A 175,605-nucleotide genomic window follows, 5' to 3' on the forward strand; every position below is an offset into this window, starting at 1 on the left:
GAGCACACCGCCACCGCCGTGGACACCGCGCCGGAGGTGATGGCCATCAGCAGGATGCCCGGGGTGACGTAGTTGGTGTAGTCACCGCGGTCACCACCACCACCGACCCCGGGGATGTCGATACCGCCGCCGAGCGCCCCGCCGAAGACGTACACGAACAGCAGCAGCATCAGGATCGGCATCGCGACGACCGAGATCGTCATCGACGGATAACGCTGCGCGTGCTTGAGGTTGCGGCGCAGCATCGTCATCGAGTCGCGCACGGCGTACGAGTTGGTGCTCATCGCTGAGCCTCCTTCACAGCGGTCGCGCTGTTCACGTCAGAGGTGGACTTACGGCCCTGACCCGTCAGAGCCAGGAACACGTCATCGAGGTCGGGGGTGTGCACCGTCAACGCCTCGGCATGGATGCCGGCGCCTTCGAGGACGTCGAGCACCGCGCGCAGGGCGGGGATGCTGCCGTCGCTGGGGATCTGCAGCGTGAGGTCCTCGTCGTTGCGCGTGGCCTGCGGGAGGGTGCGGGCGGCGGCGTCGTGGTGGGTGGCGTCGTTGAACTGGAGCTTGATGTAGCCGCCGGGGATGCGGCGCTTCAGCTCGTCCGCGGTGCCCTCGGCCACGATCTTGCCGCCGTCCAGGACCGCGATGCGGTCGGCCAGCTGGTCGGCCTCTTCGAGGTACTGGGTGGTGAGGAAGATCGTGGTGCCGCCCGCGACGAGGTCGCGGATCATGTCCCACATCGTGCGGCGGCTGCGCGGGTCGAGGCCCGTCGTCGGCTCGTCCAGGAAGATGATGCTCGGCTTGCCCACGAGGGTCATGGCCAGGTCGAGCTTGCGGCGCATACCGCCGGAGAACGCGGACGCGGGCTTCTTGGCGACGTCGGTGAGGTCGAAACGCTCAAGGAGTTCGGCCGCGCGACGCTGGCCCTCGGCCTTGTCGAGGTGCAGCAGGTCGGCTATCAGGAACAGGTTCTCCTCGGCGGTCAGCAGACCGTCCACCGCCGCGAACTGCCCGGTGACCCCGATCTCGGAGCGCACCGCGTCCGGGTCCTGCTCCAGCGAGTGCCCGGCGACCGTGCACTGACCCTCGTCCGCGCGGATCAGCGTGGAGAGGATCTGCACGGTGGTGGTCTTGCCCGCGCCGTTGGGACCGAGCAGGGAGAAGATCGTGCCCGGGGTGACCTGCAGGTCGACGCCGTCCAGTACGACCTTCTCGCCGTACGACTTGCGCAGTCCAAGGGCGGTGATCCCCTTGGATGCCCCGGTCGGTTGGGTGGTGGCGGTCATCGTGCCCCTTCTCATTTCCGTTGGTGTTTCAAGGTCGTTCGCTGTATTGCGTACGGCGCGGGTCGTCTCCCGTACTGCGGTGCCGTGCCCCGTGTCACACGGGCTGCGCGCGGCGGATCACGATGTCGCCGACGCCGGTGCGGGCGCGCACCTGCACGGTCTGCGCCCCCTTGCCGGGGCCGTCGGAGGCACCGAGTGAGTTGTGGACGGTGCCGGCCTGGGAGTTGACGTCCAGCCAGGCGGCGGTGCCCAGGTTGATGCCGACCTCCAGGTCGCCGGTCTGGGTCTGCAGGTCGACGCGGCCGCGGGCGACCTGCTCGATGCGGGTGTCGCCGTTGGCGGACTTGGACGCGACGTCCGCGTGCGCCCGGCCGACGAAGATGTTGCCGTTGGCCACCTTCAGCCGCAGTTCACCGGTGACCTGGTCGATCCAGGTGTTGCCGTTGGAGTTCTTGATCTCGGCGGGGCCCTCGATCTCGTGGACGCGCACCTGGCCGGAGCCGGTGGTGATCTCGGCGATGCCGTGGATGTGCTTGGCGGTGACGTCACCGCGCTCCGTGCGCAGCCGCGCCGGGCCGGTGCGGTCCAGGCGGATGTCGCCGTCCATGGTGGTCAGCTGGCACTCGCCGAGCGGGCCGTCGCCGGTGAAGTCACCGGTGGCGGCGGCGCCGTTGACGCGGGAGCCGCTCGGCAGCCGGATCTCGATGGCGACGGACCCGGAGTCGCCGCGCCGGGCGGCGGCCTTGGGCGTACGGATCGTCAGTCGGCCGCGGCTGAAGTCGACCCTGGTGTCCCGGGCGGCCCGCAGGTCGGCTTCGTCGCCCTCGGTGCGGGGGTGCACCTCGACGACGGTGATGGGTCGCTCGCCCGCGGTGATGTGGGCGACGCCCAGCTCGACGTGGAGCGTGGCAGTGATCGGCTCAGGGGTGTCAAAAGTAGGCAAGGGTGTCCCATCCTCGTGACTCTGCTGGGCGTCCCCACTGGCGGGACGGCTGATTTCGGCGTCAGGCGGCGGTAGGCCGGGAGCGGTCCGTGGGGTCTATGTGAGCGCCACCGATCCGCGGTTCCCGTCCGGCTCCAGGGCGTCCGATACCGCCCGCACCAGCCAGGAGTTGAGCGAGACCCCTTCCGTCGCCGTGGCCTGCTCGGCCCGGAGCTTCAGCCGCGCCGGGAGGCGGAGGTTGATCCGCGAGGCGCCGCCGTCCTCCGGCTCCGCCGCGGGGCGCGGCACGGGCACGGCCGTGAGCCGGGCGGAGGCGCTCCGGTCGGGGCGCTCCGCGAACGGCTCGCCGCCGGGCGGCGCCGTCACGACGAAGTCGGGGTCGAGTCCCCGCAGCCGCACGTCGACCGAGCCGGGCGCGAGTTCGTGGGTGATCTCCCGCGTGGCGTCGGACAGTGCGTTCAGCAGGGCGAGCCGGGTCGCGGCCTCCAGCGTCGCGGCCAGGCGCTCGGCGAGCGCGCGGGCGCCCTCGTCGCCCGCTTCGGTGGCGACCGCGAGTTCGTGCCGGAGATTGGCCACGTACGGCGTCAGGTCCATGCTGCCATCATGGCACACTCATGGCGCCACGGCGAGCCATAGTGGCACCACACCCTTTCCTCGATGTGATCCGGGCGCTGCGCCCGGCGCGTTTGTGCTCTTCAGGCCGACGTTAGACCCGGGATCGCCGCCGGAACAGGGTTTCTGGCGCAGACGCAGACCGCCCGGCGGATCGCCCTCTTCCGGGCGGCGCCGACCACGCTCGACGCCATCGAGGGGCGCGCCGCGAGACCGGGTGCGCCCCTGTTTCGTCCCGGCCACCAGGACACGCCGCCGGGAATTTCTCGCGCCCCTCGCACACCACGAAGCGGGTCGCACCGGCTGGATGAGCCGGTGCGACCCGCTTCAACACCCTCTCGGGCAGCGTACGTTGACCCGCCGCACGGATAGGGCGACGGCAGGCCGACAACGGCCTCCTCAGCTGTGCCGGCCCGCCTCGGAGCAGCTTTTCCGCCTCGGGTCTGGCCGTGGGCCACTCCTGGTGCTAAAGGCCTGCCCTGCCCCGGGCTTCAGTCCTGGTGGTTCACGCGTCAGCCGCGGTACTGCGGCTCGGCCTGACGCTGCTGCGGCGGCACCTGCTGCTGGGCGGCCAGGCGCCGGGACAGCTTCTCGCCCTCGACGTCCATGTTCGGCAGCAGCCAGTCGAGCCACTTCGGCAGCCACCAAGCGGACTCGCCGAGCAGGGCGAACAGCGCGGGCACGATGGTCATGCGGACGATGAAGGCGTCGAAGAGGACGGCGACGGCGAGACCGAAGCCGATCATCTTGACCAGGTCGTTCTCCTCCATGATGAAGCCGGAGAAGACGCTGATCATGATGATCGCGGCCGCGGTGACCACACGCCCGCCGTACCGGAAGCCGGTGACGACCGACTCGCGCGGCTCGACGCCGTGGACGTACGCCTCGCGCATCCGCGTCACCAGGAACACCTCGTAGTCCATCGCGAGGCCGAAGACCACACCGATCATGAAGACCGGCATCGTGCTCATGATCGGGCTGGGCTGGTCGACGCCGAAGACGTCCGCGAGCCAGCCCCACTGGAAGACCGCCACCACCGCGCCGAGCGCGGCGGCCACCGAGAGCAGGAAGCCGAGCGCCGCCTTCAGCGGCACCAGGATCGAGCGGAAGACCAGCATCAGCAGGAGGAAGGCCAGACCCACGACCGTGCCCAGGTAGGGCAGCAGCGCGTCGTCGAGGGTCTTGGAGAAGTCGATGAACATGGCCGTCTGGCCGGTGAGCAGGATTTCGGGGCCATTGTCGGCCTCGATGTCCTTTGCCACCCCTCGCAGGGATTTGACCAGGTCCTTGGTCTCGTCCTCGGCCGGGCCGGTCTTGGGCACGACGTTCACGATGGCGGTGTCGTTGGCCTTGTTGGGCGCGGCGGGGCCGACCGACTCGACGCCGGGCTCCTTCTCCATGCGCTTGCGCACGGTCTCGGCCTCGGCCTTGACGTTCTTGCCCTCGATGGTCACCATCAGCGGCCCGTTGAAGCCCTTGCCGAAGGAGTCCGACATCATGTCGTACGCCTTGCGCTGGGTGGTGTCCGGCGCCATGGTGCCCTCACTGGGCAGACCGAGCTTCATGCTGGCGGCGGGTACGGCGACCGCGCCCAGGCCCACGACGGCCAGCAGCAGGACGGCGACCGGGTGACGCAGGATGAAGCGCGCCCAGCGGGCACCGAGGTTCGGCTGCTGCTGCTTGCGGGCCCGCTCCTCGGCCTTGCGCTGCTTCTTCTCCGACAGCGGCTTGCCCTTGTACAGCGCGCGGTCCTTGCGGGCGAGCACCTTGACGGGCGCGAAGCCGAGCAGCGCGGGGACGAGCGTCACGGCGATGAAGACGGCGATCGCGACGGTGCCCGCGGCGGCCATGCCCATCTTCGTGAGCATCGGGATGTTGACGACGGCGAGGCCGACCAGGGCGATGATGACGGTGAGTCCGGCGAAGACGACGGCGGTGCCCGCGGTGCCCACGGCCCGCCCGGCGGCGTCCTGGCGCTCGCGGCCCTCGGCGATCTCCGAGCGGTAGCGGGAGACGATGAACAGGGCGTAGTCGATGCCGACCGCGAGGCCGATCATCATGGCCAGGGTCGTGGTCGTGGACGACAGGCCGACGGTGGAGCCGATCGCGGTGATGCCGGAGATGCCGACGCCGACGCCGACGAGCGCGGTGAGCAGCGGCATACCGGCGGCGATCATCGAGCCGAAGGTCAGGATCAGGACGATCGCGGAGACGGCGATGCCGATGGCCTCGGAGGAACCGCCCACGGACTGCTCGATCTTGACGGCGTCACCGCCGGCCTCGGCCTTGAGCCCGCTCTTGCGGGCGTTCTCCAGCGTCTTGTCCAGGGCGTCGTGCGCCTTGTCGTTCACCTTGGTCTGGACGACCTTGTAGGTGGCGGACACATAGACGGTGGACTTGTCCTTGCTGACGGCGGCGTTGCCCGCGTACGGGTCGCCGACACTCGCCACCTGGGGCGCCTTGCGCAGCTCGGCGACGACCTTGTTGACCTTGGCCTTCTCGCCCGCGGCGGTGATGTCGCCGCCGGGGACCCGCAGGACCACACGGGCCGTGGCGCCGTCGGCGCTCGCGTCCGGGAACTTGTCCTCGAGGAGGTCGTAGGCCTTCTGCGACTCGGTGCCCGGCATCGAGAACGCGTCGGCGGGGGGCGTTGGCGCGGACGAGGCAGCGTAGCCCACCCCGCCGAAGATCAGCACCCAGAGCAGTGCCATCAAACCGCGTCGCCGGAAGGCGAAGCGGCCCAGTTTGTACAGGATGGTAGCCACGGCGAAAGGGACTCCCGTCGGGTAGTCAGGAACAGGGGGACAGTGCGAGAACCGCGCCGGCGGTCTCGATGCGCGTCGCCGCGGGACTCGACGGGCGAGCCACGGCGACGGCATGCGGCGGACAGCTGGACGGCACGGCTACGTCGACCCGGGGAGGCCGAGTCCGGCCGTGTTCGCGAGGGCCGAGAGGGCCGCGAACCCGAGCCGGAACTCGTCGACGTACCGCGTGGCATCCATAGCGCTACGATGGCACCACGATGGCGCCATGGCAAGCCACCATGGCACACATTCGGCACCAGCGCGCCGCCACCCCTCGTCGGCGCCACCCCTCAAGGGCAATCGACAGCACACAAGCGGGCCTTTCGAGTGCCCGTTCGGGCCCGCGAGAGCCTTGGAGTGACACCGCGAGGGCATCCATCCAGGCGCCCGGAAGCAGCGCTTCACCAGGCCGCCCCCATCCGTCCGCACCATCACCACATCCAGACCCTGATGGGTTGCAGTAGCCGATCCTGAAGCGAAATCCAGCCAGCACCCGTTGTGAGCCTTGACCTGCAAGAAACCGCCCCGTTCGCGACAGCGAAGCCCTCTTGGGCGGCACCCCGCCCGCAGCAACGCTTTCGCGACCAGGGACAAGCGGGCATCAAGCAGCCGAGATTCGGTCAGCCGCCACGGATGGAAAAAGTGGCGCTTGTATGGCGCCATATTTGTGCCATCATGGCGTCATGGACCTCACGCCATACGTCGACGATTTCCGGCACGAGCTCGCAGTCGCCGCAGACGCGGGCGGAGACGAAGCCCGAGCCCTGGCCCAACGACTCACCGCACCGCTGGAGACAGCGGCCCGGCTCACCCTGCTCAACGCGTTGTCCGCCGCCATGGGCGAGGTCACCCGCGACCTCGCCCCCGGCTGCTCGGTGGCCGTGCAACTCCGCGGCCTCGACCCCGAGTTCGTGGTGACGCCATCCCCCGGCGGCCACGCCCGCGCGGAGCGGGAGCAGCACCGGGGCGCACCGCGGCACACACCGGCGTCCGTGGCACCGGTGACCCCCCTCATCGACACCGGCCTGCCCGGCGGTTTCATCCGGCTGCAATTCGCCAGCGTGAGCGGTCTGGAATCAGCCACCGCCCTCTTCGAGTTCGCCACCCCCGACCATGAGGCGCTCGCCCTGCACCTGCCGAGCGACGGCACCGTGCCCGCGCTCCGCGCCGTCCTGGACGCCCTGGACGACGCGGCGATCGAGGCCACCCGGCTCACCGTGCACAGCGCGGGCCTCGACGATGTCGTCCACTCCCTCATCGGCCTGCCCCAGCCGGGGATCGGGCTGCCCCAAACGGGCATCGAGTTCGTCGCGTCGAACGACGAGCTCGCCTGCCGCAAGTCGGCACCCCGCACCCCCCGCAAGCCCCGCAAGTCCCCCCGCGGCGACGCGGGCTGAGCTCCGGGCCGCGCGACCGAGGCGGTCGCACGGCCCACACCCTTTCCCGCGCCCCCCTACGGAGACCCCGGCCGGCAGTTCGGCGGTCCTCCCCGTACGCGGGTCAGCACCCTCTCGACGTCACGCCTCCGCCCGCCCCGGCCGTCCCGCGGTGAGCAGCGGCAGCTCCCGGGCACCCGTCAGTTCCGGGTTCGCCATCAGCACGGGCGGGCGGTCCGGGTCGGTCCGCAGGTCCGGATAGCGCTCCAGGAGGATGCCGAGCGCGATCCGCCCTTCGAGCCGTGCGAGCGGCGCCCCGAGACAGAAGTGGATGCCCCGGCCGAAGGCGAGGTGGGGGTTGGGGTCGCGCCCGGGACGGAAGTCGTCCGGGCCGAAGAAGACCCGCTCGTCGCGGTTGGCCGCGCCGACCCACAGCGCGAGCGCCTGCCCGGCGGGCACCCGCTGCCCTCCCAGTTCGACCTCCCGGGTCGTGGCCCGGTAGAAGACCTGGAAGGGCGTGAGCAGGCGCAGCGACTCCTCGATCACGGCGGGCAGCCCCGCCGGGTCCCGCCGCAGCGCCTCCCGGTACTCCGGATGGGCGTCCAGACAGAGCACCGTGTTGCCCAGGAGCATGGTCGTGGTGACGTGCCCGGCGATGAGCAGCAGTTGGGCGAAGTTGCCGAGTGCCGCCGGGGACAGCCGCTCGCCGTCGACCTCGGCCTCGACGAGCAGCGTGAGCAGGTCCTCCCGGGGGTGGCGCCTGCGGTCGTCGGCGTGCTCCGTGAAGTACTCGTTCATGCGGCGCCCGAGATCGAGGGCGGCGGCGACCTCGTCCACACCGAAGTCACCACCGCCCCCGTCTCCCCCGCCCCCGGCCCCGTCGGCCGCCGTCGGCCCCTGCTCGCGCGGGAAGATCTCCTCGCTCCACTGCCGGAACAGCGGCCGGTCGGAGGCGGGCACGCCGAGGAGTTCGGCGATGACGGTCACCGGGAGCGGGTGGGCGAGGTCGTCGACGAGTTCCAGCGCGCCGCGTGCGTCGGCCCGGTCGAGCAGCTCATGGGTCAGGGCGCTGATCCGGGGCGCGAGGCCCGCCACCAGCCTGGGCGTGAAGGCCCGGCCGACCAGCCGCCGCAGCCCCCGGTGCTCGGGCGGGTCCATCTGCGTGAGAAGCCCGCTCTTCTCGTAGTCCGGGGCGTCGGGGGCGAGCTGGCGGACCGTGTCGGACGAGTAGGTGGCGGGGTCGGAGAAGACCTCGACGGCCTCCGGGTAGCCGTGCACGTTCCAGATCCCGGTCCGTTCGTCGAGGGCCACCGGCCGCTCGGGGCGGGTGCCGCGGAGCCAGAAGTGGGCCGGGGGCGCGCCCCATTGGTCGGCGAGGGTGGTGAGGGGCACAGGGCGCAGTGACTGGTAAGTCATGATATTTCACCTGTTTCAGGGCGTGCGAAGCACGCTCCGCGGGTCGAGGACCGCGCGGTACGGGGGGGTGGGGGGAAGTGACGCGTCGAGGCCGGGCCCTGTTGAGGGCGGGCGACGGCGATCAGCTCGGGTGCGGTGCGCGCTCAGCGCGCGGGCGGTACGAGGAGTACGGGCGGTACTCGGCCACGTACCGCCGCCTGATCACGGGCTCTGGCGACGGCCGGGTGCCCGGAAACGCGGCGAGGGCACGGTGTCGGCCACCGCGCCCTCGTGCTGCCGTCAGGCGCCGTGATCAGGCGCGGCGTATGACGATGTCGCCGCGGCTGGTGACGGCGTGTATCTCGACGGCCTCGTCCGGCAGTTCGGGCGCGTCGGAGGCGCCGAGCGAGTTCCGTACGTGACCGACCTTGGTGTGCACGTCGAGCCAGGCGGCGGATCCTTTCCGCACTCCGATCTCCAGCTCACCGGCGGCGGCACGCAGTTCGACGCGGCCGCGGGTCACCTCGCCGACGCGGATGTCGCCGGTGACGGAGCGCGCGGTGACGTCGTCGTACACCCGGCCGATGCTGATGTCGCCGCGGTTGACGGTGGCCCGCAGACGTCCGGTGACCTCTTCGATGTCGGTGTCGCCGCTGGAGTTCTTGAGGGTCAGCACGCCGTCGACGCGGCCGATGCGGATGTCGCCGGAAGCGACGCGGATGTCGGCCTCGCCGGTGGCGCTGCCGACCGTGACGTCACCGAACCCGCTGTTGAGCTGCAGCCGTCCGGCCCGCTCCAGCTGGATCCGGCCGTGCCCGGTCTTGAACTCGCACTCCCCCAGCTCGCCCTCGCTGTAGATGTCGGCCATGGTGGCGTCGCCCGACACGCGTGATCCGGCGGGCAGTTCGACCGTCACGTCGACGGAGCCGCCGGAGCCGAAGAGGCTGCGCCGGCGCGGGGTTCTGATGAGCAGCCTGCCCTGGCCGTACTCGACGCGGGTCTGTTCGGCGGCGCTGCGGTCGGACTGGCTCAGCCCGTTGCTCGGACTCACCTCGACCACGGTCTCGGTGCGCGCGCCCGCAGTCAGGCGCAGGAGGCCCGCGTTGAGCTGCAGGGCGACAGAGATGGGCTCGGGGGTGTCGAAGGTTGGCATGGCTGCCCCGTCCTGTGGGTCTGTCGGGCGTCCCCGCTGGTGGGACGGCTGAGGGAGGGTGACACTGCGGTGCGGGCGGCGCTCAGCCGACCCAGCCGGTGTAGCTCCGGCCGCCGCGGCCGGCCGAACTTCCCGGGCCGGCCTTGGGGGCGACGGCTCGTTCCTCGGGTTCCAGGGCCGCCGATATCGCCCGTACGAGCCAGGCGTTGAGCGAGAGTCCCTCCTGTGCCGCCGCCTTCTCGGCCCGCAGCTTGAGGCCGGAGGGCAGACGGAGGTTGATCCTGACCGTGGTGCGATGGTCCTCGGCTGACAGGGCCGGGGGCGGCACCCGCACCGGAGTCGGTCCGCTCGGGACCGCCTCGGCCGCGGCGCGGTCGGACCAGTCGTCGACGGGAGCCGGTGTCACCACGAACTCGGGCTCGCGGCCGCGCAGCCGGACGTCCACGGAGCCCGGCGCCAGTTCACCGGTGATCTCGCCCGCCGCGTCGGACAGGGCCCGCAGGAGCGTGAGCCGGGTCGCCGACTCGAGCTGCGCGGTGAGGCGCTCGGCCATCGCCCGCGCCTCCTCGCCGTCCGCGTCGGCTGCGACGGACAGCTCCCGGCGGAGATAGTCGACGTAGGGCGTGAGATCCATGACGCCACTATGGCATCACGATGGCGCCATTGCAAGCCGACATGGCTCAGGCTGGCGCACTCTGGCGGCCCGGCGGCGCCAGTAGATCTTGAGGGAGGGGTCCGGACACCTTCGGGGAGGAGCCCGTGGCCCCCTGGCGCGGCAAAACCGGAAGGCCGCCCACCGGTTGGTGGACGGCCTGCTCGGTCGGTGTCGGGGTGGCGGTGTCAGACCCGCAGTGGTGTCAGACCCGCGGTGGTGTCAGACCCCGCCCTCGCGCCGCACCCGGTCAAGGACCTCGGGCAGCGCGCGCAGGAACGCCGTCACCTCGTCCTCGCCGACGATCAGCGGCGGCGCGAGCCGGATGGTGTCCGGCAGAGCGGCGTTCACCAGGAGTCCCGCGTCCTGGGCGGCCTGCTGCACGCGCACGGCGCAGGGCTCGGCGAGGACGATGCCGAGCAGCAGACCGGCGCCGCGGACCCGGTCGACCAGCGGGTGCCCGAGCGCCTCGATGCCCTGCCGCAGCGTCTCGCCCTGCCGCTTGACGTGGTCGAGGAGCCCGTCGCCGTGGATCGTGTCGAGCACCGCGAGCGCGGCGGCACAGGAGACGGGGTTGCCGCCGAAGGTGGTGCCGTGCGCGCCGGGCGCCATCAACTCGGCGGCCGGGCCGAACGCGAGCGTCGCGCCGATGGGCATACCGCCGCCGAGGCCCTTGGCGAGAGTGAGGACGTCCGGCTCGACGCCGTGCGCCTGGTGCTCGAACCAGTGGCCGGTGCGGCCGATGCCGGTCTGCACCTCGTCGAGGACGAGCAGCGCTCCGGCGGCCCGGGTGATCTCGCGGGCCGCGGCCAGATAGCCGGGCGGCGGTACGACCACGCCGTTCTCGCCCTGGATCGGCTCGATGACGACGAGCGCGGTGTCCTCGTCGACGGCGGCACGCAGCGCGTCGGCGTCGCCGAACGGCACATGCGTGACGTCTCCGGGCAGCGGCTCGAACGCGGCGCGCTTCGCGGGCTGGCCGGTGAGGGCGAGGGAGCCCATGGTGCGGCCGTGGAAGCCGCCCTCGGTGGCGACCATGCGGCGGCGTCCGGTCAGACGGCCGATCTTGAAGGCCGCCTCGTTCGCCTCCGCGCCGGAGTTGGAGAAGAAGACCCGGCCGGAGCGCCCGGTCAGCCGGAGCAGGCGCTCGGCGAGCCGCACCGGCGGCTCGGCGATGAACAGGTTCGAGACATGGCCGAGTCTGCCGACCTGCTCGCTGACGGCGCGGACGACGGCGGGGTGCGCGGTGCCGAGGGAGTTGACGGCGATGCCGCCGAGGAAGTCGAGGTACTTCTTGCCGTCGGCGTCCCAGAAGGCGGCGCCCTCGCCGCGCACCAACGGCACCCTCGGCGTGCCGTAGTTGTCCATCAGCGACGCCTGCCAGCGCTCGGTGAGCTTGGTGTTCCCGCGCTCCCCCGCGGCGTCGCCCGTGACGCCGGTGTCCCTCGTTGGCTCGTTCATCCCATCCCCTCCGTGCCGGGCACGCTCATCGCGCCCTCTCCTCGACGGCCCCGCTCATCGCAGATCCTCTTCGATGTCCGGCAGGACCAGCGTGCCGATCTCCTCGCGCGTGAACATCTCGAGCAGCACCGAGTGCTGGACCCGTCCGTCGATGACGCGCGCGCTGCCCACGCCGTTGCGGACCGCGTGCAGGCAGCCTGCCATCTTGGGGACCATGCCGTCGGCCAGCTCCGGAAGGATCTTCTCCAGTTCGCTGGCGCTGAGCCTGCTGATGACCTCGTCGCTGTGCGGCCAGTCCGCGTACAGGCCCTCGACGTCGGTGAGGAAGACCAGCGTGTGCGCGTTCAGGGAGGCGGCGATCGCGGCGGCGGCGGTGTCGGCGTTCACGTTGTAGACGTGGTCGTCGTCGACGCTGCGGGCCACCGGCGAGATGACCGGGATACGGCCGTCCGCGAGCAGCGCCTCGACGGCGCCGGGGTCCACCCCGGCGATCTCGCCGACGCGGCCGATGTCGACCTTCTCGCCGTCCTCGTCCTCGGGCCAGTGCTTGGTCGCGGTGATGGTGTCCGCGTCCTCACCGGTGAGGCCGACGGCGAGCGGGCCGTGCTGGTTGATGAGGCCGACGAGTTCGCGCTGCACCTGTCCCGCGAGCACCATCCGGACCACGTTCATGGCCTCGGGCGAGGTGACCCTGAGGCCCGCCTTGAACTCGCTGTCGATGTGGTGGAGTTTCAGGGCGGCGCTGATCTGCGGGCCGCCGCCGTGGACGACGACCGGCTTGAGCCCGGCGTGCCGCAGGAAGACGACGTCGTGGGCGAAGGCGGCCTTCAGCTCGTCGTCGATCATGGCGTTGCCGCCGAACTTGATGACGCAGATCTTGCCCTGGTGGCGGTTGAGCCACGGCAGCGCGTCCATCACGGACTGCGCCTTGACCAGTGCGGGGTGCTCCTGCGTGCTGATCCTCATGACGAGTACGCGCTGTTCTCGTGGACGTACTCGGACGTCAGGTCGTTGGCCCACAGCGTGGCGCGCTGGGCGCCCGCCGCCAGGTCCGCGGTGATGACGACCTCACGGCCGGACATGTCGACCGCGGTCCGGTCGGCGCCGATCGAGCCGTCCTTGCAGACCCAGACGCCGTTGATGGCGACGTTGAGGCGGTCCGGCTCGAAGGTCGCCGACGTGGTGCCGATGGCGGAGAGCACACGGCCCCAGTTCGGGTCCTCGCCGTGGATGGCGCACTTGAGGAGGTTGTTGCGGGCGATGGAGCGCCCGGCCTCCACGGCGTCGTCCTCGGTGGCCGCGTTCACGACGTCGATGCGGATGTCTTTCGAGGAGCCCTCGGCGTCACCGATGAGCTGGCGGGCCAGGTCGTCGCAGACGGTGCGGACGGCCTCGGCGAACTCCGCGTACTCCGGGGTCGCCCCGGAGGCACCGGAGGCGAGCAGGAGCACGGTGTCGTTCGTGGACATGCAGCCGTCGGAGTCGACGCGGTCGAAGGTCACCCGGGTCGCCGCGCGCAGCGCCTTGTCCAGGACGTCGTTCTCCAGGTCGGCGTCGGTGGTGAGGACGACGAGCATCGTGGCGAGGCCGGGGGCGAGCATGCCCGCGCCCTTGGCCATGCCGCCGACCGTCCAGCCCTTGCCCTCGACGACCGAGGTCTTGTGCACGCTGTCCGTCGTCTTGATGGCGATGGCTGCCTTCTCGCCGCCGTCCGCGGAGAGTTCGGCGACCGCGCTCTCGACGCCCGGCAGGAGCTTGTCCATCGGGAGCCGGACCCCGATGAGGCCGGTGGAAGCCACGGCGACCTCGCCCGCGCGGTGCCCCTCGAGGCTCGCCGCGACCTTCTCGGCGGTCGCCCGGGTGTCCTGGAAACCGGCCGGGCCCGTGCAGGCGTTGGCGCCACCGGAGTTGAGGATGACGGCGCTGACCGCGCCCACCCTCAGGACCTGTTCACTCCAGACCACGGGGGCGGCCTTCACCCGATTCGAGGTGAAGACACCGGCCGCCGACCGGCGCGGGCCGTTGTTCACGACCAGAGCCACATCCGGATTTCCGCTGCTCTTTATTCCGGCCGCGACGCCTGCGGCCGAAAAACCTTGTGCTGCCGTGACGCTCATGGCGCTACTACTCCTATAGTGGAAGTTCCCAGTTTCCCGGGAAGGCCGAGGGGGACCACCGACAATGACATGACCCGAGCCGCCCCATTCCTCGATTCTGGCGACTGGGTGCCGTGATTCCACAACTCCCTGCCTGCCCTTTCCTATTGAACGCCCCACATCGCTGATCTGGCAGTTCATCGATGTGTCACCGTCACTGCCGGGCGTGACGGCCCGACAACCCGCAACAAACTACAGGCAATTCAGGCTTTCGGCACCGGGCTGTCCTGTCCACGGGACAGCGGGCCACCCGAGTCGACCGTGCCGGGAACCTTATGCATGGCCCGTGCGGACCGCCTCAGAACCAACCGAGTAGGTTCTGAGGCGCACTTAGCGGTCGCGACGGGCCCACCGCAGGACCGAAATTTTTCACGGAATTTTGATCCGGTCGCAGTGAATACTTCACGGGACCACCGCAGAACGCCCTGTCTATACCGACAATTCGTCGGCGAGTAGCGGGGTCTGGACGCCGGGCTTGCCCGCGGCCGACAATGACGAGGCTGGTGGACTGTGTCCGCCGGCACCTGGAACGAACGGCTTCCGCAGGGAAGCCATCGTGTACGGCTTGAAATGGAGTGGACATGAGCAGCAACCCGTTCGACGACGCGGATGGCCAGTTCTACGTCTTGGTGAACGACGAGGAGCAGCACTCCCTGTGGCCGTCGTTCACCGAGGTCCCCGCCGGCTGGCGGGTGGCGTTCGGCGAGGCCGGCCGCCAGGAGTGCCTGGACTACGTGGAGCAGAACTGGACCGACCTGCGGCCCAAGAGCCTGCGCGACGCGATGGCCGCCGACCAGGCCGCGTAAGGCCGTGCGGCGGGCGCGCTCCTGAGCGACGCCGAGAAGCCGTGAAGGGGCGGGCCCCGGTGCTTCCCAGCACCGGGGCCCGCCCCTTCACGCGTACACGGCCCCGTGCCCCCGGCCACACGCTCGGCCCGCTCGGCCCATCCGCGCATGCGAACGGCCCGTCGGTGGGGGCCGACGGGCCGTCCGGAACAGGGGTGGCTCAGACCTTCTCGCCGACGCCGCGTCGCTCGACGATCGAGTCGGCGATCTCACCGCTGCGCACGGCGATGTTCGACAGCAGGGACGACGTCAGACCGTGCGTGTGCTCGGTGCCGCCCTGGAGGTAGATGCCACAGGACAGGTCGCCGGTGGTGACGACGCGGTAGTCGCGCTCCACCTGGTGGCGGCCCTCCTCGTCGCGCAGGCAGAAGCCGTCGAGGTCGCCGAGCAGGCGGGTGGCGTCCATCGTGGCGTAGCCGGTCGCGAAGACGAGCGCGTCGACGTCCATCTCCTGCTCGGTCTCGCCGTCCAGGAGCGAGTGCAGGACGACACGCGTGTCGTTGCCGGAGCGCTTCACTTCCTTGACCCGCGTGAGGTTCAGGAAGTGCAGCCGCTGCGCGCCCGCGACCTCCTCCTCGTAGGAGCGGCGGAACAGCTCCCGGATGACGTCGTCGTCGACGACGGAGTAGTTGGTGTTCTTGTGGTACCGCCAGAACGCGTCCCGCGTCTTCTCGGTGCCGAAGTAGTAGTGGTCGACGGCGGTGGGGTCGAAGACCTGGTTGGCGAAGGGCGTGTCGTCCGCGACGGAGTAGCCGTAGCTCGGCAGGATCGCCGAGACCTGGGCCTGCGGCAGCATGTCGTGCAGGTACTTGGTGATCTCGGCGGCGCTCTGGCCGGCGCCGACGACCGCGACGTTCTTCAGCTCCTCGGGATTCATCTGGCCGTACTTCGCCAGAAACTCCGAGCTGTGCCACACCCGCTCGTCGCGCTCCATGCCGTCGGGCATGCGCGGCACGAGGCCGGTGGAGACGGTGATGTTGCGGGCCTTCACCACACGCGTCGCGCCGCCGACGATGTCGCGGACGACGACTTCGAGGACCTGGTCGTCGGCGGTGGACTCCGCCGCCAGGCGGATCTCGGTGACCTCGGAGTTGTACGAGACGCGGTCGCGGAAGCTCGCCTCCGCCCACTCCAGGTACTGGTGGAACTCCTGGCGGGTCGGGAAGAAGTCCTGGTTGTTCACGAACTGGACCAGGCGGCCCGAGTCGTGGAGGTAGGACACGAAGCTGTAGCGCGACAGCGGATTGCGGAAGGTCGCCAGGTCCTTCAGGAACGAGATCTGCATCGTCGCCTGCGGAAGCAGCATGTTGCGGTGCCACCCGAAAGCGGCCTGCCGCTCGAAGAACGCAGCTGTGATCGGCTGCTCCGAGGAATTTGACTCGTGTTCCTCCAGGGCGATGGCGAGGGACAGGTTGGACGGGCCGAACCCGATCCCAACGATGTCGTATATCTCGTTTTCACGCGTACCCATAGATATTCTCCCGCTGATGTAGCTTCGACTGGGACTTCCGCAGCTGCGACGACGGCATTGCGGTTATCCAAGAGGACCTTGGTCGGAAATGCTGCGGTCGGAAATGCTGCCAACTCTCGTCTGACGTGCGGCTGATGGTCTCGAACATCTCGACCGGTGGTCCGGGAGACACGCATTAAGTATTGCGCTGGAGAACACCGCCACGCCAACTTAGAGGGGCCGGACGGACCTTTCAAGAGTCCCCGGCCGCACCGTCTGCCGGGCACCGCTGTCCTGCCGACAGGACAGCCATGTCGGCTCGTCCATAATTTTGGTTGTGCCTCTCAAAGCGCTGGTAGCGTCGGCGACTTGGCACCATACCGTGAGTGAGATTAGCGAAAGGGTGAACTCCGGATGTTCGTTCCCAGTCAGTACCGCCAGCCGGACAGTTCGTGGATGCTGGATCTGATCCGCGGCAATCCGTTGGCGCTCTTTGTGAGCAACGGCAGTCCTGAAGCGGGACCGTTCGCCACGCATCTGCCGGTGATTCAGGATCCGGAGTGGACCGGCGAATGGTCGGACGACCTCTCGGGCGGCCGACTGCTCGGACACATGAACCGGGCGAACCCGCATTGGAAGGCGCTCGAGTCGGGCAGCGTGAATCTCCTGACGTTCACCGGGCCGCACGGCTATGTGTCGCCGACGGTCTATCAGGTGACCCCGGCCGCGCCGACGTGGAACTTCACCTCGGTACACGTCCACGGTGTCGTCGAGAAGATCGAGGGCATCGAGAACACCCTGGAGGTGGTGAAGTCCACCGTGCGCACCTACGAGGGCGCCTTCGGCGACGGCTGGGACATGTCGGAATCACTCGACTATTTCCGGAAGATCGTGCCCGCCGTCGGCGCGTTCCGCATCAAGGTGACGGGCGCCGAGGGCATGTTCAAGCTCAGCCAGGAGCAGCCGGACGAGGTCCAGGACCGCGTACGGGACTCCTTCGGCGGTCGTGAGTGCACCCGCCACCAGGCGACGGCTCAGCTCATGAGCAAGCTGCCGTAGCCCTTCCGCGCTCCAGCCAGTACTTCTTCACCAGCCATAGATTCCGCACAGCCGTTCCGCTGCCGCGGACCGTTCGACGGGCCCCACACACCCTTCTCGCTCACGGGACTTCGGGGCCCGCCGTTCAGTCCGCGGCAGCGGCTCGGCGTATCCGCGCCGACACGTGCCGACGCGCAGGAGCCCGCACTCCCTCTCCGGAGTACGGGTCCTGCGCGTCGTATATGCGTCCGCCGAGGTCAACTGCCCTGATCTCGGCGGACGTTGGCCATGTCACGCGTTGCCATGCATGGCGCCCCGTACCTCAGGCGCTGATTCCGGCCTGCTCCCGCTGGGCCGCCTCGTCCTCGACGAGCGCACGCTCGGCGGCGTTGTCGAGCGTCGCGAGCACCCACTGCTCGAAGTCGATGCCGGACTGCTCCGCGGCCTTGTGCCACCACTGGAGCCTGCTGCCGGGAACGGCGAGCCGCCGCATCGTCTCGGGCGTCTGGGTTCCGTCGCGCGCCTCGTCCTCACGGGCGACGCGGATGGCGCTGCGCAGCTGCTTGGTCGTCCACTGCATCTGCTCGGCCCGGTCGAGCCACAGCTCCTGCTCGTCGATCGGCAGCGAGGCGAGCTCCGCGTGGTGCTGGAAGCTCAGCGCCGCGCGTCGTCGGCTGAAGTCGAAGCGCCGTGACACCCACGCGTAGTTGCGCAGGGTCTGGTACTGCAGCCCGGCGGCGCGAATGCCGCGCTGGTAGCGGTCGGTGTAGTGGTCCTTGCCGTATACCAGCCAGTCCCCGAGCCACCAGGAAGAGGAGTTGACGATTCCGGAGAGCTGGCGGCCGGCCCGCTCCCAGTCCTCGAAGGTCAGCCCGGCCGGCATCTGCAGGCCCACCTTCGTCGTCAGCACCTGGCCACGACGCTCGTCCACTCCTGCTCTTCGCTGCCGCGGCACCGCGCTCGCGTTTCGGCGGAAGAGCACAACCTTCGAATCCTCGAGGTCGCTGACCTGGTTCGTCATCATGCCTCCATGTGAAAGAACATCGAACGAACGCGGGCACGACGGTCCGCGTCCGAACAGGAAAATGCCATGCGGGTATGGCAGCCGTGTCCTGACCCGGAACGGGTCGGAAGCCTTCGCGCGTCGCGAGGCACAGGCTGGCCAATCAATCACAGCCGATCGGCCGGATGAGGGCTCTCGCAAGCCACTCGCCGAGTCGGGTGGTCAGAGTTCCGTCGACTCATTGCTGGATCCGTCGGCGTGGCACGTGCGTGCACGCCGTCGGGCCGCCCTCACCGCTCGAGGGGGCCGCCGGCACAGAGCACAGGCAGGTCCGGCCGTTCGGCGCATCCTTCAGGACTGCGCGGAAGGCATTCAGTCGGCATGTGTGTGGATTCGTACATCAACTACTCGCCCCGTTCAACTACTCGCCCCGTTCGCCTCGACCACGACCCCCGCGCCCTCCGGCCGACCGACGTGTCCCCCATCGGTACCGATGACCCGGTTTCGCAGTGGTCTCTTCCAAAGGCCTACCCGAGTAGAACCCGACACCTGTTGGAGATTCAAGGAAGAGGCAGTCGCTCGTCGCGACTTTTCGAAGTTCGAACAAGATAGCCCAGCATCGCTATGCCTGTCCTGGTGTGACGCAGCTCTCTCAGGACTCAGACAGCGGGGGCTTTAGCGATCAACTTCCGCCACTAGCGGCAGGAATTGAGCCAACTGTAGCGCGAAGCGAAACAGTTGCAGACGAGAAGGGGGCGTACAGAAGGCGGGGGTCCTTCGTTGAGTTAGCGAGCCGGATTCGGGGCAAACGGTGATGGTCCGTCACCATTGGCGCCTATTAGCCGAATCCCAGGGCCGCTAGTGAACCCTAGCATTTTCCATACGGACTCTTAACACGAGTATCAGCCACGCTCCCGCCGATGTGGCCGAAGAGCACTCCCTGTGGCAAGTCGCCTTCCGGCTATGCGGAGTTCGGCCCACCGGGAGAGAGCGGAGGTGCGCGCGGAGAGTCGCGGCGCGAGCGGAAGAGACGACCGGGCGCGACGGGCACCACGGGGACGCCCGGGGAACCGGGGTGGAGCGGCCCTCGGAATGGCACGCTCCAGAGCACTGGGGGCCCGGAAGCCGGAATTCCTGATCCTCTTCGCGGAAACAGTCCGACCGTTGGCGCCGCCTCGACGACCGAACCGGAGAGGAGGAGTCCGCCCCCGCGGCCCGCGCGAACATGGTGTGTGAACCCGGTTTGCTGCCGTGGTTGCCACATCAGTCACGCCCGCAGCAAGATGGTGCGACACGCTCTCGGATCCTAGACTCGACGCTCGGCAGCTGCCGCTCAGGGACGTCCGGGAGGGATCGCAGCATGGTTGTGCCCTGCGCATTGCCCACATCGACTCCGGGCAGCGAGGTGCCCGAAACCCAGCTCGCGTCACCTTTCAGCGACTTCACCGACCAGGTCTTCCAGAATCTGCGCCGTGCCGATCAGCGCAGGTGGGCGGGGGCCTATTTGGCGGGGCTGCTCATCACTCCCGGGAAGAAATCCGTACGCCGTCTCGCCGGAGCCGTCTCGGCGTCCCCCACCGCGGTGCAGTCCCTGCGCCAGTTCGTGAGCCTGAGTCCCTGGGACTGGGACCCCGTCATGGAGGAGCTCACCCGCTGGGCCGAGAAGCACGGCCGCGTCTCCACCTGGGCGATCGGCCGCGCGGTCCTGCCCAAGCGCGGCGACCGGTCCGTGGGCGTGCACCGCTACTTCGACCCGGTCTCCGGCCGCACCCTCAACTGCCAGCTGGGGCTCGGCGCCTTCCTCGGCATCGACGCCCTGCACGTCCCGGTCGACTGGCGGCTGCTGCTCCCGGCGCCCTGGACCGAGGACACCCAACTGCGCCGGCGCGCACGCATACCCGAGGGCGTATGCCACCGCCCGCTGTGGGCCCAGGCCCTGGACCTGGTCGACACCCTGGAGGCCCGTACCGCGCCCACCTCCGCGCCGGTCGTCGCCGATATGAGCGACGACCCCGACGTGGCGCTCTTCCTGCGCGGACTCAGCCAGCGGGCCCGGGACTTCGTGGTCGCCGTGCCCCAGCACCTGAAGGTCCTGCCCGTCGGCGACCGGACGCCCGGCGCACCGGAGCCGGTGAGCGCGCGGGGGCATGTCGCCTCGGGGAACACCGACTCCGTCCTCGTCACCGCGCCCGACGGCCGCCGGCAGCACACCCGCGTCCGGTCCGTGCTCGTGCGGCTGCCCGGGGCGAGGCCGGGTGCGACGCCTGAATATCCCTATCGACTATTCACGGAAGTGCTACCGGAAAGTCGCCCGGGATCCATGTGGCTCACCAGCCTGGCGCATCAGCCACTCGACAACGTTGCCTCGCTCGCCACCCATCGGAGCCGGACCACCACGGCGGTGGCGGGCATGGAACGCCACTTCGGCCTCCTGGACTTCGAGGGCCGTTCCTTTCCGGGCTGGTATCACCACATGACGCTGGTTTCCGCGGCCTACACGTATCAGCGACTCACGCACCGGCCCGTTCCGCGACACCTGCCGTGCTGTCCCGCACCTCTCCCCCGAAACCATCAGCAACGGCTGCACTTGGTCTGACTACAGCACCGGATTGACTCATATTCAGGATGCGTCCGGCATATTCACGAGCGCCTCACGACAGTTGCGTGGCATTTGCGTGTTAGCTACAACGAACTCGATTGCCTTGTCCCGTAAGCGAATTGAAGCAATTGACTGTGAGTCAGCCGCGCATTCCGCTTCCACCGGGCGCGGCTCGCCTAGAATTGCGGCGCTCAGTCTCCGGCGTGCGCGCCGGAAGGGTGCGGCCCTGGAGACCGCCGGGGGAGGTCGGTCTCCAGGGCCGCGGGATCGGTACCGGCGTGCGGCAGCATGCCGGCCCGAAGTCTGTGGCCGCGGTGCGGCTAGTTCACCCAGCCCGTGTAGCGCTGGGAGCTTCCCGGTGCGGCGCGCGGCACGCGCTGCTCCGCGCGGCGGCCGCGCTCGTCGAACTCCAGCATCGCGGAGACCGCGCGAACCAGCCACGCGTTGACGGACAGCCGCTCGCGCCCAGCAGCCTCCTCGATCCGGGTCTTGAGGTGCTCGGGCGGTCGGAAGTTGATGCGGGAAGTCGCACCTTCCTCCCCGTTCACCGTCACTGGCGCCAGTGACACCAGTAATGGCGCCACACCGGGGTGCGGGTGGTCGAAGTCGTGGTCGACCTCGTCGTGGAACGACTGGTCCTGCGGGGGCAGCGTCACGACGAACGTCGGGTCCAGACCCCGCAGGCGTATCTCGACTGAACCAGGGGCCAGGTCGCGGGTGATCTCGTCCGCGGCGGCCGACAGCGCGTCAAGAAGCGTCAGACGGACAGCGGAAGCCAGCGGCGCGACGAGGCGTTCGGCGAGTTCTCGCGTCTCCTCGTCGCCCGCCTCCACTGCGACCGAGAGCTCCTGGCGCAGGTTGTCGACGTACCGCGTGAGTTCCATGGCGCCATCGTCGCACCACTATGGCGCCACGCGCAAGCTTTCGAGGCATCACTCTTGCGACTCTTTGGCACCGCGTGCTGCCGCCGGGCCCGGACGGCTGTTTCCAGTCAGACCCCGCCGCTCCCGACCGGCCGCGCCGCAGCGCCAACCCGTGGCGGGAATGAGGCGTGTGACTTACGCTCGCCGCCCCAGGCGCACCACACTGGACCTCCACACCCAAGGGCCGGTACGCGACGAGGAGTTGGTGAGATGTCCACGCAGTCCCCCGCGGGATCCGACCGGGCGACCAGGGAAGTGATCGACGCCTATCTGGGCCGGCTCGCGGAGCGGGACCTGGACGGCGCGGTGCGGCTGTTCTCCGAGTCGGCGGAGTGGGTCGCGCCGGGCTCGCCGGACGTGCCGTGGTCGGGGAACCGGACCGGGCGGGCGGGGGTCACGGAGTTCTTCACCACCCTGCACGCGTATCTGCAGCCCGAGGAGTTCACCGTCACGCACATCGTCGTCGACGGCGAGCAGGGCGTGATCCTCGGCCACCTGCGCGACACCGTCAAGGCCACCGGCGCCCCGCTCACCACGCCCTTCGCCGCCCATCTCACGGTGGTCGGCGGCGAGGTCACGCGCTACCACCTGTTCGAGGACACCTACGCACTGCACCGCGCCGCGACCGGCGGCTGACCGACCCGCGAGAGAGGCACGCCAGATGACCCCCCATGACCGCATGCCGTCCCATCCGGTGGTGAGCGCCTTCGTGGACGCGGTCAACGCCCAGGACCCGGAGGCCCTTTGGACCGTGCTCGCCGCGGACGCCACCGTGATCGACGTGGGAACCGAACGCGACCTCGGCGCGTGGGTGGAACGTGAGCTGTTCTCGTCCCACGCCCGGATGGAGGTGGTGCGGGAGTCGCCCGACGGTCTGTCGGTCACGGCCCGCTTCCACAACGACATCTGGGGCGACATCGACACCGCGTGGGAGTTCTCGGTGTCCGAGGGCGTCATCCGGCGGTTCGTCGCCGGACCCGCCTGAGCGGTCGGCCCGGCGGGAGACCGGGCGGGCCGTCGAACAGATCACGACCAGGCCGTCCCACCGGTCCATGGCCGGTCCGCCGAGCGGGCCGCGGAGCGGCGGGACGCCGACGACGCGCAGGGAAGCCGAGGGAATCGAGGCAATGGCGTGAGCCGCACCCCCGGGCCCGAGGTGGAGCAGGCACCGAAGGAGTCGGTGCGGATCCGCCTGCTTGGCCCGGTGAGCGTGGAGGTCCGAGGTCGTCACGTCGGCCTCGGACCCCAGCAGCGCGCGCTCCTCGCGGCCCTCGCCCTCGCCCGCGGCCACCCCGTCAGCACGTCCCGGCTCGCCGAACTCCTGTGGGAGGGCGAGGCGCCGGACGGCGCGGTGAGCGCCCTGCGCACGCACGTCCTGCATCTGCGCCGCATCCTGGAGCCGGGGCGGCGGGCCACCTCCGGGTTCGAGGTCCTGGTCAGCGCGGGAGCCCGCAGCAACACCAGCTACACCCTCCAGGTGTCCGACGAGCAGGTCGACGCCCTGCGCTTCGTCCACCTCACCGACCAGGCCCGCAAGGCCGCCGCCGACGGCGACGCCGGCGCCGTGGTCGCGCTGCTCGACGAGGCCCTGTCCCTGTGGACCGGACCGGCCCTCGAAGGCGTCAGCGACCGCAGCTTCGCGCTCGCCGAGGCCGAACGCCTGCAGGAGCTGCGGCTCGTGGCCCGCGAGGACCGCATCGACGCGCTGATCGAGCTGGGCCACTACGAGCAGTCGGTGGCCGAACTGACCACGCTCGTCAGTGAGTTCCCGCTGCGGGAGCGGCTGCGCTGCCAGCTGATGCTGGCGCTGCACCGCTCCGGCCGGCAGGCGGAGGCCCTCGCCTCGTACCGCGACTTCTACCACCTGCTCGACGCGGAGGTGGGCATCGAGCCCGGCCGCCCGCTGAAGGAACTCCATCAGCGCGTCCTCTCTGGCGATCCCGCCCTCGCCCCCGTCGGCGCCCCCCTCGCCCCGGCTCCGCCCCCCGCCCGGCCGGTGCCGCGTCAGCTCCCGCCCGACGTCGCCAGTTTCACCGGCCGCTCGGACTATCTGCGCCAGCTCGACACGCTCCTCGCCCAGCACGACGCGGGCCCGGGGCAGACGCTGGTGATCTCCTCCGTGTCGGGCATGGCGGGCGTCGGCAAGACCACCCTCGCGCTGCACTGGATGCACCGGGTGGCCGACCGCTTCCCCGACGGACAGCTGTACGCGAATCTGCGCGGCCACGCCCAGGAGGGGCCGACGACGGCCGACGAGGCGCTGGGGCAACTGCTTCGGGCGCTCGGGGTCGGCACCGGGCATCTGCCGGAGAGCACCGACGAGAAGGCGGCGTTGTACCGCTCGCTGCTCGCGGGCCGGCGCATGCTGATCCTCCTCGACGACGCGGCCGGGCTCGCGCAGGTGCGCCCGCTGCTGCCCGGCTCGCCGACCTGCTTCGTCGTCGTCACCAGCCGCAACGACCTGCGGGGCCTGACCGCCTTCCACGACGCCCACCGGGTGAGCCTGAGCGTCTTCGGCGAGGAGGAGGCCCTCGCCCTGCTCTCCCGCGTCATCGGCGCGGACCGGGTGCGGCACGAGCCGGAGGCCGCCGCCGAGGCCGTCCGGCTGTGCGGACTGCTTCCGCTGGCCGTGCGGATCGTCGCGGCCCATCTGATCGGCGACCGGCATCCGCCGATCGAGGAGGTCGTGCGGCGGCTGCGCGGCGGCGACCGGCTGCGGGAGCTGACCCTGGACCAGGAGGAGCACACCGGCGTACGCGGTGTGCTCGCCCTGTCGTACCGGTCGCTGCCCGCCGCCGAGCGGGAGCTCCTGCGGCTGCTCGCGCTCGCCCCGGGGCCCGGGATCTCCGCCCCGGCCGCCGCCGCCCTCGCCGGGACCGACCTGCCCGCCACCGCCCGGCTCCTGGACCAGCTGGTCGCCCGCAGCCTGCTGGAGAGCCACCAGCCGGGCCACTTCCAACTGCACGCCCTCGTCGGCCTGTTCGCCCAGGAGCGGGCCCGGGCCGAGGACAGCCCCGTCGCCCGCGAGCGCGCCGTCGGCCGCCTGCTCACCTGGTATCTGGCCACCGCCGAGCAGGCCGCCCACCTGCTGTACGGCACCTTCTACTCCTGGTACGCGGCCGACCCACCGGAGCCCGACGGCTCCCCCACGGCGCCGCTGGCCTTCACCTCCACCGCCGAGGCACTGGCGTGGCTCGACGACGAGCGGACCGTGCTGCTCGCCTGCACCCGGCACGCCGTCCGCCACGGGCCGCGCTCCTTCGCCTGGAAGGCGGCGCTCGCCCTGCACGGGCACCTCATGGAGCACGGACGCCGCACGGACTGGCTGCGGGCCGCGCACGCCGGGCTGCGGGCCGCCGAGGCCGCGCACGACGACCACGCGCGGGCGGTGATGCACTGGAGCATGTGCTACGTGCTGTGGGAACTGGCCCGGCACGACGAGGCGCTGTGGCACAGCGCCCACGCGGAGACCCTGTTCGCGCGGAGCGGGCGGCCCGTGGAGACCGCGGGGGCGGTGCTCGGGCTCGCCGCCTCGCACCGCGAGCGCGGCGCCCTCGACCAGGCCGCCCGCGACGCCGAGCGGGCCCTGACCCTCTATGCCGCGGGCGGGCAGCCCGCCGGGGAGGCCTGGGCGCTGTGCCTGCTCGGCTTCGTCCGCCTCGACCAGGGCCGACTCGCCGCCGCCCACCGGCACTTCAGCACGGGCCGGGCACGCGCCGAGGCGTCGCGGGACCAGCACACGGTGATGCTGTCCTTGTGGGGGCTCGGCGCCGTCGAGCACGCGCTCGGCGCGGCGGACGAGGCGCAGCGCCTGCTCACCCGGGCGCTCGCCGCGGACGGCAGACTGCTGTTCACCTACGCGGCGGAGGGCGCCCTCAACGCCCTCGCGGTGGCGTGCCGGGACGCCGGGGATCCACGGCTCGCCCTCAAGTACGCCGTCGACGCGCTCGGCGTCACGCACCGCACCCATCGGCGGCTCGTGGAGCCGGAGGCCCTCACCACCATCGGCACGGTGCTGCTGCGCCTCGACGACGCGCCGGGTGCTCTCGACCACCACGGCCGCGCCCTGGAGGCGGCGCGCGCGGCGGGCTGCCGCCGGGCCGAGGCCGGGGCGCTCGTGGGCCTCGCGGCCGTGCACCGGCACCTGGGCGAGTACGGCGAGGCGCTCGCGTGCACCCGGCGGGCTCTCGCCACGGCCCGGCAGGCCGGGCTGCGGCTCGTCGAGGCCGAGGCGCGGGCGGAGCTGGCGCTTGTGCATCTGGCGCTCGGTCAGCACGCCCGGGCGGCGCGGGCCGTGGAGCGCTCCCTGCGGCTCTGCCGGGCCGCCGGGCACCGGCCGGGCCTCGCCCGCGCCCTGGAGGTGGCGGCCGCCGTGCGGCGCGCGGACCCCGGCCTCAGCTCAGCGCCCGTACCCCCGCCGTGACCGCGGCGGCCACCAGGATCACCAGCGGTACGGGGGCCTTGAGCCGCCAGGCGACCAGGGCCCCGGCGAAGCCGGCGAGCCGGGCGTCGAAGGTCATGCCGTGCGCGCCCGCCGCGCCCACGAGCTGGGTGACGACGAGGACGGCGAGGAGCGCGGGCGTCAGGTACTCGACGAACCGCGGGAACCACGCGGGCAGTTCGCGATCACCCATCACCAGGGAGCCCGCGCCCTTGATGAGGAAGGTGGTCGCCACCAGGGCGCCGACGACGATCCACGGGTCGCTGCTCATCGGGCCCTCCTGAGCGCGCGGCCGGGGCTCGGCCGCTCGGGGCGGACGGTGGTGCGGGTCCGGGTCATCGGGACCGCCACGTCCACACGACGGCGACGACGCAGGCCACGGCGATGGCGGTGTCGGGTACGGCGACGGCGGTGAGGACCGCGGCACAGGCCGCGGCGGTGGCGGCCGCCGTCCGTTTGGGCGCGGTGCCGAGGTGCGGTGCGAGCAGCAGGAAGAACAGGACGGGCGAGACGGCGTCCAGGCCGTAGGTGAGGATGTCCACGGCCTTGAACGGGCCGATCGCGCCCAGCAGGGTGCCGAGGACCCAGCCGAGCCACAGCACCACCCCGGAGGACAGCAGGCGCACCCGGTCGAAGCGGCCGTCCGCGTCGCTGGCGATGGCCCAGGACTCCTCGATGACGAGCTGGGACTCGACCGCGCGGCGGGCCCGGCCGCCGCGCAGCGCGGGCAGGATGGCGAAGCCCATCACCAGGTAGCGCAGGTTCAGCAGGGTCCCGGCGACGGCCGCCGCGGCCCAGCCGCCGCCGTTGACGATCACCGAGACGGCGGCGAACTGCGAGGAACCGACGAACACCAGGCCGGACATGGAGGTCGCGGCGAGCGCGCCGAAGCCCGCGCCCTTGGCGAGGACGCCGAAGGAGATCCCGAAGGCGAAGATCGCGACGGTGAACGGCACGGCGGCCCTGGCCCCCGTGGTCCAGGCCGCGCGCCGCCCGTCCGCCGGAACCGGACGGACGGGTTCGGCCCCGCGATCCGTCATCCGCGCTCGCTCACCGCGGGGGCGGGGTGGCCGGGCGCCGGGCACCCCTCCTCGCCCCGCACGATCCGTCCGTACGCCGCCGCGAGCGCCGCCCCGACCGGGCCGAGGGGGAACCGCAGGGCGTCGACGGCGGTGACGGGCTGGACCTCGTACGCCGTGCCGGTGAGGAACACCTCGGTGGCGCGGGTCAGTTCGGAGGGGGGCAGGTGGCGTTCGACGACGGAGAGTCCCCGGTCGCGGGCGATGTCGATGACGGTACGGCGGGTGATGCCGTCCAGGACGCACTCCGGGGGCGGGGTGTGCAGTTCCCCCGCGATCACCAGGAACAGGTTGGCGCCGGTGGCCTCGGCGAGGCGGCCGCGGTGGTCGAGGAGCAGCGCGTCGTCGTGGCCCGCCGCCTCGGCCTCCTGTCCGGCGAGGGCGCCGAGGGCGTAGAGGGCGGCAGTCTTGGCGCTGACGGGCGCGGTGTCGGGGGCGGGGCGGCGCCAGCTCGAGGTGCGCAGGCGGATGCCGCGGGGTCCTTCGGTGAAGATCCGCGGCCAGGGCCAGGCGGCGATGGCGACGTGCACGCGGCTGTCCGGCGCGACCAGGCGCAGGGTGTCGCTGCCGCGCCAGGCGACGGGGCGTACGTAGCCGTCGGTGAGGCCCGCGAGGGCGACGGTCTCGGCGGTGGCGGCCGCGAGCTCCGGGACGGACCAGGGCAGTTCGAAGCCCATCGTGCGGGCCGACGCGGCGAGCCGGGCGGTGTGCTCGTGGAGTTTGAAGACGCGGCCGCCGTAGGCCCGTTCGCCCTCGAAGACGCTGCCGCCGTAGTGCAGTCCGTGGCTGAGCACATGCAGGCGGGCCTCGCGCCAGGGCACGAACGCGCCGTCGCACCAGATGGCGCCGTCCCGGTCGTCGAGGGGCGGCGTGGCGGGCGCGGGGGCGGCCCGGGTCATGTGGCGAAGCCCCGCTCGGCGTAGGGGAAGCCTTCGAGTTCGTTGACGGCGACGGTGTCGTCGCGGCGGGAGGCGTAGTAGATGCGGACCTCGTCGATGAGTCCGGCGTCGTCGAAGCGGTAGACCTCCGCGCCGCGCAGCACCTTGCCCAGGCGGGGCTTGAAGGCGGTCCACTCGCAGACGGCGGTGCGGCTGTGCTCGTCGGCGTACACGGCGTCGACGGCCCAGTGGGAGTCGTTGGCCCGCACGTCGGCGCCCCAGCGCTCCACGATGGGGTCGATGCCGGGGACGGGCCCGGACATCCCGTGGGCGAGGTAGTGCACGACCCGCTCGGACACGCACTGGGCGAACAGGTCGCGGTCGACCTTGTTGCACGCCTCGAAGTACTGCCGCACCGCGGCTTCCATCGCGGCCCGGTCCAGCGTGGCCCGCTCACGGCTTCCCATGGCTGCTCCGCCCTCTCGTCAGTGTTCGTTCATCCGGATACGGCCCGCCGCGCACCGCTCACATCTCCCCCGGTGCGAACCGCAGCGGCGGCAGGGACGTGAGGTGCTCCCGTGCCCGCAGCAGCGTCCGCTGGTCGCCGGTGAAGGCGTAGCGGTCGCCGTCCGCGCCTTCGCGCAGCTGGGTGCGTACGAGCTCCTTGGCCGCGGCCCGGTACTCCGCCGGGGTGCCGACGGACGCTTCCATGTCCTCGACCGCGTCGACCAGTTCCCGCAGCCCGGTGAGGGCCCGGTCGGGGTCCAGGCACAGCCGGCCGTCGCGGTCGGCGGTGAGCGCGCGGCGGGCGCGCAGCCAGGAGTAGAGGAACACGCCGGTGCCCGCGTCGAAGTTGCGGACGGCGTGGGCGTCGAGGGGGTAACGGAACACGCGCTCCAGCAGGACCATGGCGATCTGCTCGTCGGCATAGGGGACGGCGGGGTCCGTGTGGCAGGCAAGGACGGTCTTCGCGTCGACCTTCAGCTCTTCGAGGAGGCCGATGAACCAGTTCATCTTGAGTTTCACGTGCCGGTCGAGCGGCCAACGGCCCTGGTGGTGGAAGTAGTCGTGGAGATATCCCCACACGGCGCGGGCCTGGTAACACACTTCGGGGTCGAGTCCGGCCGAGTCCTGGGGCACGGATTCGGCGGTGAGCACGGACTGCGCGGACGGCAGGGCGAACGTCTCGTGAATCCGGCGGAATTTGTTGAAGAAGAAGATCGCGTAATTCTGGTCGGTGACTTTGTCGTGGGCGGCGACATTCTCGGGGAAGAAGACGATGCAGTTGCCCTGGGCGAACCCCGCGCTGCCCGCGAGCAGGACGGTGGCCTGGCAGTTGTTCTTGGGGTGCGGATAGTGGACGGCGAGTTCGGGCAGCCCGTCGGGTTCCTTGCGGCGGACGAGGAAGAACTCCAGGCGCCGGCCGACCGGCGGGGCGCTGTTGGTGGTCTGGACGGGGGCGAGGAACGCCGCCCAGTCGCCGTCGGCGGGGGCGGTGAGGGCGTCGCGGCTGCGGGCGAAGTGCGGCGGCTCGTCCAGTCCGGCGGCCAGCCACTCGTCGATGTCGGCGGCGAGCGCGTCGGCCTGGGCCGCGCGGCCGTGCCCGGCGAACCAACGGACGGCCTCGTCCTTGATGGCGAGCAGTCGGCGGCGGTCGTCGCAGCCGGGGGCGGGGACGGTGCCGTCGTCGCGCTGGCGGGTTCGGAAGTCGTCGATCCGGGGCAGCAGCCCGTGGCCGAGGCGGGTGGCCTCGTCGAGCAGGTCGTCCCGGAGGCGGTACGCGGCGCGTGTGCCGGTCATCGGCCAGACTCCCGGACGGACTCCCGGACGTGGCGGGCGGGCTCCCCGAGGGGGCGGGCGGGCTCCCGCAAGGGGCGGGCCGGTTCCCGCACGTGGTGGACGGTGAAGACCATCGGCACCTCCCCGAAGCTGCGCACGACCCGCAGGCCGTGGGCCCGCGCGGCGACGACGGTGGTGACGCAGGCGTCGGCGAGGCCGTCGGCGCAGTCGATGGCGGCCTGGGCGTTGCTGGTCACCAGCCGCCGTGCGCCGCCGTCCGGTACGAGCCCGGCCGGGGCGGGGTGGGTGGCCACGGTGCGGGGCTCGGCGCGCGCTTCGGGCGGGGCGGCGAGCACCATCTCGTGGGTGGGCCACAGGAAGCAGTCGACCATGCGGCAGGCGTGCAGGTTGCCGAAGACGAGGGTGTGCAGGTCGGGGTAGACGGCGCAGGCGAGCAGCGCGTGTTCGCCGGTCCTCGGCACGCTCTCCATGGCCTGTTCGAGGGAGGTGTGCAGGACGACCTGCCCGTCGTCGGCGCGCCCGCGCCTCTGGAGCCACACGTGGGCGGCGGTCTCCAGGTTGGTGCCGGTGGGGCCGAGGGTGTGCAGGCAGCGGATCTCATCGATCGCCGATGACGGCGCCCATGGCTCCGGGGACTCCGGGGACATCGGTGCCCCCGCCATCGGCCGGGGCACCGACTCGGGCTCCGTCCACGGCAGAGAAGCGACGCTCAATTGTTCCCCCGTCATCATTTCCACTCCCTCTTGAATTTCTCCCGAAATTCTCCGGTCGTGATGGGGCAACGCCCGGAACGTGCGCCACCGGTTCAGCTTCGCGTCGGCGATCCTAGGCGGCCGTACCTCGCCCCGGCCAGGGCGTCCCAGGCCCACGGGACCGATTCCCGTACTCTGGCCAATTCGGCCCGCCCGGCGTTACGAAATCCCGCCGACAAATCCCATCGGGCCGGGCGAAAATTACGCCGCTTTCATCGCCGCGGCCCCGGTTTCGCCGTACGCATCACGTCACGGCGACCGCAATGCGGCGCCCCTTGTCCTGGACGGCCCCCTGGACGGCGCCACCCGGCGGTGCTCAGGCGACGGCGGTGGGCAGCTCAGGCAGCCGCGTCTCGTACAGCCAGGCCTGGAACAGCTCGTCCACCGGGCCGTGCGCGTACCGCTCGACGTGGGCGGTGAACGTCTGCGTGCTGACCACGCCGTGCCGGTGGACCGTGGCCCACTCGCGCAGCATCCGGAAGAACGCGTCGTCGCCGAGTGCGCAGCGCACGGCGTGCACGGCGAGGCCCCCGCGTTCGTAGAGCCGGTCGTCGAACATCAGCTTGCGGCCGGGGTCGGCCAGCTTGAGGTCCTGCGGCTGCCCGGCGAGCAGCCGGTGGGCGGCGGCGGCGAGCTCCTGGGCTGTGCGCCCGCCGGAGCGCTCCGACCAGAGCCATTCCGCGTACTTGGCGAGGCCCTCGTTGAGCCAGATGTGCCGCCAGTCGGCGATGGTGACGCTGTTGCCGAACCACTGGTGGGCGAGTTCGTGCGCCACCAGACGCTCCGCGCCCCGGGCGCCGTCCACGTGGTTGACACCGAACAGCGAGAGGCCCTGCGCCTCGACGGGCACGTCGAGTTCCTCGTCGGCCACGACGACGGCGTACTCGGCGAAGGGGTAGGGCCCGAAGAGCTCCTCGAAGAGCGCCATCATCTGCGGCTGGCGCGCGAAGTCCCGGGAGAACTCGGCGAGGAGGTGCGCAGGGAAGTGCCCGGTCTGCGGCACCCCGCTGAGCCCGGGGTCGCCGAGGAGCACCGTCTGGTACTTGCCGATGGAGAGGCCGACCAGATAGCTGGGGGTGGGCGCGGGCTGTTCGTAGAGCCAGGTGGTGGTGGAGGCCTTGGTGGTGCGGGTGAGCAGCCGGCCGCCGATCACCACCTGGTAGGCGGAGGGGGTGGTGATCGAGATCTGGTACGCGGCCTTGTCGGCGGTCCGGTCGTTGCACGGGTACCAGGACGGCGCCCCGACGGGCTGGCTCGCGACCAGCGCGCCGTCGGTCAGCTCCTCCCAGCCGAGCCCGCCCCAGGGGCTGTTGACCGGCTTGGGGTTGCCCGAGTAGTGCACGTCGACGGTGAACGCGGACCCGGCGGGCAGCGCCTTCGCCGGGCGCACCCGCAGCTTGCCGCCGCGGTGCGAGTAGTGGGCGGCGCGGCCGTCGACGCGGACGCGGCCGATGCGGAAGTCGCCGAGGTTCAGCTGGAACTCGGTCAGCGGTGCCCGGCCCGCTATGGCGCTGAGCCGGGCCGCGCCCGCGAGCCGGTTCGGTGCGGGCCGGTAGTCGAGCTCCAGCTCGTAGCGGTGCACCCGGTAGCGGGAGTCACCGTTGCCCGGGAAGTAGGGGTCCGGTGCTGTCTTCTGCTGCCCGCTCACGCCTGGTCCGCTCCCTGCCCTGTGCTCGTACGACGTGACGCGCGTGCTGTCCCGCGACGCGGCCCGCCGCCTCAGGGGCGCCAGGCCTCGATCGGGTTGCCCAGCCAGCGGGTGTCCGCCGGAACCGACTCGCCCGCCATCACGAGGGACGCGGGTCCCAGGGTCGAACGGGCTCCGATCTCGCTGCCGGGCAGCACGATTCCGCCCGGACCCAGCGTCGCGCCCGCACGGAGGACCACAGTATCCGTCCGCAGGATCCGATCATGGAAGAGGTGCGTCTGCAGAACGCTGCCGCGGTTCACGCTGGTGGCGGACTCAAGAATGACGAGATCGGTCTCCGGCAGCCAGTAGCTCTCGCACCAGACGCCCCGGCCGACGCGCGCGCCGAGGCCGCGCAGCCACAGGTTCATGACCGGGGTGCCGGGGACGGCTCCGGCGAGCCAGGGCACGGCGACCATCTCGACGAAGGTGTCCGCGAGTTCGTTGCGCCACACGAAGCCGCACCACAGCGGGTGCTCGCCGGTGCGGTGGCGGCCGACGAGCAGCCACTTGGCCACGACCGAGGTGAGGCAGCCGAGTGCCCCGGCGGCGAGCAGGACCGCCCCGGACAGCAGCGCGGCGAGCCACAGGCCGTGTTCGGCGGCCGCGGCGAGCAGCGCGACCACGAAGATCACCAGGGCGGCCGAGCAGAACACCGGGACGATCCGGCAGGCCTCGACCAGCGCCCGGGCCAGCTTGAGCCGGGCGGGCGGCGCGTAGGTGCGGCTGTCGTCGGATCCGGCCGCCGCGCGGGGCAGCTTGACCGGCGGCAGGCCCAGGTAGGAGCTGCCCTTCTTGGCCTTCTTGGGGGTGGCCGACAGAACGCCGACCAGGCCGTCGTCGGGCACGGAACGGCCGGGCGCGGTCATGCCGGAGTTGCCGAGGAAGGCACGGCGGCCGATCTCAGCGCGGCCGATGCGCACCCAGCCGCCACCGAGTTCGTAGGGGGCGGTCAGGGTGTCGTCGGCGAGGAACGCGCCCTCGCCGACCGTGGTCAGGCTCGGAAGCGCGAGCACGGTGGACACCTCGGCGCCGCGTCCGATGCGCATGCCGAGCAGCCGCATCCAGACGGGGGTGACGAGCCCGGCGTACAGCGGGAAGAGCGTCTGCCGGGACAGGTCCATGAGCTGGGTGACGGTCCACGCCTGCCAGCCGATGCGGCTGTGGGTGGGGCGGGTGCCCGCGTGCAGACCGAGGCTGAGCAGCCGGACGCCGACGAGGATCAGCAGGGCGTAGGCGAGGCCGAAGGCCAGGGTCGCGGGGGCGAGGGCGAGCAGCGCGCCGCGCACGGCGTCGCCGAGTGCGGCGTCGGCGGGCACGAAGGCGCGGGCGACGAACAGCGCGGGCACGGCGGCGGCGACCGGCAGGAGGCTGAGGGCGATGCCCGTCATGCCGTACATCGCGCGCCAGTGCGCGGCGCGCGGCGGGCGCTGCCCCGGCCAGTCGCGCTTGGCCTTGCCGAGCTTGCCCGCGGGCGATCCGGCCCAGCGCTGGCCGGTCGGGATCTGGCCGCGCACGGCGGAGCCGGGGGCGACCTCGGCGCGCTTGCCGACGCGGGCGCCCGGGAACAGGATGCTGCGGGTGCCGACCACGGCGCCCGCGCCGACCTTGATCGCGCCGATCTCAAGGCGGTCGCCGTCGAGCCAGTGCCCGGACAGGTCCACCTCGGTCTCCACGGCGCAGCCGCGGCCGAGCTTGAGCAGCCCGGTGACCGGCGGCAGCGAGTGCAGGTCGACCTCGGAGCCGACCTTGGCGCCGAGCGCGCGGGCGTACCGCTCCAGCCAGGAGCCGGTCAGGGAGGTCGCGCCGCTGTACTCGGCGAGGCGTTCGGCGGTCCACAGGCGCAGGTGCACGGAGCCGCCGCGCGGATGGCTGCCGGGCTGGACGCCGCGCAGCAGGAGCCGGGCGCCGCCCGCCGCGAGGGCGAGGCGTCCGGGCGGGCTGTACAGGACGAGGACACCGGCGGCGATCAGCCACCAGGAGGCGGACGGGGCCCACGGGTAGGCGCCGAAGTGGTGCAGGACGTTGCCGAGCGCGGCGAGCGCGACCGTCCAGCGCAGCCCGACGAGGGTGAACAGCGGGAGCAGCAGCGCCACTTGGGCGGCCTGGGTCCGCAGGGGCACGGGGGCGATCTCGCGGGCGGCGCCGTCGTCCTGCGCGGACTTCTCCAGGCGGCGGGCGAGCTTGCGCAGGACGGGCCGCTCGTAGATGTCGATGACGGCGGCGCTCGGGTAGCGGGTGCGCAGCCGGGTGGTGAGCTGGGCGGCGGCGAGACTGCCGCCGCCGATCGCGAAGAAGTCGTCGGACGCGCTGGTCACGGGGATGCCGAGGGTCTCGCTCCACTGCTCGGCGAGCCATGCCTCGGTGCCGTACAGCTGCTCGGCCTTGCCGCCGGTGTCGAGGTCGGGCAGGGGCCAGGGCAGGGCGTTGCGGTCGACCTTGCCGGAGGTGCGGGTGGGCAGGTCTTCGACGGGGGCGAGCAACGGCACGAGGGCGGCGGGCAGTTCGGCGCGCAGCTTCTCGACGGCGGCCGCCTGGTCGAAGCCGTCCTGGGGGACGAGGTAGCCGACGAGCAGTTGGTTGCCGCCGCGTGCGGTGCGGACGGCGGCGGCCGCGCCCGCGACGCCGGGCAGGGCCTGGAGGGCGGCGTCGACCTCGCCGAGTTCGATGCGGCGGCCGCCGAGCTTGATCTGCTCGTCGGTGCGGCCGAGGAAGATCAGGCCTTCGGGGTCGGCCTTGACGAGGTCGCCGCTGCGGTAGGCGCGCCGCCAGCCCATCGACTCCAGGGGCGCGTACTTCTCGGCGTCCTTCTCCGGGTCGAGGTAGCGGGCGAGTCCCGCGCCGCCGATGACGAGCTGTCCGCTCTCCCCCATCGGCACGGGCCGGCCCGCCTCGTCGACGACGACCAGCTCCCAGCCGTTCAGCGGCAGCCCGATCCGGATCGGCTCGTCGCCGGTCATGAGGGCGGCGCACGCCACGACCGTCGCCTCCGTCGGGCCGTAGGTGTTCCACACCTCGCGGCCCTCGGTGACCAGGCGCTGGGTGAGCTCCGGCGGGCAGGCTTCACCGCCGAAGATCAGCAGGCGTACGTCGTTGAGGGTCTCGGGCTCCCACAGGGCGGCGAGCGTCGGCACGGTGGAGACCACGGTGATCTCCTGCTCCAGCAGCCAGGGCCCGAGGTCGGCGCCGCTGCGCACCTGCGCGCGCGGGACGGGCACGAGGCAGGCGCCGTGGCGCCAGGCCAGCCACATCTCCTCGCAGGACGCGTCGAACGCGACGGACAGACCGGCCATGACGCGGTCGCCCGGCCCGATCGGCTCCTCCTGGAGGAACAGGGCGGCCTCGGCGTCCACGAACGCGGCGGCACTGCGGTTGCTCACCGCGACGCCCTTGGGCTTGCCCGTCGAGCCGGACGTGAAGATGATCCACGCGTCGTCGTCGGGTCCGGGCCGCCCGGCCGGGACATCGGCGGGCTTGTCGACGGTGAAGGTGTGCCCGGCGCCGATGACGGTCCGCACGTCGGCCTCGCCGAAGACGAGATCGGCGCGCTCGTCGGGGTCCTCGGCGTCGACCGGGACATAGGCGGCGCCCGCGGCGATGACGGCGAGGATCGCGACGTACAGCTCGTTGGTGCCGCTCGGCACGCGGACACCGACGCGGTCGCCCCGGCCGACTCCGGCGGCGTCGAGCCCGCGGCGCAGTTGTTCCACCTCGGCGGCCAGGGCGCGGTACGTCAACTGGCGGGTGCCGTCGTCGAGGGCGGGTTCGTCGGGGTATGCCCGCACTGTCGCGTCGAGGATGTCGACCAGGGTGCGCGGTTCGGCGGCGCTCCCCGTGGTGAAGAAGGCCGGCTCCTCGAACTGTTCGCTCATCTCCGCTTCGAGCAGGCTGAGCTCAGCGTTCGCGCGCGTGGCTTCCATCGGGTCCTATCGTCGAAGGCCGCGGATCCCCGGGAGCTCGCCGTGCCACTCCCGGTTTGCCTGGGGTTGTCCGGTCCTGGAACCAAACAACCGGCATAGCCTAATCGCTCGGCGGGAGGGCGGCACGGCGGAGTGAGCAAGGCCACCGGCGCGGGGCCGGGCGTACGACCGCTCCCCGACCAGCGGCGATCACGCTTGGCGAGTACCGAAAGCCACGGAAGACCGCCTGTGGCGTCCCACGGCCAAGAGCCACCACGCACGGAAAAGGCCGCCCCCGCCTTACGGCGAGAACGGCCTCCGACCTGTGAGACACATGGTCGGGACGACAGGATTTGAACCTGCGACCCCTTGACCCCCAGTCAAGTGCGCTACCAAGCTGCGCCACGTCCCGTTGCCCGCTGACCTGGGGTTTCCCCTGGCCGAACGCGCACCGAAACAATACCGCACTCCGGACTGTGATCGCTCACGCCTTTCCTCCGCTTGACCTCAAGCCAAGTTCAAGTTGCACGCTCGTCGGCATGACGACGACAACGGATCACACGTTCACGTACGCGGACCTGCCCCGTCTGATGGGCCTCATGACGGGCGACGAGAAGCACGGCCCCGCGGCCACGTCCACGCTGGACGCGCTGTGGGTGCTCTACGACCGCGTGCTCAGGGTCACACCCGCCCGTGTGGACGATCCGGGCCGCGACCGGTTCCTGTTGTCCAAGGGACACGGCCCGATGGCCTACTACGCCGTGCTCGCCGCCAAGGGCTTCCTGCCCGTCGACTGGCTGGAGGGCTTCGGGTCGTACGACTCCCCGCTGGGGCACCACCCGGACCGCGTCCTGGTCCCGGGCGCCGAGATCGGCAGCGGTTCGCTCGGGCACGGCCTGCCGCTGGCCGTCGGCACGACCCTCGGCCTGCGGGCCCGCGCCCTCACCGACCCGCGCGTGTGGGTGCTCGTCGGCGACGCCGAGCTGGACGAGGGCAGCAACCACGAGGCCATCGCCTACGCCGGACCGGCGGGCCTCGAACGCCTGCACACCCTGGTGATCGACAACGCCTCGGCGTCCTACGCCCGCCCCGGCGGCATCGCGGCCCGCTTCGAGGCGGCCGGGTGGTCCGCGGTCACCGTCGACGGCCGGGATCACGAGGCGCTGTACGAGGCGTTCACGGTGGCGCACCCGGGGCGGCCGCATGCGGTGATCGCCCGGGTGGAGCCCAAGTCGGCGTGAGGCGTCCGGCCCGGGCCCAGCCTCCTCTCTCCGTCCCTCCCCCTCCCTCCCCTCCTCCACCCACCCCTCACCCCTCTCCCCTCCCTCTCGGAAGGACAACCTCCTCATGGACACCATGCGTGACCGTTTCGCCCCCGTCATGACGCGGCTGCTCGACGAGGATCCGCGCGTCGCCGTCGTGCTCGCAGAGATCGGCGTGGACGGTTTCAAGGACGCGATGCGGGCTCATCCGGACCGGGTGATCAACGTCGGCATCCGGGAGCAGTTGCTCGTCGGCGCCGGCGCCGGGCTCGCCCTCGCGGGGCTGCGGCCCGTCGTGCACACCTTCGCGAGCTTCCTGGTGGAGCGGCCCTTCGAGCAGATCAAGCTGGACTTCGGCCATCAGGGCATGGGCGGCGTCCTGGTCAGCGCGGCCGCGTCGTTCGACTGGCCGGAGGGCGGGTTCACGCACATGTCGCCCGGCGATGTCGCGCTCCTCGACACGCTGGACGGCTGGACCGTGCATGTGCCGGGCCACCCCGACGAGGCCGAGACGCTGCTGCGGCACGCGGTCGCCGCGGGCGACGACAAGGTGTACGTGCGGCTTTCCGTGCAGGCCAACGCCGCGCCGATGGCGGTGGACGGCGTGGGGTTCCGCACCGTGCGGGAGGGGCGGGGCGGGGTCGTGGTCGCTGTGGGGCCGCTGCTCGATCAGGTGCTCGCCGCCACGGAGGGGATGGATGTGACGGTGTTGTACGCGACGACGGTGCGGCCGTTCGACGGGGCGGCCCTGCGGCGGGCGGTGTCGGGCGGGGTGGCCGACGTCGTGCTGGTCGAGCCCTACCTTGCCGGTACGTCTACGGCCGCCGCGAACGACGCGCTCGTGGATGTGCCGCATCGGGTGCTTGGGCTTGGGGTGGGGCGGGGGGAGCTGCGGCGGTACGGGCGGGTTGAGGAGCATGTGCGGGCGCATGGGTTGGATGCGGGGTCGCTGCGCGGACGGATCGGGGGGTTCTTGGGCTGAGGCGGGGTGCCCTGCCGGGGGCTCTCCCCAATCCCGCCCCTTCCCGAAACCGGGGCTCCGCCCCGGACCCTGTTATCGGCGCTCCGCGCCTCGTCCTCAATCGCCGGACGGGCTGGAACTCAGCCGGGGCGGGCCGGAAGCCGGCTGCACCGGCGAGATTTTCAGCCCCTCCGGCGTTTGAGGAGCGGGGGTCTGGGGGCGGAGCCCCCAGTTTCGGGAAGGGGCGGGACTGGGGCGCACCCGCGAGGCCCCACCCCCACCCGCACCAACCCCCGTATCGCAGGCACCCCCAACAACGCCCCACACACCACAAGCACCATCACCCCACCCATCAGCAACACCCGCTCCGCCCCGAACGCGGCCGCCGCAGGCCCCGCCAACGCCTGCCCCACTGGCAACATCGCCAACGACCCCGCGACGTCGTAGGCGTGAATGCGATTGAGCACATCCGGCGGAACCTGCGTCTGCACGCTGGTGGCCCACATCACCGCCCAGAACGACGTCCCCGCCCCCGCGACCACGGCCCCCACCACCATCAGCCCCACCCCGGCCTGCGCCCCGACGGACGCCGGGAACGCGGCGAAGCCGACGAGGGCGAACGCCCCGGCCCGCAGCATCCGCCGGGGCCGGAGCCGCAGGGCGATCACCCCGCCGATGACGGTGCCCGCGCCGAGGGCGGAGTTGACCAGGCCGTACGCCCCCGAGCCGTGCTGTTCGACGACGGTGACAGCGACCAGCGGTGTCGTCGGACCCGTGACGGTGATCATCAGGACGCACCAGATGGCGATGACGCCCCACAGCCAGGTCCTGGCCCGGAACTCCCGCCACCCGACGGCCAGATCCTTCTTGAACCCGAGGCTCGCCGCGTGACTGCCGGGCACGGCGGGCGGCAGCCCAAGGAGCAGCAGGCACAGGGCGCTCAGCGCGTACGTACCGGCGTGGGCGGCGAAGACGGCGGCGGGCGAGGCCACGCCGACGAGGACACCCGCGACGGCGGGGCCCGCGAGCTGCGCGCCGGACTCGGCGACGCGGATCACGCCGTTGGCCTTCTGCACGTCGGCGGCGAGCCGGGGCACGGTACTGGCTACTCCGGGCTGGAAGACCGCGGCGGCGGCGCCGTTGACCGCGCCGATCAGGCAGATCTCCCACAGCACCACGTGGCCGGTGAGGAAGAAGACGGCGGCGAGCGACTGGGTGACGAGGCGCACCGCGTCGGCGCCGATCATCAGGAGCCGGGTGCTGAACCGGTCGGCGAAGACGCCGCCGAAGATGACGAGGCTCGCGAAGCAGGCGGCGGTCGCGGCCATCGCGAGGCCCACGGCCCCTGCGCCGTACCCGTGTTGCAGCATCCCGGCGGCGAGGGCGACGGGCAGCATCGTGTCGCCGAGCTTGGCGATGGCCCGCGCCACGAAGAAGAGCCCGAAATCCCGCGACCACAGCCCGCCCCCGGCCCTCCCCGGGCCCCTGAGGCCGAGCCGAACCCCCGACTCACCCGGCCCGCTCAGCGCCCTCGACTCGCCCAGTGCCCCCGGCTTCGCCAGGCCGGGCGGGTTCGCCGCCGACCCCGACTGCCCCGACTCGGGCAAGCCCGCCGCGCCCCTTGGGTCGGCGGCACCCCCCGAGCCCCGTGGGTCGGCGGCACCCCCCGAACTCCGTGCATCCCCCGAACCCCCCGTTATCCCAGATCCGCCCGGTATCCCCGATCCGTCCGACTCCCCTGAATTCCCCGAACCCCCCGATGCCACCCCTGACATACCCGACCTGCCCCTCCGCTGAGCGCTGCTGACCGCTGACCGCCGACGGCACGACGCCGGATCATGCCACGCGATCCGGCCACACTCAGCCGGATTTACGCGCCGCCCGGACACCGCCCAGGCCACCGACCCGACTGCTGCCCGGACACACCCAGGTCAGAGCCCAGGCCGCCACTCAAGCCGCAGTCCGGGCATCGCGCAGATCACCACCCCGGCCACCTCCCGGGCACCGCCCAGGCCGCCGCTCCGCCCATCTCCGGCAGCCTCCCAGAGCACCGCGCCCCAGCCACTCCCCGGGCACGCCCAGATCCCCGCTCCCCCCCCGGCCGACGCCGAGTCTCCCCGCTACTCCCCAGCCGGAACCCCCAACTCCGGGTAGCTCTCCAGCAATCGAGTCGGCGCCGCCTGTCGCCACGAGTCGGCCAGGATGTCGGACAGTTCCTCCTGGTCGATGGCCTTCAGCCGGACTCGGACCCAGGCGAAGCTCGCCTCGTGGTCCGCGATCCAGAACTTGTCCGGCTCGGCGAGCACCAACTCGTCGCGTTCCAGCTTCGGGCAGCGGACGGCGATGGACGTCTCCTCCTCGGGGAGCGTGACGAACATCTTCCCGGCGACGCGGAACGTCGGCATGCTCCAGGCGAGCTTCTCCGTCGTGTCCGGCAGGGCGAGCGCGGTACGGCGTACATCATCGGCGTTGACCATGGCCAGAACCGTAGCCAAGCCGACTGACAATCGCCCGCCGGGCCGGACCGCGGGCCCCGGCGGCAGGCCAGGTCCGCGGCTCGGGCCCGCCTCGGGCCTACGGGATCCGCGCGTCCAGCCACCCCGTGAGGTCCCGCTGCACCTCGTCCCGGTTCGTCTCGTTGAGGATCTCGTGCCGCGCGCCCTCGTACCCCTTCCAGGTCAAGTCCCGTACGCCCGCGTACCGGAAGTCCTCAAGGAGTTCGTACACGAGCGTCATCCCCTGGTTGCAGGGGTCCTCCGTGCCGATGGCGATGTGGATGGGCAGGTCGGCGGGGACGCGGGCCAGGTTCCGGGGGTCGTTGATCTTGCGGACGGCGTGCACCCAGTCCAGCGTGAGGCCCGCCGAGAAGGCGAATCCGCAGGCGTCGTCGGCCGCGTAGGCGTCGACCTCAGCCTCGTCGCGCGAGAGCCATTCGAAGCCGGTGCGGCGGGGGTAGGGGTCGTTGAAGGAGGCGAAGAGTTCGGCGAGGAAGGACGACCGGGCCGCCCGGCCGCCCTTGGCGATCTCCTCGCCGAGCCGCGCGGCGGCGACCTCGGTCTCCGCTCCGGGCAGCGAGCGGAACGTACCGGAGAGGATCAGGCCCGCGAGCGTGTCCGGATACTCCTGGGCGTAGTCCCGGGCGAGCAGGGAGCCCAGGCTGTGGCCGAGCAGGACGACGGGGACGTCCGGGTGCAGGGCGCGCACCTGGTCGCCGATGGCCTTGAGGTCGTCGACGATCGCCCGCCAGGCGTCGGCGCCGCTGTCGGGGTCGGCCGTGTCGGTCACGCCGTAGCCGCCGGTGGACCGCGCGGTGGCGCCGTGGCCGCGGTGGTCGGAGGCGACCACCCCGTACCCGTGCGCGACCAGATGGCGGGCGAACCGTTCGTAGCGCAGGCCGTGTTCGGCCGCGCCGTGCGCGATCTGCACGACGGCGCGGGGCCTGCTCCCGGCGGGCAGCCAGGTGTACGTGGCGACGGGCACGCCGTCCGGCGCGGTCAGCAGCCCCGCGGTGTACGTGACCGGCGCCCCGTCGGCGTGGTCGTGGTCCGGCATCGGAGCACTCCTCTGCTGTGCGGTGGGACTCGTCTCTCCCGGCACTCCCTCCCCCGCCAGTGGAACGTCAACCCCCGTGCCGCCGGTGCCCCACCGACCCATTGACCCTCCAGGGAAGCAGAACCTACGCTGAACAACCTTGTGGAGTAAGCGCTTTCCACGGCGATCGGCCCACCGTTCCGCGCACTCCGCCGCGCACCAGCGACTCACCGCACACCCGGCTACCGGCAGCCGTCCAAGCCCAGGGAGCGCCATGAGTTCCACGCGAAGTGCCCGCGTGTCCAGACCCTTCACCGTCCCTCTCACCCTGTTCGCCCTGTTCGCCCTCCTCATCGGCCTCGGCCTGTCCTCGCCGCCGCGCGCGCAGGCCGCCGCCGCCTTCCGGGTCCTGGTCTTCTCCAAGGTGACCAACTACCCGCACGAGTCCATCCCCGCGGGCATCGAGGCCGTCAAGAAGCTGGGCGCCGAGAACGGCTTCGAGGTGGAGGCCACCGACGACGCGGCGGCCTTCACCGACGCCAACCTCGCCCGGTTCCAGGCGATCGTGTTCAACAACACCAACTCGACGCCGGAGAAGGGCGACCTGCTCGACGCGGCGCAGCGCGCGGCGCTCCAGAAGTTCGTGCGCGGGGGCGGCGGCTGGGTGGGACTGCACGCGGCGTCGGCGAGCGAGCGGGACTGGGGCTGGTACGAGGGGCTCGTCGGGGCGATCTTCGACAAGCATCCGCCGGTGCAGAAGGGCCGGGTCAAGGTTCTCGACCGGGCGCACCCGTCCACGAAGGGGCTGCCGCAACTGTGGGAGCGCGAGGAGGAGTGGTACGACTGGCGCGCCAACCCGACCGGGAAGGTGCACACGCTCGCCCAGATCAAGGTGCGTGACGGGGTCGAGGGACTCGACGAGGGCGTGGACCACCCGTGGTCGTGGTGCCAGAACTACGACGGCGGCCGATCCTGGTACACGGCCGGCGGGCACGCGTCCGCGGCGTTCTCGGAGCAGGCGTTCCTGCGTCACCTGCTGGGCGGCATCGAGTGGGCGGCCGGGGCGAAGGCGGGTGACTGCACGGCGACGAAGACGGGCGCGTTCCAGCGGACGCCGTTGGTCACCGAGGATCTCGCCGACCCCTTCGAACTGGCGGTCGCCCCGGACCGGCGGGTGTTCTTCGCCCAGCGCACCGGCAAGCTGAAGGTGATCGACCAGGAGACGCTGAAGGTCACGACGGCGCTCGACTTCGCTTACACGCCGGAGATGACGAGCCAGTCCGACGGTCTGCTCGGGCTCGCCCTCGACCCGGACTTCGGCGCCAATCACTGGCTGTATCTGCTGCACTCGGACAAGACCGAGAAACGCCTCAACCTGTCGCGGTTCACGGAGGCGGGCGGCAAGGTCGACCCGGCCTCGGAGAAGCGGCTCCTGACGATTCCGACGCTGCGCGGCGAGGGACGGGCCAACTCGCACATGGCCGGCTCGATCGCCTTCGACAAGAGGGGCGATCTGTACGTCGCGACGGGCGACAACACCGACCCGTTCGCGTCGGACGGCTTCACGCCGGTCGACGAGCGCGAGGGGCGCCGCGCCTGGGACGCGCAGGGCACCTCGGGCAACACGAACGACCTGCGCGGCAAGGTCCTGCGGATCACGCCGAAGGACGACGGGACGTACGCGGTGCCGGACGGCAACCTGCTCGCACCCGGCACGGACAAGACGCGTCCCGAGGTCTACGCGATGGGCCTGCGCAACCCGTTCCGGATCACCACGGACCCGGTGAGCGGCGCGCTCCTTGTCGCCGACTACGGCCCGGACGCGCGGCAGGCCGTGCCCGACCGCGGCCCCGAGGGAACGGTCGAGTTCAACCGGATCGCCAAGGCCGGGAACTACGGCTGGCCGTACTGCGTCGGCGACAACACCCCCTTCAACGACTACGACTTCGCGGCCCAGAAGCCCGGCGCGAAGTTCGACTGCGGCAAGCTCGTCAACGACTCGCCGAACAACACGGGCCTGCGGGACCTGCCGCCCGCGCGGGCCGCCGACGTCTGGTACGCCTACTCCGCCTCCGAGCGCTTCCCCGAGCTGGGCACCGGGGGCGGCGGCCCGATGAGCGGACCGGTCTACGACTACGACGCCGACAACCCGTACCGGACGAAGTTCCCGGAGTACTTCGAGGGCAAGTGGTTCACGTATGAGCTGACCCGGCAGTGGTTCAAGGCGTTCTCGATCCAGGAGAAGGACCAGGAGTTCACCGATCCGCGGTTCCCGCCCGCCAAGTCGGGTGATCTGCACTCGATCAACGGGATCTTCCCGGACATGAAGTGGAACCAGCCCTTCGACGCCGACTTCGGTCCGGACGGCGCGATGTACGTGATCGACTTCGGGCTCGGCAGCGGCACGGGCCGCGGCGGCAGCAACGAGGGCGCGGGCATCTACCGCATCGACTATGTGGCGGACAAGCGGCTGCCCGACGCCCGCGTGAGCGCCACGCCGGACAACGGCAAGGCGCCGCTCGACGTGGAGTTCTCCAGCGCGGGTTCGGGTCTGCCCGACGGCAAGCCGGTCCGTTACGCGTGGGACTTCGACGGCGACGGCAGCACCGACTCCACGGCGGCGAACCCGACCCACACGTACACGAAGAAGGGCCGGTTCACCGCGCGCCTGAAGGTCACAGGGCCGGGCGAGCTGACCGCTCTCGCCGTGCGGGAGGTCACCGTCGGCAACACCCGGCCGACGGTCACGGTCCAACAGCCGCCGGACGGCGGCATGTTCAGCTTCGGCGACACCATTCCGTTCACAGTGAAGGTCACCGACCCCGAGGACCGGAAGATCGACTGCTCCAAGGTCGTCGTCCAGTCCCAGCTCGGCCACGACTCTCATCTGCACCCGCTGGACAACCACACCGGCTGCAAGGGCGAGATCGTCACGGACGCCGGCGACAGCCACGGCCCCGGCCAGAACCTGTACTACGGCATCACCGCCCAGTACACGGACCAGGGCACGCCCGGCGTGCCCGCCCTCACCGGCTCCGACTCGCTGACACTGCGGACCTCGCTGCGAGAGGCCGAGCACCGCACGGCCACCGGGGGCGCGCACGGCGGCGCGGACACGGGCAGCCGTCCCGACGCGTCCGGCGGGAAGCGGCTCATCGAGATCGAGGACGGCGACTGGGTCGCCTTCGACCCGGTGCACCTGAAGGGCGTGGACTCGGTGACGGTCGGCGCGGCCTCCGGCGGGCTCGGCGGCGACGTCGAGTTCCGGGCGGGCTCGCCGACGGGCAGGCTCCTGGGCAAGGTGACGGTGCCGAACACCGGCGGCTACAGCAACTTCGTCTCCCCCACCACGCAGCTCGCCCGCCACGACGGCACGACGAAGCTGTACGCCGTGTTCACCAACCCGCAGTGGGCAAAGGACAAGCCGGACCTGTTCACCGTGGACTGGCTGCACTTCAACGGCCCCGGCGTGGAGAAGAGCCCGCACGCCCGGGTGACGGTCACGGCCGCCCCGGACAGTGGAGCGCCGCCGCTCACCGTTCGCCTCACCGGCAAGCCGCAGCTTCCCGCGGGGCGCGAAGTCGCCTCGTACCACTGGGACTTCGGGGACAACTCCAAGCCCGGCGGCACCGAGGGGCCGACCGCCGAGCACGCCTACCCGCGCGCGGGCGCGTACACGGCACGGCTGACCGTCACGGACAACAAGGGCGACACGACGACCGGCTCGGTCCGGATCACGGTGAGGTGAGGAGGACGCCATGGACGACTCGACGACCAGAAACAGCGGCTGGGGCAGGCGGGCCCTTCTCGGTGCGTCCCTCGGGCTCGCGGCGGGTCTGGCGACGGGTGCCCCGGCGCGGGCCGCGGGCGGGCCGGGGCGACCGTGCCGTCGTATCCCGCGCGGCGGCATCGGCATGCACCTCTACACGATGCGCACCGCCCTCGCGCAGGACTTCCCGGGCACCTTGGAGCGGCTCGCCGCGATGGGCTACGCGACGGTCGGCGTCAGCGGGCGGCACGGCCACTCGGCGGCCGCGATCCGGCGGATGCTGGACGACGTCCGCCTTGACGCGGTCCTCGAACATGTCGCGTACGACGTGCTGCGCGGCCCCGGCCTCGGCCAGGCCCTGGAGGACCTGCACACGCTCGGCGCGGCCTGGCCCGTCGTGCCGAGCCTGCCGGGCGCGCTGCACTCGCCCGCCGGATTCCGGGAGGCGGCACGGGAGTTCAACCGGATCGGGCGCGCGGCACGCGACGCGGGCCTGGGCCGGCTGCTCTTCCACAACCACGGCTCGGACCACGTCGTGGTCGACGGCGTGAACCTGTACGACATCCTCGTCACGGAGACCGACCAGGATCTCGTCGGCTTCGAACTGGACGTGTACTGGGCCGTCAAGGGCGGTGCCGATCCCGGGAGTTACTTCGCCCGGCATCCGGGCCGGTTCCCCGCGCTGCACGTCAAGGACATGGCCGCGAACGGGGACTTCGCCGACGTGGGATCGGGAACGCTGGACTTCGGCGCGATGTTCGACCACGCGCGCAGGGGCGGGGTGCGGCAGTGGCTGGTCGAACACGACAACCCCGCGGACCCGTTCGTGACGGCACGGAACAGCTATCGGTATCTGGCGGCGCTGCGGTACTGAGTCCGGCGGCGCCGGGGTACTGGGCGGCTACGGCTGCCGCACCTGGTCCAGGGCCTCGCCCGGGCCCTGGACCAGGCTCTTGTAGAAGAAGGTGGTGGGGCGCGGCACTCCGGCCGGGTCCGCCGCGTGGTCCGGCACGACGCCGACGCGGGTCCAGCCCGCCGAGGCGTACAGGGTCTCGGCGGGGCTGTCCGTCTCGGTGTCCAGGAGCAGCAGCGTCACGCCCGCCCGCGCGGCCTCCCGCTCGGCGAGCGCGAGCAGGGCCCTGCCGAGGCCCCGGCCGCGCGCGTCGCGGCGCACCAGGAGCTTCACCAGCTCGGCGCGGTGGCGGGCGTTGGGCTTGTCGGGGAAGGCGAGGCTCACGGTGGCGGTGATGCGTCCGGTGTCAGGGGCGCGTGCGTCGTCTCGGACACGTCCGGCGTCAGGGGCGCGTCCGGCGTCGCGGTCGCCTGCGCCACCGCCGTCGCGCACGGCCTCGGGGGCGGCCCCAGGGGCGGCCTCGCGGACGACCCAAGTCGCGACGCGCCCTGCGGCCACGTCCGCCGCCCGGCCGCGCCACCAGCCCGCGGCGCTCTCACCGTCGAGCCCGGCGAGGAACCCGACGGACGCCCCACCATCCACCGCGTCGACCAGTAGATCGCCCAATTCCCATGCCAGAGAAGAAAGTTGATCTGCCGTCAGCCAGTCGGCCTCCAGGAACGCGGTCGCGGTCACGGCGCCACCACCACCAGCGCGTAGCGCACGGACCGCTCGCCCCCGCACCGGAAGCGGGTGGCGCCCCACACCCGGAACCGCAGGCAGTCTCCGGCGGCCAGCGCGTGCGGCACGCCGCCCACCGTCACCTCCAGCTCGCCGGCGAGGACCCAGATGTGCTGTTCGAGTCCGGGCACGGGCGGCCGGTCGTACGCCAGGTCGGCGCCGGGTGCGAGCGTGCCTTCGACCACTTCGCCGCGCAGGCCCGCGTGCGGCGGCGAGACCGACCGCCGCACGAAGCCGGACGCCTCGTCCGCCCACACGGCCTGCTCGGCGACGCGCACGAGCCGCGCGGGCTCGGCCTCGACCTCGCTGAGGAGCTGCGACATGGTGCGGCCGTAGGCGCCGCAGAGGCGGTTCAGGATCGCCGCCGTCGGGCTGATCTCACCGCGCTCGGCCCGCGAGAGCGTCGACCTGCTGACGCCGCTGCGCTCCGCCAACTCGCCCAGGGACCAGCCGCGTTCGGCCCGCAGTCCAGAGAGTCGGGCGGCGAGCCGGGCGTCCACGTCACCGTCGGGGGCCGAGTCGGCCACCTCTCCATCGATTCCCATATTCAGGATGCTATCCCACATACGGGATGACATGGAGGCCAGGGCCCTTCGCGAACCCCCTACTCGTGCGCCCCCGCCGCCCCCAGCAGTTCCCGGATCCGCCCCGTCGCCTCGCGGAACCCGGCCGACGCGAGCGTGGCCGCGTACGCCCGTTCCCTGGGCAGTCCGACGTCGATGACCTCGGTCACCGTGCCCGGGCGTGGGCTCATCACCACGACGCGGTCGGCCAGATAGACGGCTTCGGGGATGGAGTGGGTGACCAGGAGGACCGTCGTGCCGGTCTCGCGCCAGATGCGGTGCAGCTCGACGTTCATCTGCTCGCGGGTGAGGGCGTCGAGGGCGCCGAAGGGCTCGTCCATGAGGAGGACGGGCGGCTCGTGCAGGAGGGCGCGGCACAGGGCGACGCGCTGTTGCATGCCGCCCGACAGCTCGTGCGGATAGGCGTCCTCGAAGCCGTCGAGGCCGGTCATGCGGATCAGCTCGTCGGCCCGGGCTCGGGCCGCGGGCGCGGGGAGTCCGCGCATCTCTGCCTGGAGCAGGATGTTGCGGCGGGCCGAGCGCCAGTCGAGGAGGGCGGCGCGCTGGAAGACGTAACCGATGTCGCGGCGCGGTCCGCGCACCGGCTCGCCGCCGAGCAGCGCCGCGCCCGCCGACGGCGCGAGCAGCCCGGCGACGAGCTTGAGGAGCGTGGACTTGCCGCACCCGGAAGGACCGACGATGGCGACGAACTCGCCGCGCGGCACGTCGAGGGAGACGTCGGTGAGCGCGGTGACGTCCTTCCTCTTCGTACGGAAGCGGACGGAGACGCCGTCCAGGCGGACGGCGGGCGCGGTGGCGGTCCGGCCGGGCGCCGCGTCGGACTTGTTCAGTGCCGTGTCGTTCACCGTCGTCATCCCCTGCCCCCGCTGTCCCCGGATCCCGTCGGCTGCGTCATCCCTCGACCCCGTTGGCCGCGTCCCAGTACTCGGCGACCGGCTTCGGGCTCTTGACCATGCCCGCCTCCGCGAAGATGTCGATCGTCCGCTTCCAGTCGGCCTCGGTGTTGGCGCCGGGCGCCTTGCCCCGGGTGGCGTCGGTGTGGAGCAGCGTCAGCGTGGTCTTGAACTGCTCCGAAAGGACCTCGCGGGGCGGCAGTTGCTCGGACGCGCCCTCCATCGCGGCGACGGCGGGCTTCGGGGACTTCTCGGCGGCGGCCCACGACTCGCTGACCGCTGCGGACATGCGCCGGGCGAGGTCGCCGCCGCGCCGCAGGGTCTTGGTCCCCGCGATCAGGCCGTTGGAGTAGAAGTTCAGGCCGTGCTCGGAGAAGCGCAGGTAGGAGACGTCCTTCTTGGCCTTGTTCCGCATGATCGGGCCCTGGTCGCTGGCGTAGCCGAGGAGCGCGTCCGTCCGGCCCGAGATCACCGCGGCGATCTTGCCCGCCGGGTCGGTGTTCTGGACCTGGACGTCGTCGAGGTCCATGCCGTTCTTCCGCAGGAAGATCGGGAAGGTCTTGGTGAGCGCGTCGCCCGCGGTGCCGGCGACGGTCTTGCCCTTGAGGTCGGCGGGCGCGTCGATGCCCTCGGCGGCGAAGGACTGCGCGGACGCGGGTGTGGTCTGGAGGTAGACGCCGAGGCTCTTGACCTTGACGCCCTGGTCGACGCCCGCGAGGACGGCCGGGGTGTCGGCCCAGCCGAAGTCGGTGCGGCCCGTGCCCGTCGCCTGCACCGTCTTCTGGGAGCCCTGTCCGGCGCGTATCTCCAGGTCGATGCCGTGCTTCTCGAAGATCTTGCGCTGCTTGCCGTAGTAGAACGGCGCGTGCTCGCCGTACGGATACCAGTTGAGGGTGAGCGTCACCTTGTCCAGCTTCTCGCCGGAGTCGCTGACGGTGGTCTTGTCGTCCCCGCCGCAGGCCGTCGCGGTGACGGAGACCAGGAGCAGCGGGAGGAGGCCGGTGCGGAGTCGGTTTCTGCGCGTCGCGTGCATGGGGTCGGCCCTTCTCGCGTCAGAGCGTGATGGTGGCGGCGGTGTCGCGGCGGGACGCGTGCCAGGGCAGGAGCAGCTTCTCGGCGATCTCCACGAGGACGAAGAGGACGACGCCGATGAGCGACATCACGAGCAGCCCGGCGAACAGCATCGGGGTGTCGAGGTTGCCGTTGGCCTGCAGGATGACGTAGCCGAGGCCTTCGTTCGCGCCGACGAACTCGCCGACGACGGCGCCGGTCACGGCCAGCGTGACGGCGACCTTCAGGCCGGCGAACAGATGCGGCAGCGAGGCCGGGAATCGGATCTTCAGGAAGGTCTGCCAGGGCCGGGCGCCCATGGTGGCGGAGAGCTGGAGCATCTCCGGGTCCACGGCCTTCAGTCCCGTCACCATCGAGATCACCACGGGGAAGAACGCGATGAGGACGGCGATCAGGACCTTCGGGCCGATGCCGAAGCCGAGCCAGACGACGAACAGCGGCGCAATGGCGATCTTCGGCACGACCTGGGCGAAGAGCAGGATCGGGTACAGGGTCTTCTCGACGGTCGACGAGTACACCATCACCACGGCGCTGAGGATGCCCACGCCGACGGCGATGAGGAAGCCGAGCAGGGTCTCGTACGTGGTGACCCAGCCGTGCTCCCACAGATAGCCGGGCTTGTCGACGATCACGTCGAGGGTGGCGCCGGGGGTGGGCAGGAGATACGACTCGACCCAGCCGGCGGCGGCGATCACCCACCAGGCGCCGAAGCACACGAGCAGCAGGGCGAGCGGCCGCCAGGTCTTCTCGGCCGCGTCGAGGGCGCGACGGCGCGGGCCGGGCCGGGTGCGCTCGGCGACACCCGCCGCTTCCTTCGGGGCAGTACGGGACAGGACGCGCTGACTCACGGTGGACTCCCCGGAACGTCGGCGAAAGTCGTCAGGGCTACCTCGAGTTGCTGCCGGAACCGCCTCGCGAAAGCACCTCACGCGCCTCGCGCACGGCGCGCACACCCTGCGCCCCGCACGCTTCAGAAAGCGCTTTCTGACACGGTGTCCGCCACGCTAATGACTCGCCGACCACAGGGTCAATACGTCGTTGCGAAGTTCCGAACGCGAAATTCCGGTGGTGCGGCGGGGCACCGGACGGAGAAGGGGCCGCCGGGGGCTACTCCGCGGCGTCCCCCAGGGCGCCGAGCACCGGGGCGATCAGCGGATGCGTCTCCGCGCCGCGCCGCACGGCCGCGAACACCCGCCGCGTGGGCGTGATCCCGTCCACCGGCCGGACCACGGCCCCCGCCATGTCCATCCCGCGCAGCGCGGACCTCGGTACGAGGGCGACCCCGGCGCCCGCCGAGGCCAGCGCGACGACGGCCCGGAAGTCGTCCGACGTGTGCTCCAGGACCGGCTGGAACCCGGCCTGTTCGCAGGCCAGGACCACCACGTCGTGGCAGGGGTTGCCCGGGAACGGGCCGATCCACGGGTCCTTCGCCAGCTCGGCGAGCGGCACCCGCTCGCTGTCCGCGGCCCGGTGGCCCACGGGCAGGACCGCGTCGAACGGCTCCGCGTACAGCGGCACCCGCGTCAGCCGCGAGTCGTCCGCCCCGGGCGCGCCCCGGTACTCCACGGCCACCGCGACGTCCACCTGCCGGTCAAGGACCATCGGCAGGCTGGCGTCGCCCTCGGCGTCCTGGACGCGGACGCGGATGCCGGGGGCGGTCTCCGCGAGGCGGGTGAGGGCGGGGGCGACGACGAGTCCGATGCCGGTGGCGAACGACGCGAGCGTCACCGTGCCCGAACTGCCCGCGTCGTACGCGGCCAGCTCGGCCTCGGCGCGCTCCAGCTGTGCCAGGACGGCGTTCGTGTGCGCCAGCAGGATCTCGCCCGCCGGCGTCAGCCGGACGCCCCGCGCGGAGCGCTCCACCAGGCGGTGGCCCGTCTCCTGCTCCAGGGCGGTGAGCTGCTGCGACACGGCGGACGGGGTGAGGTAGAGGGCGGCGGCCGCTGCGGTGACGGTGCGGTGGTCGGCCACCGCGCGGAGGATGTGCAGCCGACGCGCTTCGATCATGCACCCATTCTCCCACCAGCCCGTCCGGCGATTGAGGACGAGGCGCGAAGCGCCGATCGGCGGCGCCCCGTCCCACCCGCACCGGGGACCGGGGCGCCCCACGAGGAGCTAGGCCAGCTCCGCCCGCACCGCGACAAACGCGTCCACCGCCCGGTTCACGTCCTCCGTGGAGTGTGCCGCGGACAGCTGCACCCGGATGCGGGCCTGCCCCTGCGGCACGACCGGGTAGGAGAAGCCGATGACGTACACGCCGCGCTCCAGGAGCAGCTCGGCCATGCGCCCGGCCACGGCGGCGTCCCCGATCATGACGGGCGCGATGGCGTGGTCGCCGGGCAGGATGTCGAAGCCCGCCTCGGTCATCCGGGACCGGAACAGCGCGGTGTTGGCGGCGAGCCGCTCACGCAGGTCCCCGGCCGACTCGAGGAGGTCGAGCACCTTGAGGGAGGCGGCCGCGATCACCGGGGCGAGGGTGTTGGAGAAGAGGTAGGGACGCGAGCGCTGGCGCAGCAGGGCGACGATCTCGGCGCGCGCGGCGACGTACCCGCCGGACGCGCCGCCGAGAGCCTTGCCGAGCGTGCCGGTGATGATGTCGACGCGGTCCATGACGCCGTGCAGCTCGGGCGTGCCCCGCCCGCCGGGGCCGACGAAGCCGACGGCGTGCGAGTCGTCGACCATGACCATGGCGTCGTAGCGCTCGGCGAGGTCGCAGATCTCGGCCAGCGGCGCGACGTACCCGTCCATGGAGAAGACGCCGTCGGTGACGACGAGCTTGCGCCGGGCGCCGCCCTCGGTGGCCTCCTTGAGCTGCTTCTCCAGGTCGGCCATGTCGCGGTTGGCGTACCGGAAGCGGCGGGCCTTGGAGAGCCGGATGCCGTCGATGATGGAGGCGTGGTTGAGGGCGTCGGAGATCACCGCGTCCTCGGCCCCGAGGAGGGTCTCGAAGACGCCGCCGTTGGCGTCGAAGCAGGAGGAGTAGAGGATCGTGTCCTCCTGGCCGAGGAAGGAGGAGAGCCGGGCCTCCAGCTCCTTGTGCACCTCCTGGGTGCCGCAGATGAAGCGCACGGACGCCATGCCGTAGCCCCAGCGGTCGAGCGCCTCGTGGGCGGCGGCGACGACCTCGGGGTGGTCGGCGAGGCCGAGGTAGTTGTTGGCGCAGAAGTTCAGGACGTCGCCGGGGCGGCCTTCCCCGAGCTCTCGGCTTCGCTCGAGCAGGGGAGATCCCATTGCGGTGACGGAGACCGTCGCGGACTGCGGGGTGCCGATGACGCGCTCGGGCTTGTACAGACCGGCGGCGCGGATCTCGTCGAGGTCGGCGGCGAGGGCGTCGCGTACGGAGTCGAACATCAGGGAGTCCTTCGGGAGTGCGGGACGAGGGGTGCGGGGACGAGCGGGCGGAGCCGGGCGCGGGCGGTGCGGCCCGGGGCTCAGACGGTCCAGTCGAGGATGACCTTGCCGCCGCGGCCGCTCGCCGCGTCGTCGAAGGCTTCCTGGAAGTCCCGGTACCCGTAGCGTCCGGTGATCACGGGCGCGAGGTCGAGGCCGCCTTCGAGCAGCACCGACATGGCATACCAGGTCTCGAACATCTCGCGGCCGTAGATGCCCTTGATGGTGATCATCGAGGTGACGATGCGGGACCAGTCGACGGCGAACTCCTCGGCGGGCAGGCCGAGCATGGCGATCTTGCCGCCGTGGGTCATGTTGGCGACCATGTCGCGCATCGCGCGCGGGTTGCCGGACATCTCCAGGCCGACGTCGAAGCCCTCGCGCAGGCCGAGTTCGCGCTGGCCGTCGGCGATCGTCGACTCGGCGACGTTGAGCGCGAGGCTGACGCCGGTCTTGCGGGCGAGCTGCAGGCGCTCCTCGCTGACGTCGGTGATGACGACGTGGCGGGCGCCCGCGTGCCGGGCGACGGCGGCGGCCATCAGGCCGATCGGCCCCGCGCCGGTGATCAGTACGTCCTCGCCGACCAGCGGGAAGGACAGCGCCGTGTGCACGGCGTTCCCGAACGGGTCGAAGATCGCCGCGACGTCGAGGTCGACCTGCACCCGGTGCACCCACACGTTGGAGGCGGGCAGCGCCACGTACTCCGCGAACGCCCCGTCGCGCCCGACGCCGAGGCCGACCGTCGCACGGCACAGGTGGCGGCGCCCGGCCAGACAGTTTCGGCACTTGCCGCACACCAGGTGGCCCTCGCCGCTGACCAGGTCCCCGGCCTTGATGTCGGCGACGTCCCTGCCGGTGTCGACGACCTCACCGACGAACTCGTGGCCGACGACCAGCGGCGCCTTGATGGTCTGCTGTGCCCAGCCGTCCCAGGCCCGGATGTGCAGATCGGTGCCGCAGATCCCGGTGCGCAACACCTTGATCAGGACGTCGCCGGGGCCCACCTGCGGCTCGGGGACGTCCATCAGCCGGAGACCCGGCTCTGCCTTCTCCTTGACCAGCGCTTTCACGCGTCGGCTCCTGTCGTGCGTCTGGGGGGGGTGCCGGCGGCCCGTACAGCTCCTGTACATCCCGTACCGGTGACCCGCACCGGTCGCACACCGACGCACAGCAATCTTCCGTACCTCGCCGCGCGGGTCCATCGAGGATTTCTTAAGCGCGGCCGCAGCTTTCCTTCAGACCCCAGGCGGGCCGCGCGTTCCCGGGCCCGGACGGACTAGCGCGACTGCCCCCGATCGAAGTACGCGGCCAGCTCCGGGTCGAGCTCCGGCACCGCGCGCGGCGCACCGCCGTCCCGCAGCGACTCGGTGGCCCGTACCCCCGCCGCGACGGCCATCCGCGCGGCCACCGGCGAGGTGTCGGTGACGCCGCCGTCCCGCGCGAACCGTACGAACTCGTCGACGAGCAGCGGATCCGCGCCGCCGTGTCCCGCTGTGTCCTCGGCGTTCTCGGCGTTCTCGGCGTTCTCGGCGTTCTCGGCGTCCGGCACCGGGTACTCGGCGTCGCCCCGCTCCCGGTGCGGCGAGCGCCCGCTGTTCCACACCTTCACCACGCCACCGGGGCCGTCGCCGAAGTTCTCCAGGCGGCCCGCGTCGCCGATGACGGTGTAGTTGCGCCAGTAGTCGGGCGTGAAGTGGCACTGCTGGTAGGCGGCGAGGACCCCGTTGTCCAGGCGCATGTTGACCAGCGACACGTCCTCGACGTCGATCACGGGGTTGAGGGCGCGCTGGGTGTCCGGGGGCCAGTGGCCGTCCTTGGTGTACCAGTCGTCGGCCTTGGGCTCGCCCGGGGCGCGACGGTGCGGGTTGTCGCCGTAGACCATGAGGTCGCCGAGCGCCTGCACCCGCTGGGTGTAGCCGCCCGCGAGCCAGTGCAGTACGTCGATGTCGTGGGCGGCCTTCTGGAGCAACAGGCCGGTGGTGTAACGCCGTTCGGCGTGCCAGTCCTTGAAGTACCAGTCGCCGCCGTAGCCCACGAAGTGGCGCACCCAGACCGTCTTGACCGTGCCGATCTCGCCGCGCGCGACGATGTCCCGCATCAGCCGGACCACCGGCATGTGGCGCATGTTGTGCCCGACGTACAGACGGGTGCCGCTCTCGTACGCGGCGCGCAGGATCGCGTCACACCCCTCGACGTCGATGGCGAGGGGCTTCTCCACGAACACGGGCTTGCCCGCGCGCAGCGCCTCACAGGTCAGCTCGGTGTGGGTGTGGTCGGGGGTGAGGATCACCAGGGCGTCGACATCGGGGTCCTCGGTGACCTCGCGGTGGTCGGCGGCTGTCCGGGCGCCGGGGAAGGCGAGGGCGGCGGCGGTGCGGGCGGCGGGGTCGTGGTCGGCGAGCGCGGTGACGCGGGAGCCCGCGCCGGGCCGGTGCGCGGTGCGGGCGAGGGAGCCGCGCAGGCCGTAGCCGAGGACGCCGAGACGGAGGTCGGTCATGGGGTGCCTTTCGGGGTTCGTGGCTGCGTGGATGCCGTGCGGGAGGAGGCGTGAGGTGGATGCCGTAAGGGAGGCGGCGCGAGGTGGGCGCCGCGCGGAAACGACATACGGAAACCGCTTACTAGCCGAGCAGCGCGCCATTCGCCTTCACCCCCTTGCACTTCCTCCCCCACGGCCTCTGGCGTACAGCCTCGCCGCAGTACACGCTTACTGTCCACGGCGTATCGCACTCCGACCCCGAGGACCCCCGCCATGACTCCGCCCCACCTCGCCCTCCCGCCCGCCGACCGCGTCCGCTCGCCCCTCACCGGCTGGACCCGCGCGCACTGGGAGGCGCTCGCCGACCGGCAGCTCCAGGCGCTGGTGCCGTACGCCACGCCGCGGTTCGCGCAGTACCGCCTGCCGGGGCGCGGGAGTTGGTCGGGGGTGGTGTCGGACGGGCTCGAGGGCTTCGCGCGGTCCTTCCTGCTCGCCGCCTTCCGGATCGCCGGAGCGGGCGGCGACGTGGACCCCGCGCTCGTGGAGCGCTACGCGCTGGGTCTGGCGGCGGGCACGGACCGCGACGGCGGGGCGGGGAGCGGCGAGGCCTGGCCCGAACTCACCGACTGCTCCCAGCAGATGGTGGAGGCCGCGTCCATCGCCATCGGCCTGCACGAGACCCGGCCGTGGCTCTGGGACCGGCTCGACAGCGGGGTGCGGGAGCGCGTCGTCGACTGGCTCTCGGGCTTCGTCGGCGCCCGCACCTGGGACAACAACTGGCGTCTCTTCCAGGTCGTGGCCGAACAGTTCCTCGCCTCCGTGGGCGCCCCGCACCGGCAGGCCGACATCGACGGCGGCCTGGACCGCATCGAGGACTGGTACCGCGGCGACGGCTGGTACAGCGACGGCGAAGGCCGCAACTTCGACTACTACGTCGGCTGGGCCCTGCACCTGTACCCCCTGCTGTGGGCGCGGATGACGGGACCGGAGCACGACGGCGGCCGCGGCGCGGTGTATCGCGAGCGCCTCGCCCGGTTCCTCGCCACGTACCCGCACTTCTTCGGCGCCGACGGCGCGCCCGTGCACCAGGGCCGCTCCCTCACGTACCGCTTCGCCGCGACCGCGCCCGTGTGGATGGGCGCCCTCACGGACTGCTCGCCGCTCGCGCCCGGCCTGACCCGCCGCCTCGCCTCCGGCACGGCCCGGCACTTCGTGGAGCGCGGCGTCCCGGACGAGCGGGGCCTGCTTCCGCTCGGCTGGTACGGCACCCATCTGCCGGCCACGCAGGCCTACTCGGGACCGGCGTCACCGTACTGGGCGAGCAAGGGCTTCCTCGGCCTGCTCCTGCCCGCCGACCACCCGGTGTGGACCGACCGTGAACTCCCGCTGCCCGTCGAGGAGTCCGACCAGTACACGGCGCTGCCACGTCCCGGCTGGCTGCTGCACGGCACCCGCCACGACGGCATCGTCCGGCTGGTCAACCACGGCAGCGACCACAACCCCGTCAAGGACACCGAGGGACCGGCGACGGACGACCCGCACTACGCCAAGTTCGGCTACTCCACGGCGACGGCCCCGGAGACCGCCCCGCGCGCGTGGGAGCGCGCCGTGGACGGCCACCTCGCGCTGCTCAGCCCGGACGGCACCGCCTCGCGCCGCCGTCGCGTCCACCCGCTGGCCTGCGCGGGCCGCGTCGCGTCGTCCCGCCACGACGCCTGCTTCCCGGGCACCGAGGACACGTACCCGATCCTCACCACCAGCGCCCTGTACGGCCCGTGGGAGATCCGCGCCCACCGGGTGCGGGCACCCGAGGGCGCGGCGGTGCGCGAGGGCGGGTACGCGGTGGCGGGCGGGACCCCGCCGCACGTCGAGCGGGGGCCAGGGTGGGCGCTCGCCCGTACGGAGGCTGGGCTGACGAGCGCGGTGGTGGGGCTGCACGGGTGGGGCGCCGGACCGGGCACGGAGGGCTCCGGTGGCGCGGAGGGCTCCGATGGCGCGGCGGGCTCCGGTGGCGCGGAGGGCTCCGATGGCGCGGCGGGTTCCGGTGGCGCGGCGGGCACGGTCCGGGAAGTGGAGGCCAACGCCTACGGGCCCCATTCGGCCACGCCGTACCTGCTGGCCCGCGCTCACCCGGGCGGCGCGAGCGTCCATGTCACGCTGGTCGTCCTCTCCCGGGACGACGTACGGCCGTGGGCCCTGAAGGAGGCGATCGGCTGCGTCGTGCGCGGCGATACGGTGCGGATCACGTTCCCCGACGGCGAGGAGCTCGTGCTCTGAGGAACTCGTGTGGTGAGGGCGCGTGTTCCGAGGCGCGGCCGCGGCGGGCGCCGGACGGTCACAGGGGGGCGTCCACGTCCCCGTCGTTCTCGCGCCGCTGGATGCGTTCCGCCAGATCGGCCGCCATGGCCTTGATCGTGTCGAGCCCGGCACGCCCCCACGGCCGCGGTCGCACGTCCGCGACGCACACGGTGCCGAGGACGAGGCCCGTGCGGTCGGTGAGCGGCGCGCCCAGGTAGGACTGGATGCCGATCTCGTCGACGAGGGGATTGCCCGCGAACCGCGGGTAGTCGCCCACGTCTTCGAGGACGAGCGCCCGGCCGCGCACCACGACGTGCGGGCAGTAGCCGCGCTCGCGGCCCATGTGGCGCCCGACGGCTCCGGCCGGGGGCTCGGTCGCCTCGGGGTGCGGCTCGGCGGCCTCGGGCAGGTGCAGCCCGGCGAAGAACTGCTGTTCCTCGTGGATGAAGTTGACCATCGCGTAGGGCGCGTCCATGACCCGCGCGAGCCGGTCGGCGAACGCGTCGAGGCCGGGCTCGGACCGCTCCCCCAGGCCCAGTTCACGCAGCCGCCGCACCCGCGTCGGCGCCTCCTTGTCGACCGGGGTCAGCAGCAGCCGACCGGTCGCTTCGTATGTCATCGGCGTGCTCCAGGGGTCATGTCGTGCGGGCTCCGAAGGTGGGCGTGGCGGGTGCGTGGGCGAGCAGGTGGCGGACGAGGGTGAGGAGCGTCTGGATGCCGGAGCTGGAGATGCGGGCGTCGCAGCGGACGACCGGCACCTGCGGATCGAGGTCGATGGCGGCGCGCACCTCCTCGGGCTCGTAGCGGTGGGCGCCGTCGAACTCGTTGATGGCGACGATGAAGCCCATGCCGCGCTGCTCGAAGAAGTCGACGGCGGCGAAGCAGTCCTCCAGGCGGCGGGTGTCGGCGAGGACGACCGCGCCGAGAGCCCCCTCGGACAGCTCGTCCCACATGAACCAGAACCGCTCCTGGCCGGGGGTGCCGAACAGATAGAGCACATGCTTCGGGTCGAGGGTGATCCGTCCGAAGTCCATGGCGACGGTCGTCGTGGTCTTGTGCTCCACGCCCGACAGGTCGTCGGTGCCCTCGCTGACCGTCGTGAGCAACTCCTCGGTACTCAAGGGCGCGATCTCGCTGACCGCGCCCACGAAGGTCGTCTTGCCGACCCCGAACCCGCCCGCGACCAAGATCTTCAGCGCGGTCGGGAAGGCGTCAGAGCTGTCGTCGTAGTCCATCGAGCACTGCCTCCAACAGGGACCGGTCGGTTGGGTTGTGGTACAAGTCCGGGGCTCTCGTGGTGATCGCCCCGCAGTCGACGAGGTCGGACAGGATCACCTTGGTGACCACGGCCGGCAGCTTCAGCTGGGCGGCGATCTCCGCGACCGACGTGGGTGCCTCGCACAGGCCGAGCGCGAGGGCGTGCTCGGGGTCCAGATAGCCGGACGGGACGGTGCCGGTGGTCCGCACCTGGGACAGCAGGTCGAGCTGCGCCGTCGGTCTGGTGCGCCCGCCACTGACCGTGTAGGGGCGGATGAGCCGCCCCGCGGCGTCGTCGAGCCATGGCCCGTCGTGCGGGGCCCCCACCCTCAGTGCCTCATCGACGCGGGCTCGACAGCGTGCTGCCGGGGCGCTGTGACCAGATAGGGGCGCACGCTCTTCACGAGCATGGCCATCTCGTACCCGAGCACCGCCGCGTCCGCGTCCCGTCCGGCGAGCACCGCCAGACAGGTGCCCGAGCCCGCCGTGGACACGAAGAGCAGCGTGGAGTCCAGCTCCACGACCACCTGCCGCACGTCCCCGCCGTCCCCGAAGCGGACGCCCGCGCTGCGCCCCAGCGAGTAGAGCCCCGAGGCCAGGGCCGCCATGTGGTCGGCGCTGTCCGGGTCGAGGCCATGGACCGACTTCACCAGTCCGTCGCAGGAGAGCAGGACGGCGCTGTGGGTGTGCGGCACCCGCTGCACGAGGCCGCTCATCAGCCAGTCGAGATCGGATACCTGGCCGGTCGGCGCATCGCTCGCCATGGTGGATCGACTCCTTGAAGTACGGGGGTTCTCGAAGTTCTCGAGGTCTGCCGGGGCAGACGGGGCGGGGGTGGTGCGGTCGGTCACCCTGATCGGCGCGGCGGGCACATCCGGGGCGACCGGCACGGCTCGTGCCTCCCGCGGGCCCGCCGCCCTCGCCGCGCCCGGCGCGGTCAGCCGCCCTGGTCGGCACGGCCTGCTCGGTCGCCTCGGTCGGCGGTCGCGGTGGGTCCTGGTCCGGGGTGCGCCCCGGCCCCGCCGTCCCGGGGCACGTCGCGGGCCTCGGCGGCCTGGGCGAGGCCGATGCCGCGCTGGAAGGCGGCCATCAGGCCGGGGTCGTGGCCGACGTGTTCGTCGTCCGCGCGCGGGGCCCTGGCGTCGCGCAACTGGGGTGCCAGGTGTTCCTGGGCGCGGCGCTTGGGCAACTGCGGTCTGCCGACCCGGCCGCGGACCGCGCCGTTGCGGGGCAGCGGCGGGGTCGCGGTGTGCTCGATGGCGCTCTGCCGGTCCTCGGGGCGGATACCCGGTACGGCTTCGGCGGGGGTGGGCCTGTCGCCGCGGGGTCCCCGGACGGGCAGGGGGGCGGGCTCGGTGGTGGTGCCGGGTCCTGTGGGGCCCAAGGTGCCGGGGTGCCCGTGCCGCGGGGTGTGGGGCGTCGGGGGTGCGGGCGCGCCAGGTTCCTGGAGTGTGCCGGTCCCTTGGAGGCCGAGGGGGTCGTGGGAGTGGTGGGGGGCGAGGGATTCCTGGGGGGTATGGGATTCCGGGAGGATGTGGGGTTCTTGGTACGAGGGTGAGTGCGGCTGCGCGTGTGCGGGCGGGGCGGGGCGCTGGGTGGAGTGGCGGGGCTGGGGGGAATGGCGGGGCTGGGGGGAATGGCGGGGCTGGGGGGAATGGCGGGGCTGGGGGGAATGGCGGGGCTGGGGGGTGGTCGACGCCGGGTCCCCGGCGGTGGTCGGGGCCGGTGTGGAGGGCTTGGTGGTGGCGCGGGCCGGGACCGGGGCGGAGCCCGGGTAGGCGGAGGATTCCTGCCGGGGCCCCGGCAGGAGACCGCTCGCGCCGCCGCCCGCATCCACGGCACCCGTGCCCGCGCCCACGCCACCCAGGGCAGCCGTCGGCCCGTCGTCCTGCTCGGCGCCGAGGAGGCTCTGCGGCACGATCAGGACGGCCTGCACGCCGCCGTAGATGTTGGTCTGGAGGCGTACCGCGATGCCGTGCCTGCGGGCGAGCGCGGCGACCACGAAGAGCCCGATGCGCCCGTCCTGGAGCAGGCTGGCGACGTTGACCTGGTCGGGGTCGGCCAGGAGTTGGTTCATCCGGGCCTGCTCGGCGAGCGGCATGCCGAGGCCGCGGTCCTCGACCTCGACGGCGAGCCCGGCGGTCACGAGGTTGGCGCGCAGCAGGACTTGGGTGTGCGGGGCGGAGAACACGGTGGCGTTCTCGACGAGTTCGGCGAGCAGGTGGATGACGTCGGCGACGGCGTGCCCGCGCAGGGTGCCGTCGATCGGCGGCACCAGCTTCACCCGGGAGTAGTGCTCGACCTCGGCGATGGAGGACCGCAGCACCTCCGTCATGGTCACCGGCCTGCTCCACTGGCGCCGGGACATGGCGCCGCCGAGCACGGCCAGGTTCTCCGCGTGCCGCCGGATGCGGGTGGCCAGGTGGTCGATGTGGAAGAGGCCCTTGAGGAGTTCGGGGTCCTCGACGGTGTTCTCCAGGTCGTCGAGGAGCGAGATCTCGCGGTGCACGAGGGACTGGAGCCGCCGGGCGAGATTGACGAAGACCTCGACCTTCTGCTCGCTGCCCGCCTGGCTGGAGAGCTGCGCCGCCTGCACGACGGCGGTGACGGCGCCGTCGTGCGCGCGGGACAGCTCCTCGGCGAGCGGGCCGAACTCGTCCCCCGCGTCCACCGGCCGCGCGGGCGGCTGCCCGGGGGCGGTCGGTGCGTCGCCCCGGCGCAGTTGCTCGACGAGTTCACGCAGGTCGGCCTGGCCGCGTACGGAGGCGCGGCGGAGCACGCCGACGCGGTCGCGCACGGACCGCGCGGCCCGCTCGGCAGCCACCGCGGCGATCACGACGCTGGCGAGGGCGAGCACCGCGGCGGCGCCGAGCACGGCGAGCAGGGGTGGCCGGGGCCGGGCCTCGGCCTCCCGGATCAGATACAGCACGGCCGCGCAGCCGCACAGGCCGACCGCGACGGCGGGCAGCACGGCGATGCGCAGGAGCTGGGGCCGTATGCGCGCCTCGGGCAGCGGTGGCGCGGCGCGGCTCCCGGACCTGCCGTGCCGCCCGCTCTCCCGGCGGTCTGCGCGTGCTGCCGGTGCGCGAAGGTGAGACATCTGCGTCCTCGGTACGTGCGGGCGAGACGCCGCGGCGGTCCGCTGCGGCACCTCGTCGATGGCATCGCGATGCCGGCCGGCAGGCCGTGATGTGATCCCTGCGTCGCCCGACGGCCACACACGGTAGTCGTCACCGCATCAAGTGCGGTGGGCAGTTGACAAACTCCGGCGGCAGGGGTCCCGCTCTGGTATGACGCGTCGCACGACTGCGCGAAAACGCTCGTACAGGTGCGCGAGGAACGGCACGGACATGCGTTCCGGGGCAGGGTCAGGCCCGGGGTGGCGTCCGTGTCAGCCGACTCTCCGGCCCTTGTGGTCGGCCGACGTCCGGGGCGGCCCGCTCACCGATCCCCGCGGTCAGCCGACTTCCGCGACCTCGTGCCCCGGCGCGCTCGGCGTCGTCGGCTTCTTGCGTCCGCACGCCCTCGGGGCGCCGGCCGCGGCGTCCTGCGGCGCCCGGGCGACCGCACGCCACCAGGGGGCCGCGGGCATGTCGTCGGACGACGGCTCGAAGGGCTCGCCGGGGATCGGCAGGGCGACGGCGGTGTCCTCGGCGCGGGCGGCGGCCAGGGTGCCTTCGCCGGGCTCGGCCCAGGGGTGCGGCGCGAGGTTGAACGTGCCCCAGTGGATGGGCAGCAGGACGCCGTGCGGTGTGCCGCCCTGGAGGTCCAGGTGGGCGCGCACGCCTTCCTCGGGGCGCATGTGGATGTCGGGCCAGAAGTCGGAGTAGGCGCCGATCTGGATCATCGTGGCGTCGAACGGGCCGTGCTGGGCGCCGATCTCCTTGAAGCCCGGGAAGTAGCCGGTGTCGCCGCTGTGGAAGACGCGGTGCTCGGGGCCGCGCACGGCCCAGGACGCCCAGAGCGTGTGCTGCTGGTTGCGCAGGCCGCGCCCGCAGAAGTGGCGCGCGGGGGTCGCCGTCAGGGTCAGGCCGCCGACGTCCGTGGACTCGTGCCAGTCCAGCTCGCGCAGCCGGTCCGCGGGCACGCCCCAGCGCTCCAGGTGGGCGCCGACGCCGAGCGGCACCGCGAACACGGTGTCCGTGCCGGCGAGCGCCTTGATGCTGGGCAGGTCCAGGTGGTCGTAGTGGTCGTGGGAGATCACGACCGCGTCGACGGGGCCGAGCGCCGCCAGCGGCACCGGCACCGGATGCAGCCGCTTCGGCCCGGCGAAGGCGAACGGGGAGCAGCGCTCGCCCCACACGGGGTCGAAGAGCACCCGGCGCCCGTCGATCTCGGCGAGGACGCTGGAGTGCCCCATCCAGGTGAGCCGCAGGCCGCTCGCCGGGGGCCTTGCCAGGTCCGCGAGCGTCGTCGCGTGCACCGGGATCGGGTCGGAGGGGGTGCGGTGGACCCGCTCCTCCTTGCGGAAGTAGATCTTGGCGAACTCCAGGGCGGACCCGGAAGGCCTGGTCCGGGCGCCCAGCGGGTTCTGGAACGAGCCGTTCGCGAAGTGCGGCGATCTCTGGATGCGCGCCAGCCGCTCCCCCGCGGGATCCGCCCCGAAGGCGGCGGGCCGCAGTGAACGGAGCCGGGGGCTCGAGAACCGGGACACGGCACCTCCAGAAACAGGATTGCTCAGGCTCCCCCCATTATGTGCGCCACCTCCGGCAGCGGCCGCCGGGGCCGGGCGCCACCGCGCCCGCCAGACCGCTGCCGACCGCGTCCGGCCCCGATGTCACATCCGGGCACCCTCGCTCCGTCTCCTCCACGAGACGGCGAAACCACGCCGCGTACGACCCGGAGGTGGCCCCCATGGCCCGCATTTCGCTCACCCCGCCCCGCACTCTCTTCTTCCGCGCCATGGAGTGGTACTCGAAGCGCACTTACGGAAAGGTCCTGGACCCGGGGAAGGCGATGGCGCACCACAGCCGCGTCCTCTGGTCCTACCTGCGCTTCGAGCAGTCCGTCGCCAAGTTCGGCAAGCTCGACAAGGACCTGAAGGCGCTGGCCGAGATGGCGTCGGCGGCGACGATCGGCTGCTCCTGGTGCATGGACTTCGGCCACTGGGAGAGCCGGCGGCGCGGCATGGACCCGCGCAAGCTGCGGGACGTGCCGCTGTGGCGCGAGAGCGACGTCTACACGCCGCTGGAGCGGGACGTGATGGCGTACGCGGAGGCGATGACCGCGAATCCGCCGGAGGTCGACGACGAACTCTCCGCCCGGCTGCTCGGCCGCCTCGGTGAGGCCGCGTTCGTGGAGCTGACCATGATGGTGGCGATCGAGAACATGCGCTCGCGGTTCAACTCCGCGATGGGGCTGACCAGTCAGGGCTTCAAGGAGTCCTGCGACCTGCGCGACGCACCCGCGGGGACGTCCCGGCCCACCGGGTGAGCCGACGGCCCAAGGGGCCATGGTGTACTACTGGCTACTGACCGATCAGTCAGTAGTCAGTAGTACGCCAGGCAGTACACCGACCGGTGGTACACCCACAGGTGAGACACCCGTCGGCAGACCCGCAGGAGCCGCCCCGTGCCCGCACCCGCCACCCCGCAGTCCCCCGACTCCCCGCCCTTCCTGTCCCTCACCTGGACCGATCACGTCACCGGCCGGCGCGGCTTCCTGGTGGTCGACCGGCTGGTGCGGGGGGTGTGCAGCGGAGGGCTGCGGATGCGGCCGGGCTGCACCCTGGAGGAGGTCGCCGGGCTCGCGCGCGGGATGACGATGAAGGAGGCCCTGCACTACGACCCCCGGGCCCGCTACATCCCGCTCGGCGGCGCCAAGGGCGGCATCGACTGCGATCCCCGGGACCCGGCGGCGTACGACGTGCTCGTGCGCTATCTGCGGGCGATGCGCCCCCACATCGCGGAGTTCTGGACCATGGGCGAGGACCTGGGCCTGACCCAGGACCTCGTCGACCGGGCTGCCGCCGAGGCCGGTCTGACCTCCTGCGTGCAGGCCGTCTACCCGCTCCTCGACGACGAGGCGGCGGCCCGGCGGCGGCTCGCGGACGCGTTCGCCGTCGAGGTCGACGGTGTCGGGCTCGACGCGCTGGTCGGGGGCTGCGGTGTCGCGGAGTCCGTGCTCACCGCGCTCGACGCGGCGGGCACGGACCCCGCACACGCGCGTGTGTCCGTGCAGGGGCTCGGCACCATGGGCGGCGCCACCGCGCGCTTCCTCGCCCGGGCCGGGCTCACGGTCGTGGCGGTGGCCGACATCAAGGGCACCATCGCCAACCCCGACGGCCTGGACGTGGAGGCGCTCCTGACCGCCCGCGACGCCTATGGCACCGTCGACCGCGCGGCGCTGCGCCCCGCCGACCGCGAGCTCCCCGACGACGCCTGGCTGTCGGCCGACGCGGAGGTCCTCGTACCGGCCGCCGTGTCGTACGCGATCGACACCACCAACCAGGACCGGATCCGTGCCCGCTGGATCGCGGAGGCGGCCAACATGCCGGTCCTTCCGGACGCGGAGCGGGTGCTCACCGCGCGCGGGGTCACGGTCCTGCCGGACGTGGTGGTCAACTCCGCGACCAACGCCTGGTGGTGGTGGACGCTGTTCGGCGACATCGGCGCCACATCCGCGGCGGGCACCTCCGGAAGCGCCCTGGCCGACGAGGCCTTCGCGCACACCCGCCGCGCCATGCGAGCCCTGGTCGGCCAGGTCCTGGCCCGGGCGCGCCAGGACGGTACGACACCGCGTGCCGCCGCACACGCCCTGGCCACGGACCGTCTCCCGGAGATCACGGACCGCTTCGGCTGGTACGCGCCGCGCACGGCGCCCTGAGACCCGCGCGGGGCCCTGCGCCGTGCCTGCCGCGCATACGCCCTGGGTGACGCGCGTAGGTAGGGTGCACGGCGTGACAAGAGTGCGGTTGAGCGTGGCGGAGCGGCGGGTGGAACTGCTGACCGCCACCGTCGAACAGATCGAGGTACGCGGTGTGGCGGCCGTGCGCATCGCGGATGTCGCGGCCGCGCTCGGGGTGAGCAACGCGCTCGTCCTGTACCACTTCTCGACCAAGGACGAGTTGGTCGCCGCCGCGTTCGCGCACGCCGCCGAGGGCGATCTGACGCAGCTGCACAAGGTCCTGGGCCGTCGCACGTCGGCGGTGCGCCGGTTGCGGGCGGCGGTGCGCTGGTACGCGCCGACGGGCCCGGCCAAGGGGTGGCGGCTGTGGATCGAGGGCTGGGCGTCGGCCCTGCGGGAGCCCGCGCTGCGGTCGGTCACCCGGGATCTCGACCGGCGCTGGAAGGCGGCGCTCGCCGAGGTGATCGCCGAGGGCGTGGCAGCGGGTGAGTTCCGCTGCTCCGACCCGCAGGCGGCCGCCCTCCGCCTGACGGCCTTCCTCGACGGCCTCGCCGTCCAGGTGACGGCCTACCCCGGCTCGGTGTCCCGGGCACGGACGCGCGCCTGGGCGGACGAGGCCCTGGCACGTGAACTGGGCCTTTCCCCGGCAGACTTGAAACCCTGAGCCACACCGCCCCTCGCCCTCGCGGAACGCCCCAGTCCCACCCCTTCCCGAAACCGGGGCTCCGCCCCTGGACCCCGAGGGTGGGTGTCCCATGCGGGTGAGCCAGTCCTCCCCCGAATCGGCGCTCCGCGCCTCGTCCTCAAACGCTGGACGGGCTGATACTTACCGGCACACTTGCTAGCCCCTCCGGCGTTTGAGCCGGACGGACTGGAACTCACCGGCGCACTTTGCAGCCCCTCCGGCGTTTGAGGAGCGGGGTCTGGGGCGGAGCCCCGGTTTCGGGAAGGGGCGGGATTGGGGAGAGCCCCCGGCAGGGCCCCCACCACCCCCCTCACTGCAACTCATACACCGCCACCACGGACACACTGTCCTGGATCTCCCCCGGCGCCACCGGCACCCCCTCCTGCTTGGTGAAGGCCGACGGGGCCACCGTCAGGGGGCGAGGGTTGCCGGACTCGGCCTCGGTGAGGGAGACGAGGCGGCCGAGGTCGCGGCCCGTGAGGGCGGCGTAGTGCTCGGCCTTGGAGCGGGCGTCCGCGTGCGCGGCCTCACGGGCCCCGGCCCGCAGGGGACGCGCGTCGGCCAGGTCGAAGGTCACCCCGCTGACCCGTACGGCGTCACCCGCCGCGGCCACCGCCGCCTTGATCACCCGCCCGGTGCGGTGCGGCTCACGCACCTTCACGCTGAAGCTCTGCGCGGCCCGGTACCCGGTGAGCTTGGACGCCCCGCCGCCGTTCTCGTACACGGCCGACAGCTCCAGGTTGTCCGTACGGACGTCCCGTTCGGCGACCCGCTGTCCGCGCAGGGCGCCGAGCAGCGCGTTCGCGGCGGCGTGCTGCGCGGCGAGGGCCTTCTCCGCCGTCGGCGCGGTGACCTCCACGGCCATGCCGACCACGGCCAGGTCGGGGGCGGCACTCGCGGAGCCGGTGCCGGTGACGGTCACGGTGGACGGGGTGGGGGTCGGGTCGGCGGCGGGCGGGGAGGAGGCCTGAGCCGGGGCGGGCGCGGGCGCGGCGAGGGCCAGGGTCGGCGCCGCAGGGGCCTCGTCGGCCACGGCGGGCGTGGCGAGCGCCGACGGCAGGCCGAGTGCGGCGAGCGCGACGACGGCCGCAGTGAGGGCGCGCAGGGAGGCGCGCGGACACCGGGAGCGGGCGGGGGCTCCTGTGGAGAGGTCGCGAAGGGCCCGGCCCGGGCGGCCGCCCGTGGGCCCACCAGGACCGGGGACGCCGACTGCCCCATCCAGGAAGGAGCCAACAGGACCACGCGGGCCGCGGTCCCCGATGGCCCCACCGCCGCCGAGGGAACCGGCGTGCGCACCCACGCCGAGGGAACCGGCGTGCGCACCTGCGCCGCGGTCCCCGACGAGCCCACCAACGCCGACGGAGCCGCCAGGCCCACCCGAACCGGGGACACCGACCGGCCCACCCAACGCGAGGGAGCCCTCACCTCCACCCGGACCGCCCTCACCGGCGCCCCCGTCCGGACGGACACCGCCCTCCACCCCGCCCAGGCCAACGCCTCTTGGAGCCAGGCGCGGGGCGCGGTCGGTCGAGGTCGGACCTGGGTCCCCGTCACGGGCGGGCGGGCGCGGAGCTGCGGACATGGTGGGAGTCCTTCCGGTGGGCCGGTCATCCGCCCCCGAGGGGACGGCTGGCCGTCATCCCAGCACTCGCGCGCCCGCGCGCGGGTCCGCCACTCCCGCCCTGTCACCTCACCGGTCGAGCCCGACCGCCCGGGGCGGGTGCCTACAGCGGCATCAAGTCCGGGCGCTTCGCGGCCACATGATCGCCCGAGGACTCCCCGCGCAGCCGTCGCCCGATCCACGGCACCAGGTGCTCACGCGCCCAGTGGATGTCGTCGCGCCGCTCCTCCAGGGGGCCGCGCGGCGGCAGCGGCGGCCAGGGCTGCTCCGGGTCGGCGGGCACCTCGATGCCGAGGGCCTGGGCGGCCCGCAGCGCCACCCGGGTGTGCCCCTCGGCGGACAGGTGGAGGCGGTCGTCGTCCCAGGCCCGCCGGTCCTGCACGGACTTCAGGGACCACAGGTCGAGCACCGGGCAGCCGTACCGGTCGGCGACCGCGCGGACATGGCCGTTGTACGTGGCGATCTTGCCGCGCAGATGCTTGAGGAGCGGCACGCCCCGGGTGTCGAAGCCGGTGGTGACGACGACGGTGCCGACGGCGGACGCGAGGTCGGCGACGGCGCGCTCGAACCGCTCGGCGACCTCGTCGGGGTCGGTGCCGGGCCGGATGATGTCGTTGCCGCCCGCGGCGAACGTGACCAGGTCGGGTGCCAGCTCCTTGGCGCGCGGCACCTGGTCCGCGACGATCTGGTCGAGGAGCTTGCCGCGCACGGCGAGGTTCGCGTACCGGAACGAGTGCTCGGGCACCCGGTCGTCGAGGAGGACGGCGAGCCGGTCGGCCCAGCCGACGAAGGTGCCGTCGGGTCCCGGGTCCCCCACGCCTTCGGTGAAGCTGTCGCCGACCGCTGCGTAGGAGGTGAAAGTGCCCGTGGGTGTGTTTTTGATGAAGTGTGTCGACTCTGCTGTCACGTCGTCACATCTTTCCTGGCGACAAGTGACCTACGCCATCGTAATAAGGGGTTGACGAGGGGTGAGATAAGCCACCGGTCAAGATTGCGCCAACCCGGAATACGCGTCTGCGACGGCGGCGGTCCGCCGGAGCCGGAACACGGCCGCGTCCAGGTCGCCCCGCAGCCCGGTGCCCAGCCCGTGGTGCAGCAGCACCGCGCCGCGGTGCGCCGCCCCCGTCTCCCGGCACACATAGGCGGCCGCCGGGTCGAGCCCCCGCAGCCGCACCGGCGGCGTCTCCTGCCCGTACGCCTGCGCCGGAAGCCAGGCGAGGACGACGACCTCGTCCCCGAGGACGTACTGCACCGCGCAGAGCCCGCCGTCCGGATCCCGCAGCCGGTACAGCTCCCCGAGCTGCACGATGGGCCTGATCTCCTTGTACAGCTCGACCCAGCCGCGCGCCTCGGCCAGCTCGTCGTCGCTCCACCGCGTCAGGTCGCCGCCGACGCCGAGCACGCCCGCCATCGCGCTGACGAAGCGGAACCGCAGCGAGCTGACGCGCCCGTTGAGCTGGGTGTTGGGGCTGTCGGTGACCCAGGCGGCCATGACGCGCGCCGGGTGGATCTGGCTGAACCCGTGCTGGATGGCGAGCCGGTCCAGCGGGTCGGTGTTGTCGGACGTCCAGACCTGGTCGGTGCGGGCGAGGACGCCGAGGTCGATCCGGCCGCCACCGCCCGAGCAGGACTCGAAGGCCACGCCGGGGTGCGCGGCCCGCAGCCGGTCCACCAGGTCGTAGAAGGCGTGCACGTGGCCGTCCCACAGGCGCTGCGGGTAGGGCTCGCCGGGCCATCCCGGATCGGTGAAGCAGCGGTTGAAGTCCCACTTCACGTAGTCGATGGGCGCGCTGGACAGGAGGGCGTCGAGCTGTTCCCAGAGGTGGTTCTGCACGTCGGGGCGGGCGAGGTTGAGGACGAGCTGGTTGCGGAACTCGGTGCGGGCCCGGCCGGGGCGGTGCTGCACCCAGTCGGGGTGCGCGCGGTACAGGTCGCTGTCGGCGTTGACCATCTCCGGCTCGACCCAGATCCCGAACCGCATGCCCAGGGCGTGCACTTCGTCGGCGAGCGGCTTGAGCCCGCCGGGGAAGCGGTCGGGGTTGGGCGTCCAGTCGCCGAGCCCGGCCCGGTCGGACACGCGCGCGCCGAACCACGCGTCGTCGACGACGAACAGCTCCACGCCGAGCTCCGCGGCCCGCCCGGCGAGCGCCCGCTGCTGCTCCTCGGAGATGTCGAACCCGGTGGCCTCCCAGGAGTTGTAGAGCACCGGCCGCACCTCGTCCGCGTCCGGGATCACCTGTGCGCGCTGGTACGCGTGCCAGGCCCGGCTCGCCCCGCCGAAACCGCCGTCGCTCCACAGCCCCGCGAAGACCGGCGTGGCGATCGCCGTGCCGGGCGGAAGCAGCGTCTGCCCGGAGTCGTCGTGCCCGCTGCCGCCGGTGATCTGCACGGCACCGTCCGGGAGTTGGTGCACCGAGATCCGCCACGACCCGGACCACGCGAGCGCACAGCTGTAGACCTCGCCGCGCTCCTCGGTGGCGCCGTCCGCGTCGAGCGCCACCCAGGGCAGGTGCTGGTGCCCGGTGTGCCCGCGCCGACTGCCGATGACCCTTTCTCCGTACGTGAGTTGCGACCGCACGAGCCGGGACTCAGCCGCCCAGCGCCCGTGCAGCTGCGAGAGCCGCCAGCTCTCGCGCAGGGGCAGGGTCCAGGTCGCGGAGTCGGCGCGCAGGACCTCCAACTCCGGTGACCCGGCGGGTGCTTGGTTGCAGAGGATGGCGTACCGCTCGACGACGTCACCGCGCATCCGGTACGACAGCGTGATCTGGAGGCCGTGCACGGCGTCGGTGAAGTGCAGCTGGAGTTCGTCGTCGGCGCCCTCGGCCCACCGCAGGAACCGCCACTCCGTCCCGCGCACCCCGCCGCCGCGCACCGACAGCGCGGGCCGCACGAACCGTGGCCCGCCCTCCACCGGATACTCCTCGCGGCCGTCGAGCCACGACTCGAAGGGGCGCTCCGGGGGCGTCGGCGCCGCCGCGAGGGCCTCGGCGTCGGCCAGGGCGATCCGCGGACCCCAATGGAGATGCAGCAGCTCGTCGTGGTCCGTGAGACGCAGCGCGTAGCTGCTGGTGGGCCCGGAGAGGAGCCATGTCCGACCGTCAGCGCCGATTTCGATCATCGAACCCCCAGAGCTCCACAGATACGGAAACAGATCTCAACAGGCACGCGCGCGTACGCACATCTTCGAGCCCATACGACCACCGGGGCAACGCCCGCGCACCTCCCGCGTACGCCACCCTGACGCGCCCCCGTACGCGCCTCCGGGCACCCCCGTACCAGGACTGATTGCCTCAGGAACCCGTGTCGTATCGTCGAAGGCGCAACCACCCGCGGGCCTCGCGCCCGCGAGGTCGCGCGAAGCCGCCCCCGAGCATGAGGAGACCCCGTGACGCAGCAGGTCCCGTCGACCGAGCCCGAGCTGGCCGGCGTGCGCAACTTCCGTGACGTGGGCGGACTGCCGACGCTCGACGGCCGCCGGGTGCGCCACGGCGTCCTCTTCCGCAGCGGTCACCTCGCGCACGCCACGGACACCGACGCCGCGTTCCTCGGCTCCCTGGGCCTGCACACGATCTTCGACTTCCGCAACGCCGCCGACCAGCGCCTGGAGGGCCCGGACGTGGCGCTGCCGGGCGTGCGCAATGTGAATCTGCCGCTGACCGACCCGGCCGACGGCGCCGAGTTCTGGAAGATGGTCCGCGACGGCGATCTGGACCAGTTGCGCTCGGTCCTGTCCGACGGCAAGGCCGCGGGCCGGATGTCGGACTCGTACCGGACGATCATCAAGGAGCGCACGGCCGAGCACAGCCGGGTGCTGCACGCGCTGGCCGAGGACAGCGTGCCCGCGCTCATGCACTGCGCGGCGGGCAAGGACCGGGCGGGCCTGTCCATAGCCGTGACGCTGCTCGCGGTCGGCGTGGAGCGCGAGGCGATCGAGGCGGACTACCTGGAGTCGAACGCCGCGCACCGCCGCTACAAGGTGCACCGCAGCAGCACCTCGCCGGACGCGATGTCCCCCGAGGTCATGGAGCTGCTGAGCCCGCTGTTCGACGCCCGCGCCGAGTATCTGGCGGCTGCCTTCGAGACCATCGACCTGACCTGGGGCGACACCGAGACGTATCTGGCGCGGGGTCTCGGGGTCACGTCGCAGACGCGGGAGCGGCTGCGCGAGCGGCTCCTCGACTGACGTGACCGGCCTCTTGGCCGGGAGGCCCCGTCGCCCCTACTGGTTCTTGCCGCCGAGCACGAACAGCAGATAGACGAAGAACGCGAACACGTGGCCCACGGCCACATAGATGATCAGCCGGACCCACAGGGCGCGCGGGAACTTCTCCTGCAGGACCATGCGGCGCTCGGGCTGCGCCGTCCGCTCGGGCCCGGTCTGCCGCGGCTGCTCAGATTCCGTCATGTCGGTCTCCCTGGGTGGGGCCGCCGAGGCACAGCGCGGTGGCCGGGCTCTGCAGCAAGGTGTGGACGAAGAGGAGGTCGGCGCCGCCGTGGTCCGCGGCGGCGATCCGGTGCGGGGTCAGCGAGTCGAAGTGCGCGCTGTCGCCCGGCGCGAGGGTGTACGCGGTGTCGCCGAGCCGGAGCCGCAGCCGCCCGGTGAGGACGTACAGCCACTCCTCGCCCGGGTGGACCCGCACGATGTCGCCCTGCGTGCCGTGCGGGACGTGCACCCGCAGCGCCTGCATGCCCCGGCCGGGCGCGCCCGCCTGCCAGTACGTCCAGCCGCCGGCCGCTGTGGGCTCCATGTCGGGGGCGCGGACGACGGAGTGCCGGTCGGCGGGGGTCTCGCCGAGAAGTTCGGAGACCGTCGTACCGTAGGTACGGGCGAGCGCGAGCAGCATCGGCAGGGACGGCTGGCGCTGTCCGGTCTCCAGGCGGGACAGGTGCGCGGGCGAGAGCCCGGCCGCGCGGGCGGCGGCCTCCAGGGTCAGGGCGGCGCGGCGGCGCAGCTCACGGAGCTGGGGCGCGACGGCGGGCAGCGCGTCGGCCGCCTCACCGTCGTCCGGGGTGGCAGGGCTCATACCGTCGATTGAGCCAGAGCCTTACCCGAGAGGCAATTTTGTTGCCCCAGAGGCAAAACTCACCGATGCGCCACCGCCTGCTTCACCAGCGTCCTGCCGAAGTCCCAGATCAGCCCGCCGCCCCCGTGTGCCTCGTCCATGACGTCGGTGAACGCCGTCACGAAGCGGTCGACCTCCTGTTCCCCGATGATCAGAGGTGGGATGAGCTTGATGACCTCCAGGTGGTCGCCGGAGACCTGGGTGAGGATGCGGTGCTTCTGCAGCAGCGGCACGACCACCATCTGCGCGAACAGGCCCTTGCGGGCGGCCTGGAGCATGGCCCAACGGCTGCGCAGCTTCAGGGACTTCGGCCTGCCGAACTCGATGCCGATCATCAGGCCGCGGCCGCGGACATCGCTGAGCAGCTCGTACTTGTCGACAAGCGCCCCGAGCCGGGACTTGAGCAGTTCCCCCGTCGCGCGCGCGTTCGCGACGGTCCCCTCGTCGTCCATGACCGCGAGGACGGCGAGTCCCGCCGCCATGGCCTGCGCGTTGGCCCCGAAGCTCGCCGAGTGCACCAGGACCCGGTCCATGGACGAGTAGACCTTCTTGAAGATCCAGTCCTTGCCGAGGGTGGCGCCGACCGGCACATAGCCGCCGGACAGCGCCTTGGCCACGCACACCAGGTCCGGCTCGACGCCCTCGTCGTGCTGGTAGGCGTAGAACGCGCCGGTCCTGCCGAGGCCGGTCTGCACCTCGTCGGCGATGAGGAGCGCCTTGTGCTGGTGCAGGAGGTCCTGGGCGGCCCGCAGATAGCCCGGGGGCGCCTCGTGCACGCCCTTGCCCTGGATGGGCTCGACGATCAGCGCGGCGACGTCGCCCTTGCGCAGCTCCCGGCGCAGGGCGTCCAGATCGCCGAGCGGGACCGCCGTGTCCGGCAGGAGCGGCGCGAAGCCGTCCCGGAACCCGTCCTCGCCGTTGACGGAGAGCGACCCGGTGGTCAGCCCGTGGAAGGCGTGCGCGCAGTACAGCACCCTCGGCTTCCCGGTCGCGTACCGGGCGAACTTCAGGGCCGTCTCCACCGCTTCGGTGCCGCTGTTGCCGAAGAACACCCGGTCCAGGTGCGGGCTGTGGGTGAGCAGTCGCTCGGCGAGCAGGCCGGGCAGGGGCTGGCAGTCGAAGCGGGTGAGGTCGGCGAGGGAGGCGTCGAGGACGTCGTGCAGTGCCTTGCGCACGACCGGGTGGTGGCGGCCGAGGCCCATGACGCCGAAGCCGGCGAGCATGTCCAGGTAGTCGTTGCCGTCCGCGTCCCAGAAGTGGGCGCCCTCCGCGCGTTCGTAGACCTTGTCGAAGCCGATGGTGTGCAGCATGCGCGGCAGTTGGTGGTTCAGGTGGCGCGCGTGCAGTTCGTACCGTTCGCCGCCGCGCTCGGCGAGCAGCCGACCGAGGTCGAACTCCTTGCTCATGCTGGTCATGCTGGGTTCTCCTCGCCGGCCGCACCGGCTCTCTCGGTGCCGGTGGGACCGGCCTGCTCCGGCGCGCCGGCGCCGGTGGCGTCCCGGCGCGCGATGGTCGCGCTGATGCTCCCGGCGATCTCGACGGGGGTGAGCCCGAGGTCGGCGAGCACCTCGCCCCGCTTGGCGTGCGCGAGGAACTGGTCGGGGATGCCGAACCGCCGTACGGGCACGTCAACTTCGGCCTCGCCGAGGGCGAGCGCGACGGCCGCGCCGACCCCGGCGGCCTTGCTGTTGTCCTCGACGACCGCGACGAGCCGGTGCTCCGCCGCCAGCGGGGGCAGCGCCGGGTCGACGGGCTTGACCCAGCGCGGGTCGACCACGGTGGCGCTGATCCCCCGCTCCCGCAACAGGTCGGCGGCGCCCAGGCACACCGGGGCCATCACGCCGACGGCGACGAGCAGCACATCGGCGGCCGTGCCCTCCCCCGCTTGGGGGGTGCGGCTCAGCACGTCCATGGCGCCGACGCGGTCGACCGCCGGGATCGAGGGGCCCACCGACTCCTTGGGGAACCGCAGCAGCGTCGGCGCGTCGTCGACGGCGACGGCCTCGCGCAGTTGGGTGCGCAGTTGGTCGGCGTCGCGCGGAGCGGCGATCCTGAGGCCGGGGACGACCTGGAGGACGGACAGGTCCCACATGCCGTTGTGGGAGGCCCCGTCGGGCCCGGTGATCCCGGCGCGGTCCAGGACGAACGTCACGCCGCAGCGGTGCAGCGCGACGTCCATCAGGAGCTGGTCGAAGGCGCGGTTGAGGAAGGTGGCGTAGACGGCGACGACGGGGTGCAGGCCGCCGGTGGCGAGCCCGGCGGCGGCGACCGCGGCGTGCTGCTCGGCGATGCCGACGTCCCACACCCGGTCCGGGTAGGCCTCGGCGAACTTGGTGAGGCCCACCGGGTGCAGCATGGCCGCCGTGATCGCCACGACGTCCTCGCGCTCGGCGCCGATGCGGACGATCTCGTCGCCGAACACCGAGGTCCAGGAGGGGCCGTTGGACGGAGCGAGGGGTTCGCAGGTGAGCGGGTCCATGACGCCGACGGTGTGGAAGCGGTCGGCCTCGTCGGCGAGCGCGGGTTCGTAGCCGCGGCCCTTCTCGGTGAGGCAGTGCACGAGCACGGGCCCGTGGAAGCGTTTCGCGCGGCGCAGCGCCGACTCGACGGCCTTGGTGTCGTGCCCGTCGATCGGCCCGACGTACTTCAGGCCCAGGTCCTCGAACATGCCCTGCGGCGCGAAGGCGTCCTTGAAGCCCTTCTTCGCGCCGTGCAGCGACTCGTAGAGGGTGCGGCCGACGACGGGGGTGCGCTGGAGGACGTCCTTGCCCCAGGCCAGGACCTGTTCGTAGCTGTCGGTGGTGCGCAGGGTGGCCAGGTGGTTGGCGAGGCCGCCGATGGTGGGGGCGTACGAACGCTCGTTGTCGTTGACGACGATGATCAGCGGCTGGTCCTTGGCGGCCGCGATGTTGTTCAGCGCCTCCCACGCCATGCCGCCGGTGAGCGCCCCGTCCCCGATGACGGCGACGACGTGCCCGCGTTCGCCGAGCACGTCACGGGCCTTGGCGAGGCCGTCGGCCCAGCCGAGTGCGGTCGACGCGTGGCTGTTCTCGACGATGTCGTGCGCGGACTCCTCCCGCGAGGGGTAGCCGGACAGGCCGCCCTTGCCGCGCAGCTTGGAGAAGTCCTGACGCCCGGTCAGGAGCTTGTGGACATAGCTCTGGTGGCCGGTGTCCCACACGATGCGGTCCTGCGGCGACTCGAAGACCCGGTGCAGGGCCATGGTGAGCTCCACCACGCCCAGGTTGGGCCCGAGATGACCACCGGTCCTGGCGACCGCGTGCACCAGGAACTCCCGTATCTCCTCCGCCAGTTCGGCAAGATCGGCCTCGGTCAGCGCCTTCAGGTCGCGCGGCCCCCGGATCGTCTCCAGAATGGTCATGTCGGGCCCCCTTACTGGTTCGTTCTCAGCTCACTGTGACGTCGGGCACCCCGGACGGGACGCCTGCGGCCTCCATCTGCTCGGCGATCTTCATCGCCTCTTCGATGAGGGTCTCGACGATCTTCGACTCGGGCACGGTCTTGACGACCTCGCCCTTGACGAAGATCTGGCCCTTGCCGTTGCCGGACGCGACACCCAGATCGGCCTCACGCGCCTCACCCGGCCCGTTCACGACGCAGCCCATGACGGCGACCCGCAACGGCACCTCCATGCCGTCGAGCCCCGCCGTCACCTCGTCCGCCAGCTTGTAGACGTCGACCTGGGCGCGCCCGCAGGACGGGCAGGACACGATCTCCAGGCGGCGCTGGCGCAGGTTCAGCGACTCCAGGATCTGGATGCCGACCTTGACCTCCTCCGCGGGGGGCGCGGAGAGGGAGACGCGGATCGTGTCTCCGATGCCCTCCGAGAGCAGCGCGCCGAAGGCCACGGCCGACTTGATCGTGCCCTGGAACGCCGGCCCGGCCTCCGTGACTCCCAGGTGCAGCGGATAGTCGCAGGCGGCGGCCAACTGCCGGTAGGCGTTGACCATGATCACCGGGTCGTTGTGCTTGACCGAGATCTTGATGTCCCGGAAGCCGTGCTCCTCGAACAGCGACGCCTCCCACAGCGCCGACTCGACCAGGGCCTCCGGGGTCGCCCTGCCGTACTTCTTCAGGAGCCGGGCGTCCAGGGACCCGGCGTTCACACCGATCCGGATCGGGGTGCCCGCGTCGTTCGCCGCCCGCGCGATGTCCCGCACCCGGTCGTCGAACTGCTTGATGTTGCCGGGGTTCACGCGCACCGCCGCACACCCGGCGTCGATCGCCGCGAACACGTACTTCGGCTGGAAGTGGATGTCGGCGATCACCGGGATCTGCGACTTCCGCGCGATCGTCGCGAGCGCGTCGGCGTCGTCCTGCGTGGGACACGCCACCCGTACGATCTGGCACCCGGACGCCGTCAGCTCGGCGATCTGCTGCAGCGTCGCCCCGATGTCCGACGTACGCGTCGTCGTCATCGACTGCACCGACACCGGCGCGCCGCCCCCCACGGCCACCGGTCCGACCTCGATGCGCCGCGAGACGCGGCGCTCGGCGAGGGGCCGGACCGGCAGCTCCGGGAGGCCCAACGCGACGGGCGCTCCAGGGCTCATGACGTCACCCGCGGTTTCCGTTGACGGTCTCGCGCATGGCCCGCAGGGACTCCTTGAGGGAGCCCATGGTGGCGAGCACGGCCGTCGGCTCGTAGCCGCAGTGCGCCATGCAGTTGGCGCACCGCTCGTCCTTGCCGCGGCCGTACTTGGACCAGTCGGTCTTCTCGATCAGCTCCCGGTACGTGGGGACGTACCCGTCGCTCATCAGGTAGCAGGGGCGCTGCCAGCCGAAGAGCGAGTAGTTGGGGATCGCCCACGCCGTGCACTGGAAGTCGACCTTGCCCTCGAGGAAGTCGAGGAACAGCGGCGAGTGGTTCAGCCGCCAGCGTCGCCGGTTGCCGCCCGCGAAGGCCTTCTTGAACAGCTCGCGGGTCTGCTCGACGCCGAGGAAGTGCTCTTGGTCGGGCGCCTTCTCGTAGGCGTAGGCGGGCGACAGCATCATCTCGTCGACCTTCAGCTCGTCATTGAGGAAGTTGAGCACCTCGATGATCGTCTGCGGGGTGTCGGTGTTGAAGAAGGTCGAGTTGGTGGTGACCCGGAAGCCGCGCCGCTTGGCCTCCTTCATGGCCGCGACCGCCTCGTCGAACACCCCCTCCTTCGCCACCGACTCGTCGTGGCGCTCCCGCATCCCGTCGATGTGCACGGCGAACGCGAAGTAGGGCGAGGGCGTGAACTTGTCCATCTTCTTGCGCAGCAGCATGGCATTGGTGCAAAGGAAGACGTACTTCTTCTTGGCCACCAACTGCCGCACGATCTCATCGATCTGAGGGTGCATCAGCGGTTCACCACCGGCGATGGACACCATCGGCGCACCGGACTCGAGCACGGCGCCCACGGCCTGGGCCACCGGCATGCGCTGCTTGAGCACCCCGGCCGGGTGTTGGATCTTGCCGCAGCCCTCGCACTTCAAGTTGCACGCGAACAGCGGTTCCAACTCGACAATCAGCGGGAACTTGTCCCGCTTGCGCAGCTTCTGTTCCATCAGGTACGTAGCGACCTTGATCGACTGACGCAGCGGCATGACCATCTGGCTCACCTCCGGGGGAGCAGCGAAGAACGGTGCCATTCGAAGAAAGCGGGAAGCACGGCACGGAGAACGCGGAAGGCCGATATTCCACCGCGCACCGTGCCGATTCGTACGAGTTCGTGCTGTGGGGCGTCCACGACCACCCGGACGGCGGCAACGGGGCGGGGCCCGGCCGTCACGGCGGTGCGCAGGGTGACGGCGGACTCCATGTCGACCGCGATGGCTCCGGTGGCGAGCAGATCGCCGCGTTCGTGGCCGCGGACGACGTGATCGGAGCCCGTGAGCGGCCCGGTGTGCACGGTACGGCGGGGCAGCGCCCGCACCAGCTCCTCGACCAGGAGTTCGGTGCCCACGCAGCGGGTGGCGCCGCCGTCGTGGCGGGTCTCCTCGGCGACGACCAGGTCGCCGGGGTGCATGCCGGGGGCGAGCCCGGCGCAGAAGCCGGTGGCAAGGACGGCCGCGTCGTACAGGGAGGGGGTGTCGAGCGCCCCCGCCACGGCGCGCTCGGCGGCCCGCGGGCCCATGCCCGTCCTGAGGACGGTCATGGGTCCGCTCGCGCCGCCCCGGTCGCCGGTGCGCAGGGCGAGGTGCTCGATGCCGAGCGCACAGGCGACGAGGAGCGGTGCGGGGCCCGGCCGCGCCGGGGTTGCGGCCATCAGCCCCCCTTGCCGGAGCCGCCGATGGCCGGCTCTCCGTTGACGTACCGGCCGAGCGCGGTCAGCGGGAAGACCTGCCGGTAGAGGTGGTAGTTGATCGAGAAGTCCCAGGGGAAGCCGGTGCCGGTGAAGTACGGCTCGTCCCAGGAGCCGTCTTCGGTCTGCGTCTGCACCAGCCAGTCGACGCCGCGCTCCACGGACTTGGCATCCCGCTCCCCCGCCGCCAGCAGCGCGAGCAGCGCCCAGGCGGTCTGCGACGCCGTGGACGCGCCGCGCCCGATCCACTGTTCGTCGCGGTAGGAGCGCAGGTCCTCGCCCCAGCCGCCGTCGTCGTTCTGCACCGACTCAAGCCAGGCGACCGCGCGCCGGATCGCCGGGTGCGAAGCGGGCAGCCCGGCGGCGACGAGCGCGGGCAGCACCGACCCGGTGCCGTAGACGTAGTTGACGCCCCAGCGCCCGAACCAGGCGCCGTTCGCCTCCTGTTCGGCGAGCAGCCACTCCACGCCGCGCCGGGTGCGCGGGTCGTGGGACTTGCCCTCGTAGGCGAGCATCTCCACGACGTGCGCGGTGACGTCGGCGGAGGGCGGGTCGATGACCTCGCCGAAGTCGCAGAACGGCAGGCGGTTGGGGAAGGAGCTGGTGTTGTCGACGTCGAAGGCGGCCCAGGCGCCGTTCTTCGACTGCATGCCGAGGTTCCAGCGCACGCCGCGCTCGATGGCGTTCTCGAGTCGCGGCTTGTCCGGGTGTGCGACCCTGCGCAGCGCGAGGACGACCTCGGCGGTGTCGTCGATGTCGGGGTAGTTGTCGTTGTGGAATTCGAAGGCCCAGCCGCCGGGGGTCAGGCCCGGCCTGCGGACCGACCAGTCGCCGGGCCTGACGATCTGCTCGCCCAGCATCCAGTCCGCGGCCTTGACCAACTGCGGATGGTCGGCGGGCACCCCCGCGTCGGCGAGCGCGATGGCCGCGAGGCAGGTGTCCCAGACCGGCGACTGGCAGGCCTCGATCATCCGGGCGCCGTCCTTGCGCCACACGGCGAAGCGGTCCAGGGAGGCGAGGCCCGCCTTGAGGACCGGGTGGTCGAGGTCGTAGCCCATCAGGTGCAGCGCGATCACGGAGTACACGGCGGGCGGCTGGATGCCGCCCCAGCAGCCGTCGTTCTCCTGCCGCTCGATGATCCAGCGCGCGGCGCTGTTCATCGCGGCCTTGCGCACACCGCGCGGCGCGATCTTGTGATAAAGGTGCAGCGCCTTGTCCATGCGCTGGAAGATGCCGTCCCAACTCGCCACCGGAGCAAGGGGTTTGGCGGGATTCGGGGCGCTCGCGTCGGTGTGCAGCTCATCCAGCGGGAAGGGCGCGGGACGCACCGGGCGCTTGGCCGAGACGATGGTGAGCGGCACGATGGTCTGTCGCGCCCAGCAGCCGAAGTCGTAAATATTGAGCGGGAACCACTTGGGAAAATAAAGGAGTTCGGGCGGCAGCTCGGGGAGGTCGTCCCACTTCCACCAGCCGAAGAGGGCGAGCCAGATACGGGTGAAGACCCGGGCCGAGGCGATGCCGCCCCGCTCCCTGATCCAGGCGGACGCCCTGGCCATGTGCGGCGCGTCCGGGGCGTCCCCCGCCAGGCGCAGCGCCACATACGCCTCGATGGTGGCGGAGAGTTCGCCGGGGCCGCCGTAGAAGGTGGCCCAGGTGCCGTCGTCGCGCTGCTCGCCGCGGATGAACAGCGCGGCGGCTCTGGTCGTCGACTCGTCCTGGATGCCCAGGAACTGACGGAGCAACAGGTCCTCGGCGTCCATGGTCACATTGGTTTCCAGGTCGCCCTTCCACCACCCCTGGGCGTCCTGGCGGGACAACAGGAATTGTGTGGACCGTTCCATGGCGCGGGCCGCGGCACCCAGTGCGCCGGGCGCCGCGGGAGTGGTGTCGGTCGTTCCGGTGGCCGAGGCCGCTCGGGGCGTTGCCGCTCCGGTGCTTCCGTCGGTCGTCGCTGTCATGGCTTCCCCTTCTACGCAGTGCTTCATCTCTGCTGGGTCCGCCGTCGGCCGGGGCCCTGGAGGGACACAGGCCGGCGACTGCGAGTCAGTTGGGGCCGATAGTGATCATCTCTTTCGTACGACGACGAAGTCGGCGAGCGCGGTGAGCTGCGCCCGCACCTGGTCCGGCATCTGGACCGCGTCCAGGGCCTCGATGGCGACGGCGTGCTGCCGTCGCGCCTCCTCGGCGGTCCACTCGCGGCCGCCCGCCTGCTCGATCAGGGCGGCGCGCGCGGCGAACTCCTCCTCGGAGAAGCTGTCGAAGTCGTTGCTCTTGGCGTCGGCGGCGAGCAGCTCGCCGAGCCGTTCGGAGGCCGGGCCGCCCGCGGCGAGCGCGGCGACCACCGGCAGGGACTTCTTGCGCTGGCGCAGGTCGCTCCAGGTCTGCTTTCCGGTGGCCTCCGGGTCGCCCCAGATGCCGAGCAGGTCGTCGACGGCCTGGAAGGCGAGGCCCAGGTGGTAGCCGTACTTCTCCAGGATGTCGGCGGTGGCGTCGTCGGCGCCGCCGAGGACCGCGCCGATGGAGACCGCGCAGGCGAGCAGCGCGCCCGTCTTGTTGCCCTCCATCTCCAGGCACTCCTCGACGGTGACCCGCTCGCGGTGCTCGTAGGAGATGTCCTGCGCCTGGCCGTCGATGAGGGCGCGGGTCGCGGTGGTGAGCCGACGCGTGGCGCGGCCGGCCTCGACGGTGCCGAGTTCGAGGAGGATCTCGTTGGCGAGGGCGAACAGCGCGTCGCCGACGAGGATCGCCTGCGCGGGGCCGTGCACCTTCCACACCGTGTCGCGGTGGCGGCGCTGCTCGTCGCCGTCCATCAGGTCGTCGTGCAGGAGCGAGAAGTTGTGGACCAGCTCGACGGCGACCGCGCCGGGCACGCCGGTCTCCGGGCTCGCGCCCGCGGCCTCCGCGGAGAGCAGGGCGAGCGCCGGGCGCACGGCCTTGCCGCCGTCGCCGACGGACGGGTTGCCCGCCGCGTCGATCCAGCCGAAGTGGTAGGCGGCGACGGTGTCCATGGGCGGCGCGAGGCGGTCCACCGCGGACCGCAGGACCGGGGTGGCCAGCGTCCGGCCGCGTTCCAGCAGCGCGGTCACGTCCACAGCGGCCGGTTCGGCCGAGGGCACAGTCGGCACATTCTCTCCTCTGATTCCGGTGCGGGGTTCGTGGGGCGGGGGCCCCAGCAGGTCGAGCTTCACGCCGCCTCCTCGAAGAGATGGCCATGAGGGCGGTCGAGTGCGGTCAAGGCCGCCCGGGCTGCGGTGATTCCGCTGCGTACAGCGCCTTCCATCGTCGCGGGCCAGCCGGTCGCGGTCCACGCGCCCGCCAGGTAGAGCCCGGACGCGTTGGTGTGCGCGCCCGGACGCAGGCGGCCGACGCCCGGAGTGGGCGCGAAGGTCGCCGTGCGCTCCCGGGTCACGAAGAAGTCGAGCACCTGTGCGCCGTGCGCGGCGGGCAGGAGGCGCTCGAGCTCCGGCAGATAGCGCTCTCTGAGCGCCGCCACGGGTGCGTCGATCTCGTCCTGGGCGGCGGACTGCGAGAGCGCCAGATACTGGCCCTCGGCCAGGCCCGAGGCGTCGGTCCGGTCGAAGACCCACTGCACGGGGGTGCCGAGCGCGGCGAAGAAGGGCCGCTTGAGGACCTTCCGGTCGTACACGACGTGGATGTTCAGGATCGGCGCGGTCTCGATGCCGAGCAGCCGGTCGGGCTCGTCGAGGGCGCCGTCCGGGAGCAGGTCGTGGGTCTCGGCCTGCGGCACGGCGAGCACCACCGTGTCCGCCGCGATGGTCTCGCCGGGAACCTCGACGCGCCAACCGCCGTTGTCACCAGGGGAGATGGAGGTGACACGTGCCCTCAGTTCGGTACGCACGCCCGCCGAGTCGAGCGCCTTGCGGGCCAGACCGTCATGGATGTCACCGAGGGGCACCCGCGCCCAGCCGATGTCGGCGGCGCCCGGCTCGGAGAGCAGACCGGTCTTGAACACCATCGCGGCGAGGCCGAGCGAGGCATCGCCCGCGACGGCGTTCAGGGTGGCGACACCGACGAGGTCCCACAGGGCCTCGATGGCGCGCTTCGACTGTCCGCGGGCGGCCAGCCAACTGCCGAAGTCCTGGCTGTCGAGCGCCGGGTCGGCCGGGTCGAGCCCCTTGAGGGCGAGCGCCGCGCGGCCGACGGCGGCGCGCTCGGCGAGCGACAGATGCGGGTAGGTGGCGAGGCTCGCGGCCAGGTGCAGGGGCACGGGCAGCGCGGTGCGGCGCAGCCGTCCGAGCCGGTGCCGGTCGGCGTCGAGCACGGGTACGTCGAGACGTTCCTGCACCGGCGCCAGGTGCGCGCCCTCGACCCGGTCGAGGAACCAGCGGTAGGCGGTGCAGCAGCGCAGGTAGACGTGCTGGCCGTTGTCGACGGTCAGCTCGCCGCGCTGGAAGGAGAAGGCGAGTCCGCCCAGGCGCGGGCGGCCCTCCAGCAGGGTGACGTCGAGGCCGGCGTCGGCCAGGGCGAGGGCTGAGGTGATACCGGCCAGGCCGCCGCCCACGACGACGGCGGACGCCCGTTTGCCGGGTCCGTCGGCGTCTCCTTCGCGCTGCCTGTCGTCCTGCCTCATGCGTCCTCCCTTTCGGCAGTTGCAGTCTGGGACGCCATGGTCATGCGGAGGGTTGCCCGCCGTTTGGGGCGACGCGCGGGACCTGCGCCGGGGCCGTCGTACCTGCGCATCACGTACGCCTCCTGACGGCCCCCCGGGAGACGCTGCGCGCGTCGAGCCCGGACAGACCGCGCACGGCGACGTACGCCTTCTCGCGTCCCGGCAGCGAAACGCGGCCCCGAAGGACCGCTTCCGGCTCCCGCTCGATGCGATCGAGCAAGCGGCGGTAGATGCCCGCCATCGCCGCCACACAGGCGCCGCTGCGCCGGTCCAGCATCGGCAGCAGGCGGTAGCCCTCGGCGAACAGGGCCCGGGCGCGGCGGACTTCGAAGTGCACCAGGCCCGCGAAGTCCGACCCGGCGGGCGGCTCGCTGCCGGCGAACCCCGTGGAGCAGCCGAACTTGGCGAGGTCATCGGCCGGGAGGTAGGTCCGCCCTTCCAGCGCGTCCTCGCGAACGTCCCTGAGGATGTTGGTGAGTTGGAGCGCGAGGCCGAGCGTGTCGGCGTACTCCGGCGCGCGCTCCGCGTGCAGCGCCCCCGGCTCGGTGCCGAACACCCCGAGGGAGAGCCGCCCGATGGCTCCCGCCACACAGCGGCAGTAGACCTTCAGGTCGTCCCAGGTCTCGTACGTCTCGCCGCGCACGTCCATCAGGACGCCGTCGATCAGCTCGTCGAGCCCGCCGAGCGGGATCGGGAAGTGCCGGGCGGCGTGGCTCAGCGCCACGGCCACGGGGTCGGTGTCGTCCTCCGCCACCTCGCCGTCACGGACACGGGTGAGCAGGGCCCGGGTGTCGTGCAGCCGCGCCCCTTTCACGTCCGGCTCGAGGGCGCCGTCGCCGATGTCGTCCACGCGCCGGGAGAACGCGTAGAGCGCGGACATCGCCCGCCGCTGGGGCGTCGGCAGCAACCTGATGCCGTACGCGAAATTGCGTGCCTGCTGCCCCGTGACGGTCTCGCAATAGCTGTATGCGGCGAGTACCGGCGCGGACACGCGAGGTTCTGACTCCACGGTCCGGCTCACCCCTCTCCTCGCAGAACCGCACGCACCTCGCGCACCAGGCGCGGCTTCGTGGGCTTCGGCGGCCTTGGAAGTACGTCGTATCCGGCGGCGGCGATCGCCGCGACCGCCGCCCTCCCCCCTGCCACGAACCCTGCAAGCAGCAGCTTCAGCCTGCCGTGGACGCTACCCACCAGGGGGGTGCCTTCATTCAGGAGGCAGCGGGCGCGTTCTGCTTCATATGCAACCAGTGCGCGCACCGACGCGCCTGCCGTAGGGACAGCCAGATCCCGCTCCTGGACATGAAACCGCTTCATGTCCTCGGCGGGGAGGTAGACACGGTCGCGGCCCAGGTCCTCGCGCACGTCCTGGAGGTGCTCCACGATCTGCAGCGCCGTGCACACGGAGTCCGAGAGGCGGACGCGCTCGGGCGTGGCGGTGTCGGTGATAGCGAGGACGAGGCGGCCGACGGGGTTCGCGGACAGCTCGCAGTAGGCCACGAGGTCGTCGTAGGTCTCGTACCGCTTGACGAGCTGGTCCTGGCGGTTGGCCGCGATCAGGCCGAGAAAGGGTTCGGGGGTCAGGCGACGGCGGCGCACGGTGGGCACCAGGGCCCGCAGCAGCGGATGGCCGGGCTCCTGACCTGCGAAGACCTTGCCCAGGTCGACCTCGAAGGCGTCGAGGAGGGCGACCGGGTCGCCGGCGGCCTCGGGGTCCGCGCCGAGGTAGCGGGCGTGGGCCGCGCCGCGGTCGAGGTCGGCGTCGCCGATGTCGTCGACCAGGCGGGCGTAGCCGTACACGGCCATGAGGTCCTCGCGCCAGGCGCGCGGGAGGAAGAACGGGGCCACGGGAAAGTTCTCGTCCGCGGCTTTGTCGAGGACGGCGGACGCATCGCGGAGCCGGAGATCGTCCGTAGCCATTGCCGTCACATCTCCCGTTCTACACTGCCGACCCAAAACATCCTATTTCGGACACGCCGCCCCGCCCCCCGTGCGGCCGACCGGCCCCGTCGCCACGATGCCGCGCGATATCGCCCCACTTGCCGCGAATCAGCACCGGTACAGCTTACGTTGTACAACGCACACCGAGTCGTCGGGGTGTTCGGCACATCACAACAACGCACCGATTGGCTTCAATCTTCCCTGAACTCCGGTGACTTGAGGGGCTCCTGAGATCCGAAAACGGGTCAGGGCCCCGCCCGGACGTCCCGGTGGGGCCCTGACCCGTTCAGCCGCCACACGCGTGCGGCCATTCGGCTACTTGCCGGTGAACTTCTCGTACTCCTTGATGACCTCGTCGGTCGGTCCGTCCATCCGCAGCTCGCCCCGCTCCAGCCAGAGCACGCGGTCACAGGTGTCACGGATCGACTTGTTGTTGTGGCTCACCAGGAAGACCGTGCCCGCCTCCTTGCGCAGCTCGCGGATGCGGGCCTCGGAGCGCTTCTGGAACTTGCGGTCGCCGGTGGCCAGCGCCTCGTCGATCATCAGGACGTCGTGGTCCTTGGCCGCCGCGATGGAGAACCGCAGGCGGGCGGCCATGCCGGAGGAGTAGGTGCGCATCGGCAGGGTGATGAAGTCGCCCTTCTCGTTGATGCCCGAGAAGTCGACGATGTCCTGGTAGCGCGCCCTGATCTGCTCGCGGCTCATGCCCATCGCGAGCCCGCCGAGGATCACGTTGCGCTCGCCGGTCAGATCGTTCATGAGGGCCGCGTTCACACCGAGCAGCGAGGGCTGGCCGTCGGTGTACACCTTGCCCTTCTCTGCGGGAAGGAGCCCGGCGATGGCCCGCAGCAGGGTGGACTTGCCGGAGCCGTTCGACCCGATGAGGCCGATCGCCTCACCGCGGTAGGCGGTGAAGCTGACCCCGCGCACGGCGTGCACCTTGCGCACGCCGCGCTCCTCGCCGCGCCTGATGATCCGGCTCAGCGCGGAGGTGGCGCTGCCCTTGCCCGTCTTGGCACCGTTGACGCGGTAGACGATGTGCAGCTCGTCCGCGATGACGGTGGGGATGTGCGCCCGGTCGGCGCTCTTGTCGTCAGCCACGGCCGTACCGCTCCTCCGCCTTCCAGAAGTACACGAAGCCGCCCGCGGCGACGAGCACGGCCCAGCCGGCCGCGACCACCCAGACGTGCGGCGGCAGGTTCTCGGAGCCGTAGCCGTCGATGAGCGCGAAGCGCATCAGGTCCATGTAGATGGCGGCCGGGTTCCACTGGAGGATGTCGGCGATCCACGCCGGGTGCTCCTTGAGCATCACCGGGATGGAGAACATCACGCCGGACGCGTACATCCAGGTGCGCATCACGAACGGCATCAGCTGCGCGAGGTCCGGGGTCTTGCTGCCGAGCCTCGCCATGATCAGCGCGAGGCCGGTGTTGAAGAGGAACTGCAGCGCGAGCACCGGCAGGATCAACAGCCAGGAGAGCCGCGGATAGCTGCCGAATCCGACCGCCACCACGAACAGCACGATCATCGAGAACAGCAGTTGCTGGAGTTGCTGCAGCGAGAACGAGATCGGCAGCGAGGCACGCGGGAAGTGCAGCGCGCGCACCAGGCCGAGGTTGCCCGAGATCGCCCGTACGCCCGCCATCACCGAGCTCTGCGTGAAGGTGAAGACGAAGACGCCTGTCACGAGGAACGGGATGTACACCTCCCGCTCCATGCCCCGGTCGGCCTTGAGGATCAGGCCGAAGATGAGGAAGTAGACGAGCGCGTTGAGCAGCGGTGTCGCCACCTGCCACAGCTGGCCGAGCTTGGCCTGGCTGTACTGGGCGGTGAGCTTCGCCTGCGAGAAGGCGAGGATGAAGTGGCGCCGCCCCCAGAGCTGGCGGACGTACTCGAAAAGACCCGGACGGGCGCCGCTGACGGACAGGCCGTACTTGGCCGCCAGCTCTGCGGGGGACAGCCCGTCGTCGGGCGACGGTGGCGCGGTCACCGCGACTCCACCGTCCTGCGTTGTCTCACTCACGAGGGGAAACTTTCGTCTTCAGATGCACGGCCGGTCGGGCGTAGGCGTGGGGGGCCAGGGACCGGAATACGGCCCGAATGTTCTCAGACCCGAGCTTGTCAGATCACAGGAGGTCGGCCCAGCCGGGTCAGGCGCCACACCGTACGCCACTTCATGGGGCGCCGAGGTCCGCTCGGGCTGGTCCAGCCCTCCTTGAAACCGCCGAACCAGGCCTTCAGGGCGGGCCGCGAGGGGCGCCGGGCGAGGGTCAGCAGGAGCCAGACGCCGAGGTACACCGGCACCAGGACGGCGGGCAGGTTGCGGCGGGCGAGCCAGACCCGGTTGCGGGCCACCATGCGGTGGTAGACCGCGTGCCGGGAGGGGGCCGTGGTGGGGTGGAAGAGCACCATGTCGGCGCGGTAGTCGATCATCCAGCCCGCGTCCAGGGCTCGCCAGGCGAGGTCCGTCTCCTCGTGGGCGTAGAAGAAGGCGTCGGGCAGACCGCCGACCTCCTTCAGGACCGCGGTGCGCACGGCGTTGGCGCCGCCGAGGAACGTCGTCACGCGGGAGGAGCGCATCGGGTCCGAGGCGCGCAGTCGCGGCACGTGGCGGCGCTGGGTGATCCCGGTGTCCGGGTCGGCGATGCGGAAGCTGATGATGCCGAGCTCGGGGTCCGCCGCGAAGGCCGCGCGGCATAGCTCGGCGGTGTCGGTGTGCGCGAGCAGTCCGTCGTCGTCCAGGAAGAGCAGGATGTCGACGTCGGTGCCGCCCGGGCCGAAGGCCTCGATGCCCACATTGCGCCCGCCCGGGATACCCAGGTTCTCGGGCAGTTCTATGGTGCGCACGCCCGCGGGCACCTCCGGCACGGGGGCGCCGTTGCCGACGACGACCACCTCGACCCGGTCGCCGTCCTGCTTGGCGACCGAGTCGAGCAGCGCGCGCAGCTCCTGCGGGCGGTTGCCCATGGTGATGACGACCGCGCCGACCTTGAGCGGCGCGGTCGGCGTCCCCGGTGTGCCGGAGGGGCTCGGTGTGCTCACTTCAGCCTGCTCGACACGAGGATGGACACGAGGTGCAGCAGGGTCTGCAGCAGCGCGATGCCCGCGAGCACGGCGACCCCGACGCGGGAGAAGAACAGGTCTCCCCTGACGGAGTCCACGATCGCGAGGACCAGGATGAGGAGGGACGCCTCGATGCCGAGGATCAGCCGGTGGAACTTCAGCGCGGCCGCGGCCTTGCGGGCCAGGGCCATGCTGGCGGCGCGCGGCTCGGCCGCCGACTCCTGGACGGGAGCCATGCCCTGCTGGTGGCGGGCGACCGCGACGAGGTCGGTCTCGGCCTTGATCAGGATGGCGCCGAGGGCGGCCAGGGTGCCGAGGAAGGCCCACAGCCAGTCGATGCGGCCGGAGCCCCACAGGTCGGCGGCGCGCAGACCGAAGCCGACCAGGACCGCCGCGTCGCACAGATAGGCGCCGACCCGGTCCAGGTACACCCCGGACATCGAGTACTGCTTGCGCCAGCGGGCGATCTCGCCGTCGACGCAGTCGAGCAGCAGATAGAGCTGGACCGCCACGACACCGAGCACGGCGCCCCAGATCCCCGGCACCAGGAGGGCCGGGGCGGCGAGGACGCCCGCGACGGTCATCAGGTAGGTCAGCTGATTGGGCGTGATCCTGGTGTTCACCAGGTAGCGGTCGCAGCGCAGCGAGATCTCCCGCATGTACATGCGTCCCGCCCAGTGCTCACCGCTGCGCCGGTCCTTCACCCCTGCGGGGTGAACGACGGGCCGGAGTTCAGCTACCGATGGCCTTGGCATAGTCGGCGTATGCGTCCTTGATCTGGTCGGTGTTCAGATTGAGGTGCTCGAGGATCGTGTAGCGGCCCGGCCTGGTCTGCGGCGCGAACTCGACGACCTGGACGAACTCGTCCACGGTGAAGCCGATCTCCTCCGGCAGGACCGGCAGGCCGTGGCGGCGCAGGACCTCCGCCATGTACGCCGACTCCTCGCGGGCACCGCGCAGGTACATCGCGAAGGCGGCGCCGAGGCCGCACTGCTCGCCGTGGCTCGCGGCGCGCTTGGGGAAGAGCAGGTCGAAGGCGTGGTTGATCTCGTGGCAGGCGCCCGAGGCCGGGCGGGAGTCGCCGGAGACGGACATCGCGATGCCGGTGAGGACCAGGCCCTCGGCGAGCACCTGGAGGAAGGCGTCGTCGCCGACGCCGCCGGGGTGGCGGAGCACCGCCTCGCCTGCCTGGCGGGCCATCGCGGCCGCCAGGCCGTCGATGTCCTCGCCGCGCTCGCGGGCGGCCAGTTCCCAGTCCCGGATCGCGGAGATGTTGGACAGGGCGTCGCCGATGCCGGAGCGCACGAAGCGCACCGGGGCCTCGCGGATGACGTCGAGGTCGATGACGACCGCGATCGGGTTCGGCACGCCGTAGGAGCCGCGGCCCGCGTCGTTGTCGAGGGTCGCGACGGGCGAGCACAGGCCGTCGTGCGACAGGTTCGTCGCGACGGCGACCAGCGGCAGGCCGACGCGCGCCGCGGCGAACTTGGCACAGTCGATGATCTTGCCGCCGCCGAGGCCGACGACCGCGTCGTAGCGGCCCTTCTTCATGGCGTCGGCGAGCTTGATGGCGTCATCGAGCGTGCCGCCGCCCACCTCGAACCACTCGGCGCTCGGCAGCGACGGCGCGAGCCGCTTGCGCAGCACCGCGCCGGAGCCGCCGCTGATGGCGATGGCGAGCTTGCCGGTCGACGAGCAGATCCGCTGGTCGGCGAGGACACCGGCCAGGTCGTTCAACGCCCCCGGCCGGATGTCCACGACGACAGGCGAGGGGATGAGCCTCGTCAGTACTGGCACGCGATCTCACGTCCCTTGGCGAGGTCGTCGTGGTTGTCGATCTCGACCCACTTGACGTCGCCGATCGGCGCCACATCGATCTTGAAGCCGCGGTTGACGAGCTCCTGGTAGCCGTCCTCGTAGTAGAGGTCGGGGTCGCGCTCGAAGGTGGTCTTCAGCGCGTCGGCGAGCTCATCGGCCGCCTCGCCCTCGATGAGGGTGACGCCGATGTACTCACCGGTGGCCGTCGCCGGGTCCATCAGCTTGGTGATCTTCTGGACGCCCTTCTCGGGGTCCACGATGACCTTCATCTCCTCGTCGGCGAGGTTCTTCACCGTGTCGAGGGCGAGGATGATCTTCTTGCCGTCGCCGCGGGCGGCGAGCAGCGTCTTCTCGACGGAGACCGGGTGCACGGTGTCACCGTTGGCGAGGATCACCGAGTGCTTGATCGAGTCGCGGCCGCACCACAGGGAGTAGGCGTTGTTCCACTCCTCGGCCTTGTCGTTGTCGATCAGGGTGAGCTTGAGGTTGTACTTCGCCTCGAGCGCGGCCTTGCGCTCGTAGACGGCCTCCTTGCGGTACCCGACGATGATCGCGACCTCGGTCAGGCCGATCTCGGCGAAGTTGCCGAGGGTGAGGTCGAGCACGGTGAGGCTGTCCTCGTTGCCCTCGGGTCCGACCGGCACCAGTGCCTTGGGCAGGGTGTCGGTGTAGGGGCGCAGACGCCGTCCGGCGCCGGCAGCCAGCACGAGGCCGATCATGCGGGTTCTCCTTCATCGTGTACGGCGGGTGCGCCACGCTTGTGAGCGGTCACCCAGAAGCGGATGCTCTCGATGAGCACCACGAGTGCCACGGCCACGGCGAGAGCCGTGAGCGCGACGGTGAAATCTGTGTCGTGCAGTGCCAAGGCGGCCAGCGCGACCGCCAGGGTCCTGCCCTCTTGGCCACCGATCGCCCGCACCAGCCAGCGCGGGGGCGCGCCGGTGCCGCCCTTGATGCGGTACACCGTGTCGTAGTGATGGTAGGCGACCGCGGCCACCAGGCCGAAAGCCGCGGGAAGGCTTCCGTTCACATCGGCTTTGGCCGCCAGTACCAGTACGGTGCCGTATTCCGCGACCCGGAAGAACGGCGGAACCAGCCAGTCGAGGGCACCCTTGAGGGGGCGGCCGAGCGCGAGTCCGGACGCGATGACGTACACCACGGCGCCGACCACCACCCACGGGCTGCCGTAGGAGCTGAAGAGGGCCGCGCAGACCACCGCGGCGCCGCCGGCGAAGGCGATGGCGGGCGCGGGCAGCGGCAGGCGGGGCCGCAGCGCGGCGAAGGCGGACGCGAGCGGGCCGTTGTCGGCGAGGTCGGCGAGCGCCGCCGCGGCGCGGTCGGTGCGGGTCGCCTTGCGGGTCAGCGAGCGCAGCACGCGCCCGGCCGTGGTGTAGCAGGCGGCGAGGCCGCAGCCGATGAGCAGGACGACCAGGGTGACGCGGGGCGTGCTGACGGCGGTGAGCACGGCGATCAGGGCCCAGCGTTCGCCGATGGGCAGCACGATCATGCGGCGCAGCCAGACCGTCCAGCCGACGCTGTCGAGCTTGTCGGAGAGGGCGGCGGTGGGGCTGGTGTTGCCGGTGGCGTCGTGGTTCGCCTCGTTGAAGGAGAAGTCCACGACGTGCCGGCAGGTCTGCAGGATCATCGCGCCGAGCGCGAGCGCCCACACGTCGTCCCCACCGCGGGCGGCGCCGAGGGCGAGGCCCGCGTAGTACGCGTACTCCTTCGCGCGGTCGAACGTCGCGTCGAGCCAGGCGCCGAGCGTGGAGTACTGCAGCGAGTAGCGGGCGAGCTGGCCGTCCGTGCAGTCCAGGACGAAGGAGAACAGGAGCAGCAGTCCGGCGGCGACGAAGCCGCCGCGGGTGCCGGTCGCCGCGCAGCCGGCCGCGATCACCGCGACCAGCAGGGAGGCGGTGGTGACCTGGTTCGGAGTGAGGCCACGGCGCGCGCACCAGCGGGCGAGGTAGCGCGAGTAGGGGCTGATGCAGTACGTCGTGAAGAAGCCGTCGCGGGCCTTCACCGCGCCGCGCAGGCGCACGGCCTCGTCGTCGACGGCGGCGACGGCCTGGCGCGCGGTGTTGCGGGCCTCGGGATCGCCGGGCAGGGCCGCGACGAGGGCGCCCAGTTCGGGCCGGTGCACGTCGGTGCCGTTGGCTTCGATCGCGGCGGCGACGCGGTCGGGCAGGGCGTCGGAGGCGAGCGCCAAGGACACCCGGCCGCCGTCGGCCGCGGTCTCGGCTCCGGTGGCCCCGACCGCCGCGCGCAGCGCGGCCGTCAGCTCCCGGCGCACCCCCGCCTGTGCGGTCACGGCGCCGGGCACGGCCGACACGGGGAAGCGCGGGTCGGTCAGGCCGAGCCGCAGGGCGTGGACGTGGCCGACGAAGCGGCTGTCGACGAGGGCGACGCGCTCGCCGGCGGGAAGGTCACGCAGCAGGGCCTCGAGCTCTTCCGGGGACGCCGCGTCGGGGGCGGTCCGCACGTCGAAGCCCAGGGACCGCAGATCGCCTTCGAGCGGCGAACCGGGCACCGGCCGGCCGGTGAGGATGGCGGTCGACAGACGAACTCACTCCTTGATTCCCGGCGCGGCTCGCGCGGGCACGTGCGTGACGGGGGCACCCGGGCAGCGAGGCGGCCGGGCGGCATGTCGGCAGAGGCTATCGGATGAATGGAAGCGGGCGTTCACCGCCCGTTCACGCCCCGATCAGCGCGGTCTGCGTGGTTCTCGACCGCCGCGATCATCATGGTCGAAAGCGGCCCGCGGCCACAAACTGCGGGGTCCACAACCGTCCAAGCCAGCCTAAGGTGGACGTCCATGACATGGATGATCACAGGTGGAGCGGGATATATCGGGGCGCACGTGGCGCGGGTCATGGCCGGGGCGGGCGAGCGGGTGGTCGTCGTGGACGACGTCTCCTCGGGGGTGCCGGAGCGGCTACCCGCGGACATTCCGCTGGTACGGGGCACTTCGCTCGACGGGGACCTGCTGCGGCGGGTGTTCGCCGAGCACGCGGTGACGGGTGTGGTGCATCTCGCCGCCCGCAAGCAGGTCGGCGAATCGGTGGAGCAGCCGCTGCGTTACTACCGGGAGAACGTCGGGGGCCTGACGACGCTCCTGGAAGCGGTGGTGGACGCGGGCGTGAAGCGGTTCGTCTTCTCGTCGTCGGCGGCGGTCTACGGCAATCCGCCGGACGCCGACCTGGTCGCGGAGGACACGCCCTGCGCGCCGGTGAGCCCCTACGGCGAGACGAAGCTGGCCGGTGAGTGGCTGGTGCGGGCGGCGGGCCGGGCGCACGGGCTGACCACGACCTGTCTGCGCTACTTCAACGTGGCGGGCGCCGCGAGCCCCGACCTCGCGGACACCGGCGTCTTCAACGTGGTCCCGATGGTCTTCGACCGCCTCACCCGGGGCGAGGCCCCGCGCATCTTCGGCACCGACCACCCCACGCCCGACGGCACCTGCGTGCGGGACTACATCCACGTCAGCGACCTCGCCGAGGCCCACCTCGCCGCCGCCCGCAGGCCGATCGAGCCGGGCAGCGATCTGACGGTGAACATCGGCCGCGGCGAGGGGGTTTCCGTACGCGAACTCCTCACCGTGATCGCGGAGGTCACCGGGGACCACCGGGAGGCGCTCCTCGAGCCGCGCCGGGCGGGCGACGCGCCACGCGCCGTGGCGGATGTGCGGCTGGCGGCGAAGGAGCTGGGCTTCGGGGCCCGACGCGGGGTGCGGGAGATGGTGGAGTCGGCGTGGGCGGGCTGGTGCCTGCGCCACCCCGAGGCCGTGCGCGGCTAGCCACGCCGGGCCCCGGCGTCTCCATCCGTCGTTCGCAAGGCTCTGACCTGCGGAGAGTTTCCGCAGGTCAGAGCATATGACAACGGTTCTCAGGAGCGTGTTGCACATACCCCCCACCCGTAGTTGACTGAAGGCCGCGACCGAACCTGGGCGCCGACGGACGACGACGGAGGAGCGCACCATGGGGGCTGGACACGACCACGGCCACGCGCCGCCCGCCAAAGGCACGGCCACGGCCGCCTACAAGGGTCGGCTGCGCATCGCGCTGTCCATCACGGTCACCGTCATGGTGGTCGAGATCGTCGGCGGCATCGTCGCCGACTCCCTCGCGCTCATCGCGGATGCGACGCACATGGCGACGGACGCGCTCGGCCTGAGCATGGCGCTGCTCGCCATTCACTTCGCGAACCGCCCGCCGAGCGAGAACCGCACCTTCGGCTACGCCCGCGCCGAGATCCTGGCGGCGCTCGCCAACTGTCTGCTCCTGTTCGGCGTCGGCGGGTACGTCCTGTACGAGGCGGTGCAGCGGTTCGTCACGCCCGCCGAGACCGAGGGCGGCCTGACCATGGTCTTCGGCCTGATCGGTCTGCTCGCGAACCTGGTCTCGCTGGCCCTGTTGATGGGCGGCCAGAAGGACAGCCTCAATGTGCGCGGCGCCTTCCTCGAGGTCCTCGCGGACGCGCTGGGCTCGGTCGCGGTGCTCGTCTCGGCCGCCCTCATCCTGCTCACCGGCTGGCAGGCCGCCGACCCCATCGCCTCCATCGTCATCGGACTCATGATCGTCCCGCGCACCTGGAAGCTGCTGCGCGAGACGCTGAACGTCCTGCTCGAATCGGCGCCCAAGGGCGTCGACATGGCCGAGGTCCGCGCCCACATGCTGGCCCTGCCCGGCGTGGAGGACGTGCACGACCTGCACGCCTGGACGATCACGTCGGGAATGCCGGTCCTGTCCGCGCACGTCGTCGTCAGCTCCGAGACGCTGACCGCCACCGGCCACGAGAAGATGCTGCACGAGCTGCAGCTCTGCCTGGGCGACCACTTCGACGTCGAGCACTGCACGTTCCAGCTGGAGCCGGGCGGCCACGCGGAGCACGAGCCGGGGCTGTGCCACTGACGCGGGGCGGCCCCGCGACGGCGGGGCAGGTGATCACGGACAGTGGTAGGCTGGCCAGGACTTTGACGGAAGAGAAGGAGGTGGGTTGATGACTGTCGCGGCTGACGCTGCCCTGCGCGGCGACACGTCTGTCCCCACTTCCCGGGCCCACGCCTGACCTTCCGTACGTCACCTCTCGTGCGTACGTCGCGTATGCACTGTGCGTACGTCACCCATGTCACGGCCGGGCCCACTCATTCAAGGGTTTGCTCCGTTGACTCAGAACGCGATCACCGACGCCTTCTTCACCCTGCACCACGGCCTGCCCCGGCAGGGCCCCGGCTCCGACGCCACCACCCGCAAGCTGCTCGCCCTCGCCGGTGAGCTGCCCGCCCGTCCGCGCGTGCTCGACCTGGGCTGCGGCCCCGGCCGGTCCGCTCTGCTCCTGGCCGCCGAGGCCGGAGCCGAGGTCACGGCCGTCGATCTGCACGAGCCGTTCCTCACCGAGCTGCGCGCGGCGGCGGACGCCCGCGGGCTCGGCGACTCCGTGCACACCGTCCGGGCCGACATGGGCGAACTGCCCTACCCGGACGGCTCGTTCGACCTGATCTGGGCCGAGAGCTCGGCCTACTCCATCGGCTTCGACACCGCCCTCGACAGCTGGCGGCGGCTGCTCGCGCCCGGCGGGACGCTCGTCGTCACCGAGTGCGAGTGGACGACCGCGGAGCCGTCCGCGGCGGCGCGCGCCTTCTGGGACCAGCACTATCCGCTGCGTACCCCCGAGGAGAACACCCGCGCGGCACTCGCCGCCGGGTACGCGGTGCTCGGCACCGTGTCCCAGCCGGAGTCCGACTGGGACGAGTACTACGGTCCGCTCGGCGCCCGCGCCGACGCTGCCGACCCCGGGGCGCCCGGCATGGCCGAGGCCCTGACCGCCACCCGCGCCGAGATCGCGATGCGGCGCGAGCACGGGGCGGAGTTCGGCTACACCGGCTACGTCCTGCGTCCGGCGGGCGGGGGCTGGCGCACCCGGCCCGAGGCGGCGTCCGGCGCCGACCGCGCGGCGGTGCGCGCCGTGAACGCCGCCGCCTTCCCCACCGAGGGGGAGGCCGACCTCGTGGACGCGCTCCGTGAGGACGCCGGGGCCTGGCTCGACGGGCTCTCGTTCGTCGCCGAGGCGCCCCGCGGGGACGGCTCGGGCGACGCGGACGGCTCGGGCGGGGAGGTCGTGGCGCACGCCCTGATCACCCGCTGCCACGTGGACGGCGCCCCGGCCCTGTGCCTGGCGCCGGTGGCCGTGCTCCCGGCGTACCAGAAAACGGGCGCCGGTTCGGCCGTCGTGCGCGCCGTGCTGCACGCCGCGCGCGCCCGTGGCGAACAACTGGTCCTGGTGCTCGGCCACCCGGACTACTACCCGCGGTTCGGGTTCACCCCGGCCTCGGCCTACGGGATCCGGCCAAGTTTCGAGGTGCCGGACGAGGCCATGATGGCGCTGGTCCTCGACCGGCCCGGCACGGACGGTGGGGTGCCGGTTCCGTCCGGCACGATCGCCTATCCGGCGGCTTTCGGGATCTGATCCCGGCGGCTCCCCGGCCGGACGCCGGGGGTGCCGTGGCCGAATCCGCTTGTCCCGTCCCCACGGTCGGGGACGGGACATGCGGGACCCCCGGAGTGCCGGGAGAGCCCCTGTCGTACGGCAGACTTGGCCATCCGAGACCGAAGCGAAGGATGGGTATGCCGATCACACCTGCCACCGCGGCGAACAGCTCGTCGAACGGCACCGCAGAAACAATCTTGCTGGAGCTCGTCGACGAGGACGGCAGGACGATCGGCACGGCGGAGAAGCTTGCCGCGCATCAGGCGCCCGGACAGTTGCACCGGGCGTTCTCCGTCTTCCTCTTCGACGAGCAGGGACGGCTGCTGCTGCAGCAGCGGGCGCTCGGCAAGTACCACTCCCCCGGCGTCTGGTCGAACACCTGCTGCGGGCACCCGTACCCCGGCGAGGCTCCGTTCGCGGCCGCCGCCCGACGCACCTTCGAGGAGCTCGGCGTCTCGCCGTCGCTGCTCGCCGAGGCGGGCACGGTGCGCTACAACCACCCGGACCCGGAGTCGGGCCTGGTGGAGCAGGAGTTCAACCACCTCTTCGTGGGCATGGTGCAGGCCGAGCTGCGCCCGGACGCGAGCGAGGTGGGCGACACCGCGTTCGTGACCGCCGCGGAGCTGGCGGAGCGGCACGCGAAGGCGCCGTTCTCCGCGTGGTTCATGACCGTCCTCGACGCGGCGCGGCCCGCGATCAAGGAGCTGACGGGGCCGGGCGCGGGCTGGTAGCAGCCCGGCGAGCCTCGGATCCCGTCGGGCCCGAGGTCCCCCGAGACTCAGATCCCGTTGGTTTTCAGGGGCAAGGCCGCCCAGATGACCTTGCCCCCGCTGGCCGTGTGCTCGACGTCGCACGCGCCGCCCGCCTCGCGGGTGATCTCACGCACGAGGAGCAGCCCGCGGCCGCCGGTCTGGCCGTGGTCGGCCTCCAGCGCCGTCGGGCGGTAGGGGTGGTTGTCCTCCACGGAGACCCGCACCCACTCCGCGCCGACCGCGACCTCCACGGCGAGCATCGGCGACAGCAGCGCCGCGTGCCGCACCGCGTTGGTGACCAGCTCGGAGACGATCAGCAGGAGCCCCTGCACCAGTTCGTCCGGTGCGGGCACCCCCTGACGCGCGAGCAGATCGCGCACCGCGTGCCGTGCCTGGGGCACCGAGGCGTCGACGGCGGGGGCGGTGAACCGCCACACGCCCTCGTACGACACCCGTCCACCTCCCCCGGGGAGCGGGCCCGGCCCTCTCCCGTCGTTCCCCATTGCCCGGTCCCCGCCCTCGCGCTCGGTTGTCACCACACGTCGAGTGTTGGTAACGCGCTGGTCCGTACCGCGCTACTGACCAGAAGTCAGCGACTATCGACGGGTTTTGATCGCCCCCGCGTGCCGTCGTCAGTTGTGCGACTACTCCTGCCCTTCTTGTTCCGCCTTCAAGGGTTCTTCAGCTTGTACGGCTTGCGGGGTGCCGCCGTCGCCGCCGGCGCGCTCCGAGACCAGGCTGATCAGGCGCCGCCCGCCGACGGCCGTCGCGATCAGGCCGAGGCCGTCGAAGAGCAGCGCGAGGGAGAAGAAGCAGCCGATGACGTACTGGCTGCTGCTCGGCCAGTCGCCGAGCACGAGCACGCCGAGCAGCACGCCGAAGGCGCCTTGCAGCAGCGTGACCGCCATCTGCGGTCCGCGCACCACCAGGCTGCCGACGAGCCGGAACACCCCGCCGGTGAGGAAGAGCAGCGCCGCGAACATCGTCAGCGCCTCCGCGGCCACGTCGGGCCTGCGGATGACGACGACGCCCGCCGCGAGGTTCAGCGCGGCGACCACCACACCGAGCCAGAAGAAGTTCGTGCCGCGCGACTGCACCGCGTGCAGCAGCGCCACCATGCCGCCCACCAGGAGCAGCCAGCCGAACAGCAGCATCGAGGTGAGCGTGGCCACCCCGACGTACACGATGCCGATGAGCCCGCCGAGGACGAGAATCGCGCCGAGCACGGCGAGCCAGCCGAAGCTGCGCCTGAGCCGGGCTCCCTCGGCCGTGCCACCGGTACCGTCAGTACCGGCCCGGGCCGCCTTCCTGCGTGTTCCGCCGAGCACCATGAGGGCCTCCGTCCGCCGTGCGAAGCCGCCCCTTCTTGATCGTACGTTCGGTGGGTGCGGATAGCATCCGGCGCATGGAGCCGCAGCTGAGGCACGCCGTCGCCGACGGCGTCGCCACCGTCGTCATCGACCATCAGGCCAAGCGCAACGCCATGACGGCGGACATGTGGCGCGCGCTGCCGCCGCTGCTCGCGGCGCTCGCCGCGGACCCCGCCGTGCGGGCGCTGGTCCTGACCGGCGCCGGGGACACGTTCTGCGCGGGCGCCGACATCTCCTCGCTGCGCGAGGAACCCGCCCGCGCCCAGGAACTCGCGGTACGGGCCGAGGAGGCCCTCGCGGCCTTCCCCAAACCGACGCTCGCGGCGGTGCGCGGGTTCTGCGTGGGCGGCGGCTGCCAGCTGGCGGCGGCCTGCGACCTGCGGTTCGCCGACGAGGACGCGGTGTTCGCGGTCACCCCGGCGAAGCTCGGCATCGTCTACCCGGCGTCGACCACGCGCCGCCTGGTGTCCCTCGTGGGGCCCTCGACCGCCAAGTACCTGCTGTTCTCCGGCGAGTCGATCGACACCGGGCGGGCGCTGCGCAGCGGGCTCGTGGACGAGGTGCTGCCCGCTGGGGAACTGCGGGCGCGGGTCGCGGAGTTCACGCGGATCCTGGCCGCGCGTTCGCTGCTCACGCAGGCGGCGGCGAAGGAGTTCGCGTCCCTGGCCGGTGGTCCTGGCGACCCCGGAGGCGCGGACACGGGGGCCGTGCGGGAGGCCCACTGGGCGGAGCAGATGCGCGAGAGCGGCGACACCGCCGAGGGTGTCGCCGCCTTCCTGGAGCGCAGGCAGCCGCGCTTCGTCTGGACTCCGCCCGAGGTCCCGGCTACGCGGACTGCTCCTCTTCGCTGAACCGGCTGCGGCCGCGGAACATCTCGACGAGGTGGGCGGGCGCCTTCTCCGGCGACCCCGCGTCGTAGGGCGGCTGCGGGTCGTACTCCATCATCAGCTGCACGGCCTGGGCGCGTTCGTCGCCCGCGATCCTGCCGACCAGCGCGAGGCCCATGTCGATGCCGGACGAGACACCGGCCGCCGTGACGTACTTCCCGTCGAACACCACCCGCCGCCCCGTCGAGCGCACGCCGACCTTGTCCAGTTCCTCCAGGGCCAGCCAGTGCGAAGTCGCCTCACGGCCCTTCAGGAGCCCGGCGGCTGCGAGGGCCAGGGAGCCCGTGCACACGGACGTCGTCCAGGTGCTGGCCGCGTCGACGGTACGCAGCCAGCCGAGCAGCGACTCGTTCTCCATCTGGTCGCTCTGGCCGGGGCCGCCGGGGACCACCACGATGTCCGGGCTCTGCACCTCGTCGAAGGTCTTGTCGGCGACGAGGCCGAGCTGTCCGGTGTCGTCGCGCACGGGCCCGGCCTGCTCCGCCACGAAGACGACCTCGGCGTCCGGGAGTCCGGCGAGCGTCTGGAAGGGGCCGATGGCGTCGAGGGCGGTGAAGCGCTCGTACAGGGCTATGGCGATCTGCATGTGGGCTCTCCTCGGGAGGCGGGTCGGATGACGGTGTGCGGTCAGATGGTCAGGTGGCCAAGGGGTCAGGTGGTGGGTGGTCACGCGGGGGCGGTGCGGGGGCTGTGGAAGCGGCGGCGGTACTCGGCCGGTGCCGTGCCGAGCGCCTTGACGAAGGCGCGGCGCATGGCCTCCGGGGTGCCGTAGCCGCAGGTGCGCGAGACCTCCTCGACGCCGTCGGAGGTGTCCTCCAGGAGTCGGCGGGCGTGCTCGACGCGGACGCGGTCGACGTACTTGCCCGGCGTCATGCCGGTCTCCGCCTGGAAGGCGCGGGCGAAGTGCCGGGGCGAGAGCCGGGCGCGCTCCGCGAGGGACTCCACGCTCAGATCGCCCCCGGGATGCTCGGTGATCCACTGCTGGACCTCGCGCAGCGGCTCACGACGGGCCGTCTGCACCGACAACTGGGCGCTGAACTGCGCCTGGTTGCCCGGCCGGCGCAGGAACACGACGAGGAAGCGCGCGATGGTCAGCGCCGTGTCCCGGCCCAGGTCCTCCTCGACGAGGGCGAGCGCCAGGTCGATGCCCGCCGTGACGCCCGCCGAGGTCGACACGTGCCCGTCCCGTACGTAGATCGGGTCGGGGTCCACGTCGATCTCAGGGTGGTCCCGGGCGAGTTTGTCGCAGTACGCCCAGTGGGTCGTCGCGCGGCGGCCGTCGAGCAGGCCCGCGCGTGCCAGCAGGACGGCCCCGGTGCAGACCGAGATCAGCCGCTCGGCGAGCGGGGCGTGCGCCCGCAGCCAGGCGACCAGGGCCTCGTCCTCGTCCCTGGTGCCCGCGCCGCCGGGCACCAGGACGGTGTGCGGCACCGGGGCACCGGCCCGGCCCGAGTACTCCGTGAGCGAGGAGTCAGGGACCAGCGTGAGCCCGCTCGACGTCCGCACGGGGGCGCCGTCGAGGGAGGCGGTGCGCACCCGGTACGGCGGGGCGTCGGGGTGGTGGTGGCTCGCGCCCGTGAACACCTCGGCGGGGCCCGTGACGTCGAGGCTCTGGACGCCGTCGAAGAGGACGATCAGGACGGTTCGCTGCTCCATGCCCACGATTCTTGGGGTGCGGCGGGATGGCCGCAATGACGGGCAGCCCACCTTTCCTGCCATGGGTGGCTGCTGGCGGTGTTCGGCCCGCATGCCTGCCCGGCGCCGGAGCCCGGGAAGTCCCGTACGTCGCCGGGAACCCCTTCACCTCATACCGACCAGTCGGTAACGTGTGGCCATGACCTCTTCGACGACCTCCGCCCCGGTCGGCGCGGCGCTGCCCCCGCGCGCGGGACGGCGCTGCCACAACGTGCTCAATGCCCTCCACACCACGCACTACTTCTCCCCGGACGTGGGCCGCGAGCTGGCCCCGCTCGGCATCACCCACCCGAAAGCCGTCAACTTCGCCATCCGGGCGGCGGCACTGGGAGCCGTGGGCGCGGGCACCGTGACGGCCACGTTCTACAACTACGAGCCGGAGACGGTCGCCCGGTTCGTGCCGGAGATCTGGCGCACCGCCGCCCCCGAGGACGTCCTCGCCGCCCGGCTGCGCGCCGTGGACACGACGCTGCGGCGGCTGCTCGGGGACAAGGCGGTGGCGTCCCCGGAGATGGCGGAGGCGGCCCGGCTCGCGCTGCGGGCCACGGAGGCCTGTTCGCCGGGCGGCCGCCCGCTGTACGCCGCGCACGCCGCCCTCGCCGTGCCCGCCGAGCCGCACCTGGCCTACTGGCACGCGGCGACGCTGCTGCGCGAGCACCGCGGCGACGGCCACCTGGCCGTGCTCCTGGACGCCGAACTCGACCCGGTCGAGGCGCTGGTGAGCCACACCGCGACGGGCAAGAGCATGACGCCCACGTGGAACCTCAACACCCGGGGCTGGACCCGCGAGCACTGGGACGCGGCCGTCGAGCGGCTGCGCGGGCGCGGACTCGTGGACGCCGACGGCGAGCTGACGGAGTCCGGCGTCGCCCTGCGCAAGCAGATCGAGGAGCGCACGGACCGCCTGGACCGGGCGCCCTACGAACACCTCGGCGCGGCGGACGTGGAGCGGCTCACAGAACTGGGCACGGTGTTCGCCGGGGCGGCGCTGGAGGCGGGGGCGTTCCCCGCGGACCTGCTCGGCAAGGGCTGAGCGGCTCCCGAAGCATGCGCCTCGGGGCCGGGGGTACTCGCGCGTCACCCGGCCCCGAGGGAGCTTCCCCGCCGAGGGCCGGGAGACGGAAGGAGAATCCTCGTGTTCCGAGCCATAGCAGACGTGCTGCGACAGATCGGCGGAGCGATCGCCACGGTGGTCACGCTGCCGTTCCGGGCGCTGGCCCGGCTGTTCTCCGGGGCGTCGCGCTCCGGAAGCCGACCGCGCCGCTCCCGCCGGGTCTGACCGCCCCGCCCCGGGTCTGACTGCCTCACTGTCGGTGCCACCTGCCACAATTGGGGGGGCAACCCCAGTGAGAAGGCGGTACCGGAACGTGACGACCACCCCAGCGTCCATCGAAGGCAGGATCGCCGAGGAACTCGGCGTGCGGGAGCGGCAGGTGAAGGCCGCCGTGGACCTGCTCGACGGCGGGTCGACGGTGCCCTTCATCGCGCGCTACCGCAAGGAAGCCACCGAGATGCTCGACGACGCGCAGCTGCGCACGCTCGAGGAGCGGCTGCGCTACCTGCGGGAGCTGGAGGAGCGGCGGAGCGCCATCCTCGACTCGGTGCGCGAGCAGGGCAAGCTCACCGCCGAGCTGGAGGCCCGTATCCGCGAGGCCGACACGAAGGCCCGCCTGGAGGACATCTACCTGCCGTTCAAGCCGAAGCGGCGGACCAAGGCGCAGATCGCCCGCGAGGCCGGTCTCGAACCGCTGGCCGAGGGGCTGCTCGGGGACCCGACGGTGGAGCCGCAGGCCGCGGCCGCCGCGTTCGTCGACGCGGAGAAGGGCGTCGCCGATGCGCAGGCCGCCCTGGACGGCGCCCGCGCCATTCTCACCGAGCGGTTCTCCGAGGACGCCGACCTCATCGGCGAGCTGCGCGAGCGCATGTGGGTGCGCGGCCGCCTCGCCGCGAAGGTGCGCGACGGCAAGGAGGAGGCGGGCGCGAAGTTCGCCGACTACTTCGACTTCGCCGAGCCGTTCACGGAGCTGCCCTCGCACCGCGTGCTCGCGATGCTGCGCGGCGAGAAGGAGGACGTGCTCGACCTGGTCCTGGAGCCGGAGGAGGCCACCGAGGGCCCGTCCTCGTACGAGGGATCGATCGCCCAGCGCTTCGGCATCGCCGACCGCGGCAGGCCCGCCGACAAGTGGCTGGCGGACACGGTGCGCTGGGCCTGGCGGACCCGTGTCCTGGTGCACCTCGGCATCGACCTGCGCCTTCGGCTGCGCACGGCCGCCGAGGACGAGGCAGTGCGGGTGTTCGCCGCGAACCTGCGCGACCTGCTGCTCGCCGCCCCGGCGGGCACGCGCGCGACCCTTGGCCTCGACCCCGGTTTCCGTACGGGCGTGAAGGTCGCCGTCGTGGACGCCACCGGCAAGGTCGTGGCGACGGACACGATCCACCCGCACGTCCCGGCGAACAAGTGGGACAAGGCCCTGGCGACCCTCGCGCGGCTCGCGAAGGAGCACGACGTCGACCTGGTGGCGATCGGCAACGGCACGGCGTCCCGCGAGACGGACAAGCTCGCCGGTGAACTCATCACCAAGCACCCCGAGTTGAAGCTCACGAAGGTGATGGTGTCCGAGGCGGGCGCTTCGGTGTACTCGGCGTCGGCGTTCGCCTCGCAGGAGCTGCCGGAGCTCGATGTGTCGCTGCGCGGCGCGGTGTCGATCGCCCGGCGCCTGCAGGACCCGCTCGCCGAGCTGGTGAAGATCGACCCGAAGTCGATCGGCGTCGGGCAGTACCAGCACGACCTGTCCGAGGTGAAGCTGTCCCGCTCCCTCGACGCGGTCGTCGAGGACTGTGTGAACGGCGTGGGCGTGGACGTGAACACGGCGTCCGCCCCGCTGCTCGCCCGGGTCTCCGGCATCGGCTCCGGCCTCGCCGAGAACATCGTGGCGCACCGCGACGCGAACGGCCCCTTCAAGAGCCGCAAGGGCCTCAAGGACGTGCCCCGGCTCGGCCCGAAGGCCTACGAGCAGTGCGCGGGCTTCCTGCGCATCCTGGGCGGCGAGGACCCCCTGGACGCCTCCAGCGTGCACCCCGAGGCGTATCCCGTGGTGCGGCGGATGGCGGGCACCGCGGGCGGCGCCGTCGGCTCGCTGATCGGCGACACGGCCACGCTGCGGTCCCTGCGGCCCGCCGACTTCGTCGACGACGTGTTCGGCCTGCCGACCGTCACGGACATCCTCAAGGAGTTGGAGAAGCCCGGGCGCGACCCGCGTCCCGCCTTCAAGACGGCCACCTTCAAGGACGGCGTCGAGAAGATCTCCGACCTCACGTCCGGCATGGTCCTCGAAGGCGTCGTCACGAACGTCGCCGCGTTCGGCGCGTTCGTCGACGTCGGCGTCCACCAGGACGGCCTCGTGCACGTCTCCGCGATGTCCAAGACCTTCGTCAAGGACCCCCGGGACGTGGTGAAGCCCGGCGACATCGTCAAGGTGAAGGTCCTCGACATCGACGTGCCGCGCAAGCGGATCTCGCTGACGCTGCGCCTCGACGACGAGGCTGCCCCGCAGGACGCCTCCGCGCCGGGCACCGGCGGCCGCAAGGAGCGCGGCGGCCGTCCCCCGCAGCAGCGCGGCGAGCGCGGCCGAGGCGGCGGCAAGCAGGGCCAGGGCGGCGGCCGGGACCAGGGCGGCCGCGGCGGCCGACCCCAGCAGCGGCAGCAGCGGCAGGCCCCACCGCCCGCGAACGACGCGATGGCGGAGGCCCTGCGGCGCGCGGGTCTGGTGGACCCCAAGCAGCGCTGACGCGCGGGGCTCCGGGGCGCCCGGAGGAACGGAGGTCACGGTGGCAGCCGCCTGAGGGCGGCTGCCACCGTGACGAGCCGTCAGGTCGGCTGCGGCGGCGGCCGACGCGACAGCCGTCAGGCCCTCGTGGTCGTCAGGCCGTCGCAGCCGTCAGACCGTCGTGGCCCTCAGCGGGCCGGTTCCGCCACCTTGCCCTCCGACACCTCCAGGCGGCGCGTCACGTTGACCGCGTCGAGCATGCGGCGGTCGTGGGTGACCAGGAGGAGCGTGCCGGTGTAGGAGTCGAGGGCCGACTCCAGTTGTTCGATGGCGGGCAGGTCCAGGTGGTTGGTGGGCTCGTCCAGGACCAGGAGGTTCACGCCTCTGCCCTGGAGCAGGGCCAGCGCCGCGCGCGTGCGCTCGCCCGGTGACAGGGTCACCGCGGGGCGCAGCACGTGGTCCGCCTTCAGGCCGAACTTGGCGAGGAGCGTGCGGACTTCCGCCGGGTCGGTGTCGGGCACCGCAGCCCGGAACGCGTCGAGCAGCGACTCCGCGCCGTGGAACAGCGCCCGGGCCTGGTCGACCTCGCCCACGACGACACCCGAGCCGAGCGCGGCATGGCCCTCGTCCACGGCCACGCGGCCGAGCAGGGCGGCCAGGAGCGTGGACTTGCCCGAGCCGTTGGCGCCGGTGATGGCGACGCGGTCGGCCCAGTCGAGCTGGAGGTCGACCGGGCCGAGCGCGAAGGAGCCGCGGCGGACGACCGCCCCGCGCAGCGTGGCCACGACCGTGCCGGAGCGCGGCGCCGCGGCGATCTCCATCCGGAGCTGCCACTCCTTGCGCGGCTCGTCGACGACGTCCAGGCGCTCGATCATGCGCTGGGTCTGGCGTGCCTTCGCCGCCTGCTTCTCGCTGGCCTCGCTGCGGAACTTGCGGCCGAGCTTGTCGCTGTCGGTGGCCTTGCGGCGGGCGTTCTTCACGCCCTTGTCCATCCAGGTCCGCTGCATCTGGGCGCGGTCCTGGAGGGCGGCGCGCTTGTCGGCGTACTCCTCGTAGTCGTCGCGGGCGTGCCTGCGGGCGACCTCGCGCTCCTCCAGATACGCCTCGTAGCCGCCGCCGTAGAGGTTGATCTGCTGCTGGGCCAGGTCGAGTTCCAGGATCTTGGTGACCGTGCGGGTCAGGAACTCGCGGTCGTGGCTCACGACGACGGTGCCCGCGCGCAGGCCCCGGACGAAGGCCTCCAGGCGGTCCAGGCCCGCCAGGTCCAGGTCGTTGGTGGGCTCGTCGAGCAGGAACACGTCGTACCGGGACAGCAGCAGCGAGGCGAGGCCCGCGCGCGCCGCCTGGCCGCCGGAGAGCGCCGTCATCGGCTGGTCCAGGCGCACGCCGAGGCCTAGCGACTCGGCCACTTCCTCGGCACGTTCGTCCAGGTCCGCGCCGCCGAGGGCGAGCCAGCGCTCCAGGCTGTGCGCGTACGCGTCGTCGGCGCCGGGCGCGCCCGCCACGAGGAGTTCGGTGGCCTCGTCCATGGCGGTCTGCGCCGCGGTGACACCGGTGCGCCGGGCCAGGAACGCCTGGATGGTCTCGCCCGGGCGGCGGTCGGGCTCCTGGGGCAGGTGGCCCACGGAGGCGGTCGGCGGGGAGAGGCCGACGCGTCCGGACTCCGGAGTGTCCAGGCCCGCGAGGAGGCGGAGCAGCGTGGACTTCCCGGCGCCGTTGGCGCCCACCAGGCCGATGACGTCGCCAGGGGCGACGACGAGGTCCAGGCCCTCGAAGAGGGTGCGGTCGCCGTGGCCGGCGGCGAGTTCTTTCGCGACAAGAGTGGCGTTCATCAGGCCCTGAGCCTAATGCGCGGGGGTGGGGTGCGGTGGGGGTGGTACCGGGGCGCGGGGGCGGCGCGTCGCGGCGGCGGGGCGGCGAGCGGCGGGACCGCGGGCTTCGGGCACCCCCGGCAGCCCCCGCCCCGCCGAGTCCCTCACCTCAGGACGAAGCCGCCGACACCAACACGCTGTCCGGCGTCCGCGCCACCACGTAGCGGGCCCTGTCCGGCAGGGCCACCCGATGCTCGCCGGGTTCCAGGACCTCGTCGAGGACTTCGTGGACGCGGGTGCGGTAGAGGCGGTCGAGGCGGTAGACGGTGAGCCGGACCCGGCACGTGGAGGTGACCTCGGTGACCACGCTGTCGCCGGTCATCGCGAGCCGCGTCAGGCGGCGCTGCGCCCGCGGGCTGCGGTCGAGGGCGTACTCGATCTGGGCGACGAGCAGCGGGACGATGGGCGCGAGGCCTTCCACGAACGCGATGTCGACGCCCGCGTCCTCGAACGACGCCCGCACCGCGTCCCGGGTCCGCGCGGGCACCTCCCGCGCGAACGCCACCGCCCCGTACGTCCGCAGCTCCTCCGCCGGTACCCCCGTCGCGTCCGCCGCGATCTCCGCGCCGATGCCGATGGTGCGCAGCGCCGCCGCGAGCTTCGCGTTCAGCGCCACCCGTGCCCCGATGAGCAGCACCCGCCGCCCGGCACCCGGCGCGACCCCGTTGAGCAGCCGCCCCAGCTCCGCCCGGTACTCGCCGCCGCGGAAGCGGAACGGCCCTATGCCGTGGTAGCCGTTGAGCTCCAGGTCGGCGTGCTCGGAGGTCTGCCAGGCGAAGTCGCGCCACACATAGTCGTCAGTGCCGTCATCGTCGGCACCCTCATCGACGTCGCCGCCGTCATCGACGCCGTCGGCCCCGTCTGCGGCCTCCTCCGCCGAAGCCCCGGCACCGCCCCGCGTCCGTTCGATCACCGCCGTGACGGCCCCGCACTCGAGGCCCTCGCACTCGGGACAGCCGTAGATCACGTACCGCCCGTCCGTCAGCGGGGCCTCGGCCTCCAGGAGGAGGCGGCGCACATGGGCCGTGAAGATCGCCGGAGGGATGTCGGACGCCAGCGGGGACACCGCGTCGAGGTCGGCGAGCTGGAACAGCAGCGGGCGGCCGTTCACGATGAAGTCGACGAATTCGCGGTGCACTTGGTAGTCACCGCCTGCGAGAACTCCACCGGCGCGCATCGCCGGTGCCAGGCCGAAGGTCGCATACTCGGCAGACATGCTGTGAGTATCCCCACCCGGTACGGGGTCTGAGCACGGCATGGTGTGTTCCGCTACGTTTCCGGGATGGGTGGGACGGAAAAGTCGGATGTGACGATCATCGGCGCCGGGGTCATCGGCCTCACCACGGCCGTGGTGCTCGCGGAGCGCGGCCGCCGCGTCCGGGTCTGGACCCGGGACCCGGTCGAGCGCACGACCTCGGCTGTTGCGGGCGGCCTGTGGTGGCCCTACCGCATCGAACCCGAGGCGCTGGTCGGCGAGTGGTCGGTGCGCTCGCTCGCGGTGTACGAGGAGTTGTCGGCCGACGCGGAGCACACGGGCGTACGCATGGTCGAGGGCGTACACGCCGGGATCCACTTGGACGGTCTGGGGTCGTGGGCCGCGCGGGTGCGGGGGCTGCGCGCGGCGACACCCGAGGAGTACGCGGGCGGCGGGCTGTGGGCGCAGCTGCCGCTGATCGACATGCCGACGCACCTGGCGTGGCTGCGGGAGCGGCTGCTCGCGGCGGGCGGCACGGTCGAGGAGCGGACGGCGAAGAGCCTCGACGAGGCGCTCGACGGGGCCCCTTGCGTCGTCAACTGCTCGGGGCTCGGTGCCCGGGACCTCGTACCGGGCGACGGGGTACGTCCCGTGCGGGGGCAGCTGGTGCTCGTGGAGAACCCCGGGATCCGTACGTGGTTCACGGCCGCTGACACCGCGTCGGCGACGACGACGTACGTGATGCCGCAGCCCGGGCGGCTGGTGCTCGGCGGGACGGCCGACGACGGTGACTGGTCCTTGGAGCCCGATCCGGCGGTGGCGAAGGAGATCGTCGAGCGGTGCGCGCGGGTGCGGCCGGAGATCGCGACGGCCCGGGTCATCGGGCACCGGGTGGGGCTGCGGCCCGGGCGTGCGTCGGTGCGCCTGGAGTGCGAAGCGCGTGACGGCGGGCGGGTGCTCGTGCACAACTACGGGCACGGCGGGGCCGGGGTGACCGTGGCGTGGGGCTGCGCCGGGGAGGCGGCGCGGCTCGTGGAGGAAGCCACTGCCTGAGATCCGCCACCAGCAGCACGGCCCCGCACCTGTCGGCACCGCTGCCACGAAAGCCGTACCGGCCACGGCGCGAGCGCCGTGGCCGGTACGGGATCTCAGCGGATCTCAGCGAGCCGGATCGGGCTGCTGTTCGGCGCCCGAGTCGGTGTCCGTGTCGTCCCCGTTCTCGGCCGGGCCGATCCGGAGCTCGAACTCGCCGACGCCGTACTGCTCGTGACCGGCGATGACGGCCTTCTCGACGGCCTCAGTGCCGTGCTCGCCCCGGACGATCAGCGGGTCGTGGCGCAGATCGCGCATGAGCGCCACACACATCCCGATCATGACCAGGGTGAAGGGCGCCGCCACCAGGATCGTCAGATTCTGCAAGCCCGTGAGGGCGTTGTCCTTCCCGTCGCCGATGAGCAGCATGATCGCCGCCACGGCTCCCGTGACCACGCCCCAGAAGATCACCACGAGGCGTCCGGGTTCGAGCGAACCCTTCTGGGAGAGCGTGCCCATGACGATCGAGGCGGCGTCCGCCCCGGACACGAAGAAGATGCCGACGAGGATCATCACGAGCAGGCTGGTGGCCGTCGCGATGGGGTACTCGTGCAGCAGACCGAACAGCTGCGCCTCCGCGGTGTCGTCACCCTTGAAGCCGCCGCCCTCCTTGACCTTTATGGCGCTGCCGCCGAAGACCGCGAACCACAGCAGGCTGACCGTGCTGGGCACGAGGATGACGCCGCCCACGAACTGCCGGATGGTGCGCCCGCGGCTGATGCGGGCGATGAACATGCCGACGAACGGCGTCCACGAGATCCACCAGGCCCAGTAGAAGACCGTCCAGCTGCCCAGCCAGGCCGAGACACCCTCACCGCTCGATGCCTCCGTGCGCCCGATGAGCTGGGGCAGGTCGCCCAGATAGGAGCCGATGGAGGTGGGGATCAGGTCGAGGATGATGACGGTCGGGCCCGCGATGAAGACGAACACGACCAGGACCAGGGCGAGCACCATGTTGATGTTCGACAGCCACTGGATGCCCTTCTCCACGCCGGACACCGCCGAGGCCACGAACGCCACGGTCAGCACGGCGATGACGGAGATGAGCAGCCCGGTGGTCGCCTTGTCCCGCCAGTCCAGCTCCTCGATGCCACTGCCGATCTGGAGCGCGCCGAGGCCGAGGGAGGCCGCGGAGCCGAAGAGCGTGGCGAGGATGGCGAGGATGTCGATGACCCGGCCCCACGTGCCGTGGGCGTGCTTCTCGCCGATGAGCGGGACGAAGACGGAGCTGATGGTCTGGCGCCGGTTCCGCCGGAAGGTGCTGTAGGCGATGGCGAGACCCACGACCGCGTAGATCGCCCACGGGTGCAGCGTCCAGTGGAAGAGGGTCGTCGCCATGGAGGTCTCCATGGCGGCGGCCTTGTCCGCGGGGTCGGTGCCGGGCGGCGGCGTGGAGAAGTGCGCGAGCGGTTCGCTCACGCCGTAGAACATCAGACCGATGCCCATACCGGCGCTGAACATCATCGCGACCCAGGACACGGTGCGGAACTCGGGTTCCTCACCCTCCTTGCCGAGCGTGATCTTGCCGTACCGGCTGACCGCCAGCCACAGCGCGAAGACCACGAAGCCGGACGCCGCCAGCATGAAGGCCCAACCACCGTTGTGGATCAGACCTTCGAGCATGTCGGACGAGATGTCTTCGAGGGTGTCCGTGGCGACGGCGCCCCACACGACGAACGCCAGGGTGAGCCCGGCGGTCACGCCGAAGACCACCCGGTCGGTCTGTGGGGACCGGCCGACGGAGGGGCCCGCCACTGACGGCGGGCCTCCTCCGCCGTCCGCTTTCTCTGTTTCCTGGGTCACAGGTGCACCTTTCGCGGAGTCGTTGATCGACCTTCGGTTCTTCTCCGCTACCCCCTACCACATGTGACGTGCGCTCCGATGCCTCAACAGTCGGTGTCGGGCTGCCCGGTGACGAGGTGGTACGGCGCGCGTTCGTCCAGGAGCAGCGGGACGAGTGCGCGCGCGGGCTGCCGCAGCGGCACGAGGGCGCCCGCGCCGTCCCGCTTCACGGTAACGCCGTGGAGGCCGAGTTCATCCTTGACGTCGGCGAACTGTTGCGGCGTCAGGCGGTAGCCGCACGCCGGGTCCTTGATGATCTCGGCGGGCTCCGCCGGGTCGTTGTCGGCGCCGCCCAGGTAGACGGGTCCTCGGTCGCGCAGGCCCGCGAGCCGGGACGCGGTGCTCGCCGCCTCCAGGCGCCACCGGTGCTCGTCGGCGTACGAGAACAAGCCGGTGAGTGCCGAGAGTTGCGAGCGCACCCGGCGCCGGTTGTTCAGGGCCTCGTCGTTCTTCTCGGCGTCGGTGAGGGGGTCGACGCGGCTTTCTATGAGCAGTCCGGCGGCGTGCTTGAGGCCGGAGGCGTTGCGCAGGATGCGCTCCTGGCCGTCGCCCGCGACCTGCTTGATCGGCTCGCCGGTGACCGGGTCGGTCCAGATGCCGTACGTGCCCGTGGTGTAGCCGTCGGCTTCGGCGGCGGGCCGGACGTAGTCGAGCGAGAGCTTCTTGGCCTCGTCGTGCACCGCGCCGTAGGTGTTCAGGTTGCGCGGCCAGAGGTCGAAGAGGTCCTTGTCGTAGTACTTGGGCGTGGCCCCGTACTCGTGCAGGTCGTAGATGGCGTCGGGCTCGTGGTCTCGGATGACGGCGGCCAGGGCGCGGCCCTCGGCGGTGGCCAGGGCGATGTGGTCGCGGTTGATGTCGACGCCGTCGGAGTTGCCGCGGGTGTTGGCGGCGCGGCCGTCGGGGTTCGCGGTGGGCACGACGAGGAGGGTGGTGCGGGACAGGAAGCGCCGGGTCTTCTTGTCCTTGGCGTACGCCAGGTCGCGGATGGTGGTGAGGCAGGCGTCGCGGCCGGACGGCTCGTCGCCGTGCTGGCTGCAGACGAGCAGCACGGTGCTCGCGGTGCGGCGCTCACCGATCCGCACCAGTTGCACGGGCCGGTCCTGCTTGGTCGTGCCGATGCGGGACACCGACACCCGGTCGGTGGCCTTGTCGATCGTTCTCAGGAGCCGCTGCTCCTCGGGCTGGCTGGTCCAGCGCGCCCCGTTGCTCTCCTCGAAGCCGGTGCGCGGCGGCGTGGGCGGGGCCGCCTGCGCGGGGGCCGTCAGGAGGGGGGCGGCGAGGGCGGCACAGGCCGCGGCCAGGGCCACGGCACGGATGCGGGGGGTCATGAGGTGCGGCCTCCAGGGATGGGGGTGATCAGGCGCGGCTCCGCGACGCCCTCGAGCCGGGACTCGCGCGGGATGGTGCTGTGCGGGGTCGTGGCGAGGGCCTTGGCGCCGCCGACGAGCGGGACCCGCAGGGCGGTGCGGGCGAGGTCGACGGTCAGGGTCGGGGTGTCGGCGGGGGGCTGGATGAGGTTGCGGTCGGTGCCGCCGACGATCAGTGCGAGCCGGTGGCCCTTCGGTACGACGTGGTCGCTCGCGGCCAGGTCGAGGGTGATGGTGTACGGCTTGCCGGGGGTCAGCGGCTCCCCCTGGTCGGAGGCGTGGTTGCCGAGGTCGGCCCAGCCGCGGCTGAAGATGGTGTAGTCGACGGCGGCGGTCCTGGCCTCGGTGTTCTTGAAGCAGGAGCTGTCGCCGGCCGTGCTCGATCCCCAGCAGGAGCGGTCGGGAAGCGTGTTGATGCCCTCGTCGTCGTGGGCGTAGTCGCGGATGGTGTCGGGGCCGAGGTCGACGAGGACGGCGCTCAGATGGGCCGTGCGGGTCGTCGGAGTGACGGTGACCTTCACCTGTGAGGAGCCGGAGACGCGCAGGTCACGGGCGAGCGGCCGGGTGGTGAAACCGGCCTTGGCGGGCGTGGACGAGTCGATCGTCGCGGCCCAGTCGGTCTCGCTGAGCCGTCGGTCGTCGGTGAACGTCTCGGTGCCCTCGCCGGGACGGGTGCCGAGGGTGCCGACGCCGGGCGCGCTGCCCTTGGCGGGGCGCAGCGCCGTGGTCTTGGTGGCACGCGGCGGCCAGGTGCGGTCGGTGGTCCAGCGGTCGGGGGCGCGCTCGATGTCGGCCATGGGCTCGCGGTCGATGCCGTTGCGGTGGCCGAGGAGTTCATGGTCGAACCAGCGGTGCAGGGTGCGCACCCAGTCGGCGCGCCGGAAGTCGAAGGGGTCGACGTGGCCGGCCTGGCTCAGCCAGATCTTGCGCTGCACACCGGCGTCGGCGAGGGCGTCCCACCACTGCCCGAAGTGCTTGGTGCGCACGTTCAGGTCCTGCTGGCCGTGGACGACGAAGACGCTGGCCTTGACCTTGCGGGCGTCCGGCACGTGGTCGCGCTCGGTCCACAGCGGGGTCCAGTCGCCGGTGCGGGGCGCGCCCTGGATCAGGCGCTGCTTGACGTGGCCGCAGCGGGCCGCGGCCTCGGGGCTCTCCACGCCGCGCGCGAGCCCGTCGGGGCCGCTGTTGAACAGCGGGGCGCCCTTGGCGAAGTAGTAGTCGTACCAGGAGGAGATGGCGCCGATCGGCACGATCGTCTCCAGGCCCTCGACGCCGGTCGCGGCGACGCCGTTGGCGATGGTGCCGTCGTAGCTCTTGCCGATCATGCCGGTGCGGCCGTTGGTCCAGCGCGCGTCGGTCCGCTTCTCGCCGGTGCGCGAGGTGTAGCCGTGGGCGCGGCCGTTGAGCCAGTCGACGACGGCCTTGGCGGACTGGACGTCGGAGCGGCCGCCGATGTCGACGCAGCCGTAGGAGCGGTTGGTGCCCGCGAGGTCGACGGCGACGAAGGCGTAGCCGCGGGGCACGAAGTAGTTGTCGTAGTACAGCGGGAACTGCACGGGGTTGCCGTTGGCGTCGTACGTCTTCTTCTGGCTCTCGTTGCCGCGCCCGCAGCAGGAGTAGTACGGGCTGGCGTCCATGATGACGGGTATCTTCCGGCCCTTGGCGGCCGGTTCGCGGGGCCGGACTATGTCGACGGCGACACGGTCGGTCTTTCCGTTCGCGTCGCCGTCGATCCGGGTGTCGACCCACACGGACTCGCGTATCGCGTCCGCGTAGGAGTAGACGGGTCTGCTCTCCTCGGCCCGTGCGGCGCTCCCGGTCTCCGGGCCGCGCGGCGCGGAGTGTGCCGCGCCGCCCGGGGACAGGAGCGTGGCGAGGAGGGCGGCGAGGGCCGCTGCCAGGAGCGTTCTCCACATCGGCAAGGTCGCAAGGCGCGTGTGTCGCGCGCGTATCGGCATGGCGCGGAAGGTACACGCGTCAACAGCCGTCGGATAGAGGGCCGTAGACGTATCGGAAAGGTCCATGGGACGTGATCGCACATGTCGGCCGAATGGCGATCGTGTGACATATGCGGCCATGGACATGGCCAGGAGCGGGAGTGCTCAATAGGGTCGACCGCATCGTGCGTCACCTCGTGCCGGACGCTGCTCGGCGGCCCCTTGTCCCTGGGGTCGCCGAGCCGCGTCGCGGCGCAACCCGTCTCATTCCGTGATGACTTGGAGTTCCACGTGCACCGCAGACTCATCGCCCCGGGCGCACTCGCGGCCGCGTTCGCCCTGCTGGCGATCCCGGCATCGGCCGCCGACTTCTCCCCCGGGGCCCCGGGCGCCGGCGACCACTACTACCCCGACGCGGGCAACGGCGGCTACGACGTCTCCCACTACGACCTGCGCCTGAAGTACCAGCCGAAGACGGACCTCCTCGAGGGCACGGCCACCATCCAGGCCACCACCACCCAGGACCTCTCCCGCTTCAACCTCGACTTCGGCCTGAAGGTCAGCGAGGTCCGTGTCAACGGCAAGAAGGCGGCGTTCGCCAAGACCGGCGAGCAGGAGCTGGAGATCACGCCGAAGGCGGGCCTGCCCAAGGGCAGTTCCGTGTCGATCGTGGTCCGTTACGCCGGCAAGCCCTCCGAGGTGAAGATCCACGGTTTCACCGCCTGGCAGCGCACGCCCGACGGCGGCGTGGCGGCGCAGGAGCCGGAGTCGTCGGCCTGGTGGTTCCCGGGCAACGACCACCCGCGCGACAAGGCGACGTACGACGTGTCGGTGTCCGTGCCGGACGGCACCCAGGCCATCTCCAACGGCGTACTCCAGTCGCAGTCCTCCAAGCTCGGCTGGACCCGCTTCAACTGGCGCTCCAACAAGCCGCAGGCCACGTATCTGGCCACGCTAGCCGTCGGCAAGTTCGACATCACCACGGACAAGACCGAGAACGGCCTGCCCGTCCTCAACGCCTACAGCAAGGACCTCGGCGACAACGCGGGCGCCGCGCGTGCCAGCATCGAGCGGACCACCGAGGTCGCCGAGTGGCTGGAGGAGGTCTTCGGCACGTACCCGTTCAACGCGCTCGGCGGCTACGTGCCCAACGTGCCGACCAGCTTCGCCCTGGAGACCCAGACGCGGCCCTTCTACAGCCCGAAGGCCTTCGCGAACGGCTCCAACGTCTCCATCGTCGTCCATGAGCTGGCCCACCAGTGGTACGGCGACAGCGTCTCCGTGGAGAACTGGAAGGACATCTGGGTCAACGAGGGCTTCGCCCGCTACAGCCAGTGGCTGTGGTCGGAGAAGGAGGGCGAGGGCACGGCCCAGGAACTCGCCGACTACGTGTACGCGAACAACCCGGCGGACTCCCCCTTCTGGCAGGTGAAGCCCGGCGACCCTGGGCCGGACAACCAGTTCCACATCGCCGTGTACGACCGCGGGGCGCTCGCCCTGCAGGCCCTGCGCAACGAGGTCGGCGACAAGACCTTCTTCCGCATCCTGAAGGGCTGGCCGAAGGCGCACGCGTACGGCAACGCGAGCGTGCGGGACTTCGTGGTCTACGCCGAGAAGATCAGCGGCAAGCCGCTCTCCGCCCTCTTCGACACCTGGCTCTACAAGGCCGGGAAGCCGGGCGCTCCGGCCGCGCGCGATGCCGGTGTCCGTGCGGCGGGCAAGGCCGCCCAGGCCAAGCCGAAGTCCTGGAAGAAGATCGCCGCGACGAACTCCCTGCACGACCACGAGGAAGGGGCCGGGGCCGGGCACGCCAAGGGCCACAAGCACTGACGGCGCAGCCGCTCCCTGGCGGTTCCCCCGCCCGCCCGGTCATCGGGTGGGCGGGCGGGACCGCCGGGCGCGGTGGGCCGGTGGGGCGTAGCGGAGGCGTTCGGGCAGGCGCGGGTAGGCCCAGCGGACCGCGCGGCCGAAGCGGCACAGGCGGCGCTCCTGGGCGGGCGTCCACGCGAGGCCGATGGCGGCGCGGGCATCGGGCGGCAGCAGGCCCACGGTGAGGAAGCGCCGGAACCGGGCGAGGCCGGGCAGCAGCACGGGCCACAGCACCCTCAGAACGGCCTGGAGGGCCCGCGGGCCGCGGTCGGGCGGGGGCAGCCGGCGGTCGACGGCGACGAGGTCACGTACGACCTGGGTCTCTTCGAGCTCCTCGGCGAGGATCCGCCGGTAGTACGGCCAGAACTCCTCCAGGGACTGCGGCATGTCCCGGTCGTGGAGCCCGAGGATCCGTCCGACCTGGAGCCACTCCGCGTACAGCCGGCGCTCCTCGGCGGGCGTGAACGGCTCCCCGAGGCAGGCCCGGGCGTGCCGGTGGACGGGGAAGCCGGTGGCGTGCACCCAGGCGTAGTTCGCGGGGGTGAGGGCGTGATAGCGCCGCCCTCGGGTGTCGGTGCCCCGGATGTCCCGGTGCCGCGCGCGCAGCCTGCGCCCCTCGTCGGCGGCGGCCTCGCCTCCGTACACCCAGAGCAGCAGGGACCTGATCGAGCGCTCGCCGCGCCCCCACGGGTCCGTGCGGAACACCGAGTGCGCGTCGACGCCCGCGCCGACCGCCGGGTGCGCCACCTGCAGGACCATCGCGGCGGGCAGGGCGAGGAGCGTGCGGTACTCACCGGCGATGTCCCACAGGATCCCGTCGGGCGGGGGTGGCGCGGGGTCGGACACATCACCAGTATGCGGCGGTATGCCCGCTCTGTGCGCGACGCCCGGGAGCCGCGTGGGACAGCGGCGGGCGGGTGCGTCGCGCGAACCGCGCGGACACGGCAGCGGGCGGTGCCCCGAAGGACACCGCCCGCCGCGGGAGCCGCGCGCGGGCTCTCGCCGCGCGCGCCGCCGGTGCTACTTGCCGAGCTCGGCCGCCTCGCGGTCGGTTTCGCGGTCCTGCTTGCGACGGATCGCGTACCAGCCGACGGTGAGCGCGGCCGCCACGATCGGGATGAGGAAGAGCGTCTTGCGGCCCACCTCGGCGTCCTTCCACATCAGGCCGAGCACGGCCAGGAGGAACGCGATGGTGATGTACTGCGTGACGCCGCTGCCGGGGAGCCGGAAGTTCGGCCTGGTCAGGTGGCCTTCCTTGGCCCTGCGGACGAAGGCCAGGTGGCAGACCATGATGCTGATCCAGGTGCCGATGATGCCGAGCGACGCCACGTTCAGGACGATCTCGAAGGCCTTGTCCGGCACCACGCGGTTGAGGGCGACGCCGAGGACACCCACCGAGGCCGTGAGCAGGATGCCGCCGTAGGGCACCTGGTTGCGGTTCATCTTCGCCGTGAACTTGGGCGCCGAGCCCGCCATGGCCATGGAGCGCAGGATGCGGCCGGTGGAGTACAGACCGGAGTTCAGCGAGGACATGGCCGCGGTGAGGACGACGAAGTTCATCACGTCACCGGCGCCCGAGACACCGATCTTGGAGAGCACCGTGACGAACGGGCTCTCGTCGGCGGAGTAGACCGAGCCGGGGAGCAGCAGCGCGAGCAGCACGACCGAGCCGACGTAGAACACACCCACGCGCCACATGATCGAGTTCACCGCGCGCGGGACGACCTTCTGCGGGTCCTTGGTCTCACCCGCGGCGACACCGACCAGCTCCAACGACGCGTACGCGAAGACGACACCCTGGAGGACGATCACGACCGGCATCAGGCCGTTCGGCAGGAAGCCGCCGTGGTCGGTGATCATGTTCAGGCCGGGGGTCTCGCCGCCCACCTTGTGCTGGGTGGAGACCAGGAAGATGCCGACGAACATGAAGGCGACAAGCGCCGCGACCTTGATGATCGCGAACCAGAACTCCATCTCGCCGAACCACTTGACGGAGATCAGGTTCACGGCGAGGACCACGGCGAGCGCGGCGAGCGCGAGCAGCCACTGCGGGATGTCCGTGAAGAAGCTCCAGTAGTGCGTGTAGAGCGCGATGGCCGTGATGTCGGCGATGCACGTGGTCGACCAGTTGAGGAAGTACATCCAGCCGGCGACGTAGGCGCCCTTCTCGCCCAGGAACTCCCGGGCGTAGCTCACGAAGGAGCCGGACGAGGGCCGGTAGAGGACCATCTCGCCGAGGGCGCGTACGACGAAGAAGGCGATGATGCCGCACACGAGGTACGCGACGGCGAGCGCGGGACCCGCCGAGTGGAGGCGGCCACCCGCCCCGAGGAACAGGCCGGTGCCGATCGCGCCACCGATCGCGATCATGTTGACGTGGCGGCCCTTGAGGTCCTTGCTGTAACCGGCGTCGCCCGCGTCCGCGGGGGCGGCCTGGGACGCAGTGCGGGCGTCCGCGGCCGTGTCTACGGCGTCGTTGCTCACGTGGAAGGTCCACTCTGTGGTGCCCGGAAGAGGTTCCGGGGTCCGGATGTGCTGCGGGCCCGCGGCACCCCTGACGTGCCCGGACCAACGCGACACCTTCCCTCAGGGATGGTTCCGGATGCGGTGGTGCACATCACATAGCGGCACTTCTCACATGGTGGGCGGCGTCTGTACAGCCCTACGTCACCCGGTGTACAGACCGTCGATGACGTCGGCGTACTTCTGTCTGATGACCCTGCGGCGCAGCTTCAGGGACGGCGTCAGCTCCCCGGACTCCGGGCTCCACTCCTGGCCGAGCAGCCGGTACTTCTTGATCTGCTCGGTGCGGTTGAGGCGCGCGTTGGCCGCCTCGACGGCGCGGGCGACCTCGGCGTGTATGGCGGGGTGGTCGGCGAGATCGGTGGTGGTGGTGTCGAGGCCGTGTGCGGCCGCCCACGCGGGCGCCATGTCCGGGTCGAGGACGAGCAGCGCCACCAGGTACGAGCGGCCGTCGCCGTGGACGAGGGCCTGGCCGATGAGGGGGTGCTCCTTGAGGGCGTTCTCGACGAGCGCGGGCGCGACGTTCTTGCCCGTGGACGTCACGATCAGCTCCTTCTTGCGGTCGGTGATCCACAGGAAGCCGTCGTCGTCGAGGTGCCCGATGTCGCCGGTCGCGAACCAGCCGTCCGCGTCGCACACGCCGTCCACACCACCGCCCTCGCCCCGCAGATAGCCGTCGAAGACGAACGGACCGCGCACCATGACCTCGCCGTCGTCGGCGACGCGCACCTCCATGCCCGCGAGGGGCTTGCCCACGGAGCCGATCCTGAAGGCCGCGGGGCTGTTGATGGTGACCACGCCCGTCGTCTCGGTCAGCCCCCACGCGTCCATGACGACAAGGCCGAAGCCCGCCCAGAAGCGGACCACGTCCACCGGCATCGGCGCCGCCGCGCTGGCCGTCCACAGCAGCCGGTCGAACCCGGCGAGCGCGAGCAGCGGGTCCAGGACCTGCTCCTTGGCCTCGCGGTACGCCGCCGCGAGCTCGGCGGACGGCTCCTCACCGCGTTCGCGGCAGGCCACGTGGGCGCGGGCCGTCTCGTTCGCGGCCGCCACCGCCCGGCGGCGCTCCTCGGGCAGTCCGGCGAGCGCCGCCCGCACGGCGGCGGCGAGCTTCTCCCACACCCTCGGCACGCCGAAGAACTGGTGCGGGCGCAGCTCGCGCACGGTGGCGGCGACCTGGGTCGGCTCGGCGCACAGATAGACCTGGGCGGCGCGGAGCAGCGGCAGATAGATCCCGAGCATGCGCTCGGCGATGTGCGCGAACGGCAGGTAGCAGATGTGGCCGACGTGCTCGGGGAACTCGATCACGGAGTCCAGGGCGATGCCGTTGCCCACGACCATTTCGTGCGTCAGGCGCACGCCCTTGGGGTCGCCGGTGGTGCCCGAGGTGTAGACGACGGTCAGCGGGTCCGTGGCCCGGGACGCACGCCAGGTCTTCTCGAAGGTGTCCGGGCTGAACAGGCGGGCGCCGGTGGCGTGCAGCGAGCCGTAGGTGCGGTGCGGTCCCGCGGCGGCCGGGTCGACGACCACGAGGCGTTCCAGGGGAGCCGTCGGGTCGGCGAGCAGGGGCTCCCAGCGGGGCAGCTCGCGCGCGCCCTCGACGATCGCGACGCGGGCGCCGCTGTGCCGGGCGATGTGCGCGATCTGTTCGGGCGCCGACGTGCCGTACACGGTGACGGGGACCGCGCCGAGGTGGACCAGGGCGAGGTCGCTCAGCCAGTGCTCGGGGGTGTTTCCCATCATCATCAGGACGTGCTCGCCGCGTGCGACGCCGAGCGCGGCGTACCCGGCGGCGAGGACGGCGGTCTTGCGGCGCACCTCGCTCCAGGTGAGCGTCGTCCAGCCACTGCCCTCGCGCCAGGAGAGCGCGGGGAGTTCGGGGTGGTCCTCGGCGTTGCGCAGCAGCAGGGCGGGGAAGGTGATGCGGGCCGGGTCTGCGGGAAGCCGCAGGATCGTGGTCATGTAACCGCCTCCTGGCACCGTGGGTTCGTCATCGGCTACGTGGCGTGACTGGCCCGGAGACTTTCACAACAGTGGTGGCACAGCAATACTGTTGCACCGCATTGATGCAGCAGTCGGGGAGGTGAGGGGCCGCGATGACGACGGGCACGGAGCGATCCGCGGCGGAGGAGCCTGCGACGGCGGACGCATCCGCGGCGGCGGACGAATCTACGGCGGCGGCGGAGTCGACGTTCACCGTCGACGAGTTGGCCGCCCGCGCGGGCGTCACCGTCCGCACGATCCGCTTCTACAGCACCAAGGGCCTGCTGCCGCCGCCCGTGATCGGGCCGCGCCGCGTCGGGCACTACGGCCCCGGGCACCTCTCGCGCCTCGCCCTCATCGAGGAGTTGCAGCACCAGGGCATGACGCTCGCCGCGATCGAGCGGTACCTGGAGCAGTTGCCGCCCGACCTGAGCGCCCACGACCTGGCCATTCACCGTGCGGTCGTGGCTTCGTGGGCGCCGGACGCGGCGGAGGACATGGCGCGCGCCGAGCTGGAGCGGCGGGCGGGCCGGGCCCTGTCGGACGAGGACCTGGACCGGCTCGCGGCGATGGGCGTGGTGGGCCGCGCGGCGGACGCGGCGGACCGGCTGCGAGTGGACACCGGGCTGCTGCGGCTCGGTGTGCAACTCCTCGACGTGCCGATCGCGCACGAGACGATCCTGGCCTCGCGCACGGTCCTGATGGAGCACGCGCGCTCGGCGGCGCGCGAGTTGTCGCGGCTCTTCCGGGACGAGGTGGAGGACGCCTGCCGGGAGCGGGAGTCGGACCCCGAGCATGTCGCGGCGATGCGGTCCCTGTCGGCCCACATGCAGCCGATGGTGGTGCAGGCGCTGGTGACGGCGTTCCAGCGGTCGCTGAAGGAAGAGCTGAGGGAGTGGCTCAAGGAGACCTGAGCCACTCCCCCGCCCCGCGTGCGGCGCCGTCGTCAGGCGGCGCGGAGCCCGGCGGCGGTCAGCCGTCACGGACCTTCCCGGCGCCGGTCAGGCGTCGCTGAACCTCTCGCCCCGCTCGGCCTTCTCCACGAGCAGCGCGGGCGGAGCGAACCGCTCGCCGTAGCGCTCGGCCAGCTCCCGCGAGCGGGCCACGAACGCGGGCAGCCCGGCGCCGTCGTCGTAGCCGTTGATGTACTGCAGGACGCCGCCCGTCCAGCCCGGGAAGCCGATGCCGAAGATGGAGCCGATGTTGGCGTCGGCGACCGACGTCAGGACGCCCTCCTCCAGGAGGCGCACCGTGTCGAGCGCCTCGGAGAACAGCATCCGCTCCTGCATGTCGCGGAACGGGATCTCGTGCCCCGGCTTGGTGAAGTGCTCCCGCAGGCCCGGCCACAGGCGGGTGCGCCTGCCGTCCTCGCCGTACTCGTAGAAACCGCCGCCTCCGCTGCGGCCGGTGCGCTCGAACTCGTCGATCATGCGGTCGATGACGCCCTCGGCGGGGTGGCCGGGCCAGGTGCCGCCCGCCTCTTCGACGGCCCGCTTGGACTCGTTGCGGATCTTGCGGGGCAGCGTGAGGGTCAGCTCGTCCATGAGGGACAGGACCTTGGCGGGGTAGCCGGCCTGGGCGGCGGCCTGTTCGACCGACGCGGGCTCGATGCCCTCGCCGACCATCGCGACGCCCTCGTTGATGAAGTGCCCGATGACGCGCGAGGTGAAGAAGCCGCGCGAGTCGTTGACGACGATCGGCGTCTTGTTGATCTGGCGCACCAGGTCGAAGGCGCGGGCCAGGGCCTCCGCGCCGGTGCGTTCGCCCTTGATGATCTCCACGAGCGGCATCTTGTCGACGGGCGAGAAGAAGTGCAGGCCGATGAAGTCGACCGGCCGGGCGACGCCCTCGGCGAGCGCGGTGATGGGCAGCGTGGAGGTGTTGGAGCACAGCAGCGCGTCCGGCTCGACGATGTCCTGGATCTCCTGGAACACCTTGTGCTTGAGCGCCGGGTCCTCGAAGACGGCCTCGATCACGGCGTCGCAGCCCGCCACGTCCTGCGGGTCGGCGGTCGGCGTGATGAGGGACAGGAGCGCGTCCGCCTTGTCCTGGGTGGTGCGGCCCCGGGAGACGGCCTTGGCACACAACTTCTCCGAGTAGGCCTTGCCCTTGCGGGCCGCCTCGGCGGAGACGTCCTTGAGGACGACCTCGATGCCCGCGCGGGCGCAGGAGTAGGCGATGCCCGCGCCCATCATCCCGGCGCCGAGCACGGCGACCTTGCGGACGGTCTTCGGCTCGATGCCCTGGGGCCGGTTCCTGCCCGCGTTGACGGCCTGGAGGTCGAAGAAGAACGCCTGGATCATGTTCTTGGAGACCTGGCCCGTGACCAGCTCGGTGAAGTACCGGGCCTCGATGGTCAGGGCGGTCTCGAAGTCGACCTGGGAGCCCTCGACGGCGGCCGCGAGGATGTTGCGCGGCGCCGGGTAGGGGGCGCCCGCCAGCTGCTTCTTCAGGTTGGCGGGGAACGCGGGCAGGTTGGCGGCGAACTTGGGGTTCGCCGGGGTGCCGCCGGGGATGCGGTAGCCGGGGACGTCCCAGGGCTGCTGCGACTCGGGGTGGGCGTCGATGAAGGCGCGGGCCTTCTCGATCATCTCCTCGGGGGTGGCGGCCAGCTCGTGCACGAGGCCGTTCTCCAGGGCGCGCTTCGGCGTGTACTGGGTGCCCTGGAGCAGCACCTTCAGGAGCGCGTCGGCGATGCCCATGAGGCGTACGGTGCGGGTGACGCCGCCGCCCGCGGGCAGCAGGCCGAGGGTGACCTCGGGCAGGCCGATCTTGGAGCCGGACGCGTCGAGGGCCACGCGGTGGTGGCTGGCGAGCGCGATCTCGTAACCGCCGCCGAGGGCCGCGCCGTTGAGGGCGGCGACGACGGGCTTGCCTAGGGTCTCGATGCGGCGCAGCGAGTTCTTGATGGCGGTGCCGGTCTCGAAGGCCACCTGGGCGTTCTCGGGGCCGAGCCGGATCATGTCCTTCAGGTCGCCGCCCGCGAAGAAGGTCTTCTTCGCGGAGGTGTAGATGAACCCGCGGATGGCGTCCTTGTCCGCCTGGACGGCGGCCTCGGCGCGGTCCGCGATGGCGGCGATGGAGTCCTTGAACGCCTGGTTCATGGTGTTCGCGGACTGGTTGGGGTCGTCGAGGACGAGGGTGACGACACCGGTGTCGTCCTGTTCCCAGCGGATGGTGGTGCTTTCGGTCATGTCGGTGTCTCCGTGAAGTCTGTGCGGGCGGGGGCGGAATCTGGGGAGGGCGGCTGGGATCGTGGCCGACTGGCCGCCGGTGGGGGCTGGTCGCGCAGTTCCCCGCGCCCCTGAAGGGCGCACTACGTGCGCCTTCATGAGGCGCGGCGAGCCGCAGGCCTCAGGGGCGCGGGGAACTGCGCGAGCAACCACGGCGTGCCCGCGGTCGGCGACGCGCCCCAAGCCCCTACGGCGCGAAGCCCTACAGCCGTTCCACGATCGTCGCGATGCCCATCCCGCCACCGACGCACAACGTGGCCAACCCGTACCGGAGGTCACGCCGCTCCAGCTCGTCCACGAGCGTGCCGAGGATCATCGCCCCGGTGGCCCCCAAGGGATGACCCAACGCAATCGCGCCGCCGTTGACGTTGACCTTGTCCAGGGACAGGCCCATGTCCTTGACGAAGCGCAGGACGACGGCCGCGAAGGCTTCGTTGATCTCGACGAGGTCGATGTCGTCGATGGTCAGTCCCGCCTTGGCGAGCGCCTTGCGGGTGGCGGGCGCGGGGCCGGTGAGCATGATCAGCGGCTCGGATCCGGAGACGGCCACGGAGACGATCCGGGCGCGGGGGGTGAGGTCGTAGCGCTCGCCGACCTCCTTGGTGCCGATGGCGACCAGCGAGGCGCCGTCGACGATGCCGGAGGAGTTGCCCGCGTGGTGGACGTGGTCGATCTCCTCGATCCAGTGGTACTTCTGCAGCGCGACCGCGTCGAAACCGCCCAGGTCGCCGATGTCCTTGAAGGACGGCTTCAGCTTGGCGAGGGAGTCGGCGGTGGTGCCGGGGCGCAGGTGCTCGTCGTGGTCGAGCACGGTGAGGCCGCTGCGGTCCTTGACCGGGACGACGGAACGCTCGAAGCGGCCTTCCTTCCAGGCCGCGGCGGCCCGCTCCTGGGACAGGGCGGCGTACTCGTCGACGTCGCGGCGGCTGAAGCCCTCGACCGTGGCGATGAGGTCGGCGCCGATGCCCTGGGGCGCGAAGTTCGTGTCCCAGTTGGTCATCGGGTCGGCGAACCAGGCGCCGCCGTCGGAGGCCATCGGCACCCGCGACATCGACTCGACGCCGCCCGCGAGCACCAGGTCCTCCCAGCCCGAACGGACCTTCATCGCCGCCAGGTTGACCGCTTCCAGGCCCGAGGCGCAGAAGCGGTTCTCCTGGACGCCCGCGACCGTGTCGGGCAGTCCGGCGGCGATGGCGGCGATCCGCGCGATGTCGGAGCCCTGGTCGCCGACGGGACCGACCACACCGAGCACGATGTCGTCGATGGCGGCCGGGTCGAGTCCGGGGAAGCGGGCCTGGATCTCGTGGATGAGGCCGACGACGAGGTCGATCGGCTTGGTGCCGTGCAGGGCACCGTTCGCCTTGCCGCGTCCGCGCGGGGTGCGGATCGCGTCGTATACGTACGCTTCGGTGGTCACGCCAGAGCCTTTCAGGGAAGTCGGTCCGGGGAGGTTCGGGAGGGGGGCACGGGGTGTGCCCGGTGTGTGCCCGGGGTGCGGGTGGTGCGGGAGGTCAGCCGAGCAGCGAGCGGCCGATGATCTCCTTCATGATCTCGGTCGTGCCGCCGTAGATGGTCTGGATCCGGCCGTCGGTGAACGCCTTCGCGACGCGGTACTCCGTCATGTAGCCGTAGCCGCCGTGCAGTTGCAGACAGCGGTCCGCGACCCGTTTCTGCAGCTCGGTGGCCCACCACTTGGCCATGGACGCGTGCACGGCGTCCAGCGTGCCCGCGGAGTGGTCGGCGATGCACCGGTCGAGGAAGGAGCGGGTGACGGCGCACTCGGTGGCCATCTCGGCCATCTCGAAACGGATGTGCTGGAGCTTGGCCAGCGGGCGCCCGAAGGCCTCGCGCTCCTTGACGTACGCGGTGGTGATCTCGAGGAGGTACTCGGCGGCGGCGATCCCGGCGACGGCGATGCCCATGCGCTCCTGCGCGAGGTTCGTCATCAGGTGGACGAAGGCGCCGTCGAGCTCGCCGAGCAGGTTCTCCTTGGGCACCCGCACGTCGTTGAAGAACAGTTCGGCGGTGTCCTGCGCCTTCTGGCCGATCTTGTCGAGGTTGCGGCCGCGCTCGAAGCCCGGCATGCCGCGCTCGACGACGAGCAGGGAGAGGCCGTGCGCGCCGCCCTCGGGGGTGGTCTTGGCGACGACGATGACGAGGTCGGCGAGGATGCCGTTCGAGATGAACGTCTTGGAGCCGTTGAGCAGCCAGTGGTCGCCCTTGTCCTCGGCGGTGGTGCGGATGCCCTGGAGGTCGGAGCCCGCGCCGGGCTCGGTCATGGCGATGGCCGTGATGGTCTCGCCGCTGCAGAAGCCGGGCAGCCAGCGACGTTTCTGCTCGTCGGTGGCGAGGCCGGTCAGATACGGCCCGATGATGTCGTTGTGCAGGCCGACGGCGAGGCCCGCGGCGCCCGCGCGGGTGAACTCCTCGGCGAGGACGGCGGCGTAGCGGAAGTCGGGGTTGCCACCGCCTCCGTACTCCTCGGGCACGGCGAGGCCGAGCAGGCCCTGGCGTCCGGCGGCGAGCCAGGCCTCGCGGGAGACGACGCCGTCCTTCTCCCACTGTTCGTAGTGCGGAAGGACCTCCTTGGCGAGGAAGGTGCGGACCGTCTCGCGGAACGCGTCGTGCTCGGGGTCGAAGAGCTGCCGTTGCATGTGTCAGTGACCTCCCCGGCCCTAGAGCCAGCCCTTGACGGTTTCGATGAGCCCGGCCGGGTCGGGGCCGACCGGTACGACGTTGAGCATGGTGACGCCCGCCGCGCGGAACACCTCGACGCGTTCGCGCACGTAACTCGCGGGGCCGCACAGCGACATGAGTTCGCAGAACTCGTCGGGCACGGCGGCCTCGGCCTCCTTCTTGTGCCCGGCCAGGTACAGCTCCTGGATGCGCGCGGCCTCCTTCTCGTAGCCGTACGCGACCGCCAGGTCGTTGTAGAAGTTCTTGCCGACGGCGCCCATGCCCCCGACGTAGAGAGCGATCTGCGGCCGGGCGAGGTCGCGTGCGGCGGCCGCGCCCTCGCCGATGGCGAGCAGCCCGCCCGCGACGACCTGGAGCGGGCCGAGCGCCGGATCGCGCCGGGCGCGGCCCTCGGCGAGGGGCGTGCCCCAGACCTCGTGCGCCTTCTCCGGCAGGAAGAGCGTGGGCAGCCAGCCGTCGGCGATCTCGGCCGTCATGCGGACGTTCGCCGGCCCCAAGGAGGCGACGTACAGCGGCACTTCCGGGCGGACCGGCTTGGTGAGGATCTTCAGGGGCTTGCCGAGGCCGCCGGGGAGCGGCATGTCCGTGATGCCGTGGTGGTCGATGACCTCGCGGCGCAGGATCCGGCGGGTCAGCTCGATGGTCTCGCGGGTGCGGCCGAGCGGCTTGTCGTACGCCTTGCCGTGCCAGCCCTCGACGACCTGCGGCCCGGACGCGCCGAGGCCGACGATCGCGCGGCCGCCGGAGATCGCGTCGAGCCCGGCGGCGGTCTGGGCGATGAGCGCGGGGGTGCGGGAGTAGACGTTGAGGATCCCGGCGCCGATGCGCGTCCGCTCGGTGCGGGCGGCCAGATAGCCCATGATCGTGGGCGAGTCGAAGCCGTACGCCTCGGCGACCCAGACGGCGTCGAGGCCCGCCCGTTCCAGGGCCGCGACGGCGTCGGCGCCCGCGCGCGGGTCGCCCGCGTAGGCGAGCGGGGTGGAGATCTCCATCAGGCACCTTCCTGGGTGGTGTGGTGCGGGGCGGGTGCGTCCTGGCCTGCCGGGCCCGGTGCGGCCGGGGCGAGCAGGGCGGGTACGTCCCAGTCGTGGGCGACGGCCGCCGTGTCGGCGCCGGGCTGGGCGGGGCCCGAGCGCACGGACGTGGGCGTCGCGGAGAAGCGCGGCGCGGGCGCGGGCTGGGTGATGCCGCCGTGGTCGGTGAAGGTGCCGCGGGCGGCGAGGTGCGGGTGGTGCGGGGCCTCCCCCAGCGAGAGGACGGGGGCCACGCAGGCGTCGGAGCCCTCGAAGTGGGCCGTCCACTCCGCGCGCGTACGCGTCCGGAACCGGGCGGCCACCGCCTCGCGCAGCTCGCCCCAGCGCGCGAGGTCCTTGCGGGCCGGAGCGACCTCACCGAGGCCGATGAGCGCGATGAACTCGTCGTAGAACTGCTGCTCCAGAGCGCCGACGGCCATGTACTCGCCGTCGGCAGTCTCGTAGGTGCCGTAGAACGGGCAGCCGCCGTCGAGGAGGTTCGCGCCCCTGCGGTCCTGCCAGCCGCCCGCCGCGACCATGCCGCGGATCATCGACGACAGATGGGAGGTGCCGTCGACGATGGCGGCGTCCACGACCTGCCCGGCGCCGGTGTTCCGCGCGTGGTGCAGGGCGGCGAGGACGCCGACGACCAGGTACAGCGAGCCGCCCGCGTAGTCCCCGAGGAGGTTCGCGGGGACGGTGGGCGGCTCCCCCGGGGCGCCGATCATGCCGAGCGTGCCGGTGAGGGCGATGTACGCGATGTCGTGCCCGGCACGCTGGGCGAGCGGGCCCTGCTGTCCCCAGCCGGTCATGCGGCCGTAGACGAGCTTCGGGTTGCGGGCGTGGCAGGGCTCGGGGCCGACGCCGAGGCGCTCGGCGACGCCCGGCCGATAGCCCTCGATCAGCACGTCCGCGCGGGCGACCAGGTCGAGGACGCGGGCCGGGCCCTCGGGCGCCTTGAGGTCGACGAGGACGCTGCGCTTGTTGCGGTTGGTGATGTCGTACGCGGGGTCGATCGCGAGTCCGCCGCCGCCGGGGCGGTCGACGCGCACGACGTCGGCACCGAGGTCGGCGAGCAGCATGGCGGCGAACGGGCCGGGCCCGATGCCCGCCAGCTCGACCACGCGCACCCCGGCGAGCGGTCCGTGAACGCCCTTGTCCGGCACTGCCATTGAGCCCCCAGCGCTGTGACACAACCGATGTAACACCAGTGATGCTAAGAACGCGTTCCACTCCGCACAAGCCCTTGACGAGCAAGCGCTTAGCCAAGAGGCAGGCCGGGGCGGGTCCGTCCGGGGCGCGGCGCCGCCGTCCGCACGGCCCGTGCGGGGGCGCGCGGCCTCATGTGGCGCGCTCCTCCAGTTCCGCCACGCGCTTCTTCGGTGCGATCGTCCGATAGCTCTCCTCGACCCAGTCGCACAGGAGGTCCGCGGCCGGGGCGCCCTTGACCTCCAGCGGGATCGACACCCAGCCGGATCTGCCGAGGCCGTACCCAGCGGGTTCGGCGCCCGGGGCGGTCAGGGCGTGGGCGTGCGCCGCCTCGTCGGTGAGCTTGACGGTGACGCCCATCGGATAGCTGCCGTCGTCGACGCCGAGGAAGACGAACACTTTCTTGTGAACCTTCGCGACGGTCTCGCCCCAGGGGAACTCCTCGGTGGCGCCCGGCAGGCCGAGCGCGAAGCCACGCACCCGCTCCCACTTGGCGAGCGCGGCCTTCGACGGCCGCTTCGGCTTCTTCGGGTTGCTCGCCCGCGGCCCTGCCGTGTCCGCCATGGCACCTCCTCGTTCGGGACCCGCTCGTTCACGCTAGCCTCAGCCACCGACAACGGCGCGGGACACACGGCTGAGAGGTGCCATGACCAGTCATGACAAGGACCGTCCCTACGACATCGTGCTCTTCGGAGCGACGAGTTTCGTGGGGGCGTTGACCGCCGAGTACCTCTCCGCGCACGCCCCCGACACCCTGCGGTGGGCCATCGCCGGGCGGGACGCGGCCAAGCTGCGGCGGCTGCGGGAGCGGCTCGCGGAGGACCGGCCGGGCTGCGCGGAGCTGCCCGTCTTGCAGGCGGACGCCACCGACCCGGCGGCCCTGCGGGAGCTGGCGGCGGGGGCGCGCGTGGTGGCGAGCACCGTCGGGCCCTACCTCAGCCACGGGCAGGACCTGGTGGCCGCGTGCGCGGAGGCCGGGACGGACTACGTCGACCTGTGCGGCGAGCCCGAGTTCGTGGACCTCGTCTACGTGCGGCACGACGCCCGCGCGCGGGAGACCGGCGCGCGCCTGGTGCACGCCTGCGGCTTCGACTCCGTGCCGCACGACCTCGGCGCGTACTACACCGTGCGCCAGCTCCCGGAGGACGTGCCGCTGCGCGTCGACGGGTTCATCAGCGCCGACGCGCGCTTCTCCGGCGGTACGTTCTCGTCCGTGCTCCAGCAGTTCGCGCGCGGGCCGCAGATGCTGGCCGCCGCGCGGGACCGGCGGCGGCACGAGCCTCGGCTCGTGGAGCGCCGCGCGTCCACTCCGGCGAGCGGTCCTCGCTACGCCAGGGAGGTCGGCGCCTGGGCGCTGCCGCTGCCCACCATCGACCCGCAGATCGTGGCGCGTTCCGCGCGGGCGCTGCCCCGCTACGGCCCCGACTTCCGCTACCGCCACTACGCCGCCGTGAAGTCGCTCCCCGTCGCCCTCGGCGGGGTGGCGGCCGCGGGCGCGCTGTTCACCGCGGCCCAGGTGCCGCCGGCGCGGCGCTGGCTCGCCGGCCTCCTCAAGCCCGGCGAGGGGCCCGACGCGGCCCGCCGTGCGACCAGTTGGTTCTCCATGCGCTTCGTCGGCGAGGGCGGCGGCAAGCGCGTGTACACCGAGGTGTGGGGCGGCGACCCCGGCTACGGCGAGACCGCGAAGATCCTCGCCGAGGGCGCGATGTCCCTGGCCCTGGACGAACTGCCCGCCGTCGCGGGCCAGGTGACCACGGCCGTGGCGATGGGCGACGCGCTGACCGAGCGACTCATGGACGCGGGGATCGGGTTCCGGGTGGCCGCGGTGCGGTGAGGTGTGGGGCGGGGCGGCGTGCGGGCTGCGGCCCACGTCAGGCGCCCGTCGGCTGCGGGGTGCGGCCCACGTCGGCGCCCGTTGACTGCGGCGGGCGGCACGCGTCAGCCGCCCGTCGCCTCCCGCAGGGCCGCCCTGCACAGCGCGTCCGCCCTGCGGGTGGTCTCGGGGAGGCGGTAGCGCGGGGTGAGGTGGAGGGTGTGGGCGCGGGCGTCGGCGAGGGTCACGCGGTGGCCCACCGAGACGAACACCGGCTTGACGCCGTCGCGGGTGCGCAGCGCGCTGCCGACCTCCTCCGCGCCGTCGAGCAGCGGCGCCGCGCTGCCGCGTGCGGCGCCGGGCGCCTCGTACGCGAAGGTGAACGGGTTCTTGGCGACGCCGATCGTGGGCCGCCCGGTCAGCACACCCAGGTGGCTCGCGAGCCCGAAGCGGCGCGGGTGCGCGATGCCGTACCCGTCGCACACGACGAGCCCCGGGTCGGCCTTCAACGCGTCCAGGGCCGCGAGGACCGCCGGGACCTCCCGGAACGCCAACAGGCCCGGCACGTAGGGGAAGGCGACCCGGCCGACCGCCGTCGCCTCCTCGACGACCTCCAGGCTCGCCCCGTCGAGGACCACGACGGCCGCGGCGACCACGTCACGCTCGTCGTCGTAGGCGACGTCCACGCCCGTGACGTGTCCGGTGCCCGGCCGAGGCCCGGGCTCGTCGCGTACGACCCGCTCGCGCAGGGCGTCCTGGACAGCGCGGGCCGCCGCCTCGTCCGTGGGCCAGTCGGCGGGCAGGGGCGGGATCGTGGTGGTGGTCGTGTTCATGGTGGGCCGAGCCTAAGGGGTCGGCTCAGGGGTGGAGTCGGGCGGCACCGGGCGGGGGCGGGTGGTCCGGGGCCGGGCCCGCCGCCGGGCACGGGTAGCCTCACCAACATGTTCGTCATGGAGCTGACCTACACCGCCCCCGTCGACCGCGTCGACGCCCTGCTCGCGGACCATGTCGCCTGGCTGGACGCCCAGTACGCGGCAGGCGTTTTCATCGCGTCGGGGCGCAAGAACCCGCGCGACGGCGGCGTGATCCTGGCCGTGGGCGAAAGCCGGGAGGAGATCGAGAAGCTGGCGGCGAGCGACCCGTTCACCGTCGGCGGCGTGTGCGCGTACCGCATCACGGAGTTCCTGGCGACGAAGACGGCACCCGAGTTGGACCGCTACCGGCAGCAGTTGCCGGGCTGAGCCCGGCAACACCCCCCTCACCCCGTCCTCACCCCCGTTCGAGCCGCGCCACCCGCCCCTTCTCCCCCGCCGCCCAGCAGCCCAGGTCCCGCGCGCAGTCGACGGTGTCGTACGAACCCGTGTCGACCGTCCGCCAACTGCGGCCGCCGTCCGTCGTGAGGTCCGTGCCCGTGGGGCCGACCGCGAGGGCCGAGCGGCGGGTGTGCGGGAGCCAGGTGACGCCCGAGCGGTACGCGGGGACGGGCTTCGCGGCGGGCCGCCAGGTGCGGCCGCCGTCGGTGGTCGTCGCGGAGGCGCGGGGCGACTGCTGGTCGGCGCGGTAGTCGCCGCCGACCGCGATGCCGTGCGCGCGGTCGCGGAAGGCCAGGCCGAAGACTCCGCGCGCCGGGTCGCCGCCCGGGATCGGGGCGTCCGTGACGGTCCACGTCAGGCCCCGGTCGGCGGAGTGAAGGACCCGCGCGCGGGCCGCACCGCCGGTCGCCAGCCACACGTCGCGCGGGCCCGAGCTGACCAGGCACTGGCCGCTCGCGGCGAACCCCGACTCGCCCTCCTGCGCCTTCGGCATGCCCCGGTCGGGCAGCACCTTCCAGGAGCGGCCGCCGTCGGCGGTCGACAGGATGCGGTACTTGCCGTTCACGGGGTCGCTCATCGCCAGGCCGTGGCGGCGGTCGAAGAACGTCATGCAGTCGTAGAACGCCTTGGGGTCGGTGTTGTGGAAGGACTCCGTCCAGGTGGCGCCGCCGTCGTCGGTGCGCAGCACCCGGGACGCCTCGCCCTCACCGATCGCGAGCACCACGGCGCGGCGCCCGTCGAACGCCTCGACGTCCCGGAACTCGAGCGCCGACGCCCCGGGCGGTGACACATCTCGCCAGCTAGCGCCGCCGTCGGTCGTGCGCAGCACGGTGCCCTTCGTCCCCGCGGTCCACGCGGTGCCGCGGCTGACGGCGGCGAGACCCCGGAAGCGGGCGTCGGTGCCGGTGGGCTTGAGCGACCAGGCGGGCCGGGTCGGGTGGCTCGCGTCGCCGGTCGCGGCCGAGGCCGACGCACTGGTCCGTTCACCGGGCACGGCCGACGCGGCGGCCCGTTCACCGGTCGCCGCCGAGGACGAGGGGGTGCCCGGTCCGCCCTCCGCGGGCGGCACCGCCGCGACGGACGTCAGCGCGAGCGCCGCCGCGCCGAGACCGGCCCAGACCCCACGGCCCGCCCACCGGGACCGCCCCGGACCCCCTGACCGTCCCGGACCGTCCCCGGTCCCCGTACGTATCGTTCGCCCCGCACGCGTTCCCCATGCCTCGTGCATCGCACGCCCCTCCCGGTCCAGCCGCCCCGTGGCCCTCATGGCGGGCCGAAGCTAGCCCACCCCCGGGGCCTCGTCCAGATGGCGGGTACTGGGCCTTTCGGCGGTCGCCCGGGCGGGGGTCGGCGGGAACCGGTCGTGGTACCCGGGTGTCGCGGTGACAGAGGTCACTCGCTCCAGAGGGTTCCTCGCGTGCACGGATCCTCCGTTTCCAACGTCTATTCAAGTGTCCGACCCCGGTCGTGCACACCCAGGTCGTCCAGCCGTCAGAGTTGAGGGAGCAGGCGTTGTCCACTGTCATCGAGCAAGCCGTTGAGGCCCGCCTGGTCGCCGCCGCGCCCCGGATGCCCACCATCCCCGCGACCCTGCACTACGACGGGCGCGACCCCTTCGCCGTCCGCATGAGCTTCCCGGCCCCGGCGACGCTGGAGGGCGTGGAGGTCTACTGGACGTTCGCCCGCGAACTGCTCACGCACGGCGTGGAGAACGCGGTGGGCGACGGCGACGTGCGCGTGCGGCCGTACGGCTACGACCGCACGGTCCTGGAGTTCCACGCCCCCGAGGGCACGGCCATCGTGCACGTCCAGACCGGCGACCTGCGCCGCTTCCTGCAGCGCACGACCGCCCTCGTCCCGGCCGGCCAGGAGCACCTGCACGTCGACCTGGACCAGGACCTGGCCGACCTGATGCGCGACGCGTGCTGAGCCGGGGCCCCGACCCCGCCCGCCGCACCGCCACCGCCCGCCGCACCTCGGCCGCTCACTTCACGTCCACCGCCCCCGCGGCCCGCCTCAGCGGCCGAACAACCCGTTGAGCTCCCCGTAGTCGAGCCCGCCCGCCAGCGACCCGTACGTCCCCTCGGTCAGCAGTTCCCGCGCGGCCCCGCGGACCAGGGCGTGCACCGCCTGCGCGATGCCCGAGCCGACGCTGACGCGCGCGACGCCGAGTCCCGCGAGTTCCGCGACCGTCGGGGCGCCCGGCCCCACCATCACGTTCAGCGGCCCGTCGACGCCCTCGACCAGCGCCTTGACCGTGTCCGGAGCGACCGCGCCCGGCACGAAGACCCCGTCCGCGCCCGCGGCGAGGAACGCGGCGGCCCGCTCCAGGGTCAGCGTGAGCCGGGCGTCCGGATCGTCCCCGACGCCCCGCAGGTAGGTGTCGATGCGCGCGTTCACGAACAGCGGCACGCCCGCCGCGTCGGCGGCCCCGCGCGCGGCCGCGATCCGCTCCGCCTGCCCGGCGAGGGGCCGCAGCGGTTCGGCCGCCCCGTGCAGGGCGTCCTCGATGTTCACGCCCACCGCCCCGGCGGCGAGGACGGCGCGCACCGTGTCCGCGACGCCCGCCGCGTCCTCGGCGTAACCGCTCTCGATGTCGGCGGTCACCGGCACGTCGACCGCGGCCGTGATGGCGGCGATGGCGGCGAGCGCCCGGTCCCGGGTCAGCCGGTCGCCGTCGGCGGCGCCGAGGGCCCAGGCGAGGCCCGCGCTGGTGGTGGCGACGGCTACGGCGCCCGCCGACTCGACGACGCGGGCGCTCGCGGGGTCCCAGGCGTTGGGCAGGACGAGCGGAGTACCGGGAGTGTGCAGGGCGCGGAAGGCGGTCGCGGTGGCGTGCTGGTTCGTCATGGCCGGTACTCAAGCAGGGGCGCGGGGCGGGGTCTGGCGAGAATCCGACATCAACGGCGGCCGCCCCGCCGAGCGCCGCCGCACGAAAAATCCTTTGCGCGGCGGCCGTCCGCCCCGGCACGCTGGCGGCGGAGGCCCCCGGGGCAGGAGCGCCGGCGTCCCCATCCGCAGAGAGCCCCCGAAAAGCCCGTTGACAGACCCCCACTACGCTTCTACGGTGTATAGCGGTTCTGTTGCCGTCGATTGGAGAAGGACGTTGCTCGTCTGAGGTCTTGAGACACCGCGTCGCAGCTGTCGACGAACTCCGCGCCTGCCGTGAGTTCCCCGCTGCGCACGATGTGTGCGACCTCGGCGTACGAGCCGTCCGTTCCGGCACCGGGCCTTCTTTCGTTTCCCGGCCCCCGGCGTGACCGCCTCCCGCCGTCCGGCCCCGGCGCCCCCGGCGCCCCGGCGGTCAGCCGACGCACACGCGACCCTCGCGGTGTCCCGCACACGTTGCCCACACCCGCCGCACCACAAGCAACCGCGAGGCCCGTATGTCCTTGTCCCCCACCACCTCCATCACCTGCACCTCCCTCGCCTTCGCCTGGGCCGACGGCACCAGCGTCTTCGACGGCCTCCAGGCCGCGTTCGGCCCCGGCAGGACCGGTCTGATCGGCCGCAACGGCTCGGGCAAGTCGACCCTCCTGAAGCTCGTCTCGGGTGAACTGACGCCCACGGACGGCGCCGTCCGCACCGCGGGCGACGTCGGCTACCTGCCGCAGAACGTCACCCTGGACACCACCCTGCGCGTGGACGAGGTGCTCGGCATCGCCGCCACCCGCGCCGCCCTGCACGCCATCGAGGCGGGCGACGCGAGCGAGCGGCACTTCGCCGCCGTCGGCGACGACTGGGACGTCGAGGAGCGCGCCGCGGCGACCCTCGACCAGCTCGGCCTCGGCCACATCGGCCTCGACCGCACCACGGGCGAGGTGTCCGGCGGCGAGTCCGTGCTGCTGCGCCTGGCCGCGCTGCTGCTGCGCAGGCCCGACATCCTGCTGCTCGACGAGCCCACCAACAACCTGGACCTGCACGCCCGCCGGCGCCTGTACGCGGCCGTCGACGCCTGGTCCGGCGTGCTCGTCGTGGTCAGCCACGACCGGGAGCTGCTCGACCGCGTCGACCACATCGCCGACCTGCGCGACGGCGAAGTGACCTGGTACGGCGGCAACTTCAGCGCGTACGAGGCGGCGCTCGCCGTCGAACAGGAGGCGGCGGAGCGCATGGTGCGCGTCGCCGAGTCCGATCTGCGCAAGCAGAAGCGCGAACTCGTCGACGCCCAGGTCAAGTTGGCCCGCCGCAAGCGGTACGGCCAGAAGATGCAGGATCAGAAGCGCGAGCCGAAGATCGTCATGGGAGCGCGCAAGCGGGCCGCCCAGGTGTCCGCGGGCAAGCACCGCATCATGCACGAGGAGAAGCTGAGCGAGGCCAAGGAGCGCCTGGACGACGCCGTCGAGGCGGTGCGCGACGACGACGAGATCCGCGTCGACCTGCCGTACACCGCGGTCCCGCCGGGCCGCACCGTCCTGACCCTCCTCGATCTGACCCTCCGTTACGGAGCGCGCGTGAAGGGCGGGTTCGATCTGCGCGGACCCGAGCGGATCGCACTGGTCGGCCGCAACGGCGCGGGCAAGACGACGCTGCTCAGGACGATCAGCGGCGAACTCGACCCGCTCGGCGGGGAGGTGAAGGCGCACGTTCCCCTACGTTTCCTGCCGCAGCGTCTCGACGTACTCGACGAAGAGCTGTCCGTCGCCGAGAACGTCGCCCGGTTCGCACCGGACGCCACGAACAACCGGGTCCGGGCGCGTCTGGCCCGCTTCCTGTTCAAGGGCGCGAAGGCGGACCAGCAGGCCGCGACGCTCTCCGGGGGCGAGCGGTTCCGGGCGGCGCTCGCCGCGCTGCTGCTCGCCGAGCCCGCGCCGCAGCTCCTGATGCTCGACGAGCCGACGAACAACCTCGACATGGCGAGCGTGCGGCAACTGTCGACCGCGCTGGAGAGCTACGAGGGCGCACTGATCGTGGCCAGCCACGACCTGCCGTTCCTGGAGTCCATCGGCATCACCCGCTGGCTGCTGCTCGACGGGGAGCTGAAGGAGTTCGCGGACCTCGCGGCGGTCACGGAGTTCACGGAGAACGCCAAGAACGCCAAGAACACCGGGAGCGCCGAGAGCGCCGCGGACACGGTGGCGGCAGCGGAGACCGAGGAGGTGGCAGGAGTGCCCGACAGCTCCCGGATCAGCGCGTAAAACACGACAGAAGCTGTCGGGTATCCCGGCTAGCTTCGCGTGTATGCGAGCAGCCAGTCACTCACCGCACACCACGTCGGACCACCAGCACATCACCATCAGCAAAGGCCGTGAGAACAATCTGAAGGAGGTGGACCTGCGCATCCCGAAGGGCCGTCTGACGGTCTTCACCGGGGTGTCCGGGTCCGGGAAGTCGTCGGTCGTCTTCGACACGATCGCCGTCGAGTCGCAGCGCCAGCTCAACGAGACGTTCACCTGGTTCATCCGCAACCGGCTGCCGAAGTACGAGCGGCCGCACGCGGACGCCATCGAGGACCTCGCGCCCGCGATCGTCGTCGACCAGAAGCCGATCGGCGGCCACTCCCGCTCCACCGTCGGCACGATGACGGACATCTACTCGGTGATCCGGGTCCTGTTCTCGCGGCATGGCACCCCGAGCGCGGGCCCGGCCACCGCGTACTCGTTCAACGACCCGAGCGGGATGTGCCCCGAGTGCGCCGGACTCGGCCGCACCGTGCGGCCCGACTACGACCGCATCCTGGACCCTGCCAAGTCCCTGGCGGACGGCGCGATCCTCTTCCCACCGTTCGCCGTCGGGACCTGGCAGGGCCAGACGTACACGAACACCACCGACCTCGACACGCACAAGCCCGTCGGTGAATTCACCGCCGCGGAACGGCAGTTCCTGATGCGCGGCGGCGGGCGCGGCAAGAAGGCCGGCAAGGTCAACGTCGACAACACCGGTGGCGCCCGCGACATCGACTACGAAGGGCTCGCCGACCGTTTCGAGCGGCTCTATCTGCACCGCGACCTGTCGGCGCTCTCCCAGAAGACCCGCGACACGGTGCAGCCCTTCCTCGTCGAGGGCCACTGCCCGGCCTGCGACGGCGCGCGCCTGAACCCGGCCGCGCTCGCCACCCGCGTCGGCGGTCTGTCCATCGCCGAGTGCGCGCGCATGGAGGTCACCGACCTGATCGCGGCGCTCGGCCGCATCCACGACCCGGTGGCCGGGCCGATCGCCGGGGCCGCCGTCGCCGCGCTCGAACGGATCGAGGCGATCGGCCTCGGCTATCTGAGCCTGGACCGCGAGACGTCCACGCTCTCCGGCGGCGAGGGCCAGCGCCTGAAGATGGTGCGCCACCTGGGCTCCAGCCTCACCGGCATGACGTACATCTTCGACGAGCCCAGCGTCGGCCTGCACCCGCGGGACGTGGGGCGCCTCGGCGACCTGCTGCTTCGGCTGCGCGACAAGGGCAACACCGTGCTCGTCGTCGAGCACGACCCGGACGTGATCGCCCTCGCCGACCACATCGTCGACATGGGCCCGGCCGCGGGCGGCGACGGCGGCCTCGTCGTCTTCGAGGGCACCCCCGAGGAACTGCGGGCCGCCGACACCCTCACGGGCCGCTGTCTGCGCCGCTCCAGCGGCGTCAAGGAGCACCCGCGCGAGCCGGTCGGAGGTGAGTGGATCAAGGGGGCCGAGTTGCACAACCTCAAGGACGTGACCGTGCGGGTGCCCACCGGGGTGCTCACGGCCGTCACCGGGGTGGCGGGCTCCGGCAAGAGCACGCTGGTGTCCCGGGCCTTCATCGAGCAGCACCCCGACGCCGTGGCCGTCGACCAGTCGGCCATCGGCATCTCGGGGCGGTCCACCCCGGCGACGTATCTGGGGATCATGGACCGGATCCGGGCGCTCTTCGCGAAGCGGACGGGCACCGAGCCCGGCCTGTTCAGCTTCAACTCCCGGGGCGCGTGCGAGAGTTGCCAGGGCCGTGGGATCATCTACAGCGACCTGGCCTTCATGGACCCGGTCACCACGACATGCGAGGCCTGCGAGGGGAGGCGCTTCAAGGACGAGGTGCTGCGGCTGACCGTGGGCGGGCGCTCCGTCGTCGACCTCCTGGACATGACCGCCGAGCAGGCGCTCGCCTTCTTCGCGGACTTCCCCGACGCGGCGGTGAGCCGCCGACTGCACGCCCTGCGGGACGTCGGCCTGACCTACCTCACCCTCGGTCAGCCCCTGTCCACGCTCTCCGGCGGCGAGCGCCAGCGGATCAAGCTCGCCACCCAGCTGCACCGGACCGGCACCACGTACGTCCTCGACGAACCGACGACCGGCCTGCACATGGCCGACGTGGACGGACTGCTCGCCATGCTGGACCGGCTCGTCGACGCCGGGAACACCGTGCTCGTCGTCGAGCACAACCTGGACGTCGTCAAGCACGCGGACTGGGTGATCGACCTGGGGCCCGAGGGCGGCAAGCACGGCGGGCGGATCGTCTTCGAGGGGACGCCCGGGGAACTGCTCGGGGCGCGCGGGTCGCACACGGCGGAGCATCTGCGGCGGTCGGTGGGGGCGCCCGGGAGCGGGGTGCGCTGACGCCGGGCCCGAGGGCGCGGCCGACCCCGGTTTGGGGGGCTCTTTACAGAGGGCTTAACCTACGGGAACGTAACCTACGATGCCGTAGGTAAAACCGCTCGCGGTGCCGTGGCTCCCCCCTCGCACCGCATCCCCTCCCTCTCCCGTCCCCAGGAGCCCTCGTGACGATCACCTCTTCCCACCTCGGCAGCACGGACACATGGACCGACGCCCGGCTCCTGTACGCCCTGGAAGAAGTGGTGGAGAAGGAGCTCAACCGGCACCTGGCGGTCGCCAAGGACTGGATGCCCCACGAGTACGTGCCGTTCTCCGACGCCCGGAACTTCCCCGGGTTCTTCGAGGACGGCGAGGCCTGGGAGAAGGGGCAGTCGCCGGTCACGGACATCGGCCGGATCGCCCTCGTCGTGAACCTGCTCACCGAGGACAACCTCCCCAGCTACCACCACGAGATCGCCTCGCTCTTCGGCCGCGACGGCGCCTGGGGCACCTGGGTGCACCGCTGGACCGCCGAGGAGGGGCGCCACGGCATCGTCATGCGTGACTACCTCCTCGCGTCCCGGGCCGTCGACCCCGACCAGCTCGAGCAGTTCCGCATGGCGCACATGAGCGAGGGCTTCGAGTCGGACAACCGGCACTCGATGCTGCACTCCGTGGCGTACGTCGCCTTCCAGGAGCTGGCCACGCGGATCTCCCACCGCAACACCGGACACCAGTCCGGGGACCCCGTCTGCGACCGGATGCTGGCGCGCATCGCGACCGACGAGAACCTGCACATGGTCTTCTACCGGAACCTGCTGCGGGCCGCCTTCGACCTCGCCCCCGACCTCACGATGTGCGCCGTGCGGGACGTCGTCGTCGGCTTCCGCATGCCCGGACACAGCATCCCCGGCTTCGAGCGCGCCGCCGCGCAGATGGCCATCGGCGGGGTCTACAACCTGCGCATCCACCACGACGACGTGCTGCAGCCGGTGCTGCGCTTCCTCAAGGTCATGGACGTCCCCGGGCTCGGCCCCGAGGGCGCCCGCGCCCAGGAGGAGCTCGGCCTCTTCATGGGCGGCCTGGACGCGGAGGCCACGAAGTTCGACGAGCGCCTGGCCGCCCGCCGGGCGCGCATGGCCGCGCGGGGCTGAGCCCGGGTCCATTTACGGCCCCTCCCCGCGGTGCCATGTTGGTCGGACTTGGGCGGACGGACACAGCCGCCGTCGACCGCAGGGGGTGCACGGGAGTGGCACGGACCCATGAGTGGATGTTCTACGAGGTCATGTGGCGCAGCTGGGCGGACCGGGCACGGGTGCCGTATCCCGTGCCGTGGTGGGCACAGACCGCCTTCCGGCGCTGGAGCGACGACTTCGACGCGGGCACGTACGAGTCGCGGGAGGCCGCCTTCGCCTCGAACGCGCTCTACCGCTACTGGCACATGGTGGGCGTCAAGGACCACCGTCAGGAGTCCCTGGTCGGGCAGGCCGGGGAGATCGAGCCGGTGTACGACAAGTACTGCCTGGCGTTCTTCCTGTACGACCCGGCGACGGGCACCGTCGGGGTGCCGCAGCTCGCGGAGTGCGGCACGGTCACGCAGCGCATGGAGGCGCCGCACGTGCCGGAGGTCGTGACCACGTTCCGCGGGACGGGCGGCCTCGGGTTCACGCAGCGGACGTTCGCGGTGCCGGTGGGGGCGCGGCAGCGGGACCTCACGGTGACGCGGCTGAGCGTCACCGGTCCTGGCGGGCCCGCGCGCGAGGGCTGGCTGTGCGCGGCCGTGCTGCCCGCGGGGCCGACCGGTTTCCAGCGGCACGACCGCCGCGACTCCTCCGGGACCGACCGGAGGCTGACGTTCCTGCGGTATCTGCCCGACGAGGCACGGGTGGAGACGAACAGCGGCTGGGGTCCGGCGTTCGACACGGCACCCGAGCACCACGGGGTGTACGGCAACCCGGACTTCTCGCTCGACCCGGCCACGTATCTGGCGCGCAGCCCGTTCCACGACCTGGTCGTCGGCGGCAAGCTGAACGGCGCTTCGCAGGCGCAGGACCAGGTCGCCGGGTTGTGCAGCGGCGCGTTCGCGTGGCCGTTCCGGATCGCGGGCGACGAGGTGTTCGAGGTCGACGTGCGGCTGCCCGTCGACCTGTACAGCGGGGCGGCCGACCTCGCGGAGCTGCGGGCCACGCCCGCCGACGAGCTGGCCGGGGCCAACCGGGCGTTCTGGACGGCGAAGCTCCTCGGGCAGGGCGTGCAGCCCCGTCTCCCGGGCCCGGTGGGGCACTTGGCGGACCTGTTCCGGCAGGCGCGATCGCAGTTGCTCGTCCTCTCCGACCACGGGGAGATCCACCCGGGCCCCACGGTGTACGACTCGTTCTGGATCCGTGACTCCTCGGTGGAGGCGACAGCGTGCTCCCTGGTGGGGGACGCGGCGCTCGCGGAGCACCAGTTGGGCACGCACTATCCGGGGCGGTTCAACCGCGGCACGGGCCGGATCGGGCCGTGCGCGGAGTACGGCTTCTACGGCGGGCCGCACGAGCGGGACGACCACGAGTGGGACAGCAACGGCCAAGCGCTGTGGGCGATCGGCCGTTACGACCGCACGGCGGGCCGCGCCGCCGCGTTCGGCGCGAAGCTGTACATGCCGTACGTCATCGACGGCGCCCGCTGGCTGCGCGACAACCGGGACGGGAACGGCCTGCTGCACAGCGGCTGGAGCGCCGAGCACCTGGGCGAGCGCGACAAGCCGCACTACTGGGACGACCTGTGGGGCCTCGCGGGCCTGTACGAGGCGGCGCGTCTCGCCGAGCGTCTCGGCACCCCGGACGTGCGGGAACTCTGGGCCGCCTTCGACGACTTGAAGCAGGCCACGGCGGCGTCGATCCGCTGGGTCCTCGCGGAGCAGCGGCGGCGCGGTGAGTGGGAGACGTACATCCCGACCGGGCCCGGCGACGTCGGGCGGCGCGACTCGACGATGATCGGCGCGGCGGCGTACTTCCATCCGCTGCGGCTGCACATGGGCAACAAGCTCGGTGACGACGTCGACCGGGCGGCGCGCTGGACCCTCGACACCATGTACGGGCGGTTCGTGACGGGCGGCTTCCGGCACGAGGCGGCCTGGAACGCCTACGGGCCTTATCTGACCACGCAGTTGGCGCACGCGTATCTGCTCGCCGGGGACCCGGCGCGAATGGACGCGCTGCTCGGCTGGGCCGTGGCCGCCTCCATGGCGCGCGTCGACGACCGGGCGGTGACGCTCGGCGCGTGGAACGAGCAGCACGCGTTCCCCGTGGCGTCGGGCTTCACCGAAGTCCCGTACCGGCACTGGTACATGGGGGACATTCCGCACGGCTGGGCCGCCGCGGAGTATCTGCTGCTGCTCCGCGACATCCTGTTCTTCGAGGCCGACGAGGACCGCGATCCGCACGTGTACATCGCCCCGGGTGTGCGCCCGCACTGGGTGCCGGACGGCGAGTCGGTGACCGTCGAGGACGCGCCGACGCTGTTCGGCGCGCCCTTCGGCTACCGGCTCACGCACGACGCGGGCGCGCGCACGGTGACCGTGGACATCACCCGGGCCCCGGAGCGGGTCCGGTACGTCTACCCGTGCCGCTTCGGCAGCGTGCGGTCGGCATCGGCGGACGGCCGCGAGGTGCCGGTGAGCGGCGACGACGTCCACGTCCCGGAGGGCACGCGACGGGTCGAGGTGAGCTACGCGTAGCCCGGGACGCGCCGTGCCCGGCCCGGTCCCCCCGTCCGGACCGGGCCGGGCACGGCCGCTCGCCGCGGTCTCAGGCCTGGTCGCGGCGGAGGCTCTGCCGTTCCTTCTCGGAGAGCCCGCCCCAGACCCCGAACCGCTCGTCGTTGTCGAGTGCGTACGTGAGGCACGTCTCGCGCATGTCGCACAGGAGGCAGATGCGCTTGGCCTCGCGCACCGAGCTGCCCGGCTCGGGGAAGAAGAAGTCGGGCCCGGTCTGCGCACACAGCGCCTGCTCCTGCCAGGCCAGTTCGGGCTCGGTCAAAGTGGTGTCATAGTGCATGCGGTGATCGTGCTCGACGCCGCGAAACAAGCGATCAACGTTCGCTCAACGCGGCGCGCCGCACGCCCCGGGACCGGCTGTCACCGGCCCCGCGACCAGCGCCCCAGGCGCGCCCCGGCTCCGCTCCCGGCGCTTCTCAGCCCTGCGGCCGCACCGACCGCATCAGCCCTGCGGCGGCTCCGACCGCATCAGCCCCGCGGCGGCTCCGGCTGCATCAGCGCGAACCGCGCGCCGTGCGGATCGGCGAGCTTCGCGAACGCGCCCACTCCCGCGAGGTCCATCCGCTCGGCCCGGACCGTGCCGCCGTTCGTGCGGGCCTTCTCCACGACCGCGTCGATGTCGGCCACCTGGAAGTACGGCATCCAGTAGACCCCGGCCTCCTGCTCGACCGGGTCCTGGTCCAGCGGCCACAGGCCGCCGAACATGTCGTCCGGGGTGCCGTCGGCGGGATACACCATGGTGTACGACCCGCCCTCGAAGGGCTGCGTGACCGTCTTCCAGCCGAACACGGTGTCGTAGAACGCGGCGCCCGCCTCGATGTCCGGGGTGTACAGCTCGGTCCAGATCAGTCCGCCCGGCTCGTTCACCAGCTCAAGGCCCTTGTTCCGCCCCGGCTGCCAGACGGAGAAGGCGACGCCGCCCGAGTCGGCGAAGCCCGCCATGCGGCCGAGGTCGAGGACGTCCGTCGGCTCCCAGAGGGTGCGGCCGCCGGCCCGCTCGACCTGCTTGGCGGTGGCGTCCGCGTCGGGCGTGCAGAAGTACAGCGACCAGGAGGGGGCGCCCGCGTCGGGCGTGACCGTCATGCCGCCCGCCGTCGTCCTGCCGCCGAGCTGGAACGTGCCGTACCCACCGACGTCCTCGCCGCCCTTCTCGAAGTCCCAGCCGAAGACCGCGCGGTAGAAGGCGGCCGCGCCGTCGATGTCCGTCGTGCCCAGATCGACCCAGATCGGGGCACCGGTGAGCGTGAGATCACTGAGCATGATCGACTCCTTTGTCGCGCCTGTCGTCTCACAGGACCGTCCTCGTCGCCTCGCGGGACCGTCGCTTCCGAGTCTTCCACCGGGCACTGACAATCCGCGCGCGCCGACCGGGCCCGGGCACCCACCGTCACCGCCCGTCGCGCCACCCGGCCGCTTTCCGTCACCCTCCGCACCCGACTGTCATCACCTTGTGAACCCGGACAAGATTCTGAGAGCGCTCTCAGCCACACCTCTTGACGCCACGTTTTCACCGCGGCAACAGTGGGGGCACGTCGACGCACCACCCCGCGCCCGGGCCGCACTCCTGCTCAACTCCCCCCACATTCCAGCCAGGAGAGAATTTCCGTGATCTCGCGCAGAGTGTTCCTGACGTCGTCCGCGGCCGCCGCGGGCGCCCTCACCTACCCCGCCTGGGGCCCCGCGCTCAGCCCGCGCGCCGACGCCGCGCCCGCGACCTGCGAACTCGCCCTGCGGAACAAGTCACTGCCGGGCCAGGTCCGCGCGTACGTCACCGGGCACGAGCCGGGCACCGACCGCTGGCTGCTGCTCAAGCCGGACGGCGGGGTCTACCGCCCGGAGTCGCCGTCGGCCCCGCAGACACCGCTGCCGGTGGACTGCGCCATCCCCCTCGGCGCGGCGGGCTCGGCGCCCAAGGTGCTGACGCTTCCTCAGATGTACGGCGCCCGCGTCTACTTCGTCCGCGACGACAAGCTGGACTTCTTCCTCAACCCGGGCCCGAGCCTCGTCGAGCCCGCCTTCGCCACGAAGGAGGACCCGAACTACGGCCGCACGTGGTCGTTCTGCGAGTTCACCTTCAACAGCACCCAGCTGTACGCGAACATCAGCTACGTCGACCTGGTGACCGCGCTGCCCATCGGCCTGACCCTGGCGGGCGATGCCACGCACACCGTGGCGCCGCTGCCCGACGGCGCCGTCGACAAGATCGCCGCCGATCTGGTGGCGCAGGCGGGCCGGGACGGGCAGCCCTGGGACAAGCTGGTGATCCGCGGCGACGGTGGCGTGCTGCGGGTCATCTCCCCGCAGAACCTCATGGCCCCGTACTTCGACCGGCCCGACCAGATGCCGTTCCGCGACCTCTTCAAGGGCTACGTCGACCAGGTCTGGGACAAGTACCGCGCCACCGACCTGCGGATCGACCTCCAGGGCGGCCGGGGCGTGCGCGTCGGCCGGGTCTCCGGGGACACGCTCACCTTCGAGGGCGGCCACACCTTCGCGAAACCCTCGTCGAAGGACATCTTCACCTGCAACCACGGCCCGTTCGCCAACAACCCGAACGACTCCGACGACAAGAAGGGCCTCCTCGCCCGCCTCGCCGCCGGCTTCAACCGCAGCATCATGCTGACGCACCCTTCGCAGCCAGGCGGCACGACGTCCGGTGACTACTACCGCGGCGACGTCACGAACCACTGGGCCCGCGTGGTGCACGCCAACTCGCCCATCGGGTACGCCTTCCCGTACGACGACGTCCGTCCGGACGGCCAGCCGGACGTGTCGGGGGCGGCGCACGACGGGAACCCGCGGAGGTTCACGGTGTCGGTCGGGGCGTAGCGGCTCCGCCGCGCGTTTCAGGGGGCGGGCAGTTCCTTCCGGTGCCCGCCCCCGTCCGGCCCGTCTACCCCAGGCGGCCCCTCCGGCCCGAGCCCTCTCCCTCGCGGCCCCCGTGTCAAGCCTCCACTCGCTCGACCAGGAAGTCCTCCCACGGCCTGCGGCCCACGGCGGCGCCGTCCAGCGTCAGGTTCTCCCCCGCGCGGTACGCCCGCCCGACCTTCCCGGGCATCCGTACCGGCATCAGGAGGCGGTGCTTGCCGCGGGCCTCCAGGTAGCCGCGGCTCAGTTCGCCCATGCCGTACACCTTCGGTCCCGCCAGGTCGGGCACCAGGCCCGCGGGCTCGCCGAGGGCCAGCTCCGCGATCCGGGCCGCGACCTCGCGCGCGTCGACCGGCTGGAAGCGCAGGCCGCCGGGGACGGGGATCACCGGGAGCTTCGCCATCTTCGACACGATGGTCAGGACCAGGTCGTGGAACTGGGCGGCCCGCAGCGTCGTCCACGGCACGCCCGACTCGGCCACGGCGCGCTCGGCGCCCAGCTTGGCGCGGAACCAGCCGATCGGCATGTGGTCGGCGCCGATGACCGAGATGTGCACGAGGTGGCGCACCCCGGCACCGGCGACGGCGCGAGCCAGGTTGCGGGCCGCCTCCTCGTCACCCTTGGGGCCGCCCGCGAGGTGCAGCACGACCTCGGCCCCGGCCACGGCCATCTCGATGCCCTCGCCCTTGACCAGGTCCCCGGTGACGTACTCGACGCCGTCCCGCGCGGGCCGGGCGTTCCGGGTCAGTACGCGCACGTCACGGCCCGCCTCGCGCAGCGACGGCACCACCAGCTTGCCGAGCGTGCCCGTCCCCCCCGGTGACCAGGATCGTTCCCGCCATGACCGCTCCCCACTCGTCGCACCCGGAAGCCTCCGCTCCCGGCGGCGCCCGCGCGTTCCGCGGGGCTCACTGCTATGACTCGTGGGGCACGAGAAGTGTGACCGGTGGTGGAAAAGAGAGCCCCCCGGCGTACGAGTACCGCTACGCGGACTCCCGGCGTACGAGTTCCGTGGGCAGCACCACGCGCGCGGCCTCCTCGGGTGCCGCCTCGCCGCCCCCGGCGTCCGGGGTGCCGGCCTGCGACTGGCCCTGCCCCGGCCCCTGCGCCTGGTCGCGCAGCAGCATCGCCGCCATCAGGCGCCCCATCTCCTCGATGTCCTGGCGCACCGTCGTCAGCGGCGGATCCGCCTGCTCGGCCAGCGGCAGCATGTCGTCGAAGCCGACGACCGCCACGTCCTCGGGCACCCGCCGCCCGGACTCGCGCAGCACGCGCAACGCCCCGGCCGCCGACAGGTCGTTCGCGGCGAAGACCGCGTCCACGTCGGGGCAGCGGTCCAGGAGCGCGCGCATCGCGCGTTCGCCGCCCGCGGGGGTGAAGCCGCCGTCGGCGACCAGCCTCGGATCGCCGTCCGGTACGACGTCGCGGTAGCCGTCGAGGCGGTCGACGGCGGAGGTCTGGTCGAGGGGGCCGGTGATGTGGGCGACGCGGCCGCGGCCGAGGCCGGTGAGATGACGCACGGCCTGGCGGGCCCCGCCACGGTTGTCGCAGTCGACGTAACGGACGCTGCCCGCGCCGCCCGCCCACCCCGGCCGCCCTCCGAACACCGTGGGCAGACCGGCGCCGTGGATGATGCCGGGCAGCGGGTCGTCCAGGTGCAGCGAGAAGACGAGGGCGCCGTCGACGTGGCCGCCCGCGAGATAGCGCCCGACGCGCTCGTGGTCGTCCCGCCCCTCCGTCAGGAGCAGCACCAACTGGACGTCACGTGCCGTCAGTTCCTTGCTGATGCCGCGCAGTTGGCGTGCGAAGAACGGGTCGGCGAACACCCTCGTCTCGGGCTCGGCGATGACCACGGCGACGGCGTCGTGGCGCCGGGTGACGAGACTGCGGGCGGCACGGTTGGGGACGTAGCCGAGTTCCCGTACCGCGTGCCTGACCTTCGCCGCGAGTGCCTCCCGGACCCCGGCGTCGCCGTTCACCACGCGTGACACCGTCGCCCGCGACACCCCGGCCCGCGCGGCCACGGCCTCCAGCGTGGGACGCGCTGCTGCCTGGGGCACCTCGGGTCTCCTCGTCGACGGTTGCCGCTCAGGATATCCCCGCGCCCACCGCCCTCCATCGAACATTCACGCCGCCCGCCAGTGCCCGTTCGAAGCACGGGGCGGGCCGGTTCACCCTTCTCGGCCAGCCATGACCCCATGCGGGCCATCCCGGGCTCCGTACATGGCGGGGCGCTCGCCGCGTGCGCCAGCATCGGGACCACGGAACGGGATCCACCGCGGCGCAGGCCCCTCGGCCCGGTGCCGCCACGGCGCAGGGAGTACGCATGACGTCCGCACGCAACAAGAGGTCCGCGCGCAGGCTCGTCGTCCTGGCGGGAGCCTTGGTCACAGCCCTCGCCGGGACCGTCATCGCGGGCCCGGCCCCCGTGCGCGCCGACGCTCCCGCCGACCCCGCGCCGCGCGCCGACGACCCCTGGTCGCAGTGGCGCAACGTGGGCAACGGACTGTGCATGACCACGGCCGACGACCCGGCGAACGGCTTCCGGGGCACCGCCACGTTCGCCGCCTGCGACGCGGGCGACCCCCGCCAGCAGTGGACCTTCGAGCTGCGGGCCCACAACGGCTTCCGGATCGTCTCCCGCGACAACGGCAAGTGCCTCACGGACATCGGCGGTTGGGGCCTCGCCTGGATGGGGCCGTGCGACGAGAACGACCTCAACCAGGCCTGGCGGCTCTCCCTCAACGGGGCGGGCGAGGCCAACTGGCTGTCGTGGGACGACGAGAAGCGGCTGAGCACGCCGTACGCCGCGGGCACGTCGTACGTGACGGCTCGGCGCGACCTCGACCCCGCCGACCTGCGGTACCGGTGGCGGTTCGTGCGGCCGTAGTCGCCACGGCGGCAGCCACTAGAGTGAAACGGTGACCCCCGAACGCGAGACCCCGCCCGCGCGCGTCCGCGAGGACGACCGTGACTCGGCCGTGCGGCGCCTGCAGGAGGCGTACGCCGAAGGGCACATCTCGCACGAGGAGATGGACGAGCGCCTGCATCAGGTCCTCACCGCGAAGGCGCCCGCCGAGATCGACGAGGCCCTGGCCGCGCTCCCGGCGGAGGATCCGGGCACCACCTCCACGATCGCCGTCGCCGCCGGACGGATCCGGCGGGGCGGCGCCTGGCGGGTCCCGCGCAACCTCAAGGTCCACTCCGCGCTGGGCCGGGTGCGCCTGGACCTGTCCCGGGCGGTCTTCGAGCATCCGGTGGTCGACATCGAGCTGAACCTCGGCACGGGCGGGGCCAGGATCACGGTGCCGCACGACGCGGTCGTGGACCTCGAAGGGCTGAGCTCCGTCTGGAAGGACACGCGGTACAAGGCCGGGCGCGGCGCCCGGCCCGGTGGCGGACCGACGATCCGGATCACCGGGACCATGGGGATGGGACGGCTGAAGATCCGCCACGCACGGCGCTGAGACGCTCGCGGCACCGCCGTCAGTGGTGCGAGTGGTCCGCGCTTCCCCCGCCGGACTTGGCCGCACCCGACTTGGCCCCGCCGGACTCGGCACCGTCCGACCTGCCCTCGTCCGACCCGCCCCCGCCGGACTTCTTCTCCGCCCCCGCGTGCGGATGATGCGGCTCATAGTCCGGAATCGTGCCGTCCGGCTTCTTGACCAGGAACAGCCCCACCATTCCCATGTCGGAGTGGCTCTGCACATGGCAGTGGTACATCCACGCCCCCGCGCCCACTCCCTCGCCCGCGATCACCTGGAAGCCGAAGGAGTCGCCGGGGCCCGTGATCTTGTCGTCGAGGATCTGGCTCGGGTCGTCGGGGCCGGTGAGCAGGCCGGTGCGGTTGTCGGCCCAGCGGTGACCGTGGATGTGGAACGTGTGGTAGTACTCGCCGTGGGTGATCGACACGAACTCGACCCGATCGCCCACGGTGGCCTCGAAGTTGGGCCCGGAGTGGGCGGGCTTGTTGTTGATCATCATGTCGTTGAAGACGACGACGCAGGTCCGGTCGGGGAGGATGTCGCCCTTGCGGCGCACGATCACCGCGCCGTAGAGGCCCTTGCGGACGCCCACCGTGCCGTGCTCGGTGCCGACCACGTGGTCGTGGTAGTGCCAGTAGCCGGCGGTGCCGGGGCGCCAGGTGCCGTCCTTGCGGCGGCCCGGCGCGTGGGTGCGCCAGGTGTAGGTGCGCTTGCCGCCGGGCGCCACCTGGGACTTGGTGTGCTTCGTGCCGTCGCTGGAGATCTCGTAGTCCATGCCGTGGACGTGCAGGCTGACGTCGACGTCCGTGGTGTTCTCGAACTCGACGTGCAGGGTGTCGCCCTCGTTGAGTTCGAGCAGCGGCCCGGGGATGGAGGCCTTGCCCTTCTCCAGGCCGTAGCCCATCTGCCCGTCCGGGAGTTTCTCCGCGTACATCTTGATGCGGCGCACCTCGCCTCCCGCGGGGGCAGTCTTCGGCGGATCGACCGCGCGCGGGGCGTCGGCCGCGGAATCCGCGGCCATCACCGACAACGATGTCACCCCCACCGTGGCCGCCGCTCCCCCGGCCAGCATCCGGCGGTTGAAGCTCCGTCTGTCCATGGCGAACTCCCCACTCATATACGGAAACTGACGCTACGTACGGACACGGTCGGGGCACCCGGGGCACCGGATTCCGGCCACACGCTAGCGGCAGCGCTCCGGTTTATCCACACGCAGGACAAAGGTCGCACGAAGTGATGTCGTAGCTCTTGGCTAGCCGTCAAAAGAGGGCTAGCTTCGTCGGCGCCAGCCCTCCAAGGGGGCTAGCTTCTCCGGTGCCGTTGATGTATTCGCCGTAGCCGTGACCGACGATGGGTGGGTGTACTCATGCGGCTGAAACCGCATCAAACGCCCCCAACCGTACGAGGGTTGGGCAGAACCAGACACAGATCCACGCGCCGCGCCTGGGCGGCGGCCCTGGCCGCCGGGGCCGTCGCCGCCGGCCTCCTCACAGGCCCCGCGGCGACCGCGCGGCCCCTTCCGGAACCGCCCCCCGACGCGGAGGCGATGAAGACAACGATGTCACGCGCGCTGCCCGCTCCCCCGGGCGGCGCGAACGTGCGTGTGCTCGCCTTCTACGGCTCGGCCGCCGGTGGCGACGAGTCGCCGGTCGTCGACGCGGCCATCGCCGCCATCGAGAAGATCGGCCGATCGGGCCCCGCCGAGCAGCAGTTCACGGTGACGGCCACCGACGACCCGGCCGTGTTCACCAACGCCAGGAAGCTCGGCAAGTTCAACGCGGTGACGTTCGTGACCGGCGGCGGCGACGTCCTCGACGCCGAGCAGGAGGCGGGCCTGGAGGCCTACATGGAGGCCGGCGGCGGCTTCCTCGGCCTGCACGACGCGGCCCGCGCGGAGCCGTACTCCTCGTGGTTCACCGGCCTGGTCGGAGCCCGCCCGAAGGACGCGAGCCCCACCGCCGTGCAGCGCGCCACCGTCGAGGTCGGCGACCGCGAGAACCCCGCCACCAAGGACCTGCCGCTGGAGTGGAAGCGCCCCGACAAGTGGCTCAACTGGGAGACAGGTCCGTCGGGGCCGTCGGGCAACGTGCACACCGTGGCCCGCGTGCGTGAGACCACGTACAAACCGGGCGAGGGCGCGAACGGCGCTGACCACCCGGTGTCCTGGTGCCGTGACTACGACGGCGGCCGGTCCTTCTACACCGGCATGGGCGGCACGGCCGACGCCTACGACGAGGCGGACTTCCGCAGCCATCTGCGCGGCGCCCTGCTGTGGACGACCCGCATCGCCCGCGCCGACTGCAAGGCGACCATCAACGCGAACTACAAGGCCGAGCGGCTCACCCAGCCCAACAAGCCGGGCCAGAACGACCAGATCGGCGAGCCGCACGGCCTGGTCACGGCCCCCGACGGCCGGGTGTTCTACATCGGCCGCGGCGGCGCGGACTCCTCGCAGCCGGTGATCACCGACTGGAACAACCCCGACATCGGCAAGGGCAAGGGCGAGATCCACGTCTACGACCCTAAGACCAAGAAGTCGACCCTGGCCGGGGCGCTCAGCGTCTTCGGCAACAAGGGCGGCGGCGGCGAGCTGATCAAGGTCGAGGAGGGCCTGCTCGGCATCGAGCTGGACCCGGGGTTCGCGCAGAACGGCTGGGTGTACCTGCACTACACGCCGCACTCGCAGCTCAACCGCGACACGCACATGGCGGAGCGGTACGTCTCCCGCTTCACCCTCGACCAGGCCACCGACAAGCTGGACCTCGGCAGCGAGAAGGTGCTGCTGAAGTGGCCCGTGCAGGTGCACAGTTGCTGCCACTCGGGCGGCGGGATGTCCTGGGACTCCAAGGGCAACCTGTACATCGCGACGGGTGACAACAACTCCTCCGGCTTCAGCGACGGCTACTCGGGCAACAACCCGCAGCCCAACTTCAAGGGCGTCTCCTTCGCCGACGCCCGCCGCACCGCGGGCAACACCAACAACCTCAACGGCAAGATCCTGCGCATCCACCCCGAGCCCGACGGCACGTACACGCTGCCCGAGGGCAACCTCTTCACCGGCAAGGAGCCGGACGAGGGCGGCGGCAAGACGCGCGGCGAGATCTATGTGATGGGCGTGCGCAACCCGGCGCGCATCTTCGTCGACAAGAAGACCGACACGCTGTACGCGGGCTGGGTCGGCCCCGACGCCGGTCAGCCGTCGACGACCTGGGGCCCGGCGAAGTACGACACGTTCGCGGCCATCACGCACGCCTCCAACCGCGGCTGGCCGTACTGCATGGGCAACAACCAGCCCTACCGCGACCGCAACCTTCCGGACCCGAGCAAGCCGCTCGGCTGGTATGACTGCAAGAACCTGCGCAACGAGTCGCCCAACAACGACGGCCTGGTGAAGATCCCGCCGGCCGAGCCCAACACCATCTGGTACTCGCCGCAGGGCGGCGGCATCGACTACCCGCGCGACGCAAGCGGCGTACCGAGCTACAAGCCCGAGGAGCAGAAGCAGCTCCTGCCGTGGCTCAAGGGCGGCGGCCAGGCCACGATGAACGGCCCGGTCTACCGCTATGACGCCCAGAGCACGAGCGCGGACAAGTGGCCGTCGTACTGGGACGGCAAGTGGTTCGTCGGGGACTTCTACGACGGCGACCAGCCGCGGCACGCCGTGCTCACCGACCCGAAGACGGTCGGCAAGGGCGGTCTGCCGGTGCACGCCGAATCGCTGAAGAAGATCATTCCGGTGGGCAACGACAACATCAAGAACCTGATGGACTGGAAGTTCGCGCCGGACGGCTCGCTGTACGTCCTGGACTACGGGCGCGGCTTCTTCACCTCAGACGCCAAGTCGGCGCTGTGGCGGGTCACTTACAAGGGCGGCGCGGCCACTCCGGCAGCGGCGGACCTGGCGAGGAAGGCGGGACGATGAGATCCGCTCACCGCGGCAGGGTCTTCACGGCCCTGCTCGCCGCGCTCCTCATGGCGGTCGGCCTGACATCGGCGGCCAGCGCGCGCCCCGACGACACCGGGCTCGCCGCACAGGAGCAGACACTCACCTGGACAGCCGACAACGACATCTCCAAGTACAAGTCCGCGCCGACCACGGCGGTCGCGGGCAAGACGACGATCGTCTTCGAGAACAGCGTGGCCACCGGCAACACCACCGGCATGCCGCACACGCTGACGTTCGACGTCTCCGACCCGGAGTACAACAATGACGTCCCGCTGAACATCCTCGCCAACCCGGGCGACGACAAGGGCGGCAAGCACACGGCCGAGGTCACCCTCAAGCCGGGCCGCTACCGCTACTACTGCACCATCCCCGGCCACGGCGCGATGCAGGGCATCCTGATCGTGACCGAGGGCGGCGGCGAGGACACCACGGCGCCGGAGACGAAGGCGAAGGTGGACGGGGCGACCAACTCCGACGGCGCGTACGTCGGTTCGGCGACGGTCAGGGTGACGGCGACCGACGAGAACGGCGGCTCGGGCGTCGAGAAGGTCGAGTACGCGGTCGGGGCCGACGGCGCCTGGCAGCCGTACACCGCGCCCGTGATCGTGAACACGGTCGGCACGCACAAGATCCGCTATCGGGCGTCCGACAAGGCGGGCAACGTGGCGCCGGAGAAGGCGGTCGACTTCAAGGTCGTCGCGCCGCCGACCGACGACAAGACACCGCCGGAGACCTCGGCGACGGTCAGCGGCGAGCAGAACGGCCAGGGTCAGTACCTCGGCATGGCGACGGTGACGGTGTCGGCGTCCGACGCGGGCTCGGGCCTGAACAAGGTCGAGTACGCGATCGGCGACGGCGCCTGGCAGCCGTACGCGACACCGGTGATGGTCCATGCGGTGGGCAGTCACAAGGTCCGCTACCGCGCCTCCGACAAGGCGGGCAACGTGGCGCCGGAGAAGTCGGTGGAGTTCACGGTGGTCGCGCCGCCGACCGAGGACAAGACGCCGCCGGAGACGTCGGCGAAGGTCGAGGGCGACAAGAACTCGGACGGCGCCTACATCGGCAGGGCCAAGGTGACGGTCACCGCGACCGACTCCGGCTCGGGCGTGGACAAGGTCGAGTACTCCCTGGACGGCGGCCCGTACGTGGCGTACTCCGCACCTGTGGTCGTCGACCGCGTCGGGCGGCACACCGTGGCGTACCGGGCGGGCGACAAGGCGGGCAACACCGCGCCCGCGAAGTCGGTGGCGTTCACGGTCGACGAGGGCGGCGGGGTTCCCGGGCCCAACTGCCCTGAGTACGACGAACGGTTGACGGTGTTCGTCGGCACGGTCGACACGGGCATCCCGAACCGGGTGACCAACAACCGCTGCCGGATCGGTGAGTTGATCGAGGACGAGAAGGACTGGTCGTCGCACGCGCTGTTCCTCAAGCACGTCAAGACCGTCACGGACCGCCTCAAGAAGACCGCCGAGATCGACCAGCGCGAGTACAACAAGATCAACAAGGCGGCGAAGCAGTCGGGCATCGGCAAGCCCGGCCAGACCGAGGGCTACCGTCACCTCTTCGACGGCACGCAGAAGTCCTTCGCCAAGTGGAGCCACGTGGGCGGCGGTTCGTTCGGCCTGAACGCCGACGGGTCGATGACCTCGGGCACCACGAAGAACGGCCTCGGCATGCTGTGGTTCCCCGAGCGCAAGTACGGGGACTTCTCGCTCAAGCTCCAGTGGCGCGACGACGCCCCGGCCGTCGGGAACGCCAACTCCGGTGTGTTCGTGCGCTTCCCGCAGGTCCACGACCACCCGGAGGAGTCGCGTCCGGAGTGGGTCGCCATCAAGTACGGGCACGAGGTGCAGGTGCTCGACCGTCCTGACGGCGACATGTACAAGACCGGTTCGGTGTACGGCTTCGACCGCGTCGGCCTCGCGGGCGCGGGCGTGACACCCAAGGGCACCTGGAACGACTACGAGATCCGCGTGGTCGACCAGCACTACTCGATCTACCGCAACGGTGTCCTGCTGAACGAGTTCGACAACACCGGCGGCCAGCTCTTCGAGCCGCCGCGCGGCGACGACCCCGGCACGGACGGCCGCCGCTTCGCGTCCGGGTACATCGGGCTCCAGGTCCACGGCGTCACGGACGTGGTGTCGTACCGGGACATCCGGATCAAGGAGTTGTAGCCGACAGGAAATGCGGCCAACCGGCCCTGAACGGGAGCGGGTTCAGTCGTCGTGCTTCGCACGGCTCGGCTGGACCCGCTTCGGCTCTCCCGGCATCTTCGGGTACTCGGGCGGATAGGGCATGTCACCGAGCCCGTGGTCGCGCTCGTCGCGGTCGGCCTGTTCGAGCAGTCCCTCCAGCGAGAACGCGTGCTCGTCCATGTCCTTGTGTACGTCGCCGACCTCGGCGAAGCGTCCGGGCATGGTGCCGATGTCGAAGTCGGTGGGCACGGCGTCGTCGATCTCGTCCCAGCGCAGCGGCGCGGAGACGGGGGCGTGCGGGCGGGCGCGCACCGAGTAGGCGGAGGCGATGGTGCGGTCGCGTGCGGTCTGGTTGAAGTCGACGAAGATGCGCTCGCCGCGCTCTTCCTTCCACCACGCGGTGGTCACCGCGTCCGGACGGCGCCGCTCCAGCTCCCGGCCGCAGGCGATGGCGGCGCGGCGCACCTCGACGAAGGTCCAACGGGACGCGATGGGAACGAAGACGTGGATACCGCGCCCGCCGGAGGTCTTGGGCCAGCCGCGCAGGCCGAAGTCGTCCAGGACCTCCCTGAGTCCGTGGGCGGCGCGGACGGCGTCGGCGTAGTCGGTGCCGGGCTGGGGGTCGAGGTCGATGCGCAGTTCGTCGGGGTGGTCGGGTTCGGCGCGGCGGACCGGCCAGGGGTGGAAGGTGAACGTGCCGAACTGGGCGGCCCAGACGACGGCGGCGACCTCGGTGGGGCAGATCTCGTCGGCGGTGCGGCCGCTGGGGAAGGTGATGGTGCCGGTGGGGATCCAGTCGGGCAGGTTCTTGGGGGCGCGCTTCTGGTAGAAGTGCTCGCCGCCGAGGCCCTCCGGGTAGCGCTCCAGGGTGGTCGGCCGGTCGCGCAGCGCCCGCACGATGCCGTCACCGACGGCGATGAAGTACTCCGCGAGGTCCCGCTTGGTGAAGCCGCGCTCGGGGAACAGCACGCGGTCGGGGCTGGAGAGCCGTACCTGCCGCTCTCCAGCCGTCAGCTCCACCGCCGCTCCGGCGCCCATGCGAGCCACGGTAGCCGCGCCCAGCAAATGCCGCACACCGGGCGATATCGGCCGTCGCGCCGCAGAATCGGACCATGGATCTCCCGGTGATGCCGCCCGTGAAGCCCATGCTCGCCAAGTCCGTGGCGCGGATTCCGCCCGGCATGCAGTACGAGGCGAAGTGGGACGGGTTCCGTGCGGTCGTCTTCCGGGACGGCCCTCAGATCGAGATCGGCAGCCGGGGCACGAAGTCCCTGACCCGGTACTTTCCCGAGTTGGTCGAGGCGCTGCGGGAGCGGTTGCCCGAGCGGTGCGTGGTCGACGGCGAGATCGTCATCGCGCGCGGGGGACGGCTCGAATTCGACGCCCTCACCGAGCGCATCCACCCGGCGGAGTCCCGGGTACGGCTGCTCGCCGAGCGCACACCGGCGTCCTTCGTCGCCTTCGACCTGCTCGCCCTCTTCGACGAGTCCCTCCTCGACGTCGCCCTCAGCGACCGGCGCGCGCTCCTGGCCAGGGCCCTCGACGGCGTGGGCGCGCCCGTGCACCTGGCTCCCGCCACCCTCGACCGGGAAGTCGCCGAGCGGTGGTTCGAGGAGTTCGAGGGCGCCGGGCTCGACGGGGTGATCGCCAAGCCGCTCGACCTGCGGTACCGGCAGAACGAACGCCTCATGTACAAGATCAAGCACGAGCGGACCGCGGACTGCGTCGTCGCGGGCTTCCGCTTCCACAAGAGCGGGCCCGTGGTGGGGTCGCTGCTGCTCGGTCTGTACGACGACGGGGGGACGTTGCAGCACGTCGGGGTGTGCGCGGCCTTCGCCATGAAGAGGCGGGCCGAGCTGATGGCGGAGCTCGAGCCGCTGCGGATGGAGTCCGTGGCGGGGCATCCGTGGGCGGCGTGGACCGAGGAGGCCGCCCATGAGGGGGCGCGGCTGCCGGGGGCGGTGAGCCGGTGGACCGGGAAGAAGGATCTGTCGTGGGTGCCGTTGCGTCCTGAGCGGGTGTGTGAGGTGGCCTACGACCACATGGAGAACGGGGCGCGGTTCCGCCACACCGCGCAGTTTCGGGCGTGGCGCCCTGACCGGACTCCTGACTCCTGCACGTACGCCCAGCTGGAGGAGCCCGCCGGGTACGACCTCACCGAGGTCCTCGGCTCACCCCCGGCCTAGGCTGCCCCCGCTGCGGCCCTTCCCCGCCGCTCCGCGGCGGTTTCCCCCACCCGCCCACCCGTTCCCCTCGGACCAGTCGCGCCCCCCATCGGCCCACCCGCACCCGCCACCACACGCCCCCCGACCCGGCGCCCGCGCCCGCCCCCACACACACCCACACACCCACACACCCACACAGACGAATTCGCGCCAACGTCACCCCCCACGAACCCCAACCGCTTCCGGCGCCCCGCCAGCAACCGTAAGCTCCGCCCCCGACACCGAGTTACCACCGGTAAGGGGGACGACACGTGGGGCACGCACGCACGTCAGGAAGCACCCGCAGGACCTTCGTCGCGCGTACGGCGGCCATCGGCGGCGCGGCCGCGCTGGGGGTCGGGGCCCTTTCGGCCCCGGCACGCGCAGCCGACCCCGCACCCCGCGCCGGGCAGGCGGTCGCCGTGCTCGGCGGTGGCGTCGCCGGGCTCACCGCCGCCCACGAGCTGGTGGAACGCGGCTTCGCGGTCACCGTCTACGAGCGCCGGGCGCTGGGCGGCAAGGCGCGCAGCATGGACGTACCGAACAGCGCGAAGGGGAATCGCAAGCCGCTCCCCGGGGAGCACGGCTTCCGGTTCATTCCGGGGATCTATCACAACCTGCCGGACACCATGCGGCGCATCCCGTTCCCGGGGAACGAGAACGGCGTCTGGGACAACCTCATCAGCCCGCCCGAGATGAGCTTCGCCCGCTCCGGCGGCCGCGAGGACATCCGGCTCCCGATCCCCCAGCACACGGGCGACCCGGCCAGACTCACCAAGGACGACATCGCCCGGGCCCTCACGGCCCTGCTCGACACGGCCACGAGCATCCCCGGTCACGAGGTCGCGTACTTCGTGAACCGCGCCCTGGTCTTCCTGACGAGCTGCGACGAGCGCCGCGACGACGACTGGGAGGCGACGCCGTGGTGGGAGTTCGTGCGCGCCGAGCAGATGTCGAAGGACTACCAGCGGGTCCTTGCGATCGGCGTGACGCGCAACATCGTGGCGACGAAGGCCGAGGAGGCCAGCACCCGCACGGTCGGCACGCTCGGTGAGGCCTTCGTGTTCAACGCGCTCGGGCGGGGCGGGGACGGCCCGCCGGACCGCATCCTGAACGCGCCGACCAACGAGGCGTGGATCGATCCGTGGGTGACGCATCTGAAGGCGCTCGGCGTGGAGTTCCGCATCGGCTGGACGGTGCGCGAACTGGCGTACGGCGGCGGCCGGATCACGAAGACGGTGGTCGAGAACCCCGACGGCAAGCGCGAGGACGTCGTCGCCGACCACTACGTACAAGCCATGCCGGTCGAGCACGCCCGCAGGACCTGGAGCCGTGAACTCAAGTCGGCGGAACCGCAGTTGGCGCGCTGCGACAAGCTCAAGACGGACTGGATGACGGGCATTCAGTTCTATCTGACGGAGCGGCCCGATGTCGTCGAGGGGCATTTCAACTGCATCGACTCGCCGTGGTCGCTCACCGGCATCGCTCAGGCCGCGCACTGGAAGGGCCGTGACTTCCCCGCGGACTACGGCGACGGCACGGCGGTGGACTGCCTGTCGGTGGACATCTCCGAGTGGGACAAGCCGGGAATCCTGTACGGCAAGACGGCCAAGCAGTGCACGCGCGACGAGGTGGCACGCGAGGTGTGGGCGCAGCTGAAGGCATCCCTGAACGACACCGGCAAGACGGCCCTGAGCGACAGCAAGCTGCACTCGTGGTTCCTTGACCCGGGCGTCGACGGCATCGGCGGCCCGAACCCGACCAACGAGGACGAGCTCCTGATCCACCCCGTCGGCACCCTGCACAACCGCCCGTCGGCCGCGACGAAGATCCCGAACCTGTTCCTCGCGGGCGACTACGTGGCCGTCGACATCGACCTGGCCACCATGGAGGGCGCCAACGCGGCGGCCCGCCAGGCCGTCAACGCACTGCTCGACCGGGTGGGCTCGGACCACGAGCGGTGCGAGGTCACGCCGATGTACCGCGCCCCGGAGATCGAGGGCCTGCGGCGCCACGACCGCCTCCGGTACCGGCTCGGCCTGCCCAATCTCCTCGATCTGGGCTGAGAAGCCCCCGGTTCGGGGTACATCCCGGGCATGACACGGCAAGCACAGGGACGTGTGCGGGAGCGGGTACGGGTGTGGCGCGCGGCGACGGCGGTGGCGGTCGTCGCCGCGCTCGCCGCGGGCTGCACGCTGGAGACGGACCGGGACGGCGACGGGAAGCGGTCCGGGGACGGCGGCCGCGTGCTCGCCGTGAAGATCGACAACGTGGGTCCCGCGCGCCCGCAGACGGGCCTGGACGCGGCGGACGTCGTGTACGTCGAGCAGGTGGAGGCGGGCCTGAGCCGGCTGATGGCGGTGTACGCGAGCAAGCTGCCGCCCGTCGTCGGCCCGGTGCGCAGCGCCCGCGAGACGGACCTGGACCTGCTGCGCCAGTTCGACCGTCCGGCGCTCGCCTTCTCCGGCGCGCAGTCCAAGCTGCTTCCGCTGATCGACCGGGCGCCGCTGCGCCCGCTGCCGCCGGGCAAGGCCCCCGGGCGGGCGTACTACCGCGGCGGCGGCAAGCCCGCCCCGCACAACCTGTATCTGCGGCCCGCCGCCCTCGGCGTCCGGCCCGAGGCGAGCGGCCTGGACAGCACCGGCTTCACGTTCGGCCCGCGCCCGGCGGGCGGCACGCAGCAGACGCGGCACACGGTCCGCTTCCCGTCGGCGCGCTTCGCCTTCACCTGGGTCGAGTACGAGGGGCGCTGGCACATCGCGATGGACGGCACCCCGGCCCGCACCTCCGCGGGCAAGGCCCTGTCCGCCGCGACGGTGGTGGTCCAGCGCGTCGACATCCGTGACTCCCGCTTCCACGACCGCTCGGGCAACATCTCGCCGCTGACCCGCTCCGTCGGCAGCGGAACGGCCCGGGTGCTGCGCGACGGCCGCTCCTACGAAGCGCGCTGGGAGCGCCGGACGGCGGACGACGGGACGGAGTTCACCACGCCCGGGGGCAAGCCGCTGCCCTTCGCGAAGGGGCCGGTGTGGGTGGTGTTCACGAAGGCGTGACGGTTTCGGCCAGCGGGTCGCGCAGGCGCTCGGCCGCGTCGGCGACCCGCTGGATCAGGCCGAGGAACAGCGTCCGTTCCTCGTCGGCCAGCGGCGCGAGCATGACTTCGTTCATCCGGGCCGCGCGCACCGTCAGGCGGCGGTGGACGCGCTTGCCCTCGGCCGTGGGGCGCAGCAGGGCGCGGCGGCCGTCCTGCGGGTCGCGGACCTTGTCGAGCAGGTCCCTGCGGGTCAGCCTGCCGACGACGTCGGCGACGGTGGAGCGGTCCAGGCGCACCCGCTCGCCCACGCCACGCTGGTCGAGTCCCGGTTCGGCGATCAGGGCGTTCAGGACCGCGAACTGCGGTGAGGTGATCTCCTCGGAGACCATCGCGGTCCACAGCAGGTGGTGTGCCTGCTGCAGGCGCCGGGCCAGGTGGCCCGGGTGGGTGCTCAGGTCCACCGCGGCCATGGCTGCTCCTCACGCGCCGGAATGATTTCGTCGGAATGTTTTCGTCGGTGCACTGAACGATATCGCCAAGTCGACTGGTGCGAAGGCGTCTTGACGACTTCAGGCAGCGATGGCAGCGTGAGTCCGAGGTCCACAGCGATAGTCAGTGCACTGAGCGATATGCAGTGTGCTGAGCGATGGTCAGTGTGCTGATGACATCTCGGCGAGAGAGACGAGGCCCGCCCGTATGGACAAGGTGGTCGCTTCGGCCGCGGACGCGGTGGCCGACATCGCGGACGGCGCGTCGCTCGCCGTCGGCGGGTTCGGACTCAGCGGCGTGCCGACCGTACTGATCGAGGCGCTGCACGCCCGTGGTGTCACGGGTCTGCACGTCGTCTCGAACAACTGCGGCGCCCTGGACACGGGCCTCGCCGTGCTCCTCGCGGCGGGCCGCATCGCGCGTGTGACGGGCTCGTACATCGGCGCCAACAAGGAGTTCGCGCGCCAGTACCTGGCCGGCGAGCTGGACGTCGAGCTGATCCCGCAGGGCACGCTCGCCGAGCGGCTGCGGGCCGGGGGCTGCGGCATCCCCGCGTTCTACACCCCGGCCGGGGTCGGCACGCCGGTCGCCGAGGGCGGGCTGCCGGTGCGGTACGACGGCCGGGGCGGGGTCGCGGTGGCGTCGCCGCCCAAGGAGGTCCGGGAGTTCGACGGCGTGCCGTACGTCCTGGAGCACGCCATCCGCACCGACTTCGCGCTGGTACGGGCGGCGCGGGGCGACCGGCACGGGAACCTGGTGTTCGCCAAGTCCAGCCAGAACTTCAACCCCCTTGCCGCGATGGCGGGGCGGGTGACGGTCGCCGAGGTGGAGGAGCTGGTGGAGCCCGGCGCGCTCGACCCGGAAGCGGTGCACCTGCCCGGCGTCTTCGTCCGGCGAGTGGTGGAGCTGAGCCCGGCCGAGGCCGCAGCCAAGCACGTCGAGAACCGGACGGTGAGCTCCTGATGCCCTGGAACCGTGACCAGATGGCGGCCCGCGCGGCACGCGAGCTGCGCGACGGCCAGTACGTGAACCTCGGCATCGGCCTGCCCACGCTCATCCCCAACCAGTTGCCGCCCGGCGTGCGCGTGGTCCTGCACTCCGAGAACGGGATCCTCGGCGTCGGCCCCTATCCGGCGCCCGACGCGGTGGACCCCGACCTGATCAACGCGGGCAAGGAGACGGTGACCGTCCTTCCGGGGGCCGCGTACTTCGACTCCGCGCTGTCCTTCGGGATGATCCGCGGCGGCCACATCGACGTGGCGGTGCTCGGCGCGATGCAGGTGTCCGCGCGCGGGGACCTCGCCAACTGGGCCGTGCCCGGCAAGCTCGTCACCGGCATCGGCGGGGCGATGGACCTCGTACACGGCGCCCGCACGGTCATCGTGACGATGGCGCACACCGCCAAGGACGGCTCCCCGAAGGTCGTCGAGGAGTGCGATCTGCCGCTGACCGGCCGGGCCTGCGTGCACCGGATCATCACCGACCTCGCGGTCATCGACGTCACCGACGACGGGCTCGCACTCACCGAGTGCGCGCCGGGTGTCGACGTCGCGGAGGTCGTCGCGCGGACGGCGGCGCGGCTGACCGTACGCGTCCCGGAGCCGCCGCACCCCCACGCACCCTTTCCCCACCCCTCAGGGAGGAGCAGCCGGACATGATCCCCTCACCGCTGCCGGACGGCCTGACCCAGCAGGAGATGGACGTGGAACTGGCCAAGGCCGAACAGGCGGCGCGGGCGCAGGACGGGTCGGCGGCCCCGTATCGGCCGCCGATCGCCTACCCCCCGTACCGCAGCACCCAGCACCGCGCCCCCCGCGCCCCCTTCGTCCCGCTCCACGACCCGGAGGCCGTTGAGCTGACCGGGCCCGTGTTCGGCGACACCGACGTCACCGCGCTCGACCACGATCTGACGCGGCAGCACACGGGCGAGCCGATCGGCGAGCGGATCACCGTCACCGGGCGCGTCCTCGACCGCCGGGGGCGGCCGGTCCGCGGCCAGTTGGTGGAGCTGTGGCAGGCCAACGCGGCGGGCCGGTACGCCCACCGTCTCGACCGGCATCTGGCGCCGCTCGACCCGAACTTCACGGGCTTCGGCCGCTGTCTGACGGACGCCGACGGCACGTACTCCTTCACCACCGTCCGGCCCGGCGCCTACCCGTGGCGCAATCACATCAACGCCTGGCGCCCCGCGCACCTGCACTTCTCGTTCTTCGGCACGGCGTTCGCCCAGCGCCTTGTGACGCAGATGTACTTCCCCGGGGACCCGCTCCTCGCGCACGACCCGGTGCTGCACTCGGTCACCGACGAGGCGGCGCGGGCCCGGCTCGTGGCCGCGTACGACCACGGTCTCTCGGTGCCCGAGTGGTCGCTGGGCTACCGCTGGGACGTCGTCCTCGACGGCCCGTCCGCCACGCTCATGGAGGAGGACCAGGACCGGTGACGCCCCTTCACGCCCCCACGCCCTCCCAGACCATCGGCCCCTTCTACGGCAACGCGCTGCCCTTCACGGACGGCGCCGAGATCGCGCCCCGCGCCCATCCGGACGCCGTCACGCTCCACGGGTACGTGTACGACGGCGCCGCCGAGCCCGTCCCCGACGCCCTCGTGGAGATCTGGCAGCCCGCGCCGGACGGATCGCGCGCGGGTGCGCCCGGGTCGCTGCGGCGCGACCCGGCGACGGGGCGCGCGGCAGGCCGCGACGGGGTCACGTTCACGGGCTTCGGTCGCGTCCCCACGGACGCGGACGGTCACTGGGCGATCCGCACGCTCCCGCCCGGCGGCGTGCCCTACCTCTGCGTCGCCCTCTTCGCCCGGGGCCTCCTCCACCACCTGTACACACGCGCCTACCTGCGGGACGAACCGGCCGACCCCCTGCTCTCCTCCCTGGACGCGGGGCGCCGCGCCACACTCCTCACCCTGCCCGAGCCGCCGTGCGCCTACCGCTTCGACGTTCGGCTTCAGGGGGAGGGCGAGACGGTGTTTCTGGGGTTCTTGTGAGCAGGGGTGTGGGAGCGGGGGGCGAGGCTGGGGTGGAGGCGGAGCCGGGGGTGGGGTCGGGGCTTGAGCAGGGTGCGGGGCCGGGGGCGGGTTCGGAGACGGCGGGCTCAGGGCCGGGAACGGCAGGCTCAGGACCGGGGACGGCGGGCTCAGGACCGGGGACGGCGGGCTCAGGACCGAGCCAAGGGCCGGGCGCGCCATCCGTCCCCGATGCCTTCGCGCCCGCTCCCGAACCCAGGCCCGGCCCGGCTCCGAGTCCCGGCCCGGCTCCCGGTCTCGGCCCTCTTCCCGGTCTCGGCCCGGCTCCCAGCCCCAGCCCCGGTCTCGACGTCGGGCTGCTCGCCCCGGGGCGGGCCGGGTCCCCCGCCGAGTGGGCGACCGGTGACCAGGCCTTCCTCCAGGCCATGTTGGACGCGGAGGCGGCGCTGACGCGGGCGCAGGCGGCGGTGGGGACGGCACCGGACGAGGCGGCGGCCGCGGTCACCGCTGCCGCCGACGCCGCCCGTTTCGACGCACGCGCCCTCGCGGTGCGGGCCCGGGCGGGCGGCAATCCGGTGATCCCGCTGGTGGCGGACCTGACGGCGGCGGTGCCCGCGGAAGCGGCGCCGTACGTGCACCGGGGCGCAACCAGTCAGGACATCCTGGACACGGCGGCGATGCTGGTGGCGGCGCGGACGCTGGACCCGCTTCTGGCCGATCTCGCCTCCCTGGAAGGGGAGTTGGCCCGCCTCGCCCGGACCCATCGGGACACGGTGATGCCGGGCCGCACGCTCACCCAGCACGCGGCGCCGACGACGTTCGGCCTGAAGGCCGCCGGGTGGCGGGCGCTGGTCCTGGACGCGCGGGACCGTGTGGTGCGGGTGCGCGGAAGGCTGCCGGTGCAGTTGGGCGGGGCGGTGGGCACGCTGGCGGTGGCGCAGGCGTACGGGGCCGGCGGCCCCCACGACCCCACAGAGCTGACGTTCCGTCTGCTCAACGCCTACGCAACGGAGTTGAACCTCGTCGAGCCCGACCTCCCCTGGCACACCCTCCGTACCCCCGTGGCGGACCTCGCCGCGGCCCTCGCCCTCACCGCCGGGGCGCTCGGCAAGCTCGCCGCGGACGTCCTCACGCTCGCCCGCACGGAGATCGGCGAGCTCTCGGAAGGCGAGGGGGGCGGCTCGTCCGCGATGCCGCACAAGGCGAACCCGGTCCGCGCCACGCTGATCGCCGCCGCGGCCCAGCGCGCGCCCGCCCTCGCGGCCACGCTGTACGCCTCGCTGCCCACCGCCGACGAACGCCCGCCCGGCGCCTGGCACGCCGAGTGGGAGCCCCTGCGGGACCTCCTGCGCCTCGTCGGCGGCGCGGCCCGCGACGCGGTGGACCTGTGCGCCCACCTCCAGGTCCACCCGGCCGCGATGCGCGCCCACCTGGACCTCACGGCGGGCCTCCTCACCTCCGAACGCCTCGTCGTCGAACTCACCCCGTCCCTGGGCCGTACCCGCGCCACGGAACTGGTGTCCGCGGCGGCGACGAGGGCCAGGGCGGGCGGCGCCACCCTGGCGGAGGCGGTGGCAGCCGAACTGACCGCGCTCCCACCCCGCCCGCACGAGCCCGACGCCCCCGCACCCCCCGTACCCGACCTCCCCCGACTCACCGAACTCACCGACCCCACCCACTGGACCGGCTGCGCGGAAGCCCTCACCGACCGCGCGCTGAAGCGACGTTGAACGACGCGCAGCCTCAGCCGGACCCGGCGTCGCGGAACCGCCGAAGCAGCTCGCGGGCGGGAGCGCTCTCGGCATAGAAGGGCTGGATCCCCTCCTGCCCGTCCGGCGACCTCGATCAGTTCGGCCTTCTCGCGGGTGATCGGAAGCAGCATGGGCCCAGGGTCACCGATCACGTCCCCACGGTCCAGGCCCGTGCGCGCCCCGCGCTCGTCGGCACCGGCCGTGACCAGGGGTGCCGCGCACGTGAGAAGCAGCACACGTCACCGTCAAGTCATCCCCGTGACACATCCGTGCCTTAGGTTTCGAGATGATCGTGGAACTTCACGCACGGAGGTGAGCACGTGCCCCGACTCGGCGGACGCCCCTGGGTGTTCACCGCGCTGGCCGCCGTGCTGTTGGTCGTCCTCCAGTGCTTCGGACCCGGCTCGGGCGGTGGTACGGCCGGAGGGCTCGCCGTCGAGGCCAGGGAGTCCGTTGTCTCGTCCGCCTGTGACGGGCCCGCTGGAGCCGGGGCCGCGGGCGAGCACATGCGGGTCCGGGCCCGGCCGCACGCGTGCCCTGTCACCGACGGGCATGTGGCCGTCGCCGTCCAGGTGAGGACGGACGCGCCCGCCGCGCGGCCGTCGCTGCCGCGCCTCGCCGCGTACGACGAGAGCAGACCCGCGGGCCGTGAACTGCCGCCCCTGTTGCAGGTCTTCCGCTGCTGATCGGTGCCACCGCACCGGCACTCGCGACCCCCACACACGTCGCCGTGCCGGTCCGTACCGATCCCATGTCACACCGAGCACCTACACGCCCCCGTGGCGCTCAGGAGTCATTCCCCCATGCAGCCTCTCCTCGACCGTTCCCTTCTCCGTGCCCGTTCGCTGTTAAAGGTCTCCGGAGACCGACGGCACGATCTCACCGCCTCCGTAGTGGTCTTCCTCGTCGCACTCCCCCTGTGCGTGGGCGTGGCCGTCGCGTCCGGCGTACCCGCCGAACTCGGCCTGATCACCGGCATCGTCGGGGGTCTCGTCACCGGCCTGCTGCCCGGCAGCAGCCTCCAGGTCAGCGGCCCCGCCGCCGGCATGACCGTCCTCGTGTACGAGGCCGTGCGGGAGTTCGGACTCCCCGCGCTCGGCGCGCTCGTGCTCGCCGCGGGCCTGCTCCAACTGGCCATGGGCGCACTGCGGCTCGGCCGGTTCTTCCGCGCGATATCCGTCGCCGTCGTCGAGGGCATGCTCGCCGGAATCGGGCTCGTCCTGATCGCCGGGCAGCTGTACGCGATGGCGGACCAGGAGGCCCCCGCGAGCGGCCTCGCGAAGATCGGGGGGCTGCCGGAGCTGCTCGCCGACACCTTCGGCTCCGGTCGCGCGCTGGCCGCGCTCGCGCTCGGCTCCGGCACCGTCGCGGTGCTCCTTCTGTGGCGCAGGCTGCCGGGCGTGTTCAGCACGGTCCCCGCGCCGCTCGCGGCCGTCGCCCTGGCGACCGGCGCCTCCCTGCTGTTCTCGATGCCGGTCGCGACCGTCGAGGTGCAGGGCCTGATCGAGGCCGTCCAGCCGCCCGGCACCGGCGCCTTCGGTGAACTCCTCGGCCTCGGCGCGATCGGCACGGTCCTCGCGTTCGCGCTGATCGCGTCCGCGGAGAGCCTGTTCAGCGCGGCCGCCGTGGACCGGCTGCACGACGGCCCGCGCACCGACTACGACAAGGAGCTGGTGGCGCAGGGCGCGGGCAACACGGTGTGCGGGCTGCTCGGCGCGCTCCCGATGACCGCGGTGATCGTCCGCAGCGCCGCCAACGTGCAGGCCGGTGCCCGTACGAAGGCGTCGCGCGTCCTGCACGGCGTGTGGCTGCTGCTGTTCGCGGCGCTGCTGCCCGCCGCGCTCGGCCTCATCCCGGTCGCCGCGCTCGCGGGCGTCCTGGTGCACGCGGGCTGCAAGCTGGTGCCGGTGCGGCAGTTGGCCGGGCTGTGGCGCGAGCACCGGGGTGAGGCGGTCGTGCTGGTGGTGACGGCCGTCGCGATCGTGTCGGTGAGCATGTTCGAGGGCGTGCTCATCGGCCTCGCGATCGCGATCGTCAAGACGGCGTGGGAGACCTCCCATGTGCACATCGACGTCGTCGACAAGGGCGCGGGCCCCATCCGCGCCCACCTGTCGGGCAACGCCACGTTCCTGCGGCTGCCGAAGATCCTCGACGCCCTGGAGGCACTCCCCCAGGACCGCCCGATCGAGCTCGACCTGACGGAACTGCGCCACCTCGACCACGCCTGCCGCACCTCCCTGGAGAACTGGGCGGCGCGGCACAGCGCGGAGGGCACGGAACCCGTGCGGGTGGCTTCGGGGGTGTGAGCCCGGGGTGGCGTCCCGGGGGGGGCAGCGTCCCGGGGCCGGGGGCGGCGTCCACGTCCGGTCCCGGCGCCCGTGCCGGGTCCGGTCGCCGGGCGCGCCCTCGGGGTCACCGCGCCCCGTACACCGGCTGCGGCGTCTCGGCCCTGGAGAGCAGCTTCAGGGCCGCTTCGCCCGCCTCCGCGGCGCTCCAGCGGGCGCCCTTGTCGGCGCTGGGGCCGGGCCGCCAGCCCTCCATGACGGTGATGCGGCCCGCCTCGGCCTCGAAGACGCGGCCGGTGACCCCGGTGGAGGCGTCCGAGCCCAGCCAGACGACCAGCGGGGACACGTTCTCCGGGGCCATCGCGTCGAACCCGCCGCCCATGGGGGCGGCCATCGTGTCGGCGAACGTCCGCTCGGTCATCCGGGTCCGCGCGGCGGGCGCGATGGCGTTCACACGCACTCCGTAGGCGGCGAGTTCCGCGGCCGCGACCAGGGTGAGCCCCAGGATCCCGGCCTTGGCGGCGCTGTAGCAGCCTTGGCCGACGCTGCCCGACAGGCCTGCTCCGGAGGAGGTGTTGACGACACACGCGCGCGGTGCGCGCCCCGCCTTGGACTCGGTACGCCAGTGCGCGGCCGCGTGCTTCAGGGGCAGGAAGTGTCCCTTCAGGTGGACGCGGACGACGGCGTCCCAGTCGTCCTCGTCGAGGTTCACGAGCATCCGGTCGCGCAGGAACCCCGCGTTGTTCACGAGGGTGTCCAGGCGTCCGTACGTCTCCAGGGCGGCGGTGACGAGGGAGGCGGCGCCGTCCGGGGTGGCGATGTCCCCGTAGTGCGCGACCGCTTCGCCGCCCGCCGCGCGGATCTCCTCGACGACGTCGTGCGCGGGGTCCCCGGAGGAGCCGGAGCCGTCGAGGCCCGACCCCAGGTCGTTGACGACGACGCGGGCGCCCTCGGTGGCGTAAGCGCGCGCGTGCGCGCGTCCGAGGCCGCGGCCCCCACCGGTGACGATCACGACGCGCCCCGCACAGATCCCTGGTCCGGGCTCGGGCTCAGGCCCTGGCCCTGGCCCTGGCCCTGGCCCTGGCCCACTGTCAGCGCTCATGCCGAACTCCCTTTCAGCCGTGGTTCACGGAGGCCGCGTCGAGGAACGCGGGCCGCTCGCCGCCGCCGTGCAGGTGCAGCGCCGCCCCGCTCACGTACCGCGCGGCGTCGGAGGCGAGGAAGACACAGGCGTCCCCGACGTCGGCCGGGTCGGCGAGGCGACCGAGCGGAACCGTGCGGCCGACCGCCGCGACGCCCGCCTCGTCGCCGTAGTGCAGGTGGGAACTCTCGGTGCGGGTGAGACCGAGGACGACGGTGTTCACGCGCACGCGCGGCGCCCACTCGACGGCCATGGTGCGCGCCAGGTTCTCCAGGCCGGCCTTGGCGGCGCCGTAGGCACCGGAGCCCGGTGAGGGGCGGGTGCCGCTGACGCTGCCGATCATCACGATGGCCCCGCCCGTCTCCTGACGGCGCATCACCTCGTACGCGGCGAGAGAGGTATAGAGCGGCGACAGGAGGTTCAGCTCGACGATCTTCGTCTGGCGGGCCGCGGGCGTCTCGGCGAGCAGCCCGAACGGCGTGCCGCCCGCGTTGTTCACCAGGACGTCGATCCCACCGTGGTCGGCCGCCACCTCGGCGAAGAAGTCGGTGGCGGCCGCCGCGTCGCGCACGTCGAGGGGGCGGAACTCGGCGGCGATGCCCGCCACTTCGACGGGCGCGGCGGGCGGCCTGCGGGCGCAGATCACGACGCGCGCCCCGGCGGCCAGGAAGCGCCGGGCGATCCCGGCGCCGACGCCTCGGGTGCCGCCGGTGACCACGACCATCTGTCCCTTGTCAGTCATCGCTGCTACCTTTCGAAGGCAACTAACAAATGTTTGGTTGAGGACTCTGGTTGAAAGGTAGCGGATCCTCTGATGCCTGTCTCCACCTCGGTTCCGGACGGGGGCGTGGCGGTCGTCACCGTCGACTACGCACCGGTCAACGCCCTGCCCGTGCGGGGTTGGTACGACCTCGCGGACGCGGTGCGCGCCGCGGGCCGCGACCCCGGCGTGCGCTGCGTCGTGCTCGCGGCGGCGGGCCGGGGGTTCAACGCGGGCGTGGACATCAAGGAGATGCAGCGCGACCCCGGCCACGACGCCCTGCTCGGTGCCAACCACGGGTGCTCCGAGGCGTTCTCGGCGGTGTACGCCTGCGAGGTCCCGGTCGTCGCCGCCGTGCAGGGCTTCTGCCTGGGCGGCGGCATCGGCCTGGTGGGCAACGCGGACGCGATCGTGGCGAGCGACGACGCCACGTTCGGCCTTCCGGAGCTGGACCGCGGGGCACTCGGCGCCGCGACGCATCTGGCCCGCCTGGTGCCCCAGCACCTGATGCGCGCGCTGTACTACACCTCGCGCACGGCGACCGCCGCCGAACTGCACGCCCACGGCTCGGTGTGGCGGGTGGTCCCGCGCGCGGGGCTGCGCGCGGCGGCCCTGGAGCTGGCCCACGAGATCGCCCGCAAGGACGGCACGCTGCTGCGCCTGGCCAAGGCCGCGATCAACGGCATCGACCCGGTCGACGTGCACCGGAGCTACCGCTTCGAGCAGGGCTTCACGTTCGAGGCGAACCTCAGCGGCCTCGCCGACCGGATCCGCGCCGACTTCGGCGACAAGGGCCTCGGCAGCCGGGGCCGCGGCGGCGAAGGCATCAACGACGACGTCCGCAGCAAGGAGGGGGGACAGTCATGAGCGGCAAGGTGATGACGCCCGACGCGATCGTGGGGCGCCTGGAGAGCGGCATGACGCTCGGCATCGGCGGCTGGGGCTCGCGCCGCAAGCCGATGGCGCTGGTGCGGGCACTGCTGCGTTCAGACGTCACGGACCTGACGGTGGTGGCGTACGGCGGGCCGGACGTGGGTCTGCTCGCCGCGGCGGGCCGGATCCGCAAGCTGGTCACGGCGTTCGTGACGCTCGACTCGATCCCGCTGGAGCCGCACTTCCGCGCGGCCCGCGAGCGCGGCGCCCTCGAACTGGTGGAGCTGGACGAGGCGATGTTCATGCAGGGCCTGACGGCGGCCGCCCGGCGACTGCCGTTCCTGCCCGTCCGCGCGGGCCTCGGCTCGGACGTGCTGCGGGTCAATCCTTCGCTGCGAACGGTCACTTCGCCGTACGAGGACGGGGAGGAGCTGGTGGCGGTGCCCGCCCTGCGCCTGGACGCCGCCCTGGTCCACCTGAACCGCGCGGACACCCTCGGCAACGCCCAGTATCTGGGCCCCGATCCGTACTTCGACGACTTGTTCTGCGAGGCGGCCGACACGGCGTACGTGACGTGCGAGCGGATCGTCGACACGGCCGAGCTGACCCGCGATGCGGCGCCGCAGACCCTGCTGGTGTCCCGGCACGCGGTCACGGGTGTGGCCGAGACGCCCCGGGGCGCGCACTTCACGTCGTGCGCGCCGGACTACGACCGTGACGAGGCGTTCCAGAGGGAGTACGCCACCGCCGCGCGCACCCCGGAGACCTGGGGGGACTTCAGCGCCCGCTTCCTCGCGGGCACCGGCGAGGAGGACTATCACCTGGCCGTCGAGGCCTGGCACAAGGAGCAGCGATGACGGCGTCGACCGAGACCTCGACGGCCACCCGCGCCGAGTACTGCGTGGTCGCCTGCGCCGATGCCTGGCGCGGCGACGGCGAGGTCCTCGCCTCGCCCATGGGCACGGTCCCGTCGATCGCGGCGCGCCTGGCGAAGCTGACGTTCGCGCCCGATCTGCTCCTCACGGACGGCGAGGCCCTGCTGATCGGGGATGTTCCGGCCCTCGGGGCACGGTCCGCGGTGACGGAGGGCTGGCTGCCGTACCGCCGCCATCTGACGATGGTGATGGGCGGCCGCCGGCACGTGATGATGGGTGCGAGCCAGATCGACCGCTTCGGCAACCAGAACATCAGCTGCGTCGGCGACTGGCGCCGCCCGGACCGCCAGCTCCTCGGCGTCCGCGGCGCTCCCGTCAACACCCTCAACAATCCCGTGAGTTACTGGATCCCGCGGCACTCCCCGCGCGTGTTCGTCGAGCGCGTCGACATGGTCTGCGGGGTCGGGTACGACAGCGCCGCGGCGGCGGGCCCGTCGGCGACGCGCTTCCACGAGCTGCGCCGCGTGGTCTCGGACCTCGGCGTCTTCGACTTCGCGACACCGGACCGCTCGATGCGCGTGGTGAGCCTGCACCCCGGCGTGACAACCGACGAGGTCCACGACGCCACGGGCTTCCCGCTCCCCCTGCCGGACGGGCTCCCCCACACCCGTACGCCGTCCGCCGCCGAACTCCACCTGATCCGCGACGTGGTGGACCCGTCCGGCCTGCGCGAGCGGGAGGTGCGGGCCCGGTGACGGCACCCGGCCCGAGGACGGCCCTGACCCGGCTCACCGGGGTGCGGCATCCCCTCGTGCAGACCGGCATGGGGTGGGTGGCGGGACCTCGTCTGGTGTCGGCGGTGGCGAACGCGGGCGCGCTCGGCATCCTCGCCTCCGCGACGATGACGCCCGAGCGGCTGCGGGCGGCGGTCCGGGAGGTCAGGTCCCGCACGGACGAGCCGTTCGGCGTGAATCTGCGGGCCGACGCGGGGGACGCGCGGGAGCGGGTGCGGATCATCGTCGAGGAGGGGGTCCGGGTGGCGTCGTTCGCCCTGGCCCCGTCGAAGGACCTGATGGCCGAGCTGAAGGACGGCGGTGTCGTGGTGATCCCGTCCGTCGGGGCGCGGCGGCACGCGGAGAAGGTCGCGGCGTGGGGCGCGGACGCGGTCCTCGTGCAGGGCGGCGAGGGCGGCGGCCACACCGGTGAGGTCGCCACGACCGTGCTTCTGCCCCAGGTCGTGGACGCCGTGGACATCCCGGTGATCGCCGCGGGCGGGTTCCACGACGGCCGGGGCCTGGTCGCGGCGCTCGCCTACGGCGCGGCGGGCGTCGCCATGGGCACGCGGTTCCTCCTCACCGCGGAGTCGACGGTGCCGGACGCGGTGAAGGCCCGCTATCTCGCAGCGACGGTCAAGGACATCACGGTCACCACGCGCGTGGACGGCCTCCCCCACCGCATGCTCCGCACGGACCTCGTGGCCGCCCTGGAGCGCGCGGGCCCCCTGCGCTCCCTGACCCGTGCCGTGCGCCACGCGACGGCGTTCCGCCGTGTCTCCGGAGCGACGTGGCCCGGCCTGGTCCGCGACGGCCTGGCGATGAAGCGCGGCAAGGACCTGACCTGGAGCCAGGTGCTCCTCGCGGCCAACACCCCCATGATGCTCAAGTCCGCCATGGTGGACGGCGACCCGGAAGGCGGCCTGATGGCGTCGGGCCAGGTGGCGGGCCTGCTCCAGGACGTACCGACGTGCGCGGAACTGGTGGGGAGGGTGGTGCGGGAGGCGGAGGAGACGGTGCGGGGGTTGCGGCTCGGGTGGGCGGGTGCGGCGACGGCGGAGTGATCGGGCGACGGTAAGGGGTCGGCGGGGCGCTGGCCGCATCCGACCGCGAAGGACGCTGTGGAGGGGCCCTGCGGCCTGCGGAGTCGGTTGCGGGTCTGCCCCGATGTGGACTGCCGCGGGCTGCGGGTCGCCCCGGCGGGACGGCCGCGGGCTCGCCGGACGCGGGGGCCGCACCCGGCCTCGGCGTCAACCGCCCACGCACCCACGCACCCTCGCGGCTCCGGCTCCGGCTCCGGCTCCGGCTCCGGCTCCGGCTCCGGCTCCGGCTCCGGCTCCGGCTCCGGGGAGTTTGTCAGCCCGTCCGGCGTTTGAGGACGAGGCCGTTCAGGCCGATGGCGGGGGTCCGGGTGTGGGTGTTGCCCGCCCCATTAAACCAAACCCCCGCCCCCCCACCAACTAAGTAGG

The 175,605-nt window shown here is 72.2% G+C and carries 143 protein-coding genes, 1 tRNA gene and 2 pseudogenes; 53 read left to right on the forward strand and 93 right to left on the reverse strand.

The window, feature by feature from the left end; genetic code table 11:
• The 5 genes and pseudogenes from ACZ6BG_RS33570 to ACZ6BG_RS33590 all read right to left on the reverse strand — a co-directional run.
• Positions 1 to 284: pseudogene (locus ACZ6BG_RS33570) on the reverse strand (ABC transporter permease); the annotation flags it as partial.
• Positions 281 to 1,282: an ATP-binding cassette domain-containing protein gene (locus ACZ6BG_RS33575; protein ID WP_469008517.1), complete on the reverse strand. Its 1,002-nt coding sequence runs from the start codon at positions 1,280 to 1,282 to the stop codon at positions 281 to 283. The gene ACZ6BG_RS33575 and the pseudogene ACZ6BG_RS33570, both read right to left, overlap by 4 nt.
• A gap of 94 nt (positions 1,283 to 1,376) precedes the next feature.
• Positions 1,377 to 2,225 (reverse strand): DUF4097 family beta strand repeat-containing protein, encoded by an 849-nt coding sequence (locus tag ACZ6BG_RS33580; RefSeq protein ID WP_469008518.1) that lies wholly within the window; start codon positions 2,223 to 2,225, stop codon positions 1,377 to 1,379.
• A 96-nt stretch (positions 2,226 to 2,321) separates the two neighbouring features.
• Positions 2,322 to 2,819, reverse strand: a complete 498-nt coding sequence (locus ACZ6BG_RS33585) for a hypothetical protein (RefSeq protein WP_469008522.1) — start codon at positions 2,817 to 2,819, stop codon at positions 2,322 to 2,324.
• 530 nt (positions 2,820 to 3,349) lie between these two features.
• Positions 3,350 to 5,602: an MMPL family transporter gene (locus tag ACZ6BG_RS33590; protein WP_469008525.1), complete on the reverse strand. Its 2,253-nt coding sequence runs from the start codon at positions 5,600 to 5,602 to the stop codon at positions 3,350 to 3,352.
• 722 nt (positions 5,603 to 6,324) lie between these two features.
• Here ACZ6BG_RS33590 and ACZ6BG_RS33595 point away from each other — a divergent pair.
• Positions 6,325 to 6,627 (forward strand): annotated as a pseudogene (locus ACZ6BG_RS33595) (hypothetical protein); the annotation flags it as partial.
• A gap of 531 nt (positions 6,628 to 7,158) precedes the next feature.
• Here the strand turns inward: ACZ6BG_RS33595 and ACZ6BG_RS33600 are convergent.
• From ACZ6BG_RS33600 to argJ, 6 genes are all read right to left on the reverse strand, one after another.
• Positions 7,159 to 8,433 (reverse strand): cytochrome P450, encoded by a 1,275-nt coding sequence (locus ACZ6BG_RS33600; RefSeq protein ID WP_469008527.1) that lies wholly within the window; start codon positions 8,431 to 8,433, stop codon positions 7,159 to 7,161.
• Between the two features lie 292 nt (positions 8,434 to 8,725).
• Positions 8,726 to 9,565: a DUF4097 family beta strand repeat-containing protein gene (locus tag ACZ6BG_RS33605; protein ID WP_469008529.1), complete on the reverse strand. Its 840-nt coding sequence runs from the start codon at positions 9,563 to 9,565 to the stop codon at positions 8,726 to 8,728.
• A gap of 82 nt (positions 9,566 to 9,647) precedes the next feature.
• The gene (locus ACZ6BG_RS33610) at positions 9,648 to 10,199 is read right to left on the reverse strand and encodes a toxin-antitoxin system HicB family antitoxin (RefSeq protein ID WP_469008531.1); all 552 of its coding nucleotides are present in this window, start codon (positions 10,197 to 10,199) and stop codon (positions 9,648 to 9,650) included.
• A gap of 240 nt (positions 10,200 to 10,439) precedes the next feature.
• Positions 10,440 to 11,678 carry an acetylornithine transaminase gene (locus tag ACZ6BG_RS33615; protein WP_469008533.1) on the reverse strand — a complete coding sequence of 413 codons (1,239 nt, stop codon included), beginning with the start codon at positions 11,676 to 11,678 and terminating at the stop codon, positions 10,440 to 10,442.
• A 54-nt stretch (positions 11,679 to 11,732) separates the two neighbouring features.
• Positions 11,733 to 12,644 (reverse strand): acetylglutamate kinase, encoded by a 912-nt coding sequence (gene argB / locus ACZ6BG_RS33620; protein WP_469008534.1) that lies wholly within the window; start codon positions 12,642 to 12,644, stop codon positions 11,733 to 11,735.
• Entirely contained in the window at positions 12,641 to 13,795 is a 1,155-nt protein-coding gene (argJ, locus tag ACZ6BG_RS33625; RefSeq protein ID WP_469008536.1) for a bifunctional glutamate N-acetyltransferase/amino-acid acetyltransferase ArgJ, read from the reverse strand. Before argJ ends, argB begins: the two co-directional genes overlap by 4 nt.
• A gap of 620 nt (positions 13,796 to 14,415) precedes the next feature.
• Between argJ and ACZ6BG_RS33630 the strand changes: the two genes are divergently transcribed.
• On the forward strand, positions 14,416 to 14,640 hold the full coding sequence (locus tag ACZ6BG_RS33630) for an MbtH family protein (RefSeq protein ID WP_190118303.1): 225 nt from the start codon (positions 14,416 to 14,418) through the stop codon (positions 14,638 to 14,640).
• A gap of 199 nt (positions 14,641 to 14,839) precedes the next feature.
• Here ACZ6BG_RS33630 and ACZ6BG_RS33635 read toward each other — a convergent pair whose 3' ends face one another.
• A complete protein-coding gene (locus ACZ6BG_RS33635) occupies positions 14,840 to 16,150 on the reverse strand; it encodes a lysine N(6)-hydroxylase/L-ornithine N(5)-oxygenase family protein (RefSeq protein WP_469008538.1) in 1,311 nt (436 codons plus the stop codon).
• A gap of 393 nt (positions 16,151 to 16,543) precedes the next feature.
• On the opposite strand from ACZ6BG_RS33635, the gene ACZ6BG_RS33640 reads away from it, so the two are divergent.
• Positions 16,544 to 17,188 (forward strand): FMN-binding negative transcriptional regulator, encoded by a 645-nt coding sequence (locus ACZ6BG_RS33640; protein ID WP_468461866.1) that lies wholly within the window; start codon positions 16,544 to 16,546, stop codon positions 17,186 to 17,188.
• Between the two features lie 301 nt (positions 17,189 to 17,489).
• Here the strand turns inward: ACZ6BG_RS33640 and ACZ6BG_RS33645 are convergent, their stop codons facing one another.
• Positions 17,490 to 18,098 (reverse strand): LmbU family transcriptional regulator, encoded by a 609-nt coding sequence (locus ACZ6BG_RS33645; RefSeq protein ID WP_468461868.1) that lies wholly within the window; start codon positions 18,096 to 18,098, stop codon positions 17,490 to 17,492.
• A gap of 1,477 nt (positions 18,099 to 19,575) precedes the next feature.
• Between ACZ6BG_RS33645 and ACZ6BG_RS33650 the strand changes: the two genes are divergently transcribed.
• On the forward strand, positions 19,576 to 20,766 hold the full coding sequence (locus tag ACZ6BG_RS33650; RefSeq protein WP_469008541.1) for an IS701 family transposase: 1,191 nt from the start codon (positions 19,576 to 19,578) through the stop codon (positions 20,764 to 20,766).
• A gap of 323 nt (positions 20,767 to 21,089) precedes the next feature.
• Here the strand turns inward: ACZ6BG_RS33650 and ACZ6BG_RS33655 are convergent, their stop codons facing one another.
• Positions 21,090 to 21,653 carry a hypothetical protein gene (locus ACZ6BG_RS33655; RefSeq protein WP_469008543.1) on the reverse strand — a complete coding sequence of 188 codons (564 nt, stop codon included), beginning with the start codon at positions 21,651 to 21,653 and terminating at the stop codon, positions 21,090 to 21,092.
• Positions 21,654 to 21,902: 249 nt separating this feature from the next.
• On the opposite strand from ACZ6BG_RS33655, the gene ACZ6BG_RS33660 reads away from it, so the two are divergent.
• The 3 genes from ACZ6BG_RS33660 (at position 21,903) to ACZ6BG_RS33670 (ending at position 26,115) form a co-directional block, all read left to right on the forward strand.
• Complete coding sequence (locus ACZ6BG_RS33660) at positions 21,903 to 22,328, forward strand: nuclear transport factor 2 family protein (protein ID WP_469008545.1); 426 nt, start codon at positions 21,903 to 21,905, stop codon at positions 22,326 to 22,328.
• Between the two features lie 25 nt (positions 22,329 to 22,353).
• Entirely contained in the window at positions 22,354 to 22,677 is a 324-nt protein-coding gene (locus ACZ6BG_RS33665; protein ID WP_469008548.1) for a nuclear transport factor 2 family protein, read from the forward strand.
• Positions 22,678 to 22,824: 147 nt separating this feature from the next.
• Positions 22,825 to 26,115, forward strand: coding sequence for an AfsR/SARP family transcriptional regulator (locus ACZ6BG_RS33670; RefSeq protein WP_469008550.1), 3,291 nt, complete (start codon positions 22,825 to 22,827; stop codon positions 26,113 to 26,115).
• Here ACZ6BG_RS33670 and ACZ6BG_RS33675 read toward each other — a convergent pair.
• The 9 genes from ACZ6BG_RS33675 to ACZ6BG_RS33715 form a co-directional block, all read right to left on the reverse strand.
• Positions 26,087 to 26,404, reverse strand: coding sequence for an AzlD domain-containing protein (locus ACZ6BG_RS33675; RefSeq protein ID WP_030357079.1), 318 nt, complete (start codon positions 26,402 to 26,404; stop codon positions 26,087 to 26,089). The genes ACZ6BG_RS33670 and ACZ6BG_RS33675 overlap by 29 nt on opposite strands.
• A 64-nt stretch (positions 26,405 to 26,468) precedes the next feature.
• Positions 26,469 to 27,173 carry an AzlC family ABC transporter permease gene (locus ACZ6BG_RS33680; protein ID WP_469008552.1) on the reverse strand — a complete coding sequence of 235 codons (705 nt, stop codon included), beginning with the start codon at positions 27,171 to 27,173 and terminating at the stop codon, positions 26,469 to 26,471.
• Entirely contained in the window at positions 27,170 to 28,111 is a 942-nt protein-coding gene (locus ACZ6BG_RS33685; RefSeq protein ID WP_469008554.1) for a branched-chain amino acid transaminase, read from the reverse strand. Before ACZ6BG_RS33685 ends, ACZ6BG_RS33680 begins: the two co-directional genes overlap by 4 nt.
• Positions 28,108 to 28,557 (reverse strand): nuclear transport factor 2 family protein, encoded by a 450-nt coding sequence (locus tag ACZ6BG_RS33690; protein ID WP_469008556.1) that lies wholly within the window; start codon positions 28,555 to 28,557, stop codon positions 28,108 to 28,110. The genes ACZ6BG_RS33685 and ACZ6BG_RS33690 overlap by 4 nt, the downstream gene beginning before the upstream one ends.
• Positions 28,558 to 28,615: 58 nt before the next feature.
• On the reverse strand, positions 28,616 to 29,890 hold the full coding sequence (locus tag ACZ6BG_RS33695; RefSeq protein WP_469008558.1) for a DUF6421 family protein: 1,275 nt from the start codon (positions 29,888 to 29,890) through the stop codon (positions 28,616 to 28,618).
• Complete coding sequence (locus ACZ6BG_RS33700; protein ID WP_469008560.1) at positions 29,887 to 30,603, reverse strand: type 2 periplasmic-binding domain-containing protein; 717 nt, start codon at positions 30,601 to 30,603, stop codon at positions 29,887 to 29,889. The genes ACZ6BG_RS33695 and ACZ6BG_RS33700 overlap by 4 nt, the downstream gene beginning before the upstream one ends.
• A gap of 355 nt (positions 30,604 to 30,958) precedes the next feature.
• Complete coding sequence (locus tag ACZ6BG_RS33705; protein ID WP_469008562.1) at positions 30,959 to 32,290, reverse strand: M1 family metallopeptidase; 1,332 nt, start codon at positions 32,288 to 32,290, stop codon at positions 30,959 to 30,961.
• Between the two features lie 71 nt (positions 32,291 to 32,361).
• Positions 32,362 to 36,249 (reverse strand): Pls/PosA family non-ribosomal peptide synthetase, encoded by a 3,888-nt coding sequence (locus ACZ6BG_RS33710; protein ID WP_469008565.1) that lies wholly within the window; start codon positions 36,247 to 36,249, stop codon positions 32,362 to 32,364.
• A gap of 314 nt (positions 36,250 to 36,563) precedes the next feature.
• Positions 36,564 to 36,640, reverse strand: a tRNA-Pro gene (locus ACZ6BG_RS33715).
• Positions 36,641 to 36,767: 127 nt separating this feature from the next.
• Here ACZ6BG_RS33715 and ACZ6BG_RS33720 point away from each other — a divergent pair.
• Both ACZ6BG_RS33720 and ACZ6BG_RS33725 read left to right on the forward strand, forming a co-directional pair.
• Positions 36,768 to 37,469 (forward strand): transketolase, encoded by a 702-nt coding sequence (locus tag ACZ6BG_RS33720; RefSeq protein ID WP_469008567.1) that lies wholly within the window; start codon positions 36,768 to 36,770, stop codon positions 37,467 to 37,469.
• 106 nt (positions 37,470 to 37,575) lie between these two features.
• On the forward strand, positions 37,576 to 38,472 hold the full coding sequence (locus tag ACZ6BG_RS33725) for a transketolase family protein (RefSeq protein WP_469008569.1): 897 nt from the start codon (positions 37,576 to 37,578) through the stop codon (positions 38,470 to 38,472).
• Between the two features lie 161 nt (positions 38,473 to 38,633).
• Here ACZ6BG_RS33725 and ACZ6BG_RS33730 read toward each other — a convergent pair whose 3' ends face one another.
• The 3 genes from ACZ6BG_RS33730 to ACZ6BG_RS33740 form a co-directional block, all read right to left on the reverse strand.
• A complete protein-coding gene (locus ACZ6BG_RS33730) occupies positions 38,634 to 39,911 on the reverse strand; it encodes an MFS transporter (RefSeq protein ID WP_469008991.1) in 1,278 nt (425 codons plus the stop codon).
• 660 nt (positions 39,912 to 40,571) lie between these two features.
• A complete protein-coding gene (locus ACZ6BG_RS33735; protein WP_469008571.1) occupies positions 40,572 to 40,928 on the reverse strand; it encodes an MmcQ/YjbR family DNA-binding protein in 357 nt (118 codons plus the stop codon).
• Between the two features lie 97 nt (positions 40,929 to 41,025).
• Positions 41,026 to 42,003, reverse strand: a complete 978-nt coding sequence (locus tag ACZ6BG_RS33740) for an alpha/beta fold hydrolase (RefSeq protein ID WP_469008574.1) — start codon at positions 42,001 to 42,003, stop codon at positions 41,026 to 41,028.
• Between the two features lie 253 nt (positions 42,004 to 42,256).
• Between ACZ6BG_RS33740 and ACZ6BG_RS33745 the strand changes: the two genes are divergently transcribed.
• Both ACZ6BG_RS33745 and ACZ6BG_RS33750 read left to right on the forward strand, forming a co-directional pair.
• Positions 42,257 to 45,730 carry a ThuA domain-containing protein gene (locus ACZ6BG_RS33745; RefSeq protein WP_469008575.1) on the forward strand — a complete coding sequence of 1,158 codons (3,474 nt, stop codon included), beginning with the start codon at positions 42,257 to 42,259 and terminating at the stop codon, positions 45,728 to 45,730.
• Between the two features lie 10 nt (positions 45,731 to 45,740).
• Positions 45,741 to 46,625 carry a sugar phosphate isomerase/epimerase family protein gene (locus tag ACZ6BG_RS33750; RefSeq protein WP_469008577.1) on the forward strand — a complete coding sequence of 295 codons (885 nt, stop codon included), beginning with the start codon at positions 45,741 to 45,743 and terminating at the stop codon, positions 46,623 to 46,625.
• A gap of 27 nt (positions 46,626 to 46,652) precedes the next feature.
• Here ACZ6BG_RS33750 and ACZ6BG_RS33755 read toward each other — a convergent pair whose 3' ends face one another.
• From ACZ6BG_RS33755 to ACZ6BG_RS33795, 9 genes are all read right to left on the reverse strand, one after another.
• Positions 46,653 to 47,339: a GNAT family N-acetyltransferase gene (locus ACZ6BG_RS33755; protein WP_469008580.1), complete on the reverse strand. Its 687-nt coding sequence runs from the start codon at positions 47,337 to 47,339 to the stop codon at positions 46,653 to 46,655.
• A complete protein-coding gene (locus ACZ6BG_RS33760) occupies positions 47,336 to 47,929 on the reverse strand; it encodes a helix-turn-helix domain-containing protein (RefSeq protein WP_469008582.1) in 594 nt (197 codons plus the stop codon). Before ACZ6BG_RS33760 ends, ACZ6BG_RS33755 begins: the two co-directional genes overlap by 4 nt.
• Positions 47,930 to 47,988: 59 nt before the next feature.
• A complete protein-coding gene (locus ACZ6BG_RS33765; RefSeq protein WP_469008584.1) occupies positions 47,989 to 48,822 on the reverse strand; it encodes an ABC transporter ATP-binding protein in 834 nt (277 codons plus the stop codon).
• A 37-nt stretch (positions 48,823 to 48,859) separates the two neighbouring features.
• The gene (locus tag ACZ6BG_RS33770) at positions 48,860 to 49,894 is read right to left on the reverse strand and encodes an ABC transporter substrate-binding protein (protein WP_469008586.1); all 1,035 of its coding nucleotides are present in this window, start codon (positions 49,892 to 49,894) and stop codon (positions 48,860 to 48,862) included.
• A gap of 19 nt (positions 49,895 to 49,913) precedes the next feature.
• Positions 49,914 to 50,780, reverse strand: coding sequence for an ABC transporter permease (locus ACZ6BG_RS33775; RefSeq protein WP_469008590.1), 867 nt, complete (start codon positions 50,778 to 50,780; stop codon positions 49,914 to 49,916).
• Positions 50,781 to 51,039: 259 nt separating this feature from the next.
• Positions 51,040 to 51,939: a LysR family transcriptional regulator gene (locus ACZ6BG_RS33780; RefSeq protein WP_469008595.1), complete on the reverse strand. Its 900-nt coding sequence runs from the start codon at positions 51,937 to 51,939 to the stop codon at positions 51,040 to 51,042.
• A gap of 108 nt (positions 51,940 to 52,047) precedes the next feature.
• Positions 52,048 to 53,283, reverse strand: coding sequence for a glycine C-acetyltransferase (locus ACZ6BG_RS33785; RefSeq protein ID WP_469008597.1), 1,236 nt, complete (start codon positions 53,281 to 53,283; stop codon positions 52,048 to 52,050).
• Between the two features lie 80 nt (positions 53,284 to 53,363).
• On the reverse strand, positions 53,364 to 54,392 hold the full coding sequence (tdh, locus tag ACZ6BG_RS33790) for an L-threonine 3-dehydrogenase (protein WP_469008598.1): 1,029 nt from the start codon (positions 54,390 to 54,392) through the stop codon (positions 53,364 to 53,366).
• Between the two features lie 206 nt (positions 54,393 to 54,598).
• Complete coding sequence (locus ACZ6BG_RS33795) at positions 54,599 to 55,819, reverse strand: Gfo/Idh/MocA family protein (protein WP_469008600.1); 1,221 nt, start codon at positions 55,817 to 55,819, stop codon at positions 54,599 to 54,601.
• Between the two features lie 252 nt (positions 55,820 to 56,071).
• Here ACZ6BG_RS33795 and ACZ6BG_RS33800 point away from each other — a divergent pair, with 252 nt between their 5' ends.
• Positions 56,072 to 58,075, forward strand: coding sequence for a DUF2264 domain-containing protein (locus tag ACZ6BG_RS33800; RefSeq protein ID WP_469008602.1), 2,004 nt, complete (start codon positions 56,072 to 56,074; stop codon positions 58,073 to 58,075).
• A 58-nt stretch (positions 58,076 to 58,133) separates the two neighbouring features.
• On the opposite strand, the gene ACZ6BG_RS33805 is transcribed toward ACZ6BG_RS33800, so the two are convergent.
• The 6 genes from ACZ6BG_RS33805 to ACZ6BG_RS33830 all read right to left on the reverse strand — a co-directional run bounded on the left by ACZ6BG_RS33805 (position 58,134) and on the right by ACZ6BG_RS33830 (position 64,007).
• Positions 58,134 to 58,715: a GAF domain-containing protein gene (locus tag ACZ6BG_RS33805; protein WP_469008604.1), complete on the reverse strand. Its 582-nt coding sequence runs from the start codon at positions 58,713 to 58,715 to the stop codon at positions 58,134 to 58,136.
• A 16-nt stretch (positions 58,716 to 58,731) separates the two neighbouring features.
• Positions 58,732 to 59,331 (reverse strand): GTP-binding protein, encoded by a 600-nt coding sequence (locus ACZ6BG_RS33810; protein WP_469008606.1) that lies wholly within the window; start codon positions 59,329 to 59,331, stop codon positions 58,732 to 58,734.
• Positions 59,309 to 59,680, reverse strand: a complete 372-nt coding sequence (locus ACZ6BG_RS33815; RefSeq protein ID WP_469008607.1) for a DUF742 domain-containing protein — start codon at positions 59,678 to 59,680, stop codon at positions 59,309 to 59,311. Before ACZ6BG_RS33815 ends, ACZ6BG_RS33810 begins: the two co-directional genes overlap by 23 nt.
• A gap of 2 nt (positions 59,681 to 59,682) precedes the next feature.
• Positions 59,683 to 60,117 (reverse strand): roadblock/LC7 domain-containing protein, encoded by a 435-nt coding sequence (locus tag ACZ6BG_RS33820; protein WP_469008608.1) that lies wholly within the window; start codon positions 60,115 to 60,117, stop codon positions 59,683 to 59,685.
• Between the two features lie 173 nt (positions 60,118 to 60,290).
• Positions 60,291 to 62,453: a sensor histidine kinase gene (locus ACZ6BG_RS33825; protein ID WP_469008610.1), complete on the reverse strand. Its 2,163-nt coding sequence runs from the start codon at positions 62,451 to 62,453 to the stop codon at positions 60,291 to 60,293.
• Positions 62,454 to 62,810: 357 nt separating this feature from the next.
• On the reverse strand, positions 62,811 to 64,007 hold the full coding sequence (locus ACZ6BG_RS33830) for an MBL fold metallo-hydrolase (protein ID WP_469008612.1): 1,197 nt from the start codon (positions 64,005 to 64,007) through the stop codon (positions 62,811 to 62,813).
• A 200-nt stretch (positions 64,008 to 64,207) separates the two neighbouring features.
• Here ACZ6BG_RS33830 and ACZ6BG_RS33835 point away from each other — a divergent pair, with 200 nt between their 5' ends.
• The 3 genes from ACZ6BG_RS33835 to ACZ6BG_RS33845 all read left to right on the forward strand — a co-directional run bounded on the left by ACZ6BG_RS33835 (position 64,208) and on the right by ACZ6BG_RS33845 (position 66,863).
• Positions 64,208 to 64,786, forward strand: coding sequence for a carboxymuconolactone decarboxylase family protein (locus ACZ6BG_RS33835; protein WP_469008615.1), 579 nt, complete (start codon positions 64,208 to 64,210; stop codon positions 64,784 to 64,786).
• Positions 64,787 to 64,924: 138 nt separating this feature from the next.
• Positions 64,925 to 66,178, forward strand: a complete 1,254-nt coding sequence (locus ACZ6BG_RS33840; RefSeq protein WP_469008617.1) for a glutamate dehydrogenase — start codon at positions 64,925 to 64,927, stop codon at positions 66,176 to 66,178.
• A 73-nt stretch (positions 66,179 to 66,251) separates the two neighbouring features.
• Positions 66,252 to 66,863 carry a TetR/AcrR family transcriptional regulator gene (locus tag ACZ6BG_RS33845; protein ID WP_469008619.1) on the forward strand — a complete coding sequence of 204 codons (612 nt, stop codon included), beginning with the start codon at positions 66,252 to 66,254 and terminating at the stop codon, positions 66,861 to 66,863.
• A 331-nt stretch (positions 66,864 to 67,194) separates the two neighbouring features.
• Here the strand turns inward: ACZ6BG_RS33845 and ACZ6BG_RS33850 are convergent, their stop codons facing one another.
• The 3 genes from ACZ6BG_RS33850 to ACZ6BG_RS33860 all read right to left on the reverse strand — a co-directional run bounded on the left by ACZ6BG_RS33850 (position 67,195) and on the right by ACZ6BG_RS33860 (position 71,623).
• Complete coding sequence (locus ACZ6BG_RS33850; protein WP_469008621.1) at positions 67,195 to 68,184, reverse strand: SIMPL domain-containing protein; 990 nt, start codon at positions 68,182 to 68,184, stop codon at positions 67,195 to 67,197.
• 424 nt (positions 68,185 to 68,608) lie between these two features.
• Positions 68,609 to 69,412 carry an SGNH/GDSL hydrolase family protein gene (locus ACZ6BG_RS33855; RefSeq protein WP_469008623.1) on the reverse strand — a complete coding sequence of 268 codons (804 nt, stop codon included), beginning with the start codon at positions 69,410 to 69,412 and terminating at the stop codon, positions 68,609 to 68,611.
• A 78-nt stretch (positions 69,413 to 69,490) separates the two neighbouring features.
• Positions 69,491 to 71,623: an alpha-galactosidase gene (locus tag ACZ6BG_RS33860; RefSeq protein WP_469008626.1), complete on the reverse strand. Its 2,133-nt coding sequence runs from the start codon at positions 71,621 to 71,623 to the stop codon at positions 69,491 to 69,493.
• A 267-nt stretch (positions 71,624 to 71,890) separates the two neighbouring features.
• Between ACZ6BG_RS33860 and ACZ6BG_RS33865 the strand changes: the two genes are divergently transcribed.
• Positions 71,891 to 72,688 (forward strand): tyrosine-protein phosphatase, encoded by a 798-nt coding sequence (locus ACZ6BG_RS33865; protein ID WP_469008630.1) that lies wholly within the window; start codon positions 71,891 to 71,893, stop codon positions 72,686 to 72,688.
• 36 nt (positions 72,689 to 72,724) lie between these two features.
• Here ACZ6BG_RS33865 and ACZ6BG_RS33870 read toward each other — a convergent pair whose 3' ends face one another.
• From ACZ6BG_RS33870 to ACZ6BG_RS33960, 19 genes are all read right to left on the reverse strand, one after another.
• Complete coding sequence (locus tag ACZ6BG_RS33870; protein ID WP_033264300.1) at positions 72,725 to 72,847, reverse strand: DUF6126 family protein; 123 nt, start codon at positions 72,845 to 72,847, stop codon at positions 72,725 to 72,727.
• Positions 72,848 to 72,896: 49 nt separating this feature from the next.
• Positions 72,897 to 73,529: a helix-turn-helix domain-containing protein gene (locus ACZ6BG_RS33875; protein WP_469008634.1), complete on the reverse strand. Its 633-nt coding sequence runs from the start codon at positions 73,527 to 73,529 to the stop codon at positions 72,897 to 72,899.
• Positions 73,530 to 73,588: 59 nt separating this feature from the next.
• Entirely contained in the window at positions 73,589 to 74,983 is a 1,395-nt protein-coding gene (locus ACZ6BG_RS33880) for an aspartate aminotransferase family protein (RefSeq protein WP_469008637.1), read from the reverse strand.
• Positions 74,980 to 76,950: a 1-deoxy-D-xylulose-5-phosphate synthase gene (gene dxs / locus ACZ6BG_RS33885; protein ID WP_469008641.1), complete on the reverse strand. Its 1,971-nt coding sequence runs from the start codon at positions 76,948 to 76,950 to the stop codon at positions 74,980 to 74,982. The genes ACZ6BG_RS33880 and dxs overlap by 4 nt, the downstream gene beginning before the upstream one ends.
• Before the next feature lie 25 nt (positions 76,951 to 76,975).
• Entirely contained in the window at positions 76,976 to 78,142 is a 1,167-nt protein-coding gene (ispG, locus tag ACZ6BG_RS33890; protein WP_469008645.1) for a flavodoxin-dependent (E)-4-hydroxy-3-methylbut-2-enyl-diphosphate synthase, read from the reverse strand.
• A gap of 4 nt (positions 78,143 to 78,146) precedes the next feature.
• Positions 78,147 to 79,169 (reverse strand): adenosyl-hopene transferase HpnH, encoded by a 1,023-nt coding sequence (gene hpnH / locus ACZ6BG_RS33895; protein ID WP_469008648.1) that lies wholly within the window; start codon positions 79,167 to 79,169, stop codon positions 78,147 to 78,149.
• 5 nt (positions 79,170 to 79,174) lie between these two features.
• On the reverse strand, positions 79,175 to 79,825 hold the full coding sequence (locus ACZ6BG_RS33900) for a phosphorylase family protein (RefSeq protein WP_469008652.1): 651 nt from the start codon (positions 79,823 to 79,825) through the stop codon (positions 79,175 to 79,177).
• Positions 79,825 to 81,819, reverse strand: a complete 1,995-nt coding sequence (gene shc / locus ACZ6BG_RS33905; protein ID WP_469008655.1) for a squalene--hopene cyclase — start codon at positions 81,817 to 81,819, stop codon at positions 79,825 to 79,827. Before shc ends, ACZ6BG_RS33900 begins: the two co-directional genes overlap by 1 nt.
• Before the next feature lie 105 nt (positions 81,820 to 81,924).
• Positions 81,925 to 83,049: a polyprenyl synthetase family protein gene (locus tag ACZ6BG_RS33910; protein ID WP_469008659.1), complete on the reverse strand. Its 1,125-nt coding sequence runs from the start codon at positions 83,047 to 83,049 to the stop codon at positions 81,925 to 81,927.
• Positions 83,046 to 84,452, reverse strand: coding sequence for a hydroxysqualene dehydroxylase HpnE (gene hpnE, locus ACZ6BG_RS33915; protein ID WP_469008662.1), 1,407 nt, complete (start codon positions 84,450 to 84,452; stop codon positions 83,046 to 83,048). The genes ACZ6BG_RS33910 and hpnE overlap by 4 nt, the downstream gene beginning before the upstream one ends.
• 109 nt (positions 84,453 to 84,561) lie before the next feature.
• Positions 84,562 to 85,512, reverse strand: coding sequence for a presqualene diphosphate synthase HpnD (hpnD, locus tag ACZ6BG_RS33920; RefSeq protein ID WP_469008665.1), 951 nt, complete (start codon positions 85,510 to 85,512; stop codon positions 84,562 to 84,564).
• Complete coding sequence (gene hpnC, locus ACZ6BG_RS33925; protein ID WP_469008667.1) at positions 85,509 to 86,408, reverse strand: squalene synthase HpnC; 900 nt, start codon at positions 86,406 to 86,408, stop codon at positions 85,509 to 85,511. Before hpnC ends, hpnD begins: the two co-directional genes overlap by 4 nt.
• A gap of 336 nt (positions 86,409 to 86,744) precedes the next feature.
• Entirely contained in the window at positions 86,745 to 87,530 is a 786-nt protein-coding gene (locus ACZ6BG_RS33930) for an ABC transporter ATP-binding protein (protein ID WP_469008671.1), read from the reverse strand.
• Positions 87,523 to 88,452, reverse strand: a complete 930-nt coding sequence (locus tag ACZ6BG_RS33935; protein ID WP_469008674.1) for an ABC transporter permease — start codon at positions 88,450 to 88,452, stop codon at positions 87,523 to 87,525. The genes ACZ6BG_RS33930 and ACZ6BG_RS33935 overlap by 8 nt, the downstream gene beginning before the upstream one ends.
• A 98-nt stretch (positions 88,453 to 88,550) precedes the next feature.
• Positions 88,551 to 89,396, reverse strand: coding sequence for a glycosyltransferase family 2 protein (locus tag ACZ6BG_RS33940; protein ID WP_469008993.1), 846 nt, complete (start codon positions 89,394 to 89,396; stop codon positions 88,551 to 88,553).
• 71 nt (positions 89,397 to 89,467) lie between these two features.
• A complete protein-coding gene (locus ACZ6BG_RS33945; RefSeq protein ID WP_469008675.1) occupies positions 89,468 to 90,247 on the reverse strand; it encodes a CDP-alcohol phosphatidyltransferase family protein in 780 nt (259 codons plus the stop codon).
• Positions 90,225 to 91,289, reverse strand: a complete 1,065-nt coding sequence (locus ACZ6BG_RS33950; protein ID WP_469008679.1) for an iron-containing alcohol dehydrogenase family protein — start codon at positions 91,287 to 91,289, stop codon at positions 90,225 to 90,227. The genes ACZ6BG_RS33945 and ACZ6BG_RS33950 overlap by 23 nt, the downstream gene beginning before the upstream one ends.
• Positions 91,277 to 92,029 carry a phosphocholine cytidylyltransferase family protein gene (locus ACZ6BG_RS33955; protein ID WP_469008682.1) on the reverse strand — a complete coding sequence of 251 codons (753 nt, stop codon included), beginning with the start codon at positions 92,027 to 92,029 and terminating at the stop codon, positions 91,277 to 91,279. Before ACZ6BG_RS33955 ends, ACZ6BG_RS33950 begins: the two co-directional genes overlap by 13 nt.
• Positions 92,026 to 93,867: a DUF5941 domain-containing protein gene (locus ACZ6BG_RS33960; protein WP_469008997.1), complete on the reverse strand. Its 1,842-nt coding sequence runs from the start codon at positions 93,865 to 93,867 to the stop codon at positions 92,026 to 92,028. Before ACZ6BG_RS33960 ends, ACZ6BG_RS33955 begins: the two co-directional genes overlap by 4 nt.
• A gap of 255 nt (positions 93,868 to 94,122) precedes the next feature.
• Here ACZ6BG_RS33960 and galE point away from each other — a divergent pair, with 255 nt between their 5' ends.
• The 4 genes from galE to idi all read left to right on the forward strand — a co-directional run bounded on the left by galE (position 94,123) and on the right by idi (position 98,524).
• On the forward strand, positions 94,123 to 95,103 hold the full coding sequence (galE, locus tag ACZ6BG_RS33965) for a UDP-glucose 4-epimerase GalE (protein ID WP_469008686.1): 981 nt from the start codon (positions 94,123 to 94,125) through the stop codon (positions 95,101 to 95,103).
• Positions 95,104 to 95,284: 181 nt separating this feature from the next.
• Positions 95,285 to 96,217, forward strand: a complete 933-nt coding sequence (locus tag ACZ6BG_RS33970; protein WP_469008689.1) for a cation diffusion facilitator family transporter — start codon at positions 95,285 to 95,287, stop codon at positions 96,215 to 96,217.
• A gap of 214 nt (positions 96,218 to 96,431) precedes the next feature.
• Positions 96,432 to 97,772: a GNAT family N-acetyltransferase gene (locus tag ACZ6BG_RS33975; RefSeq protein ID WP_469008999.1), complete on the forward strand. Its 1,341-nt coding sequence runs from the start codon at positions 96,432 to 96,434 to the stop codon at positions 97,770 to 97,772.
• 158 nt (positions 97,773 to 97,930) lie between these two features.
• Positions 97,931 to 98,524, forward strand: coding sequence for an isopentenyl-diphosphate Delta-isomerase (gene idi / locus ACZ6BG_RS33980; protein WP_469008691.1), 594 nt, complete (start codon positions 97,931 to 97,933; stop codon positions 98,522 to 98,524).
• Between the two features lie 47 nt (positions 98,525 to 98,571).
• On the opposite strand, the gene ACZ6BG_RS33985 is transcribed toward idi, so the two are convergent.
• Both ACZ6BG_RS33985 and ACZ6BG_RS33990 read right to left on the reverse strand, forming a co-directional pair.
• Positions 98,572 to 99,048, reverse strand: coding sequence for an ATP-binding protein (locus ACZ6BG_RS33985; RefSeq protein WP_469008693.1), 477 nt, complete (start codon positions 99,046 to 99,048; stop codon positions 98,572 to 98,574).
• A gap of 141 nt (positions 99,049 to 99,189) precedes the next feature.
• Positions 99,190 to 99,876: an HdeD family acid-resistance protein gene (locus ACZ6BG_RS33990; RefSeq protein ID WP_469008696.1), complete on the reverse strand. Its 687-nt coding sequence runs from the start codon at positions 99,874 to 99,876 to the stop codon at positions 99,190 to 99,192.
• A 74-nt stretch (positions 99,877 to 99,950) separates the two neighbouring features.
• Here ACZ6BG_RS33990 and ACZ6BG_RS33995 point away from each other — a divergent pair, with 74 nt between their 5' ends.
• Positions 99,951 to 100,766, forward strand: coding sequence for an enoyl-CoA hydratase/isomerase family protein (locus ACZ6BG_RS33995; protein ID WP_469008699.1), 816 nt, complete (start codon positions 99,951 to 99,953; stop codon positions 100,764 to 100,766).
• Here the strand turns inward: ACZ6BG_RS33995 and ACZ6BG_RS34000 are convergent.
• Both ACZ6BG_RS34000 and ACZ6BG_RS34005 read right to left on the reverse strand, forming a co-directional pair.
• Positions 100,741 to 101,388: a DJ-1/PfpI family protein gene (locus ACZ6BG_RS34000; RefSeq protein WP_469008701.1), complete on the reverse strand. Its 648-nt coding sequence runs from the start codon at positions 101,386 to 101,388 to the stop codon at positions 100,741 to 100,743. The two genes, ACZ6BG_RS33995 and ACZ6BG_RS34000, sit on opposite strands and share 26 nt — an antisense overlap.
• Before the next feature lie 80 nt (positions 101,389 to 101,468).
• Positions 101,469 to 102,458 carry a GlxA family transcriptional regulator gene (locus tag ACZ6BG_RS34005; protein WP_469008703.1) on the reverse strand — a complete coding sequence of 330 codons (990 nt, stop codon included), beginning with the start codon at positions 102,456 to 102,458 and terminating at the stop codon, positions 101,469 to 101,471.
• A gap of 178 nt (positions 102,459 to 102,636) precedes the next feature.
• On the opposite strand from ACZ6BG_RS34005, the gene ACZ6BG_RS34010 reads away from it, so the two are divergent.
• The 3 genes from ACZ6BG_RS34010 to ACZ6BG_RS34020 all read left to right on the forward strand — a co-directional run bounded on the left by ACZ6BG_RS34010 (position 102,637) and on the right by ACZ6BG_RS34020 (position 106,285).
• The gene (locus tag ACZ6BG_RS34010) at positions 102,637 to 103,530 is read left to right on the forward strand and encodes an SCO6745 family protein (RefSeq protein ID WP_469008705.1); all 894 of its coding nucleotides are present in this window, start codon (positions 102,637 to 102,639) and stop codon (positions 103,528 to 103,530) included.
• 102 nt (positions 103,531 to 103,632) lie between these two features.
• Positions 103,633 to 103,776: an LPFR motif small protein gene (locus ACZ6BG_RS34015; RefSeq protein ID WP_469008708.1), complete on the forward strand. Its 144-nt coding sequence runs from the start codon at positions 103,633 to 103,635 to the stop codon at positions 103,774 to 103,776.
• A gap of 88 nt (positions 103,777 to 103,864) precedes the next feature.
• Positions 103,865 to 106,285 carry a Tex family protein gene (locus tag ACZ6BG_RS34020; RefSeq protein WP_469008711.1) on the forward strand — a complete coding sequence of 807 codons (2,421 nt, stop codon included), beginning with the start codon at positions 103,865 to 103,867 and terminating at the stop codon, positions 106,283 to 106,285.
• 167 nt (positions 106,286 to 106,452) lie between these two features.
• Here the strand turns inward: ACZ6BG_RS34020 and ACZ6BG_RS34025 are convergent, their stop codons facing one another.
• On the reverse strand, positions 106,453 to 108,096 hold the full coding sequence (locus tag ACZ6BG_RS34025; RefSeq protein ID WP_469008714.1) for an ABC-F family ATP-binding cassette domain-containing protein: 1,644 nt from the start codon (positions 108,094 to 108,096) through the stop codon (positions 106,453 to 106,455).
• A gap of 148 nt (positions 108,097 to 108,244) precedes the next feature.
• Entirely contained in the window at positions 108,245 to 109,351 is a 1,107-nt protein-coding gene (locus tag ACZ6BG_RS34030; RefSeq protein ID WP_469008716.1) for an oxidoreductase, read from the reverse strand.
• A gap of 66 nt (positions 109,352 to 109,417) precedes the next feature.
• On the opposite strand from ACZ6BG_RS34030, the gene ACZ6BG_RS34035 reads away from it, so the two are divergent.
• On the forward strand, positions 109,418 to 110,383 hold the full coding sequence (locus tag ACZ6BG_RS34035) for an FAD-dependent oxidoreductase (RefSeq protein ID WP_469008719.1): 966 nt from the start codon (positions 109,418 to 109,420) through the stop codon (positions 110,381 to 110,383).
• Between the two features lie 105 nt (positions 110,384 to 110,488).
• Here the strand turns inward: ACZ6BG_RS34035 and ACZ6BG_RS34040 are convergent, their stop codons facing one another.
• The 3 genes from ACZ6BG_RS34040 to ACZ6BG_RS34050 form a co-directional block, all read right to left on the reverse strand.
• Complete coding sequence (locus tag ACZ6BG_RS34040; protein ID WP_469008722.1) at positions 110,489 to 112,177, reverse strand: BCCT family transporter; 1,689 nt, start codon at positions 112,175 to 112,177, stop codon at positions 110,489 to 110,491.
• Positions 112,178 to 112,308: 131 nt separating this feature from the next.
• Positions 112,309 to 113,592: a M14 family metallopeptidase gene (locus ACZ6BG_RS34045; RefSeq protein WP_469008724.1), complete on the reverse strand. Its 1,284-nt coding sequence runs from the start codon at positions 113,590 to 113,592 to the stop codon at positions 112,309 to 112,311.
• Entirely contained in the window at positions 113,589 to 115,589 is a 2,001-nt protein-coding gene (locus ACZ6BG_RS34050) for a Xaa-Pro dipeptidyl-peptidase (protein WP_469008726.1), read from the reverse strand. Before ACZ6BG_RS34050 ends, ACZ6BG_RS34045 begins: the two co-directional genes overlap by 4 nt.
• Before the next feature lie 270 nt (positions 115,590 to 115,859).
• On the opposite strand from ACZ6BG_RS34050, the gene ACZ6BG_RS34055 reads away from it, so the two are divergent.
• On the forward strand, positions 115,860 to 117,398 hold the full coding sequence (locus ACZ6BG_RS34055; RefSeq protein WP_469009001.1) for a M1 family metallopeptidase: 1,539 nt from the start codon (positions 115,860 to 115,862) through the stop codon (positions 117,396 to 117,398).
• 39 nt (positions 117,399 to 117,437) lie between these two features.
• Here the strand turns inward: ACZ6BG_RS34055 and ACZ6BG_RS34060 are convergent, their stop codons facing one another.
• From ACZ6BG_RS34060 to ACZ6BG_RS34070, 3 genes are all read right to left on the reverse strand, one after another.
• Positions 117,438 to 118,283, reverse strand: coding sequence for an oxygenase MpaB family protein (locus ACZ6BG_RS34060; protein WP_469008729.1), 846 nt, complete (start codon positions 118,281 to 118,283; stop codon positions 117,438 to 117,440).
• Positions 118,284 to 118,457: 174 nt separating this feature from the next.
• Positions 118,458 to 119,921 (reverse strand): amino acid permease, encoded by a 1,464-nt coding sequence (locus ACZ6BG_RS34065; protein ID WP_405652960.1) that lies wholly within the window; start codon positions 119,919 to 119,921, stop codon positions 118,458 to 118,460.
• Positions 119,922 to 120,104: 183 nt separating this feature from the next.
• A complete protein-coding gene (locus tag ACZ6BG_RS34070; protein ID WP_469008733.1) occupies positions 120,105 to 121,922 on the reverse strand; it encodes an AMP-dependent synthetase/ligase in 1,818 nt (605 codons plus the stop codon).
• Positions 121,923 to 122,056: 134 nt separating this feature from the next.
• Between ACZ6BG_RS34070 and ACZ6BG_RS34075 the strand changes: the two genes are divergently transcribed.
• Positions 122,057 to 122,857 (forward strand): MerR family transcriptional regulator, encoded by an 801-nt coding sequence (locus tag ACZ6BG_RS34075; RefSeq protein ID WP_469008737.1) that lies wholly within the window; start codon positions 122,057 to 122,059, stop codon positions 122,855 to 122,857.
• Positions 122,858 to 122,944: 87 nt separating this feature from the next.
• Here the strand turns inward: ACZ6BG_RS34075 and ACZ6BG_RS34080 are convergent, their stop codons facing one another.
• From ACZ6BG_RS34080 to ACZ6BG_RS34105, 6 genes are all read right to left on the reverse strand, one after another.
• On the reverse strand, positions 122,945 to 125,137 hold the full coding sequence (locus tag ACZ6BG_RS34080) for a 3-hydroxyacyl-CoA dehydrogenase NAD-binding domain-containing protein (RefSeq protein WP_469008740.1): 2,193 nt from the start codon (positions 125,135 to 125,137) through the stop codon (positions 122,945 to 122,947).
• Positions 125,138 to 125,378: 241 nt separating this feature from the next.
• Entirely contained in the window at positions 125,379 to 126,593 is a 1,215-nt protein-coding gene (locus tag ACZ6BG_RS34085) for an acetyl-CoA C-acetyltransferase (RefSeq protein ID WP_469008743.1), read from the reverse strand.
• A gap of 94 nt (positions 126,594 to 126,687) precedes the next feature.
• Positions 126,688 to 127,830 (reverse strand): acyl-CoA dehydrogenase family protein, encoded by a 1,143-nt coding sequence (locus ACZ6BG_RS34090; protein ID WP_469008744.1) that lies wholly within the window; start codon positions 127,828 to 127,830, stop codon positions 126,688 to 126,690.
• Between the two features lie 21 nt (positions 127,831 to 127,851).
• Complete coding sequence (locus tag ACZ6BG_RS34095) at positions 127,852 to 128,865, reverse strand: LLM class F420-dependent oxidoreductase (RefSeq protein ID WP_469008746.1); 1,014 nt, start codon at positions 128,863 to 128,865, stop codon at positions 127,852 to 127,854.
• Positions 128,865 to 130,058 carry a CaiB/BaiF CoA transferase family protein gene (locus ACZ6BG_RS34100; protein WP_469008747.1) on the reverse strand — a complete coding sequence of 398 codons (1,194 nt, stop codon included), beginning with the start codon at positions 130,056 to 130,058 and terminating at the stop codon, positions 128,865 to 128,867. The genes ACZ6BG_RS34095 and ACZ6BG_RS34100 overlap by 1 nt, the downstream gene beginning before the upstream one ends.
• Positions 130,059 to 130,227: 169 nt before the next feature.
• Positions 130,228 to 130,659, reverse strand: a complete 432-nt coding sequence (locus ACZ6BG_RS34105) for an MmcQ/YjbR family DNA-binding protein (RefSeq protein ID WP_469008750.1) — start codon at positions 130,657 to 130,659, stop codon at positions 130,228 to 130,230.
• 82 nt (positions 130,660 to 130,741) lie between these two features.
• Between ACZ6BG_RS34105 and ACZ6BG_RS34110 the strand changes: the two genes are divergently transcribed.
• Entirely contained in the window at positions 130,742 to 131,929 is a 1,188-nt protein-coding gene (locus tag ACZ6BG_RS34110) for a saccharopine dehydrogenase family protein (protein WP_469008755.1), read from the forward strand.
• A gap of 104 nt (positions 131,930 to 132,033) precedes the next feature.
• Here ACZ6BG_RS34110 and ACZ6BG_RS34115 read toward each other — a convergent pair whose 3' ends face one another.
• Positions 132,034 to 132,741 carry an endonuclease V gene (locus ACZ6BG_RS34115; RefSeq protein ID WP_469008758.1) on the reverse strand — a complete coding sequence of 236 codons (708 nt, stop codon included), beginning with the start codon at positions 132,739 to 132,741 and terminating at the stop codon, positions 132,034 to 132,036.
• A gap of 108 nt (positions 132,742 to 132,849) precedes the next feature.
• On the opposite strand from ACZ6BG_RS34115, the gene ACZ6BG_RS34120 reads away from it, so the two are divergent.
• Positions 132,850 to 133,149: a YciI family protein gene (locus ACZ6BG_RS34120; RefSeq protein WP_469008763.1), complete on the forward strand. Its 300-nt coding sequence runs from the start codon at positions 132,850 to 132,852 to the stop codon at positions 133,147 to 133,149.
• A gap of 28 nt (positions 133,150 to 133,177) precedes the next feature.
• Here ACZ6BG_RS34120 and ACZ6BG_RS34125 read toward each other — a convergent pair whose 3' ends face one another.
• Entirely contained in the window at positions 133,178 to 134,290 is a 1,113-nt protein-coding gene (locus ACZ6BG_RS34125; RefSeq protein WP_469008766.1) for a WD40/YVTN/BNR-like repeat-containing protein, read from the reverse strand.
• A gap of 443 nt (positions 134,291 to 134,733) precedes the next feature.
• On the opposite strand from ACZ6BG_RS34125, the gene ssgD reads away from it, so the two are divergent.
• On the forward strand, positions 134,734 to 135,150 hold the full coding sequence (ssgD, locus tag ACZ6BG_RS34130; RefSeq protein ID WP_087886560.1) for a spore wall synthesis regulator SsgD: 417 nt from the start codon (positions 134,734 to 134,736) through the stop codon (positions 135,148 to 135,150).
• A gap of 87 nt (positions 135,151 to 135,237) precedes the next feature.
• Here ssgD and ACZ6BG_RS34135 read toward each other — a convergent pair whose 3' ends face one another.
• Positions 135,238 to 136,071, reverse strand: a complete 834-nt coding sequence (locus ACZ6BG_RS34135; protein WP_469008771.1) for an isocitrate lyase/PEP mutase family protein — start codon at positions 136,069 to 136,071, stop codon at positions 135,238 to 135,240.
• A 536-nt stretch (positions 136,072 to 136,607) separates the two neighbouring features.
• Here ACZ6BG_RS34135 and ACZ6BG_RS34140 point away from each other — a divergent pair.
• The 4 genes from ACZ6BG_RS34140 (at position 136,608) to ACZ6BG_RS34155 (ending at position 144,436) form a co-directional block, all read left to right on the forward strand.
• Entirely contained in the window at positions 136,608 to 138,359 is a 1,752-nt protein-coding gene (locus ACZ6BG_RS34140; RefSeq protein ID WP_469008775.1) for an ABC-F family ATP-binding cassette domain-containing protein, read from the forward strand.
• A gap of 43 nt (positions 138,360 to 138,402) precedes the next feature.
• The gene (locus tag ACZ6BG_RS34145; RefSeq protein ID WP_469008778.1) at positions 138,403 to 140,739 is read left to right on the forward strand and encodes an ATP-binding cassette domain-containing protein; all 2,337 of its coding nucleotides are present in this window, start codon (positions 138,403 to 138,405) and stop codon (positions 140,737 to 140,739) included.
• A gap of 161 nt (positions 140,740 to 140,900) precedes the next feature.
• The gene (locus ACZ6BG_RS34150) at positions 140,901 to 141,869 is read left to right on the forward strand and encodes an acyl-ACP desaturase (RefSeq protein ID WP_469008782.1); all 969 of its coding nucleotides are present in this window, start codon (positions 140,901 to 140,903) and stop codon (positions 141,867 to 141,869) included.
• Positions 141,870 to 141,964: 95 nt separating this feature from the next.
• The gene (locus tag ACZ6BG_RS34155; RefSeq protein WP_469008786.1) at positions 141,965 to 144,436 is read left to right on the forward strand and encodes a glucosidase family protein; all 2,472 of its coding nucleotides are present in this window, start codon (positions 141,965 to 141,967) and stop codon (positions 144,434 to 144,436) included.
• A gap of 70 nt (positions 144,437 to 144,506) precedes the next feature.
• On the opposite strand, the gene ACZ6BG_RS34160 is transcribed toward ACZ6BG_RS34155, so the two are convergent.
• Both ACZ6BG_RS34160 and ACZ6BG_RS34165 read right to left on the reverse strand, forming a co-directional pair.
• A complete protein-coding gene (locus ACZ6BG_RS34160) occupies positions 144,507 to 144,755 on the reverse strand; it encodes a WhiB family transcriptional regulator (RefSeq protein WP_380855964.1) in 249 nt (82 codons plus the stop codon).
• A gap of 188 nt (positions 144,756 to 144,943) precedes the next feature.
• Entirely contained in the window at positions 144,944 to 145,735 is a 792-nt protein-coding gene (locus ACZ6BG_RS34165) for a VOC family protein (RefSeq protein WP_469008791.1), read from the reverse strand.
• Positions 145,736 to 146,080: 345 nt separating this feature from the next.
• On the opposite strand from ACZ6BG_RS34165, the gene ACZ6BG_RS34170 reads away from it, so the two are divergent.
• Complete coding sequence (locus ACZ6BG_RS34170) at positions 146,081 to 147,304, forward strand: glycoside hydrolase family 64 protein (protein ID WP_469008795.1); 1,224 nt, start codon at positions 146,081 to 146,083, stop codon at positions 147,302 to 147,304.
• A 115-nt stretch (positions 147,305 to 147,419) separates the two neighbouring features.
• Here ACZ6BG_RS34170 and ACZ6BG_RS34175 read toward each other — a convergent pair whose 3' ends face one another.
• The gene (locus tag ACZ6BG_RS34175) at positions 147,420 to 148,100 is read right to left on the reverse strand and encodes an SDR family oxidoreductase (protein WP_469008798.1); all 681 of its coding nucleotides are present in this window, start codon (positions 148,098 to 148,100) and stop codon (positions 147,420 to 147,422) included.
• A 226-nt stretch (positions 148,101 to 148,326) separates the two neighbouring features.
• Positions 148,327 to 149,403, reverse strand: a complete 1,077-nt coding sequence (locus ACZ6BG_RS34180) for a LacI family DNA-binding transcriptional regulator (protein ID WP_469008802.1) — start codon at positions 149,401 to 149,403, stop codon at positions 148,327 to 148,329.
• A gap of 266 nt (positions 149,404 to 149,669) precedes the next feature.
• Between ACZ6BG_RS34180 and ACZ6BG_RS34185 the strand changes: the two genes are divergently transcribed.
• Both ACZ6BG_RS34185 and ACZ6BG_RS34190 read left to right on the forward strand, forming a co-directional pair.
• Positions 149,670 to 150,233 (forward strand): RICIN domain-containing protein, encoded by a 564-nt coding sequence (locus ACZ6BG_RS34185; RefSeq protein ID WP_469008804.1) that lies wholly within the window; start codon positions 149,670 to 149,672, stop codon positions 150,231 to 150,233.
• A 31-nt stretch (positions 150,234 to 150,264) separates the two neighbouring features.
• On the forward strand, positions 150,265 to 150,810 hold the full coding sequence (locus ACZ6BG_RS34190; RefSeq protein ID WP_469008807.1) for a DUF1707 SHOCT-like domain-containing protein: 546 nt from the start codon (positions 150,265 to 150,267) through the stop codon (positions 150,808 to 150,810).
• Positions 150,811 to 150,829: 19 nt separating this feature from the next.
• Here the strand turns inward: ACZ6BG_RS34190 and ACZ6BG_RS34195 are convergent, their stop codons facing one another.
• On the reverse strand, positions 150,830 to 151,927 hold the full coding sequence (locus ACZ6BG_RS34195; protein WP_469008809.1) for a multicopper oxidase domain-containing protein: 1,098 nt from the start codon (positions 151,925 to 151,927) through the stop codon (positions 150,830 to 150,832).
• A 267-nt stretch (positions 151,928 to 152,194) separates the two neighbouring features.
• Between ACZ6BG_RS34195 and ACZ6BG_RS34200 the strand changes: the two genes are divergently transcribed.
• Both ACZ6BG_RS34200 and ACZ6BG_RS34205 read left to right on the forward strand, forming a co-directional pair.
• Positions 152,195 to 154,750 carry a ThuA domain-containing protein gene (locus tag ACZ6BG_RS34200; RefSeq protein ID WP_469008812.1) on the forward strand — a complete coding sequence of 852 codons (2,556 nt, stop codon included), beginning with the start codon at positions 152,195 to 152,197 and terminating at the stop codon, positions 154,748 to 154,750.
• A complete protein-coding gene (locus ACZ6BG_RS34205) occupies positions 154,747 to 156,954 on the forward strand; it encodes an OmpL47-type beta-barrel domain-containing protein (RefSeq protein WP_469008815.1) in 2,208 nt (735 codons plus the stop codon). Before ACZ6BG_RS34200 ends, ACZ6BG_RS34205 begins: the two co-directional genes overlap by 4 nt.
• A 42-nt stretch (positions 156,955 to 156,996) precedes the next feature.
• Here the strand turns inward: ACZ6BG_RS34205 and ligD are convergent, their stop codons facing one another.
• Complete coding sequence (gene ligD, locus ACZ6BG_RS34210) at positions 156,997 to 158,013, reverse strand: non-homologous end-joining DNA ligase (protein WP_469008818.1); 1,017 nt, start codon at positions 158,011 to 158,013, stop codon at positions 156,997 to 156,999.
• Positions 158,014 to 158,087: 74 nt separating this feature from the next.
• Between ligD and ACZ6BG_RS34215 the strand changes: the two genes are divergently transcribed.
• The 3 genes from ACZ6BG_RS34215 (at position 158,088) to ACZ6BG_RS34225 (ending at position 162,232) form a co-directional block, all read left to right on the forward strand.
• The gene (locus ACZ6BG_RS34215) at positions 158,088 to 159,161 is read left to right on the forward strand and encodes an ATP-dependent DNA ligase (protein WP_469008820.1); all 1,074 of its coding nucleotides are present in this window, start codon (positions 158,088 to 158,090) and stop codon (positions 159,159 to 159,161) included.
• A 290-nt stretch (positions 159,162 to 159,451) separates the two neighbouring features.
• Positions 159,452 to 161,245, forward strand: a complete 1,794-nt coding sequence (locus ACZ6BG_RS34220) for a hydroxysqualene dehydroxylase (protein ID WP_469008824.1) — start codon at positions 159,452 to 159,454, stop codon at positions 161,243 to 161,245.
• Positions 161,246 to 161,275: 30 nt separating this feature from the next.
• Positions 161,276 to 162,232, forward strand: coding sequence for a DUF3048 domain-containing protein (locus ACZ6BG_RS34225; RefSeq protein WP_469008825.1), 957 nt, complete (start codon positions 161,276 to 161,278; stop codon positions 162,230 to 162,232).
• Here ACZ6BG_RS34225 and ACZ6BG_RS34230 read toward each other — a convergent pair.
• A complete protein-coding gene (locus ACZ6BG_RS34230) occupies positions 162,219 to 162,683 on the reverse strand; it encodes a MarR family winged helix-turn-helix transcriptional regulator (protein ID WP_469008828.1) in 465 nt (154 codons plus the stop codon). The two genes, ACZ6BG_RS34225 and ACZ6BG_RS34230, sit on opposite strands and share 14 nt — an antisense overlap.
• Positions 162,684 to 162,909: 226 nt before the next feature.
• Between ACZ6BG_RS34230 and ACZ6BG_RS34235 the strand changes: the two genes are divergently transcribed.
• The 7 genes from ACZ6BG_RS34235 to ACZ6BG_RS34265 all read left to right on the forward strand — a co-directional run bounded on the left by ACZ6BG_RS34235 (position 162,910) and on the right by ACZ6BG_RS34265 (position 169,735).
• On the forward strand, positions 162,910 to 163,665 hold the full coding sequence (locus ACZ6BG_RS34235) for a CoA transferase subunit A (RefSeq protein WP_469008831.1): 756 nt from the start codon (positions 162,910 to 162,912) through the stop codon (positions 163,663 to 163,665).
• Positions 163,665 to 164,360 carry a CoA transferase subunit B gene (locus tag ACZ6BG_RS34240; RefSeq protein WP_469008834.1) on the forward strand — a complete coding sequence of 232 codons (696 nt, stop codon included), beginning with the start codon at positions 163,665 to 163,667 and terminating at the stop codon, positions 164,358 to 164,360. Before ACZ6BG_RS34235 ends, ACZ6BG_RS34240 begins: the two co-directional genes overlap by 1 nt.
• Entirely contained in the window at positions 164,357 to 165,142 is a 786-nt protein-coding gene (gene pcaH, locus ACZ6BG_RS34245) for a protocatechuate 3,4-dioxygenase subunit beta (protein WP_469008838.1), read from the forward strand. Before ACZ6BG_RS34240 ends, pcaH begins: the two co-directional genes overlap by 4 nt.
• Positions 165,139 to 165,699 (forward strand): protocatechuate 3,4-dioxygenase subunit alpha, encoded by a 561-nt coding sequence (gene pcaG, locus ACZ6BG_RS34250; RefSeq protein WP_469008842.1) that lies wholly within the window; start codon positions 165,139 to 165,141, stop codon positions 165,697 to 165,699. Before pcaH ends, pcaG begins: the two co-directional genes overlap by 4 nt.
• 404 nt (positions 165,700 to 166,103) lie before the next feature.
• Positions 166,104 to 167,408 (forward strand): 3-carboxy-cis,cis-muconate cycloisomerase, encoded by a 1,305-nt coding sequence (gene pcaB / locus ACZ6BG_RS34255; RefSeq protein ID WP_469008844.1) that lies wholly within the window; start codon positions 166,104 to 166,106, stop codon positions 167,406 to 167,408.
• A 341-nt stretch (positions 167,409 to 167,749) separates the two neighbouring features.
• On the forward strand, positions 167,750 to 168,115 hold the full coding sequence (locus ACZ6BG_RS34260) for a hypothetical protein (protein WP_469008846.1): 366 nt from the start codon (positions 167,750 to 167,752) through the stop codon (positions 168,113 to 168,115).
• 117 nt (positions 168,116 to 168,232) lie between these two features.
• Entirely contained in the window at positions 168,233 to 169,735 is a 1,503-nt protein-coding gene (locus tag ACZ6BG_RS34265; RefSeq protein WP_469008848.1) for a SulP family inorganic anion transporter, read from the forward strand.
• A 106-nt stretch (positions 169,736 to 169,841) separates the two neighbouring features.
• On the opposite strand, the gene ACZ6BG_RS34270 is transcribed toward ACZ6BG_RS34265, so the two are convergent.
• On the reverse strand, positions 169,842 to 170,744 hold the full coding sequence (locus ACZ6BG_RS34270; RefSeq protein WP_469009003.1) for an SDR family oxidoreductase: 903 nt from the start codon (positions 170,742 to 170,744) through the stop codon (positions 169,842 to 169,844).
• An 85-nt stretch (positions 170,745 to 170,829) separates the two neighbouring features.
• Entirely contained in the window at positions 170,830 to 171,597 is a 768-nt protein-coding gene (locus tag ACZ6BG_RS34275) for an SDR family oxidoreductase (RefSeq protein ID WP_469008850.1), read from the reverse strand.
• Positions 171,598 to 171,669: 72 nt separating this feature from the next.
• On the opposite strand from ACZ6BG_RS34275, the gene ACZ6BG_RS34280 reads away from it, so the two are divergent.
• From ACZ6BG_RS34280 to ACZ6BG_RS34295, 4 genes are all read left to right on the forward strand, one after another.
• Entirely contained in the window at positions 171,670 to 172,482 is an 813-nt protein-coding gene (locus ACZ6BG_RS34280) for an enoyl-CoA hydratase family protein (RefSeq protein ID WP_469008852.1), read from the forward strand.
• Positions 172,479 to 173,345, forward strand: coding sequence for a CoA transferase subunit A (locus ACZ6BG_RS34285; RefSeq protein ID WP_469008856.1), 867 nt, complete (start codon positions 172,479 to 172,481; stop codon positions 173,343 to 173,345). The genes ACZ6BG_RS34280 and ACZ6BG_RS34285 overlap by 4 nt, the downstream gene beginning before the upstream one ends.
• Positions 173,342 to 174,118: a CoA-transferase subunit beta gene (locus tag ACZ6BG_RS34290; RefSeq protein ID WP_469008859.1), complete on the forward strand. Its 777-nt coding sequence runs from the start codon at positions 173,342 to 173,344 to the stop codon at positions 174,116 to 174,118. The genes ACZ6BG_RS34285 and ACZ6BG_RS34290 overlap by 4 nt, the downstream gene beginning before the upstream one ends.
• A 68-nt stretch (positions 174,119 to 174,186) precedes the next feature.
• Positions 174,187 to 175,200: an NAD(P)H-dependent flavin oxidoreductase gene (locus ACZ6BG_RS34295; protein WP_469009006.1), complete on the forward strand. Its 1,014-nt coding sequence runs from the start codon at positions 174,187 to 174,189 to the stop codon at positions 175,198 to 175,200.
• The last annotated feature ends 405 nt before the right edge of the window (positions 175,201 to 175,605 follow it).

The organism is Streptomyces sp. NPDC041205 (genome assembly GCF_055591765.1).

Bases quoted from the DNA above. Each gene is read 5' to 3' on its own strand.
- ACZ6BG_RS33870 (WP_033264300.1), bottom strand. From the start codon at position 72,847: ATGGTCCTGCAGGAGAAGTTCCCGCGCGCCCTGTGGGTCCGGCTGATC.
- ACZ6BG_RS34120 (WP_469008763.1), top strand. From the start codon at position 132,850: ATGTTCGTCATGGAGCTGACCTACACCGCCCCCGTCGACCGCGTCGAC.
- ACZ6BG_RS34070 (WP_469008733.1), bottom strand. From the start codon at position 121,922: ATGACCACGATCCTGCGGCTTCCCGCAGACCCGGCCCGCATCACCTTC.
- ACZ6BG_RS33735 (WP_469008571.1), bottom strand. From the start codon at position 40,928: ATGGTCAACGCCGATGATGTACGCCGTACCGCGCTCGCCCTGCCGGAC.
- idi (WP_469008691.1), top strand. From the start codon at position 97,931: ATGCCGATCACACCTGCCACCGCGGCGAACAGCTCGTCGAACGGCACC.
- ACZ6BG_RS33740 (WP_469008574.1), bottom strand. From the start codon at position 42,003: ATGCCGGACCACGACCACGCCGACGGGGCGCCGGTCACGTACACCGCG.
- ACZ6BG_RS34215 (WP_469008820.1), top strand. From the start codon at position 158,088: ATGGATCTCCCGGTGATGCCGCCCGTGAAGCCCATGCTCGCCAAGTCC.
- argJ (WP_469008536.1), bottom strand. From the start codon at position 13,795: ATGAGCGTCACGGCAGCACAAGGTTTTTCGGCCGCAGGCGTCGCGGCC.
- ACZ6BG_RS34100 (WP_469008747.1), bottom strand. From the start codon at position 130,058: ATGGCAGTGCCGGACAAGGGCGTTCACGGACCGCTCGCCGGGGTGCGC.
- ACZ6BG_RS34075 (WP_469008737.1), top strand. From the start codon at position 122,057: ATGACGACGGGCACGGAGCGATCCGCGGCGGAGGAGCCTGCGACGGCG.
- pcaB (WP_469008844.1), top strand. From the start codon at position 166,104: ATGTTGGACGCGGAGGCGGCGCTGACGCGGGCGCAGGCGGCGGTGGGG.
- ACZ6BG_RS34095 (WP_469008746.1), bottom strand. From the start codon at position 128,865: ATGGAGATCTCCACCCCGCTCGCCTACGCGGGCGACCCGCGCGCGGGC.
- ACZ6BG_RS33995 (WP_469008699.1), top strand. From the start codon at position 99,951: ATGGAGCCGCAGCTGAGGCACGCCGTCGCCGACGGCGTCGCCACCGTC.
- ACZ6BG_RS33810 (WP_469008606.1), bottom strand. From the start codon at position 59,331: ATGGACTACGACGACAGCTCTGACGCCTTCCCGACCGCGCTGAAGATC.
- ACZ6BG_RS33750 (WP_469008577.1), top strand. From the start codon at position 45,741: ATGGACGACTCGACGACCAGAAACAGCGGCTGGGGCAGGCGGGCCCTT.
- ACZ6BG_RS34110 (WP_469008755.1), top strand. From the start codon at position 130,742: ATGACCAGTCATGACAAGGACCGTCCCTACGACATCGTGCTCTTCGGA.
- ACZ6BG_RS34090 (WP_469008744.1), bottom strand. From the start codon at position 127,830: ATGCAACGGCAGCTCTTCGACCCCGAGCACGACGCGTTCCGCGAGACG.
- ACZ6BG_RS33685 (WP_469008554.1), bottom strand. From the start codon at position 28,111: ATGACCCGGGCCGCCCCCGCGCCCGCCACGCCGCCCCTCGACGACCGG.
- hpnC (WP_469008667.1), bottom strand. From the start codon at position 86,408: ATGGCTACGGACGATCTCCGGCTCCGCGATGCGTCCGCCGTCCTCGAC.
- ACZ6BG_RS33860 (WP_469008626.1), bottom strand. From the start codon at position 71,623: ATGATCGAAATCGGCGCTGACGGTCGGACATGGCTCCTCTCCGGGCCC.
- ACZ6BG_RS33600 (WP_469008527.1), bottom strand. From the start codon at position 8,433: ATGACTTACCAGTCACTGCGCCCTGTGCCCCTCACCACCCTCGCCGAC.
- ACZ6BG_RS34185 (WP_469008804.1), top strand. From the start codon at position 149,670: ATGACGTCCGCACGCAACAAGAGGTCCGCGCGCAGGCTCGTCGTCCTG.
- dxs (WP_469008641.1), bottom strand. From the start codon at position 76,950: ATGACCATTCTGGAGACGATCCGGGGGCCGCGCGACCTGAAGGCGCTG.
- ACZ6BG_RS33745 (WP_469008575.1), top strand. From the start codon at position 42,257: ATGAGTTCCACGCGAAGTGCCCGCGTGTCCAGACCCTTCACCGTCCCT.
- ACZ6BG_RS33655 (WP_469008543.1), bottom strand. From the start codon at position 21,653: ATGGAACTCACGCGGTACGTCGACAACCTGCGCCAGGAGCTCTCGGTC.
- galE (WP_469008686.1), top strand. From the start codon at position 94,123: ATGACATGGATGATCACAGGTGGAGCGGGATATATCGGGGCGCACGTG.
- ACZ6BG_RS33945 (WP_469008675.1), bottom strand. From the start codon at position 90,247: ATGCCAAGGCCATCGGTAGCTGAACTCCGGCCCGTCGTTCACCCCGCA.
- hpnE (WP_469008662.1), bottom strand. From the start codon at position 84,452: ATGAGGCAGGACGACAGGCAGCGCGAAGGAGACGCCGACGGACCCGGC.
- ACZ6BG_RS33880 (WP_469008637.1), bottom strand. From the start codon at position 74,983: ATGACCAGCATGAGCAAGGAGTTCGACCTCGGTCGGCTGCTCGCCGAG.
- ACZ6BG_RS34200 (WP_469008812.1), top strand. From the start codon at position 152,195: ATGCGGCTGAAACCGCATCAAACGCCCCCAACCGTACGAGGGTTGGGC.
- ACZ6BG_RS33615 (WP_469008533.1), bottom strand. From the start codon at position 11,678: ATGAACGAGCCAACGAGGGACACCGGCGTCACGGGCGACGCCGCGGGG.
- ACZ6BG_RS34045 (WP_469008724.1), bottom strand. From the start codon at position 113,592: ATGACCCCCCGCATCCGTGCCGTGGCCCTGGCCGCGGCCTGTGCCGCC.
- ACZ6BG_RS34295 (WP_469009006.1), top strand. From the start codon at position 174,187: ATGGGGTGGGTGGCGGGACCTCGTCTGGTGTCGGCGGTGGCGAACGCG.
- ACZ6BG_RS33800 (WP_469008602.1), top strand. From the start codon at position 56,072: ATGACTCCGCCCCACCTCGCCCTCCCGCCCGCCGACCGCGTCCGCTCG.
- ACZ6BG_RS33955 (WP_469008682.1), bottom strand. From the start codon at position 92,029: ATGATCGGCCTCGTGCTGGCTGCCGGCGCCGGACGGCGTCTGCGCCCC.
- ACZ6BG_RS33785 (WP_469008597.1), bottom strand. From the start codon at position 53,283: ATGTTCGACTCCGTACGCGACGCCCTCGCCGCCGACCTCGACGAGATC.
- ACZ6BG_RS33900 (WP_469008652.1), bottom strand. From the start codon at position 79,825: ATGGCCGCAACCCCGGCGCGGCCGGGCCCCGCACCGCTCCTCGTCGCC.
- ACZ6BG_RS33975 (WP_469008999.1), top strand. From the start codon at position 96,432: ATGTCACGGCCGGGCCCACTCATTCAAGGGTTTGCTCCGTTGACTCAG.
- ACZ6BG_RS33710 (WP_469008565.1), bottom strand. From the start codon at position 36,249: ATGGAAGCCACGCGCGCGAACGCTGAGCTCAGCCTGCTCGAAGCGGAG.
- ACZ6BG_RS33835 (WP_469008615.1), top strand. From the start codon at position 64,208: ATGGCCCGCATTTCGCTCACCCCGCCCCGCACTCTCTTCTTCCGCGCC.
- ACZ6BG_RS33635 (WP_469008538.1), bottom strand. From the start codon at position 16,150: ATGGGTACGCGTGAAAACGAGATATACGACATCGTTGGGATCGGGTTC.
- ACZ6BG_RS34240 (WP_469008834.1), top strand. From the start codon at position 163,665: ATGCCCTGGAACCGTGACCAGATGGCGGCCCGCGCGGCACGCGAGCTG.
- ACZ6BG_RS33660 (WP_469008545.1), top strand. From the start codon at position 21,903: ATGTCCACGCAGTCCCCCGCGGGATCCGACCGGGCGACCAGGGAAGTG.
- ACZ6BG_RS33990 (WP_469008696.1), bottom strand. From the start codon at position 99,876: ATGGTGCTCGGCGGAACACGCAGGAAGGCGGCCCGGGCCGGTACTGAC.
- ACZ6BG_RS34165 (WP_469008791.1), bottom strand. From the start codon at position 145,735: ATGCTCAGTGATCTCACGCTCACCGGTGCCCCGATCTGGGTCGATCTG.
- ACZ6BG_RS33680 (WP_469008552.1), bottom strand. From the start codon at position 27,173: ATGACGGATCGCGGGGCCGAACCCGTCCGTCCGGTTCCGGCGGACGGG.
- hpnH (WP_469008648.1), bottom strand. From the start codon at position 79,169: ATGGTCATGCCGCTGCGTCAGTCGATCAAGGTCGCTACGTACCTGATG.
- pcaH (WP_469008838.1), top strand. From the start codon at position 164,357: ATGATCCCCTCACCGCTGCCGGACGGCCTGACCCAGCAGGAGATGGAC.
- argB (WP_469008534.1), bottom strand. From the start codon at position 12,644: ATGAGGATCAGCACGCAGGAGCACCCCGCACTGGTCAAGGCGCAGTCC.
- ACZ6BG_RS33765 (WP_469008584.1), bottom strand. From the start codon at position 48,822: ATGACGACGGTGAACGACACGGCACTGAACAAGTCCGACGCGGCGCCC.
- ACZ6BG_RS34010 (WP_469008705.1), top strand. From the start codon at position 102,637: ATGACCTCTTCGACGACCTCCGCCCCGGTCGGCGCGGCGCTGCCCCCG.
- ACZ6BG_RS33725 (WP_469008569.1), top strand. From the start codon at position 37,576: ATGGACACCATGCGTGACCGTTTCGCCCCCGTCATGACGCGGCTGCTC.
- ACZ6BG_RS33940 (WP_469008993.1), bottom strand. From the start codon at position 89,396: ATGGGCAACCGCCCGCAGGAGCTGCGCGCGCTGCTCGACTCGGTCGCC.
- ACZ6BG_RS34205 (WP_469008815.1), top strand. From the start codon at position 154,747: ATGAGATCCGCTCACCGCGGCAGGGTCTTCACGGCCCTGCTCGCCGCG.
- ACZ6BG_RS34135 (WP_469008771.1), bottom strand. From the start codon at position 136,071: ATGACGAACCAGCACGCCACCGCGACCGCCTTCCGCGCCCTGCACACT.
- ACZ6BG_RS34080 (WP_469008740.1), bottom strand. From the start codon at position 125,137: ATGACCGAAAGCACCACCATCCGCTGGGAACAGGACGACACCGGTGTC.
- ACZ6BG_RS34115 (WP_469008758.1), bottom strand. From the start codon at position 132,741: ATGAACACGACCACCACCACGATCCCGCCCCTGCCCGCCGACTGGCCC.
- ACZ6BG_RS33690 (WP_469008556.1), bottom strand. From the start codon at position 28,557: ATGGGAAGCCGTGAGCGGGCCACGCTGGACCGGGCCGCGATGGAAGCC.
- ACZ6BG_RS33640 (WP_468461866.1), top strand. From the start codon at position 16,544: ATGTTCGTTCCCAGTCAGTACCGCCAGCCGGACAGTTCGTGGATGCTG.
- ACZ6BG_RS33780 (WP_469008595.1), bottom strand. From the start codon at position 51,939: ATGATCGAAGCGCGTCGGCTGCACATCCTCCGCGCGGTGGCCGACCAC.
- ACZ6BG_RS33875 (WP_469008634.1), bottom strand. From the start codon at position 73,529: ATGAGCCCTGCCACCCCGGACGACGGTGAGGCGGCCGACGCGCTGCCC.
- ACZ6BG_RS33675 (WP_030357079.1), bottom strand. From the start codon at position 26,404: ATGAGCAGCGACCCGTGGATCGTCGTCGGCGCCCTGGTGGCGACCACC.
- ACZ6BG_RS34000 (WP_469008701.1), bottom strand. From the start codon at position 101,388: ATGCAGATCGCCATAGCCCTGTACGAGCGCTTCACCGCCCTCGACGCC.
- ACZ6BG_RS34105 (WP_469008750.1), bottom strand. From the start codon at position 130,659: ATGGCGGACACGGCAGGGCCGCGGGCGAGCAACCCGAAGAAGCCGAAG.
- ACZ6BG_RS34235 (WP_469008831.1), top strand. From the start codon at position 162,910: ATGGACAAGGTGGTCGCTTCGGCCGCGGACGCGGTGGCCGACATCGCG.
- ACZ6BG_RS34290 (WP_469008859.1), top strand. From the start codon at position 173,342: ATGACGGCGTCGACCGAGACCTCGACGGCCACCCGCGCCGAGTACTGC.
- ACZ6BG_RS34140 (WP_469008775.1), top strand. From the start codon at position 136,608: ATGTCCTTGTCCCCCACCACCTCCATCACCTGCACCTCCCTCGCCTTC.
- ACZ6BG_RS33610 (WP_469008531.1), bottom strand. From the start codon at position 10,199: ATGGATCTCACGCCCTACGTCGACTATCTCCGCCGGGAGCTGTCCGTC.
- shc (WP_469008655.1), bottom strand. From the start codon at position 81,819: ATGACAGCGACGACCGACGGAAGCACCGGAGCGGCAACGCCCCGAGCG.
- ACZ6BG_RS33665 (WP_469008548.1), top strand. From the start codon at position 22,354: ATGACCCCCCATGACCGCATGCCGTCCCATCCGGTGGTGAGCGCCTTC.
- ACZ6BG_RS34225 (WP_469008825.1), top strand. From the start codon at position 161,276: ATGACACGGCAAGCACAGGGACGTGTGCGGGAGCGGGTACGGGTGTGG.
- ACZ6BG_RS34280 (WP_469008852.1), top strand. From the start codon at position 171,670: ATGCCTGTCTCCACCTCGGTTCCGGACGGGGGCGTGGCGGTCGTCACC.
- ACZ6BG_RS33585 (WP_469008522.1), bottom strand. From the start codon at position 2,819: ATGGACCTGACGCCGTACGTGGCCAATCTCCGGCACGAACTCGCGGTC.
- ACZ6BG_RS33760 (WP_469008582.1), bottom strand. From the start codon at position 47,929: ATGGGAATCGATGGAGAGGTGGCCGACTCGGCCCCCGACGGTGACGTG.
- ACZ6BG_RS33820 (WP_469008608.1), bottom strand. From the start codon at position 60,117: ATGGCGAGCGATGCGCCGACCGGCCAGGTATCCGATCTCGACTGGCTG.
- ACZ6BG_RS33805 (WP_469008604.1), bottom strand. From the start codon at position 58,715: ATGACATACGAAGCGACCGGTCGGCTGCTGCTGACCCCGGTCGACAAG.
- ACZ6BG_RS34050 (WP_469008726.1), bottom strand. From the start codon at position 115,589: ATGCCGATACGCGCGCGACACACGCGCCTTGCGACCTTGCCGATGTGG.
- ACZ6BG_RS34035 (WP_469008719.1), top strand. From the start codon at position 109,418: ATGGGTGGGACGGAAAAGTCGGATGTGACGATCATCGGCGCCGGGGTC.
- ACZ6BG_RS34030 (WP_469008716.1), bottom strand. From the start codon at position 109,351: ATGTCTGCCGAGTATGCGACCTTCGGCCTGGCACCGGCGATGCGCGCC.
- ACZ6BG_RS33630 (WP_190118303.1), top strand. From the start codon at position 14,416: ATGAGCAGCAACCCGTTCGACGACGCGGATGGCCAGTTCTACGTCTTG.
- ACZ6BG_RS33795 (WP_469008600.1), bottom strand. From the start codon at position 55,819: ATGACCGACCTCCGTCTCGGCGTCCTCGGCTACGGCCTGCGCGGCTCC.
- ACZ6BG_RS34025 (WP_469008714.1), bottom strand. From the start codon at position 108,096: ATGAACGCCACTCTTGTCGCGAAAGAACTCGCCGCCGGCCACGGCGAC.
- ACZ6BG_RS33720 (WP_469008567.1), top strand. From the start codon at position 36,768: ATGACGACGACAACGGATCACACGTTCACGTACGCGGACCTGCCCCGT.
- ispG (WP_469008645.1), bottom strand. From the start codon at position 78,142: ATGAGCCCTGGAGCGCCCGTCGCGTTGGGCCTCCCGGAGCTGCCGGTC.
- ACZ6BG_RS33825 (WP_469008610.1), bottom strand. From the start codon at position 62,453: ATGTCTCACCTTCGCGCACCGGCAGCACGCGCAGACCGCCGGGAGAGC.
- ACZ6BG_RS33605 (WP_469008529.1), bottom strand. From the start codon at position 9,565: ATGCCAACCTTCGACACCCCCGAGCCCATCTCTGTCGCCCTGCAGCTC.
- ACZ6BG_RS33985 (WP_469008693.1), bottom strand. From the start codon at position 99,048: ATGGGGAACGACGGGAGAGGGCCGGGCCCGCTCCCCGGGGGAGGTGGA.
- ACZ6BG_RS33575 (WP_469008517.1), bottom strand. From the start codon at position 1,282: ATGACCGCCACCACCCAACCGACCGGGGCATCCAAGGGGATCACCGCC.
- ACZ6BG_RS34285 (WP_469008856.1), top strand. From the start codon at position 172,479: ATGAGCGGCAAGGTGATGACGCCCGACGCGATCGTGGGGCGCCTGGAG.
- ACZ6BG_RS33970 (WP_469008689.1), top strand. From the start codon at position 95,285: ATGGGGGCTGGACACGACCACGGCCACGCGCCGCCCGCCAAAGGCACG.
- ACZ6BG_RS34265 (WP_469008848.1), top strand. From the start codon at position 168,233: ATGCAGCCTCTCCTCGACCGTTCCCTTCTCCGTGCCCGTTCGCTGTTA.
- ACZ6BG_RS34160 (WP_380855964.1), bottom strand. From the start codon at position 144,755: ATGCACTATGACACCACTTTGACCGAGCCCGAACTGGCCTGGCAGGAG.
- ligD (WP_469008818.1), bottom strand. From the start codon at position 158,013: ATGGGCGCCGGAGCGGCGGTGGAGCTGACGGCTGGAGAGCGGCAGGTA.
- ACZ6BG_RS33695 (WP_469008558.1), bottom strand. From the start codon at position 29,890: ATGACCGGCACACGCGCCGCGTACCGCCTCCGGGACGACCTGCTCGAC.
- ACZ6BG_RS34275 (WP_469008850.1), bottom strand. From the start codon at position 171,597: ATGACTGACAAGGGACAGATGGTCGTGGTCACCGGCGGCACCCGAGGC.
- ACZ6BG_RS33770 (WP_469008586.1), bottom strand. From the start codon at position 49,894: ATGCACGCGACGCGCAGAAACCGACTCCGCACCGGCCTCCTCCCGCTG.
- ACZ6BG_RS34145 (WP_469008778.1), top strand. From the start codon at position 138,403: ATGCGAGCAGCCAGTCACTCACCGCACACCACGTCGGACCACCAGCAC.
- ACZ6BG_RS34195 (WP_469008809.1), bottom strand. From the start codon at position 151,927: ATGGACAGACGGAGCTTCAACCGCCGGATGCTGGCCGGGGGAGCGGCG.
- ACZ6BG_RS34230 (WP_469008828.1), bottom strand. From the start codon at position 162,683: ATGGCCGCGGTGGACCTGAGCACCCACCCGGGCCACCTGGCCCGGCGC.
- ACZ6BG_RS34005 (WP_469008703.1), bottom strand. From the start codon at position 102,458: ATGGAGCAGCGAACCGTCCTGATCGTCCTCTTCGACGGCGTCCAGAGC.